228 protein-coding genes, 1 tRNA gene, 1 other RNA gene and 6 pseudogenes (2 of these 236 only partly in view) are annotated in these 227811 nt (G+C 71.1%); 164 read left to right on the plus strand and 72 right to left on the minus strand.

Annotation, left to right across the window (positions count from 1 at the left end; all coding sequences use genetic code 11):
- Positions 1 to 1105 carry the 5' portion of a 4-alpha-glucanotransferase gene (locus Asera_RS18330; protein ID WP_084132206.1) on the minus strand. It extends 914 nt beyond the left edge of the window, so only the first 1105 of its 2019 coding nucleotides appear in the window; it begins with the start codon at positions 1103 to 1105; its stop codon lies off the left edge, out of view.
- Positions 1106 to 1324: 219 nt separating this feature from the next.
- On the opposite strand from Asera_RS18330, the gene Asera_RS18335 reads away from it, so the two are divergent.
- Together Asera_RS18335 and Asera_RS18340 are read left to right on the plus strand one after the other, a co-directional pair.
- Positions 1325 to 3922, plus strand: a complete 2598-nt coding sequence (locus Asera_RS18335; protein WP_425305947.1) for an ATP-dependent Clp protease ATP-binding subunit — start codon at positions 1325 to 1327, stop codon at positions 3920 to 3922.
- 62 nt (positions 3923 to 3984) lie between these two features.
- Positions 3985 to 4401, plus strand: a complete 417-nt coding sequence (locus tag Asera_RS18340; protein WP_157035002.1) for a DUF2795 domain-containing protein — start codon at positions 3985 to 3987, stop codon at positions 4399 to 4401.
- Positions 4402 to 4411: 10 nt separating this feature from the next.
- Here the strand turns inward: Asera_RS18340 and Asera_RS18345 are convergent, their stop codons facing one another.
- The 4 genes from Asera_RS18345 to Asera_RS18360 all read right to left on the minus strand — a co-directional run bounded on the left by Asera_RS18345 (position 4412) and on the right by Asera_RS18360 (position 7136).
- On the minus strand, positions 4412 to 5506 hold the full coding sequence (locus tag Asera_RS18345; protein WP_030447924.1) for an acetate/propionate family kinase: 1095 nt from the start codon (positions 5504 to 5506) through the stop codon (positions 4412 to 4414).
- A gap of 100 nt (positions 5507 to 5606) precedes the next feature.
- The gene (locus Asera_RS18350) at positions 5607 to 6290 is read right to left on the minus strand and encodes a tRNA-specific adenosine deaminase (protein WP_212804634.1); all 684 of its coding nucleotides are present in this window, start codon (positions 6288 to 6290) and stop codon (positions 5607 to 5609) included.
- 1 nt (position 6291) lies between these two features.
- Complete coding sequence (locus Asera_RS18355) at positions 6292 to 6462, minus strand: hypothetical protein (RefSeq protein WP_169745879.1); 171 nt, start codon at positions 6460 to 6462, stop codon at positions 6292 to 6294.
- Positions 6463 to 6494: 32 nt separating this feature from the next.
- A complete protein-coding gene (locus tag Asera_RS18360) occupies positions 6495 to 7136 on the minus strand; it encodes a UdgX family uracil-DNA binding protein (protein WP_030447926.1) in 642 nt (213 codons plus the stop codon).
- Between the two features lie 171 nt (positions 7137 to 7307).
- On the opposite strand from Asera_RS18360, the gene Asera_RS18365 reads away from it, so the two are divergent.
- The gene (locus Asera_RS18365; RefSeq protein ID WP_030447927.1) at positions 7308 to 8924 is read left to right on the plus strand and encodes an L-lactate permease; all 1617 of its coding nucleotides are present in this window, start codon (positions 7308 to 7310) and stop codon (positions 8922 to 8924) included.
- A gap of 110 nt (positions 8925 to 9034) precedes the next feature.
- On the opposite strand, the gene Asera_RS18370 is transcribed toward Asera_RS18365, so the two are convergent.
- Positions 9035 to 9631: a TIGR03086 family metal-binding protein gene (locus Asera_RS18370; RefSeq protein ID WP_030447928.1), complete on the minus strand. Its 597-nt coding sequence runs from the start codon at positions 9629 to 9631 to the stop codon at positions 9035 to 9037.
- Positions 9632 to 9683: 52 nt separating this feature from the next.
- Between Asera_RS18370 and Asera_RS18375 the strand changes: the two genes are divergently transcribed.
- Positions 9684 to 10133, plus strand: coding sequence for a MarR family winged helix-turn-helix transcriptional regulator (locus Asera_RS18375; protein WP_030447929.1), 450 nt, complete (start codon positions 9684 to 9686; stop codon positions 10131 to 10133).
- Positions 10134 to 10183: 50 nt separating this feature from the next.
- Here Asera_RS18375 and Asera_RS18380 read toward each other — a convergent pair whose 3' ends face one another.
- Entirely contained in the window at positions 10184 to 10402 is a 219-nt protein-coding gene (locus Asera_RS18380) for a DUF2277 domain-containing protein (RefSeq protein WP_030447930.1), read from the minus strand.
- A gap of 102 nt (positions 10403 to 10504) precedes the next feature.
- Between Asera_RS18380 and Asera_RS18385 the strand changes: the two genes are divergently transcribed.
- The 7 genes from Asera_RS18385 to Asera_RS18415 all read left to right on the plus strand — a co-directional run bounded on the left by Asera_RS18385 (position 10505) and on the right by Asera_RS18415 (position 18350).
- Positions 10505 to 11014: a MaoC family dehydratase gene (locus Asera_RS18385; RefSeq protein ID WP_342344423.1), complete on the plus strand. Its 510-nt coding sequence runs from the start codon at positions 10505 to 10507 to the stop codon at positions 11012 to 11014.
- A gap of 73 nt (positions 11015 to 11087) precedes the next feature.
- Positions 11088 to 12137 carry a LacI family DNA-binding transcriptional regulator gene (locus Asera_RS18390; protein WP_030447932.1) on the plus strand — a complete coding sequence of 350 codons (1050 nt, stop codon included), beginning with the start codon at positions 11088 to 11090 and terminating at the stop codon, positions 12135 to 12137.
- 15 nt (positions 12138 to 12152) lie between these two features.
- Positions 12153 to 13325, plus strand: coding sequence for an extracellular solute-binding protein (locus Asera_RS18395; RefSeq protein ID WP_035297656.1), 1173 nt, complete (start codon positions 12153 to 12155; stop codon positions 13323 to 13325).
- Positions 13322 to 15007: an AMP-binding protein gene (locus Asera_RS18400; protein ID WP_051802635.1), complete on the plus strand. Its 1686-nt coding sequence runs from the start codon at positions 13322 to 13324 to the stop codon at positions 15005 to 15007. The genes Asera_RS18395 and Asera_RS18400 overlap by 4 nt, the downstream gene beginning before the upstream one ends.
- A 27-nt stretch (positions 15008 to 15034) precedes the next feature.
- Positions 15035 to 16387 (plus strand): MFS transporter, encoded by a 1353-nt coding sequence (locus tag Asera_RS18405; RefSeq protein ID WP_051802636.1) that lies wholly within the window; start codon positions 15035 to 15037, stop codon positions 16385 to 16387.
- Complete coding sequence (locus Asera_RS18410) at positions 16387 to 17580, plus strand: CaiB/BaiF CoA transferase family protein (protein WP_030447936.1); 1194 nt, start codon at positions 16387 to 16389, stop codon at positions 17578 to 17580. The genes Asera_RS18405 and Asera_RS18410 overlap by 1 nt, the downstream gene beginning before the upstream one ends.
- A complete protein-coding gene (locus tag Asera_RS18415; RefSeq protein ID WP_030447937.1) occupies positions 17577 to 18350 on the plus strand; it encodes an enoyl-CoA hydratase/isomerase family protein in 774 nt (257 codons plus the stop codon). The genes Asera_RS18410 and Asera_RS18415 overlap by 4 nt, the downstream gene beginning before the upstream one ends.
- A 29-nt stretch (positions 18351 to 18379) precedes the next feature.
- On the opposite strand, the gene Asera_RS18420 is transcribed toward Asera_RS18415, so the two are convergent.
- The 3 genes from Asera_RS18420 to Asera_RS18430 are packed head-to-tail and all read right to left on the minus strand — an operon-like array spanning position 18380 to position 20826.
- Positions 18380 to 18928 carry a DinB family protein gene (locus Asera_RS18420; protein ID WP_051802637.1) on the minus strand — a complete coding sequence of 183 codons (549 nt, stop codon included), beginning with the start codon at positions 18926 to 18928 and terminating at the stop codon, positions 18380 to 18382.
- Positions 18921 to 19580 carry a universal stress protein gene (locus Asera_RS18425; protein WP_212804636.1) on the minus strand — a complete coding sequence of 220 codons (660 nt, stop codon included), beginning with the start codon at positions 19578 to 19580 and terminating at the stop codon, positions 18921 to 18923. The genes Asera_RS18420 and Asera_RS18425 overlap by 8 nt, the downstream gene beginning before the upstream one ends.
- Positions 19581 to 19584: 4 nt before the next feature.
- A complete protein-coding gene (locus Asera_RS18430; RefSeq protein ID WP_030447940.1) occupies positions 19585 to 20826 on the minus strand; it encodes an SLC13 family permease in 1242 nt (413 codons plus the stop codon).
- Between the two features lie 178 nt (positions 20827 to 21004).
- On the opposite strand from Asera_RS18430, the gene Asera_RS18435 reads away from it, so the two are divergent.
- From Asera_RS18435 to Asera_RS18445, 3 genes are all read left to right on the plus strand, one after another.
- Complete coding sequence (locus Asera_RS18435; RefSeq protein WP_425305948.1) at positions 21005 to 21277, plus strand: DUF3311 domain-containing protein; 273 nt, start codon at positions 21005 to 21007, stop codon at positions 21275 to 21277.
- Positions 21274 to 22866, plus strand: a complete 1593-nt coding sequence (mctP, locus tag Asera_RS18440) for a monocarboxylate uptake permease MctP (protein ID WP_030447942.1) — start codon at positions 21274 to 21276, stop codon at positions 22864 to 22866. Before Asera_RS18435 ends, mctP begins: the two co-directional genes overlap by 4 nt.
- A 243-nt stretch (positions 22867 to 23109) precedes the next feature.
- Positions 23110 to 24021 carry a serine hydrolase gene (locus Asera_RS18445; RefSeq protein WP_030447943.1) on the plus strand — a complete coding sequence of 304 codons (912 nt, stop codon included), beginning with the start codon at positions 23110 to 23112 and terminating at the stop codon, positions 24019 to 24021.
- A gap of 52 nt (positions 24022 to 24073) precedes the next feature.
- On the opposite strand, the gene Asera_RS18450 is transcribed toward Asera_RS18445, so the two are convergent.
- On the minus strand, positions 24074 to 25300 hold the full coding sequence (locus Asera_RS18450) for an MFS transporter (protein WP_030447944.1): 1227 nt from the start codon (positions 25298 to 25300) through the stop codon (positions 24074 to 24076).
- Between Asera_RS18450 and Asera_RS18455 the strand changes: the two genes are divergently transcribed.
- From Asera_RS18455 to Asera_RS18470, 4 genes are all read left to right on the plus strand, one after another.
- Positions 25299 to 26342: an ArsR/SmtB family transcription factor gene (locus tag Asera_RS18455; RefSeq protein ID WP_244843934.1), complete on the plus strand. Its 1044-nt coding sequence runs from the start codon at positions 25299 to 25301 to the stop codon at positions 26340 to 26342. The genes Asera_RS18450 and Asera_RS18455 overlap by 2 nt on opposite strands.
- Positions 26343 to 26382: 40 nt before the next feature.
- An RNA gene (gene rnpB, locus Asera_RS18460) (RNase P RNA component class A) lies at positions 26383 to 26791 on the plus strand.
- 397 nt (positions 26792 to 27188) lie between these two features.
- Positions 27189 to 28133: an SRA domain-containing endonuclease gene (locus tag Asera_RS18465; protein ID WP_157035004.1), complete on the plus strand. Its 945-nt coding sequence runs from the start codon at positions 27189 to 27191 to the stop codon at positions 28131 to 28133.
- Positions 28134 to 28529: 396 nt separating this feature from the next.
- A complete protein-coding gene (locus Asera_RS18470; RefSeq protein ID WP_280529734.1) occupies positions 28530 to 30407 on the plus strand; it encodes an IS481 family transposase in 1878 nt (625 codons plus the stop codon).
- Positions 30408 to 30487: 80 nt separating this feature from the next.
- Here the strand turns inward: Asera_RS18470 and Asera_RS18475 are convergent, their stop codons facing one another.
- Positions 30488 to 31411 (minus strand): hypothetical protein, encoded by a 924-nt coding sequence (locus Asera_RS18475; RefSeq protein WP_157035005.1) that lies wholly within the window; start codon positions 31409 to 31411, stop codon positions 30488 to 30490.
- Between the two features lie 151 nt (positions 31412 to 31562).
- Between Asera_RS18475 and Asera_RS18480 the strand changes: the two genes are divergently transcribed.
- Entirely contained in the window at positions 31563 to 32069 is a 507-nt protein-coding gene (locus Asera_RS18480; RefSeq protein WP_157035006.1) for a Pycsar system effector family protein, read from the plus strand.
- Between the two features lie 10 nt (positions 32070 to 32079).
- On the opposite strand, the gene Asera_RS18485 is transcribed toward Asera_RS18480, so the two are convergent.
- Genes Asera_RS18485 through Asera_RS18495 form a run of 3 tightly spaced genes read right to left on the minus strand, consistent with a single transcriptional unit; the run spans position 32080 to position 34459 of the window.
- Positions 32080 to 32901 (minus strand): phosphotransferase, encoded by an 822-nt coding sequence (locus tag Asera_RS18485; RefSeq protein WP_084132220.1) that lies wholly within the window; start codon positions 32899 to 32901, stop codon positions 32080 to 32082.
- 2 nt (positions 32902 to 32903) lie between these two features.
- Positions 32904 to 33644 carry an HAD family hydrolase gene (locus Asera_RS18490; RefSeq protein WP_212804638.1) on the minus strand — a complete coding sequence of 247 codons (741 nt, stop codon included), beginning with the start codon at positions 33642 to 33644 and terminating at the stop codon, positions 32904 to 32906.
- Positions 33596 to 34459 (minus strand): winged helix-turn-helix domain-containing protein, encoded by an 864-nt coding sequence (locus Asera_RS18495; RefSeq protein WP_030447949.1) that lies wholly within the window; start codon positions 34457 to 34459, stop codon positions 33596 to 33598. The genes Asera_RS18490 and Asera_RS18495 overlap by 49 nt, the downstream gene beginning before the upstream one ends.
- Positions 34460 to 34686: 227 nt before the next feature.
- Here Asera_RS18495 and Asera_RS18500 point away from each other — a divergent pair, with 227 nt between their 5' ends.
- From Asera_RS18500 to Asera_RS34115, 21 genes and pseudogenes are all read left to right on the plus strand, one after another.
- Positions 34687 to 35052, plus strand: coding sequence for a hypothetical protein (locus Asera_RS18500; RefSeq protein WP_212804640.1), 366 nt, complete (start codon positions 34687 to 34689; stop codon positions 35050 to 35052).
- A 78-nt stretch (positions 35053 to 35130) separates the two neighbouring features.
- A complete protein-coding gene (locus Asera_RS18505) occupies positions 35131 to 35499 on the plus strand; it encodes a hypothetical protein (protein WP_212804642.1) in 369 nt (122 codons plus the stop codon).
- A complete protein-coding gene (locus Asera_RS18510) occupies positions 35496 to 35708 on the plus strand; it encodes a hypothetical protein (RefSeq protein ID WP_212804644.1) in 213 nt (70 codons plus the stop codon). Before Asera_RS18505 ends, Asera_RS18510 begins: the two co-directional genes overlap by 4 nt.
- Positions 35705 to 35893 carry a hypothetical protein gene (locus tag Asera_RS18515; protein WP_030447952.1) on the plus strand — a complete coding sequence of 63 codons (189 nt, stop codon included), beginning with the start codon at positions 35705 to 35707 and terminating at the stop codon, positions 35891 to 35893. The genes Asera_RS18510 and Asera_RS18515 overlap by 4 nt, the downstream gene beginning before the upstream one ends.
- Positions 35893 to 36084: a hypothetical protein gene (locus tag Asera_RS18520; RefSeq protein ID WP_030447953.1), complete on the plus strand. Its 192-nt coding sequence runs from the start codon at positions 35893 to 35895 to the stop codon at positions 36082 to 36084. Before Asera_RS18515 ends, Asera_RS18520 begins: the two co-directional genes overlap by 1 nt.
- Positions 36084 to 36302, plus strand: coding sequence for a hypothetical protein (locus tag Asera_RS18525; RefSeq protein WP_157035007.1), 219 nt, complete (start codon positions 36084 to 36086; stop codon positions 36300 to 36302). The genes Asera_RS18520 and Asera_RS18525 overlap by 1 nt, the downstream gene beginning before the upstream one ends.
- 324 nt (positions 36303 to 36626) lie before the next feature.
- On the plus strand, positions 36627 to 36881 hold the full coding sequence (locus tag Asera_RS18530) for a hypothetical protein (RefSeq protein WP_030447955.1): 255 nt from the start codon (positions 36627 to 36629) through the stop codon (positions 36879 to 36881).
- A 117-nt stretch (positions 36882 to 36998) separates the two neighbouring features.
- Positions 36999 to 38627: a P-loop NTPase family protein gene (locus Asera_RS18535; protein WP_157035008.1), complete on the plus strand. Its 1629-nt coding sequence runs from the start codon at positions 36999 to 37001 to the stop codon at positions 38625 to 38627.
- Positions 38627 to 38881 carry a hypothetical protein gene (locus tag Asera_RS18540; RefSeq protein ID WP_051802640.1) on the plus strand — a complete coding sequence of 85 codons (255 nt, stop codon included), beginning with the start codon at positions 38627 to 38629 and terminating at the stop codon, positions 38879 to 38881. Before Asera_RS18535 ends, Asera_RS18540 begins: the two co-directional genes overlap by 1 nt.
- Before the next feature lie 13 nt (positions 38882 to 38894).
- On the plus strand, positions 38895 to 39521 hold the full coding sequence (locus tag Asera_RS18545) for a hypothetical protein (protein ID WP_157035009.1): 627 nt from the start codon (positions 38895 to 38897) through the stop codon (positions 39519 to 39521).
- Between the two features lie 77 nt (positions 39522 to 39598).
- A pseudogene (locus Asera_RS33810) lies at positions 39599 to 39988 on the plus strand (replication initiator); the annotation flags it as partial.
- A 266-nt stretch (positions 39989 to 40254) separates the two neighbouring features.
- Positions 40255 to 41313, plus strand: coding sequence for a replication initiator (locus tag Asera_RS33155; RefSeq protein ID WP_244843935.1), 1059 nt, complete (start codon positions 40255 to 40257; stop codon positions 41311 to 41313).
- Positions 41201 to 41530, plus strand: a complete 330-nt coding sequence (locus tag Asera_RS33990; protein ID WP_157035010.1) for a helix-turn-helix domain-containing protein — start codon at positions 41201 to 41203, stop codon at positions 41528 to 41530. The genes Asera_RS33155 and Asera_RS33990 overlap by 113 nt, the downstream gene beginning before the upstream one ends.
- On the plus strand, positions 41503 to 41679 hold the full coding sequence (locus Asera_RS33165) for a hypothetical protein (RefSeq protein ID WP_244844258.1): 177 nt from the start codon (positions 41503 to 41505) through the stop codon (positions 41677 to 41679). Before Asera_RS33990 ends, Asera_RS33165 begins: the two co-directional genes overlap by 28 nt.
- A 155-nt stretch (positions 41680 to 41834) precedes the next feature.
- Positions 41835 to 42341, plus strand: a pseudogene (locus Asera_RS33625) (tyrosine-type recombinase/integrase); the annotation flags it as partial.
- Positions 42342 to 42529: 188 nt separating this feature from the next.
- Positions 42530 to 42766, plus strand: coding sequence for a tyrosine-type recombinase/integrase (locus Asera_RS33630; protein ID WP_280529735.1), 237 nt, complete (start codon positions 42530 to 42532; stop codon positions 42764 to 42766).
- 666 nt (positions 42767 to 43432) lie between these two features.
- Entirely contained in the window at positions 43433 to 43828 is a 396-nt protein-coding gene (locus Asera_RS34110) for an SRA domain-containing endonuclease (protein ID WP_483297582.1), read from the plus strand.
- A gap of 27 nt (positions 43829 to 43855) precedes the next feature.
- A complete protein-coding gene (locus Asera_RS18565; protein ID WP_212804648.1) occupies positions 43856 to 44107 on the plus strand; it encodes a hypothetical protein in 252 nt (83 codons plus the stop codon).
- 524 nt (positions 44108 to 44631) lie between these two features.
- Entirely contained in the window at positions 44632 to 44784 is a 153-nt protein-coding gene (locus tag Asera_RS18570; RefSeq protein WP_212804650.1) for a helix-turn-helix domain-containing protein, read from the plus strand.
- A gap of 451 nt (positions 44785 to 45235) precedes the next feature.
- Positions 45236 to 45867 (plus strand): annotated as a pseudogene (locus tag Asera_RS18575) (integrase core domain-containing protein); the annotation flags it as partial.
- Between the two features lie 1699 nt (positions 45868 to 47566).
- Entirely contained in the window at positions 47567 to 47821 is a 255-nt protein-coding gene (locus Asera_RS34115; RefSeq protein WP_483297580.1) for a Pycsar system effector family protein, read from the plus strand.
- Between the two features lie 329 nt (positions 47822 to 48150).
- Here Asera_RS34115 and Asera_RS33995 read toward each other — a convergent pair whose 3' ends face one another.
- From Asera_RS33995 to Asera_RS34005, 4 genes are all read right to left on the minus strand, one after another.
- Positions 48151 to 48564 carry a phosphotransferase gene (locus Asera_RS33995; RefSeq protein WP_212804654.1) on the minus strand — a complete coding sequence of 138 codons (414 nt, stop codon included), beginning with the start codon at positions 48562 to 48564 and terminating at the stop codon, positions 48151 to 48153.
- 430 nt (positions 48565 to 48994) lie between these two features.
- Positions 48995 to 49117, minus strand: a complete 123-nt coding sequence (locus tag Asera_RS34120) for an HAD hydrolase-like protein (protein ID WP_212804656.1) — start codon at positions 49115 to 49117, stop codon at positions 48995 to 48997.
- Entirely contained in the window at positions 49060 to 49854 is a 795-nt protein-coding gene (locus Asera_RS34000) for an HAD family hydrolase (protein WP_483297581.1), read from the minus strand. Before Asera_RS34000 ends, Asera_RS34120 begins: the two co-directional genes overlap by 58 nt.
- 144 nt (positions 49855 to 49998) lie before the next feature.
- Complete coding sequence (locus Asera_RS34005; protein ID WP_425305983.1) at positions 49999 to 50364, minus strand: winged helix-turn-helix domain-containing protein; 366 nt, start codon at positions 50362 to 50364, stop codon at positions 49999 to 50001.
- A gap of 347 nt (positions 50365 to 50711) precedes the next feature.
- Between Asera_RS34005 and Asera_RS18595 the strand changes: the two genes are divergently transcribed.
- From Asera_RS18595 to Asera_RS18670, 16 genes are all read left to right on the plus strand, one after another.
- Positions 50712 to 51014 carry a hypothetical protein gene (locus Asera_RS18595; RefSeq protein WP_212804658.1) on the plus strand — a complete coding sequence of 101 codons (303 nt, stop codon included), beginning with the start codon at positions 50712 to 50714 and terminating at the stop codon, positions 51012 to 51014.
- Between the two features lie 76 nt (positions 51015 to 51090).
- Positions 51091 to 51264 carry a hypothetical protein gene (locus tag Asera_RS18600; RefSeq protein ID WP_212804660.1) on the plus strand — a complete coding sequence of 58 codons (174 nt, stop codon included), beginning with the start codon at positions 51091 to 51093 and terminating at the stop codon, positions 51262 to 51264.
- Between the two features lie 581 nt (positions 51265 to 51845).
- Complete coding sequence (locus tag Asera_RS18605; protein ID WP_212804662.1) at positions 51846 to 52049, plus strand: hypothetical protein; 204 nt, start codon at positions 51846 to 51848, stop codon at positions 52047 to 52049.
- Positions 52036 to 52254 carry a hypothetical protein gene (locus tag Asera_RS18610; RefSeq protein ID WP_157035007.1) on the plus strand — a complete coding sequence of 73 codons (219 nt, stop codon included), beginning with the start codon at positions 52036 to 52038 and terminating at the stop codon, positions 52252 to 52254. Before Asera_RS18605 ends, Asera_RS18610 begins: the two co-directional genes overlap by 14 nt.
- A gap of 322 nt (positions 52255 to 52576) precedes the next feature.
- The gene (locus Asera_RS18615; protein ID WP_030447955.1) at positions 52577 to 52831 is read left to right on the plus strand and encodes a hypothetical protein; all 255 of its coding nucleotides are present in this window, start codon (positions 52577 to 52579) and stop codon (positions 52829 to 52831) included.
- A gap of 273 nt (positions 52832 to 53104) precedes the next feature.
- The gene (locus Asera_RS18620; protein WP_212804663.1) at positions 53105 to 53296 is read left to right on the plus strand and encodes a hypothetical protein; all 192 of its coding nucleotides are present in this window, start codon (positions 53105 to 53107) and stop codon (positions 53294 to 53296) included.
- Between the two features lie 186 nt (positions 53297 to 53482).
- Positions 53483 to 53710, plus strand: a complete 228-nt coding sequence (locus Asera_RS18625; protein ID WP_212804664.1) for a hypothetical protein — start codon at positions 53483 to 53485, stop codon at positions 53708 to 53710.
- A gap of 8 nt (positions 53711 to 53718) precedes the next feature.
- Positions 53719 to 53940, plus strand: coding sequence for a hypothetical protein (locus tag Asera_RS18630; RefSeq protein WP_212804665.1), 222 nt, complete (start codon positions 53719 to 53721; stop codon positions 53938 to 53940).
- Positions 53937 to 54230 carry a hypothetical protein gene (locus Asera_RS18635; RefSeq protein ID WP_212804666.1) on the plus strand — a complete coding sequence of 98 codons (294 nt, stop codon included), beginning with the start codon at positions 53937 to 53939 and terminating at the stop codon, positions 54228 to 54230. The genes Asera_RS18630 and Asera_RS18635 overlap by 4 nt, the downstream gene beginning before the upstream one ends.
- Positions 54231 to 54387: 157 nt before the next feature.
- Positions 54388 to 54567, plus strand: coding sequence for a hypothetical protein (locus Asera_RS18640; RefSeq protein ID WP_212804667.1), 180 nt, complete (start codon positions 54388 to 54390; stop codon positions 54565 to 54567).
- 264 nt (positions 54568 to 54831) lie between these two features.
- A complete protein-coding gene (locus Asera_RS18645; protein ID WP_212804668.1) occupies positions 54832 to 55356 on the plus strand; it encodes a DUF2637 domain-containing protein in 525 nt (174 codons plus the stop codon).
- 97 nt (positions 55357 to 55453) lie between these two features.
- Positions 55454 to 57250: a replication initiator gene (locus Asera_RS18650; protein ID WP_051802641.1), complete on the plus strand. Its 1797-nt coding sequence runs from the start codon at positions 55454 to 55456 to the stop codon at positions 57248 to 57250.
- Entirely contained in the window at positions 57138 to 57467 is a 330-nt protein-coding gene (locus Asera_RS34010) for a helix-turn-helix domain-containing protein (protein ID WP_157035010.1), read from the plus strand. The genes Asera_RS18650 and Asera_RS34010 overlap by 113 nt, the downstream gene beginning before the upstream one ends.
- An 11-nt stretch (positions 57468 to 57478) precedes the next feature.
- Positions 57479 to 58705, plus strand: a complete 1227-nt coding sequence (locus Asera_RS18660; protein ID WP_030447960.1) for a tyrosine-type recombinase/integrase — start codon at positions 57479 to 57481, stop codon at positions 58703 to 58705.
- A 490-nt stretch (positions 58706 to 59195) separates the two neighbouring features.
- Positions 59196 to 60140 carry an SRA domain-containing endonuclease gene (locus tag Asera_RS18665; RefSeq protein WP_157035004.1) on the plus strand — a complete coding sequence of 315 codons (945 nt, stop codon included), beginning with the start codon at positions 59196 to 59198 and terminating at the stop codon, positions 60138 to 60140.
- Positions 60141 to 60536: 396 nt separating this feature from the next.
- Positions 60537 to 62414, plus strand: a complete 1878-nt coding sequence (locus tag Asera_RS18670) for an IS481 family transposase (RefSeq protein ID WP_280529734.1) — start codon at positions 60537 to 60539, stop codon at positions 62412 to 62414.
- A gap of 80 nt (positions 62415 to 62494) precedes the next feature.
- On the opposite strand, the gene Asera_RS18675 is transcribed toward Asera_RS18670, so the two are convergent.
- Positions 62495 to 63418, minus strand: coding sequence for a hypothetical protein (locus Asera_RS18675; protein WP_157035005.1), 924 nt, complete (start codon positions 63416 to 63418; stop codon positions 62495 to 62497).
- Positions 63419 to 63569: 151 nt separating this feature from the next.
- On the opposite strand from Asera_RS18675, the gene Asera_RS18680 reads away from it, so the two are divergent.
- Positions 63570 to 64076 (plus strand): Pycsar system effector family protein, encoded by a 507-nt coding sequence (locus Asera_RS18680; protein WP_157035006.1) that lies wholly within the window; start codon positions 63570 to 63572, stop codon positions 64074 to 64076.
- Positions 64077 to 64086: 10 nt separating this feature from the next.
- Here the strand turns inward: Asera_RS18680 and Asera_RS18685 are convergent, their stop codons facing one another.
- The 3 genes from Asera_RS18685 to Asera_RS18695 are packed head-to-tail and all read right to left on the minus strand — an operon-like array spanning position 64087 to position 66466.
- Positions 64087 to 64908 carry a phosphotransferase gene (locus Asera_RS18685; protein WP_084132220.1) on the minus strand — a complete coding sequence of 274 codons (822 nt, stop codon included), beginning with the start codon at positions 64906 to 64908 and terminating at the stop codon, positions 64087 to 64089.
- Between the two features lie 2 nt (positions 64909 to 64910).
- Positions 64911 to 65651: an HAD family hydrolase gene (locus Asera_RS18690; RefSeq protein WP_212804638.1), complete on the minus strand. Its 741-nt coding sequence runs from the start codon at positions 65649 to 65651 to the stop codon at positions 64911 to 64913.
- Positions 65603 to 66466, minus strand: coding sequence for a winged helix-turn-helix domain-containing protein (locus Asera_RS18695; protein ID WP_030447949.1), 864 nt, complete (start codon positions 66464 to 66466; stop codon positions 65603 to 65605). The genes Asera_RS18690 and Asera_RS18695 overlap by 49 nt, the downstream gene beginning before the upstream one ends.
- Positions 66467 to 66693: 227 nt before the next feature.
- Here Asera_RS18695 and Asera_RS18700 point away from each other — a divergent pair, with 227 nt between their 5' ends.
- The 15 genes from Asera_RS18700 (at position 66694) to Asera_RS18770 (ending at position 78486) form a co-directional block, all read left to right on the plus strand.
- Positions 66694 to 67059, plus strand: a complete 366-nt coding sequence (locus Asera_RS18700; RefSeq protein WP_212804640.1) for a hypothetical protein — start codon at positions 66694 to 66696, stop codon at positions 67057 to 67059.
- A 78-nt stretch (positions 67060 to 67137) separates the two neighbouring features.
- Positions 67138 to 67506, plus strand: coding sequence for a hypothetical protein (locus tag Asera_RS18705; RefSeq protein WP_212804642.1), 369 nt, complete (start codon positions 67138 to 67140; stop codon positions 67504 to 67506).
- Positions 67503 to 67715, plus strand: a complete 213-nt coding sequence (locus Asera_RS18710) for a hypothetical protein (protein ID WP_212804644.1) — start codon at positions 67503 to 67505, stop codon at positions 67713 to 67715. The genes Asera_RS18705 and Asera_RS18710 overlap by 4 nt, the downstream gene beginning before the upstream one ends.
- The gene (locus Asera_RS18715) at positions 67712 to 67900 is read left to right on the plus strand and encodes a hypothetical protein (protein WP_030447952.1); all 189 of its coding nucleotides are present in this window, start codon (positions 67712 to 67714) and stop codon (positions 67898 to 67900) included. The genes Asera_RS18710 and Asera_RS18715 overlap by 4 nt, the downstream gene beginning before the upstream one ends.
- On the plus strand, positions 67900 to 68091 hold the full coding sequence (locus Asera_RS18720; RefSeq protein WP_030447953.1) for a hypothetical protein: 192 nt from the start codon (positions 67900 to 67902) through the stop codon (positions 68089 to 68091). Before Asera_RS18715 ends, Asera_RS18720 begins: the two co-directional genes overlap by 1 nt.
- Positions 68091 to 68309: a hypothetical protein gene (locus tag Asera_RS18725; protein ID WP_157035007.1), complete on the plus strand. Its 219-nt coding sequence runs from the start codon at positions 68091 to 68093 to the stop codon at positions 68307 to 68309. The genes Asera_RS18720 and Asera_RS18725 overlap by 1 nt, the downstream gene beginning before the upstream one ends.
- 324 nt (positions 68310 to 68633) lie before the next feature.
- Positions 68634 to 68888, plus strand: coding sequence for a hypothetical protein (locus Asera_RS18730; RefSeq protein ID WP_030447955.1), 255 nt, complete (start codon positions 68634 to 68636; stop codon positions 68886 to 68888).
- 117 nt (positions 68889 to 69005) lie between these two features.
- Positions 69006 to 70634, plus strand: coding sequence for a P-loop NTPase family protein (locus Asera_RS18735; RefSeq protein ID WP_157035008.1), 1629 nt, complete (start codon positions 69006 to 69008; stop codon positions 70632 to 70634).
- The gene (locus Asera_RS18740) at positions 70634 to 70888 is read left to right on the plus strand and encodes a hypothetical protein (RefSeq protein ID WP_051802640.1); all 255 of its coding nucleotides are present in this window, start codon (positions 70634 to 70636) and stop codon (positions 70886 to 70888) included. The genes Asera_RS18735 and Asera_RS18740 overlap by 1 nt, the downstream gene beginning before the upstream one ends.
- Before the next feature lie 13 nt (positions 70889 to 70901).
- The gene (locus Asera_RS18745; protein ID WP_157035009.1) at positions 70902 to 71528 is read left to right on the plus strand and encodes a hypothetical protein; all 627 of its coding nucleotides are present in this window, start codon (positions 70902 to 70904) and stop codon (positions 71526 to 71528) included.
- Entirely contained in the window at positions 71525 to 73321 is a 1797-nt protein-coding gene (locus Asera_RS18750; protein ID WP_051802641.1) for a replication initiator, read from the plus strand. The genes Asera_RS18745 and Asera_RS18750 overlap by 4 nt, the downstream gene beginning before the upstream one ends.
- A complete protein-coding gene (locus tag Asera_RS34015; RefSeq protein WP_157035010.1) occupies positions 73209 to 73538 on the plus strand; it encodes a helix-turn-helix domain-containing protein in 330 nt (109 codons plus the stop codon). The genes Asera_RS18750 and Asera_RS34015 overlap by 113 nt, the downstream gene beginning before the upstream one ends.
- An 11-nt stretch (positions 73539 to 73549) precedes the next feature.
- Positions 73550 to 74776 (plus strand): tyrosine-type recombinase/integrase, encoded by a 1227-nt coding sequence (locus Asera_RS18760; RefSeq protein WP_030447960.1) that lies wholly within the window; start codon positions 73550 to 73552, stop codon positions 74774 to 74776.
- Positions 74777 to 75267: 491 nt separating this feature from the next.
- On the plus strand, positions 75268 to 76212 hold the full coding sequence (locus Asera_RS18765; protein ID WP_157035004.1) for an SRA domain-containing endonuclease: 945 nt from the start codon (positions 75268 to 75270) through the stop codon (positions 76210 to 76212).
- A 396-nt stretch (positions 76213 to 76608) separates the two neighbouring features.
- Complete coding sequence (locus Asera_RS18770; protein ID WP_280529734.1) at positions 76609 to 78486, plus strand: IS481 family transposase; 1878 nt, start codon at positions 76609 to 76611, stop codon at positions 78484 to 78486.
- A gap of 80 nt (positions 78487 to 78566) precedes the next feature.
- Here Asera_RS18770 and Asera_RS18775 read toward each other — a convergent pair whose 3' ends face one another.
- Positions 78567 to 79490, minus strand: coding sequence for a hypothetical protein (locus Asera_RS18775; RefSeq protein WP_157035005.1), 924 nt, complete (start codon positions 79488 to 79490; stop codon positions 78567 to 78569).
- A 151-nt stretch (positions 79491 to 79641) separates the two neighbouring features.
- Between Asera_RS18775 and Asera_RS18780 the strand changes: the two genes are divergently transcribed.
- Positions 79642 to 80148: a Pycsar system effector family protein gene (locus Asera_RS18780; RefSeq protein WP_157035006.1), complete on the plus strand. Its 507-nt coding sequence runs from the start codon at positions 79642 to 79644 to the stop codon at positions 80146 to 80148.
- Between the two features lie 10 nt (positions 80149 to 80158).
- On the opposite strand, the gene Asera_RS18785 is transcribed toward Asera_RS18780, so the two are convergent.
- From Asera_RS18785 to Asera_RS18795, 3 genes are read right to left on the minus strand one after another with little or no spacing between them, the layout of a single operon-like run.
- Positions 80159 to 80980 (minus strand): phosphotransferase, encoded by an 822-nt coding sequence (locus Asera_RS18785; protein WP_084132220.1) that lies wholly within the window; start codon positions 80978 to 80980, stop codon positions 80159 to 80161.
- Between the two features lie 2 nt (positions 80981 to 80982).
- Positions 80983 to 81723: an HAD family hydrolase gene (locus tag Asera_RS18790; RefSeq protein ID WP_212804638.1), complete on the minus strand. Its 741-nt coding sequence runs from the start codon at positions 81721 to 81723 to the stop codon at positions 80983 to 80985.
- On the minus strand, positions 81675 to 82538 hold the full coding sequence (locus tag Asera_RS18795) for a winged helix-turn-helix domain-containing protein (protein WP_030447949.1): 864 nt from the start codon (positions 82536 to 82538) through the stop codon (positions 81675 to 81677). The genes Asera_RS18790 and Asera_RS18795 overlap by 49 nt, the downstream gene beginning before the upstream one ends.
- A gap of 227 nt (positions 82539 to 82765) precedes the next feature.
- Here Asera_RS18795 and Asera_RS18800 point away from each other — a divergent pair, with 227 nt between their 5' ends.
- The 18 genes and pseudogenes from Asera_RS18800 to Asera_RS18870 all read left to right on the plus strand — a co-directional run bounded on the left by Asera_RS18800 (position 82766) and on the right by Asera_RS18870 (position 94488).
- On the plus strand, positions 82766 to 83131 hold the full coding sequence (locus Asera_RS18800; RefSeq protein ID WP_212804640.1) for a hypothetical protein: 366 nt from the start codon (positions 82766 to 82768) through the stop codon (positions 83129 to 83131).
- A 78-nt stretch (positions 83132 to 83209) separates the two neighbouring features.
- Entirely contained in the window at positions 83210 to 83578 is a 369-nt protein-coding gene (locus Asera_RS18805; protein ID WP_212804642.1) for a hypothetical protein, read from the plus strand.
- Positions 83579 to 83627: 49 nt separating this feature from the next.
- Entirely contained in the window at positions 83628 to 83969 is a 342-nt protein-coding gene (locus tag Asera_RS18810; RefSeq protein WP_212804669.1) for a hypothetical protein, read from the plus strand.
- Entirely contained in the window at positions 83969 to 84160 is a 192-nt protein-coding gene (locus Asera_RS18815) for a hypothetical protein (RefSeq protein WP_030447953.1), read from the plus strand. Before Asera_RS18810 ends, Asera_RS18815 begins: the two co-directional genes overlap by 1 nt.
- A complete protein-coding gene (locus tag Asera_RS18820) occupies positions 84160 to 84378 on the plus strand; it encodes a hypothetical protein (protein WP_157035007.1) in 219 nt (72 codons plus the stop codon). The genes Asera_RS18815 and Asera_RS18820 overlap by 1 nt, the downstream gene beginning before the upstream one ends.
- 11 nt (positions 84379 to 84389) lie before the next feature.
- Positions 84390 to 84626: a hypothetical protein gene (locus tag Asera_RS18825; protein WP_212804671.1), complete on the plus strand. Its 237-nt coding sequence runs from the start codon at positions 84390 to 84392 to the stop codon at positions 84624 to 84626.
- A gap of 74 nt (positions 84627 to 84700) precedes the next feature.
- On the plus strand, positions 84701 to 84955 hold the full coding sequence (locus tag Asera_RS18830) for a hypothetical protein (protein ID WP_030447955.1): 255 nt from the start codon (positions 84701 to 84703) through the stop codon (positions 84953 to 84955).
- A gap of 415 nt (positions 84956 to 85370) precedes the next feature.
- Positions 85371 to 86696, plus strand: a complete 1326-nt coding sequence (locus Asera_RS18835) for a P-loop NTPase family protein (protein WP_212804673.1) — start codon at positions 85371 to 85373, stop codon at positions 86694 to 86696.
- A gap of 318 nt (positions 86697 to 87014) precedes the next feature.
- A complete protein-coding gene (locus tag Asera_RS18840) occupies positions 87015 to 87572 on the plus strand; it encodes a hypothetical protein (protein ID WP_212804675.1) in 558 nt (185 codons plus the stop codon).
- 206 nt (positions 87573 to 87778) lie between these two features.
- A complete protein-coding gene (locus Asera_RS34020) occupies positions 87779 to 88018 on the plus strand; it encodes a replication initiator (RefSeq protein ID WP_425305984.1) in 240 nt (79 codons plus the stop codon).
- Positions 88019 to 88352: 334 nt separating this feature from the next.
- Positions 88353 to 88703, plus strand: a pseudogene (locus Asera_RS34025) (replication initiator); the annotation flags it as partial.
- Positions 88704 to 88716: 13 nt separating this feature from the next.
- Positions 88717 to 89412 carry a replication initiator gene (locus tag Asera_RS33190; RefSeq protein ID WP_244844260.1) on the plus strand — a complete coding sequence of 232 codons (696 nt, stop codon included), beginning with the start codon at positions 88717 to 88719 and terminating at the stop codon, positions 89410 to 89412.
- Positions 89413 to 89434: 22 nt separating this feature from the next.
- Positions 89435 to 89563: an excisionase gene (locus Asera_RS33195; RefSeq protein ID WP_425305985.1), complete on the plus strand. Its 129-nt coding sequence runs from the start codon at positions 89435 to 89437 to the stop codon at positions 89561 to 89563.
- A gap of 287 nt (positions 89564 to 89850) precedes the next feature.
- Positions 89851 to 90123 carry a tyrosine-type recombinase/integrase gene (locus Asera_RS18850; protein WP_212804679.1) on the plus strand — a complete coding sequence of 91 codons (273 nt, stop codon included), beginning with the start codon at positions 89851 to 89853 and terminating at the stop codon, positions 90121 to 90123.
- 76 nt (positions 90124 to 90199) lie between these two features.
- Positions 90200 to 90781, plus strand: a complete 582-nt coding sequence (locus Asera_RS18855; RefSeq protein ID WP_244843936.1) for a site-specific integrase — start codon at positions 90200 to 90202, stop codon at positions 90779 to 90781.
- 489 nt (positions 90782 to 91270) lie between these two features.
- Positions 91271 to 91927, plus strand: a complete 657-nt coding sequence (locus Asera_RS18860) for an SRA domain-containing endonuclease (RefSeq protein WP_212804681.1) — start codon at positions 91271 to 91273, stop codon at positions 91925 to 91927.
- Entirely contained in the window at positions 91912 to 92214 is a 303-nt protein-coding gene (locus Asera_RS18865; RefSeq protein WP_212804683.1) for a hypothetical protein, read from the plus strand. The genes Asera_RS18860 and Asera_RS18865 overlap by 16 nt, the downstream gene beginning before the upstream one ends.
- A gap of 471 nt (positions 92215 to 92685) precedes the next feature.
- A complete protein-coding gene (locus tag Asera_RS18870; RefSeq protein WP_425305986.1) occupies positions 92686 to 94488 on the plus strand; it encodes an IS481 family transposase in 1803 nt (600 codons plus the stop codon).
- Positions 94489 to 94568: 80 nt separating this feature from the next.
- Here Asera_RS18870 and Asera_RS18875 read toward each other — a convergent pair whose 3' ends face one another.
- Positions 94569 to 95492 (minus strand): hypothetical protein, encoded by a 924-nt coding sequence (locus Asera_RS18875; RefSeq protein ID WP_157035005.1) that lies wholly within the window; start codon positions 95490 to 95492, stop codon positions 94569 to 94571.
- 151 nt (positions 95493 to 95643) lie between these two features.
- Between Asera_RS18875 and Asera_RS18880 the strand changes: the two genes are divergently transcribed.
- On the plus strand, positions 95644 to 96150 hold the full coding sequence (locus Asera_RS18880; protein ID WP_157035006.1) for a Pycsar system effector family protein: 507 nt from the start codon (positions 95644 to 95646) through the stop codon (positions 96148 to 96150).
- A 10-nt stretch (positions 96151 to 96160) separates the two neighbouring features.
- Here the strand turns inward: Asera_RS18880 and Asera_RS18885 are convergent, their stop codons facing one another.
- From Asera_RS18885 to Asera_RS18895, 3 genes are read right to left on the minus strand one after another with little or no spacing between them, the layout of a single operon-like run.
- Complete coding sequence (locus Asera_RS18885; RefSeq protein WP_084132220.1) at positions 96161 to 96982, minus strand: phosphotransferase; 822 nt, start codon at positions 96980 to 96982, stop codon at positions 96161 to 96163.
- Positions 96983 to 96984: 2 nt separating this feature from the next.
- Complete coding sequence (locus Asera_RS18890) at positions 96985 to 97725, minus strand: HAD family hydrolase (RefSeq protein WP_212804638.1); 741 nt, start codon at positions 97723 to 97725, stop codon at positions 96985 to 96987.
- The gene (locus tag Asera_RS18895; protein WP_030447949.1) at positions 97677 to 98540 is read right to left on the minus strand and encodes a winged helix-turn-helix domain-containing protein; all 864 of its coding nucleotides are present in this window, start codon (positions 98538 to 98540) and stop codon (positions 97677 to 97679) included. The genes Asera_RS18890 and Asera_RS18895 overlap by 49 nt, the downstream gene beginning before the upstream one ends.
- 227 nt (positions 98541 to 98767) lie before the next feature.
- Here Asera_RS18895 and Asera_RS18900 point away from each other — a divergent pair, with 227 nt between their 5' ends.
- From Asera_RS18900 to Asera_RS18965, 14 genes are all read left to right on the plus strand, one after another.
- Positions 98768 to 99133, plus strand: coding sequence for a hypothetical protein (locus tag Asera_RS18900; RefSeq protein ID WP_212804640.1), 366 nt, complete (start codon positions 98768 to 98770; stop codon positions 99131 to 99133).
- Positions 99134 to 99211: 78 nt separating this feature from the next.
- The gene (locus Asera_RS18905) at positions 99212 to 99580 is read left to right on the plus strand and encodes a hypothetical protein (RefSeq protein WP_212804642.1); all 369 of its coding nucleotides are present in this window, start codon (positions 99212 to 99214) and stop codon (positions 99578 to 99580) included.
- The gene (locus tag Asera_RS18910; RefSeq protein WP_212804644.1) at positions 99577 to 99789 is read left to right on the plus strand and encodes a hypothetical protein; all 213 of its coding nucleotides are present in this window, start codon (positions 99577 to 99579) and stop codon (positions 99787 to 99789) included. The genes Asera_RS18905 and Asera_RS18910 overlap by 4 nt, the downstream gene beginning before the upstream one ends.
- Entirely contained in the window at positions 99786 to 99974 is a 189-nt protein-coding gene (locus Asera_RS18915) for a hypothetical protein (RefSeq protein WP_030447952.1), read from the plus strand. Before Asera_RS18910 ends, Asera_RS18915 begins: the two co-directional genes overlap by 4 nt.
- Complete coding sequence (locus tag Asera_RS18920) at positions 99974 to 100165, plus strand: hypothetical protein (RefSeq protein WP_030447953.1); 192 nt, start codon at positions 99974 to 99976, stop codon at positions 100163 to 100165. Before Asera_RS18915 ends, Asera_RS18920 begins: the two co-directional genes overlap by 1 nt.
- Positions 100165 to 100383 carry a hypothetical protein gene (locus Asera_RS18925; RefSeq protein WP_157035007.1) on the plus strand — a complete coding sequence of 73 codons (219 nt, stop codon included), beginning with the start codon at positions 100165 to 100167 and terminating at the stop codon, positions 100381 to 100383. Before Asera_RS18920 ends, Asera_RS18925 begins: the two co-directional genes overlap by 1 nt.
- Before the next feature lie 324 nt (positions 100384 to 100707).
- Positions 100708 to 100962 carry a hypothetical protein gene (locus Asera_RS18930; protein ID WP_030447955.1) on the plus strand — a complete coding sequence of 85 codons (255 nt, stop codon included), beginning with the start codon at positions 100708 to 100710 and terminating at the stop codon, positions 100960 to 100962.
- A 117-nt stretch (positions 100963 to 101079) separates the two neighbouring features.
- Entirely contained in the window at positions 101080 to 102708 is a 1629-nt protein-coding gene (locus Asera_RS18935) for a P-loop NTPase family protein (protein ID WP_157035008.1), read from the plus strand.
- Positions 102708 to 102962 (plus strand): hypothetical protein, encoded by a 255-nt coding sequence (locus Asera_RS18940; protein WP_051802640.1) that lies wholly within the window; start codon positions 102708 to 102710, stop codon positions 102960 to 102962. The genes Asera_RS18935 and Asera_RS18940 overlap by 1 nt, the downstream gene beginning before the upstream one ends.
- Before the next feature lie 13 nt (positions 102963 to 102975).
- Positions 102976 to 103602: a hypothetical protein gene (locus Asera_RS18945; protein ID WP_157035009.1), complete on the plus strand. Its 627-nt coding sequence runs from the start codon at positions 102976 to 102978 to the stop codon at positions 103600 to 103602.
- Positions 103599 to 105395, plus strand: coding sequence for a replication initiator (locus tag Asera_RS18950; RefSeq protein ID WP_051802641.1), 1797 nt, complete (start codon positions 103599 to 103601; stop codon positions 105393 to 105395). The genes Asera_RS18945 and Asera_RS18950 overlap by 4 nt, the downstream gene beginning before the upstream one ends.
- Complete coding sequence (locus Asera_RS34030) at positions 105283 to 105612, plus strand: helix-turn-helix domain-containing protein (RefSeq protein ID WP_157035010.1); 330 nt, start codon at positions 105283 to 105285, stop codon at positions 105610 to 105612. Before Asera_RS18950 ends, Asera_RS34030 begins: the two co-directional genes overlap by 113 nt.
- Before the next feature lie 11 nt (positions 105613 to 105623).
- The gene (locus tag Asera_RS18960; protein WP_030447960.1) at positions 105624 to 106850 is read left to right on the plus strand and encodes a tyrosine-type recombinase/integrase; all 1227 of its coding nucleotides are present in this window, start codon (positions 105624 to 105626) and stop codon (positions 106848 to 106850) included.
- 186 nt (positions 106851 to 107036) lie between these two features.
- Positions 107037 to 107870, plus strand: coding sequence for an alpha/beta fold hydrolase (locus tag Asera_RS18965; protein ID WP_051802642.1), 834 nt, complete (start codon positions 107037 to 107039; stop codon positions 107868 to 107870).
- Between the two features lie 52 nt (positions 107871 to 107922).
- On the opposite strand, the gene Asera_RS18970 is transcribed toward Asera_RS18965, so the two are convergent.
- Positions 107923 to 108438 carry a GNAT family N-acetyltransferase gene (locus Asera_RS18970; protein ID WP_030447962.1) on the minus strand — a complete coding sequence of 172 codons (516 nt, stop codon included), beginning with the start codon at positions 108436 to 108438 and terminating at the stop codon, positions 107923 to 107925.
- A 152-nt stretch (positions 108439 to 108590) separates the two neighbouring features.
- On the opposite strand from Asera_RS18970, the gene Asera_RS18975 reads away from it, so the two are divergent.
- The 3 genes from Asera_RS18975 (at position 108591) to Asera_RS18985 (ending at position 110730) form a co-directional block, all read left to right on the plus strand.
- Positions 108591 to 109472 (plus strand): aminoglycoside phosphotransferase family protein, encoded by an 882-nt coding sequence (locus Asera_RS18975; protein ID WP_211255676.1) that lies wholly within the window; start codon positions 108591 to 108593, stop codon positions 109470 to 109472.
- A gap of 170 nt (positions 109473 to 109642) precedes the next feature.
- Positions 109643 to 109849 (plus strand): TM2 domain-containing protein, encoded by a 207-nt coding sequence (locus Asera_RS18980; protein ID WP_035297661.1) that lies wholly within the window; start codon positions 109643 to 109645, stop codon positions 109847 to 109849.
- Between the two features lie 53 nt (positions 109850 to 109902).
- The gene (locus Asera_RS18985) at positions 109903 to 110730 is read left to right on the plus strand and encodes a nucleotidyltransferase domain-containing protein (RefSeq protein ID WP_157035011.1); all 828 of its coding nucleotides are present in this window, start codon (positions 109903 to 109905) and stop codon (positions 110728 to 110730) included.
- A gap of 36 nt (positions 110731 to 110766) precedes the next feature.
- Here the strand turns inward: Asera_RS18985 and Asera_RS18990 are convergent, their stop codons facing one another.
- Complete coding sequence (locus tag Asera_RS18990; RefSeq protein ID WP_030447966.1) at positions 110767 to 111546, minus strand: SDR family NAD(P)-dependent oxidoreductase; 780 nt, start codon at positions 111544 to 111546, stop codon at positions 110767 to 110769.
- Positions 111547 to 111762: 216 nt separating this feature from the next.
- On the opposite strand from Asera_RS18990, the gene Asera_RS18995 reads away from it, so the two are divergent.
- On the plus strand, positions 111763 to 112476 hold the full coding sequence (locus tag Asera_RS18995; RefSeq protein WP_211255677.1) for a hypothetical protein: 714 nt from the start codon (positions 111763 to 111765) through the stop codon (positions 112474 to 112476).
- 61 nt (positions 112477 to 112537) lie between these two features.
- Here Asera_RS18995 and aceB read toward each other — a convergent pair whose 3' ends face one another.
- Positions 112538 to 114142 carry a malate synthase A gene (aceB, locus tag Asera_RS19000; protein WP_030447968.1) on the minus strand — a complete coding sequence of 535 codons (1605 nt, stop codon included), beginning with the start codon at positions 114140 to 114142 and terminating at the stop codon, positions 112538 to 112540.
- Between the two features lie 104 nt (positions 114143 to 114246).
- Between aceB and Asera_RS19005 the strand changes: the two genes are divergently transcribed.
- Positions 114247 to 115110 (plus strand): IclR family transcriptional regulator, encoded by an 864-nt coding sequence (locus Asera_RS19005; protein ID WP_051802643.1) that lies wholly within the window; start codon positions 114247 to 114249, stop codon positions 115108 to 115110.
- A 183-nt stretch (positions 115111 to 115293) separates the two neighbouring features.
- Here Asera_RS19005 and Asera_RS19010 read toward each other — a convergent pair whose 3' ends face one another.
- Positions 115294 to 116895, minus strand: coding sequence for a hypothetical protein (locus tag Asera_RS19010; RefSeq protein WP_212804685.1), 1602 nt, complete (start codon positions 116893 to 116895; stop codon positions 115294 to 115296).
- A gap of 4 nt (positions 116896 to 116899) precedes the next feature.
- Here Asera_RS19010 and Asera_RS34035 point away from each other — a divergent pair.
- The 3 genes and pseudogenes from Asera_RS34035 to Asera_RS19025 form a co-directional block, all read left to right on the plus strand.
- Positions 116900 to 118351, plus strand: a pseudogene (locus Asera_RS34035) (histone H1-like repetitive region-containing protein); the annotation flags it as partial.
- Between the two features lie 306 nt (positions 118352 to 118657).
- Entirely contained in the window at positions 118658 to 119350 is a 693-nt protein-coding gene (gene npdG, locus Asera_RS19020) for an NADPH-dependent F420 reductase (protein ID WP_030447972.1), read from the plus strand.
- Positions 119351 to 119355: 5 nt separating this feature from the next.
- Positions 119356 to 120120, plus strand: a complete 765-nt coding sequence (locus Asera_RS19025; RefSeq protein WP_030447973.1) for a helical backbone metal receptor — start codon at positions 119356 to 119358, stop codon at positions 120118 to 120120.
- A 3-nt stretch (positions 120121 to 120123) separates the two neighbouring features.
- Here the strand turns inward: Asera_RS19025 and Asera_RS19030 are convergent, their stop codons facing one another.
- The 4 genes from Asera_RS19030 to Asera_RS19045 all read right to left on the minus strand — a co-directional run bounded on the left by Asera_RS19030 (position 120124) and on the right by Asera_RS19045 (position 124185).
- Positions 120124 to 120432, minus strand: a complete 309-nt coding sequence (locus Asera_RS19030; RefSeq protein ID WP_030447974.1) for a hypothetical protein — start codon at positions 120430 to 120432, stop codon at positions 120124 to 120126.
- Between the two features lie 120 nt (positions 120433 to 120552).
- The gene (gene panB, locus Asera_RS19035) at positions 120553 to 121398 is read right to left on the minus strand and encodes a 3-methyl-2-oxobutanoate hydroxymethyltransferase (protein ID WP_030447975.1); all 846 of its coding nucleotides are present in this window, start codon (positions 121396 to 121398) and stop codon (positions 120553 to 120555) included.
- 163 nt (positions 121399 to 121561) lie between these two features.
- Positions 121562 to 123310 carry an NAD+ synthase gene (locus Asera_RS19040; RefSeq protein ID WP_030447976.1) on the minus strand — a complete coding sequence of 583 codons (1749 nt, stop codon included), beginning with the start codon at positions 123308 to 123310 and terminating at the stop codon, positions 121562 to 121564.
- Positions 123311 to 123396: 86 nt separating this feature from the next.
- Positions 123397 to 124185, minus strand: a complete 789-nt coding sequence (locus tag Asera_RS19045) for an NAD-dependent epimerase/dehydratase family protein (RefSeq protein WP_030447977.1) — start codon at positions 124183 to 124185, stop codon at positions 123397 to 123399.
- Between the two features lie 117 nt (positions 124186 to 124302).
- Between Asera_RS19045 and glnA the strand changes: the two genes are divergently transcribed.
- From glnA to ypfJ, 12 genes and pseudogenes are all read left to right on the plus strand, one after another.
- On the plus strand, positions 124303 to 125655 hold the full coding sequence (gene glnA / locus Asera_RS19050) for a type I glutamate--ammonia ligase (protein ID WP_030447978.1): 1353 nt from the start codon (positions 124303 to 124305) through the stop codon (positions 125653 to 125655).
- Positions 125656 to 125816: 161 nt separating this feature from the next.
- Entirely contained in the window at positions 125817 to 126509 is a 693-nt protein-coding gene (locus Asera_RS19055; RefSeq protein WP_051802645.1) for a hypothetical protein, read from the plus strand.
- A 383-nt stretch (positions 126510 to 126892) separates the two neighbouring features.
- The gene (locus tag Asera_RS19060) at positions 126893 to 128647 is read left to right on the plus strand and encodes a proline--tRNA ligase (RefSeq protein ID WP_212804812.1); all 1755 of its coding nucleotides are present in this window, start codon (positions 126893 to 126895) and stop codon (positions 128645 to 128647) included.
- A gap of 403 nt (positions 128648 to 129050) precedes the next feature.
- Positions 129051 to 129509, plus strand: a complete 459-nt coding sequence (locus Asera_RS19065; protein ID WP_169745880.1) for an ATP/GTP-binding protein — start codon at positions 129051 to 129053, stop codon at positions 129507 to 129509.
- 73 nt (positions 129510 to 129582) lie between these two features.
- A complete protein-coding gene (locus Asera_RS19070; protein ID WP_030447982.1) occupies positions 129583 to 129885 on the plus strand; it encodes a hypothetical protein in 303 nt (100 codons plus the stop codon).
- 106 nt (positions 129886 to 129991) lie between these two features.
- Entirely contained in the window at positions 129992 to 130834 is an 843-nt protein-coding gene (locus Asera_RS19075; RefSeq protein WP_051802648.1) for a helix-turn-helix transcriptional regulator, read from the plus strand.
- Positions 130835 to 130897: 63 nt separating this feature from the next.
- Positions 130898 to 131635, plus strand: a complete 738-nt coding sequence (locus Asera_RS19080; protein ID WP_030447984.1) for a type 1 glutamine amidotransferase — start codon at positions 130898 to 130900, stop codon at positions 131633 to 131635.
- A gap of 362 nt (positions 131636 to 131997) precedes the next feature.
- A pseudogene (locus tag Asera_RS19085) lies at positions 131998 to 134991 on the plus strand (bifunctional [glutamine synthetase] adenylyltransferase/[glutamine synthetase]-adenylyl-L-tyrosine phosphorylase); the annotation flags it as partial.
- Positions 134988 to 136892, plus strand: coding sequence for a hypothetical protein (locus tag Asera_RS19090; RefSeq protein WP_051802649.1), 1905 nt, complete (start codon positions 134988 to 134990; stop codon positions 136890 to 136892). The pseudogene Asera_RS19085 and the gene Asera_RS19090, both read left to right, overlap by 4 nt.
- A 108-nt stretch (positions 136893 to 137000) precedes the next feature.
- Positions 137001 to 138380, plus strand: coding sequence for an FAD-binding oxidoreductase (locus Asera_RS19095; RefSeq protein ID WP_030447987.1), 1380 nt, complete (start codon positions 137001 to 137003; stop codon positions 138378 to 138380).
- Complete coding sequence (locus tag Asera_RS19100; protein WP_030447988.1) at positions 138380 to 139489, plus strand: (Fe-S)-binding protein; 1110 nt, start codon at positions 138380 to 138382, stop codon at positions 139487 to 139489. Before Asera_RS19095 ends, Asera_RS19100 begins: the two co-directional genes overlap by 1 nt.
- A gap of 78 nt (positions 139490 to 139567) precedes the next feature.
- Entirely contained in the window at positions 139568 to 140425 is an 858-nt protein-coding gene (gene ypfJ, locus Asera_RS19105; RefSeq protein WP_051802650.1) for a KPN_02809 family neutral zinc metallopeptidase, read from the plus strand.
- A gap of 47 nt (positions 140426 to 140472) precedes the next feature.
- Here the strand turns inward: ypfJ and Asera_RS19110 are convergent, their stop codons facing one another.
- The gene (locus tag Asera_RS19110; protein ID WP_157035014.1) at positions 140473 to 140952 is read right to left on the minus strand and encodes a DUF7144 family membrane protein; all 480 of its coding nucleotides are present in this window, start codon (positions 140950 to 140952) and stop codon (positions 140473 to 140475) included.
- 387 nt (positions 140953 to 141339) lie between these two features.
- On the opposite strand from Asera_RS19110, the gene nhaC reads away from it, so the two are divergent.
- The 4 genes from nhaC to Asera_RS19130 all read left to right on the plus strand — a co-directional run bounded on the left by nhaC (position 141340) and on the right by Asera_RS19130 (position 146870).
- Positions 141340 to 142875 (plus strand): Na+/H+ antiporter NhaC, encoded by a 1536-nt coding sequence (gene nhaC / locus Asera_RS19115; RefSeq protein ID WP_051802651.1) that lies wholly within the window; start codon positions 141340 to 141342, stop codon positions 142873 to 142875.
- 29 nt (positions 142876 to 142904) lie between these two features.
- A complete protein-coding gene (locus tag Asera_RS19120) occupies positions 142905 to 144347 on the plus strand; it encodes a basic amino acid/polyamine antiporter (protein ID WP_030447992.1) in 1443 nt (480 codons plus the stop codon).
- Positions 144348 to 144413: 66 nt separating this feature from the next.
- Positions 144414 to 145655, plus strand: a complete 1242-nt coding sequence (locus Asera_RS19125; protein ID WP_030447993.1) for an arginine deiminase — start codon at positions 144414 to 144416, stop codon at positions 145653 to 145655.
- A 42-nt stretch (positions 145656 to 145697) separates the two neighbouring features.
- Entirely contained in the window at positions 145698 to 146870 is a 1173-nt protein-coding gene (locus tag Asera_RS19130; RefSeq protein WP_035297666.1) for a low temperature requirement protein A, read from the plus strand.
- A gap of 43 nt (positions 146871 to 146913) precedes the next feature.
- Here the strand turns inward: Asera_RS19130 and Asera_RS19135 are convergent, their stop codons facing one another.
- Positions 146914 to 147939: a hypothetical protein gene (locus Asera_RS19135; protein WP_157035015.1), complete on the minus strand. Its 1026-nt coding sequence runs from the start codon at positions 147937 to 147939 to the stop codon at positions 146914 to 146916.
- A 122-nt stretch (positions 147940 to 148061) separates the two neighbouring features.
- On the opposite strand from Asera_RS19135, the gene Asera_RS19140 reads away from it, so the two are divergent.
- Together Asera_RS19140 and Asera_RS19145 are read left to right on the plus strand one after the other, a co-directional pair.
- Complete coding sequence (locus tag Asera_RS19140; RefSeq protein ID WP_030447996.1) at positions 148062 to 149006, plus strand: ribose-phosphate diphosphokinase; 945 nt, start codon at positions 148062 to 148064, stop codon at positions 149004 to 149006.
- A 150-nt stretch (positions 149007 to 149156) separates the two neighbouring features.
- Positions 149157 to 150131 carry a chitinase gene (locus tag Asera_RS19145; protein ID WP_030447997.1) on the plus strand — a complete coding sequence of 325 codons (975 nt, stop codon included), beginning with the start codon at positions 149157 to 149159 and terminating at the stop codon, positions 150129 to 150131.
- Between the two features lie 69 nt (positions 150132 to 150200).
- On the opposite strand, the gene Asera_RS19150 is transcribed toward Asera_RS19145, so the two are convergent.
- The 9 genes from Asera_RS19150 to Asera_RS19190 form a co-directional block, all read right to left on the minus strand.
- The gene (locus tag Asera_RS19150) at positions 150201 to 150896 is read right to left on the minus strand and encodes a GntR family transcriptional regulator (RefSeq protein WP_030447998.1); all 696 of its coding nucleotides are present in this window, start codon (positions 150894 to 150896) and stop codon (positions 150201 to 150203) included.
- A complete protein-coding gene (locus tag Asera_RS19155) occupies positions 150893 to 151843 on the minus strand; it encodes an ornithine cyclodeaminase family protein (RefSeq protein ID WP_030447999.1) in 951 nt (316 codons plus the stop codon). Before Asera_RS19155 ends, Asera_RS19150 begins: the two co-directional genes overlap by 4 nt.
- 76 nt (positions 151844 to 151919) lie before the next feature.
- Positions 151920 to 152921, minus strand: coding sequence for a proline racemase family protein (locus Asera_RS19160; RefSeq protein ID WP_030448000.1), 1002 nt, complete (start codon positions 152919 to 152921; stop codon positions 151920 to 151922).
- 103 nt (positions 152922 to 153024) lie between these two features.
- A complete protein-coding gene (locus tag Asera_RS19165) occupies positions 153025 to 153732 on the minus strand; it encodes an ABC transporter ATP-binding protein (RefSeq protein ID WP_030448001.1) in 708 nt (235 codons plus the stop codon).
- Positions 153725 to 154633 (minus strand): ABC transporter ATP-binding protein, encoded by a 909-nt coding sequence (locus tag Asera_RS19170; protein WP_084132229.1) that lies wholly within the window; start codon positions 154631 to 154633, stop codon positions 153725 to 153727. Before Asera_RS19170 ends, Asera_RS19165 begins: the two co-directional genes overlap by 8 nt.
- A gap of 64 nt (positions 154634 to 154697) precedes the next feature.
- Positions 154698 to 155738 carry a branched-chain amino acid ABC transporter permease gene (locus Asera_RS19175; protein ID WP_084132231.1) on the minus strand — a complete coding sequence of 347 codons (1041 nt, stop codon included), beginning with the start codon at positions 155736 to 155738 and terminating at the stop codon, positions 154698 to 154700.
- Positions 155738 to 156631, minus strand: coding sequence for a branched-chain amino acid ABC transporter permease (locus Asera_RS19180; RefSeq protein ID WP_030448004.1), 894 nt, complete (start codon positions 156629 to 156631; stop codon positions 155738 to 155740). The genes Asera_RS19175 and Asera_RS19180 overlap by 1 nt, the downstream gene beginning before the upstream one ends.
- Before the next feature lie 60 nt (positions 156632 to 156691).
- Positions 156692 to 157852 (minus strand): branched-chain amino acid ABC transporter substrate-binding protein, encoded by a 1161-nt coding sequence (locus tag Asera_RS19185; protein ID WP_030448005.1) that lies wholly within the window; start codon positions 157850 to 157852, stop codon positions 156692 to 156694.
- Between the two features lie 505 nt (positions 157853 to 158357).
- A complete protein-coding gene (locus Asera_RS19190) occupies positions 158358 to 159299 on the minus strand; it encodes an MHYT domain-containing protein (RefSeq protein ID WP_084132271.1) in 942 nt (313 codons plus the stop codon).
- A 255-nt stretch (positions 159300 to 159554) separates the two neighbouring features.
- On the opposite strand from Asera_RS19190, the gene Asera_RS19195 reads away from it, so the two are divergent.
- Entirely contained in the window at positions 159555 to 161195 is a 1641-nt protein-coding gene (locus tag Asera_RS19195; RefSeq protein WP_030448007.1) for an enoyl-CoA hydratase-related protein, read from the plus strand.
- A gap of 96 nt (positions 161196 to 161291) precedes the next feature.
- On the opposite strand, the gene Asera_RS19200 is transcribed toward Asera_RS19195, so the two are convergent.
- The 3 genes from Asera_RS19200 to Asera_RS19210 form a co-directional block, all read right to left on the minus strand.
- Positions 161292 to 162389: a winged helix DNA-binding domain-containing protein gene (locus Asera_RS19200; RefSeq protein WP_244843939.1), complete on the minus strand. Its 1098-nt coding sequence runs from the start codon at positions 162387 to 162389 to the stop codon at positions 161292 to 161294.
- A gap of 59 nt (positions 162390 to 162448) precedes the next feature.
- Positions 162449 to 163576, minus strand: coding sequence for an LCP family protein (locus Asera_RS19205; protein WP_157035016.1), 1128 nt, complete (start codon positions 163574 to 163576; stop codon positions 162449 to 162451).
- A 180-nt stretch (positions 163577 to 163756) separates the two neighbouring features.
- Positions 163757 to 164254 carry a universal stress protein gene (locus tag Asera_RS19210; protein ID WP_169745881.1) on the minus strand — a complete coding sequence of 166 codons (498 nt, stop codon included), beginning with the start codon at positions 164252 to 164254 and terminating at the stop codon, positions 163757 to 163759.
- 334 nt (positions 164255 to 164588) lie between these two features.
- Here Asera_RS19210 and Asera_RS19215 point away from each other — a divergent pair, with 334 nt between their 5' ends.
- The 4 genes from Asera_RS19215 to Asera_RS19230 all read left to right on the plus strand — a co-directional run bounded on the left by Asera_RS19215 (position 164589) and on the right by Asera_RS19230 (position 168078).
- Positions 164589 to 165062, plus strand: a complete 474-nt coding sequence (locus tag Asera_RS19215; protein ID WP_051802655.1) for a MarR family winged helix-turn-helix transcriptional regulator — start codon at positions 164589 to 164591, stop codon at positions 165060 to 165062.
- A gap of 787 nt (positions 165063 to 165849) precedes the next feature.
- Complete coding sequence (locus tag Asera_RS19220; RefSeq protein WP_084132238.1) at positions 165850 to 166815, plus strand: DapH/DapD/GlmU-related protein; 966 nt, start codon at positions 165850 to 165852, stop codon at positions 166813 to 166815.
- 34 nt (positions 166816 to 166849) lie between these two features.
- Positions 166850 to 167185, plus strand: a complete 336-nt coding sequence (locus Asera_RS19225) for a hypothetical protein (RefSeq protein ID WP_157035017.1) — start codon at positions 166850 to 166852, stop codon at positions 167183 to 167185.
- 182 nt (positions 167186 to 167367) lie between these two features.
- Positions 167368 to 168078, plus strand: a complete 711-nt coding sequence (locus Asera_RS19230; RefSeq protein WP_030448013.1) for an HU family DNA-binding protein — start codon at positions 167368 to 167370, stop codon at positions 168076 to 168078.
- Between the two features lie 80 nt (positions 168079 to 168158).
- Here Asera_RS19230 and Asera_RS19235 read toward each other — a convergent pair whose 3' ends face one another.
- The 5 genes from Asera_RS19235 to ctaD form a co-directional block, all read right to left on the minus strand.
- Positions 168159 to 169133, minus strand: a complete 975-nt coding sequence (locus Asera_RS19235) for a pirin family protein (RefSeq protein ID WP_030448014.1) — start codon at positions 169131 to 169133, stop codon at positions 168159 to 168161.
- A gap of 158 nt (positions 169134 to 169291) precedes the next feature.
- A complete protein-coding gene (locus tag Asera_RS19240) occupies positions 169292 to 170140 on the minus strand; it encodes a MauE/DoxX family redox-associated membrane protein (RefSeq protein WP_051802656.1) in 849 nt (282 codons plus the stop codon).
- A gap of 69 nt (positions 170141 to 170209) precedes the next feature.
- A complete protein-coding gene (locus tag Asera_RS19245) occupies positions 170210 to 170818 on the minus strand; it encodes a cell wall protein (protein ID WP_030448016.1) in 609 nt (202 codons plus the stop codon).
- An 11-nt stretch (positions 170819 to 170829) separates the two neighbouring features.
- Positions 170830 to 171255, minus strand: a complete 426-nt coding sequence (locus Asera_RS19250; protein WP_030448017.1) for an RlpA-like double-psi beta-barrel domain-containing protein — start codon at positions 171253 to 171255, stop codon at positions 170830 to 170832.
- 611 nt (positions 171256 to 171866) lie between these two features.
- Positions 171867 to 173678 (minus strand): aa3-type cytochrome oxidase subunit I, encoded by a 1812-nt coding sequence (gene ctaD / locus Asera_RS19255; protein WP_051802657.1) that lies wholly within the window; start codon positions 173676 to 173678, stop codon positions 171867 to 171869.
- Between the two features lie 172 nt (positions 173679 to 173850).
- On the opposite strand from ctaD, the gene Asera_RS19260 reads away from it, so the two are divergent.
- On the plus strand, positions 173851 to 174795 hold the full coding sequence (locus tag Asera_RS19260; RefSeq protein ID WP_244843941.1) for a cation diffusion facilitator family transporter: 945 nt from the start codon (positions 173851 to 173853) through the stop codon (positions 174793 to 174795).
- An 824-nt stretch (positions 174796 to 175619) separates the two neighbouring features.
- On the opposite strand, the gene Asera_RS19265 is transcribed toward Asera_RS19260, so the two are convergent.
- The 4 genes from Asera_RS19265 to Asera_RS19280 form a co-directional block, all read right to left on the minus strand.
- The gene (locus tag Asera_RS19265; RefSeq protein WP_157035018.1) at positions 175620 to 176615 is read right to left on the minus strand and encodes a class I SAM-dependent methyltransferase; all 996 of its coding nucleotides are present in this window, start codon (positions 176613 to 176615) and stop codon (positions 175620 to 175622) included.
- A gap of 449 nt (positions 176616 to 177064) precedes the next feature.
- A tRNA-His gene (locus Asera_RS19270) sits at positions 177065 to 177140 on the minus strand.
- A gap of 58 nt (positions 177141 to 177198) precedes the next feature.
- Positions 177199 to 177822: an oligoribonuclease gene (gene orn / locus Asera_RS19275; protein WP_084132241.1), complete on the minus strand. Its 624-nt coding sequence runs from the start codon at positions 177820 to 177822 to the stop codon at positions 177199 to 177201.
- 85 nt (positions 177823 to 177907) lie between these two features.
- Positions 177908 to 178258, minus strand: a complete 351-nt coding sequence (locus tag Asera_RS19280; RefSeq protein ID WP_030448022.1) for a DUF488 domain-containing protein — start codon at positions 178256 to 178258, stop codon at positions 177908 to 177910.
- A gap of 247 nt (positions 178259 to 178505) precedes the next feature.
- Between Asera_RS19280 and Asera_RS19285 the strand changes: the two genes are divergently transcribed.
- From Asera_RS19285 to Asera_RS19295, 3 genes are all read left to right on the plus strand, one after another.
- Positions 178506 to 179801: an exo-beta-N-acetylmuramidase NamZ family protein gene (locus Asera_RS19285; protein WP_211255679.1), complete on the plus strand. Its 1296-nt coding sequence runs from the start codon at positions 178506 to 178508 to the stop codon at positions 179799 to 179801.
- A 122-nt stretch (positions 179802 to 179923) separates the two neighbouring features.
- The gene (locus Asera_RS19290; protein WP_030448024.1) at positions 179924 to 180829 is read left to right on the plus strand and encodes a MurR/RpiR family transcriptional regulator; all 906 of its coding nucleotides are present in this window, start codon (positions 179924 to 179926) and stop codon (positions 180827 to 180829) included.
- 229 nt (positions 180830 to 181058) lie between these two features.
- The gene (locus Asera_RS19295) at positions 181059 to 181805 is read left to right on the plus strand and encodes a DUF4232 domain-containing protein (protein WP_030448025.1); all 747 of its coding nucleotides are present in this window, start codon (positions 181059 to 181061) and stop codon (positions 181803 to 181805) included.
- 147 nt (positions 181806 to 181952) lie between these two features.
- Here Asera_RS19295 and Asera_RS19300 read toward each other — a convergent pair whose 3' ends face one another.
- Positions 181953 to 183704 (minus strand): AMP-binding protein, encoded by a 1752-nt coding sequence (locus tag Asera_RS19300; protein WP_030448026.1) that lies wholly within the window; start codon positions 183702 to 183704, stop codon positions 181953 to 181955.
- Between the two features lie 353 nt (positions 183705 to 184057).
- On the opposite strand from Asera_RS19300, the gene Asera_RS19305 reads away from it, so the two are divergent.
- The gene (locus Asera_RS19305) at positions 184058 to 184999 is read left to right on the plus strand and encodes a sigma-70 family RNA polymerase sigma factor (protein ID WP_030448027.1); all 942 of its coding nucleotides are present in this window, start codon (positions 184058 to 184060) and stop codon (positions 184997 to 184999) included.
- 99 nt (positions 185000 to 185098) lie between these two features.
- On the opposite strand, the gene Asera_RS19310 is transcribed toward Asera_RS19305, so the two are convergent.
- On the minus strand, positions 185099 to 185698 hold the full coding sequence (locus Asera_RS19310) for a MarR family winged helix-turn-helix transcriptional regulator (protein ID WP_084132243.1): 600 nt from the start codon (positions 185696 to 185698) through the stop codon (positions 185099 to 185101).
- A gap of 207 nt (positions 185699 to 185905) precedes the next feature.
- On the opposite strand from Asera_RS19310, the gene Asera_RS19315 reads away from it, so the two are divergent.
- The 4 genes from Asera_RS19315 to Asera_RS19330 all read left to right on the plus strand — a co-directional run bounded on the left by Asera_RS19315 (position 185906) and on the right by Asera_RS19330 (position 191936).
- Entirely contained in the window at positions 185906 to 189118 is a 3213-nt protein-coding gene (locus Asera_RS19315; RefSeq protein ID WP_035297671.1) for an efflux RND transporter permease subunit, read from the plus strand.
- A gap of 221 nt (positions 189119 to 189339) precedes the next feature.
- On the plus strand, positions 189340 to 190251 hold the full coding sequence (locus Asera_RS19320; protein WP_084132245.1) for an endonuclease/exonuclease/phosphatase family protein: 912 nt from the start codon (positions 189340 to 189342) through the stop codon (positions 190249 to 190251).
- A gap of 40 nt (positions 190252 to 190291) precedes the next feature.
- A complete protein-coding gene (locus tag Asera_RS19325) occupies positions 190292 to 191107 on the plus strand; it encodes a hypothetical protein (protein WP_030448031.1) in 816 nt (271 codons plus the stop codon).
- A gap of 85 nt (positions 191108 to 191192) precedes the next feature.
- Entirely contained in the window at positions 191193 to 191936 is a 744-nt protein-coding gene (locus Asera_RS19330) for a VOC family protein (RefSeq protein WP_030448032.1), read from the plus strand.
- A gap of 174 nt (positions 191937 to 192110) precedes the next feature.
- Here Asera_RS19330 and Asera_RS19335 read toward each other — a convergent pair whose 3' ends face one another.
- The 3 genes from Asera_RS19335 to Asera_RS19345 form a co-directional block, all read right to left on the minus strand.
- Positions 192111 to 193025 carry an alpha/beta fold hydrolase gene (locus Asera_RS19335; protein ID WP_051802660.1) on the minus strand — a complete coding sequence of 305 codons (915 nt, stop codon included), beginning with the start codon at positions 193023 to 193025 and terminating at the stop codon, positions 192111 to 192113.
- Positions 193025 to 196372 (minus strand): bifunctional lysylphosphatidylglycerol synthetase/lysine--tRNA ligase LysX, encoded by a 3348-nt coding sequence (lysX, locus tag Asera_RS19340; RefSeq protein ID WP_030448034.1) that lies wholly within the window; start codon positions 196370 to 196372, stop codon positions 193025 to 193027. Before lysX ends, Asera_RS19335 begins: the two co-directional genes overlap by 1 nt.
- 225 nt (positions 196373 to 196597) lie before the next feature.
- Complete coding sequence (locus Asera_RS19345; protein ID WP_157035019.1) at positions 196598 to 197044, minus strand: hypothetical protein; 447 nt, start codon at positions 197042 to 197044, stop codon at positions 196598 to 196600.
- A gap of 278 nt (positions 197045 to 197322) precedes the next feature.
- Between Asera_RS19345 and argS the strand changes: the two genes are divergently transcribed.
- The 4 genes from argS (at position 197323) to thrC (ending at position 202869) form a co-directional block, all read left to right on the plus strand.
- Positions 197323 to 198981, plus strand: a complete 1659-nt coding sequence (gene argS / locus Asera_RS19350) for an arginine--tRNA ligase (RefSeq protein ID WP_030448036.1) — start codon at positions 197323 to 197325, stop codon at positions 198979 to 198981.
- A gap of 2 nt (positions 198982 to 198983) precedes the next feature.
- Complete coding sequence (lysA, locus tag Asera_RS19355; protein ID WP_030448037.1) at positions 198984 to 200423, plus strand: diaminopimelate decarboxylase; 1440 nt, start codon at positions 198984 to 198986, stop codon at positions 200421 to 200423.
- 80 nt (positions 200424 to 200503) lie between these two features.
- Positions 200504 to 201811: a homoserine dehydrogenase gene (locus Asera_RS19360; protein WP_030448038.1), complete on the plus strand. Its 1308-nt coding sequence runs from the start codon at positions 200504 to 200506 to the stop codon at positions 201809 to 201811.
- 2 nt (positions 201812 to 201813) lie between these two features.
- Entirely contained in the window at positions 201814 to 202869 is a 1056-nt protein-coding gene (gene thrC / locus Asera_RS19365; RefSeq protein ID WP_030448039.1) for a threonine synthase, read from the plus strand.
- 103 nt (positions 202870 to 202972) lie between these two features.
- Here the strand turns inward: thrC and pdxR are convergent, their stop codons facing one another.
- Positions 202973 to 204394 (minus strand): MocR-like pyridoxine biosynthesis transcription factor PdxR, encoded by a 1422-nt coding sequence (gene pdxR / locus Asera_RS19370; RefSeq protein ID WP_211255680.1) that lies wholly within the window; start codon positions 204392 to 204394, stop codon positions 202973 to 202975.
- Between the two features lie 47 nt (positions 204395 to 204441).
- On the opposite strand from pdxR, the gene Asera_RS19375 reads away from it, so the two are divergent.
- Together Asera_RS19375 and Asera_RS19380 are read left to right on the plus strand one after the other, a co-directional pair.
- Positions 204442 to 205422, plus strand: a complete 981-nt coding sequence (locus Asera_RS19375) for a DMT family transporter (protein ID WP_051802661.1) — start codon at positions 204442 to 204444, stop codon at positions 205420 to 205422.
- Complete coding sequence (locus Asera_RS19380; RefSeq protein ID WP_030448042.1) at positions 205413 to 206156, plus strand: hypothetical protein; 744 nt, start codon at positions 205413 to 205415, stop codon at positions 206154 to 206156. Before Asera_RS19375 ends, Asera_RS19380 begins: the two co-directional genes overlap by 10 nt.
- A 20-nt stretch (positions 206157 to 206176) precedes the next feature.
- On the opposite strand, the gene Asera_RS19385 is transcribed toward Asera_RS19380, so the two are convergent.
- The 3 genes from Asera_RS19385 to Asera_RS19395 form a co-directional block, all read right to left on the minus strand.
- Positions 206177 to 206863: a response regulator transcription factor gene (locus tag Asera_RS19385; RefSeq protein ID WP_030448043.1), complete on the minus strand. Its 687-nt coding sequence runs from the start codon at positions 206861 to 206863 to the stop codon at positions 206177 to 206179.
- Positions 206860 to 207999, minus strand: coding sequence for a sensor histidine kinase (locus Asera_RS19390; protein WP_030448044.1), 1140 nt, complete (start codon positions 207997 to 207999; stop codon positions 206860 to 206862). The genes Asera_RS19385 and Asera_RS19390 overlap by 4 nt, the downstream gene beginning before the upstream one ends.
- A 280-nt stretch (positions 208000 to 208279) precedes the next feature.
- Complete coding sequence (locus Asera_RS19395) at positions 208280 to 211198, minus strand: M36 family metallopeptidase (protein WP_051802671.1); 2919 nt, start codon at positions 211196 to 211198, stop codon at positions 208280 to 208282.
- Between the two features lie 220 nt (positions 211199 to 211418).
- Here Asera_RS19395 and thrB point away from each other — a divergent pair, with 220 nt between their 5' ends.
- From thrB to prfA, 9 genes are all read left to right on the plus strand, one after another.
- Positions 211419 to 212420, plus strand: a complete 1002-nt coding sequence (gene thrB / locus Asera_RS19400) for a homoserine kinase (RefSeq protein ID WP_084132250.1) — start codon at positions 211419 to 211421, stop codon at positions 212418 to 212420.
- A gap of 592 nt (positions 212421 to 213012) precedes the next feature.
- Complete coding sequence (rho, locus tag Asera_RS19405; RefSeq protein ID WP_030448047.1) at positions 213013 to 214989, plus strand: transcription termination factor Rho; 1977 nt, start codon at positions 213013 to 213015, stop codon at positions 214987 to 214989.
- Between the two features lie 152 nt (positions 214990 to 215141).
- Positions 215142 to 216071, plus strand: coding sequence for an EamA family transporter (locus Asera_RS19410; RefSeq protein ID WP_051802662.1), 930 nt, complete (start codon positions 215142 to 215144; stop codon positions 216069 to 216071).
- 111 nt (positions 216072 to 216182) lie between these two features.
- Positions 216183 to 217223 carry a glucose 1-dehydrogenase gene (locus tag Asera_RS19415; protein ID WP_030448049.1) on the plus strand — a complete coding sequence of 347 codons (1041 nt, stop codon included), beginning with the start codon at positions 216183 to 216185 and terminating at the stop codon, positions 217221 to 217223.
- A 156-nt stretch (positions 217224 to 217379) separates the two neighbouring features.
- Complete coding sequence (locus Asera_RS19420; RefSeq protein WP_244843943.1) at positions 217380 to 220781, plus strand: phosphodiester glycosidase family protein; 3402 nt, start codon at positions 217380 to 217382, stop codon at positions 220779 to 220781.
- Positions 220782 to 220872: 91 nt separating this feature from the next.
- Positions 220873 to 221208 (plus strand): PadR family transcriptional regulator, encoded by a 336-nt coding sequence (locus tag Asera_RS19425; RefSeq protein ID WP_030448051.1) that lies wholly within the window; start codon positions 220873 to 220875, stop codon positions 221206 to 221208.
- On the plus strand, positions 221205 to 222266 hold the full coding sequence (locus Asera_RS19430; RefSeq protein ID WP_030448052.1) for a hypothetical protein: 1062 nt from the start codon (positions 221205 to 221207) through the stop codon (positions 222264 to 222266). Before Asera_RS19425 ends, Asera_RS19430 begins: the two co-directional genes overlap by 4 nt.
- Before the next feature lie 213 nt (positions 222267 to 222479).
- Positions 222480 to 222713, plus strand: coding sequence for a 50S ribosomal protein L31 (gene rpmE / locus Asera_RS19435; RefSeq protein ID WP_030448053.1), 234 nt, complete (start codon positions 222480 to 222482; stop codon positions 222711 to 222713).
- Positions 222714 to 222834: 121 nt separating this feature from the next.
- On the plus strand, positions 222835 to 223926 hold the full coding sequence (prfA, locus tag Asera_RS19440) for a peptide chain release factor 1 (RefSeq protein ID WP_030448054.1): 1092 nt from the start codon (positions 222835 to 222837) through the stop codon (positions 223924 to 223926).
- A gap of 171 nt (positions 223927 to 224097) precedes the next feature.
- On the opposite strand, the gene Asera_RS19445 is transcribed toward prfA, so the two are convergent.
- The gene (locus tag Asera_RS19445; protein ID WP_244843945.1) at positions 224098 to 225627 is read right to left on the minus strand and encodes a GGDEF domain-containing protein; all 1530 of its coding nucleotides are present in this window, start codon (positions 225625 to 225627) and stop codon (positions 224098 to 224100) included.
- Positions 225628 to 225717: 90 nt separating this feature from the next.
- On the opposite strand from Asera_RS19445, the gene prmC reads away from it, so the two are divergent.
- The 3 genes in view from prmC to Asera_RS19460 are tightly spaced (at most 51 nt apart) and all read left to right on the plus strand, a layout consistent with a single transcriptional unit that may run on beyond the window.
- The gene (prmC, locus tag Asera_RS33210) at positions 225718 to 226623 is read left to right on the plus strand and encodes a peptide chain release factor N(5)-glutamine methyltransferase (RefSeq protein ID WP_051802672.1); all 906 of its coding nucleotides are present in this window, start codon (positions 225718 to 225720) and stop codon (positions 226621 to 226623) included.
- Positions 226620 to 227273 carry an L-threonylcarbamoyladenylate synthase gene (locus tag Asera_RS19455; RefSeq protein ID WP_030448057.1) on the plus strand — a complete coding sequence of 218 codons (654 nt, stop codon included), beginning with the start codon at positions 226620 to 226622 and terminating at the stop codon, positions 227271 to 227273. Before prmC ends, Asera_RS19455 begins: the two co-directional genes overlap by 4 nt.
- Before the next feature lie 51 nt (positions 227274 to 227324).
- Positions 227325 to 227811, plus strand: the 5' portion of a protein-coding gene (locus Asera_RS19460) for an arsenate reductase/protein-tyrosine-phosphatase family protein (protein ID WP_280529738.1). 140 nt of this gene lie beyond the right edge of the window; 487 of the gene's 627 nt are visible here — the first part of the coding sequence; its start codon is at positions 227325 to 227327; the stop codon falls past the right edge of the window.

Raw genomic sequence — 227811 nt, forward strand, 5'->3', positions numbered from 1 at the left:
ACGCGTCCGGCGGGGCGCCGACCGAGACGCCGCCGGCCAGCACGTCCTGCAGCGCCCAGGCGTCCGCGCCGGCCGGGTCGACGCCGACCGGCAGGTCGTGCAGCACGCCGACCGCCATCGCCCCGGCGGTCGCGTCGACGGCGGCGAGCTGGTCGGCGCAGCGCCGCTGCACCCAGGCGTGGAAGCCGACCCGGTCGGCGAGCCCCGCGGCGGCGCGGCGTACCGCCGGGGAGTCGGGGCGGCGCAGCTCACTCGGCCAGCGCCGCCAGTCGGCGCCGTACCGCTCCGCCAGCGCGCACCAGGTCGCGTACTGCACCAGCGCCGGGTCGGGCGGCGCGGTCGGCAGCCGGTGGCGCCACAGCAGGCTCAGCGCGGCCTGCTTGGCCGCCCAGACCGCGTCGTGGTCGATCAGCGGCGTCGCCGCCGGTCGCAGCGCGTCCACCTGCCGCCGCGTCGGGCCGTCGGCGGCCGCGTACTCGGGCAGCTCGTCGATGCGCAAATACAGCGGGTTGGCGTAGCGGCGGCTGGCCGGCGAGTACGGCGACGGTTCGACCGGCGGCCCCAGCCGCGGCGCGCACAGCGGCCCGGCGACGAGCACGTCCGCGCACAGCTGGGCGCGGCTGGCGGCGACCAGCTCGCGCAGGTCGGCGTACTCGCCGATGGCCCAGGACCGGGCCGAGTGCAGCGCGTACGGCTGGACGGCCAGCCCCCAGCACGGTGGCACCGGAGCGAGCGCCCCCGGCGCCACCAGCACGGTCGACTCGCCGCCGGTGTAGCGCAGCGAGTACCAGCCGGGCGGCAGGCTGGCCGGCAGCGCGTCGCCGATCCGCCACCGGCTGCCGTCCGCCGCCGTCAACGTGCCCGGCGGTACCGGATAGGCGGTACCGGCCGGGACGGTCAGCGTGGCCGGCACCGGGGCGGCCTGCCGGTGCGCCAGCTCGGCCCGGGCGGCCCGGACCGCCCGCGGGTTGGCCGCGTCGAGGCCGAGCCCGGCGAGTACCGCGACGACGACCTCGGGGTCGACCGCAACCGGACGATCGAGATCGTCCCGGTACTCGGTGGCGACTCCGGCCGCGTCCGCCAGTTCGGCCAGTTCGGCATCCACTCCGACAAGTCTGGCAGCGCGGCGGCGGTCAGGCTGGCCGAATGCCCACGCCGTTCTCGGGTACCCCGCTAGCGTCGATCGTGGACGTCACGGGCCGGCGTACCGGCCGTGCCGGCGGGATGCCGCCTGCGGGGGCGGCCCGGTGGCCCTGGCGTGGCACACCGGTGTCCGGCCGGAGGTCCGGACGGGATCCCCGACGGCCCCGGCGAAGGGGGAGACGTGTCGAACAGTTACCTGGGACCGGGCGAGGTGCCCGATCCGCTGAGCCAGCTGCTGTCCCAGTTCCTCGGCGGCGGGCTGCGCCGGCCGGCGCGGCGGATCGACATCGGGCGGCTGATGAGCGCCGAGACCCGCGAGATGGTCGCCGCGGCCGGCCGGGAGGCGCAGCGGCACGGCGACGCCGAACTGGACACCGACCACCTGCTGTGGGCGGCGACCCAGCAGGACCGGACCCGGCAGCTGCTCGCGGCGGCCGGGGGCGACCCGGACGCGATCGCCCAGCGGATCGAGGCGCAGCCGTCCAGGCCGGGCGCGGGCGGCGGGCCGGAGTCGCTGACCCCGGCGACCAAGCGCGCGCTGCTGGACTCGCACCAGATCGCCCGCAGCATGGGCGCCACCTACATCGGCCCCGAGCACGTACTGCTGGCCCTGTCGGCGAACCCGGAGTCGCCGGCCGGCCGGGTGCTCGGCAGCCTGCGGATCGGGCCGGCCGAGCTGGCGTCCGGCGCCGGTCCGCGTCCCGGCATGGAGCGCGGCGGCGAGCCCGGCATGCGTGGCGGATCCGGCATGCGCGGTGGCGGGTCGTCCACCCCGACGCTGGACCAGTACGGCCGGGATCTGACCGAGGAGGCGCGCGACGGCCGAGTCGACCCGGTGGTCGGCCGGACCGAGGAGATCGAGCAGACCGTCGAGGTGCTCTCCCGCCGGACCAAGAACAACCCGGTACTGGTGGGCGAGGCCGGTGTCGGCAAGACCGCGATCGTGGAGGGGCTGGCGCAGCGCATCGTCGACGGTGACGTACCGAAGGTGCTTGCCGGTCGCCGGGTGATGCAGCTGGACCTGTCGTCGATGGTCGCTGGCACCCGCTACCGCGGTGACTTCGAGGAGCGGATGAAGCAGGCGATCGACGAGATCCGGTCGCACGCCGACGAGCTGATCGTGTTCATCGACGAGCTGCACACCATGGTCGGTGCCGGTGGTGGTGGCGGCGAGGGCGGCGGCAGCATGGACGCCTCCAACATGCTCAAGCCGGCGCTGGCCCGCGGTGAGCTGCACGTGGTCGGCGCGACCACGCTGGACGAGTACCGCCGGTACATCGAGAAGGACGCCGCGCTGGCCCGGCGGTTCCAGCCGGTGATGGTGCCGGAGCCGAGCGTGGACGACACGGTGGCGATCCTGCGCGGCCTGCGGGACCGGTACGAGGCGCACCACCAGGTGCGGTTCACCGACGAGGCGCTGGTGGCGGCCGCCGAGCTGTCCGACCGGTACCTGACCGATCGGTTCCTGCCGGACAAGGCCATCGACCTGATGGACCAGGCCGGCGCCCGGGTGCGGCTGCGCGCGCTGGCCCCGGACACCGACGTGCGGGAGCTGACCGAGCAGGTCGAGGCGCTGCGCCGGGACAAGGACCAGGCCGTCGCCGGCGAGGAGTACGAGCGGGCCACCGAGCTGCGCGATGCGATCGTGGCACTGGAGAAGCAGATCGACGAGGTACGCGGCAGCGCCGCCACCGGCGGCTCGGTACCCGAGGTGACCACCGCCGACATCGCCGAGGTGGTGTCCCGGTCAACCGGCATCCCGGTGGCGGAGCTGACCGAGGAGGAGCGCGACCGGCTGCTGAAGCTCGAGCAGCGGCTGCACGCCCGGGTGGTGGGCCAGCACGACGCGGTGGAGGCGGTCGCCGAGGCGGTCCGCCGCTCTCGCGCCGGTCTCGCCGACCCGAACCGGCCGATCGGCAGCTTCCTGTTCCTCGGCCCGACCGGCGTGGGCAAGACGGAACTGGCCCGGGCCCTCGCCGAGGCGCTGTTCGGTTCCGAGGACCGGATGGTACGGCTGGACATGAGCGAGTTCTCCGAGCGGCACACGGTGTCCCGGCTGGTCGGTGCCCCACCCGGGTACGTCGGGTACGAGGAGGCGGGGCAGCTGACCGAGGCGGTACGCCGGCACCCGTACTCGGTGCTGCTGCTCGACGAGATCGAGAAGGCGCACCCGGACGTGTTCAACATGCTGCTGCAGGTGCTCGACGACGGCCGGCTCACCGACGGCCAGGGCCGGACGGTCGACTTCAAGAACACCGTGCTGATCATGACCAGCAACCTCGGCTCGGACCTGATCTCCGGGCAGGGCGCCGCGCTGGGCTTCGGCTCCGGGCAGGCCGGCACCGGGCAGTCCGGCACCGGCGGCGCCGACGAGCCGATCGACGCCGGGCTGCGCGACCGGCTGATGCGCCGCCTGCGCGAGTCGTTCCGGCCCGAGTTCCTGAACCGGATCGACGAGATCATCGTCTTCCGCCGGCTCGGTACCGAGCAGCTGCGGCAGGTCACCGAGCTGATGTTGGACCAGACGGCCCGCCGGGTACACGGTCAGGGCGTGACGATGGACGTCACGCCGGCGGCGGTGGACTGGCTCGCCGAACACGGGTACGAACCGGCGTTCGGCGCCCGGCCGATGCGCCGCACGATCCAGCGCGAGGTGGAGAACCGGCTGTCGGCGATGTTGCTGGCCGGCGAGCTGTCGACCGGCCAGCACGCCACCGTCGACGCGGTCGACGGGCACCTGAGCATCCGGGTGGGCCAACCGGCGGCGGCCGGTTCCTGACCTCGCCCGTACCCCGCGATGGCCGAGTGGCCATCGCGGTCGGCGACCAGCGAGGAGTCGGCATGGAACTGGGCAACAGCAAGCACGCGCAGCACCGGGACAGCGAGCTGGCCCGCGAGACCCGCGAGTACGTCGAGGCCGGGCACAGCTCGCGGGCCGAGCCGTGGCGGGAGACCGCACCGACCGACGGCGGTGGGCCGCAGGACGAGGTACCGCCCGCCGCGGAGGGTGTCGGCGGCACCCCGCCCGGGATGGACGGTGACGACGTGGCCGGCCGCAGCGACCTGGCGCGGCTGCTGGACCCCGGCGAGTTCCCGGCGGACGCGCAGCGCCTCGCCGCCACCGCGGCCCGGCACCAGGCCGACGACGCCACCGTCGCGGCGCTGCGGGCGCTGCCGCCGGATCGCCGGTACCGCACCGTCTCGGAGGTGTGGACGGCGCTCGGGCACCGCACCGAGGACGACAGCCGCCGGTTCTGACCCCGGTCGGTCAGCGGTGGGCGAGCGTCGCCCGCGTCTCGGCGGCGATCTGCTGGATCTCCCCGGTCGGTACCACGAGCACCGGCACCTGCGCGCCGACCGGCGACACGATCGTCGCCTCCGCCGGCTCGTCCGGGCCGTGCAGCGTCCGGGGCAGGCCGAGTACCCGCAGGCCGGCCGTCACCTCGGCCCGGACCTCCGGCTGATCGGTGCCGATCTCGCCGGTGAACACGACCGCGTCGAGGCGGTCCAGGCTCGCGGCCATCGCGGCGACCCCGGCCCGGACCCGGTGGGTGAACACGGCGAGCGCGAGCTGCGCCGCACGGTCCCCACGGGTACGGGCGCGAACCAGGTCCCGGGTGTCACCCGAGCTGCCGGACAGCCCGAGCAGCCCGGACCGGTGCTGCAACGCGTCGTCCAGCTCGGCCGCGGACAGGCCGTGCTCGGTCTGCAACCACAGCAGCAGACCCGGATCGACCGAGCCGCTGCGCCGGCTCATCGCGAGGCCCTCCAGCGGGGTGAAGCCCATGGTGGTGTCGACGCTGTGCCCGTCCCGGACCGCGCAGGCCGAGCAGCCGCCGCCCAGGTGCGCCAGCACCACCTGCAGGTCGTCGGCCGGCCGGTACAGCAGCGCGGCGGTCCGCCGCAGCGCCCAGGCGTACGACAGGCCGTGGAAGCCGTACCGGCGCAGCCCGTACCGGGTGTCCCAGCCGTGCGGCAGCGGATACGTGCGCGCCGCCGCCGGCAGCTCGGCGTGGAACGCGGTGTCCAGGCACACGACGTGCGGCAGGTCCGGCAGCGCGGTACGGGCTGCGTCGAGCGCGGCGAGAGCCGGCGGCACGTGCAGCGGCGCGAGCCGGGCCGCCGCGGCCAACCCGGCCCGTACCGTGTCGTCCACCCGGACCGGCGCCGTCAGCTCCGGACCGCCGTGCACCAGCCGGTGACCGACCGCCGTCACCGCGGGCAGCCGCGGCACCAGCCCGGTCAGCTCGTCCGGCGCGGCCAGGTCGTGGGTCTGCCCGACGCGGCCGTCCCGGTCCACGACCGACACGTGCAGGCTGGCCGAACCGGCGTCGACCACGAGCACCGCGTCCGTGCCGGTCACGTCCGCTCCGCTTCCATGCCGGTCACGTCCGCTCCGCTTCCATGCCGGTCACGTCCGCTCCGCTTCCATGCCGGTCACGTCCGCTCCGCTTCCATGCCGGTCACGTCCGCTCCGCTTCCATGCCGGCCGGCTCTCCGCCGCCGGCCGGTGCGTCGGTGGTCTTCGCGCCGGCGGGGCGGGTGGGTGCCGGCTCGGTGAGCAGGTCGAACAGTCCGGCGGCCGCGGCGTCGGGCTGCCGCGCGTCCAGCTCGACGATCCGCCGGGCCAGGTCGAACGCCTCCGGCATGCTCCGGCGGTGCACCGCGACGGCGGGTGCGTCCGGCGCGGTACGCAGGTAGTACGCCAGGTGCAGCGCGCTGCCGAGCGCGCCGGCGCCGCCGCGCATCGGACCGTCCACCCGCAGCGGCAGCTCCGCCAGGTACGGCGTGTGCCGGTAGTGCCGGCTCGCCCCGGCGTACGGGTCGGCGCCGAGGAACCGCAGCCGCCCCACCGCGGTCATGCCGGCGGCGCCGACACACATCAGGCACGGCTCCAGGCTCACGTGCAGGGTGTGGTCCGGGCGCTGGCCGGCGGCCGGCAGCTGCGCCAGCGCGTTGATCTCCGCGTGCGCGACCGCGCAGCCGGCGAGCCGTCCGGCGACCGGTGCGGGCTCGAACATCCGGCCGCGTTCGGCCGCGACGACCGTACCGGTGGCATCGGTGACGACCGCGCCGACCGGCAGGGTGCCCGCGCACCAGCCCTGCCACGCCAGCCGCAGGCACCGCGTCGCGATCGGGTCGACCACCTCAGGGCACCGTCTTCTCGATCGCGGCCGGGCCCTCCTCGTCGAGTTCCTCGGCCGCCCGACGCACGTTCTCCGGCGTCGGGTCCTCGCCTTCGGCCTCGGCCAGATCCTCCGGGTCCCACGGCTGGTCGGCGCCGGTGCGTGCCACCGGTTCCGGTTGCTGCTCGCTCATCCTGCTCACCTCCGTCCCTTCGCCTACCCGGCTCACCGCCGGTCAATCGCGCCGACGACCACCCGCAGGTCGGACACCAGCGCGGCGAGCGCCTCGGCGCGCGCGTCGTCGGGTGCCCGCAGGATCGCCGACGGGTGGGTACTGATGACGGCCTGCGCCCCGTCGCCCGCCTGCGGGCACGGCAGCAGCCGGCCTCGATCGGCGGTCACCCGGTACCGGGTGCCGAGCACCGCCCGGACCGCGGTCGCGCCGAGCGCCACCACCACGGCCGGCCGTACCGCCGCGTACTCGGCGGTCAGCCACGGCGCGCAGGCGTTGATCTGGCCCACCGACGGCTTCTTGTGCAGCCGCGGCTTGCCCGGCGCGCGGGTGAACCGGAAGTGCTTCACCGCGTTCGTCAGGTAGCACCGGTCCCGGTCGAGCCCGGCGTCGGCGAGCGCGCGGTCCAGCAACCGCCCGGCCGGCCCGACGAACGGCTCGCCGGCCCGGTCCTCCTTGTCGCCGGGCTGCTCGCCGACGAGCATCACCCGGGCTGCCGCGGCGCCGTCGCCGAACACCGTCTGGGTGGCGTCCCGGTACAGCTCGCAGCCCCGGCAGCCGGCCGCCGCGGCGCGCAACGCCGCGAGATCGGCGCCGTCCGGGACGAACTCTGCGGCGCTCTCCGGCTCGGTCATACGGCCATCGTCGCGCCGATCGCCGGGCGTCGCGACCGGAACCGGCTGCGCCGGGCCAGACCGGAATCAAGCGGTCTGCGGGTCTTTCGCCCGCTGTGTGTCCGGGTGCACGATGGGCAAGATCCTCATTCGCGGCGACTGCGGGGGACGCCCGAGGGCAGGGAGAGGCCCATGGACGCTCTTGCGCAGTCCTTCCACCAACCGTTGACCCCGCTCGGCGGGGTCCTGGGATCCACCCTGGTCGCACTCGTGCCGGTCGCGGTGCTGCTGGTGCTGCTCGCGGTGGTACGCATGTCCGCCTGGCGCGCGGTACTGGTCGGCTCCGTGGTCACCGTGCTGCTCGCGATCTTCGCCTGGCACGCCCCGGTCGGCGACGTGTTCGCCGCGTACGGCCTCGGCGCCGCGAGCGGTGTCTGGGCGGTCGACTGGATCGTGTTCTGGGGCGTGATCATCTACAACATCATGCGGGTCACCGGCGCGTTCGGTGCGTTCAAGGACTGGCTGGTGCACCAGGCGACCGCCGACATCCGGGTGCAGACGATCCTGCTCGCCTGGGCGTTCGGCGCGCTGATGGAGGGGCTGGTCGGCTTCGGCTACCCGTGGGCGGTGGTGGCGCCGATCCTGATCGGCCTGGGCGTGGCCGACCTCGCCGCGATCCGGGTCGCCGCCATCGCGAACAACGCGCCGGTCTCGTTCGGCGCGCTCGGCGCCCCGATCGTCGGACTGGCCGCGGTCACCGGGCTGCCGCTGATGGACCTGTCCGCCTCCATCGGCAAGATCGTCGCGGTACTGGCGCTGCTGCCGCCGTGGATCCTGATCTACCTGGTGGCGGGCAAGCGCGGGTTGCGGGACGGCTGGCCCCTCGCCGTGGTCGGCTCGCTCGCCTACATCGCCGGCCAGTTCCCGGTGTCGCAGTGGGTCGGCCCGTACCTGCCGGACATCACCGGTTCGCTGGTCTGCTTCGCCGCGTTGCTGGTACTGCTGAGGTTCTGGCGGCCGAAGCGGACCCTCGGCTACGGCGGGGTCGAGCTGCCGGCGTCCACTATGGAGTCTCAGGGGCCCGGGATCCGCACCGCGGTGCGCGGGCTCCTCCCGTTCGGGATCCTGATCGTGGTCGTGGTGGCGTGGACCGGGCCGTGGTCGCCGCTGCCCAAGTGGGTGCCGTTCAAGCCGGCCATCGAGGCGATCGGTTCGCTGGACGGCAAGCCGCTGTCGGTGAACTGGTCGTTCGCCCCGGCGATCGCCGGGACCGCGATCCTCGTGGCGGCGCTGATCATCGCCGCGGTCCTGCGGCCGCGGCCGGCGCAGATCCGTACCGTGTTCGCCGACACGTTCCGGCAGATGTGGGGCGCGCTGCTGGTCGGGCCGCTGGTGTTCGGCCTGGCGTACGTGTTCAACTTCGCCGGCATGGCCAACTCGATGGCGAACGGGTTCGCCAAGCTCGGCGTCGCGTTCATCATCGTCGCGCCGCTGCTGGGCTGGATCGCGGTCGCCCTGTCCGGCTCGAACACCTCGTCCAACGCCGTGTTCGGCGCGTTCCAGCTGTCCGTGGCGCGCATCCTGGGCGCGCCGCCGCTGCTGTTCCCGTCGCTGAACTCGGTCGGCGCCGAGGTCGGCAAGCCGGTGGCGCCGCAGACCGCGAGCGTCGGGGTGTCCACCACCAAGTTCGTCCGCAACGAGGGCGAGGTCATCCGGTACAACCTGGGCTGGACGCTGGTGATCCTGGTCTGGCTGGTGCTGGTCGGCCTGCTCTACTACTTCGTCTTCCCGGACACCATGCGCCTGTGAACCGCGCCCTGTGAACCGCGCCCTGTGAACCGCGCCCGGTGAACCGTCGACCGTGGCGCCGCGCCCGTGCCGTACCGGTGGGTGCGGCGCCACGCCCGCCCACCGAGCGGTCAGGCCGGCCCGGGCCGGCGGCCGAGGAGCAGCAGGATCTCGTCGAACGTCGCCGTCCCGGCGGGTACCTGATGGGCCGGGGCGAATGCGGCGCCGGGCGCGAGCCGCTCGGACCCGTCCGGTACCGCGCGGGCGATGCGCAGCGCGGCCGCGAGCACCGCGTCGTCGAGCGGCGGGGTGTCGAGGCCGAGGGCGGTGGCGACGTCCCAGCCGTGCACGACGTAGTCGACCAGGTGGAAGCCGATCGCCTGCGTGGCAGGGAAGTCCGGCGCGCGGGTGATCTCCGGCAGGGTGAACCGCCGGCGGTCGAGACCGGGCGCCGCGAAGGCGGTGAGCACCTGGTCGGCGGCGGCCAGGTGGGCGGCGACGGGGTCAGCCGCGAGCACCGGTCGCCAGGCCGCGAGGTCGTCGCCGCGTCCGGCGGCGGCCGCCGCGAAGCCGCGGTGCTGCCCGGTCATGTGAGCCAGCAGCGCGGCGAGGTCCCAGTCGCCGCACGGGGTGGGCCGGATCAGGTCGGCCGGTGTCACCCGGCGGACGACCTCGGCACTGGCACGGACGGCGCGGCGGTCCAGCTCGACCAGCGAATCAATGTGCATGTGCTTACGATGTGCGCACACACATGATTTGTCAAGGCGATAGATTCCCGGTATGGCCGAGCCCGCGAACCGACCCGACCTGGCCGCGATGATCGTGCCGCTCGGCAGGTCCCTGATGGCGGCCGAACAGCCGATCCTCGCCGCGCACGACCTGACGATGTGGGGCTACGTGGTGCTCAGCCACCTGCGCGGCACCCCGACCCGGACCCAGGCGGCGCTCGCCGACGCGATCGGCGCCGACCGCACCCGGATCATCGGGGTACTGGACGAGTTGCAGCAGCGCGGGCTCATCCGGCGCGAACCCGACCCGACCGACCGCCGGGTGCGGCTGCTGTCGCTGACCGCGGCCGGTCGCCGGTTGCGCGACACCGCCAGCGCCGCGATCCAGCGCAACGAGGAGCGCCTGCTCGCCGCGCTACCGCCCGCCGACCGCCGGGCGCTGCTGCGATCGTTGCGCACACTCGCCGCCCTGCCCCGGGACCGGATCGTCGGCACCGCCTGACCAGGACGCCGGCGGCGCGGGACGGGCGAGGCCGATGCGCGGTGGGAGGGTCAGGAGGCGGCCTGACCGCGGATTTCGAGGTGGTCGAGCAGGTGCTGGGTGGCGTGCGCGATCTCGGCGACGGCCCGGTCGAACGCCTCCTGGTTGTGCGCCGCCGGGGCGCGGAAGCCGCTGATCTTCCGCACGTACTGCAGAGCGGCGGCGCGCACGTCGGCGTCGGTGACCTCGGTCGCGTACGGCGGGCGCAGGGTCTTGATGCTTCGGCACATGCCCCGACCGTAGCGCCGGGGTGCGACGAGCGGCGCCCGCCGCTCGTCGCGGGATACCCCCGTACGGAGTCTTGACCGGGTCGGCCGCCGTCCGGTAAAACGTTGAACCACTCAGGTAAAACGTTTGTTCACCCGACGGAGAAGGGCGCCGTGCAGACAGTCACGCGGTACTTCGAGGACCACGCGGTCGGGGATCGGCGGGTGAGCACCGGCCGGACGATCACCGAGTCGGACATCGTCCTGCACGCCGGGCAGACCGGCGACTGGTTCCCGCACCACGTCGACGCGCAGTGGTGCGCCGAGCAGGAGTTCGGCCAGCGGATCGCGCACGGCACCCTGATCCTGTCGGTCGCGGTCGGGATGACCGCCGGCGACATCAACCCGGCCTCGGTCAGCTACGGCTACGACCGGATCCGGTTCGTCGCGCCGGTGTTCATCGGCGACACGATCCACGTCGAGGCCCGGATCACCGAGTTGCGCGACCACCGCAGCCGCACCGACGTCGGCTTCGTCGACGAGCTGGTCACCGTCACCAACCAGCACGAGGCGGTGGTGCTCGTGCTCACGCACCTCTACCTGGTGCAGCGGCGGCCGGCCGGGGACCCCGCATGAGCGCGCGCCAGCGAGCGAAGCACGGGCATCGTGTGCGGTGCTCCGGCGGCGCTCCGGCGAAGGAGGAACGGCGATGAGCCGCCGACCCAGCCTGTCCGACGTGGCGAAGCGGGCCGAGGTGTCGGTGTCGCTGGTGTCGCGCATCCTGTCCGGCGACGCCACGGTACGGGCGCGTCCCGAGACGCAGCAGCGGGTGCACGAGGTCGCCGCCGAGCTGGGGTACCAGCCGCACGGCGCGGCCCGGGCGCTGCGGCTGTCCCGGGCCGGTGCGCTGGGGTTGGTCGTCCACGAGGTGTCCAACCCGATCCACGCCGAGATCATCCGCGGCGCGCAGGCCGCCGCGACCGCCGCCGGCCAGGTACTGCTGCTGTCGGACGCGCCGGAGCTCGCCGCCAACGCCGACGCCTTCGCCCAGCTGGTCGGTACCGGCCGGATCGACGGGTTGATGTGGCAGGGCAGCGGCGAGGACTACGACGACGAGCTGGTCGCCCGCGCCGCCCGGCAGCTGCCGACGGTACTGGTCAACAGCCGGCCGCGGGCCGGCGTACCGGCGCTGCGGCTGGACGACGAGGCCGCCGCGTGGCTGGCGGTCGAGCACCTGATCGAGCTGGGCCACCGCCACATCGCCTACGTCGGCGGCCGGCCCGGCGCCGACCTGACCGAGCGGCGGTACGCCGGCTACGTCGGCGCGCTCCGCGACCACGACCTGTCGGTCCGTCCGGAGTGGACGGTCGAGCGGGAGTGGGACGCACCGGCCGGGCACGCCGCGATGGCCCAGCTGCTCGCCGCCGATCCGCGGCCGACCGCGGTGTTCGTGGCGAACGTGGTGGTCGCGGTCGGCGCGCTCGCCGCCGCGCGGGAGGCCGGCGTCGCGGTACCCGAACAGCTGTCGGTGATCGCCGTGCACGACGCCTGGTTCGTCGCGCACGGCGCGCCGCCGCTGACCACCGTGCGGCTGCCGCTGGACCGGCTCGGCGCGGAGGCGGTCCAGCGGCTGCTGTCCGGCGAGGCCGGCCCCGCCCCCGCGGGCGATCCCGCCACCGAGCGGGGAATCGTGCTCGCCGACCCGCCGCCGAAGCTGCTGGTCCGTGGCTCCACCACCCGACCCGAAGGGATGCGCTGACCCGTGTTGCGCGGCATGACCTGGAACCACCGCCGCGGCCTGGCGCCGCTGCTCGCGGCGACCGAACGGTTCGGCGTACCGATCCGCTGGGAGGCGCGGTCGCTGCGCGAGTTCGAGGACGTACCGGTGGCCGACCTCGCCGCGAGGTACGACCTGATCGCCGTCGACCACCCGCACGTCGGTCAGGCCGCCGCCACCGGTGCGTTCCTGCCGCTGGACGGGGCGCTGCCGGCGGGCGTGCTCGACGCGCAGCGGGCCGGCAGCGTCGGGCCCAGCTTCGCCAGCTACACCTGGCAGGGCCGGCAGTGGGCGCTACCGATGGACGCCGCGGCGCAGGTCAGCGCGTACCGGCCGGATCTGCTGCCGGCACCGCCGAGGCGCTGGGACGAGGCGCTGGAGCTGCTGCGCGACGGGGCGGTGACCGGCCTGCTGCCGGCGAACCCGACCCACCTGTGGTCGAGCTTCCTGTCGCTGTGCCACCAGCACGCGTCACTCGCCGCCGGTCCGGCGGTCTCCGGTGGCTCCGGCCCGTCCGGCGGACCCGGCGTGGTCGATACGGCCGGGCCCGACTCGCGGCCGGACTGGTGGCCGGCCGACGGGATCGAGCCGGACGTCGCCGCCGGCGCGTTGACCCAGCTGCGCGCGGTACTCGCGGTCGCCGACCCGGCGTCGCTGGACAGCGATCCGATCCAGGTGCTGGACGAGATGGCGACCGGCGACCGGATCGGCTACGCGCCACTGATCTTCGGCTACGTCAACTACGCCCGGCCGACCGCCGGACGGCGGCTGGTCCGGTTCGCCGACGCGCCCAGCGCCAGCGGCGCCCCGGTCGGCACCATGCTCGGCGGCGTCGGGCTGGCCGTCTCGGCCCGCTGCGCCGACCCGGACGCCGCGCTGCGGTTCGCCGCCGCGGTGGTCGATCCGGCGTTCCAGGCCGGCGGGTACGCGAGCGCCGGCGGGCAGCCCGGCCACCGCGCGGCGTGGACCGACCCGGCCGTCAACGCCGCCAGTACCGACTTCTTCGTCGCCACGCTGTCCACACTGGACAGATCGTTCCTGCGCGGCCGGGACGCCGGTTATCCGGCCTTCCAGCGCGCCGCCGGCGAGGCGTTGCATGCCGGGATCCGGCGCGGCGACGGCGACCGCAAGATCCTCGCCGCGATCCGGCAACGGTGGCAGCGCCGATGAGCGAAACGACGCTGGCCGGGCTGACCCGGCGCGCGCACGAGCGGTACGCGGCGGCCCCGGCGCTGCTCACCCCCGCCGGCTGGTGGGGCTTCGCCGAGCTGGGCGCGGCGGCCCGGCGCACCGCGTACCGGTTGGCGCGGCTCGGGTTGCGGCCCGGCGACCGGGTGCTGCTCGCGCTCGCCAACTCCGCGGTGCTGATGGTCTGCGAGCACGCCCTGTTCGGCAGCGGTGTGGTCCGGGTGGCGGTGTCCGAGCGGCTGCACCCGCGCGAGATCGCCGGCATCGCGGCCGACTGCGCGGCGGCGCTGGTGATCTGCGAGGACGGCGCCGCGGCAGCGGTCCGCGCGCTGGTTGCGCCGGCACCGCCCGGGACCGGAACGCCGGCCGGGCACCGCGACGGTGAACCACCGGCGAAGGGCGGTCCCGGAGCGGCGGGCGGGGCTCGCGGCCCGGTGGTGCTCACGGCGGACGAGGCCGCCGAGCTGGCGGCGCCCGGCGTACCGGACCGGTGGCCGGACTGGCCGCTGCCCGGCGTCGACGACCTTGCCGCGTTGATGTACACGTCCGGCTCGACCGGGCAGCCGAAGGGCGCGATGGTCAGTCAGCGCGGCTGGGTGGCCATGCTGCGCGGGTTCTGGACCGCGCTGCCGCCGCTCGGGCCCGGTGACGTCGCGGTACACGCGGCGCCGATGAGCCACTTCGGCGGGTCGGTCGGCACCGCGGTCGCGTTGCGCGGCGGCGCGTCGGTGCCGGTACGCCGGTTCGACGCCGGGTCGGTGCTGGACACGGTGGCACGGCACCGGGCGACGGTACTGCCCAGCGTGCCGACGATACTCAAGGCGCTCACCGAGGCGGCCGCCGGGCGCACCGATCTCGGTTCGCTGCGCGCGATCCCGTACGGCGGGTCGGGCATCTCGGCGCCCGCCGCGGCGCGGGCGCACCAGGCGTTCGGCGCGGTGCTCTACCAGTGCTACGGCCTGAGCGAGGCGCTCGCCCCGGTCACCGTGCTGGACGCCCGCGACCACGCCGCCGGCGGCGACCGGCTGGCCTCGGCCGGTCGCCCGACACCCGAGGTCGAGCTCCGCATCGTCCCGGTCGAGCCGGATCCGCCGACCGGGCCTCCCGCCGGCGCCGAACCGGGTGCAAACCCCGGTCCGCCCGACGCTCCGGCAGCGTCCGGTGTGGACGGTGTGGTCGGCGAGGTGTGGCTGCGCGGTGCCTGCGTGCTGCCCGGCTACTGGGACCGGCCGGCGGCGACCGCCGCGGCACGCACCGCGGATGGCTGGTTTCGTACCGGCGACATCGGCCGCATCGACGCGGCCGGCTACCTGTACCTGGTCGACCGGATCTCGGACGTGATCGTGTCCGGCGGCTTCACCGTCTATCCGTCCGAAGTGGAGCGTGCCATCGCCGAACTGCCCGAGGTCGCCGACGTGGTCGTCTTCGGGATACCGCACGAGCGGTGGGGCGAGGCCGTCGCGGCGCTGGTGGTACCCGGCGCCGGCACCCGACTGTCCACGGCGGACGTCGTCCAGGCCTGCCGGGACCGGTTGGCGAGCTACAAGAAACCGTTGCAGGTCGAGATCGCCGCGGCGCTGCCCACCTCCAGTACCGGCAAGGTCGCCCGCCGCGCGCTGCGCGCCGCGGCCTGGGCCCGGCACGAGCGACACGTCGGCGAGTGACCCCCTCCGTCACCGAAAGGTGCTGTCATGACAGCAAGGACCCCGGTAGCCGCCGGCGAGAGCCGGTTCCGGTACCGCTGGGCGGTACTGAGCATGAACTTCCTGGTGCTCGGGCTCAACTACGCCGACCGGGCGGCGATCGGTGTGGCCGCACCGCTGATCATCGCCAAGTACGGCTTCAGCAAGGGCACCTGGGGCTGGATCGCCGCGGTGTTCTCGCTCGGCTACGCCCCGTTCTGCTTCGTCGGCGGCGCCACCTCGGACCGGTTCGGGCCGCGCAAGGTGATGGCACTCGCGGTCGGCTGGTGGTCGCTGTTCACCGCGCTGACCGCGGCCGGGTTCGGCTTCGTCAGCTTCATGATCATCCGGTTCCTGTTCGGCTTCGGTGAGGGGCCGCAGGCGTCGGTGACCGCGAAGACCATGTCGAACTGGTTCCCGCAGCGCAAGCTCGGCACCTCGCTGGGGCTGTCGCAGGCGTCCACGCCGCTTGGCGGGGCGGTCGGCACCCCGATCGTGGTGGCGCTGATCGAGGCGTTCGGCGGCAACTGGCGCGCTCCGTTCATCATCCTCGGCGCGATCGGGATCCTGTTCCTGATCGGCTGGTGGGTCGTCGTCCGGGACCGCCCGGAGGCGCACCCGTGGGTACGGCCGGTCGAGGTCGAGGAGATGCGGACCGACGCCGCGGCGCACGAGCAGGCCGCGGTCGGTGCCGACGAGCCGGAGCGCAGCCTGTTCGGGTACCTGCGGATGCCGATCGTGCTCGCCACCGCGCTGACCTACTTCGGCTACAGCTGGGTGCTGTTCACGTTCCTCACCTGGTTCCCCGACTTCCTGCACGAGGCGCACCACCTGGACCTGTCGCAGATCGCGCTGACCGGCTCGATCCCGTGGCTGTGCGGGTTCGTCGGGCTGGCGCTGGGCGGCGTGTTCACCGACGCGCTGGGCCGCCGGATCGGCCTGTTCAACTCCCGCAAGTGGACCACGGTCGTCGGGCTGCTGCTGGTCGCCTGCGCGTTCGGCCCGGTCGGCATCGTCCGCTCCGCCTACGGCGCGGTGGCGTTGATGGCCGTCACCGTGTTCATCCTGTACATCGTCGGGGCGCAGTTCTTCGCCATCATCGGCCCGGTGATCCCGTTCCGCCGGTTCGGCACGGTGTCCGGGTTCGTGCACTTCATCGCGAACATCGCCGGCATCATCGCGCCGATCGTGCTGGGCTACGTGGTGGACGCCACCGACTCCTGGGAGCTGTCGTTCGTGGTGTCCGCGATCGTCGTCGCGGTACCGGCCATCCTGCTCGCCGTACTCGGCCGGGACCGCCGCAGGGACGCGCCGAGCACCGAACCCGCCGCCGCGGCGGCGCCGTCGAGAGGGGACCGCTGATGCCCGGGGCACTGGACGGGATCCGCATCCTGGACTTCACCCAGATGATGCTCGGCCCGTACGCCACCCAGCTGCTCGCCGATCTCGGCGCCGACGTGATCAAGGTCGAGCGCCGGGAGGGCGAGTGGGAGCGCCGGCTGGAGATGATGGGCGAACTCGTCGGCGCCCCCGGCAACGGCGCGCCGGACTCGGCCGCGTTCCTTGCCATGAACCGGAACAAGCGGTCGGTGGCGGTCGACCTGAAGTCGCCGGCCGGCCGGGACGCGCTGCTGCGACTCGCCGCGACCTGCGACGTGGTGGTGGAGAACTTCCGGCCCGGCGTGCTGGCCCGGCTCGGCCTCGGCTACGACGAGATGCGCGCGGTGCGGCCGGACATCATCTACTGCTCCGGCTCCGGGTGGGGGCAGGACACGGTGTTCGCGAAACAGGGTCGGCCGGGCCAGGACCTGCTCATCCAGGCCATGTCCGGGCTCGCCGCGGCTGGCGGTCGTGCGGGCGACCCGCCGACCCCGGCCGGTACGTCCATCGTGGACGCGTCGACCGCGCTGACGCTGTCCAACGGCATCCTCGCCGCCCTCGTCGCGCGGGAGCGGCACGGCATCGGGCAGCGCGTCGAGGTCGACCTGTACTCGACCGCGATCGCGTTGCAGTGCCAGGAGATCTCCGCGATGGTCAACCAGCACGAGCGGTGGCACCGGTCGGCCGCCGGGGTCGGCCAGGCGTGGCTGTCCGCACCGTTCGGGGTGTACGCCACCGCCGACGGGCACGTTGCGATCGCGATGGCACCGGTAGCGGAGGTCGCCCAGCTGCTCGGCGTGACCGGCCTCGACGACGCCGACGCGTGGGCCGACCGCGACGCGATCAAGACGGCACTGGAGGCGGTCACCGCGCTGCGGCCGGCGGACGGGCTGGTCGACTCGCTGCTCGCGGCGGGCATCTGGTGCGCCCGGGTGCGTACCACCGCGGAGGCGGTCGACGAACTGCGCGACCAGGGCCACGACCTGGTCGTCACCGTCGACCACCCGAGCCACGGCCGGCTGGAGCTGATCGGCTGCCCGGTACGGCTGTCCGGCACGCCCTGGCAGCTGCGGCTGCCGCCGCCGATCGCCGGCCAGCACACCGACGAGGTGCTCGGCGAGGTACTCACCGGCGACGAGCTGGCGACGCTGCGGGCGCAGGGAGCGGTCGGATGAGTCACCTGGTGGTCGACCGCGCCGACGCGGTACTCACGATCCGGATCGACCGCGAGGAGGCGCTCGGCGCGCTGTCTCGGGCGATGGTCGCCGAACTCGGGGAGCGGCTGCGCGCGGTCCGGGCCGACGACACGGTGCGCGCGGTGGTCCTGACCGGCACCGGTCGCGGCTTCGTCGCCGGCGCCGACATCGGCGAGTACGACGGGGCCAGCACCGCCGAGTTCGACGCCTACCAGCGGCTGTCCCGCTCGGTGTTCGGCGAGCTCGCCGCGCTGCCACAGCCCACCGTGGCCGCGGTCAACGGGTACGCGTTCGGCGGCGGCTTCGAGCTCGCGCTGTGCTGCGACTTCATCGTCGCCTCCGAGCGGGCCCGGTTCGCGCTGCCGGAGGTGAAGCTCGGCCTGATCCCCGGCGGTGGCGGCACCCAGCGGCTGGCCCGCGCGCTGGGTACCCGGCTGGCCAAGGAGCTGGTGCTCACCGGCCGCACGCTGTATCCGGACGAGGCCGACCGGCGCGGCCTGCTCACCCGGCTGGTACCGCCGGACGAGCTGGCGGGCGCCGCCGCGGAGTTCGCCGCGCAGCTGGCCGCCGGAGCGCCACTCGCGGTACGGGAGGCCAAGCGGGTGATCGACGAGGGGGTCCGGCAGGAGCTGGACGCCGCGCTGAGCGCCGAACAGGCCGCGCTGGCCCGGCTGTTCGCCTCCGCCGACGGCCGGGAGGGCATCGCCGCCTTCCGGGCCAAGCGCGCGCCCACCTTCACCGGCCGCTGACCCGCCGCGGTGGCCCGCCGCGGTGACCGCTACTCGCCGGTGCGGCCGTCGGCGAGTTCCCGGGTGATGTCGAGGTGGCCGAGGTGCCGGGCATACTCCTGGATCAGGTGGCAGTAGATCCAGCCGAGCGTCGGCGCCTCCTCCTCGCCGGCGAACCGGCCGGTCGGCGCGCCGCGTTCGGCGATGTCGTGCCCGGCGACCGCGGCCCGGCACCGGTCGACCTCGTCCCGGTGCCCGGCGAGCAGGCTCGCCGCGGTCGCGCCGGCCGGCACCCGCCACGGCGCGTCCGTCTCGTCCGGGTCGGCATCTGCCCACACGTCGTCGAGCTGCTCGCCGGCGAAGCCCCAGCGCAGCCAGCGGCGCTCCACGTTGGTCAGGTGCCACAACAGCCCGAGCGGCGACCACCCGGACGGCACCCGGCTGACCACCAGCTGCTCCTCGCTCAACCCGGCCAGCTTGCGCCCCAACGCTTCCCGGTAACCGTCGAGGAACCCGACCAGCAGCTCGTTCGGATCGTCCACCGACGTGCCCGGTTCCCGCAACGCGTCCTGCCGCGGCGCCGCCTGTTGCTCACCCATCCCGGCACCGTACCGTGCCGAATCCGGCACCGCGCCCGGGCCGCGGGGGCGGGAGTCCCACCCCGACACCGCGCCGCCCGGCGACGGCGATCCGCCATGCGGCTCGGAGACCGATCGCCCCGTCACGACCCCGGCGGTACCGGCGGGGTCGGTGGCGGCGGCGCGGGCGGGTGGTGCGGGGAGGGGGCGGCAGCGTGGTGAGGTCGGGTGGTTCGTCCGGCCAGACCAGCAGGACCCGGCAGGGCGCGTGGTCCAGGACGAACCGGGTCGGCGGCGCGATGCTGGGCGGGCCGAGCCGGGTGTGGTCGCCGTCTCGGGCCAGCACCAGCAGGCCGGCGCGCTCGCAGGCGGCCACCACGTCGCGTTCCGGCTGCCCGGACCGGCGGGCCTGCCGGTCGGCAGCGCGGCCCAACCGCGTCGCCGCGGCGGCCAGCAGCAGGCCGGCGGCACGGTCCTGCTCGGCGCCGAGTCGCTCCAGCGGGTCCGGGCCGCCGCGGCCGAGCAGCGCCCCGTCGGCCCCGTCGGCCAGCTCGACCAGCCGGTCGTCGGCGGTGGCGAGCAGCACGACGTCGTCGTCGGCGGCCGCGACGGCGCCGGCCGCGTCGACCACGGACTCCCAGGTACCGGGCAGCAGCCAGGCCACGATGCGCATCGAATCACCCGATTCCGGTCAGCCGTAGCCCGCACCATAGCGCGACGGTGGCCACGACCAGGCCCGCCGGTACCGTCGAGGCGCCCAGGCGGAGGAACTCGCCCGCGGCCGGGCGGGCGTCGTGCGCGTGCAGGATCCGGCGCCACAGCAGGGTGGCGAGCGAACCGACGTAGGTCAGGTTCGGCCCGATGTTGACGCCCAGCAGCACCGCGAGCACCAGACCCGGTCGGGTCGCCACGACCGGTACCAGGATCAGCGTGGCCGGCAGGTTGTTGACCAGGTTGGCGAGGACCGCGGCGAGCAGCGCGACGGCGAGCAGCGCGAGCAGCCCGGTGGCGCCGGGTACCAGGGTGCCCACCAGGTCGGCGAGCCCGGCCCGGCGCACCGCGAGGACCACCACGCCGAGCCCGAACACGAACGCGAGGAAGCCGGGGTTCGCCGCCCGGAGCAGGTGCAGCAGGTCGGCCGGCCGGCGTACCCGGCGCGCGGCGAGGACCACCGCGCCGGCCGCGGCCACCCAGGCCGGCGCGATCCCGAACGGCTCCGCCACCGCGAACCCGACCAGCGTCGCGGCCAGGACGCTCAGCGCGTACACCGGCGGCGGCGTGCCGGCCGGCGGCGCCACCGCATGGGTCGGGGTGCCCAGATCGGCGGCGAAGAACCGGCGGAACACCAGGTACTCCACCGCGATGACGGCCAGCCACGGTACCGCCATCAGCCCGGTGAACGACACGAAGCTCAAGCCCGACGCGGCGAACGCGAGCAGGTTGGTCAGGTTCGAGACCGGCAGCAGCAGCGAGGCCGAGTTGGCCAGGTGGGTGCAGGCGTACACGTGCGGCCGGGCCCGCACCGACAGCAGCGCGGCGGTGCGGAACACCACCGGTGTCAGCAGCACCACGGTGGCGTCCAGGCTCAGCGCCGCCGTCACCACCGCGGCCACCGCGAACACCACGGCCAGCAGCCGGCGCGGCGAACCGCGGCTGGCCCGGGCGGCGAGCGTGCCAGCGAGGTCGAACACGCCGGCGTCGGCGGCGAGCTGGGCGAGCACCAGTACCGCGGCGAGGAAGCCGACGGTGGGGCCGAGCGCACCGAGCTCGTGCACCGCAAGCCGGACCGGCACCAGCCCGAGGGCGACGGCGAGCAGCGCCGCCGGTACCGCGGCCACCGCCTCCGGCAGCCGGCGCGGCCGCACGATCGCGAACGCGAGAACGGCGAGCAGCAACCCCACCGCCCCCACCGTCCGCATGCCGGCAGGTTACGCGACGTACCGGTCGACGTTCGGCGGAAGAGTCGGTGCTTCGGATGGGTTTCGCCAGGCCGGGCGCGGGCTTACGATGCGCCTGCCCGTCGCGTGACGGGCGTCATACCGCTCGGTGCGGCTGAACCCCAGCCACACCGTTCCGGGAGGAGGAGGCGGTCTCACAGTGACCGAACCTGAATCAGGCGGCGCGTCCGGCTCGGACGGCACCGCCAGGGAGACGACGTCCGGCGACGTGCCCCGCCGGTCCGATCGCAGCGCCTGGAACTGGCTGCTGCTGTTGCCCATCGTCATCCCACTGATCACACCGCTGTTCAACCGGGATCACCCGCGGCTGGGCGGGATCCCGATGTTCTACTGGCTCCAGATCGCGTTCATCATCCTCGGCGTCGGCGGCACCACGATCGTCTACCAGGTCGGAAAGCGGAGGAAGGGATGAGCGGCGGGCATGTGACCGAACTGGTCATCTTCATCGTGCTGTTCGCCGCCGTCGCGGTGATCGGCTTCTGGGCCGCGCGGTGGCGCAAGCCCGGCGACATGATGCACCTGAACGAGTGGGGTCTGGGCGGCCGCAGCTTCGGCACCTGGATCACCTGGTTCCTGGTCGGCGGCGACCTCTACACCGCGTACACGTTCGTCGCGGTGCCGGCGCTGGTGTTCGGTGCCGGCGCGATGGGCTTCTTCGCGGTGCCCTACACCGTGGTCGTCTACCCGTTGGTGTTCCTGGTACTCATCCGGCTCTGGTCGGTGTCGCACCGGCACGGCTTCGTCACCCCGGCCGACTTCGTCCGGGCCCGGTTCGGGTCGCCGACGCTCGCGTTGCTGGTGGCGATCACCGGCATCGTCGCGACGATGCCGTACATCGCGCTGCAGCTGGTCGGCATCCAGGCGGTGCTCAAGACGATGGGCTTCGGCTCGCACTGGCCGCTGGTCATCGCGTTCCTGGTGCTCGCGGCGTACACGTTCCAGTCCGGGCTGCGGGCGCCGGCGCTGATCGCGTTCGTCAAGGACCTGCTCATCTACGCGGTCATCATCGTCACCGTCATCTACATCCCCTACAAGCTCGGCGGGTTCGGCCACATCTTCGACGCGGCGAGCAAGCACTTCAGCTCGACGACGCCGCCGACCGGCTCGATCGTGCTGGGCGCCAACAACCAGCTCAACTACGCCACCCTGGCGTTCGGCTCGGCGCTCGCCCTGTTCCTGTACCCGCACAGCGTGACCGGGGTACTGGCGTCCAAGAGCCGCAACGTGATCAAGCGCAACATGTCCGCGCTGCCGGCGTACTCGTTCCTGCTCGGGCTGATCGCGCTGCTCGGTTTCATGGCGATCGCGGCCGGCACCACGCCGATCGGCAAGGACGGCAACACGATCGTGCCGCGGCTGTTCGACCAGATGTTCCCGAGCTGGTTCGCCGGCATCGCGTTCGCCGCCGTCGGCATCGGCGCGCTGGTACCGGCGGCGATCATGTCGATCGCGGCAGCCAACCTGTTCACCCGCAACATCTGGCGCGAGTACATCAAGAAGGACGCCTCACCGCGGCACGAGGCGTGGGTGAGCAAGATCGTGTCGCTGCTGGTGAAGTTCGGCGCGCTGCTGTTCATCGTGTTCCTGAACCCGCAGTTCTCCATCGATCTGCAGCTGATCGGCGGCGTGATCATCCTGCAGACGCTGCCGTCGGTGGCGCTGGGGCTGCTCACCCGGTGGTTCCACCGCTGGGCGCTGGTGGTCGGTTGGGCGGCCGGGATGGCGATCGGGATGTGGATGCTCTACACGATCCCGAACCCGAAGACCGGGCACCTGCATTTCGGTGGGTCGGCGTTCGCGTTGTCCAAGCTCGGCTTCGACACCGACTGGACGATCTACACCGGGTTCGTCGCGGTCATCGTCAACCTGCTCGTCGCGGCGATCGCCACGCTGATCCTCAAGGCGGCCAAGGCACCCGACGGGGCCGACGCCACCAAGCCGGACGACTACACGGCGGACGAGGGCGACCCGAAGGTCTCGGAGGTACCCGTGGCCGTGTGACCGTGGTGGTTCCGACGGGCCGGTGCCGGCCCGACCGCGGTGGTTTCCGTGGTGCCGGCGCCGGCCACACCGGGGCCGGCGGCCTGATCCCCGGGCCGTCGGGCACCCTCGTGCGGCGCACGCTCCGTGGCCGGAGCGGGCGCCGTCGTCTGCCGGCATCCCTTGGTACGACGCTCCCGGCGGGCCGAAAGGTTGCCATCCGGCCCGGCCAGCTTTTCGCCGTTCCCGCGCCGTGTAAGGGGTATGAGACGGACACTCCTGATCGTCGCCGCGATCGCCGTCGGGGTGCTGTTGACCGGCGTCGGGCTGTGGGTCGCCCCCGGCCACACCGCCGACTCCACCCCGGCTGCGGCCGCCGCACCCAGCAGACGCGCCTCGGTCGCCATGCCCACGCCGGCCGGCCCGCCCGTCCGGACCGTACCGGCACCGTCCACCCGCAGCGCCGCGGCGACTCCGGGGCCGGCCGTACTGCCCGACCGCGTCGTGCGGCACGCGCTCGGCGCCGTCGTGGGCGGCCGGGTCGGCCTCGCCGTGTACGACCTGCGGACCGACACGGTGCTCGCCCACAGCGGCGCACGGCAGGCGTTCCCCACCGAATCGGTGGTCAAGCTGCTCATCGCGCTCGACGCGCTGCGCCACGGTGACTCCGCCGGGGTGGTCGCCGAGATGTTGTCCCGCTCCGACGACCAGACCGCCACCCAACTGTGGGACCGCAACGGTGGCCCGCAGATCGTGACCCGGATGGCCCAACGGATCGGGCTCGCGCACACCAGCCCGCCCGACATCGGGTACATGTGGGGCGACACCCGCACCACCGCGGACGACCTGATCACGCTCTACCGGTACCTGCTGCATTCCGCGCCGCCCGCCGCGACCGACGTCGTCGTCACCGCGCTGGCCGACGCCACCCGCCTCGGTGCGGACGGCTTCTACCAGTACTTCGGAATTCCGGCCGCCGCCGAGGGCCGTTCCTGGGCCGTCAAGCAGGGCTGGGCGTGCTGCCGCCCGGGCCGCGCCCTGCACACCACCGGCATCGTCGACGGCCGCTACCTGATCGTGGTACTGACCACCCATCCGCCGCAGACCACCTGGGCCACCGCCGAAGGCCAACTCACCGCCCTCGTCACCCGCCTGCTCCACCACCTCCCCGCCTGACCACCTCGCGCCGGCGGAGCCGTGCCATCGGCTGCGTGCCGTCGCGGCCCGGTCAGCAGGTTGGGGCGCCGGCCAGCGTGCGGTCGGCCGGGGCGGTGGCGCTGCGGCGTACCCGATGCACGGTGGCCGCGGTGGCGCCGAGCCCCAACAGGGCGGCGATCACCACCACCCGGTGCGGCGCGACGTACTCGGCCGCGGCTCCGGCCGCCGCCATCCCGATCGCCTGGCCGAGCATCAGCCCGCCGGAGTTGACCGCCATCGCCTGCCCCGCCAGCGGCTCCGGTACCGCGGCGAGAAACCACTGGTCGAGCCCGACCAGGTAGGCCGAGCACAGCCCGGCAGCGAACAGCGCCAGCACCGCGACCAGCAGGCCGGGGTGCACCACGAACACCGTCAGCGGCAGCAGCGAACCGGTCGCGAGCGGCAGTACCAGCCGGGACCGCAGCCGTGCGGACAGCAGCCCCGCGCCGAGCTCGCCGCACACCGCGCCGGCCGGCACCGCGGTCATCAGCAGGCCGAGCCCGACCGACCCTCGCCCGATGCCGTGCGCGTACGGGGCGGCGAGCGCCTCCGGTGCCACCGCGAACACCGGCGGCACCCACCACAACGCCAGCAGGGCCCGGATCCGCGGCGCGCCGAACACCGCGCGCAGCCCGCGTACCGAGTCGCCCAGCATGCTGCCGCCGGTGCCACCGCGCGCCGGGCGCCAGCGGGTCCCGAGCCGCAGCAGCAGCGCGGACAGCACGAAGCCGGCGGCCTCGCCGGCCAGCGCGAACCGCGGCGACACCACGACGAGCAGCAGCCCGCCGACCGCGAACCCGACCAGCTGGGCGGACTGCGTGACCACCCGGATCAGCGAGCGCGCCAGCACCGCGGCCGGACCCGGCACGATCTCCGGGATGCTCGCCGCGCGAGCCGCGCCGAAGATCGGCGCCACCGTGGCGCTGGCGAACCGCAACCCGAGCAGGGCGACGACCGGCAGCCCCGGTACCGCCATGGTCGCGATCAGCGCCGCGGACACCAGGTTGCACCAGACCAGGACCGTCCGGGTGGGGTAGCGGTCGGCGATGGAGGCGAGGAGGGTGCCGCCCAGCGCGTACGGGACGAACCCGACGGCGAACGTCGCCGCGGTCAGGAACGGCGACCCGGTCGACCGGTACACCAGGACCGACAGCGCGACCTCGGCGACCATCGTGCCGAGCATCGAGATCACGTGCGCGACGAACATCGGGCGGTACTCGCGCACCGCGAACACCGCCCCGTACCGGGTGACTGCCATGCCCGGCAGCCTCGCGGCCGGTACCGTCACCGGCGAGAGATTCGGTGAGGAGCGAATGATGGCGGTGACGCTGCGGTTCGGGTCGGACGACGCGCTGCGCTGCCGGTTCGCCATCTCGCCGCTGTGGGAAACGCACGCTGCGCTGTACACGCTGCGCGACGCCACCGAGGCGCACCACCTGCCGTGGGTGCGCCGGGCCCGCGCCGCGCTCGCCGACGTCGACCTGTCCCCGCTGTACGCGGTGCTGCCGGTCCGCGGGTACACGCCGGACTTCGTCGCGCCACCGCCGGCCGGCCCGGCCGAGACGTTCGACGCCGAACTGGCCCGGGTGCGGGAGAGCGCACCGGACGTCGCCGCCCGCGAGCTCGCGCGCAGCCTCGACCGCCCCGGCGACCCGGAGGCCGCCCGGGCCGCGCCGGACCTGCTCGCCGACGTACCCGCCACCATCAGCCGCCTCGCCACCCTGCTCGACTCGGTCTGGCGGGCCGCGGTCGAACCCGACTGGCCCCGGCTTCGCGGGCTGCTGCAGGCCGACATCGCGTACCGGGCCGCCATGCTCGCCGACCACGGCCTCGCCCGGCTGCTCGACGACCTGCACCCGCGCCTGTCGTACGCCGACGGCGTGCTCACGTTCGCCGCGCACTGGGGCCACGACCGGCACCTCGACGGCGCCGGCCTGCTGCTGATGCCCAGCGCCTTCCTCGGCGACCGGATCGCCACCGGCTTCCCGCCACCCTGGCAACCGACCCTGGTGTACCCGGTACGCGGCGCGGCGACGCTGTGGCGCCCGGCCGACCGACCCGACGAGCCGCTCGCCCGGCTGCTCGGCCGCGGCCGCGGCCGGGTACTGGTCGCGCTGTCCGAACCGGCCACCACCACCGCGCTCGCGCACCGGCTGCGGCTCGCCCCGGCGACCGTCTCGGCGCATCTCGCCGTACTGCGGTCGGCCGGCCTGGTCACCGCTGACCGGCACCGGCACGAGGTGCGGTACCGGCAGACCTCGCTCGCCGACGCGCTCATCGCCTCGTGCGCCACCGGGTGATCATCGGTACCGGGCGCCGACGTACGATGGCCGCGGTGGACGAGCCGGCCAGACGGTCGCGTCGCCGGGAGCGATCCCGGCGCCGAGGAACGTCCGGGCTCCACAGGGCAGGGTGGTTGTCAACGGCAACCCGGGGTGACCCGCGGGACAGTGCCACAGAAAACAGACCGCCACGGCCGCTTCGGCGACCGCGGTAAGGGTGAAACGGTGGTGTAAGAGACCACCAGCGCCCCGGGTGACCGGGGCGGCTCGGTAAACCCCACCCGGAGCAAGGTCACAAGGGCCGTGGCGACACGGCCTGCGCAGGCGTTCGAGGGTAGCCCGCCCGAGCCTGCGGGTAGACCGCTCGAGCCCGTCGGCAACGGCGGGCCTAGATGGATGGCCGTCACCCGGGGCAGTGCCGCAAGGCGCCCCGGGCACAGAACCCGGCGTACCGGCCGACTCGTCCACCCCACCCCAGCTCCCGGCGCTGATCATGGCGTTGACCCGCGACAACGCTGGTCGACTCTGGTCATGAATGGTCGTCGTCGGTCGTCGTCAGAGCCCCCAGCGAACCCCCAGAGCCCCCCAGGAACCCCCGAGATCTTGTCCATCCCGTCTGCCGTCGGCCCACCCTCCGGGGTAGCGGGGCTGTCCTGTCTGGTGAAGGTGGAGCGCCCGACCGGACGTACGACCTTCGCCAGACAGGACAGGTCTGCTACGGCATCGCCTGGGCCGTCGGCGGGCGGGATGGACCGCCACCCACGACCCGTACTCGCTCGGGTCCCCGTCCATCCCGGAGCCTGAGCGCCCCCGCCGGAGGCGTGCTTGTCGGGTGATGTCGCAGCGGGTGGCTAGCGTGTCGGCGTGGACGAGTTGTTCGATCTTGATCCGGGTGCGGTGTTGACGCGAGGCGATCGGGCTGCCCGGTGGGGCGGTGGCACTCAGCGGGGGATTGAGCCATCGACGCGCACACCGAACGTGTTTCTGTACGCGGATCCGGCGGAGGCAGGCAAGTTCGGCTACGTCGATGGGTGGGCGCCGGGCGGCGACGTGTTCCTGTATACCGGCGAGGGCAGCGAGGGTGACCAGCAGCTCCAGCAGGGGAACCTGTCGCTGTTGGAGCATCGCAAGCAGGGTCGGGCGCTGCGGTTGTTCATTGCGGCCTCGGGCAAGCAGCGCGGCGGCAAGTTGCATCGCTACGTGGGCGAGTTCGAAGTGGACCATGACTCGCCGTGTGCTCAGGAAGATGCGCCGGATGCGTTGGGCGAGACCCGATCGGTTTGGGTGTTCCGGCTGCGTCCGGTGGGGGCGGTCGAGTATCGCGAGTCGGATGCCAGCCGTCGCGACGTCGTGGAGGCCGGTCCGCGTGCCGAGCTGGTGGCTGTGGAACGCGTGGTGGCGGTGGAGTCAGATCGCAAGGCAACTCCGGGTGGCAAGGCGCGCAGGCGTGAGGCTGAGCTCACCGAGCAGTACCGGGCGTGGTTGGAGGCTCAGGGCCACCAGGTCATGCAGTGGAAGCTGACGCTGCCTGGACAGGTCGCCGCGCTCCGTACGGACCTGTTTGACGCCACCGTTAGCGAGATCTACGAGGCGAAGGGCTCGATCGCGCGGGAGAGCATCCGCATGGCGATCGGACAGCTGCTCGACTACCGCCGCCACGTGCCGGTGCCGGGCGCCGCGCTGGCCGTGCTGCTACCTGCTCGTCCCTCGGATGACCTGGTGGATCTGGTGACCTCGGCGGGCATGAGCTGCGTGTACCGGCAGGACGCGGGGCGCTTCCATCGGGTCGGCCCGACCACGGCGAGCTGAGGCAGTGCCTTTCGGCAGGCAGCGCTTGCGGCCACGGCTCGTGCCCAGCTGACTCGGGGGCAAGATGGCCCCGGTCCTGGGCCATCGCGGCAGCGCTCGCCCGCAAGCACGGCGAAACGGTGACCACGCAGAGGCGAGCGTAAGGCCGTGCCCAACAGCTCGCCCTGGTCCTGGCGGTGCTCGTCGACGGCGGCGCCGGGCGCGGGCCGGCCTACCGCCCGCCGAGGCCGGAGGCCGTAGGCGGGCGGCCCTTCCCGGACCGTGCCCGGCGCCTGCGCCGCGCCAGCGGCGCCTTGATCCAGTAGAGACTAATTCGGCAATCCTTGTAACCGACTCCATGTCCTGTCTCGGGTGATGGTTGACAGTCGTGTATCGGCTGATGGTTGACATCGGGTCGTGTTCGGTGGTCCTGTTCGGCGGCGCTCCGCGGGCGTCATCGAGTCAGGGAGGCCGGGGTTGGCGCTGGTTGCGTTGTCGGTTGTTGAGCGGCGGTTGGACGCGGTGCGGGCGGTGTTGGCGGGCGCTGCGGTCACGGAGATCGCGGCCTCGGTGGGTGTGTCGCGGCAGACGGTGCATGTCTGGGTGGGCCGGTATCTGGCCGAGGGCGTGAGCGGGTTGGCGGATCGGTCTCATCGGCCGGTGTCGTGTCCGCATCGGGTCGGGCCCGATGTTGAGGTGGTAGTGGCGGAGATGCGTCGGGCGCATCCGCGGTGGGGTGCCAAGCGGATCCGGATGCAGCTGTTGCGTCGCCCGCTGGAGGATGTGGTGGTGCCGTCGACGGCCACGATCAACCGGATCCTGACGCGGCAGGGTTTGGTGCGGCCTCGGCCGCGGAAGCGTCCTCGTGACTCGTATGTGCGGTGGCAGCGGCCTGGGCCGATGCAGTTGTGGGGTGTCGACATCGTTGGTGGGATCTGGCTGATCAACCCGGCCACCGGTGCGCGTCGGGAGGCGAAGGTGGTCACCGGCGTCGATGATCATTCCCGGTTTTGTGTGATGGCGGCGGTGGTGGAACGGGCCACCAGCCGGGCGGTGTGTCTGGCGTTCGCGCAGGCCCTGGCCCGGTTCGGGGTGCCCGAAGAGGTGTTGAGCGACAACGGAAAGCAGTTCACCGACCGGTTCGGTAAGGGCGGGGAGGTGTTGTTCGACAAGATCTGCCGCAAGAACGGCATCACGCATCGGCTCACTCAGCCGGCCTCGCCCAACCAGAACGGGAAGGTGGAACGTTTCCACGGCACGTTCCGACCGGACTTTCTGGACCAGGCTGAGGCGTTCACCAGCGTGGCGCAGGCGCAGGCGGCGGTGGATGCGTGGGTGGCCGACTACAACACCGACCGGCCCCATCAGGCGTTGGACGACACGCTGCCGGTCACTCCCGCCGAGCGGTTCGTCCCGGTCGAGAACCAGCAGCGGACGCTGATTGACCTGTGGCTGCCGCCGGCGGTCGCCGCCTGTCCGGCACCGGCATCTGCGGCCTGCGGGCAGTCCACGGGCGCGGCTGTCACAGCGGCAGACGAGCCGGCAGCGGGCTGGACCGGTGGGCCGATCGCTTTCGACCGGGTGGTGCCGCCGTCAGGCAACCTGATGGTCGCCGGCAAACAGTTCTGGCTCGGACCGGCCCGCGCCGGGATCACGGTCAGTTTCTGGGCAGACACCGACGTGATCCACCTGAGCGCCGCGGGCGGCCGTATCAAGTCGCTGCGATCGCACCTGACGGTCAACGACCTGGCCCGCCTGGTCCGGGCGGGCGCGGTGCCCGCCGGGCCACCACCCTTGCCGGCACCCGACCACACCGACGCGATCGAGGTCGATCGCACCGTCAGCGCCGCCGGCACCGTCTCGCTGGGACAACACATCGTGCTGGCCGCCGAGATCCTCGCCGGGCGGCGGGTCGGGATCCGCATCGAACCCACCACGCTGATGATGTTCGATCTCGACACCCGCGAACTGCTGCGCACCCGACCCAACCCGCTGACCACCGCCGAGGTCGGCCGGCTACGCGCAGCGCGGAAAGCAGGACCACCACCACGCCCCTCGCTGGAACCGGTCCGGGTCCAACGACGGGCCTCCAACACCGGGGTGGTCATGGTCTGCGGGCAGAAGATCGCCCTGGGCCGCGCCCACCGCCACCAGACGCTCACCATCGCGGTGTCCGACACGACTCTGGCCATCGACCTCGACGACGGCGACACCAAGATCGTGCGGCGCACCACCACCCAACCGGTCCGTAACATCAAAGCCGACCGGCCGCGGGCGGTCCCCCAAATTTCCTAGACCCAGCGTCAACCATCACTTGACACAGATCCGTCAACCATCACCTGAGTCAAGACATTGTAACCGACTCCAGGGAGAGGTCACTGGCGCATGCCATTGATGCGAGCCCGATGTTCCTCGCGTTGGCGGGCTGCGTTAACGCGTAGCGCCTTGGCGTATTCGGCCTTAATTGCCTCTTGATGAAGCTTCGTTACGTCCGCACGCGTGCGCTTGCCCGCAAGGACTGCGTTGCAGAATTCGTTTCCATGAACCACGCACCAATACGATTTGAGAAGCTTACCTTCGCGCTCGCCATCGTCGTCGGGAATTTTCGCGATTGTCACGTCTTCCCAGATCGAGGTGCTAGGGGCGCCATCGCAGCCGCAGGTTGCGGCCAAGTAGTCGCTCTTATTCGCCCAGTCCCATATACTTCCTGCCACAATCATCTGATGCCGGTCGGCCTGCTGTGCCGCCTTTGCTGCGTAGTTGACGGCTTTCCCGGCCCAGACTGGCTCTTGATGTTTGGTGCGTGGCACACCGACTCGCTTGACCAATAGGGGACTCGCTGCAAGGCCGACCTTCAGACCGGTCTCAGGAAGGTCGGGCCATCGCTTCTCCAATCGCGGTACGAGATATCGATAACTGAATGTCTTGATGGTGATACCCGCGCAAATAGCTCGCGCGTATCTGTGGTCGCCCCAAAACAACCCGAAAGCGCCATCGCCTTGTATCGCAACGAAGTCGGCATCAAACTTGTCGAAGACCTGTGCAATGTTGCCTGTCGATGCTTGATAAATGCTCGCCGTGGACTGCGGGTATTTGTTTACTCCAAGCTGCGTGGAGTTGCGCATGTCTGCCACCACTGCCACTGCATCGGTGAGTCGATGCCAGGTTCTGGCCTCGATGGGAAGCTTCTCGACATCGAGCGAGTGTCCACTGTCTATAACATCAGGGTTTGTCCCGAGTTCAACCGAAACACTCTTGTCGATATCGGCCAGGAAATCATCCAGGTCAACCGCAGTCATGGCCCCTCCGCTCACCGGATTCTCGGATCTTAGGAGGAAACCATGCTCTGCTGCGTCGATCGTCTGTATGACGGGCACTCAGGCGTTTCGTGGGTAATCTTGACCGAAAGACTGATCCCGGTGGCGCAATCGGCGCAGATCATCGGATATTGTGAAGGCTGACGATGCTTGGCGACCACTCGGGCAGGTCAACGAATGGATTCGATTCGCAGACACGAAGGCTGCGGCAACTCTTGCCGGGAGCAGCGTGTTGGGGGGAATTCTTGTCCGATCGATCCCGCGGGCTTCGGACTTTCATCACGATGCAATTCACGCCATTCATGCCATTGTTCTTTCTCTTGCGATCGTATGCATTGGTGCGAGCGCCGTTATTAGCTTACGTACGCTGGCTCCAAGGTTGCGATCTCTCGGCGAACCCGACTCAATGATCTATTTTGATCATATTGCGCGCCGTTACGGCTCGGACAAGGAGCTTTACATCCGCCGCTTCGTGAGGCTGTCAGCCAAGGATAACTTGGTTGCTGAACAAGTGGTCGAACAGATCTGGGCGAACAGCTGTGTCGCTCGACGTAAATTTCAACATGTCGCATTGGCAATCTATTTGCTCGGCGCGGGGATGATTCTTTCGGGTTTGGCCGTTCTGGTGCAAAGGCTTTGAATTGCGCTGGCTAGACGCGAGCAATTGCGGCAATGGATGCCCACGCCAGCACCCGTCGTGCATCAATGTTGAGAGTAGTGCTAATCGCCTTTGCAGTGAGTTTCACGGGGCGGTGTGGTGCTGCCTTAAGTGCGATGATCGCAGCATCATAGGAAACTTCGCCACTGATACCCCGGGGGTCAATGAGGTAGAGGCGCTCGTGTTTGCCGGCGAGGACGTTCCAGGGTGAAGCATCAGCGTGGCACAGTCCAGGCACGTGGTTGAGGGCCAGTGTGTCTAGATCCGCCAGGGCGGCGCGGCGTTCTTTTGTGGAAGCAACCTGACACCCGGGCGCGAGGTCTCGGAGGCGATCGTCGGTGAGTCGGTCGCGGAGCCAGTCGACGAGGTTCGGTAAGTCCGACGTGGGCGCTGGCTGACCTATGAGAGGGCCGAGCATCGCAGCGACTTGCTCGGGCTCTGGAAGAACGTTCTGGTCGCCGAGTGGTGTTCCGGGCTCGATCATGTCCATGACTGTCCATGTGCCGTGATCGGTGGTGCTGACCTCGTGGACCTGAGGCGATACCCCGATCTGCGCAAGTGCAACGCTAATGGCGCCTTGATGGCGGCCGTTCGGGTCGGGGCTGGATCGTAGGACGATCTGGCCATCCGGGGTGTTCGCTTTGACGACGAGGCCGAATCGGGCCGGGAGTACGGCGATCGGTTCTGCGTTGTACCGGACGCACAGCTCGTGCAGCTCCCCAGCTACCGACATCGACCAGGGCTCGGCGAGTTCTGGCCAGCGGGCGCTGATGCCCGCAAGGACATGGGTGCTTACAGCGATGGGCTCGAACACGGTCAGGCTCCGCGGCTAGGATCGTGGATCCTGTGGATCGCGTCGGCGAGGTCATGCATGTCGGCAATCGTGACCGTCGCACCGGCGTTGTTGAGACATTCGGCTTTGCCAGGCTTATTCACGTAGCCGATGCTGGCTGCTCCCGCGGCCTGCGCTGCCTCGATGTCGGTGGCTGAGTCGCCGATCAGTACGCAGTCCGCGGCCGGGACGTGGTGACGTCGTGCTGCCTCGTGCACGGGCCACGGGTTGGGCTTCATGAGTTCAGGTGCGGCGTGGGGCCGGCCGATGACCTCGGCGATGTAGTCGGTGAGGTGGTGTTTGTCGAGGTAGGCGCAGACGGCGGCGGCTGAGTTGTTGCTGACAATGACGACGGGGCGGCCGGTGCGTTGGGCGGCATCGAGCATGTCTCGACATCCGGGGGTCGGCTCGGCGGTGCGGGCGGCTTCGGTCTCGGCGGCACTGACGAGGGCTTCGATGGTGTCGGCCTGGTCGCGGTGCTGGCGGATGAGTTCGGCGCCGAGTTCGGGTGGTCCGTACTGGTCGGCGTCGTCGGGTAGCGGGACGCCGGCGGCGGCGAGTTGGGCGGCGAGTCGATCGGCGACGGTGCGGGCGGATGCGCCGGCGAACAGGTGGGCGGTCGGCCCGTCGAAGTCGAGCAAGATCAGGCTGGCAGAGGCGAGGACCTGTGCGGGGGTCATAGCGGGTAGTCCTGGGCGATGGTGTCCCAGCGGGTGTCGAACCACTGTTGTGCCTGCTCGATGAACTCGCGGGAGATCGAGGTGTCTCCGTCGGTGTCGGCGAAGTGGAACAGGGTCGAGTCCTTGCCGAGCACGTCGCGGATGACGGTCGGGGTGCCGTCGATGCTGACTCGGTTGTCGATCACCGAGTACAGGCCGAAGAACGCTTCGGCGTGGTTGATGACGTAGAGCTTGAACGAGGGTGGCATGTCGTGGGTGCGGACCTCGACGCGGGCGCTGGGCACCAGCCCCATCGCGGCAAGTTCGCGCACGGGCTCGGCGATGCTCTCGACCGACCGGCGGATGATCCGGTCGGCGCGGGCTCGTACGGCGGGGTCGTCCTGGCCGGTCTCGGCGTTGGACGGCAGCGTCGTGGGTCGGCTGACGTCGGTCAGTAGCAGTCGGATCGCGATGGACTGCGGGGTGAGGCGTCCGGCGCGGACCTTGTCCAGCGGTTCGGTGATCGCACCGGCCAGCGTCTCGCCGGAGAATCCGGCGAAGTCGATCGACACGTGCGCCCGGTCGAACGCGGCTTCGATGTGGGGCCGGAGTCCGACTGCCCGCTCGGTTCGCTGCCGTACGAACACGCCGCTGCCCTGCCGGCTGACCGTGAGGTGCTCGGCGTGCAGCTGCGCCAGGGCGCGCTTGACGGTCTCACGGGCGACGTTGTACCGGGCCGCGAGGTCGTTCTGTGAGGGGAGCTTGTTGCCGGGCGGGAACCGGCCGGTCAGGATCGCTGCTCGTAGCGCGTTCGCGATCTGCTGTGCCGGCGACCGGGGGTCGTCCGGGTCCAGATCGGACAGCGCATCCGTCTGCGTCATTGCCACAGGGTACGGGCTGACTAGCCAGGATGGCTAAATCTGCCCGACATGGTTGACATGGCTAGCCAAGCGAGTCATGCTGATCTCGGCGCACGACTAGCCAAGCTAGTCACAAAGTAGCCCGGTCGAGAGCGGCCAATGGGGCATCGAGTAGAGGAGTGGTTGTTGTGCTGGGACGTGGTACGCGGTTCGGGACTCCGTTTGAGGTCGCCTTCCCGAAGGGCCTGATGCAGTCCGGCCCGGTGGTGCCGGACTACGAGTACAACCCGAACAAGAACGCGCCGAAGGTGCAGAAGCGCGACGAGGCGACGGGCCTTCTTCAGTGGAAGGCGAACGTGACGGACCCGTCGGAGACCAACGCCAAGCGGGCGTCGTTCGCGCTGCTGTTCGTCGCGGCGGTGCAGCCGGTGCCGGAGACGCCCGAGCTGGTGCCGGGTACCGACATGCGGCTCATCGAGCTGGAGGGCCTGACGGCGGAGCCGCGGGTGATGGGTCAGGGCGAGTTCAAGTACCTGGGCTACATCTTCCGCGCGGAGGGCTACCGCCCGGCTGTGGCTGGCGGCAAGGCGGCTCGTTCGGACAAGGCGGCCTGATTCGTGACGTGGGCCGGGCTGCGGCATGTTCCCGGCCCGGCCTGCGTCGACCACGGGTGGATGCGGAGGGAGCGGGCGGTGACCAGAAAGCATGAGGCGGCTGCGTTGGCGGCGCCGGGGATCGACGCGATCCGGGATGCGTACCTGACGGGTGGGTCGGATGCGCAGCGGGTGGCAGCGTTGATCGAGATTGCCGGTGCTGCGGCGGCACTGGCGCGGACGGTGGCCCGGTTCCGGCACGTGGATCGGGTAGAGCTGTTCGAGCTGGTATCGCGGCGCTCGGACGTGCTGCCGGTGCTGGGCCGCGGGCAGTGGTTGCCCACGATGACCTACCACGTGCCGGCCCCGGGCAAGCGGCGGATTCGCGGCCGTAGCAACACATCCACGGTGCCGGTGCCGGCGGTGATTCAGCCGGAGCTGTTCGCGGACGTGGACGGTGCGGCGTGAACGGCGAGGACTCGTTTCGCGGGCGGCATGTGGCGTTGGTGTCGGCCGGGGTGTTCGACATCCCGTGCGCGTTCCGGCGGATCTCCACGGCGATCGCGGATCAGGACTACCCGCTGGCTCTACGGGCGATCGAGGACGCGCGGTCGGTGCTGGATGAAACGGCCCGACTGGCGCGGCTGTCGATCCCGGAAGGGGGCCGTGTCGCATGATCCGCGAGATTGCGCAGGCCGGGTTACTCGTGGCGCTGATCGCAGTGGTAGTGGCTGTCGTCGTCGGGGTCGCGCACGCGGTGAAGGCGTCGTTTGACGCACACGAGCGCGCCGAGATCAGGGCCTTCCGTCGTCGGTTGGCTGCTCGGGACCGGGATGCGTCGGGCTCCGGCGGTGGTCGGTGATGGCTCTGGATTGGGATGACCTGGCGGCGGTGGTGGAGCTGGCGGACGCGGAGTTGCGGGCGTTGCGGGGTGCGGTGGCGGCTCGGGACGTGGACGCGATGTCCGTTGCGGGTGAGCGGCTGCGTGTGGTGTCGGTGACGGCGAGGCAGTTCGTGCGGGTGCTGGCGGCGCGGGAGCGGGGTGGCTGGTGATGGCGCGGCGTGACTCGGCTGCGGCGGCCGATGAGCTGGTGGCCGGTTGGGCGGATGCGTGCGGGGACGTGCAGGTGGCGTTGGCGCGCCTGTCGCGTTCGCTGGGTGGTCTGGGCGATGACCGGTTGTCGCGGTGGGTGGCGGAGGCGCAGCGGCCGATGGACGAGATGTCGGCGTGGCTGGCGCAGGTGCGGCGGCATCTGAACGCGAACCGGTGAAGGGCGGCGGCGATGCAGTTGTCTCGGCCGCTCCGGCAGGCGGTGGCGGCGTCGCAACGGGCTCGGTGGCAGGTACGGGAAACGGTGATGGCCTCGGTGCCGGTACGGGCGTGGATGCGGGCGACCTACCGGACCGGCAAGACCGTGGCGTCGATGCGCTACGGGCTGCCGCAGCGGGGCGTGGTGGCGGTACGGCGGTCGAGTGGCCGGACGGGGTTCGCTCGTCGTCCGGCGGGCCGCTCGGGGGTGAGTCGGCCGGCGATGAGTCGGCCAGCTCATCCGGCAGGTCAACGGAATGTCCGGCAACAGGTGAGGAGAGCAGCAATGGCAGACGAGGCGTTGGCGCAGGTCCGGACGGCGTTGCAGGGCAAGGTGGGCAACGGTGAGGGCTTGGCGCTGGTTCGCTCGTGGGCGGCGTCGGTGCGGTCGGCGGCGGACGAGGTGGCGTCGGTGCAGCGGAAGTTGTCGGTGGCTGAGGATGAGTTCTTGGACCGTCCGGCGCAGCAGTCGTTTAGCTGGTTGACCCGGTTGTCGGAGAACCTGGATCACTTGGCGCGCAAGCTGTCCGCCGGCCAGTAGGCGTCGCGGCAAGTCAGGGAAGGTAGGGCGAGGGCCGCCCGTCACGCACACAGCATGCGGGCGGCCTTCTTCATGCCCAAACGCGGTCACGGACGGTTATCGGAGGGGTTGGGGGTCATGGCTAAGCGGATGGTGGCCACGCAGGTCTACCGGGAGTCGATGGGCCAGCGGTTGTGGGACGCGATGCCGCTGGTGGTGCAGATCCCGGTAGCGGTGGGCGTCGGGGCGTACCGGGTGATCAAGCTCGCGGTCCAGCACCCCCGCACGACCGGTGTGGTGGCCACGCTGGGCACGGCCGGGCTGGTGGGTGGCCGGTGGGCGCTGGCCGGTGTGGTCCTGGCCCCGGTCGTGGCCGGCGTGGTGTGGCGCATCGCCTGGCCCGTCTCGTTCAAGCAGCGGGTCACGCCCCGCATCCTGCGGTGGCAGCGTCGCTGGATCCGGTACGGGCGTCGCTGGGATCGGTGGATGACCCGGTGCAAGCTGACCGTGCGGGATCACGACGGGGAGGTCATCCCCGGCATCCGCAAGGTGGAGGTGCTGCCGGCGGCCGATCGGCTGCTGGTGGACGTGCCGGTCGGGATGACGGTCGACGCCCTCCGGGCCAAGACGGGGGAGTTGGCGAACGCAGCGCGGGCGTTGGCGTGCAGGGTGTGGGAAGTGCCGGGTAGCCCGGGTGAGGCGTGGGTGGAGTTCCAGCACACGGACATCCTGATCTCCACGGTGCCAGCGCTGCCGATCCCGCAAGCCGACGAATCCGGGATGGTGCCGGTGGACCTGGCGGCCGTCCCGGTCGGCATGCGCGAGGACGGGACCGGCTGGACGATCCCGCTGCTGGCCCGGCATGTGCTGGTGGCGGGCCGGTCCCGGTCGGGTAAGGGCTCGCTGATCTGGTCGGTGCTGCGCTACCTGGCGCCGGCGATCCGGGCCGGGCTGGTGAAGGTGACCGGGATCGACCCGAAGGGCGGCATGGAGCTGTCCATCGGGCGCCCGTTGTTCACCCGGTATGAGGCGGACCGGGCCGAAGCCATGGTCGCGCTGCTGGAAGCGGAAGCCGATCATATGGACTGCGTGGCGTTGGAGCTGGCGGGCAATGTCCGCAAGTTCACCCCGTCGATGACCCACCCGCTGCATCTGGTGATCGTGGACGAGTTGGCGACGCTGACCGCGTACGCGCCGATGGATGTGCGGCGCCGGGCTGAGTACGCGTTGGGGCGGCTGCTGACCAAGGGCGCGGCGGTCGGCTGGGTGGTGCTCGGGTGCGTGCAGGAGCCGTCGAAGGACATCATCCCGATGCGCGGGCTGTTCACCTACCGCATCGCCCTCGGGCTCGACACCCCGTCGCAGGTGGACATGGTGTTGGGCGACGGGATGCGTGACCTCGGTGCGCTGGCCGATCAGATCCCGTTGACGGCGCCGGGCATGGGCTACGCGCTGTCGGAGTTCGAGAAGAACCCGTTCCGGGTGCGTGCCGCCTACGTCGATGACGACCAGATCCGCGACATGGCCGCCGAGTACGCACCGATCACCACCGACGCCAACGACGTCGAAGACATCCCGGCTGCCCCCATGGCTGGCAACCGCAACGAGGGCCAGGCGGACGAGGCCAAGCGGCCGGAGCCGGTGGAAGTGGTCGACCTGGAGGAGTGCCCGCCGGCCGATGTGACGCCGGTGGTGCCGGACTCGCTGCTGGCCAAGCTGCGCAACCTGCCGGCAGCGGACGGCTCGGACGGGACGGAGGCGGCGTGATGAGTGCGGTACCGGCAGACAACGACGGGGCGCGGCTGTTCCGGATCCGGGTCCCCGGGTCGGACAAGTCGACGGCGGTGACGGTGCGGATGACCGACGAGTCGGCGTGGATCGCGATCGGGGCTCGGCATCGTCGGCTTCCGCTGACCGTGCCGGAGGCGTGGGCGTTGTTCAAGGCCCTGGCCGATGCGCTGGATACGGCTGGGGATCCGCCGGCGTTCCTGTCTCGTCCCGTCCACCGCGACACCAAGTAGGGGGTGACCTGTGGTGGCTGAGGCAAGCAAGTCGCAGCGGGTAGAGGATGTCGCTCGGCTCGGGATCATGGGCGCGATCGGCGTCATGGCCGGTGCCGCGTCGTTCACGCACATGCACGACTGGACGATGCAGGCGCTCCCGCACGGGACGGCCGACTGGTTCGGCTGGGCGAACGCGGTCGCCTCCGAGCTGATGCCCACGTGTGCGCTGTTGGAGATCCGCCGCAAGCGCCGGGCCGGCGGCTCGATCACCTACCCGGTCGCGCTGCTGGTCGCCTCCGGCCTGCTCTCACTGGGCGCCCAGGTCTCGCAAGCCGGAGACTCCCTCACCTCGAAGGGTCTGGCGGCGCTGCCGGCGGTGGCGTTCATGCTGCTGGTCAAGCTCGTGTTCTCCGGCCTCCCGAAGACCACGAATGACACGGAAGCTGTTGTCCCACAACGGGAGCGAGTCACCGACCCGGCCCCTGCGGAGGTCGAGCCTGCCGCTCCGGTACCTCCCTCGGTGCCTGCCGCTCCGGTGCCTGGCGTTCCTGCGGTGACTCGTCCGGTGTCGTCCACGGTCCCGGCTGCTCCGGTGGTCCCGTCGGGTCCGGTCGTGCCGGGCCGCGCTAACGGCCGTCCGGTGGTGATCGGCCGATGACCACCACCGTGGACACGATGATGCTGCCCGGTCTCGGGCAGGACGACCAACCGCGTCCGGGGTCGCGGGCAGCTCGGATGCTGCAGCCGATCGCGAAGGATGTAGCGGTTGAGCTGGCGAAGAAGTTCGGGGTGTGCGTCAAACCGGTGTGGCTTCGCCGTACCAACACCGCGACCGGGGAAACCGAGCTGGTGCCGGTGCCCTGCGGGGCTACGTCGGCGGCGAAGTGTGAGCCGTGCGCGGAAGCCAACCGCAGGCTGCGCATGCAGCAGATCCGGGAAGGCTGGCACCTTACCGAAGAGCCGGTCACCACCCCGGATGCCCCGACCGATGAACAGCGGGATTTGGTGGAGTACCGGGCTGTCCTGGAGTTCGCCCGCACGTCGGTGGTGATGGCGGCCGAGTGGGACCAGGTGCGCGAGCTGGACGCGGAGATTGACCGGGTGGATGAGCAGATCACCGCGGCCGGTGTGCGCGGCTCGGTCCTGCCCGGCGGCCGGAAGGACGGGACCGATCCGGACGAGTCGGCCCCGTCGCGGAAGCGGTCCACGAAACGGCGGCAGGACGCGCCGGACCTTCCTCGCCTGCCCGTCGCCAACCGGACCATCCCGCACCCACACATCGGCACCGACGGCCGGGAGCACCGGGACTCGGTGTTCCTGACCTTGACGCTCGGCAGCTACGGGCCGATCCACTCCGCCTACCGGCGTCGCGGCGCGGTGGAGGTGTGCGAGTGCGGGGAGCTGCACAGCCCCACGACCCCAGGGTCGGGACCCCGGTGGACCCGGACAGCTACGACTACCGGGCCGCGGCGCTGGACGCGATCCACTTCGCGAAGGTGCTCGACCGGTTCTGGCAGAACCTCCGCCGCGCGGTCGGGTGGAACGTCCAGTACGCCGGGTCGGTCGAGATGCAAAAGCGGCTGGCCCCACACGGGCACTTCGCCGTCCGGGGAGCACTCCCGCGGGCACTGGTGCGGCAGGTGGCGGCGGCGACCTACCACCAGGTGTGGTGGCCCGCCCACGACAAGATCGTGTACGACCCGGACGGGGCAGTGCCGGTGTGGGACCCGGACGCCAAGACCTACCGGGACCCGGAAACCTCGGCGGCGCTGCCGACCTGGGATGAGGCGCTGGACGCCTTGGATGAGGACCCGGACGCGGAACCTGCGCACGTGGTGCGGCTCGGCAGCGTGCACCTTGCCGGGGTGCGGGGCGGCTCGGAGAGCGCCGAGAAGACCATCCGCTACATCACCAAGTACATCGCGAAGGACATCACCGACGCGGTGGCTCCGGGGTCGCGGGCGCAGGAAGACCACCTCGCCCGCCTGGCGGCCGAGCTGCAAACCCTGCCGTGCTCTCCGACCTGTGCGAACTGGCTGCTGTACGGGGTGCAGCCCAAGAACGCGAAGGCTACGGCGCGGCCGGGACGGTGCAAGGGCAAGGTGCATCAGCGGCGCACCCTCGGGTTCACCGGGCGGCGGGTGCTGGTCTCCCGGCAGTGGTCGAACAAGACCCTGTCCGATCACCGGGCCGACCGCAAAGCCTGGGTCAAAGCTCTCCTCGCGCTTTCGGCAACCGGGGAAACCACGATCGGCGAGCACGACCAGGCGGCCGGCGACCCTCCGCCGTTCGAGTACGAGTTGGCGTCCCGGGACGACCCGGACGTGCCTCCGCCGCATGTGCATTTCCTGCGCAAGATCGCCGAACGGCAAGCCTGGCGGGCACAACTCGACGCGGCGAAACAACAGGCACAGCAGCAGCTTTTGGCAACGCAAACCGTTGCGGCATAAGGATCTGGGGAGGATCGCTGTGTCCACGAAGGACGCGGTTCGGCTCGAACCTGCTTGGACGATTGACGACGTGGCGGCGTACCTCCGGGTGCCGGTCGAGACGCTGCGGACCTGGCGCAAGAAGCGCACTGGCCCGCCGGCTCGTCGCTGCGGCAAACACCTTCGCTACGACCCGGTAGCCGTTCGGGCGTGGCTCAGTTCGAGCGACGTGGCGTAGGGCGGCGGGACGTGGCGCACATCGAGGATCGTTGGTACCGACCGACGCAAGACGAGTTCGGCAAGGTGGTCGTCAACGGCCGCGGCAAGCCGGTGATGGAGCGGACGGAGAGGTACGGCAAGGGGATCGGTACCGCGTTCGCTACCTGACCCCCGCGGGGGAGCGGCGGAGCAAGTCCTTCGCGGACAAGCAGAAGGGCGATGCTGAGGCGTTCCTCATCACCGTTGAGTCCGAGAAGCGGCGAGGGACCTACGTCGATCCCACCGCCGGCAAGGTCTTGTTCCGCGACTACGCGGAGCAGTGGATGCGCGGACAGACGTTCGATGAGTCGACCCGCGAATCGGTCGAGTACCGCGTTCGCAAGCACCTCTATCCGATGCTTGGGGATCGTCCGCTGAGCAAGATCAACCCTGGATTGATCCGGGATTGGGACCGCTCGCTGTACGACGTGTTGTCGGCGTCCACGCGCTCGGTCGTGTTTGCTCACCTACGCGCCATCCTCGGCGCGGCTGTCGATGACGAGAAGATCGTCAAGAACCCATGCACAGCGCGCTCTGTGCGGCAACCGCGGCCCACTGAACGGCGCGTCGTTCCTTGGACTCGCGAACAGGTGGCCGCGATCCGCCGGGCGGTCCCTGAGCGGTACCGACTGGTGGTGGACCTCGGCGCCGGTTGCGGCCTGCGTCAGGGCGAGATCTTCGGCTTGTCTCCCGATGATGTGGACCTGGACGCCGGAGTGATCCATGTGCGGAGGCAGGTCAAGCGGGTCCGCTCGCGGTTGGTCTTCGGCCTGCCCAAGAACGATCGCGACCGGCACGTGCCGCTTCCTAGCATGATCGCGCGCCGAATCGAGGACCACATCGACGGTGGTCGGTTCGGCCCGACCTCGATCACGCTGCCGTGGGAGAACCCGCTGACCGGGAAGCCGACCACGGTGGACCTGCTGTTGACGACGACCCGGAACGGTGCGCTCAACCGGTCGACGTTCGACAGCAAGATGTGGCATCCCGCCTTGGCCTGGCGGGCATCGAACGGTCGCGCGCGACCGGTGTCCACGCGCTGCGGCACTTCTACGCCTCGGCGCTGCTGGACGCGGGGGAGAACATCAAGAGCCTGTCGAGCTACCTCGGGCACCACGATCCCGGCTTCACGCTGCGGGTGTACACGCACCTGATGCCGTCGAGCGAGGACAGGGCGCGTCGCGCGATCGACAGTGTGCTGGGCGGAGACGAGTAACCCCCACGCGACCCCGGGGCCGTGTTGCTCGGGTGTTTTGCCTGGTCAGAGGCAATCTCGTGACAGTCCCCGGCGTACCGGCCGACTCGTCCACCCCACCCCAGCTCCGGCGCTGATCATGGCGTTGACCGCGACAACGCTGGTCGACTCTGGTCATGAATGGTCGTCGTCGGTCGTCGTCAGAGCCCCCAGCGAACCCCCAGAGCCCCCAGGAACCCCCGAGATCTTGTCCATCCCGTCTGCCGTCGGCCACCTCCGGGTAGCGGGGCTGTCCTGTCTGGTGAAGGTGGAGCGCCCGACCGGACGTACGACCTTCGCCAGACAGGACAGGTCTGCTACGGCATCGCCTGGGCGTCGGCGGGCGGGATGGACCGCCACCCACGACCCGTACTCGCTCGGGTCCCCGTCCATCCCGGAGCCTGAGCGCCCCGCCGGAGGCGTGCTTGTCGGGTGATGTCGCAGCGGGTGGCTAGCGTGTCGGCGTGGACGAGTTGTTCGATCTTGATCCGGGTGCGGTGTTGACGCGAGGCGATCGGGCTGCCCGGTGGGGCGGTGGCACTCAGCGGGGATTGAGCCATCGACGCGCACACCGAACGTGTTTCTGTACGCGGATCCGGCGGAGGCAGGCAAGTTCGGCTACGTCGATGGGTGGCGCCGGGCGGCGACGTGTTCCTGTATACCGGCGAGGGCAGCGAGGGTGACCAGCAGCTCCAGCAGGGGAACCTGTCGCTGTTGGAGCATCGCAAGCAGGTCGGCGCTGCGGTTGTTCATTGCGGCCTCGGGCAAGCAGCGCGGCGGCAAGTTGCATCGCTACGTGGGCGAGTTCGAAGTGGACATGACTCGCCGTGTGCTCAGGAAGATGCGCCGGATGCGTTGGGCGAGACCCGATCGGTTTGGGTGTTCCGGCTGCGTCCGGTGGGGCGGGTCGAGTATCGCGAGTCGGATGCCAGCCGTCGCGACGTCGTGGAGCCGGTCCGCGTGCCGAGCTGGTGGCTGTGGAACGCGTGTGGCGGTGGAGTCAGATCGCAAGGCAACTCCGGGTGGCAAGGCGCGCAGGCGTGAGGCTGAGCTCACCGAGCAGTACCGGGCGTGGTTGGAGCTCAGGGCCACCAGGTCATGCAGTGGAAGCTGACGCTGCCTGGACAGGTCGCCGCGCTCCGTACGGACCTGTTTGACGCCACCGTTAGCGAGATCTACGAGGCGAAGGGCTCGATCGCGCGGGAGAGCATCCGCATGGCGATCGGACAGCTGCTCGACTACCGCCGCCACGTGCCGGTGCCGGCGCCGCGCTGGCCGTGCTGCTACCTGCTCGTCCCTCGGATGACCTGGTGGATCTGGTGACCTCGGCGGCATGAGCTGCGTGTACCGGCAGGACGCGGGGCGCTTCCATCGGGTCGGCCCGACCACGGCGAGCTGAGCAGTGCCTTTCGGCAGGCAGCGCTTGCGCCACGGCTCGTGCCCAGCTGACTCGGGGGCAAGATGGCCCCGTCCTGGGCCATCGCGGCAGCGCTCGCCCGCAAGCACGGCGAAACGGTGACCACGCAGAGGCGAGCGTAAGGCCGTGCCAACAGCTCGCCCTGGTCCTGGCGGTGCTCGTCGACGGCGGCGCCGGGCGCGGGCCGGCCTACCGCCCGCCGAGCCGGAGGCCGTAGGCGGCGGCCCTTCCCGGACCGTGCCCGGCGCCTGCGCCGCGCCAGCGGCGCCTTGATCCAGTAGAGACTATTCGGCAATCCTTGTAACCGACTCCATGTCCTGTCTCGGTGATGGTTGACAGTCGTGTATCGGCTGATGGTTGACATCGGGTCGTGTTCGGTGGTCCTGTTCGGCGGCGCTCCGCGGGCGTCATCGAGTCAGGGAGGCCGGGGTTGGCGCTGGTTGCGTTGTCGGTTGTTGAGCGGCGGTTGGACGCGGTGCGGGCGGTGTTGGCGGGCGCTGCGGTCACGGAGATCGCGGCCTCGGTGGGTGTGTCGCGGCAGACGGTGCATGTCTGGGTGGCCGGTATCTGGCCGAGGGCGTGAGCGGTGGCGGATCGGTCTCATCGGCCGGTGTCGTGTCCGCATCGGGTCGGGCCCGATTTGAGGTGGTAGTGGCGGAGATGCGTCGGCGCATCCGCGGTGGGGTGCCAAGCGGATCCGGATGCAGCTGTTGCGTCGCCCGCTGGAGGATGTGGTGGTGCCGTCGACGCCACGATCAACCGGATCCTGACGCGGCAGGTTTGGTGCGGCCTCGGCCGCGGAAGCGTCCTCGTGACTCGTATTGCGGTGGCAGCGGCCTGGGCCGATGCAGTTGTGGGTGTCGACATCGTTGGTGGGATCTGGCTGATCAACCCGGCCACCGGTGCGCGTCGGGAGGCGAAGGTGGTCACCGGCGTCGATGATCATTCCCGGTTTTGTGTGATGGCGGCGGTGGTGGAACGGCCACCAGCCGGGCGGTGTGTCTGGCGTTCGCGCAGGCCCTGGCCCGGTCGGGGTGCCCGAAGAGGTGTTGAGCGACAACGGAAAGCAGTTCACCGACCGGTTCGGTAAGGGCGGGAGGTGTTGTTCGACAAGATCTGCCGCAAGAACGGCATCACGCATCGGCTCACTCAGCCGGCCTCGCCCAACCAGAACGGGAAGGTGGAACGTTTCCACGGCACGTTCCGACCGGACTTTCTGGACCAGGCTGAGGCGTTCACCCAGCGTGGCGCAGGCGCAGGCGGCGTGGATGCGTGCGTGGCCGACTACAACACCGACCGCCCCATCAGGCGTTGGACGACACGCTGCCGGTCACTCCGCCGAGCGGTTCGTCCGGTCGAGAACCAGCAGCGGACGCTGATTGACCTGTGGCTGCCGCCGGCGGTCGCCGCCTGTCCGGCACCCGGCATCTGCGGCCTGCGGCAGTCCACGGGCGCGGCTGTCACAGGCGCAACGAGCCGGCAGCGGCTGGACCGTGGGCCGATCGCTTTCGACCGGGTGGTGCCGCCGTCAGGCAACCTGATGGTCGCCGGCAAACAGTTCTGGCTCGGACCGGCCCGCGCGGGATCACGGTCAGTTTCTGGGCAGACACGACGTGATCCACCTGAGCGCCGGGGCGGCCGTATCAAGTCGCTGCGATCGACCTGACGGTCAACGACCTGGCCCGCCTGGTCCGGGCGGGCGCGGTGCCCGCGGCACCACCCTTGCGGCACCGCCACAACCGACGCGATCGAGGTCGATCGCACGTCAGCGCCGCCGGCACCGTCTCGCTGGGACAACACATCGTGCTGGCCGCCGAGATCCTCGCCGGGCGGCGGGTCGGGATCCGCATCGAACCCACCACGCTGATGATGTTCGATCTCGACACCCGCGAACTGCTGCGCAACCGACCCAACCGCTGACCACCGCCGAGGTCGGCCGGCTACGCGCAGCGCGGAAAGCAGGACCACCACCACGCCCCTCGCTGGAACCGGTCCGGGTCCAACGACGGGCCTCCAACACCGGGGTGGTCATGGTCTGCGGGCAGCAGATCGCCCTGGGCCGCGCCACCGCCACAGACGCTCACCATCGCGGTGTCCGACACGACTCTGGCCATCGACCTCGACGACGGCGACACCAAGATCGTGCGGCGCACCACCACCCAACGGTCCGTAACATCAAAGCCGACCGGCCGCGGGCGGTCCCCCAAATTTCCTAGACCCAGCGTCAACCATCACTTGACACAGATCCGTCCAACCATCACCTGAGTCAAGACATTGTAACCGACTCCAGGGAGAGGTCACTGGCGCATGCCATTGATGCGAGCCCGATGTTCCTCGCGTTGGCGGGCTGCGTTAACGCGTAGCGCCTTGGCGTATTCGGCCTTAATTGCCTCTTGATGAAGCTTCGTTACGGTCGCACGCGTGCGCTTGCCCGCAAGGACTGCGTTGCAGAATTCGTTTCCATGACACGCAGCACCAATAGATTTGAGAGCTTACCTTCGCGCTCGCCATCGTCGTCGGAATTTTCGCGATTGTCACGTCTTCCAGATCGAGGTGCTAGGGGCGCCATCGCAGCCGCAGGTTGCGGCAAGTAGTCGCTCTTATTCGCCCAGTCCATATACTTCCTGCACAATCATCTGATGCGGTCGGCCTGCTGTGCCGCTTTGCTGCGTAGTTGACGGCTTTCCCGGCCCAGACTGCTTGATGTTTGGTGCGTGGCACACCGACTCGCTTGACCAATAGGGGACTCGCTGCAAGGCCGACTTCAGACGGTCTCAGGAAGGTCGGGCCATCGCTTCTCCAATCGCGGTAGAGATATCGATAACTGAATGTCTTGATGGTGATACCCGCGCAAATAGCTCGCGCGTATCTGTGGTCGCCCCAAAAACAACCGAAAGCGCCATCGCCTTGTATCGCAACGAAGTCGGCATCAAACTTGTCGAAGACCTGTGCAATGTTGCCTGTCGATGCTTGATAAATGCTCGCCGTGGACTGCGGGTATTTGTTTACTCCAAGCTGCGTGGAGTTGCGCATGTCTGCACACTGCCACTGCATCGGTGAGTCGATGCAGGTTCTGGCCTCGATGGAAGCTTCTCGACATCGAGCGAGTGTCCACTGTCTATAAATCAGGGTTTTGTCCGAGTTCAACCGAAACACTCTTGTCGATATCGGCAGGAAATCATCCAGGTCAACCGCAGTCATGGCCTCCGCTCACCGGATTCTCGGATCTTAGGAGGAAACCATGCTCTGCTGCGTCGATCGTCTGTATGACGGGCACTCAGGCGTTTCGTGGGTAATCTTGACCGAAAGACTGATCGGTGGCGCAATCGGCGCAGATCATCGGATATTGTGAAGGCTGACGATGCTTGGCGACACGTCGGGCAGGTCAACGATGGATTCGATTCGCAGACACGAAGGCTGCGGCAACTCTTGCGGGAGCAGCGTGTTGGGGGGAATTCTTGTCCGATCGATCCGCGGGCTTCGGACTTTCATCACGATGCAATTCACGCCATTCATGCATTGTTCTTTCTCTTGCGATCGTATGCATTGGTGCGAGCGCCGTTATTAGCTTACGTACGCTGGCTCCAAGGTTGCGATCTCTCGGCGAACCGACTCAATGATCTATTTTGATCATATTGCGCGCCGTTACGGCTCGGACAAGGAGCTTTACATCCGCCGCTTCGGTGAGGCTGTCAGCCAAGGATAACTTGGTTGCTGAACAAGTGGTCGAAAGATCTGGGCGAACAGCTGTGTCGCTCGACGTAAATTTCAACATGTCGCATTGGCAATCTATTTTGCTCGGCGCGGGGATGATTCTTTCGGGTTTGGCGTTCTGGTGCAAGGCTTTGAATTGCGCTGGCTAGACGCGAGCAATTGCGGCAATGGATGCCCACGCAGCACCCGTCGTGCATAATGTTGAGAGTAGTGCTAATCGCCTTTGCAGTGAGTTTCACGGGCGGTGTGGTGCTGCCTTAAGTGCGATGATCGCAGCATCATAGGAAACTTCGCCACTGATACCCCGGGGGTCAATGAGGTAGAGGCGCTCGTGTTTGCCGGCGAGGACGTTCCAGGGTGAAGCATCAGCGTGGCACAGTCCAGGCACGTGGTTGAGGGCCAGTGTGTCTAGATCCGCCAGGGCGGCGCGGCGTTCTTTTGTGGAAGCAACCTGACACCGGGCGCGAGGTCTCGGAGGCGATCGTCGGTGAGTCGGTCGCGGAGCCAGTCGACGAGGTTTCGGTAAGTCCGACGTGGGCGCTGGCTGACCTATGAGAGGGCGAGCATCGCAGCGACTTGCTCGGGCTCTGGAAGAACGTTCTGGTCGCCGAGTGGTGTTCCGGGCTCGATCATGTCCATGACTGTCCATGTGCCGTGATCGGTGGTGCTGACCTCGTGGACCTGAGGCGATACCCCGATCTGCGCAAGTGCAACGCTAATGGCGCCTTGATGGCGGCCGTTCGGGTCGGGCTGGATCGTAGGACGATCTGGCCATCCGGGGTGTTCGCTTTGACGACGAGGCCGAATCGGGCCGGGAGTACGGCGATCGGTTCTGCGTTGTACCGGACGCACAGCTCGTGCAGCTCCCCAGCTACCGACATCGACCAGGGCTCGGCGAGTTCTGGCAGCGGGCGCTGATGCCCGCAAGGACATGGGTGCTTACAGCGATGGGCTCGAACACGGTCAGGCTCCGCGGCTAGGATCGTGGATCCTGTGGATCGCGTCGGCGAGGTCATGCATGTCGGCAATCGTGACCGTCGCACCGGCGTTGTTGAGACATTCGGCTTTGCCAGGCTTATTCACGTAGCCGATGCTGGCTGCTCCGCGGCCTGCGCTGCCTCGATGTCGGTGGCTGAGTCGCCGATCAGTACGCAGTCCGCGGCCGGGACGTGGTGACGTCGTGCTGCCTCGTGCACGGGCACGGGTTGGGCTTCATGAGTTCAGGTGCGGCGTGGGGCCGGCCGATGACCTCGGCGATGTAGTCGGTGAGGTGGTGTTTGTCGAGGTAGGCGCAGACGGCGGCGGCTGAGTTGTTGCTGACAATGACGACGGGGCGGCCGGTGCGTTGGGCGGCATCGAGCATGTCTCGACATCCGGGGGTCGGCTCGGCGGTGCGGGCGGCTTCGGTCTCGGCGGCACTGACGAGGGCTTCGATGGTGTCGGCCTGGTCGCGGTGCTGGCGGATGAGTTCGGCGCCGAGTTCGGGTGGTCCGTACTGGTCGGCGTCGTCGGGTAGCGGACGCCGGCGGCGGCGAGTTGGGCGGCGAGTCGATCGGCGACGGTGCGGGCGGATGCGCCGGCGAACAGGTGGGCGGTCGGCCCGTCGAAGTCGAGCAAGATCAGGCTGGCAGAGGCGAGGACCTGTGCGGGGGTCATAGCGGGTAGTCCTGGGCGATGGTGTCCAGCGGGTGTCGAACCACTGTTGTGCCTGCTCGATGAACTCGCGGGAGATCGAGGTGTCTCCGTCGGTGTCGGCGAAGTGGAACAGGGTCGAGTCCTTGCCGAGCACGTCGCGGATGACGGTCGGGGTGCCGTCGATGCTGACTCGGTTGTCGATCACCGAGTACAGGCCGAAGAACGCTTCGGCGTGGTTGATGACGTAGAGCTTGAACGAGGGTGGCATGTCGTGGGTGCGGACCTCGACGCGGGCGCTGGGCACCAGCCCATCGCGGCAAGTTCGCGCACGGGCTCGGCGATGCTCTCGACGACCGGCGGATGATCCGGTCGGCGCGGGCTCGTACGGCGGGGTCGTCCTGGCCGGTCTCGGCGTTGGACGGCAGCGTCGTGGGTCGGCTGACGTCGGTCAGTAGCAGTCGGATCGCGATGGACTGCGGGGTGAGGCGTCCGGCGCGGACCTTGTCCAGCGGTTCGGTGATCGCACCGGCCAGCGTCTCGCCGGAGAATCCGGCGAAGTCGATCGACACGTGCGCCCGGTCGAACGCGGCTTCGATGTGGGGCCGGAGTCCGACTGCCGCTCGGTTCGCTGCCGTACGAACACGCCGCTGCCCTGCCGGCTGACCGTGAGGTGCTCGGCGTGCAGCTGCGCCAGGGCGCGCTTGACGGTCTCACGGGCGACGTTGTACCGGGCCGCGAGGTCGTTCTGTGAGGGGAGCTTGTTGCCGGGCGGGAACCGGCCGGTCAGGATCGCTGCTCGTAGCGCGTTCGCGATCTGCTGTGCCGGCGACGGGGGTCGTCCGGGTCCAGATCGGACAGCGCATCCGTCTGCGTCATTGCCACAGGGTACGGGCTGACTAGCCAGGATGGCTAAATCTGCCCGACATGGTTGACATGGCGAGCCAAGCGAGTCATGCTGATCTCGGCGCACGACTAGCCAAGCTAGTCACAAAGTAGCCCGGTCGAGAGCGGCCAATGGGGCATCGAGTAGAGGAGTGGTTGTTGTGCTGGGACGTGGTACGCGGTTCGGGACTCCGTTTGAGGTCGCCTTCCCGAAGGGCCTGATGCAGTCCGGCCCGGTGGTGCGGACTACGAGTACAACCGAACAAGAACGCGCCGAAGGTGCAGAAGCGCGACGAGGCGACGGGCCTTCTTCAGTGGAAGGCGAACGTGACGGACCCGTCGGAGACCAACGCCAAGCGGGCGTCGTTCGCGCTGCTGTTCGTCGCGGCGGTGCAGCCGGTGCCGGAGACGCCGAGCTGGTGCGGGTACCGACATGCGGCTCATCGAGCTGGAGGGCCTGACGGCGGAGCCGGGGTGATGGGTCAGGGCGAGTTCAAGTACCTGGGCTACATCTTCCGCGCGGAGGGCTACCGCCCGGCTGTGGCTGGCGGCAAGGCGGCTCGTTCGGACAAGGCGGCCTGATTCGTGACGTGGGCCGGGCTGCGGCATGTTCCCGGCCGGCTGCGTCGACCACGGGTGGATGCGGAGGGAGCGGGCGGTGACCAGAAAGCATGAGGCGGCTGCGTTGGCGGCGCCGGGGATCGACGCGATCCGGGATGCGTACCTGACGGGTGGGTCGGATGCGCAGCGGGTGGCAGCGTTGATCGAGATTGCCGGTGCTGCGGCGGCACTGGCGCGGACGGTGGCCGGTTCCGGCACGTGGATCGGGTAGAGCTGTTCGAGCTGGTATCGCGGCGCTCGGACGTGCTGCCGGTGCTGGGCCGCGGGCAGTGGTTGCCCACGATGACCTACCACGTGCCGGCCCGGGCAAGCGGCGGATTCGCGGCCGTAGCAACACATCCACGGTGCCGGTGCCGGCGGTGATTCAGCCGGAGCTGTTCGCGGACGTGGACGGTGCGGCGTGAACGGCGAGGACTCGTTTCGCGGCGGCATGTGGCGTTGGTGTCGGCCGGGGTGTTCGACATCCGTGCGCGTTCCGGCGGATCTCCACGGCGATCGCGGATCAGGACTACCCGCTGGCTCTACGGGCGATCGAGGACGCGCGGTCGGTGCTGGATGAAACGGCCGACTGGCGCGGCTGTCGATCCGGAAGGGGGCCGTGTCGCATGATCGCGAGATTGCGCAGGCCGGGTTACTCGTGGCGCTGATCGCAGTGGTAGTGGCTGTCGTCGTCGGGGTCGCGCACGCGGTGAAGGCGTCGTTTGACGCACACGAGCGCGCCGAGATCAGGGCCTTCCGTCGTCGGTTGGCTGCTCGGGACCGGGATGCGTCGGGCTCCGGCGGTGGTCGGTGATGGCTCTGGATTGGGATGACCTGGCGGCGGTGGTGGAGCTGGCGGACGCGGAGTTGCGGGCGTTGCGGGGTGCGGTGGCGGCTCGGGACGTGGACGCGATGTCCGTTGCGGGTGAGCGGCTGCGTGTGGTGTCGGTGACGGCGAGGCAGTTCGTGCGGGTGCTGGCGGCGCGGGAGCGGGTGGCTGGTGATGGCGCGGCGTGACTCGGCTGCGGCGGCCGATGAGCTGGTGGCCGGTTGGGCGGATGCGTGCGGGGACGTGCAGGTGGCGTTGGCGCGCCTGTCGCGTTCGCTGGGTGGTCTGGGCGATGACCGGTTGTCGCGGTGGGTGGCGGAGGCGCAGCGGCCGATGGACGAGATGTCGGCGTGGCTGGCGCAGGTGCGGCGGCATCTGAACGCGAACCGGTGAAGGGCGGCGGCGATGCAGTTGTCTCGGCCGCTCCGGCAGGCGGTGGCGGCGTCGCAACGGGCTCGGTGGCAGGTACGGGAAACGGTGATGGCCTCGGTGCCGGTACGGGCGTGGATGCGGGCGACCTACCGGACCGGCAAGACGTGGCGTCGATGCGCTACGGGCTGCCGCAGCGGGCGTGGTGGCGGTACGGCGGTCGAGTGGCCGGACGGGGTTCGCTCGTCGTCCGGCGGGCCGCTCGGGGGTGAGTCGGCCGGCGATGAGTCGGCCAGCTCATCCGGCAGGTCAACGGAATGTCCGGCAACAGGTGAGGAGAGCAGCAATGGCAGACGAGGCGTTGGCGCAGGTCCGGACGGCGTTGCAGGGCAAGGTGGGCAACGGTGAGGGCTTGGCGCTGGTTCGCTCGTGGGCGGCGTCGGTGCGGTCGGCGGCGGACGAGGTGGCGTCGGTGCAGCGGAAGTTGTCGGTGGCTGAGGATGAGTTCTTGGACCGTCCGGCGCAGCAGTCGTTTAGCTGGTTGACCCGGTTGTCGGAGAACCTGGATCACTTGGCGCGCAAGCTGTCCGCCGGCCAGTAGGCGTCGCGGCAAGTCAGGGAAGGTAGGGCGAGGGCCGCCCGTCACGCACACAGCATGCGGGCGGCCTTCTTCATGCCCAAACGCGGTCACGGACGGTTATCGGAGGGTTGGGGGTCATGGCTAAGCGGATGGTGGCCACGCAGGTCTACCGGGAGTCGATGGGCCAGCGGTTGTGGGACGCGATGCCGCTGGTGGTGCAGATCCGGTAGCGGTGGGCGTCGGGGCGTACCGGGTGATCAAGCTCGCGGTCCAGCACCCCCGCACGACGGTGTGGTGGCCACGCTGGGCACGGCCGGGCTGGTGGGTGGCCGGTGGGCGCTGGCCGGTGTGGTCCTGGCCCCGGTCGTGGCCGGCGTGGTGTGGCGCATCGCCTGGCCCGTCTCGTTCAAGCAGCGGGTCACGCCCGCATCCTGCGGTGGCAGCGTCGCTGGATCCGGTACGGGCGTCGCTGGGATCGGTGGATGACCCGGTGCAAGCTGACCGTGCGGGATCACGACGGGGAGGTCATCCCGGCATCCGCAAGGTGGAGGTGCTGCCGGCGGCCGATCGGCTGCTGGTGGACGTGCCGGTCGGGATGACGGTCGACGCCTCCGGGCCAAGACGGGGGAGTTGGCGAACGCAGCGCGGGCGTTGGCGTGCAGGGTGTGGGAAGTGCCGGGTAGCCCGGGTGAGGCGTGGGTGGAGTTCCAGCACACGGACATCCTGATCTCCACGGTGCCAGCGCTGCCGATCCCGCAAGCCGACGAATCCGGGATGGTGCCGGTGGACCTGGCGGCCGTCCCGGTCGGCATGCGCGAGGACGGGACCGGCTGGACGATCCCGCTGCTGGCCGGCATGTGCTGGTGGCGGGCCGGTCCCGGTCGGGTAAGGGCTCGCTGATCTGGTCGGTGCTGCGCTACCTGGCGCCGGCGATCCGGGCCGGGCTGGTGAAGGTGACCGGGATCGACCCGAAGGGCGGCATGGAGCTGTCCATCGGGCGCCCGTTGTTCACCCGGTATGAGGCGGACCGGGCCGAAGCCATGGTCGCGCTGCTGGAAGCGGAAGCCGATCATATGGACTGCGTGGCGTTGGAGCTGGCGGGCAATGTCCGCAAGTTCACCCGTCGATGACCCACCCGCTGCATCTGGTGATCGTGGACGAGTTGGCGACGCTGACCGCGTACGCGCCGATGGATGTGCGGCGCCGGGCTGAGTACGCGTTGGGGCGGCTGCTGACCAAGGGCGCGGCGGTCGGCTGGGTGGTGCTCGGGTGCGTGCAGGAGCCGTCGAAGGACATCATCCCGATGCGCGGGCTGTTCACCTACCGCATCGCCCTCGGGCTCGACACCCGTCGCAGGTGGACATGGTGTTGGGCGACGGGATGCGTGACCTCGGTGCGCTGGCCGATCAGATCCCGTTGACGGCGCCGGGCATGGGCTACGCGCTGTCGGAGTTCGAGAAGAACCCGTTCCGGGTGCGTGCCGCCTACGTCGATGACGACCAGATCCGCGACATGGCCGCCGAGTACGCACCGATCACCACCGACGCCAACGACGTCGAAGACATCCCGGCTGCCCCATGGCTGGCAACCGCAACGAGGGCCAGGCGGACGAGGCCAAGCGGCCGGAGCCGGTGGAAGTGGTCGACCTGGAGGAGTGCCCGCCGGCCGATGTGACGCCGGTGGTGCCGGACTCGCTGCTGGCCAAGCTGCGCAACCTGCCGGCAGCGGACGGCTCGGACGGGACGGAGGCGGCGTGATGAGTGCGGTACCGGCAGACAACGACGGGGCGCGGCTGTTCCGGATCCGGGTCCCGGGTCGGACAAGTCGACGGCGGTGACGGTGCGGATGACCGACGAGTCGGCGTGGATCGCGATCGGGGCTCGGCATCGTCGGCTTCCGCTGACCGTGCCGGAGGCGTGGGCGTTGTTCAAGGCCTGGCCGATGCGCTGGATACGGCTGGGGATCCGCCGGCGTTCCTGTCTCGTCCGTCCACCGCGACACCAAGTAGGGGGTGACCTGTGGTGGCTGAGGCAAGCAAGTCGCAGCGGGTAGAGGATGTCGCTCGGCTCGGGATCATGGGCGCGATCGGCGTCATGGCCGGTGCCGCGTCGTTCACGCACATGCACGACTGGACGATGCAGGCGCTCCCGCACGGGACGGCCGACTGGTTCGGCTGGGCGAACGCGGTCGCCTCCGAGCTGATGCCCACGTGTGCGCTGTTGGAGATCCGCCGCAAGCGCCGGGCCGGCGGCTCGATCACCTACCCGGTCGCGCTGCTGGTCGCCTCCGGCCTGCTCTCACTGGGCGCCCAGGTCTCGCAAGCCGGAGACTCCCTCACCTCGAAGGGTCTGGCGGCGCTGCCGGCGGTGGCGTTCATGCTGCTGGTCAAGCTCGTGTTCTCCGGCCTCCGAAGACCACGAATGACACGGAAGCTGTTGTCCCACAACGGGAGCGAGTCACCGACCCGGCCCCTGCGGAGGTCGAGCCTGCCGCTCCGGTACCTCCCTCGGTGCCTGCCGCTCCGGTGCCTGGCGTTCCTGCGGTGACTCGTCCGGTGTCGTCCACGGTCCCGGCTGCTCCGGTGGTCCCGTCGGGTCCGGTCGTGCCGGGCCGCGCTAACGGCCGTCCGGTGGTGATCGGCCGATGACCACCACCGTGGACACGATGATGCTGCCCGGTCTCGGGCAGGACGACCAACCGCGTCCGGGGTCGCGGGCAGCTCGGATGCTGCAGCCGATCGCGAAGGATGTAGCGGTTGAGCTGGCGAAGAAGTTCGGGGTGTGCGTCAAACCGGTGTGGCTTCGCCGTACCAACACCGCGACCGGGGAAACCGAGCTGGTGCCGGTGCCCTGCGGGGCTACGTCGGCGGCGAAGTGTGAGCCGTGCGCGGAAGCCAACCGCAGGCTGCGCATGCAGCAGATCCGGGAAGGCTGGCACCTTACCGAAGAGCCGGTCACCACCCCGGATGCCCCGACCGATGAACAGCGGGATTTGGTGGAGTACCGGGCTGTCCTGGAGTTCGCCCGCACGTCGGTGGTGATGGCGGCCGAGTGGGACCAGGTGCGCGAGCTGGACGCGGAGATTGACCGGGTGGATGAGCAGATCACCGCGGCCGGTGTGCGCGGCTCGGTCCTGCCCGGCGGCCGGAAGGACGGGACCGATCCGGACGAGTCGGCCCCGTCGCGGAAGCGGTCCACGAAACGGCGGCAGGACGCGCCGGACCTTCCTCGCCTGCCCGTCGCCAACCGGACCATCCCGCACCCACACATCGGCACCGACGGCCGGGAGCACCGGGACTCGGTGTTCCTGACCTTGACGCTCGGCAGCTACGGGCCGATCCACTCCGCCTACCGGCGTCGCGGCGCGGTGGAGGTGTGCGAGTGCGGGGAGCTGCACAGCCCCCACGACCCCAGGGTCGGGACCCCGGTGGACCCGGACAGCTACGACTACCGGGCCGCGGCGCTGGACGCGATCCACTTCGCGAAGGTGCTCGACCGGTTCTGGCAGAACCTCCGCCGCGCGGTCGGGTGGAACGTCCAGTACGCCGGGTCGGTCGAGATGCAAAAGCGGCTGGCCCCACACGGGCACTTCGCCGTCCGGGGAGCACTCCCGCGGGCACTGGTGCGGCAGGTGGCGGCGGCGACCTACCACCAGGTGTGGTGGCCCGCCCACGACAAGATCGTGTACGACCCGGACGGGGCAGTGCCGGTGTGGGACCCGGACGCCAAGACCTACCGGGACCCGGAAACCTCGGCGGCGCTGCCGACCTGGGATGAGGCGCTGGACGCCTTGGATGAGGACCCGGACGCGGAACCTGCGCACGTGGTGCGGCTCGGCAGCGTGCACCTTGCCGGGGTGCGGGGCGGCTCGGAGAGCGCCGAGAAGACCATCCGCTACATCACCAAGTACATCGCGAAGGACATCACCGACGCGGTGGCTCCGGGGTCGCGGGCGCAGGAAGACCACCTCGCCCGCCTGGCGGCCGAGCTGCAAACCCTGCCGTGCTCTCCGACCTGTGCGAACTGGCTGCTGTACGGGGTGCAGCCCAAGAACGCGAAGGCTACGGCGCGGCCGGGACGGTGCAAGGGCAAGGTGCATCAGCGGCGCACCCTCGGGTTCACCGGGCGGCGGGTGCTGGTCTCCCGGCAGTGGTCGAACAAGACCCTGTCCGATCACCGGGCCGACCGCAAAGCCTGGGTCAAAGCTCTCCTCGCGCTTTCGGCAACCGGGGAAACCACGATCGGCGAGCACGACCAGGCGGCCGGCGACCCTCCGCCGTTCGAGTACGAGTTGGCGTCCCGGGACGACCCGGACGTGCCTCCGCCGCATGTGCATTTCCTGCGCAAGATCGCCGAACGGCAAGCCTGGCGGGCACAACTCGACGCGGCGAAACAACAGGCACAGCAGCAGCTTTTGGCAACGCAAACCGTTGCGGCATAAGGATCTGGGGAGGATCGCTGTGTCCACGAAGGACGCGGTTCGGCTCGAACCTGCTTGGACGATTGACGACGTGGCGGCGTACCTCCGGGTGCCGGTCGAGACGCTGCGGACCTGGCGCAAGAAGCGCACTGGCCCGCCGGCTCGTCGCTGCGGCAAACACCTTCGCTACGACCCGGTAGCCGTTCGGGCGTGGCTCAGTTCGAGCGACGTGGCGTAGGGCGGCGGGACGTGGCGCACATCGAGGATCGTTGGTACCGACCGACGCAAGACGAGTTCGGCAAGGTGGTCGTCAACGGCCGCGGCAAGCCGGTGATGGAGCGGACGGAGAGGTACGGCAAGGGGGATCGGTACCGCGTTCGCTACCTGACCCCCGCGGGGGAGCGGCGGAGCAAGTCCTTCGCGGACAAGCAGAAGGGCGATGCTGAGGCGTTCCTCATCACCGTTGAGTCCGAGAAGCGGCGAGGGACCTACGTCGATCCCACCGCCGGCAAGGTCTTGTTCCGCGACTACGCGGAGCAGTGGATGCGCGGACAGACGTTCGATGAGTCGACCCGCGAATCGGTCGAGTACCGCGTTCGCAAGCACCTCTATCCGATGCTTGGGGATCGTCCGCTGAGCAAGATCAACCCTGGATTGATCCGGGATTGGGACCGCTCGCTGTACGACGTGTTGTCGGCGTCCACGCGCTCGGTCGTGTTTGCTCACCTACGCGCCATCCTCGGCGCGGCTGTCGATGACGAGAAGATCGTCAAGAACCCATGCACAGCGCGCTCTGTGCGGCAACCGCGGCCCACTGAACGGCGCGTCGTTCCTTGGACTCGCGAACAGGTGGCCGCGATCCGCCGGGCGGTCCCTGAGCGGTACCGACTGGTGGTGGACCTCGGCGCCGGTTGCGGCCTGCGTCAGGGCGAGATCTTCGGCTTGTCTCCCGATGATGTGGACCTGGACGCCGGAGTGATCCATGTGCGGAGGCAGGTCAAGCGGGTCCGCTCGCGGTTGGTCTTCGGCCTGCCCAAGAACGATCGCGACCGGCACGTGCCGCTTCCTAGCATGATCGCGCGCCGAATCGAGGACCACATCGACGGTGGTCGGTTCGGCCCGACCTCGATCACGCTGCCGTGGGAGAACCCGCTGACCGGGAAGCCGACCACGGTGGACCTGCTGTTGACGACGACCCGGAACGGTGCGCTCAACCGGTCGACGTTCGACAGCAAGATGTGGCATCCCGCCTTGGCCCTGGCGGGCATCGAACGGTCGCGCGCGACCGGTGTCCACGCGCTGCGGCACTTCTACGCCTCGGCGCTGCTGGACGCGGGGGAGAACATCAAGAGCCTGTCGAGCTACCTCGGGCACCACGATCCCGGCTTCACGCTGCGGGTGTACACGCACCTGATGCCGTCGAGCGAGGACAGGGCGCGTCGCGCGATCGACAGTGTGCTGGGCGGAGACGAGTAACCCCCACGCGACCCCCGGGGCCGTGTTGCTCGGGTGTTTTGCCTGGTCAGAGGCAATCTCGTGACAGTCCCCGGCGTACCGGCCGACTCGTCCACCCCACCCCAGCTCCCGGCGCTGATCATGGCGTTGACCCGCGACAACGCTGGTCGACTCTGGTCATGAATGGTCGTCGTCGGTCGTCGTCAGAGCCCCCAGCGAACCCCCAGAGCCCCCAGGAACCCCCGAGATCTTGTCCATCCCGTCTGCCGTCGGCCCACCCTCCGGGGTAGCGGGGCTGTCCTGTCTGGTGAAGGTGGAGCGCCCGACCGGACGTACGACCTTCGCCAGACAGGACAGGTCTGCTACGGCATCGCCTGGGCCGTCGGCGGGCGGGATGGACCGCCACCCACGACCCGTACTCGCTCGGGTCCCCGTCCATCCCGGAGCCTGAGCGCCCCCGCCGGAGGCGTGCTTGTCGGGTGATGTCGCAGCGGGTGGCTAGCGTGTCGGCGTGGACGAGTTGTTCGATCTTGATCCGGGTGCGGTGTTGACGCGAGGCGATCGGGCTGCCCGGTGGGGCGGTGGCACTCAGCGGGGGATTGAGCCATCGACGCGCACACCGAACGTGTTTCTGTACGCGGATCCGGCGGAGGCAGGCAAGTTCGGCTACGTCGATGGGTGGGCGCCGGGCGGCGACGTGTTCCTGTATACCGGCGAGGGCAGCGAGGGTGACCAGCAGCTCCAGCAGGGGAACCTGTCGCTGTTGGAGCATCGCAAGCAGGGTCGGGCGCTGCGGTTGTTCATTGCGGCCTCGGGCAAGCAGCGCGGCGGCAAGTTGCATCGCTACGTGGGCGAGTTCGAAGTGGACCATGACTCGCCGTGTGCTCAGGAAGATGCGCCGGATGCGTTGGGCGAGACCCGATCGGTTTGGGTGTTCCGGCTGCGTCCGGTGGGGGCGGTCGAGTATCGCGAGTCGGATGCCAGCCGTCGCGACGTCGTGGAGGCCGGTCCGCGTGCCGAGCTGGTGGCTGTGGAACGCGTGGTGGCGGTGGAGTCAGATCGCAAGGCAACTCCGGGTGGCAAGGCGCGCAGGCGTGAGGCTGAGCTCACCGAGCAGTACCGGGCGTGGTTGGAGGCTCAGGGCCACCAGGTCATGCAGTGGAAGCTGACGCTGCCTGGACAGGTCGCCGCGCTCCGTACGGACCTGTTTGACGCCACCGTTAGCGAGATCTACGAGGCGAAGGGCTCGATCGCGCGGGAGAGCATCCGCATGGCGATCGGACAGCTGCTCGACTACCGCCGCCACGTGCCGGTGCCGGGCGCCGCGCTGGCCGTGCTGCTACCTGCTCGTCCCTCGGATGACCTGGTGGATCTGGTGACCTCGGCGGGCATGAGCTGCGTGTACCGGCAGGACGCGGGGCGCTTCCATCGGGTCGGCCCGACCACGGCGAGCTGAGGCAGTGCCTTTCGGCAGGCAGCGCTTGCGGCCACGGCTCGTGCCCAGCTGACTCGGGGGCAAGATGGCCCCGGTCCTGGGCCATCGCGGCAGCGCTCGCCCGCAAGCACGGCGAAACGGTGACCACGCAGAGGCGAGCGTAAGGCCGTGCCCAACAGCTCGCCCTGGTCCTGGCGGTGCTCGTCGACGGCGGCGCCGGGCGCGGGCCGGCCTACCGCCCGCCGAGGCCGGAGGCCGTAGGCGGGCGGCCCTTCCCGGACCGTGCCCGGCGCCTGCGCCGCGCCAGCGGCGCCTTGATCCAGTAGAGACTAATTCGGCAATCCTTGTAACCGACTCCATGTCCTGTCTCGGGTGATGGTTGACAGTCGTGTATCGGCTGATGGTTGACATCGGGTCGTGTTCGGTGGTCCTGTTCGGCGGCGCTCCGCGGGCGTCATCGAGTCAGGGAGGCCGGGGTTGGCGCTGGTTGCGTTGTCGGTTGTTGAGCGGCGGTTGGACGCGGTGCGGGCGGTGTTGGCGGGCGCTGCGGTCACGGAGATCGCGGCCTCGGTGGGTGTGTCGCGGCAGACGGTGCATGTCTGGGTGGGCCGGTATCTGGCCGAGGGCGTGAGCGGGTTGGCGGATCGGTCTCATCGGCCGGTGTCGTGTCCGCATCGGGTCGGGCCCGATGTTGAGGTGGTAGTGGCGGAGATGCGTCGGGCGCATCCGCGGTGGGGTGCCAAGCGGATCCGGATGCAGCTGTTGCGTCGCCCGCTGGAGGATGTGGTGGTGCCGTCGACGGCCACGATCAACCGGATCCTGACGCGGCAGGGTTTGGTGCGGCCTCGGCCGCGGAAGCGTCCTCGTGACTCGTATGTGCGGTGGCAGCGGCCTGGGCCGATGCAGTTGTGGGGTGTCGACATCGTTGGTGGGATCTGGCTGATCAACCCGGCCACCGGTGCGCGTCGGGAGGCGAAGGTGGTCACCGGCGTCGATGATCATTCCCGGTTTTGTGTGATGGCGGCGGTGGTGGAACGGGCCACCAGCCGGGCGGTGTGTCTGGCGTTCGCGCAGGCCCTGGCCCGGTTCGGGGTGCCCGAAGAGGTGTTGAGCGACAACGGAAAGCAGTTCACCGACCGGTTCGGTAAGGGCGGGGAGGTGTTGTTCGACAAGATCTGCCGCAAGAACGGCATCACGCATCGGCTCACTCAGCCGGCCTCGCCCAACCAGAACGGGAAGGTGGAACGTTTCCACGGCACGTTCCGACCGGACTTTCTGGACCAGGCTGAGGCGTTCACCAGCGTGGCGCAGGCGCAGGCGGCGGTGGATGCGTGGGTGGCCGACTACAACACCGACCGGCCCCATCAGGCGTTGGACGACACGCTGCCGGTCACTCCCGCCGAGCGGTTCGTCCCGGTCGAGAACCAGCAGCGGACGCTGATTGACCTGTGGCTGCCGCCGGCGGTCGCCGCCTGTCCGGCACCGGCATCTGCGGCCTGCGGGCAGTCCACGGGCGCGGCTGTCACAGCGGCAGACGAGCCGGCAGCGGGCTGGACCGGTGGGCCGATCGCTTTCGACCGGGTGGTGCCGCCGTCAGGCAACCTGATGGTCGCCGGCAAACAGTTCTGGCTCGGACCGGCCCGCGCCGGGATCACGGTCAGTTTCTGGGCAGACACCGACGTGATCCACCTGAGCGCCGCGGGCGGCCGTATCAAGTCGCTGCGATCGCACCTGACGGTCAACGACCTGGCCCGCCTGGTCCGGGCGGGCGCGGTGCCCGCCGGGCCACCACCCTTGCCGGCACCCGACCACACCGACGCGATCGAGGTCGATCGCACCGTCAGCGCCGCCGGCACCGTCTCGCTGGGACAACACATCGTGCTGGCCGCCGAGATCCTCGCCGGGCGGCGGGTCGGGATCCGCATCGAACCCACCACGCTGATGATGTTCGATCTCGACACCCGCGAACTGCTGCGCACCCGACCCAACCCGCTGACCACCGCCGAGGTCGGCCGGCTACGCGCAGCGCGGAAAGCAGGACCACCACCACGCCCCTCGCTGGAACCGGTCCGGGTCCAACGACGGGCCTCCAACACCGGGGTGGTCATGGTCTGCGGGCAGAAGATCGCCCTGGGCCGCGCCCACCGCCACCAGACGCTCACCATCGCGGTGTCCGACACGACTCTGGCCATCGACCTCGACGACGGCGACACCAAGATCGTGCGGCGCACCACCACCCAACCGGTCCGTAACATCAAAGCCGACCGGCCGCGGGCGGTCCCCCAAATTTCCTAGACCCAGCGTCAACCATCACTTGACACAGATCCGTCAACCATCACCTGAGTCAAGACATTGTAACCGACTCCAGGGAGAGGTCACTGGCGCATGCCATTGATGCGAGCCCGATGTTCCTCGCGTTGGCGGGCTGCGTTAACGCGTAGCGCCTTGGCGTATTCGGCCTTAATTGCCTCTTGATGAAGCTTCGTTACGTCCGCACGCGTGCGCTTGCCCGCAAGGACTGCGTTGCAGAATTCGTTTCCATGAACCACGCACCAATACGATTTGAGAAGCTTACCTTCGCGCTCGCCATCGTCGTCGGGAATTTTCGCGATTGTCACGTCTTCCCAGATCGAGGTGCTAGGGGCGCCATCGCAGCCGCAGGTTGCGGCCAAGTAGTCGCTCTTATTCGCCCAGTCCCATATACTTCCTGCCACAATCATCTGATGCCGGTCGGCCTGCTGTGCCGCCTTTGCTGCGTAGTTGACGGCTTTCCCGGCCCAGACTGGCTCTTGATGTTTGGTGCGTGGCACACCGACTCGCTTGACCAATAGGGGACTCGCTGCAAGGCCGACCTTCAGACCGGTCTCAGGAAGGTCGGGCCATCGCTTCTCCAATCGCGGTACGAGATATCGATAACTGAATGTCTTGATGGTGATACCCGCGCAAATAGCTCGCGCGTATCTGTGGTCGCCCCAAAACAACCCGAAAGCGCCATCGCCTTGTATCGCAACGAAGTCGGCATCAAACTTGTCGAAGACCTGTGCAATGTTGCCTGTCGATGCTTGATAAATGCTCGCCGTGGACTGCGGGTATTTGTTTACTCCAAGCTGCGTGGAGTTGCGCATGTCTGCCACCACTGCCACTGCATCGGTGAGTCGATGCCAGGTTCTGGCCTCGATGGGAAGCTTCTCGACATCGAGCGAGTGTCCACTGTCTATAACATCAGGGTTTGTCCCGAGTTCAACCGAAACACTCTTGTCGATATCGGCCAGGAAATCATCCAGGTCAACCGCAGTCATGGCCCCTCCGCTCACCGGATTCTCGGATCTTAGGAGGAAACCATGCTCTGCTGCGTCGATCGTCTGTATGACGGGCACTCAGGCGTTTCGTGGGTAATCTTGACCGAAAGACTGATCCCGGTGGCGCAATCGGCGCAGATCATCGGATATTGTGAAGGCTGACGATGCTTGGCGACCACTCGGGCAGGTCAACGAATGGATTCGATTCGCAGACACGAAGGCTGCGGCAACTCTTGCCGGGAGCAGCGTGTTGGGGGGAATTCTTGTCCGATCGATCCCGCGGGCTTCGGACTTTCATCACGATGCAATTCACGCCATTCATGCCATTGTTCTTTCTCTTGCGATCGTATGCATTGGTGCGAGCGCCGTTATTAGCTTACGTACGCTGGCTCCAAGGTTGCGATCTCTCGGCGAACCCGACTCAATGATCTATTTTGATCATATTGCGCGCCGTTACGGCTCGGACAAGGAGCTTTACATCCGCCGCTTCGTGAGGCTGTCAGCCAAGGATAACTTGGTTGCTGAACAAGTGGTCGAACAGATCTGGGCGAACAGCTGTGTCGCTCGACGTAAATTTCAACATGTCGCATTGGCAATCTATTTGCTCGGCGCGGGGATGATTCTTTCGGGTTTGGCCGTTCTGGTGCAAAGGCTTTGAATTGCGCTGGCTAGACGCGAGCAATTGCGGCAATGGATGCCCACGCCAGCACCCGTCGTGCATCAATGTTGAGAGTAGTGCTAATCGCCTTTGCAGTGAGTTTCACGGGGCGGTGTGGTGCTGCCTTAAGTGCGATGATCGCAGCATCATAGGAAACTTCGCCACTGATACCCCGGGGGTCAATGAGGTAGAGGCGCTCGTGTTTGCCGGCGAGGACGTTCCAGGGTGAAGCATCAGCGTGGCACAGTCCAGGCACGTGGTTGAGGGCCAGTGTGTCTAGATCCGCCAGGGCGGCGCGGCGTTCTTTTGTGGAAGCAACCTGACACCCGGGCGCGAGGTCTCGGAGGCGATCGTCGGTGAGTCGGTCGCGGAGCCAGTCGACGAGGTTCGGTAAGTCCGACGTGGGCGCTGGCTGACCTATGAGAGGGCCGAGCATCGCAGCGACTTGCTCGGGCTCTGGAAGAACGTTCTGGTCGCCGAGTGGTGTTCCGGGCTCGATCATGTCCATGACTGTCCATGTGCCGTGATCGGTGGTGCTGACCTCGTGGACCTGAGGCGATACCCCGATCTGCGCAAGTGCAACGCTAATGGCGCCTTGATGGCGGCCGTTCGGGTCGGGGCTGGATCGTAGGACGATCTGGCCATCCGGGGTGTTCGCTTTGACGACGAGGCCGAATCGGGCCGGGAGTACGGCGATCGGTTCTGCGTTGTACCGGACGCACAGCTCGTGCAGCTCCCCAGCTACCGACATCGACCAGGGCTCGGCGAGTTCTGGCCAGCGGGCGCTGATGCCCGCAAGGACATGGGTGCTTACAGCGATGGGCTCGAACACGGTCAGGCTCCGCGGCTAGGATCGTGGATCCTGTGGATCGCGTCGGCGAGGTCATGCATGTCGGCAATCGTGACCGTCGCACCGGCGTTGTTGAGACATTCGGCTTTGCCAGGCTTATTCACGTAGCCGATGCTGGCTGCTCCCGCGGCCTGCGCTGCCTCGATGTCGGTGGCTGAGTCGCCGATCAGTACGCAGTCCGCGGCCGGGACGTGGTGACGTCGTGCTGCCTCGTGCACGGGCCACGGGTTGGGCTTCATGAGTTCAGGTGCGGCGTGGGGCCGGCCGATGACCTCGGCGATGTAGTCGGTGAGGTGGTGTTTGTCGAGGTAGGCGCAGACGGCGGCGGCTGAGTTGTTGCTGACAATGACGACGGGGCGGCCGGTGCGTTGGGCGGCATCGAGCATGTCTCGACATCCGGGGGTCGGCTCGGCGGTGCGGGCGGCTTCGGTCTCGGCGGCACTGACGAGGGCTTCGATGGTGTCGGCCTGGTCGCGGTGCTGGCGGATGAGTTCGGCGCCGAGTTCGGGTGGTCCGTACTGGTCGGCGTCGTCGGGTAGCGGGACGCCGGCGGCGGCGAGTTGGGCGGCGAGTCGATCGGCGACGGTGCGGGCGGATGCGCCGGCGAACAGGTGGGCGGTCGGCCCGTCGAAGTCGAGCAAGATCAGGCTGGCAGAGGCGAGGACCTGTGCGGGGGTCATAGCGGGTAGTCCTGGGCGATGGTGTCCCAGCGGGTGTCGAACCACTGTTGTGCCTGCTCGATGAACTCGCGGGAGATCGAGGTGTCTCCGTCGGTGTCGGCGAAGTGGAACAGGGTCGAGTCCTTGCCGAGCACGTCGCGGATGACGGTCGGGGTGCCGTCGATGCTGACTCGGTTGTCGATCACCGAGTACAGGCCGAAGAACGCTTCGGCGTGGTTGATGACGTAGAGCTTGAACGAGGGTGGCATGTCGTGGGTGCGGACCTCGACGCGGGCGCTGGGCACCAGCCCCATCGCGGCAAGTTCGCGCACGGGCTCGGCGATGCTCTCGACCGACCGGCGGATGATCCGGTCGGCGCGGGCTCGTACGGCGGGGTCGTCCTGGCCGGTCTCGGCGTTGGACGGCAGCGTCGTGGGTCGGCTGACGTCGGTCAGTAGCAGTCGGATCGCGATGGACTGCGGGGTGAGGCGTCCGGCGCGGACCTTGTCCAGCGGTTCGGTGATCGCACCGGCCAGCGTCTCGCCGGAGAATCCGGCGAAGTCGATCGACACGTGCGCCCGGTCGAACGCGGCTTCGATGTGGGGCCGGAGTCCGACTGCCCGCTCGGTTCGCTGCCGTACGAACACGCCGCTGCCCTGCCGGCTGACCGTGAGGTGCTCGGCGTGCAGCTGCGCCAGGGCGCGCTTGACGGTCTCACGGGCGACGTTGTACCGGGCCGCGAGGTCGTTCTGTGAGGGGAGCTTGTTGCCGGGCGGGAACCGGCCGGTCAGGATCGCTGCTCGTAGCGCGTTCGCGATCTGCTGTGCCGGCGACCGGGGGTCGTCCGGGTCCAGATCGGACAGCGCATCCGTCTGCGTCATTGCCACAGGGTACGGGCTGACTAGCCAGGATGGCTAAATCTGCCCGACATGGTTGACATGGCGAGCCAAGCGAGTCATGCTGATCTCGGCGCACGACTAGCCAAGCTAGTCACAAAGTAGCCCGGTCGAGAGCGGCCAATGGGGCATCGAGTAGAGGAGTGGTTGTTGTGCTGGGACGTGGTACGCGGTTCGGGACTCCGTTTGAGGTCGCCTTCCCGAAGGGCCTGATGCAGTCCGGCCCGGTGGTGCCGGACTACGAGTACAACCCGAACAAGAACGCGCCGAAGGTGCAGAAGCGCGACGAGGCGACGGGCCTTCTTCAGTGGAAGGCGAACGTGACGGACCCGTCGGAGACCAACGCCAAGCGGGCGTCGTTCGCGCTGCTGTTCGTCGCGGCGGTGCAGCCGGTGCCGGAGACGCCCGAGCTGGTGCCGGGTACCGACATGCGGCTCATCGAGCTGGAGGGCCTGACGGCGGAGCCGCGGGTGATGGGTCAGGGCGAGTTCAAGTACCTGGGCTACATCTTCCGCGCGGAGGGCTACCGCCCGGCTGTGGCTGGCGGCAAGGCGGCTCGTTCGGACAAGGCGGCCTGATTCGTGACGTGGGCCGGGCTGCGGCATGTTCCCGGCCCGGCCTGCGTCGACCACGGGTGGATGCGGAGGGAGCGGGCGGTGACCAGAAAGCATGAGGCGGCTGCGTTGGCGGCGCCGGGGATCGACGCGATCCGGGATGCGTACCTGACGGGTGGGTCGGATGCGCAGCGGGTGGCAGCGTTGATCGAGATTGCCGGTGCTGCGGCGGCACTGGCGCGGACGGTGGCCCGGTTCCGGCACGTGGATCGGGTAGAGCTGTTCGAGCTGGTATCGCGGCGCTCGGACGTGCTGCCGGTGCTGGGCCGCGGGCAGTGGTTGCCCACGATGACCTACCACGTGCCGGCCCCGGGCAAGCGGCGGATTCGCGGCCGTAGCAACACATCCACGGTGCCGGTGCCGGCGGTGATTCAGCCGGAGCTGTTCGCGGACGTGGACGGTGCGGCGTGAACGGCGAGGACTCGTTTCGCGGGCGGCATGTGGCGTTGGTGTCGGCCGGGGTGTTCGACATCCCGTGCGCGTTCCGGCGGATCTCCACGGCGATCGCGGATCAGGACTACCCGCTGGCTCTACGGGCGATCGAGGACGCGCGGTCGGTGCTGGATGAAACGGCCCGACTGGCGCGGCTGTCGATCCCGGAAGGGGGCCGTGTCGCATGATCCGCGAGATTGCGCAGGCCGGGTTACTCGTGGCGCTGATCGCAGTGGTAGTGGCTGTCGTCGTCGGGGTCGCGCACGCGGTGAAGGCGTCGTTTGACGCACACGAGCGCGCCGAGATCAGGGCCTTCCGTCGTCGGTTGGCTGCTCGGGACCGGGATGCGTCGGGCTCCGGCGGTGGTCGGTGATGGCTCTGGATTGGGATGACCTGGCGGCGGTGGTGGAGCTGGCGGACGCGGAGTTGCGGGCGTTGCGGGGTGCGGTGGCGGCTCGGGACGTGGACGCGATGTCCGTTGCGGGTGAGCGGCTGCGTGTGGTGTCGGTGACGGCGAGGCAGTTCGTGCGGGTGCTGGCGGCGCGGGAGCGGGGTGGCTGGTGATGGCGCGGCGTGACTCGGCTGCGGCGGCCGATGAGCTGGTGGCCGGTTGGGCGGATGCGTGCGGGGACGTGCAGGTGGCGTTGGCGCGCCTGTCGCGTTCGCTGGGTGGTCTGGGCGATGACCGGTTGTCGCGGTGGGTGGCGGAGGCGCAGCGGCCGATGGACGAGATGTCGGCGTGGCTGGCGCAGGTGCGGCGGCATCTGAACGCGAACCGGTGAAGGGCGGCGGCGATGCAGTTGTCTCGGCCGCTCCGGCAGGCGGTGGCGGCGTCGCAACGGGCTCGGTGGCAGGTACGGGAAACGGTGATGGCCTCGGTGCCGGTACGGGCGTGGATGCGGGCGACCTACCGGACCGGCAAGACCGTGGCGTCGATGCGCTACGGGCTGCCGCAGCGGGGCGTGGTGGCGGTACGGCGGTCGAGTGGCCGGACGGGGTTCGCTCGTCGTCCGGCGGGCCGCTCGGGGGTGAGTCGGCCGGCGATGAGTCGGCCAGCTCATCCGGCAGGTCAACGGAATGTCCGGCAACAGGTGAGGAGAGCAGCAATGGCAGACGAGGCGTTGGCGCAGGTCCGGACGGCGTTGCAGGGCAAGGTGGGCAACGGTGAGGGCTTGGCGCTGGTTCGCTCGTGGGCGGCGTCGGTGCGGTCGGCGGCGGACGAGGTGGCGTCGGTGCAGCGGAAGTTGTCGGTGGCTGAGGATGAGTTCTTGGACCGTCCGGCGCAGCAGTCGTTTAGCTGGTTGACCCGGTTGTCGGAGAACCTGGATCACTTGGCGCGCAAGCTGTCCGCCGGCCAGTAGGCGTCGCGGCAAGTCAGGGAAGGTAGGGCGAGGGCCGCCCGTCACGCACACAGCATGCGGGCGGCCTTCTTCATGCCCAAACGCGGTCACGGACGGTTATCGGAGGGGTTGGGGGTCATGGCTAAGCGGATGGTGGCCACGCAGGTCTACCGGGAGTCGATGGGCCAGCGGTTGTGGGACGCGATGCCGCTGGTGGTGCAGATCCCGGTAGCGGTGGGCGTCGGGGCGTACCGGGTGATCAAGCTCGCGGTCCAGCACCCCCGCACGACCGGTGTGGTGGCCACGCTGGGCACGGCCGGGCTGGTGGGTGGCCGGTGGGCGCTGGCCGGTGTGGTCCTGGCCCCGGTCGTGGCCGGCGTGGTGTGGCGCATCGCCTGGCCCGTCTCGTTCAAGCAGCGGGTCACGCCCCGCATCCTGCGGTGGCAGCGTCGCTGGATCCGGTACGGGCGTCGCTGGGATCGGTGGATGACCCGGTGCAAGCTGACCGTGCGGGATCACGACGGGGAGGTCATCCCCGGCATCCGCAAGGTGGAGGTGCTGCCGGCGGCCGATCGGCTGCTGGTGGACGTGCCGGTCGGGATGACGGTCGACGCCCTCCGGGCCAAGACGGGGGAGTTGGCGAACGCAGCGCGGGCGTTGGCGTGCAGGGTGTGGGAAGTGCCGGGTAGCCCGGGTGAGGCGTGGGTGGAGTTCCAGCACACGGACATCCTGATCTCCACGGTGCCAGCGCTGCCGATCCCGCAAGCCGACGAATCCGGGATGGTGCCGGTGGACCTGGCGGCCGTCCCGGTCGGCATGCGCGAGGACGGGACCGGCTGGACGATCCCGCTGCTGGCCCGGCATGTGCTGGTGGCGGGCCGGTCCCGGTCGGGTAAGGGCTCGCTGATCTGGTCGGTGCTGCGCTACCTGGCGCCGGCGATCCGGGCCGGGCTGGTGAAGGTGACCGGGATCGACCCGAAGGGCGGCATGGAGCTGTCCATCGGGCGCCCGTTGTTCACCCGGTATGAGGCGGACCGGGCCGAAGCCATGGTCGCGCTGCTGGAAGCGGAAGCCGATCATATGGACTGCGTGGCGTTGGAGCTGGCGGGCAATGTCCGCAAGTTCACCCCGTCGATGACCCACCCGCTGCATCTGGTGATCGTGGACGAGTTGGCGACGCTGACCGCGTACGCGCCGATGGATGTGCGGCGCCGGGCTGAGTACGCGTTGGGGCGGCTGCTGACCAAGGGCGCGGCGGTCGGCTGGGTGGTGCTCGGGTGCGTGCAGGAGCCGTCGAAGGACATCATCCCGATGCGCGGGCTGTTCACCTACCGCATCGCCCTCGGGCTCGACACCCCGTCGCAGGTGGACATGGTGTTGGGCGACGGGATGCGTGACCTCGGTGCGCTGGCCGATCAGATCCCGTTGACGGCGCCGGGCATGGGCTACGCGCTGTCGGAGTTCGAGAAGAACCCGTTCCGGGTGCGTGCCGCCTACGTCGATGACGACCAGATCCGCGACATGGCCGCCGAGTACGCACCGATCACCACCGACGCCAACGACGTCGAAGACATCCCGGCTGCCCCCATGGCTGGCAACCGCAACGAGGGCCAGGCGGACGAGGCCAAGCGGCCGGAGCCGGTGGAAGTGGTCGACCTGGAGGAGTGCCCGCCGGCCGATGTGACGCCGGTGGTGCCGGACTCGCTGCTGGCCAAGCTGCGCAACCTGCCGGCAGCGGACGGCTCGGACGGGACGGAGGCGGCGTGATGAGTGCGGTACCGGCAGACAACGACGGGGCGCGGCTGTTCCGGATCCGGGTCCCCGGGTCGGACAAGTCGACGGCGGTGACGGTGCGGATGACCGACGAGTCGGCGTGGATCGCGATCGGGGCTCGGCATCGTCGGCTTCCGCTGACCGTGCCGGAGGCGTGGGCGTTGTTCAAGGCCCTGGCCGATGCGCTGGATACGGCTGGGGATCCGCCGGCGTTCCTGTCTCGTCCCGTCCACCGCGACACCAAGTAGGGGGTGACCTGTGGTGGCTGAGGCAAGCAAGTCGCAGCGGGTAGAGGATGTCGCTCGGCTCGGGATCATGGGCGCGATCGGCGTCATGGCCGGTGCCGCGTCGTTCACGCACATGCACGACTGGACGATGCAGGCGCTCCCGCACGGGACGGCCGACTGGTTCGGCTGGGCGAACGCGGTCGCCTCCGAGCTGATGCCCACGTGTGCGCTGTTGGAGATCCGCCGCAAGCGCCGGGCCGGCGGCTCGATCACCTACCCGGTCGCGCTGCTGGTCGCCTCCGGCCTGCTCTCACTGGGCGCCCAGGTCTCGCAAGCCGGAGACTCCCTCACCTCGAAGGGTCTGGCGGCGCTGCCGGCGGTGGCGTTCATGCTGCTGGTCAAGCTCGTGTTCTCCGGCCTCCCGAAGACCACGAATGACACGGAAGCTGTTGTCCCACAACGGGAGCGAGTCACCGACCCGGCCCCTGCGGAGGTCGAGCCTGCCGCTCCGGTACCTCCCTCGGTGCCTGCCGCTCCGGTGCCTGGCGTTCCTGCGGTGACTCGTCCGGTGTCGTCCACGGTCCCGGCTGCTCCGGTGGTCCCGTCGGGTCCGGTCGTGCCGGGCCGCGCTAACGGCCGTCCGGTGGTGATCGGCCGATGACCACCACCGTGGACACGATGATGCTGCCCGGTCTCGGGCAGGACGACCAACCGCGTCCGGGGTCGCGGGCAGCTCGGATGCTGCAGCCGATCGCGAAGGATGTAGCGGTTGAGCTGGCGAAGAAGTTCGGGGTGTGCGTCAAACCGGTGTGGCTTCGCCGTACCAACACCGCGACCGGGGAAACCGAGCTGGTGCCGGTGCCCTGCGGGGCTACGTCGGCGGCGAAGTGTGAGCCGTGCGCGGAAGCCAACCGCAGGCTGCGCATGCAGCAGATCCGGGAAGGCTGGCACCTTACCGAAGAGCCGGTCACCACCCCGGATGCCCCGACCGATGAACAGCGGGATTTGGTGGAGTACCGGGCTGTCCTGGAGTTCGCCCGCACGTCGGTGGTGATGGCGGCCGAGTGGGACCAGGTGCGCGAGCTGGACGCGGAGATTGACCGGGTGGATGAGCAGATCACCGCGGCCGGTGTGCGCGGCTCGGTCCTGCCCGGCGGCCGGAAGGACGGGACCGATCCGGACGAGTCGGCCCCGTCGCGGAAGCGGTCCACGAAACGGCGGCAGGACGCGCCGGACCTTCCTCGCCTGCCCGTCGCCAACCGGACCATCCCGCACCCACACATCGGCACCGACGGCCGGGAGCACCGGGACTCGGTGTTCCTGACCTTGACGCTCGGCAGCTACGGGCCGATCCACTCCGCCTACCGGCGTCGCGGCGCGGTGGAGGTGTGCGAGTGCGGGGAGCTGCACAGCCCCCACGACCCCAGGGTCGGGACCCCGGTGGACCCGGACAGCTACGACTACCGGGCCGCGGCGCTGGACGCGATCCACTTCGCGAAGGTGCTCGACCGGTTCTGGCAGAACCTCCGCCGCGCGGTCGGGTGGAACGTCCAGTACGCCGGGTCGGTCGAGATGCAAAAGCGGCTGGCCCCACACGGGCACTTCGCCGTCCGGGGAGCACTCCCGCGGGCACTGGTGCGGCAGGTGGCGGCGGCGACCTACCACCAGGTGTGGTGGCCCGCCCACGACAAGATCGTGTACGACCCGGACGGGGCAGTGCCGGTGTGGGACCCGGACGCCAAGACCTACCGGGACCCGGAAACCTCGGCGGCGCTGCCGACCTGGGATGAGGCGCTGGACGCCTTGGATGAGGACCCGGACGCGGAACCTGCGCACGTGGTGCGGCTCGGCAGCGTGCACCTTGCCGGGGTGCGGGGCGGCTCGGAGAGCGCCGAGAAGACCATCCGCTACATCACCAAGTACATCGCGAAGGACATCACCGACGCGGTGGCTCCGGGGTCGCGGGCGCAGGAAGACCACCTCGCCCGCCTGGCGGCCGAGCTGCAAACCCTGCCGTGCTCTCCGACCTGTGCGAACTGGCTGCTGTACGGGGTGCAGCCCAAGAACGCGAAGGCTACGGCGCGGCCGGGACGGTGCAAGGGCAAGGTGCATCAGCGGCGCACCCTCGGGTTCACCGGGCGGCGGGTGCTGGTCTCCCGGCAGTGGTCGAACAAGACCCTGTCCGATCACCGGGCCGACCGCAAAGCCTGGGTCAAAGCTCTCCTCGCGCTTTCGGCAACCGGGGAAACCACGATCGGCGAGCACGACCAGGCGGCCGGCGACCCTCCGCCGTTCGAGTACGAGTTGGCGTCCCGGGACGACCCGGACGTGCCTCCGCCGCATGTGCATTTCCTGCGCAAGATCGCCGAACGGCAAGCCTGGCGGGCACAACTCGACGCGGCGAAACAACAGGCACAGCAGCAGCTTTTGGCAACGCAAACCGTTGCGGCATAAGGATCTGGGGAGGATCGCTGTGTCCACGAAGGACGCGGTTCGGCTCGAACCTGCTTGGACGATTGACGACGTGGCGGCGTACCTCCGGGTGCCGGTCGAGACGCTGCGGACCTGGCGCAAGAAGCGCACTGGCCCGCCGGCTCGTCGCTGCGGCAAACACCTTCGCTACGACCCGGTAGCCGTTCGGGCGTGGCTCAGTTCGAGCGACGTGGCGTAGGGCGGCGGGACGTGGCGCACATCGAGGATCGTTGGTACCGACCGACGCAAGACGAGTTCGGCAAGGTGGTCGTCAACGGCCGCGGCAAGCCGGTGATGGAGCGGACGGAGAGGTACGGCAAGGGGGATCGGTACCGCGTTCGCTACCTGACCCCCGCGGGGGAGCGGCGGAGCAAGTCCTTCGCGGACAAGCAGAAGGGCGATGCTGAGGCGTTCCTCATCACCGTTGAGTCCGAGAAGCGGCGAGGGACCTACGTCGATCCCACCGCCGGCAAGGTCTTGTTCCGCGACTACGCGGAGCAGTGGATGCGCGGACAGACGTTCGATGAGTCGACCCGCGAATCGGTCGAGTACCGCGTTCGCAAGCACCTCTATCCGATGCTTGGGGATCGTCCGCTGAGCAAGATCAACCCTGGATTGATCCGGGATTGGGACCGCTCGCTGTACGACGTGTTGTCGGCGTCCACGCGCTCGGTCGTGTTTGCTCACCTACGCGCCATCCTCGGCGCGGCTGTCGATGACGAGAAGATCGTCAAGAACCCATGCACAGCGCGCTCTGTGCGGCAACCGCGGCCCACTGAACGGCGCGTCGTTCCTTGGACTCGCGAACAGGTGGCCGCGATCCGCCGGGCGGTCCCTGAGCGGTACCGACTGGTGGTGGACCTCGGCGCCGGTTGCGGCCTGCGTCAGGGCGAGATCTTCGGCTTGTCTCCCGATGATGTGGACCTGGACGCCGGAGTGATCCATGTGCGGAGGCAGGTCAAGCGGGTCCGCTCGCGGTTGGTCTTCGGCCTGCCCAAGAACGATCGCGACCGGCACGTGCCGCTTCCTAGCATGATCGCGCGCCGAATCGAGGACCACATCGACGGTGGTCGGTTCGGCCCGACCTCGATCACGCTGCCGTGGGAGAACCCGCTGACCGGGAAGCCGACCACGGTGGACCTGCTGTTGACGACGACCCGGAACGGTGCGCTCAACCGGTCGACGTTCGACAGCAAGATGTGGCATCCCGCCTTGGCCCTGGCGGGCATCGAACGGTCGCGCGCGACCGGTGTCCACGCGCTGCGGCACTTCTACGCCTCGGCGCTGCTGGACGCGGGGGAGAACATCAAGAGCCTGTCGAGCTACCTCGGGCACCACGATCCCGGCTTCACGCTGCGGGTGTACACGCACCTGATGCCGTCGAGCGAGGACAGGGCGCGTCGCGCGATCGACAGTGTGCTGGGCGGAGACGAGTAACCCCCACGCGACCCCCGGGGCCGTGTTGCTCGGGTGTTTTGCCTGGTCAGAGGCAATCTCGTGACAGTCCCCGGCGTACCGGCCGACTCGTCCACCCCACCCCAGCTCCCGGCGCTGATCATGGCGTTGACCCGCGACAACGCTGGTCGACTCTGGTCATGAATGGTCGTCGTCGGTCGTCGTCAGAGCCCCCAGCGAACCCCCAGAGCCCCCCAGGAACCCCCGAGATCTTGTCCATCCCGTCTGCCGTCGGCCCACCCTCCGGGGTAGCGGGGCTGTCCTGTCTGGTGAAGGTGGAGCGCCCGACCGGACGTACGACCTTCGCCAGACAGGACAGGTCTGCTACGGCATCGCCTGGGCCGTCGGCGGGCGGGATGGACCGCCACCCACGACCCGTACTCGCTCGGGTCCCCGTCCATCCCGGAGCCTGAGCGCCCCCGCCGGAGGCGTGCTTGTCGGGTGATGTCGCAGCGGGTGGCTAGCGTGTCGGCGTGGACGAGTTGTTCGATCTTGATCCGGGTGCGGTGTTGACGCGAGGCGATCGGGCTGCCCGGTGGGGCGGTGGCACTCAGCGGGGGATTGAGCCATCGACGCGCACACCGAACGTGTTTCTGTACGCGGATCCGGCGGAGGCAGGCAAGTTCGGCTACGTCGATGGGTGGGCGCCGGGCGGCGACGTGTTCCTGTATACCGGCGAGGGCAGCGAGGGTGACCAGCAGCTCCAGCAGGGGAACCTGTCGCTGTTGGAGCATCGCAAGCAGGGTCGGGCGCTGCGGTTGTTCATTGCGGCCTCGGGCAAGCAGCGCGGCGGCAAGTTGCATCGCTACGTGGGCGAGTTCGAAGTGGACCATGACTCGCCGTGTGCTCAGGAAGATGCGCCGGATGCGTTGGGCGAGACCCGATCGGTTTGGGTGTTCCGGCTGCGTCCGGTGGGGGCGGTCGAGTATCGCGAGTCGGATGCCAGCCGTCGCGACGTCGTGGAGGCCGGTCCGCGTGCCGAGCTGGTGGCTGTGGAACGCGTGGTGGCGGTGGAGTCAGATCGCAAGGCAACTCCGGGTGGCAAGGCGCGCAGGCGTGAGGCTGAGCTCACCGAGCAGTACCGGGCGTGGTTGGAGGCTCAGGGCCACCAGGTCATGCAGTGGAAGCTGACGCTGCCTGGACAGGTCGCCGCGCTCCGTACGGACCTGTTTGACGCCACCGTTAGCGAGATCTACGAGGCGAAGGGCTCGATCGCGCGGGAGAGCATCCGCATGGCGATCGGACAGCTGCTCGACTACCGCCGCCACGTGCCGGTGCCGGGCGCCGCGCTGGCCGTGCTGCTACCTGCTCGTCCCTCGGATGACCTGGTGGATCTGGTGACCTCGGCGGGCATGAGCTGCGTGTACCGGCAGGACGCGGGGCGCTTCCATCGGGTCGGCCCGACCACGGCGAGCTGAGGCAGTGCCTTTCGGCAGGCAGCGCTTGCGGCCACGGCTCGTGCCCAGCTGACTCGGGGGCAAGATGGCCCCGGTCCTGGGCCATCGCGGCAGCGCTCGCCCGCAAGCACGGCGAAACGGTGACCACGCAGAGGCGAGCGTAAGGCCGTGCCCAACAGCTCGCCCTGGTCCTGGCGGTGCTCGTCGACGGCGGCGCCGGGCGCGGGCCGGCCTACCGCCCGCCGAGGCCGGAGGCCGTAGGCGGGCGGCCCTTCCCGGACCGTGCCCGGCGCCTGCGCCGCGCCAGCGGCGCCTTGATCCAGTAGAGACTAATTCGGCAATCCTTGTAACCGACTCCATGTCCTGTCTCGGGTGATGGTTGACAGTCGTGTATCGGCTGATGGTTGACATCGGGTCGTGTTCGGTGGTCCTGTTCGGCGGCGCTCCGCGGGCGTCATCGAGTCAGGGAGGCCGGGGTTGGCGCTGGTTGCGTTGTCGGTTGTTGAGCGGCGGTTGGACGCGGTGCGGGCGGTGTTGGCGGGCGCTGCGGTCACGGAGATCGCGGCCTCGGTGGGTGTGTCGCGGCAGACGGTGCATGTCTGGGTGGGCCGGTATCTGGCCGAGGGCGTGAGCGGGTTGGCGGATCGGTCTCATCGGCCGGTGTCGTGTCCGCATCGGGTCGGGCCCGATGTTGAGGTGGTAGTGGCGGAGATGCGTCGGGCGCATCCGCGGTGGGGTGCCAAGCGGATCCGGATGCAGCTGTTGCGTCGCCCGCTGGAGGATGTGGTGGTGCCGTCGACGGCCACGATCAACCGGATCCTGACGCGGCAGGGTTTGGTGCGGCCTCGGCCGCGGAAGCGTCCTCGTGACTCGTATGTGCGGTGGCAGCGGCCTGGGCCGATGCAGTTGTGGGGTGTCGACATCGTTGGTGGGATCTGGCTGATCAACCCGGCCACCGGTGCGCGTCGGGAGGCGAAGGTGGTCACCGGCGTCGATGATCATTCCCGGTTTTGTGTGATGGCGGCGGTGGTGGAACGGGCCACCAGCCGGGCGGTGTGTCTGGCGTTCGCGCAGGCCCTGGCCCGGTTCGGGGTGCCCGAAGAGGTGTTGAGCGACAACGGAAAGCAGTTCACCGACCGGTTCGGTAAGGGCGGGGAGGTGTTGTTCGACAAGATCTGCCGCAAGAACGGCATCACGCATCGGCTCACTCAGCCGGCCTCGCCCAACCAGAACGGGAAGGTGGAACGTTTCCACGGCACGTTCCGACCGGACTTTCTGGACCAGGCTGAGGCGTTCACCAGCGTGGCGCAGGCGCAGGCGGCGGTGGATGCGTGGGTGGCCGACTACAACACCGACCGGCCCCATCAGGCGTTGGACGACACGCTGCCGGTCACTCCCGCCGAGCGGTTCGTCCCGGTCGAGAACCAGCAGCGGACGCTGATTGACCTGTGGCTGCCGCCGGCGGTCGCCGCCTGTCCGGCACCGGCATCTGCGGCCTGCGGGCAGTCCACGGGCGCGGCTGTCACAGCGGCAGACGAGCCGGCAGCGGGCTGGACCGGTGGGCCGATCGCTTTCGACCGGGTGGTGCCGCCGTCAGGCAACCTGATGGTCGCCGGCAAACAGTTCTGGCTCGGACCGGCCCGCGCCGGGATCACGGTCAGTTTCTGGGCAGACACCGACGTGATCCACCTGAGCGCCGCGGGCGGCCGTATCAAGTCGCTGCGATCGCACCTGACGGTCAACGACCTGGCCCGCCTGGTCCGGGCGGGCGCGGTGCCCGCCGGGCCACCACCCTTGCCGGCACCCGACCACACCGACGCGATCGAGGTCGATCGCACCGTCAGCGCCGCCGGCACCGTCTCGCTGGGACAACACATCGTGCTGGCCGCCGAGATCCTCGCCGGGCGGCGGGTCGGGATCCGCATCGAACCCACCACGCTGATGATGTTCGATCTCGACACCCGCGAACTGCTGCGCACCCGACCCAACCCGCTGACCACCGCCGAGGTCGGCCGGCTACGCGCAGCGCGGAAAGCAGGACCACCACCACGCCCCTCGCTGGAACCGGTCCGGGTCCAACGACGGGCCTCCAACACCGGGGTGGTCATGGTCTGCGGGCAGAAGATCGCCCTGGGCCGCGCCCACCGCCACCAGACGCTCACCATCGCGGTGTCCGACACGACTCTGGCCATCGACCTCGACGACGGCGACACCAAGATCGTGCGGCGCACCACCACCCAACCGGTCCGTAACATCAAAGCCGACCGGCCGCGGGCGGTCCCCCAAATTTCCTAGACCCAGCGTCAACCATCACTTGACACAGATCCGTCAACCATCACCTGAGTCAAGACATTGTAACCGACTCCAGGGAGAGGTCACTGGCGCATGCCATTGATGCGAGCCCGATGTTCCTCGCGTTGGCGGGCTGCGTTAACGCGTAGCGCCTTGGCGTATTCGGCCTTAATTGCCTCTTGATGAAGCTTCGTTACGTCCGCACGCGTGCGCTTGCCCGCAAGGACTGCGTTGCAGAATTCGTTTCCATGAACCACGCACCAATACGATTTGAGAAGCTTACCTTCGCGCTCGCCATCGTCGTCGGGAATTTTCGCGATTGTCACGTCTTCCCAGATCGAGGTGCTAGGGGCGCCATCGCAGCCGCAGGTTGCGGCCAAGTAGTCGCTCTTATTCGCCCAGTCCCATATACTTCCTGCCACAATCATCTGATGCCGGTCGGCCTGCTGTGCCGCCTTTGCTGCGTAGTTGACGGCTTTCCCGGCCCAGACTGGCTCTTGATGTTTGGTGCGTGGCACACCGACTCGCTTGACCAATAGGGGACTCGCTGCAAGGCCGACCTTCAGACCGGTCTCAGGAAGGTCGGGCCATCGCTTCTCCAATCGCGGTACGAGATATCGATAACTGAATGTCTTGATGGTGATACCCGCGCAAATAGCTCGCGCGTATCTGTGGTCGCCCCAAAACAACCCGAAAGCGCCATCGCCTTGTATCGCAACGAAGTCGGCATCAAACTTGTCGAAGACCTGTGCAATGTTGCCTGTCGATGCTTGATAAATGCTCGCCGTGGACTGCGGGTATTTGTTTACTCCAAGCTGCGTGGAGTTGCGCATGTCTGCCACCACTGCCACTGCATCGGTGAGTCGATGCCAGGTTCTGGCCTCGATGGGAAGCTTCTCGACATCGAGCGAGTGTCCACTGTCTATAACATCAGGGTTTGTCCCGAGTTCAACCGAAACACTCTTGTCGATATCGGCCAGGAAATCATCCAGGTCAACCGCAGTCATGGCCCCTCCGCTCACCGGATTCTCGGATCTTAGGAGGAAACCATGCTCTGCTGCGTCGATCGTCTGTATGACGGGCACTCAGGCGTTTCGTGGGTAATCTTGACCGAAAGACTGATCCCGGTGGCGCAATCGGCGCAGATCATCGGATATTGTGAAGGCTGACGATGCTTGGCGACCACTCGGGCAGGTCAACGAATGGATTCGATTCGCAGACACGAAGGCTGCGGCAACTCTTGCCGGGAGCAGCGTGTTGGGGGGAATTCTTGTCCGATCGATCCCGCGGGCTTCGGACTTTCATCACGATGCAATTCACGCCATTCATGCCATTGTTCTTTCTCTTGCGATCGTATGCATTGGTGCGAGCGCCGTTATTAGCTTACGTACGCTGGCTCCAAGGTTGCGATCTCTCGGCGAACCCGACTCAATGATCTATTTTGATCATATTGCGCGCCGTTACGGCTCGGACAAGGAGCTTTACATCCGCCGCTTCGTGAGGCTGTCAGCCAAGGATAACTTGGTTGCTGAACAAGTGGTCGAACAGATCTGGGCGAACAGCTGTGTCGCTCGACGTAAATTTCAACATGTCGCATTGGCAATCTATTTGCTCGGCGCGGGGATGATTCTTTCGGGTTTGGCCGTTCTGGTGCAAAGGCTTTGAATTGCGCTGGCTAGACGCGAGCAATTGCGGCAATGGATGCCCACGCCAGCACCCGTCGTGCATCAATGTTGAGAGTAGTGCTAATCGCCTTTGCAGTGAGTTTCACGGGGCGGTGTGGTGCTGCCTTAAGTGCGATGATCGCAGCATCATAGGAAACTTCGCCACTGATACCCCGGGGGTCAATGAGGTAGAGGCGCTCGTGTTTGCCGGCGAGGACGTTCCAGGGTGAAGCATCAGCGTGGCACAGTCCAGGCACGTGGTTGAGGGCCAGTGTGTCTAGATCCGCCAGGGCGGCGCGGCGTTCTTTTGTGGAAGCAACCTGACACCCGGGCGCGAGGTCTCGGAGGCGATCGTCGGTGAGTCGGTCGCGGAGCCAGTCGACGAGGTTCGGTAAGTCCGACGTGGGCGCTGGCTGACCTATGAGAGGGCCGAGCATCGCAGCGACTTGCTCGGGCTCTGGAAGAACGTTCTGGTCGCCGAGTGGTGTTCCGGGCTCGATCATGTCCATGACTGTCCATGTGCCGTGATCGGTGGTGCTGACCTCGTGGACCTGAGGCGATACCCCGATCTGCGCAAGTGCAACGCTAATGGCGCCTTGATGGCGGCCGTTCGGGTCGGGGCTGGATCGTAGGACGATCTGGCCATCCGGGGTGTTCGCTTTGACGACGAGGCCGAATCGGGCCGGGAGTACGGCGATCGGTTCTGCGTTGTACCGGACGCACAGCTCGTGCAGCTCCCCAGCTACCGACATCGACCAGGGCTCGGCGAGTTCTGGCCAGCGGGCGCTGATGCCCGCAAGGACATGGGTGCTTACAGCGATGGGCTCGAACACGGTCAGGCTCCGCGGCTAGGATCGTGGATCCTGTGGATCGCGTCGGCGAGGTCATGCATGTCGGCAATCGTGACCGTCGCACCGGCGTTGTTGAGACATTCGGCTTTGCCAGGCTTATTCACGTAGCCGATGCTGGCTGCTCCCGCGGCCTGCGCTGCCTCGATGTCGGTGGCTGAGTCGCCGATCAGTACGCAGTCCGCGGCCGGGACGTGGTGACGTCGTGCTGCCTCGTGCACGGGCCACGGGTTGGGCTTCATGAGTTCAGGTGCGGCGTGGGGCCGGCCGATGACCTCGGCGATGTAGTCGGTGAGGTGGTGTTTGTCGAGGTAGGCGCAGACGGCGGCGGCTGAGTTGTTGCTGACAATGACGACGGGGCGGCCGGTGCGTTGGGCGGCATCGAGCATGTCTCGACATCCGGGGGTCGGCTCGGCGGTGCGGGCGGCTTCGGTCTCGGCGGCACTGACGAGGGCTTCGATGGTGTCGGCCTGGTCGCGGTGCTGGCGGATGAGTTCGGCGCCGAGTTCGGGTGGTCCGTACTGGTCGGCGTCGTCGGGTAGCGGGACGCCGGCGGCGGCGAGTTGGGCGGCGAGTCGATCGGCGACGGTGCGGGCGGATGCGCCGGCGAACAGGTGGGCGGTCGGCCCGTCGAAGTCGAGCAAGATCAGGCTGGCAGAGGCGAGGACCTGTGCGGGGGTCATAGCGGGTAGTCCTGGGCGATGGTGTCCCAGCGGGTGTCGAACCACTGTTGTGCCTGCTCGATGAACTCGCGGGAGATCGAGGTGTCTCCGTCGGTGTCGGCGAAGTGGAACAGGGTCGAGTCCTTGCCGAGCACGTCGCGGATGACGGTCGGGGTGCCGTCGATGCTGACTCGGTTGTCGATCACCGAGTACAGGCCGAAGAACGCTTCGGCGTGGTTGATGACGTAGAGCTTGAACGAGGGTGGCATGTCGTGGGTGCGGACCTCGACGCGGGCGCTGGGCACCAGCCCCATCGCGGCAAGTTCGCGCACGGGCTCGGCGATGCTCTCGACCGACCGGCGGATGATCCGGTCGGCGCGGGCTCGTACGGCGGGGTCGTCCTGGCCGGTCTCGGCGTTGGACGGCAGCGTCGTGGGTCGGCTGACGTCGGTCAGTAGCAGTCGGATCGCGATGGACTGCGGGGTGAGGCGTCCGGCGCGGACCTTGTCCAGCGGTTCGGTGATCGCACCGGCCAGCGTCTCGCCGGAGAATCCGGCGAAGTCGATCGACACGTGCGCCCGGTCGAACGCGGCTTCGATGTGGGGCCGGAGTCCGACTGCCCGCTCGGTTCGCTGCCGTACGAACACGCCGCTGCCCTGCCGGCTGACCGTGAGGTGCTCGGCGTGCAGCTGCGCCAGGGCGCGCTTGACGGTCTCACGGGCGACGTTGTACCGGGCCGCGAGGTCGTTCTGTGAGGGGAGCTTGTTGCCGGGCGGGAACCGGCCGGTCAGGATCGCTGCTCGTAGCGCGTTCGCGATCTGCTGTGCCGGCGACCGGGGGTCGTCCGGGTCCAGATCGGACAGCGCATCCGTCTGCGTCATTGCCACAGGGTACGGGCTGACTAGCCAGGATGGCTAAATCTGCCCGACATGGTTGACATGGCGAGCCAAGCGAGTCATGCTGATCTCGGCGCACGACTAGCCAAGCTAGTCACAAAGTAGCCCGGTCGAGAGCGGCCAATGGGGCATCGAGTAGAGGAGTGGTTGTTGTGCTGGGACGTGGTACGCGGTTCGGGACTCCGTTTGAGGTCGCCTTCCCGAAGGGCCTGATGCAGTCCGGCCCGGTGGTGCCGGACTACGAGTACAACCCGAACAAGAACGCGCCGAAGGTGCAGAAGCGCGACGAGGCGACGGGCCTTCTTCAGTGGAAGGCGAACGTGACGGACCCGTCGGAGACCAACGCCAAGCGGGCGTCGTTCGCGCTGCTGTTCGTCGCGGCGGTGCAGCCGGTGCCGGAGACGCCCGAGCTGGTGCCGGGTACCGACATGCGGCTCATCGAGCTGGAGGGCCTGACGGCGGAGCCGCGGGTGATGGGTCAGGGCGAGTTCAAGTACCTGGGCTACATCTTCCGCGCGGAGGGCTACCGCCCGGCTGTGGCTGGCGGCAAGGCGGCTCGTTCGGACAAGGCGGCCTGATTCGTGACGTGGGCCGGGCTGCGGCATGTTCCCGGCCCGGCCTGCGTCGACCACGGGTGGATGCGGAGGGAGCGGGCGGTGACCAGAAAGCATGAGGCGGCTGCGTTGGCGGCGCCGGGGATCGACGCGATCCGGGATGCGTACCTGACGGGTGGGTCGGATGCGCAGCGGGTGGCAGCGTTGATCGAGATTGCCGGTGCTGCGGCGGCACTGGCGCGGACGGTGGCCCGGTTCCGGCACGTGGATCGGGTAGAGCTGTTCGAGCTGGTATCGCGGCGCTCGGACGTGCTGCCGGTGCTGGGCCGCGGGCAGTGGTTGCCCACGATGACCTACCACGTGCCGGCCCCGGGCAAGCGGCGGATTCGCGGCCGTAGCAACACATCCACGGTGCCGGTGCCGGCGGTGATTCAGCCGGAGCTGTTCGCGGACGTGGACGGTGCGGCGTGAACGGCGAGGACTCGTTTCGCGGGCGGCATGTGGCGTTGGTGTCGGCCGGGTGTTCGACATCCCGTGCGCGTTCCGGCGGATCTCCACGGCGATCGCGGATCAGGACTACCCGCTGGCTCTACGGGCGATCGAGGACGCGCGGTCGGTGCTGGATGAAACGGCCCGACTGGCGCGGCTGTCGATCCCGGAAGGGGCCGTGTCGCATGATCCGCGAGATTGCGCAGGCCGGGTTACTCGTGGCGCTGATCGCAGTGGTAGTGGCTGTCGTCGTCGGGTCGCGCACGCGGTGAAGGCGTCGTTTGACGCACACGAGCGCGCCGAGATCAGGGCCTTCCGTCGTCGGTTGGCTGCTCGGGACCGGGATGCGTCGGGCTCCGGCGGTGGTCGGTGATGGCTCTGGATTGGGATGACCTGGCGGCGGTGGTGGAGCTGGCGGACGCGGAGTTGCGGGCGTTGCGGGGTGCGGTGGCGGCTCGGGACGTGGACGCGATGTCCGTTGCGGGTGAGCGGCTGCGTGTGGTGTCGGTGACGGCGAGGCAGTTCGTGCGGGTGCTGGCGGCGCGGGAGCGGGGTGGCTGGTGATGGCGCGGCGTGACTCGGCTGCGGCGGCCGATGAGCTGGTGGCCGGTTGGGCGGATGCGTGCGGGGACGTGCAGGTGGCGTTGGCGCGCCTGTCGCGTTCGCTGGGTGGTCTGGGCGATGACCGGTTGTCGCGGTGGGTGGCGGAGGCGCAGCGGCCGATGGACGAGATGTCGGCGTGGCTGGCGCAGGTGCGGCGGCATCTGAACGCGAACCGGTGAAGGCGGCGGCGATGCAGTTGTCTCGGCCGCTCCGGCAGGCGGTGGCGGCGTCGCAACGGGCTCGGTGGCAGGTACGGGAAACGGTGATGGCCTCGGTGCCGGTACGGGCGTGGATGCGGGCGACCTACCGGACCGGCAAGACCGTGGCGTCGATGCGCTACGGCTGCCGCAGCGGGGCGTGGTGGCGGTACGGCGGTCGAGTGGCCGGACGGGGTTCGCTCGTCGTCCGGCGGGCCGCTCGGGGGTGAGTCGGCCGGCGATGAGTCGGCCAGCTCATCCGGCAGGTCAACGGAATGTCCGGCAACAGGTGAGGAGAGCAGCAATGGCAGACGAGGCGTTGGCGCAGGTCCGGACGGCGTTGCAGGGCAAGGTGGGCAACGGTGAGGGCTTGGCGCTGGTTCGCTCGTGGGCGGCGTCGGTGCGGTCGGCGGCGGACGAGGTGGCGTCGGTGCAGCGGAAGTTGTCGGTGGCTGAGGATGAGTTCTTGGACCGTCCGGCGCAGCAGTCGTTTAGCTGGTTGACCCGGTTGTCGGAGAACCTGGATCACTTGGCGCGCAAGCTGTCCGCCGGCCAGTAGGCGTCGCGGCAAGTCAGGGAAGGTAGGGCGAGGGCCGCCCGTCACGCACACAGCATGCGGGCGGCCTTCTTCATGCCCAAACGCGGTCACGGACGGTTATCGGAGGGTTGGGGGTCATGGCTAAGCGGATGGTGGCCACGCAGGTCTACCGGAGTCGATGGGCCAGCGGTTGTGGGACGCGATGCCGCTGGTGGTGCAGATCCCGGTAGCGGTGGGCGTCGGGGCGTACCGGGTGATCAAGCTCGCGGTCCAGCACCCCGCACGACCGGTGTGGTGGCCACGCTGGGCACGGCCGGGCTGGTGGGTGGCCGGTGGGCGCTGGCCGGTGTGGTCCTGGCCCCGGTCGTGGCCGGCGTGGTGTGGCGCATCGCCTGGCCCGTCTCGTTCAAGCAGCGGGTCACGCCCGCATCCTGCGGTGGCAGCGTCGCTGGATCCGGTACGGGCGTCGCTGGATCGGTGGATGACCCGGTGCAAGCTGACCGTGCGGGATCACGACGGGGAGGTCATCCCCGGCATCCGCAAGGTGGAGGTGCTGCCGGCGGCCGATCGGCTGCTGGTGGACGTGCCGGTCGGGATGACGGTCGACGCCCTCCGGGCCAAGACGGGGGAGTTGGCGAACGCAGCGCGGGCGTTGGCGTGCAGGGTGTGGGAAGTGCCGGGTAGCCCGGGTGAGGCGTGGGTGGAGTTCCAGCACACGGACATCCTGATCTCCACGGTGCCAGCGCTGCCGATCCCGCAAGCCGACGAATCCGGGATGGTGCCGGTGGACCTGGCGGCCGTCCCGGTCGGCATGCGCGAGGACGGGACCGGCTGGACGATCCCGCTGCTGGCCCGGCATGTGCTGGTGGCGGGCCGGTCCCGGTCGGGTAAGGGCTCGCTGATCTGGTCGGTGCTGCGCTACCTGGCGCCGGCGATCCGGGCCGGGCTGGTGAAGGTGACCGGGATCGACCCGAAGGGCGGCATGGAGCTGTCCATCGGGCGCCCGTTGTTCACCCGGTATGAGGCGGACCGGGCCGAAGCCATGGTCGCGCTGCTGGAAGCGGAAGCCGATCATATGGACTGCGTGGCGTTGGAGCTGGCGGGCAATGTCCGCAAGTTCACCCCGTCGATGACCCACCCGCTGCATCTGGTGATCGTGGACGAGTTGGCGACGCTGACCGCGTACGCGCCGATGGATGTGCGGCGCCGGGCTGAGTACGCGTTGGGGCGGCTGCTGACCAAGGGCGCGGCGGTCGGCTGGGTGGTGCTCGGGTGCGTGCAGGAGCCGTCGAAGGACATCATCCCGATGCGCGGGCTGTTCACCTACCGCATCGCCCTCGGGCTCGACACCCCGTCGCAGGTGGACATGGTGTTGGGCGACGGGATGCGTGACCTCGGTGCGCTGGCCGATCAGATCCCGTTGACGGCGCCGGGCATGGGCTACGCGCTGTCGGAGTTCGAGAAGAACCCGTTCCGGGTGCGTGCCGCCTACGTCGATGACGACCAGATCCGCGACATGGCCGCCGAGTACGCACCGATCACCACCGACGCCAACGACGTCGAAGACATCCCGGCTGCCCCCATGGCTGGCAACCGCAACGAGGGCCAGGCGGACGAGGCCAAGCGGCCGGAGCCGGTGGAAGTGGTCGACCTGGAGGAGTGCCCGCCGGCCGATGTGACGCCGGTGGTGCCGGACTCGCTGCTGGCCAAGCTGCGCAACCTGCCGGCAGCGGACGGCTCGGACGGGACGGAGGCGGCGTGATGAGTGCGGTACCGCAGACAACGACGGGGCGCGGCTGTTCCGGATCCGGGTCCCCGGGTCGGACAAGTCGACGGCGGTGACGGTGCGGATGACCGACGAGTCGGCGTGGATCGCGATCGGGGCTCGGCATCGTCGGCTTCCGCTGACCGTGCCGGAGGCGTGGGCGTTGTTCAAGGCCCTGGCCGATGCGCTGGATACGGCTGGGATCCGCCGGCGTTCCTGTCTCGTCCCGTCCACCGCGACACCAAGTAGGGGGTGACCTGTGGTGGCTGAGGCAAGCAAGTCGCAGCGGGTAGAGGATGTCGCTCGGCTCGGATCATGGGCGCGATCGGCGTCATGGCCGGTGCCGCGTCGTTCACGCACATGCACGACTGGACGATGCAGGCGCTCCCGCACGGGACGGCCGACTGGTTCGGCTGGGCGAACGCGGTCGCCTCCGAGCTGATGCCCACGTGTGCGCTGTTGGAGATCCGCCGCAAGCGCCGGGCCGGCGGCTCGATCACCTACCCGGTCGCGCTGCTGGTCGCCTCCGGCCTGCTCTCACTGGGCGCCCAGGTCTCGCAAGCCGGAGACTCCCTCACCTCGAAGGGTCTGGCGGCGCTGCCGCGGTGGCGTTCATGCTGCTGTCAAGCTCGTGTTCTCCGCCTCCCGAAGACCACGAATGACACGGAAGCTGTTGTCCCACAACGGGAGCGAGTCACCGACCCGGCCCCTGCGGAGGTCGAGCCTGCCGCTCCGGTACCTCCCTCGGTGCCTGCCGCTCCGGTGCCTGGCGTTCCTGCGGTGACTCGTCCGGTGTCGTCCACGGTCCCGGCTGCTCCGGTGGTCCCGTCGGGTCCGGTCGTGCCGGCCGCGCTAACGGCCGTCCGGTGGTGATCGGCCGATGACCACCACCGTGGACACGATGATGCTGCCCGGTCTCGGCAGGACGACCAACCGCGTCCGGGGTCGCGGGCAGCTCGGATGCTGCAGCCGATCGCGAAGGATGTAGCGGTTGAGCTGGCGAAGAAGTTCGGGGTGTGCGTCAAACCGGTGTGCTTCGCCGTACCAACACCGCGACCGGGGAAACCGAGCTGGTGCCGGTGCCCTGCGGGGCTACGTCGGCGGCGAAGTGTGAGCCGTGCGCGGAAGCCAACCGCAGGCTGCGCATGCAGCAGATCCGGGAAGGCTGGCACCTTACCGAAGAGCCGGTCACCACCCCGGATGCCCCGACCGATGAACAGCGGATTTGGTGGAGTACCGGGCTGTCCTGGAGTTCGCCCGCACGTCGGTGTGATGGCGGCCGAGTGGGACCAGGTGCGCGAGCTGGACGCGGAGATTGACCGGGTGGATGAGCAGATCACCGCGGCCGGTGTGCGCGGCTCGGTCTGCCCGCGGCCGGAAGGACGGGACCGATCCGGACGAGTCGGCCCCGTCGCGGAACGGTCCACGAAACGGCGGCAGGACGCGCCGGACCTTCCTCGCCTGCCCGTCGCCAACCGGACCATCCCGCACCCACACATCGGCACCGACGCCGGGAGCACCGGGACTCGGTGTTCCTGACCTTGACGCTCGGCAGCTACGGGCCGATCCACTCCGCCTACCGGCGTCGCGGCGCGGTGGAGGTGTGCGAGTGGGGGAGCTGCACAGCCCCCACGACCCCAGGGTCGGACCCCGGTGGACCCGGACAGCTACGACTACCGGGCCGCGGCGCTGGACGCGATCCACTTCGCGAAGGTGCTCGACCGGTTCTGGCAGAACCTCCGCCGCGCGGTCGGGTGGAACGTCCAGTACGCCGGTCGGTCGAGATGCAAAAGCGGCTGGCCCCACACGGGCACTTCGCCGTCCGGGGAGCACTCCCGCGGGCACTGGTGCGGCAGGTGGCGGCGGCGACCTACCACCAGGTGTGGTGGCCCGCCACGACAAGATCGTGTACGACCCGGACGGGGCAGTGCCGTGTGGGACCCGGACGCCAAGACCTACCGGGACCCGGAAACCTCGGCGGCGCTGCCGACCTGGGATGAGGCGCTGGACGCCTTGGATGAGGACCCGGACGCGGAACCTGCGCACGTGGTGCGGCTCGGCAGCGTGCACCTTGCCGGGTGCGGGCGGCTCGGAGAGCGCCGAGAAGACCATCCGCTACATCACCAAGTACATCGCGAAGGACATCACCGACGCGGTGGCTCCGGGGTCGCGGGCGCAGGAAGACCACCTCGCCCGCCTGGCGGCCGAGCTGCAAACCCTGCCGTGCTCTCCGACCTGTGCGAACTGGCTGCTGTACGGGTGCAGCCCAAGAACGCGAAGGCTACGGCGCGGCCGGGACGGTGCAAGGCAAGGTGCATCAGCGGCGCACCCTCGGGTTCACCGGGCGGCGGTGCTGGTCTCCCGGCAGTGGTCGAACAAGACCCTGTCCGATCACCGGGCCGACCGCAAAGCCTGGGTCAAAGCTCTCCTCGCGCTTTCGGCAACCGGGGAAACCACGATCGGCGAGCACGACCAGGCGGCCGGCGACCCTCCGCCGTTCGAGTACGAGTTGGCGTCCCGGGACGACCCGGACGTGCCTCCGCCGCATGTGCATTTCCTGCGCAAGATCGCCGAACGGCAAGCCTGGCGGCACACTCGACGCGCGCGAAACAACAGGCACAGCAGCAGCTTTTGGCAACGCAAACCGTTGCGGCATCTGGGGAGGATCGCTGTGTCCACAGGACGCGGTTCGGCTCGAACCTGCTTGGATTGACGACGTGGCGGCGTACCTCCGGGTGCCGGTCGAGACGCTGCGGACCTGGCGCAAGAAGCGCACTGGCCCGCCGGCTCGTCGCTGCGGCAAACACCTTCGCTACGACCCGGTAGCCGTTCGGGCGTGGCTCAGTTCGAGCGACGTGGCGTAGGGCGGCGGGACGTGGCGCACATCGAGGATCGTTGGTACCGACCGACGCAAGACGAGTTCGGCAAGGTGGTCGTCAACGGCCGCGGCAAGCCGGTGATGGAGGACGGAGAGGTACGGCCAAGGGATCGGTCGCCCTACCTGCGGGGGAGCGGCGGAGCAAGTCCTTCGCGGACAAGCAGAAGGGCGATGCTGAGGCGTTCCTCATCACCGTTGAGTCCGAGAAGCGGCGAGGGACCTACGTCGATCCCACCGCCGGCAAGGTTGTTCCGCGACTACGCGGAGCAGTGGATGCGCGGACAGACGTTCGATGAGTCGACCCGCGAATCGGTCGAGTACCGCGTTCGCAAGCACCTCTATCCGATGCTTGGGGATCGTCCGCTGAGCAAGATCAACCCTGGATTGATCCGGGATTGGGACCGCTCGCTGTACGACGTGTTGTCGGCGTCCACGCGCTCGGTCGTGTTTGCTCACCTACGCGCCATCCTCGGCGCGGCTGTCGATGACGAGAAGATCGTCAAGAACCCATGCACAGCGCGCTCTGTGCGGCAACCGCGGCACTGAACGGCGCGTCGTTCCTTGGACTCGCGAACAGGTGGCCGCGATCCGCCGGGCGGTCCCTGAGCGGTACCGACTGGTGGTGGACCTCGGCGCCGGTTGCGGCCTGCGTCAGGGCGAGATCTTCGGCTTGTCTCCCGATGATGTGGACCTGGACGCCGGAGTGATCCATGTGCGGAGGCAGGTCAAGCGGGTCCGCTCGCGGTTGGTCTTCGGCCTGCCCAAGAACGATCGCGACCGGCACGTGCCGCTTCCTAGCATGATCGCGCGCCGAATCGAGGACCACATCGACGGTGGTCGGTTCGGCCCGACCTCGATCACGCTGCCGTGGGAGAACCCGCTGACCGGGAAGCCGACCACGGTGGACCTGCTGTTGACGACGACCCGGAACGGTGCGCTCAACCGGTCGACGTTCGACAGCAAGATGTGGCATCCCGCCTTGGCCCTGGCGGGCATCGAACGGTCGCGCGCGACCGGTGTCCACGCGCTGCGGCACTTCTACGCCTCGGCGCTGCTGGACGCGGGGGAGAACATCAAGAGCCTGTCGAGCTACCTCGGGCACCACGATCCCGGCTTCACGCTGCGGGTGTACACGCACCTGATGCCGTCGAGCGAGGACAGGGCGCGTCGCGCGATCGACAGTGTGCTGGGCGGAGACGAGTAACCCCCACGCGACCCCCGGGGCCGTGTTGCTCGGGTGTTTTGCCTGGTCAGAGGCAATCTCGTGACAGTCCCCGGCGTACCGGCCGACTCGTCCACCCCACCCCAGCTCCCGGCGCTGATCATGGCGTTGACCCGCGACAACGCTGGTCGACTCTGGTCATGAATGGTCGTCGTCGGTCGTCGTCAGAGCCCCCAGCGAACCCCCAGAGCCCCCAGGAACCCCGAGATCTTGTCCATCCCGTCTGCCGTCGGCCCACCCTCCGGGGTAGCGGGGCTGTCCTGTCTGGTGAAGGTGGAGCGCCCGACCGGACGTACGACCTTCGCCAGACAGGACAGGTCTGCTACGGCATCGCCTGGGCCGTCGGCGGGCGGGATGGACCGCCACCCACGACCCGTACTCGCTCGGGTCCCCGTCCATCCCGGAGCCTGAGCGCCCCCGCCGGAGGCGTGCTTGTCGGGTGATGTCGCAGCGGGTGGCTAGCGTGTCGGCGTGGACGAGTTGTTCGATCTTGATCCGGGTGCGGTGTTGACGCGAGGCGATCGGGCTGCCCGGTGGGGCGGTGGCACTCAGCGGGGGATTGAGCCATCGACGCGCACACCGAACGTGTTTCTGTACGCGGATCCGGCGGAGGCAGGCAAGTTCGGCTACGTCGATGGGTGGGCGCCGGGCGGCGACGTGTTCCTGTATACCGGCGAGGGCAGCGAGGGTGACCAGCAGCTCCAGCAGGGGAACCTGTCGCTGTTGGAGCATCGCAAGCAGGGTCGGGCGCTGCGGTTGTTCATTGCGGCCTCGGGCAAGCAGCGCGGCGGCAAGTTGCATCGCTACGTGGGCGAGTTCGAAGTGGACCATGACTCGCCGTGTGCTCAGGAAGATGCGCCGGATGCGTTGGGCGAGACCCGATCGGTTTGGGTGTTCCGGCTGCGTCCGGTGGGGCGGTCGAGTATCGCGAGTCGGATGCCAGCCGTCGCGACGTCGTGGAGGCCGGTCCGCGTGCCGAGCTGGTGGCTGTGGAACGCGTGGTGGCGGTGGAGTCAGATCGCAAGGCAACTCCGGGTGGCAAGGCGCGCAGGCGTGAGGCTGAGCTCACCGAGCAGTACCGGGCGTGGTTGGAGGCTCAGGGCCACCAGGTCATGCAGTGGAAGCTGACGCTGCCTGGACAGGTCGCCGCGCTCCGTACGGACCTGTTTGACGCCACCGTTAGCGAGATCTACGAGGCGAAGGGCTCGATCGCGCGGGAGAGCATCCGCATGGCGATCGGACAGCTGCTCGACTACCGCCGCCACGTGCCGGTGCCGGGCGCCGCGCTGGCCGTGCTGCTACCTGCTCGTCCCTCGGATGACCTGGTGGATCTGGTGACCTCGGCGGGCATGAGCTGCGTGTACCGGCAGGACGCGGGGCGCTTCCATCGGGTCGGCCCGACCACGGCGAGCTGAGGCAGTGCCTTTCGGCAGGCAGCGCTTGCGGCCACGGCTCGTGCCCAGCTGACTCGGGGGCAAGATGGCCCCGGTCCTGGGCCATCGCGGCAGCGCTCGCCCGCAAGCACGGCGAAACGGTGACCACGCAGAGGCGAGCGTAAGGCCGTGCCCAACAGCTCGCCCTGGTCCTGGCGGTGCTCGTCGACGGCGGCGCCGGGCGCGGGCCGGCCTACCGCCCGCCGAGGCCGGAGGCCGTAGGCGGGCGGCCCTTCCCGGACCGTGCCCGGCGCCTGCGCCGCGCCAGCGGCGCCTTGATCCAGTAGAGACTAATTCGGCAATCCTTGTAACCGACTCCATGTCCTGTCTCGGGTGATGGTTGACAGTCGTGTATCGGCTGATGGTTGACATCGGGTCGTGTTCGGTGGTCCTGTTCGGCGGCGCTCCGCGGGCGTCATCGAGTCAGGGAGGCCGGGGTTGGCGCTGGTTGCGTTGTCGGTTGTTGAGCGGCGGTTGGACGCGGTGCGGGCGGTGTTGGCGGGCGCTGCGGTCACGGAGATCGCGGCCTCGGTGGGTGTGTCGCGGCAGACGGTGCATGTCTGGGTGGGCCGGTATCTGGCCGAGGGCGTGAGCGGGTTGGCGGATCGGTCTCATCGGCCGGTGTCGTGTCCGCATCGGGTCGGGCCCGATGTTGAGGTGGTAGTGGCGGAGATGCGTCGGGCGCATCCGCGGTGGGGTGCCAAGCGGATCCGGATGCAGCTGTTGCGTCGCCCGCTGGAGGATGTGGTGGTGCCGTCGACGGCCACGATCAACCGGATCCTGACGCGGCAGGGTTTGGTGCGGCCTCGGCCGCGGAAGCGTCCTCGTGACTCGTATGTGCGGTGGCAGCGGCCTGGGCCGATGCAGTTGTGGGGTGTCGACATCGTTGGTGGGATCTGGCTGATCAACCCGGCCACCGGTGCGCGTCGGGAGGCGAAGGTGGTCACCGGCGTCGATGATCATTCCCGGTTTTGTGTGATGGCGGCGGTGGTGGAACGGGCCACCAGCCGGGCGGTGTGTCTGGCGTTCGCGCAGGCCCTGGCCCGGTTCGGGGTGCCCGAAGAGGTGTTGAGCGACAACGGAAAGCAGTTCACCGACCGGTTCGGTAAGGGCGGGGAGGTGTTGTTCGACAAGATCTGCCGCAAGAACGGCATCACGCATCGGCTCACTCAGCCGGCCTCGCCCAACCAGAACGGGAAGGTGGAACGTTTCCACGGCACGTTCCGACCGGACTTTCTGGACCAGGCTGAGGCGTTCACCAGCGTGGCGCAGGCGCAGGCGGCGGTGGATGCGTGGGTGGCCGACTACAACACCGACCGGCCCCATCAGGCGTTGGACGACACGCTGCCGGTCACTCCCGCCGAGCGGTTCGTCCCGGTCGAGAACCAGCAGCGGACGCTGATTGACCTGTGGCTGCCGCCGGCGGTCGCCGCCTGTCCGGCACCGGCATCTGCGGCCTGCGGGCAGTCCACGGGCGCGGCTGTCACAGCGGCAGACGAGCCGGCAGCGGGCTGGACCGGTGGGCCGATCGCTTTCGACCGGGTGGTGCCGCCGTCAGGCAACCTGATGGTCGCCGGCAAACAGTTCTGGCTCGGACCGGCCCGCGCCGGGATCACGGTCAGTTTCTGGGCAGACACCGACGTGATCCACCTGAGCGCCGCGGGCGGCCGTATCAAGTCGCTGCGATCGCACCTGACGGTCAACGACCTGGCCCGCCTGGTCCGGGCGGGCGCGGTGCCCGCCGGGCCACCACCCTTGCCGGCACCCGACCACACCGACGCGATCGAGGTCGATCGCACCGTCAGCGCCGCCGGCACCGTCTCGCTGGGACAACACATCGTGCTGGCCGCCGAGATCCTCGCCGGGCGGCGGGTCGGGATCCGCATCGAACCCACCACGCTGATGATGTTCGATCTCGACACCCGCGAACTGCTGCGCACCCGACCCAACCCGCTGACCACCGCCGAGGTCGGCCGGCTACGCGCAGCGCGGAAAGCAGGACCACCACCACGCCCCTCGCTGGAACCGGTCCGGGTCCAACGACGGGCCTCCAACACCGGGGTGGTCATGGTCTGCGGGCAGAAGATCGCCCTGGGCCGCGCCCACCGCCACCAGACGCTCACCATCGCGGTGTCCGACACGACTCTGGCCATCGACCTCGACGACGGCGACACCAAGATCGTGCGGCGCACCACCACCCAACCGGTCCGTAACATCAAAGCCGACCGGCCGCGGGCGGTCCCCCAAATTTCCTAGACCCAGCGTCAACCATCACTTGACACAGATCCGTCAACCATCACCTGAGTCAAGACATTGTAACCGACTCCAGGGAGAGGTCACTGGCGCATGCCATTGATGCGAGCCCGATGTTCCTCGCGTTGGCGGGCTGCGTTAACGCGTAGCGCCTTGGCGTATTCGGCCTTAATTGCCTCTTGATGAAGCTTCGTTACGTCCGCACGCGTGCGCTTGCCCGCAAGGACTGCGTTGCAGAATTCGTTTCCATGAACCACGCACCAATACGATTTGAGAAGCTTACCTTCGCGCTCGCCATCGTCGTCGGGAATTTTCGCGATTGTCACGTCTTCCCAGATCGAGGTGCTAGGGGCGCCATCGCAGCCGCAGGTTGCGGCCAAGTAGTCGCTCTTATTCGCCCAGTCCCATATACTTCCTGCCACAATCATCTGATGCCGGTCGGCCTGCTGTGCCGCCTTTGCTGCGTAGTTGACGGCTTTCCCGGCCCAGACTGGCTCTTGATGTTTGGTGCGTGGCACACCGACTCGCTTGACCAATAGGGGACTCGCTGCAAGGCCGACCTTCAGACCGGTCTCAGGAAGGTCGGGCCATCGCTTCTCCAATCGCGGTACGAGATATCGATAACTGAATGTCTTGATGGTGATACCCGCGCAAATAGCTCGCGCGTATCTGTGGTCGCCCCAAAACAACCCGAAAGCGCCATCGCCTTGTATCGCAACGAAGTCGGCATCAAACTTGTCGAAGACCTGTGCAATGTTGCCTGTCGATGCTTGATAAATGCTCGCCGTGGACTGCGGGTATTTGTTTACTCCAAGCTGCGTGGAGTTGCGCATGTCTGCCACCACTGCCACTGCATCGGTGAGTCGATGCCAGGTTCTGGCCTCGATGGGAAGCTTCTCGACATCGAGCGAGTGTCCACTGTCTATAACATCAGGGTTTGTCCCGAGTTCAACCGAAACACTCTTGTCGATATCGGCCAGGAAATCATCCAGGTCAACCGCAGTCATGGCCCCTCCGCTCACCGGATTCTCGGATCTTAGGAGGAAACCATGCTCTGCTGCGTCGATCGTCTGTATGACGGGCACTCAGGCGTTTCGTGGGTAATCTTGACCGAAAGACTGATCCCGGTGGCGCAATCGGCGCAGATCATCGGATATTGTGAAGGCTGACGATGCTTGGCGACCACTCGGGCAGGTCAACGAATGGATTCGATTCGCAGACACGAAGGCTGCGGCAACTCTTGCCGGGAGCAGCGTGTTGGGGGGAATTCTTGTCCGATCGATCCCGCGGGCTTCGGACTTTCATCACGATGCAATTCACGCCATTCATGCCATTGTTCTTTCTCTTGCGATCGTATGCATTGGTGCGAGCGCCGTTATTAGCTTACGTACGCTGGCTCCAAGGTTGCGATCTCTCGGCGAACCCGACTCAATGATCTATTTTGATCATATTGCGCGCCGTTACGGCTCGGACAAGGAGCTTTACATCCGCCGCTTCGTGAGGCTGTCAGCCAAGGATAACTTGGTTGCTGAACAAGTGGTCGAACAGATCTGGGCGAACAGCTGTGTCGCTCGACGTAAATTTCAACATGTCGCATTGGCAATCTATTTGCTCGGCGCGGGGATGATTCTTTCGGGTTTGGCCGTTCTGGTGCAAAGGCTTTGAATTGCGCTGGCTAGACGCGAGCAATTGCGGCAATGGATGCCCACGCCAGCACCCGTCGTGCATCAATGTTGAGAGTAGTGCTAATCGCCTTTGCAGTGAGTTTCACGGGGCGGTGTGGTGCTGCCTTAAGTGCGATGATCGCAGCATCATAGGAAACTTCGCCACTGATACCCCGGGGGTCAATGAGGTAGAGGCGCTCGTGTTTGCCGGCGAGGACGTTCCAGGGTGAAGCATCAGCGTGGCACAGTCCAGGCACGTGGTTGAGGGCCAGTGTGTCTAGATCCGCCAGGGCGGCGCGGCGTTCTTTTGTGGAAGCAACCTGACACCCGGGCGCGAGGTCTCGGAGGCGATCGTCGGTGAGTCGGTCGCGGAGCCAGTCGACGAGGTTCGGTAAGTCCGACGTGGGCGCTGGCTGACCTATGAGAGGGCCGAGCATCGCAGCGACTTGCTCGGGCTCTGGAAGAACGTTCTGGTCGCCGAGTGGTGTTCCGGGCTCGATCATGTCCATGACTGTCCATGTGCCGTGATCGGTGGTGCTGACCTCGTGGACCTGAGGCGATACCCCGATCTGCGCAAGTGCAACGCTAATGGCGCCTTGATGGCGGCCGTTCGGGTCGGGGCTGGATCGTAGGACGATCTGGCCATCCGGGGTGTTCGCTTTGACGACGAGGCCGAATCGGGCCGGGAGTACGGCGATCGGTTCTGCGTTGTACCGGACGCACAGCTCGTGCAGCTCCCCAGCTACCGACATCGACCAGGGCTCGGCGAGTTCTGGCCAGCGGGCGCTGATGCCCGCAAGGACATGGGTGCTTACAGCGATGGGCTCGAACACGGTCAGGCTCCGCGGCTAGGATCGTGGATCCTGTGGATCGCGTCGGCGAGGTCATGCATGTCGGCAATCGTGACCGTCGCACCGGCGTTGTTGAGACATTCGGCTTTGCCAGGCTTATTCACGTAGCCGATGCTGGCTGCTCCCGCGGCCTGCGCTGCCTCGATGTCGGTGGCTGAGTCGCCGATCAGTACGCAGTCCGCGGCCGGGACGTGGTGACGTCGTGCTGCCTCGTGCACGGGCCACGGGTTGGGCTTCATGAGTTCAGGTGCGGCGTGGGGCCGGCCGATGACCTCGGCGATGTAGTCGGTGAGGTGGTGTTTGTCGAGGTAGGCGCAGACGGCGGCGGCTGAGTTGTTGCTGACAATGACGACGGGGCGGCCGGTGCGTTGGGCGGCATCGAGCATGTCTCGACATCCGGGGGTCGGCTCGGCGGTGCGGGCGGCTTCGGTCTCGGCGGCACTGACGAGGGCTTCGATGGTGTCGGCCTGGTCGCGGTGCTGGCGGATGAGTTCGGCGCCGAGTTCGGGTGGTCCGTACTGGTCGGCGTCGTCGGGTAGCGGGACGCCGGCGGCGGCGAGTTGGGCGGCGAGTCGATCGGCGACGGTGCGGGCGGATGCGCCGGCGAACAGGTGGGCGGTCGGCCCGTCGAAGTCGAGCAAGATCAGGCTGGCAGAGGCGAGGACCTGTGCGGGGGTCATAGCGGGTAGTCCTGGGCGATGGTGTCCCAGCGGGTGTCGAACCACTGTTGTGCCTGCTCGATGAACTCGCGGGAGATCGAGGTGTCTCCGTCGGTGTCGGCGAAGTGGAACAGGGTCGAGTCCTTGCCGAGCACGTCGCGGATGACGGTCGGGGTGCCGTCGATGCTGACTCGGTTGTCGATCACCGAGTACAGGCCGAAGAACGCTTCGGCGTGGTTGATGACGTAGAGCTTGAACGAGGGTGGCATGTCGTGGGTGCGGACCTCGACGCGGGCGCTGGGCACCAGCCCCATCGCGGCAAGTTCGCGCACGGGCTCGGCGATGCTCTCGACCGACCGGCGGATGATCCGGTCGGCGCGGGCTCGTACGGCGGGGTCGTCCTGGCCGGTCTCGGCGTTGGACGGCAGCGTCGTGGGTCGGCTGACGTCGGTCAGTAGCAGTCGGATCGCGATGGACTGCGGGGTGAGGCGTCCGGCGCGGACCTTGTCCAGCGGTTCGGTGATCGCACCGGCCAGCGTCTCGCCGGAGAATCCGGCGAAGTCGATCGACACGTGCGCCCGGTCGAACGCGGCTTCGATGTGGGGCCGGAGTCCGACTGCCCGCTCGGTTCGCTGCCGTACGAACACGCCGCTGCCCTGCCGGCTGACCGTGAGGTGCTCGGCGTGCAGCTGCGCCAGGGCGCGCTTGACGGTCTCACGGGCGACGTTGTACCGGGCCGCGAGGTCGTTCTGTGAGGGGAGCTTGTTGCCGGGCGGGAACCGGCCGGTCAGGATCGCTGCTCGTAGCGCGTTCGCGATCTGCTGTGCCGGCGACCGGGGGTCGTCCGGGTCCAGATCGGACAGCGCATCCGTCTGCGTCATTGCCACAGGGTACGGGCTGACTAGCCAGGATGGCTAAATCTGCCCGACATGGTTGACATGGCTAGCCAAGCGAGTCATGCTGATCTCGGCGCACGACTAGCCAAGCTAGTCACAAAGTAGCCCGGTCGAGAGCGGCCAATGGGGCATCGAGTAGAGGAGTGGTTGTTGTGCTGGGACGTGGTACGCGGTTCGGGACTCCGTTTGAGGTCGCCTTCCCGAAGGGCCTGATGCAGTCCGGCCCGGTGGTGCCGGACTACGAGTACAACCCGAACAAGAACGCGCCGAAGGTGCAGAAGCGCGACGAGGCGACGGGCCTTCTTCAGTGGAAGGCGAACGTGACGGACCCGTCGGAGACCAACGCCAAGCGGGCGTCGTTCGCGCTGCTGTTCGTCGCGGCGGTGCAGCCGGTGCCGGAGACGCCCGAGCTGGTGCCGGGTACCGACATGCGGCTCATCGAGCTGGAGGGCCTGACGGCGGAGCCGCGGGTGATGGGTCAGGGCGAGTTCAAGTACCTGGGCTACATCTTCCGCGCGGAGGGCTACCGCCCGGCTGTGGCTGGCGGCAAGGCGGCTCGTTCGGACAAGGCGGCCTGATTCGTGACGTGGGCCGGGCTGCGGCATGTTCCCGGCCCGGCCTGCGTCGACCACGGGTGGATGCGGAGGGAGCGGGCGGTGACCAGAAAGCATGAGGCGGCTGCGTTGGCGGCGCCGGGGATCGACGCGATCCGGGATGCGTACCTGACGGGTGGGTCGGATGCGCAGCGGGTGGCAGCGTTGATCGAGATTGCCGGTGCTGCGGCGGCACTGGCGCGGACGGTGGCCCGGTTCCGGCACGTGGATCGGGTAGAGCTGTTCGAGCTGGTATCGCGGCGCTCGGACGTGCTGCCGGTGCTGGGCCGCGGGCAGTGGTTGCCCACGATGACCTACCACGTGCCGGCCCCGGGCAAGCGGCGGATTCGCGGCCGTAGCAACACATCCACGGTGCCGGTGCCGGCGGTGATTCAGCCGGAGCTGTTCGCGGACGTGGACGGTGCGGCGTGAACGGCGAGGACTCGTTTCGCGGGCGGCATGTGGCGTTGGTGTCGGCCGGGGTGTTCGACATCCCGTGCGCGTTCCGGCGGATCTCCACGGCGATCGCGGATCAGGACTACCCGCTGGCTCTACGGGCGATCGAGGACGCGCGGTCGGTGCTGGATGAAACGGCCCGACTGGCGCGGCTGTCGATCCCGGAAGGGGGCCGTGTCGCATGATCCGCGAGATTGCGCAGGCCGGGTTACTCGTGGCGCTGATCGCAGTGGTAGTGGCTGTCGTCGTCGGGGTCGCGCACGCGGTGAAGGCGTCGTTTGACGCACACGAGCGCGCCGAGATCAGGGCCTTCCGTCGTCGGTTGGCTGCTCGGGACCGGGATGCGTCGGGCTCCGGCGGTGGTCGGTGATGGCTCTGGATTGGGATGACCTGGCGGCGGTGGTGGAGCTGGCGGACGCGGAGTTGCGGGCGTTGCGGGGTGCGGTGGCGGCTCGGGACGTGGACGCGATGTCCGTTGCGGGTGAGCGGCTGCGTGTGGTGTCGGTGACGGCGAGGCAGTTCGTGCGGGTGCTGGCGGCGCGGGAGCGGGGTGGCTGGTGATGGCGCGGCGTGACTCGGCTGCGGCGGCCGATGAGCTGGTGGCCGGTTGGGCGGATGCGTGCGGGGACGTGCAGGTGGCGTTGGCGCGCCTGTCGCGTTCGCTGGGTGGTCTGGGCGATGACCGGTTGTCGCGGTGGGTGGCGGAGGCGCAGCGGCCGATGGACGAGATGTCGGCGTGGCTGGCGCAGGTGCGGCGGCATCTGAACGCGAACCGGTGAAGGGCGGCGGCGATGCAGTTGTCTCGGCCGCTCCGGCAGGCGGTGGCGGCGTCGCAACGGGCTCGGTGGCAGGTACGGGAAACGGTGATGGCCTCGGTGCCGGTACGGGCGTGGATGCGGGCGACCTACCGGACCGGCAAGACCGTGGCGTCGATGCGCTACGGGCTGCCGCAGCGGGGCGTGGTGGCGGTACGGCGGTCGAGTGGCCGGACGGGGTTCGCTCGTCGTCCGGCGGGCCGCTCGGGGGTGAGTCGGCCGGCGATGAGTCGGCCAGCTCATCCGGCAGGTCAACGGAATGTCCGGCAACAGGTGAGGAGAGCAGCAATGGCAGACGAGGCGTTGGCGCAGGTCCGGACGGCGTTGCAGGGCAAGGTGGGCAACGGTGAGGGCTTGGCGCTGGTTCGCTCGTGGGCGGCGTCGGTGCGGTCGGCGGCGGACGAGGTGGCGTCGGTGCAGCGGAAGTTGTCGGTGGCTGAGGATGAGTTCTTGGACCGTCCGGCGCAGCAGTCGTTTAGCTGGTTGACCCGGTTGTCGGAGAACCTGGATCACTTGGCGCGCAAGCTGTCCGCCGGCCAGTAGGCGTCGCGGCAAGTCAGGGAAGGTAGGGCGAGGGCCGCCCGTCACGCACACAGCATGCGGGCGGCCTTCTTCATGCCCAAACGCGGTCACGGACGGTTATCGGAGGGGTTGGGGGTCATGGCTAAGCGGATGGTGGCCACGCAGGTCTACCGGGAGTCGATGGGCCAGCGGTTGTGGGACGCGATGCCGCTGGTGGTGCAGATCCCGGTAGCGGTGGGCGTCGGGGCGTACCGGGTGATCAAGCTCGCGGTCCAGCACCCCCGCACGACCGGTGTGGTGGCCACGCTGGGCACGGCCGGGCTGGTGGGTGGCCGGTGGGCGCTGGCCGGTGTGGTCCTGGCCCCGGTCGTGGCCGGCGTGGTGTGGCGCATCGCCTGGCCCGTCTCGTTCAAGCAGCGGGTCACGCCCCGCATCCTGCGGTGGCAGCGTCGCTGGATCCGGTACGGGCGTCGCTGGGATCGGTGGATGACCCGGTGCAAGCTGACCGTGCGGGATCACGACGGGGAGGTCATCCCCGGCATCCGCAAGGTGGAGGTGCTGCCGGCGGCCGATCGGCTGCTGGTGGACGTGCCGGTCGGGATGACGGTCGACGCCCTCCGGGCCAAGACGGGGGAGTTGGCGAACGCAGCGCGGGCGTTGGCGTGCAGGGTGTGGGAAGTGCCGGGTAGCCCGGGTGAGGCGTGGGTGGAGTTCCAGCACACGGACATCCTGATCTCCACGGTGCCAGCGCTGCCGATCCCGCAAGCCGACGAATCCGGGATGGTGCCGGTGGACCTGGCGGCCGTCCCGGTCGGCATGCGCGAGGACGGGACCGGCTGGACGATCCCGCTGCTGGCCCGGCATGTGCTGGTGGCGGGCCGGTCCCGGTCGGGTAAGGGCTCGCTGATCTGGTCGGTGCTGCGCTACCTGGCGCCGGCGATCCGGGCCGGGCTGGTGAAGGTGACCGGGATCGACCCGAAGGGCGGCATGGAGCTGTCCATCGGGCGCCCGTTGTTCACCCGGTATGAGGCGGACCGGGCCGAAGCCATGGTCGCGCTGCTGGAAGCGGAAGCCGATCATATGGACTGCGTGGCGTTGGAGCTGGCGGGCAATGTCCGCAAGTTCACCCCGTCGATGACCCACCCGCTGCATCTGGTGATCGTGGACGAGTTGGCGACGCTGACCGCGTACGCGCCGATGGATGTGCGGCGCCGGGCTGAGTACGCGTTGGGGCGGCTGCTGACCAAGGGCGCGGCGGTCGGCTGGGTGGTGCTCGGGTGCGTGCAGGAGCCGTCGAAGGACATCATCCCGATGCGCGGGCTGTTCACCTACCGCATCGCCCTCGGGCTCGACACCCCGTCGCAGGTGGACATGGTGTTGGGCGACGGGATGCGTGACCTCGGTGCGCTGGCCGATCAGATCCCGTTGACGGCGCCGGGCATGGGCTACGCGCTGTCGGAGTTCGAGAAGAACCCGTTCCGGGTGCGTGCCGCCTACGTCGATGACGACCAGATCCGCGACATGGCCGCCGAGTACGCACCGATCACCACCGACGCCAACGACGTCGAAGACATCCCGGCTGCCCCCATGGCTGGCAACCGCAACGAGGGCCAGGCGGACGAGGCCAAGCGGCCGGAGCCGGTGGAAGTGGTCGACCTGGAGGAGTGCCCGCCGGCCGATGTGACGCCGGTGGTGCCGGACTCGCTGCTGGCCAAGCTGCGCAACCTGCCGGCAGCGGACGGCTCGGACGGGACGGAGGCGGCGTGATGAGTGCGGTACCGGCAGACAACGACGGGGCGCGGCTGTTCCGGATCCGGGTCCCCGGGTCGGACAAGTCGACGGCGGTGACGGTGCGGATGACCGACGAGTCGGCGTGGATCGCGATCGGGGCTCGGCATCGTCGGCTTCCGCTGACCGTGCCGGAGGCGTGGGCGTTGTTCAAGGCCCTGGCCGATGCGCTGGATACGGCTGGGGATCCGCCGGCGTTCCTGTCTCGTCCCGTCCACCGCGACACCAAGTAGGGGGTGACCTGTGGTGGCTGAGGCAAGCAAGTCGCAGCGGGTAGAGGATGTCGCTCGGCTCGGGATCATGGGCGCGATCGGCGTCATGGCCGGTGCCGCGTCGTTCACGCACATGCACGACTGGACGATGCAGGCGCTCCCGCACGGGACGGCCGACTGGTTCGGCTGGGCGAACGCGGTCGCCTCCGAGCTGATGCCCACGTGTGCGCTGTTGGAGATCCGCCGCAAGCGCCGGGCCGGCGGCTCGATCACCTACCCGGTCGCGCTGCTGGTCGCCTCCGGCCTGCTCTCACTGGGCGCCCAGGTCTCGCAAGCCGGAGACTCCCTCACCTCGAAGGGTCTGGCGGCGCTGCCGGCGGTGGCGTTCATGCTGCTGGTCAAGCTCGTGTTCTCCGGCCTCCCGAAGACCACGAATGACACGGAAGCTGTTGTCCCACAACGGGAGCGAGTCACCGACCCGGCCCCTGCGGAGGTCGAGCCTGCCGCTCCGGTACCTCCCTCGGTGCCTGCCGCTCCGGTGCCTGGCGTTCCTGCGGTGACTCGTCCGGTGTCGTCCACGGTCCCGGCTGCTCCGGTGGTCCCGTCGGGTCCGGTCGTGCCGGGCCGCGCTAACGGCCGTCCGGTGGTGATCGGCCGATGACCACCACCGTGGACACGATGATGCTGCCCGGTCTCGGGCAGGACGACCAACCGCGTCCGGGGTCGCGGGCAGCTCGGATGCTGCAGCCGATCGCGAAGGATGTAGCGGTTGAGCTGGCGAAGAAGTTCGGGGTGTGCGTCAAACCGGTGTGGCTTCGCCGTACCAACACCGCGACCGGGGAAACCGAGCTGGTGCCGGTGCCCTGCGGGGCTACGTCGGCGGCGAAGTGTGAGCCGTGCGCGGAAGCCAACCGCAGGCTGCGCATGCAGCAGATCCGGGAAGGCTGGCACCTTACCGAAGAGCCGGTCACCACCCCGGATGCCCCGACCGATGAACAGCGGGATTTGGTGGAGTACCGGGCTGTCCTGGAGTTCGCCCGCACGTCGGTGGTGATGGCGGCCGAGTGGGACCAGGTGCGCGAGCTGGACGCGGAGATTGACCGGGTGGATGAGCAGATCACCGCGGCCGGTGTGCGCGGCTCGGTCCTGCCCGGCGGCCGGAAGGACGGGACCGATCCGGACGAGTCGGCCCCGTCGCGGAAGCGGTCCACGAAACGGCGGCAGGACGCGCCGGACCTTCCTCGCCTGCCCGTCGCCAACCGGACCATCCCGCACCCACACATCGGCACCGACGGCCGGGAGCACCGGGACTCGGTGTTCCTGACCTTGACGCTCGGCAGCTACGGGCCGATCCACTCCGCCTACCGGCGTCGCGGCGCGGTGGAGGTGTGCGAGTGCGGGGAGCTGCACAGCCCCCACGACCCCAGGGTCGGGACCCCGGTGGACCCGGACAGCTACGACTACCGGGCCGCGGCGCTGGACGCGATCCACTTCGCGAAGGTGCTCGACCGGTTCTGGCAGAACCTCCGCCGCGCGGTCGGGTGGAACGTCCAGTACGCCGGGTCGGTCGAGATGCAAAAGCGGCTGGCCCCACACGGGCACTTCGCCGTCCGGGGAGCACTCCCGCGGGCACTGGTGCGGCAGGTGGCGGCGGCGACCTACCACCAGGTGTGGTGGCCCGCCCACGACAAGATCGTGTACGACCCGGACGGGGCAGTGCCGGTGTGGGACCCGGACGCCAAGACCTACCGGGACCCGGAAACCTCGGCGGCGCTGCCGACCTGGGATGAGGCGCTGGACGCCTTGGATGAGGACCCGGACGCGGAACCTGCGCACGTGGTGCGGCTCGGCAGCGTGCACCTTGCCGGGGTGCGGGGCGGCTCGGAGAGCGCCGAGAAGACCATCCGCTACATCACCAAGTACATCGCGAAGGACATCACCGACGCGGTGGCTCCGGGGTCGCGGGCGCAGGAAGACCACCTCGCCCGCCTGGCGGCCGAGCTGCAAACCCTGCCGTGCTCTCCGACCTGTGCGAACTGGCTGCTGTACGGGGTGCAGCCCAAGAACGCGAAGGCTACGGCGCGGCCGGGACGGTGCAAGGGCAAGGTGCATCAGCGGCGCACCCTCGGGTTCACCGGGCGGCGGGTGCTGGTCTCCCGGCAGTGGTCGAACAAGACCCTGTCCGATCACCGGGCCGACCGCAAAGCCTGGGTCAAAGCTCTCCTCGCGCTTTCGGCAACCGGGGAAACCACGATCGGCGAGCACGACCAGGCGGCCGGCGACCCTCCGCCGTTCGAGTACGAGTTGGCGTCCCGGGACGACCCGGACGTGCCTCCGCCGCATGTGCATTTCCTGCGCAAGATCGCCGAACGGCAAGCCTGGCGGGCACAACTCGACGCGGCGAAACAACAGGCACAGCAGCAGCTTTTGGCAACGCAAACCGTTGCGGCATAAGGATCTGGGGAGGATCGCTGTGTCCACGAAGGACGCGGTTCGGCTCGAACCTGCTTGGACGATTGACGACGTGGCGGCGTACCTCCGGGTGCCGGTCGAGACGCTGCGGACCTGGCGCAAGAAGCGCACTGGCCCGCCGGCTCGTCGCTGCGGCAAACACCTTCGCTACGACCCGGTAGCCGTTCGGGCGTGGCTCAGTTCGAGCGACGTGGCGTAGGGCGGCGGGACGTGGCGCACATCGAGGATCGTTGGTACCGACCGACGCAAGACGAGTTCGGCAAGGTGGTCGTCAACGGCCGCGGCAAGCCGGTGATGGAGCGGACGGAGAGGTACGGCAAGGGGGATCGGTACCGCGTTCGCTACCTGACCCCCGCGGGGGAGCGGCGGAGCAAGTCCTTCGCGGACAAGCAGAAGGGCGATGCTGAGGCGTTCCTCATCACCGTTGAGTCCGAGAAGCGGCGAGGGACCTACGTCGATCCCACCGCCGGCAAGGTCTTGTTCCGCGACTACGCGGAGCAGTGGATGCGCGGACAGACGTTCGATGAGTCGACCCGCGAATCGGTCGAGTACCGCGTTCGCAAGCACCTCTATCCGATGCTTGGGGATCGTCCGCTGAGCAAGATCAACCCTGGATTGATCCGGGATTGGGACCGCTCGCTGTACGACGTGTTGTCGGCGTCCACGCGCTCGGTCGTGTTTGCTCACCTACGCGCCATCCTCGGCGCGGCTGTCGATGACGAGAAGATCGTCAAGAACCCATGCACAGCGCGCTCTGTGCGGCAACCGCGGCCCACTGAACGGCGCGTCGTTCCTTGGACTCGCGAACAGGTGGCCGCGATCCGCCGGGCGGTCCCTGAGCGGTACCGACTGGTGGTGGACCTCGGCGCCGGTTGCGGCCTGCGTCAGGGCGAGATCTTCGGCTTGTCTCCCGATGATGTGGACCTGGACGCCGGAGTGATCCATGTGCGGAGGCAGGTCAAGCGGGTCCGCTCGCGGTTGGTCTTCGGCCTGCCCAAGAACGATCGCGACCGGCACGTGCCGCTTCCTAGCATGATCGCGCGCCGAATCGAGGACCACATCGACGGTGGTCGGTTCGGCCCGACCTCGATCACGCTGCCGTGGGAGAACCCGCTGACCGGGAAGCCGACCACGGTGGACCTGCTGTTGACGACGACCCGGAACGGTGCGCTCAACCGGTCGACGTTCGACAGCAAGATGTGGCATCCCGCCTTGGCCCTGGCGGGCATCGAACGGTCGCGCGCGACCGGTGTCCACGCGCTGCGGCACTTCTACGCCTCGGCGCTGCTGGACGCGGGGGAGAACATCAAGAGCCTGTCGAGCTACCTCGGGCACCACGATCCCGGCTTCACGCTGCGGGTGTACACGCACCTGATGCCGTCGAGCGAGGACAGGGCGCGTCGCGCGATCGACAGTGTGCTGGGCGGAGACGAGTAACCCCCACGCGACCCCCGGGGCCGTGTTGCTCGGGTGTTTTGCCTGGTCAGAGGCAATCTCGTGACAGTCCCCGGCGTACCGGCCGACTCGTCCGCCCCACCCCGGCCCGGCCGTGTGCTCGGTGCGTGGCGCTGCGGCCGAGGCCCAGCTTTTTCTGGTGGGGGCGGGGGACGGTTGAATGGGGGGATGACGACGCTGAGCGAATGGGTGCCGCCGGCCACCCACGGGCTGGATCTGCCGGACGGTCGGCGGCTGACCTACTGCCTCTACGGGCCGGACGACGGCGTACCGGTGGTGTCGTCGAATCCGACGCCGCACATCCGGTGGGAGCGCCCGGACGTGATCGAGGCGTACCACCGGGTCGGGGTCCGGGTCCTGTCGTACGACCGGCCCGGGTACGGCGGATCGTCTCGGCAGCCCGGTCGTACCGTCGCCGATGCCGCATCCGACGTGGCGGCGCTGGCCGACGCGCAGGGCTGGGACCGGTTCGCGGTCACCGGCTTCTCCGGCGGCGGGGCACCCGCGCTGGCCTGCGGGGTGTTGTTACGAGGCCGGGTGACGCGGTGCGCGGTGGTGGCGGGAACCGCTCCCTACGACGCGCCGGGGCTGGACTTCTTCGCCGGCATGTCGCCGGACAATGCCGACGGCTTCCGGCTGGCCACCCGTGGCGCGGGGGATTTCCGGGCGCGTACCGACCGGGTGGCGGCAGAGGTACTCGCGGAGCTGGCCGCCGCCGCGCCGGACGGCGGTCGGCTCGCCCGGATGCGGGCGATGCTGCTGGACGGGCGCGACGGCTGGACCGACGACATGGTGTCGCTGGTGCGCCCGTGGGGTTTCGCCGTGCGCGACATCGCCGTACCGGTCGGTGTCTGGTACAGCCCCGACGACCGCAACAGCCCGCCCGGCCACGGCGAGTGGCTGCTCGCCGCCGTCGAACGGGCCGAGGGGCACCGCTACGCGGGCGGTCACGAGCCGGGACCCGACACCGCCGACCAGGTGCTGCGCTGGCTCATGGCCTGAGCCACGACGGCCGCGCGGGCGGGCGGGACGACCTCGGTGCTGCGGTCGGTGTTCAGGGGCGGTCGATCGCGTACATGGTCTGCCGGGCGTCCCAGGCGAAGTAGCGCTCGACGAGGTGCATGCCGAGCGACTCCAGCAGCCGGCGGGACCGGTCGTTCGCTTCCTGGGTGAGGGCGACGATGCGCGGCGCCTCCACCGCCGGGTACTGCTCGAAGCCCCAGTCCAGGATCGCGGCGACGGCCTCGCGCGCGTAGCCGTGGCCCCAGTGCGCGCGGGCGAACACGTACCCGACCTCGGGTACGCCGCCGGCGCTCTCCCGGTCGCACGGGCGGAGGCTGACGAACCCGATCGGTGCCGTGTCGGTGCAGGCGATGAACACGTTGGGCGTGCCGAACGCCTTGACGATCGACCGGCGCCGTTCCTCGACCGGCCGGACCCCGCCGAGGTACTGCCAGGTCTGCGGATCACCACCCAGCTCGACCAGGAACTGCTCGTCGGACGCGGTGAAGGCGCGCAGCACGAGCCGGTCGGTGGTCAGCGGCTTCGGCAGCCAGGCGGCATCGGTCATCCGGAGATCCTCCCACCGCCGTACCCGGCCATGGCTGGCCCGCCGCCGGTGATCCTCGACTCGGACGGCTCGGCGTGTCTCGGGTTCGCGCGAGGGGTCGGCGAGCGGCCGGCGGGTTGGGGCGGGTCGCCTTCGTGGCGTACGGTGCGGCGGTGAGTGCGCAGCGGATGCCGGCCGCGGAGGTGCCGGTCTCGGTCGAGTTGGTGCGGCGGTTGGTGGCCGAGCAGCGGCCGGACCTCGCGGGTCTGGCCGTGTCGGTACTGGCGAACGGGTGGGACAACCTGGTCTGCCGGCTGGGCGAGCGGCTGCTGGTGCGGTTGCCGCGCCGGGCGATGGCGGCCGAACTGGTCGAGCACGAGCAGCGCTGGCTGCCGGAACTGGCGCCGCGACTGCCGCTGCCGGTCCCGGCGCCGATGTTCGTGGGCCGACCGGCGCTCGGCTACCCGTGGTCCTGGAGCATCGTGCCGTACCTGCCGGGCCACGTTGCCGCGGAGAAGCCGCCGGTGAGCCCGGCCGCCGCGGCGGTGGCGCTGGGCGGGTTCCTCGCCGCGCTGCACACGCCGGCACCGCCGGACGCGCCGCCGCACACCTCGCGCGGCATCCCGCTGCCCCGGCGGGCGGAGGGCGTCGCCGAGCAACTGGCGCGGCTCGACGACCGGTCCCGGCGGGTGGCGGCGGCGGGGCTGTGGCAGGCGGTACTGGACGTGCCCGGCTGGCCGGGTCCGCCGCAGTGGCTGCACGGCGATCTGCATCCGGCGAACATCCTGGTGCACCGCGGTGAGCTCAGCGCAGTGGTCGACTTCGGCGACCTGACCGCCGGCGATCCGGCCGGCGACCTGTCGGTGGCCTGGATGCTGTTCGACGCCGAGCACCGGGCGAGGTTCCGCGCCGCGTACGGGGCGGCCGACGACCACACGTGGCAGCGGGCGCGGGGCTGGGCGCTGGTACTGGCGCTGGTATTCGTGACGTTCTCGGCGGACAACCCGACGATGGCCGGGATCGGCGAGCGCACCCTCGACGCCGTGCTGTCCTGAGCCGCCGACCGCGGACTGCCCAGCGGGCCCGCACGCAGGCGCCGGGGAGCACGTCGCAGGTGCCGCGAGGTCACCCGGGAGGTGGGTGGCCGGGGTTGGCCGCATGTCCGGTCTGTGCCGTGCCGTACGATCACTGGCAGTGGTGTGAGCCCGGGGCGGGGGAGGCTTCGATGCGGGACAGGTCGCTCGGACTGGCGTACGTGTTGTGGTTCTTCCTCGGGCTGCTGGGGATCCACCAGTTCTATCTGGGCAAGATCGGCCGCGGCGTTCTTTACCTGCTCACCGGCGGTGTGCTGGGCATCGGTTGGCTCATCGACCTGTTCACGCTGCCGGCACAGACCCGGCGGGTGAACGCGGAGCGCCGGGTCGGCCTGTGAGGTGACGCCGGGGCGGCCGAGGTGACGCTCGGCGACGGAGCATCATGGCCGACATGACCACCCGACCGCCTGCCCTGGCCGGTCTGCCGGACCGGTACCTGCCGCTGTACGACGCGGCGATCGCGGTGTTCGCCGCCGACGAGCGGGTGCGCGCGGTGTGGCTACACGGCGCGTGCGGTCGCGGCGCCGCCGACGCCGGGTCGGATCTGGACCTGTCCGTGGCCGTGCGGGACGAGGACTTCGACGCGTTCGCCGCACAGTGGCGCGACTGGCTCGCCGCGATCACCCCGACGCTCGTGGCGCGCCCGATCGCGCCCGGCAGTTTCTACTGCCTGACCACCGACTGCGCCCGGCTCGACGTGATCTCCACCCGGGTGTCGGCGGTCCCGGACACCGGGCACACGCTGCGCCGGCGCGTCGCCGTACTGGACCGGGACGGGTTGGACGCGCTGGTGCCCGCGCCCGCGGATCCGGGCCCGGACCCCGAGCGGATCGCCTGGATCATCGAGGAGGTGCTGCGCCAGCAGGCGAACTGGCCGACCGTGTACGTGCGGCGCGACTGGCTGCTCGGCCAGGTCGGCGTGCAGCAGGTCCAGCTCTATCTGTACGAGCTGTGCGCGGAGGCGAACCAGCCGATGCCGGGCATGGGGCCGAAGCAGTGGAGCGCGAAGCTGACCGCCGCGCAGCGCGACCTGCTGGCGGCGCTGCCCCAGCCGACCGCCGACCCGGACTCGGTCGAGCGGGCCCGGGAGGCGGCGATGACGGTGTTCCTGCGCGAGGCCCGCGCGATCGCCACCGCGACCGGCGTCGCCTGGCCGACCGAACTGGAGGACGGGGTACGCGCCTTCCTCGCCGCCGAGGGGTTCGTGCTCAGCCGCTGATCGACGTGCGCCGCAACCCGTCCCTGGTGGACGACGTCAGCGCTTGCGCAGCCGCAGGCTGGTCCAGCTGGCGTCGGCGGTCCAGCCGCCGTCGACCGGCAGCGCGACCCCGTTGACGAACCCCGACCGCTCCGGGTCGGCGAGGAACGCCACCGCGGTCGCGATGTCGCCGGGCACGGCGAACCGGCCCATCGGTACCCGCTGCTCGATGTCGTCGTCGGTGTAGCCGCCGGAGGCCTGGTCGGCGGCGTCCATCTCGGTCTTCACCCAACCCGGGCAGACCGCGTTGACCCGCACGCCCCGGCCGCCCCACTCCGCGGCGAGGGTACGGGTCAGCCCCACCAGCCCGTGCTTGGACGTGTTGTACGCCGCGCGGTCGGACACGGCGTGCAGCCCGGCGATGGAGGCGATGTTGACGATCGCGCCGGAACCGGCGGCGAGCATCGGCCGGCCGAACGCCTGGCAGGTCAGGAACGGGCCGGTCAGGTTCACCGCGAGCACCCGGCGCCACTGCTCGACGCTGGTCGTCTCGGCCGGCTCCAGCAGCGAGATGCCGGCGTTGTTGACCAGCACGTCGACCCGCCCGTACCGGTCGGCGACTCCGTCGGCGAGCCGCGCCACCGACGCCTCGTCGGCGACGTCTCCGGTCACCGCGATCGCCTCGACGCCGTGCCGGAGCACCGCGGTGAGGGTGTCGGTCGGCTCGCGCAGGTCGGTCAGCGCCAGCGCGTAGCCCTCGCTGGCCAGTTGCTCGGCGATCTGCCGGCCGATCCCTTGCGCCGCACCGGTCACGACCGCCACCCGAGGTCCGCTCATGCCGCCGACCCTACCGCCGCCGCGAGCCGGGCCGCCCGGAACGGGTAACGATCGGGACGAACCCCACGCGCATCCCGGTCCGGAGCTTGACCGGTGACGGTGCGGCTGGCGAGGATGATCGCGCCGCGCCTGCGCGGCATCGTTCCGGGTTCCGGACCTTACCCCGCTTCAGGCGTCACCTGGGGAACGCCTGCCGACTCCACAGCGAGAGGGCTGATGACTCGCAAAATTCGCTGGGTACCGCGCGCGGTACTCGCAGTGTCGGCGGCGGCGCTCGCCGCCGGCGCACCGGCGGCGGCGTTCGCCACCGCACCGGGTGACAACGGCACGGTGAAGATCCATGCCGCCGGCACCCCCGTCGACGACCACCGCAACCAGCCGCACGTGTGCGTGTTCTACCTCGACGCGTTCGGGTTCGACACCGCGCAGTCGGTCAGCTGGCACATCGACCAGCAGCCGCCGACCGGGCGGGCCGAGAACGTCGAGACCGGCACCATCACGCTCGCCGACGGTACCGGCCACACCGACGACCTCCGGTTGCCGGACGGTCACTACAAGCTGTACTGGAACTTCGCCGGTGAGCACGGCAAGGCGAAGCACAAGGTGTTCTGGGTCGACTGCGCCTCGGCGTCCCCATCGCCGAGCACCCCGGGCGGCGGCACCTCGCCGAGCACCGGTAGCTCGCCCAGCACGGCGCCGAGCAGCACCGGCCCGGCGCCGAGCGGTACGCCCAGCTCCGGCGGGCCCAGCGCGAGCCCGTCCGAGGGCGGCGCCGGGGCCGGTACGCCGTCGGCGTCGCCGAGCGAGGCCGGCAGCTCGCTGCCGGTGACCGGCGCCCCGCTCGGCATCCTCGCCGGCGTGGCGGCGGCGCTGATCGCGGCCGGCATCGTGCTGCGTACCCGGGTCACCCGGCTGTTCCGCCGGCACTGATCACCCGCAACTGGGGCCCGCCCCGCCGTACCTGCTGGGTCGGTGGGGCGGGCCCTCCGCGTCAGGGCATCCGCTCGTACGCGGGCAGGGTGAGAAAGTCGACGAACTCGTCGGCGAGCGCCACCTCGACGAACAGCTCGCGGGCGGCGTCGAAGGCGGCCTCGTCGTACGCCTCGCCGTAGCCAGCGCGGATCGCGTCGAGCTGCTCGGCCAGGATCTGCTCGACCAGCGCGCGGGTGACCTTCTCGCCGCCGGCCAGCGTCACGTCGTTGTGCAGCCACTGCCACACCTGGGAGCGGGAGATCTCCGCGGTCGCGGCGTCCTCCATCAGGTTGTCGATGCCCACCGCGCCGGAACCGCGCAGCCAGGCGGCGAGGTAGCGCAGGCCGACGCCGACCGCGTTGCGCAGCCCGTCGAGCGTCTTGTCGCCCGGCGTCGCCGCGACGTTCAGCAGCTGCTCGGGCGTCACCGACACCTCGTCGCGGGTGCGGCCGAGCTGGTTGGGTGCCTCGCCCAGCACGCCGTCGAACACCTCCCGGCAGACCGGTACCAGGTCGGGGTGGGCCACCCAGGAACCGTCGAACCCGTCGCCGGCCTCCCGGGTCTTGTCGTCCCGGACCTTCGCCAACGCGGTCTCGTTGACCTGCGGGTCGCGCCGGCTCGGGATGAACGCGGCCATCCCACCGATCGCGTGCGCGCCCCGCTTGTGGCAGGTACGCACCAAGAGCTCGGTGTAGGCGCGCATGAACGGCGCGGTCATCGTCACCGCGTTGCGGTCCGGCAGCAGGAACGCAGCCCCCCGGCTGCGGAACTTCTTGATGATGCTGAACAGGTAGTCCCAACGGCCGGCGTTCAGGCCCGCCGAGTGCGCGCGCAGCTCGTACAGGATCTCCTCCATGCAGAACGCGGCCGGGATGGTCTCGATCAGCACGGTGGCCCGGATCGTACCGGTGGGCATCCCGAGCGTCGACTCGGCGTGCGCGAACACGTCGTTCCACAGCCGCGCCTCGAGGTGGCTCTCCATCTTCGGCAGGTAGTAGTACGGGCCGAGGCCACGGTCGAGCTGCAGCCGGCCGCAGTTGACCAGGTAGAGCGCGAAGTCGAACAGGCTGCCGGAGACCCGCTCGCCGTCCACCGTGACGTGCTTCTCCGGCAGGTGCCAGCCGCGCGGCCGCACCACGATCGTCGGCTGGCGCTCGCCCAGCTCGTACCGCTTGCCGTTGGGCCCGGTGAAGCTCAGCGTGCCGGTCAGCGCGTCGCGCAGGTTGAGCTGGCCGCCGACCATGTTCTCCCACAGCGGCGTGTTCGCGTCCTCGAAGTCGGCCAGCCACACCTGCGCGCCCGAGTTGAGCGCGTTGATCGTCATCTTGGCGTCGGTCGGTCCGGTGATCTCGACCCGCCGGTCGACCAGCCCCGGCGCGGGCGGCGCCACCCGCCAGTCGCCGCCGCGCACCTGCGCCGCCTCGGCCGGGAACTCCAGCGTGCCGCCGGCGTGCAGCCGCCGCTGCTGCTCGGTGCGGGCCGCGAGCAGCTCGCGCCGGCGCTGGTCGAAGCGCCGGTGCAGCTCGGCCACCAGCGCCAGCGCCGCGGGACTGAGCACCTGCTCGTACCGGTCGAGGACGGGGCCGGTGACCGCCACCCCGTCGGGCGTCGTCAGCGTCGTCATGGCGACCTCGCATTTCGTGATGTGGAATTGGATTCCTTGATATGGAATACTCCTGGTCAACGTACCGAACCGGCGGTGGCCGGGCAACCGGAAGGACCACGCCGATGACCTCGTACGACACCCAGGATCCGGCCTTCGACGCCGTACCGCCGGCAGATGCGGCCCGCGGTGGCGAACCGTCGGCGGACAGCCGCGGCGGCGAGCCGTCGAGGACGGCGCGCGGCGGCGCGGGTCGCGCCGGCGCCCAGTCCGTCGACCGCACCCTGCAACTGCTCGACACGATCGGCGCCGCCGACGGCCCCTGCACGCTGTCCGAACTCGCCGCCGCCACCGGACTCGCCGCCCCCACCGCGCACCGGCTCATCGCCAGCCTGGTCCGCTACGGGTACGTCCGGCAGGAACCCTCCCGCCGGTACACGCTGGGCCCGCGCCTGGTGGTCCTCGGCGAACGCGCCACCCGGCTGCTCGGTGGCTGGGCGCAACCGTGGCTGACCGAACTGCGCGACCTCACCGGCGAGACCACCAACCTCGCCATGCTCGACGGCGACGAGATGGTCTACCTGACCCAGGCGGCCGGCCGGCACCAGATGCGCATGTTCACCGAACCGGGCCGGCGGGTCCTGCCGCACGCCACCGCCGTCGGCAAGGCGCTGCTCGCTCGGCTGCCCGAGGCATCGGTGCGTGCACTGCTCGCCCGTACCGGCATGCCCGCCTACACGCCCGCCACGCTCACCGACCCCGACCGGCTGCTCGCCCAGCTGCACCTGGTGCGCCGGCGCGGATACGCCGTCGACGACGAGGAACAGGAGGCCGGCGTGCGCTGCTTTGCGGTGGCGCTGCCGACCGCACCGAACCAGATGGCGATATCGGTGTCCGGTCCGCTCGGCCGCATCAGCGACGCCGCGATCACCCGCTTCACCCCGCAACTGCGTCGACTCGCCGCCGAACTCGGCACCGCATTGGGTTGAGCCGTCGCGGCGTCCGCGGATTTTGCACCAGACGCCGGCCACATCGACGCCGGCGAATGCCCTTTCGCGGCAAGGAATCGTACCGGGCGGCGATCCGGCATCGCATCGCGAATGTCGCGAACAGGTGGCGCGCTGCGAAAACAAGGTGCACAGTGGACGCATGAACGAGCGTCAGCGAGCGAATCACCAGGCATCGTGCGACGTGATGCCTCCTGAGCATCGCGCGACGTGGTGCCTCGTGAGTGTGCCGACGCGGGAGCGCTCATGAGCGAAGACGAGCCGCGCTTCTACTGGTGCCTGCGGCACCAGCGCGTCGAGGACGACGCGACGAAGTGCCCGGCGCGTTTCCTGCTCGGGCCGTTCGAGACCCGGCAGGCGGCTGCCGATGCGCTGCAACAGGTGCACGAGCGTAACGAGGAATGGGACGCCGAAGACGCCCGCTGGCGCGGCGAGGCGAACTGATCGGCCGCGCGTCGGCGCATCGTGACAGCACGCATCCCAACGACGTCCCGATGCCCTGCCGCCCGGCGAACATAACGACAACTCAACACGGTCACCAAGCCGAATAGGCAACTCGTCACGGACCTTCGCCCCGGCAATTACGCCGATGCGGTGCGGAGGTTCACCAGGGGGAGACGGGAACATGGCGACAACGACACGAAGCACCGCCCGCAGCGGTGCCCGAAAGTCCACCGGTACCCGGTCCGCGACCACGAGCCGCAAGACGGCCTCCGCTCGTACCGGTACCGCTCGCACGACCGCGACCAAGCGCGCGGCCACCACTCGTACCGCGCCGGCGCGCAAGACCTCCGCGACGCGGACCACGACGAAGCGCGCCACGCCGGCGAAGCGGTCCACCGCAGCAACGCGGGCCACCGCAACCAAGCGCGCGACAGCCGCCAAGCGGCCCGCCGCGACCAAGCGCGCGACGGCCGCCAAGACGTCCACCGCGACCAGGCGGGCCACCGCAACGAAGCGGGCGACGCCGGCCACGCGCGCCGCGGCGGCGAAACGCAGCACGGCGAAGCGAGCCGCGCCGGCCAAGCGCGGCACGACGAAGCGGGCGCCGGCCACGCGGAGCACGACGAGCCGCGCCACGACGGCCCGCAAGACCGCCGCGAAGCGCACCACCGCCAAGCGGGCCACGCCGGCCAAGCGCGCCACCACCGCCCGCAAGACGACCGCGCGCACCTCCGCGGCCCGCAAGTCGACGACCCGGCCGGCTACGGCGCGCAAGACCGCCACCCGGTCGGGCACCGCGCGCACGGCGACGCCACGCAAGACGACCGCGCGCAAGACCACGGCCAAGCGGGCCACCGCAACGAAGCGCGCCACGCCGGCCAAGCGCGCCACGCCGGCCAAGCGTGCGACGGCTGCGAAGCGCGCCACGCCGGCCAAGCGTGCGACGGCTGCGAAGCGCGCCACGCCGGCCAAGCGTGCGACGGCTGCGAAGCGCACGACCGCGACGACCCGAAGCACGGCGCGCTCGACGGCCAGGCGCACCACCGCCGCGAAGCGCACGACCGCGCGCAAGACCACGGCGAAACGTGCACCGGCGACGAAGACCGCGTCGCGGAGCACGACGTCGCGTACGGCCACCCGAAAGGTCGCGGCGACTCGGAAAGCGCCGGCGACTCGGAAGACAGCGGCAGCTCGGAAGAGCACACCGGCGCGCCGGACGACCGCACGGAAGACCGCCACCGCGCGGAAGGCCGCCACGGGGCGGACGAGCAGCACGCGAACGGCGGCCGCCAAGCGCGCACCGGCCCGCAAGTCGACGGCCAAGCGGGCGCCCGCGACGAAGACGGCCGCCCGCAGGACGACCGCTCGTCAGACGGCGGCCCGCAGGACGGTGACGAAGCGGGCCGGCAGCCGGAGCGTCGCGACGCGTGCTCCGGCCCGGAAGTCGACGGCGAAGCGAGCCGGTGCCCGGAGTGTCGCCAAGCGTGCTCCGGCGCGCAAGTCGGCGGTGAAGCGTGCGCCGGCGACCAGGGCGGCAGCCCGCAAGACCGCAGCCCGCAAGACCACAGCCCGAAAGACCGCAGCCCGCAAGACCGCAGCTCGGACGACCACGGCGCGCTCGTCGGCGGCTCGCAAGTCCACGGCCCGCAAGTCCACGGCGCGCAAGGCGGTGACGAAGCGTGCCGCGGGTGGCGCCGCGAAGCGAGCCCCGGCGCGGAAGCCGGCGGTCAAGCGTGCGCCGGCGACGAAGGCGGCCGCCCGCAAAACCATTGCTCGGGCGACTACGGCGCGCTCGTCGGCGGCTCGCAAGTCCACGGCCCGCAAGTCCACGGCGCGCAAGGCGGTGACGAATCGTGCCGCGGGTGGCGCCGCGAAGCGGGCTCCGGCGCGGAAGTCGGCGGCGAAGCGGGCCGGTGGCCGGAGTGTCGCCAAGCGTGCTCCGGCGCGCAAGTCGGCTGTCAAGCGTGCTCCGGCGAGCAGGGCGGCGGCCCGCAAGACCACTGCTCGGGCGAAGGCGGCCGGCACGTCGGCGGCACGCGGGACCACGGCCCGCAAGGCGGTGACTAAGCGTGCCGCGGGCGGCGCCGCGAAGCGGGCTCCGGCGCGGAAGTCGCCGGCAGAGCGTGCTGTGCGGGAGTCGGCGGCAAAGCGGGCTCCTGGGCGGAAATCGGCGGCGAAGCGGGCCGGCGGCCGGGGTGTCGCCACGCGTGCTCCGGCGCGGAAGTCGGCGGGTCGGGCCACCGCGGCGCCAAGCTCGGCGGCCCGGCGCCCGTCGGCGGTGAGCCGTACGGCTTCCCCCGCGACCCGGGCGCGCGCCTCGCGGCGGGGGGTGGCGAAGCGGGCTCCGGCCCGTACCGTCGCCGCGCGCACCGCGCGGCCAGCGGCCAAGCGGTCGACGGTGCGTGCCGCGAGCACGCGGGCGACGGCGGCGGGTCCGCGGGCAACGGGTGCCCGTACGGCGAACACCCGCGCGACGGGGGCTCGGCCCGCGGCGGTGCGCGCGGGTCGGCCGCGGACGGCGCGCCCGGCAAGCGGTACGCGTGGTTCGGCTGGTGGCCGAACGGTGCGGCGCGCCGGTGGTACCGGTGCCGCCTCGTCCCGGCAGCCCGGGGCCCGGCGATCATCGGCGGCGCGCTCGGTGACCCGGCCGAGTGCCGGTAGCGGGCGACCGGCGACCAGGGTGCCGGCTCGACCGAGCCGCCGCAGCAGCGGTGCGGCGGGGGCCCGTGGCGCGGGCGCGGCCCGGCGGCCCCGTGCGGTGGCCGCCCGGCGCGGCTGACCGAGGCCGCGCCGGGCGGTAGGTCTCGACGCATTGCAGTAGCCGAAGTGGGGCCCGAGCGAACCGCCCGGGCCCCACTTCGCCGCCCGCTGACACGTAGGTGCCAGCTCGAACCGCCGGGGCCCCACTCCGCAGCCCGCCGAAACGTAGGTGCCAGCTCACCGGCTCGTCGGTACCGGCACGGGCGTCCGGCTCGCGAGTGGGTCCGGGACCGTGCCACGCCACGATGGCGTTCCGTCGGAGCGTGCGGAAGGCCACGTCGGGAGCCGGGCGGGTGCCGTACCGGTGGTGCGGTTGAATGGTGGCATGGCGTTTGATGCAGGTGTGCTGCCCGATGTGTCCGGACTGACGGTGGGTGTCCTCGGCGGCACCGGGCCGCAGGGGAGGGGCCTGGCCTACCGGTTGGCGCGGGCCGGCCAGCGCATCGTGGTGGGGTCGCGCAACGCCGAGCGCGGTATCACCGCGGCGGCCGAGCTGGCGGAACTGCCGGGTGCGGCCGCGGGCGAGGTGTCCGGCGGCGACAACGCGGCGGCGGCGAGCTGTGACATCGTGATCGCCGCGTTGCCGTACGAGGGGCATGCCGAGACGTTGACCGCGCTGCGCGGCGAGCTGGCCGGCCGGATCCTGGTCGACTGCGTGAACCCGCTCGGGTTCGACCAGCGCGGCCCGCATGCGGTGGCGGTACCGGAGGGCAGCGCCGCCGAGCAGGCCGCGACGTTGCTGCCGGACACCCGGGTCACCGCGGCGTTCCATCACGTCAGCGCGGTGCTGCTGACCGACCCGGCGGTCTCCTCGGTGGACACCGACGTGCTGGTGCTGGGCGACGACCGGCCGGCCGCGGAGACGGTGCAGGCGCTGGCGAGCCGGATCACCGGGGTGCGCGGCGTGTTCGCCGGTCGGCTGCGCAACGCCGGGCAGGTCGAGGCGCTGACGGCGAACCTGATCGCGATCAACCGGCGGTACAAGGCGCACGCCGGCATCCGCATCACCGACGTCTGAAGCCGATGCCGTCCCGGGTGGTGTCGCTGGTCCCGTCGTTGACCGAATCGGTCGCGCTGACGGCGCCGGAGCTGTTGGTCGGCGCCACCGACTGGTGCACCGAGCCGGCCTGGCTGGACGTGCCGCGGGTGGGCGGCAGCAAGTACCCCCGGGTCGACGACGTGGTCGCGCTGGCACCGGATCTGGTGCTGGCCAACGAGGAGGAGAACCGGCTGGCCGACGTCGAGGCGCTGCGCGCCGCCGGCATCGAGGTCTGGATCTGCTTCCCGCGCACCGTCGAGAGTGCATTGTCCACACTGGACGAGTTGGTGACGGTACTGGGCGTGCCACGGCCGGCCTGGCTGGACGCGGCGGAGCGCGCCTGGGCCGCGCTGCCACCCGCCACCGCCGCCGGGCGCCATTCAGCGGCATGCTCCGGCGGCGCCGTGCCCCGGCGCGCACTGGTACCGGTGTGGCGGCGGCCGTGGATCTGGCTGGGCACCGACACATTCGCCGCCGACGTGTTGCGCTGCCTCGGTGTCACGGTGCCGCAGCTCGGTGCGGACCCGGCGCAGCGGTACCCGCGGCTCGACGTGCCGGCGGCGATCGAGCAGGCCGAGCCGGATCTGGTGGTACTGCCGGACGAGCCGTACCGGTTCACCGCCACGGACGGCCCCGAGGCGTTCGACGGTCTGCCGACGGCGCTGGTCTCCGGCCGCCACCTCACCTGGTACGGCCCGTCTCTCGCCGAGGCGCCCCGGCACCTGTCGGCCGCCCTGCCGCCCGCCTGACGCTCAGGTCAGGGCGGTGACGAACCGTCGCAGGTCGCCGACCAGTACGCCGGTGGCCTCGTGCGCGGCGTAGTGGCCGCGGGCGTCGTGCGGGCCGCCGGCCGGGATCTCAGGGTCGTGGGAGTTCCAGCAGACGATGTTGGCGTGGTCGCGCTCGGCGAACCGGCGGATCGACTGGCAGTCACCGGCGAACCTCGCCAGCCCGGGCGGCACGGTCGTCGGGCCGCCCGGCGGCGCCGTCGCGGAGTGCGCCTCCTCGTGGGAGAACCGGATCGCCGAGCCCGCGGTACCGGTGAGCCAGTGGATCGCCACGTTGGCGATGACGAGGTCGGCTGCTGGCTGTGCAGCAGGTTGAACGACACCCGAAGGCGCCGTACGCAGGTGGGCCCGGCCGCGGTTGCGATCGGGCCCACCCTCAGCGCGCTCGGTGGGTCAGAAGGTGTGCTCCTCGGCCGGGAACGTCCCGGCGGTGACGTCGGCGGCGTAGGCCCTCGCCGCGTCGGCCAGCACGTCGTGCAGGTTCGCGTACTGCTTGACGAAGCGCGGCGTGCGCCCGGCCCGCAGGCCGGCCATGTCCTGCCACACCATCACCTGCGCGTCGCACTCGGGTCCGGCGCCGATGCCGATGGTCGGGATCGCCAGTTCGTGCGTGATCCGCTTGGCCACCTGGCCGGGCACCATCTCCAGTACCACCGCGAAGGCGCCCGCCTCGCACACCGCGCGGGCGTCGGCGACCACCGCGTCGGCCGCCTCGCCGCGCCCCTGCACCCGGTACCCGCCGAGCAGGTGTTCGGACTGCGGGGTGAAGCCGATGTGCCCCATCACCGGGATGCCGGCATGGGTCAGCGCCTCGATCTGCGGCTTCATCCGGACGCCGCCCTCCAGCTTGACCGCCTGCGCGCCGCCCTCCTTCATCAGCCGTACCGCCGAGGCGAGCGCCTGCTGCGGCGACGCCTCGTAGCTGCCGAACGGCAGGTCGGCCACCACCAGCGTCCGGGTCGTCGACCGGGTCACCGCCGCCACCAGTGGCAACAGTTCGTCCAGGCTGACCCGTACGGTGGTGTCGTAGCCGTACACGTTGTTCGCCGCGGAGTCGCCGACGAGCAGCACCGGGATGCCCACCTCGTCGAAGATCCGCGCCGCGTACTGGTCGTACGCGGTGAGCATCGGCCACCGCTCGCCGCGCTCCTTGGCCTCGCGCAGGTGCGCGACGCGTACCCGCTTGATGCCGGGCCCGCCGTACAGGCTCGGTGTCCCGTCGGCGCTCTTGTCCGTCATGACGTGCGTTCTCCCTCCTCAAGGCCCGTTCGGGTCCCTGGGTACGGAAGCCGCCATCGACGGTGTGCCCGCCGACGCTGGCGTGCTCCCGCAGGGATCTTCACATCCGAGTGTCGCATCGCGGCAGACCCCGGTTGACAAATTCACACCGGAGTCCGCCGGCTCACGCCTCCCGGTAGCGGTTGGTGATGGGCAGCCGGCGGTCCCGGCCGAACGCCTTCGGGCTGATCTTGGGGCCGGGTGCGGACTGGCGCCGCTTGTACTCGGCCCGGTCGACCATGCCGATGACCCGGTCGACCACCGCCGCGTCGTGCCCGCCGGCGATCAGGTCGGCGCGGCTCGCGTCCCCGTCGACGTAGCGGGCGAGGATCGCGTCCAGCTCGTCGTACTCGGGCAGCGAGTCGGTGTCGAGCTGGCCGGGACGCAGCTCCGCCGACGGCGGCTTGCTGATCGAGTTCGCCGGGATCGGTTCGGTGCGCCCGCGCCGCTTCGCGTCCGCGTTGCGCCACCGGGCGAGCTGCCACACCAGCGTCTTCGGCACGTCCTTGAGCGGGTTGAACCCGCCGACCGAGTCGCCGTACAGGGTGGAGTAGCCGACCGCGAGCTCGCTCTTGTTCCCGGTGGTCAGCACCAGGTGACCCTCCTGGTTGGACAGCGCCATCAGGATCACCCCGCGCACCCGGGCCTGCAGGTTCTCCACCGCCATCCCGGACAGCTCCAGGTTCGCCAGGAACGTGTCGACCATCGGCGCGATCGGCTGCACCCGGTAGTGCAGCCCGGTGCGCTCGGCCAGGTCCGCGGCGTCGGACTTCGAGTGCTCCGAGGAGTACTCGCTGGGCATCGACACGCCGTGCACGTTCTCGGCGCCGATCGCGTCGCACGCGATCGCGGCGACCACGGTCGAGTCGATACCGCCCGACAGCGCGATCACCACCGAGGAGAACCGCTGCTTGAGCACGTAGTCGCGCAGTCCGGTGACCAGCGCCGCCCACACCTCCTCCTCGTCGGCGATGCGGTCGGCGATCCCGTACCTGGCGCGCGGTGCCGGCGGCGTCGGCAGCTGCTCGGACAGCACCGTGTGCTCGATCGCCATCCCGGCGCCCTCGGCCGGCGGGGTACCGGTCGCCGCAGGCAGGTCCAGGTCGAGCACCATCAGCTCCTCGGCGAACTGGGCCGCCCGCGCGAGCGGCACCCCGTCGGCGCCGACCACGATCGAGTCGCCGTCGAACACCAGCTCGTCCTGGGCGCCGACCATGTTCACGTACGCCAGCGTCGCGCCGGCCTCCGCCGCGCGCCGGGCGCACAGCTGCGCGCGCACGTCGTCCTTGTTCAGCTCGTACGGGGAGCCGTTGACGTTGACGACCAGCCCCGCGCCGGCGATCCGGGCCGCGGCGAACGGGCCACCGGCCTGCCACAGGTCCTCGCAGATCGTCAGCGCCACGTCGACGCCGCCGATGCGGACGACCTGGAGGGTGTTGCCGGGCACGAAGTACCGGTCCTCGTCGAACACGCCGTAGTTGGGCAGGTGGTGCTTGAAGTAGCGGGTGACGACCCGGCCGCCGGACAGCAGCGCCAGCGCGTTGCGCGGGCCGCGCGCCGGATCGGCCTCGGCGCTCATCCGGGACGGGCCGTCCGCGTCCAGGTAGCCGACCAGCACCGCGAGCCCGCCCAGGCCGTCGGTGTCGAGGTCGGCCGCGAGCGCCTCCAGCGCGGCCCGGCTGGAGCGCACGAAGGACTCCCGGAACACCAGGTCCTCCACCGGGTACCCGGTGAGCATCATCTCGGGGAACGCAACGAGTTGGGCCCCCGCGTCCGCGGCCCGCCGGGTGGTGTCCCGAACGATCCGCGCGTTCCCGGTCAGGTCGCCCACGGTCGGATCCACCTGGGCAAGAGCAAGACGCAACGTCGGCATGCCCCCATCCTCGCGCACCCGAACCGAACCGCCGATCGTCCCCCGGCCCGGCACGCCGTGGAGTCGGTCACGCCCCGCCGGCGGGCTCAGAGCGTGCGGGTGGGCGACCAGGACAGGGCGGCCATGGTGGGGGACAGGTCGATCAGGTTCCCGGCGGTATCGCCGGTCAGCGGCAGGGTACGGATGCCGTCCGGGGTGTCCAGCGCGCCCAGCAGCGCGGCGGCCAGGTCCGAGCCGGCCAGCGCCGGCAGCGGCCGTCCGTCGGCGAACCGCAGCGGCGGGTGCGGGTCCGCCGCGGTGGCCCGGTCGCGTCGCAGCGCGGTCTGGGTGTTGGTGTAGTCGGTCTGCGCCAGCCCGACCTCCCAGGCCGGCCACACGTCGTCCGGCGTCGGCCAGGCCAGCCGCAGGATCGTCAGGTCGGTACCGGTGGCTGTCGCGGCGGCCCGGACCGCCTGCTCGCCGAGCCGCTTCGTCAGCCCGTACGGGTCGGTCGCGTCCGGTTCGTCGTCGGCGTGCAGCTGCCGGCTGCCCAGCGCGGCGAACACCGACAGGCTGGACACGAACACCACGTGCCGCACGTCCGCCTTCGCCGCCGCGAGCACCGTCAGGTACGCCGACTTGACGTGCACGTCGAACGCGGTGCGCGGGTCGACCCGGTCGTCCGGCGTGGTCGGCGCCATCGCCATGTGGATCACCGCGTCCATCCCGGCGCAGGCGCGCGCCAGGTCGGTCGGGTCGGTGGCGTCGCCCTGCCGGTACTCGCAGTCGGCGGCCGGCGGGTGCAGGTCGAGCACCCGGACCTGGTGACGCTCCGTCAGGCCGGGCAGGACCATGCGGCCGACATACCCCGCGCCGCCGATGACCAGCAGCCGCATGCGCTCCTCCAGGAGATGCTCGAACCCACCGGTGACCGCCGGTACCGACAGATTGTCACACCGCCGAATTCGCGTGCCGAGTGCCCACCGAGCGGTACGGCGAGGCACACTTCCCACATGGATCGTCAGCAGGAGTTCGTGTTGCGCACCCTGGAGGAGCGCGACATCCGGTTCCTCCGCCTGTGGTTCACCGACGTGCTCGGCACGCTCAAGAGCGTGTCGGTGGCGCCGGCCGAGCTGGAGGCCGCGTTCGAGGAGGGCATCGGGTTCGACGGTTCGGCGATCGAGGGGTTCGCTCGGGTGCACGAGTCGGACATGGTCGCCGTGCCCGATCCGGGGACGTTCCAGGTGTTTCCGTTCGAGGGTGGGGCCTCGGGCGAGTCGGCGCGGATGTTCTGCGACATCGCCATGCCGGACGGATCGCCCGCCTGGGCCGATCCCCGGCACGTGCTGCGCCGCACGCTGGCGAAGGCCGCCGAGCGCGGCTTCACCTTCTACACCCACCCGGAGATCGAGTTCTTCCTGCTGGAGGACCTGCCGGCGGACGGCAGCGAGCCGCGGCCGGTCGACAGCGGCGGCTACTTCGACAACACCACCCACCCGGTCGCCCGGGACTTCCGCCGGCAGACCGTGCTCGCGCTGGAGCGCATCGGCATCTCGGTGGAGTTCAGCCACCACGAGGTGGCGCCCGGCCAGCAGGAGATCGACCTGCGGTACGCGGACGCGCTGACCACCGCCGACAACGTGATGACGTTCCGGCACGTGGTCAAGGAGGTGGCGCTGTCGCAGGGGGTGCGCGCCACGTTCATGCCCAAGCCGTTCACCCACCAGCCGGGCAGCGGCATGCACACCCACCTGTCGCTGTTCGAGGGTGAGCGCAACGCGTTCCACGACCCGACCGACCCGATGAAGCTGTCGCCGGTGGCGCGCTCGTTCATCGCCGGGCTGCTGCGGCACGCCCGGGAGTACACGGCGATCACCAACCAGTGGGTCAACTCGTACAAGCGGCTGTTCCCCGAACCGATGGCGGACAACATCAACGAGGTCCCGGCGTTCGTCTCCTGGGGGCACCTGAACCGGTCGGCGCTGGTGCGGGTTCCCGCGTACGGCAAGCCGAACTCCGCGCGGGTGGAGATCCGCTCGATGGACACCGCCTGCAACCCGTACCTGGCGTACGCGGTGCTGCTCGCCGCCGGCATGAAGGGCATCGAGGAGAAGTACGACCTGCCGCCCGGTGCCGAGGACGACGTGTGGGCGCTGTCCGACGCCGAGCGCCGCGCGCTGGGCTTCGAGCCGCTGCCGCAGGACCTGGCCGAGGCGCTGGACGTGATGGCCGGCAGCGACTTCGTCGCCGAGACGCTCGGCGAGAGCGTCTTCGACTTCTTCCTGAAGAACAAGCGCGCCGAGTGGGAGGCCTACGCCCGCCGGGTCACCCCGTACGAGCGCCGCCGCTACCTCAACATCTTCTGAGCCCGGCGCCGTGGCGCGGATGATCACGGAGAGTGACGGAGGGTGACGGACCGGTGGTGGTCGGTCGGCCGTCGCGCGCCGTCGAACCGGCGGTGAACACCGAACGGTAAACGTCGGCGGGTGGGGTGCCGGGACGTGCATGCGTTCGCTACGGTTTCGGCATGTATCCCGACGGTTCAGCCGGCGATCCGGCGAACGCGCAGCCGCAGTACAACCCGACCGCGCCGACGCCGGCACCTGCCCCGCCGGCGCTGCCCGGCCACCCCCAGTCCGGCCAGCCTGCCTACCCGCAGTCCGCCCCGCCTGCCTACCCGCAGTCGGCGCCCCCGGCGTACCCGCAGACGCCCGCCTACCCGCGGTCCTCGCCGCCGGCGGTCGTGCCGCAGTCCGGGCCGCCCGGATACCAGCCGGCGGTGGCGCCGCAGCCGACCAGCGACCTGGTCCCGGTCACCGACCCGGCCGCGTCCTACGGCAGCGACGGCACCGCGCCGTACGGGTCGGAGCAGACCCTGGTGCAGATCGGCCAGATCACCGTCACCGCGACGACCGTGCACACGCCGAACGGGTCGTTCCCGCTGCGCGGCTCGCAGTGGGTGGTCAACGACCACGTGTACACCACCCAGAAGATCGCCACCTGGGCCATCGTCTGCGCGATCGTGGGGTTCTTCTGCCTCACCGTGTTCAGCCTGCTGTTCCTGCTGTTCAAGGAGACCAAGCACAGCGGCTTCATGGAGGTCGCGGTGTCCGGCGCGAACGGCTCCGGGTTCGTCACCCAGGTCCCGATCAGCAGCCAGGCCGGCTCCGCGCAGGTGCACCAGCAGGTCAACTACGCCCGCTCGCTCGCGATGCGCTGATCGCGGCGGGTGGTTATCGCGTTGCGGAAGGGTCCGCGCGGCAGGGTACGCTGCGCGGACACGTGATGGGGGAGTCGGCATGAGGCGGACGGCCGGGTCGGTGGCGCTGCGGCGCCCGCTGCCGGCTGCGCCGCGACCGACCAGCCTGCGACCGACCAGCCTGCGATCGACGGGCCCGCGGCGGGCCGACCGGCGACCTCGCCGGCCGGTCGGCGTGGCCTGACAGGCGTCCCGCCCCGGCTCCCGGCCCGGCCGTACGGCCCGGCGCCAGCCCTGGCACGAGCCCGTTGCGGCCGTGACCGACCGGCGACTCGTTCGTCCACCGCGGATCCGACTGACGGATCCGCGCCCGGTCACGTTGCCAGGGAGTACCCACGATGAAGATGTCCGGACTGTTCGGCGCGACTCTGCACACCGCGCCGGGCAGCAGCGAGTCGGCGGGGCATCGGCAGATGCTGCGCGCCGGGATGGTGCGACAACTGGCGCAGGGGATCTTCTCCTACCTGCCGCTCGGCTGGCGCAGCGTCCGCAAGATCGAACGGATCCTGCGCGAGGAGATGGCCGCGGTCGGCGGCCAGGAACTGTCCATGCCGGTCGCCCAGCCGGCCGAGCTGTGGCAGGCCTCCGGCCGGTACGACACGGTCGGCGCGGAGCTGGCCCGGTTCGCCGATCGGCGTGGCCGCGGCATGGTGCTCGCGATGACGCACGAGGAGGCGGTGACCGAGCTGGCCCGTACCGAGGTCGGCTCGTACCGGGATCTGCCGCGGATGGTCTTCCAGCTGCAGACGAAGTTCCGGGACGACGCGCGGCCGCGGGCCGGGCTGATCCGGGTCCGCGAGTTCGTGATGAAGGACGCGTACAGCCTGGACCGCGACGCCGCGGGGCTGGCCCGGCAGTACGCCAACCAGTACCGCGCCTACTTTCGGGTGTTCGGCCGGTGCGGGGTGCCGGCGCTCGCGGTGGCCTCCGAGGTCGGGATGATGGGCGGCGAGCTGGCGCACGAGTTCATGTACCCGACGCCGATCGGCGAGGACACCCTGCTGCTCTGCGACGCCTGCGGCTACCGGGCCAACCGGCAGGTCGCGACGTTCGCCAAGCCGACCCCGCCGGCCGAGGCGCCGCGGCCGATGCGGCGCGTCGCCACGCCGAACGCGGCGACCGTCGCCGAGCTCGCCGCGGCGGCCGGGGTGGGCCCGGACCGGATCGCCAAGGCGGTGTTCGTCCAGGCCGACCTCGGCGCGACCGAGGAGCCGGTGATCGGGGTGGTCCGCGGCGACATGGACCTCAACGAGGCCAAGCTCGCCGCCGCGCTGGGCGCCGCCGACCTGCGGCCGATGACCACCGACGAGATCACCGCGATCGGCGCGGTCGCCGGCTACGGCTCGCCGGTCGGCCTCACCGGCGTCCGGGTGGTGGTCGACGAGCTCGTGGCGGCGACGCCGAACCTGCTCGCCGGCGCCAACCTCGACGGGTACCACCTGCGCGACGTCAACGTGGGCCGCGACTTCACCCCGGAGACGGTGCGCGACATCGTCGCGGCGCGTGCCGGTGACGGCTGCCCGCGGTGCGGTGCCGCGCTGCGTACCACCCGCGGCGTCGAGGTCGGGCAGATCTTCAAGCTCGGCGACCGGTACTCTGCGGCGCTCGGCGCCACGTTCACCGACGCCGACGGGGTGCGCCGGCCGGTGCAGATGGGCTGTTACGGCATCGGGGTGGGGCGGCTGCTCGGTTGCGCCGCGGAGGCGCACCACGACGAGCGCGGACTGACGCTGCCGATCACGATCGCGCCGTACCAGGTGCACCTGTGCCAGCTCGGTGACGTGGCCGCGGCGGCCGCGCAGACCCTGTACGAGCGGCTGGGCGCGGCGGGGGTCGAGGTGCTGTACGACGACCGCGGGCAGCGGGCCGGCAGCCAGTTCGCCGACGCGGACCTGATCGGCGCGCCGCTGCGGGCCACGATCGGCGCGCGGTCGCTGGAACGCGGCGAGGTCGAGCTGCGCGACCGGGCGACCGGCGGGTCCTGGCCGGTACCGCTGGCCACCGCGGCCGGTGCGATCGGTGCCGCGGTCGCGGACCGGTTGGCGCAGGCCAACGCGGTAGGGCCGGTCGACCTGCCGCCGGAGCTGGCCACCGGGTGACCGGCCGGTAACCGACCGGCCGGGCGGTGCGGCGGTCGGATCGGCCGCTGCGCCGTTAGGGCGTGTCTTCATGGCTCCGCCCGTGCGAGCCGGAGTCCGTTTGTTCGCTCGCAAGGCGGAGGTGCGGGTGCATACCGGTGTTGTATGCGCCCGTGCCGACAACGCGGCGAGCGGGCGAACGGGCCCGGCGCAGCCGGGTGGCTGGCTATGAAGACACGCCCTAAGCCGGAGAGTCCGCGGTCGGGTCACCGATCGCGGTTTCGGGCGTTGTATCCGGCAGGCACGTATACCGAGCGTGTCGACACGCTGACCAAGCCGGGGGGCTGTGCGAGTGAGTACCGCTGTCATGCAAGCACCGGGTCGCGTACGGCAGGCCTCGCCGTGCGCGCTGAAGGTGGTCGTGTTGGGCGGCGGTCGCGCGGCGGGGCTGGCCCGCGTCGAGGACCGCTTCGTCGACCTCGTGTCCGATGTGGACAGTGCCGGTTCGATGCTGCGGTACGGGCAGTGCGGGTTCTCCGACCGCCTCGCCGTGCACCTGTACGGGATGCCGCCGCAGCAGCGGTACTGGTTCATGTGGGACGCGCTGTCCGCGGGCGCGGTCGCCGCGCTGGTGCTGGCCGACGCGAGCCGGCTCGGCGACTGCTACCCGGCGCTGGACTACGTCGCCGCTCGCCGCCTGCCGCACCTGGTCGCGGTGACCGGCGCCCACCGGTACCAGCTGGCCGAGGTGCGGCAGGCGCTCGCCGTCGGCGCCGAGGTGCCGGTGCTGCTGACCGAGTCCGACCGGCCCCGACCCGCCCGCGAGGTACTGCACGCGCTGGTGCGGTACGCGATCGCGCGGCGCAACTCCACCGCCGCCTGACGCCCACGTTTCCGGCCGTGGCTGGTGGGTACGGGGGTGGGACGTCCGTACCTACCCGAGTGAGGAGTCCGCAGTGCTCGCGCTGACCGAGAACGCGGTGACAGTCATCCGTACGCTCACCGAACAGTCCCAGGCGCCGGATTCCTCCGGCCTGCGGATCGCCACCGAACCGACGGGGCCGGCGGACGCCGACCAGACGCTGCGGCTGCTGATGTCCGAGGCACCGCAGGAGGGCGACCAGGTGCTCGACGCCGGCGGCGCCCGGCTGTTCCTGGACGGCTCGGCCGCCGACTTCCTCGACGACAAGGCGCTGGACGCCTCGGTGGACAGCGACGGGAACGTCAACTTCGAGGTTGCCCTGCAACCGGAGCAGTGACCGCCGCGGGGGCGCGAAGCGGTACGCACCGGGCGGTATTCGCCGGTACCGGACGAGCCGGTTTCGGGCGGCCGAAAATGTCATACCCAGGCCGTAACGTCGGGGTATGAACCGGACCGAACGTTTGCACGCCCTCGTCGACGCACTCCGCGCGGTGGCCCCCGAGCCGCGCTCCACACGATGGCTCGCCGAGCGTTTCTCGGTGAGCGTGCGCACCATCGAGCGCGACACCGCCGCGCTCGCCGAATCGGGCGTCCCGCTGTTTGCGGTGCCCGGCCCGCAGGGCGGGTTCGCCATCGACGACACCGGCGATCGCGAGCTGCCGCCGGTGGCGCTCACCCCGGACGAGGCGATCGCCGTCGCGGTCGGCCTCGCCCAGCTGACCGGATCGGCGTTCCACGGCTCCGCCGATGCGGTGCTGGTCAAGCTGACCGCCCGCTATCCGGGGCTGATCGGCGCCGCGGCCGAGGCGGTCACCACCGGAGACGGTCTCGACCTGCCGCCCGGCGGCGACCAGTTCCCGGCGATACCGGTGGTGCTGCAGCGGGCGCTCGCCACCGAGCGGGTGCTGGAACTCGACTACACCGACGCCAACGGCCGGCCCAGCCGGCGCGTCGTCGAACCGATCGGCGTGCTCACCGCACCCGGCGACGACGGCCCGCACTGGCTGCTGCTCGCCTGGTGCCGGCTGCGGCACGGGGTGCGCGGCTTCCGGATCGACCGGATCCGCCGGGCCCGGCTCGGCACCGAGCGGGTGCCGGCCCGGCGAGCGCTGGCCGAACTGCACGTCCCCGGCCTGATCCCCACCGAGCCGGACATTCCGGCCCAACGCCGCGCGCCTGCCAGCCGGGCGGCGACCGTCTCGGCCCACCACGGCTCGCCGGCCGACCCGGCGCCGGCTGGCGCGACGACCGTCGGCGGGGAGAGCGGTGCGGAGGTCGCGGGGTGAGGTGACAGTCTGTCGGCCGGCGCGAGCGGCGCCGGCCGACAGCCTGCGGATAGCCTTTCAGTCGTGAGTGATGCACGAACGCTTGTGGTGGAGAACGACCCGACCGACGATGTGCGGCTGCTCGGCGACTGGCTCACCGAGGCCGGGCTGACCCTCGAGGTGGTGCGACCGCACGCCGGCGAACCGCTGCCGGACGATCTGTCCGGCTACGCCGGCCTGGTCGTGCTCGGCGGCGGCCTGCCCGACACCTCGTGGTACGAGCGGGAGCAGTCGCTGCTGCGCGTCGCCGGCCGGCAGCGGATCCCGACACTCGCGGTGTGCCTGGGCGCGCAACTGCTCGCGCTCGCGTTCGGCGGCTACGTCGAGCGGGCGGCGGCCGGCCCGGAGATCGGACCGAAGCTCGTCGCCAAGCGCGACGCGGCCGGCCTCGACCCGCTGTTCGCCGACGTGCCGCTGATGCCCGACGTGATCGCCTTCCACCACGACGAGGTCACCGAGCTGCCCGAGGGCGCCACCCTGCTCGCCGCGTCCCCGTCGTACCCGCACCAGGCCTTCCGGTACGGCGACCGGATGTGGGGGCTGCAGTTCCACATCGAGTGTGACCGGGACATGCTCGCCGGCTGGATCGCCGACTCGGCCGACGTGGCCGCGGCCGGGCTCGACCGGGAGGCGCTGCTGGCCCAGTGCGTGCAGGTGCTGCCGGACGTGGCGGCGACCTGGCGGCCGTTCGCGCACCGGTTCGCCGATCTGGTCGCCGGGCGCAGCTCGGCGCGCACCTCGTTGCCGCTGCTGGAGGGTTGACCCCGGTGCCGCGGCGGGACTCCGAGCAGGTGAGCGCCGGGGACCGGTCGCCCGCAGACCGGCCGGCTCCAGATCCGGTGGCTCCGGACGGGCCGGCCCCGAACCGGCCAGCCGTGGACCCGGCTGCCGAGGACCGGGCGGCTTCGGATCGACTGGCTGAGGACCGGGCGGCGTCGCAGCGGAAGGCTCCGGGTCCGGTGGCTCGGGAACGGCCGGGTGCGGACGGGCCGGCTTCGGATCGGTCGCCCGGGGAACGGCCGGGTGCGGACGGATCGGCTTCGGATCGGTCGCCCGGGGAACGGCCGGGTGCGGACGGATCGGCTTCGGATCGGTCGACGGGGGACCGGCCGGCTTCCGATCGGCGAGGGCTGGCACGGCTGAGCCGGCTCGGTTTCGCCGAGGCCGACCGGGCTTTCCTGCTGCTGGGGCCGGCCGACGGCGGCCTCGGCTGGTGGCGGGCCGAGCCGGGCGGCCCGGTCGACGAGCGGGCCGAGGAGCTGGTGCGGGCCGTTGCTGCCAGCGCCGACCCCGACCTGGCGCTGCACCAGCTGCACCGGCTGGTGGCGGTCGTACCGGAGCTGCCGGCGGCGTTGCGGGCCGACCATGGGCTCGCCCGGCGGCTGTTCGCGGTGCTCGGCGCGTCCGCGGCGCTCGGTGACCACCTGGTCGGCAGTCCGGACGACTGGGTGGTGCTGGCGAGTTCCGCCGACCCGGACGACCGGCGTGGCGTCAGCGCGCTGCGCGGCGCGCTCGCCCCGGCGGGGCCGGCCGGCGGTGCCGCGGCGGTCGAGCAGCTGCGGCGCTCGTACCGGCGGGTGCTGCTGCGGGTGGCGGCGGCCGACCTGACCGGGGTGCGTGCGGTCGACGACGTGATGGCCGAGCTGACCGACCTGGCCGACGCGACCCTGGCTGCGGCGCTGGAGATCGCCCGGGCCGAGCGCGACGACGCGGACGAGGCACGGCTGGCGATCGTCGCGATGGGCAAGACCGGTGGCCGGGAACTCAACTACCTCAGCGACGTGGACGTGCTGTTCGTCGCCGAGCCGCAGATCGTGGACGGTCCGGCGCCGACCGGGCCGACCGACTCGGCGTCGGCGCTGCGGGTGGCGACCGCGCTCGCGGTGCGGGTGATCGACGTGTGCCGGCAGGTCGCCTGGCAGCTGGACGCCGGGCTGCGGCCGGAGGGCCGGGACGGCCCGCTGGTGCGCACGGTGGCGAGCTACGACGCGTACTACCGGCGGTGGGCGAAGGGCTGGGAGTTCCAGGCGCTGCTCAAGGCGCGGTACGCGGCGGGCGACGCGCAGCTGGCCGACGAGTGGCTGGCCCGGGTGCACCCGTTGCTGTGGCAGACCGCCGGCGGCACCGAACGCCCGTCCATGGTCGCCGAGGTGCGCGCGATGCGCCGCCGGGTCGAGGACCAGCTGTCCACTGTGGACGCCGAGCGGGAGATCAAGCTGGGCCGGGGCGGGTTGCGCGACATCGAGTTCGCCGTGCAGCTGCTGCAGTTGGTGCACGGCCGCTCCGACCCGGAGCTGCGCGGCACCAACACGCTGCGGGCGCTCGCCGCGCTGACCGCCGGCGGGTACGTCGGTCGGGCCGACGGCGAGGAGCTGGCCGCCGGCTACCGGTTCCTGCGGACCATCGAGCACCGGCTGCAGCTGCAGCACCTGCGCCGCACCCACCGCATCCCGGACGCCGAGCCCGGGCTGCGCTGGCTGGCCCAGTCGCTCGGCTACCGCGGCGAGCCGAAGCGCACCGCGGTCCAGGGGTTCCTCGCCGACTGGACCAAGCTCGCCCACCACGTACGGCGGCTGCACGAGAAGCTGCTGTACCGGCCGCTGCTGGAGGCGGTCGCCCGGGTGCCGACCGACTCGCTGCGGCTGACCTCGGGCGCGGCCGAGTCCCGGCTGGCCGCCCTGGGCTTCGACGATCCGGCCGGCGCGCTGCGCCACATCGGCGCGCTGACCGGCGGGGTGTCGCGCTCGGCGGCGATCCAGCGCACCCTGCTACCGGCGCTGCTGCCCGAGTTCGCCGACGCGCCGGAGCCCGACCACGGCCTGCTCGCGTACCGGCAGGTCTCGGAGAAGCTCGGCCGCACCCCGTGGTACCTGCGGCTGCTGCGCGATTCGGGGCCGGTGGCGATCCGGCTGGCGCGGCTGCTCGGCACCAGCCGGTACGTCACCGACCTGCTCACCCGCGACCCGGAGGCGCTGCGGCTGCTCGCCGCAGACGCCGAACTGGTGCCGCGCGATCCGGGGGTGCTGGCCGAGGCGATGGCGGCGGCGGTGGCCCGGTACGACCGGCCGGCCGACGCGGTCGCCGCGCTGCGCGCGCTGCGCCGCCGGGAGCTGTTCCGGATCGCCTGCGCCGACCTGCTCGGCCGGCTCGACGTGGTCGCCGTGGGTGCGGCGCTCACCGAGGTCACCGACGCGGTACTGGCCGCCGCGCTCGCGGTCGCCCGGCGTGCTGCCGGCGTACCCGAGGCGCTGTCGTTCGCGGTGATCGGGATGGGCCGGTACGGCGGGGCCGAGCTCGGCTTCGGCTCCGATGCCGACGTGCTGTTCGTGTACGACGACGCGCCCGGCGCGGCCGAACAGGCGCACCAGGTAGCCGAGACGCTGCGCGGGCTGCTGGCCGCGCCGGCACCCGACCCGCCGCTGGTGATCGACGCCGACCTGCGGCCGGAGGGGCGGCAGGGACCGCTGGTGCGCAGCCTGGAGGCGTACCGCAGCTACTACCGCCGCTGGTCGCGGGTGTGGGAGGCGCAGGCACTGCTGCGGGCCAGGTTCGTGGCCGGCGACGCCGGCCTGGGCGCCCGGTTCACCGCCCTGATCGATCCGGTTCGCTACCCGGCCCGCGGCCTGAGCCGCGAGCAGGTGGTGGAGATCCTGCGGATCAAGGCGCGGGTGGACGCCGAGCGGCTGCCCCGGGGGGCCGATCCGGCCACCCACACCAAGCTCGGCCGGGGTGGCCTCGCCGACGTGGAGTGGACGGTGCAGCTGCTGCAGTTGCGGCACGCCGCGCACACCCCGGCCATGCGGGTCACCGGTACGCTCGAGGCGATGTCGGCCGCGGTCGACGCCGGCCTGCTCGGCGCCGCCGAGGCGGACGCGCTGGACCAGGCGTGGCGGCTGGCCGGCTCGGTGCGCAACGCGATGATGTTGGTGCGCGGGCGTGGCTCCGACCAGCTGCCCCGGCACGGGGTCGAGCTGGCCGGCGTGGTGCGCGCGCTCGGGTTCGCCACCGACGATCCGGGCGAGTTCGTCGACGAGTACCTGCGCACCGCGCGGCACGCCCGGCAGGTGGTCGAGGCGCGGATGACGGTGGATGGTACGGGAGGCGCAGCGGGGGGATGACCGACGAGCCGGACCGGGATGCCGACGTGCTGGCGTCCACCCAGCCGATCGAGGCGGTGGCCGACGGCCCGGACGCGGCCGGCCGGACGCCGTCCCGTACGGCCGCATCCCGGACCGCGTCGGATCGGCGCCGGAGCCGGAGCGAGGTGCCGCACCCGAGCGCCGGCAACCCGCCCCGGGGCGGCGAGGATCGACCCGGGGTGTACGTGGAGACGACCTCGCCGGCCCTGATCCCGCGGATCGGCCGCCAGCGGGACTGGGTCGACCTGGTGGACACCTGGTTCCCGGAGCGCTACCGGGTGCCGATGATCGCCACCACCGCGACCTCGCTGGCGCTGACCGTGGCCTTCCTGTTCCTGCCGCTGGCCGGTACCGATCTCGCCGCGCAGGTGGCGCGCGGCCACTTCTTCTCCGCGCACGGCTGGTACACCATCGATTTCCGCTGGTACGGGGGGATCTACCCGTTCGGGTACAGCGTGCTCGCCGGGCCGCTCAACGCGGCGATCGGATCGCGCGGCGTCGGTGCCGTCTCCTGCGTGCTGGCGTCGGCGGCGTTCGCGTTCCTGCTGGCCCGGTTCGCCGTGCGCCGGCCCACCCTCGGCGGCGTACTGGCCGCGATGGTCGGGGTGTTCAACCTGGTCAGCGGGCGGACCACGTTCGCGCTGGGCATCGCGATCGGGATGGCGGCGCTGGTCGGGGTGTCGCTGCCGGGCCGGGTACCGCGGTGGCTGCGGCTGGCGCTGGGCGGGGTGCTCGCCGCGCTGTCGGTGGCCGGCAGCCCGCTCGCCGGCCTGTTCGTCGGGCTGGCCGGCGGCGCCCTGCTGCTCGCTGGGCTGCGGCACCCGCCCCCGGCGGCGGGCCGGCCCGGGCCGATCGCCCAGGTCACCCGGTATCTGACCGGCAGGTGGCGCGAGGGGCTGGTGCTGTGCGTGGGCGCGCTGGTCGGCCTGGTGCCGAGCATGCTGTTCCCGGACGGCGGGGTGCAGCCGTTCAACGGCGACTCGATGAAGGTCTTCCTGGCCGGCGGGGTGGTCACGTTCTTCCTGATCCCGGCGCGCTACCGGGCGCTGCGCATCGGCGCGGTACTGATGGTGGCGATGGTGCTGTTCGCGTACCTGGTACCGAGCCCGATCGGGTCGAACATCACCCGGCTGCCGATGCTGTACGCGACGCCGCTGATCGTCGCGGTCGGCACCGTCGACCGCCGGCTGCTCGCTGGTGCGGTGGTGGCGCTGACCTGGTGGCAGCCGCCGCTGGTGACCGGTGATCTGGGCAGCGCGGGCAACCGGGCCGCGCAGTCGGCGTTCTACCAGCCGCTGATCGCCGAGTTGGACCGGCGCAAGCCGGTCGGCCGGATCGAGGTCGTCCCGCTGTACGACCACTGGGAGTCGACGTACGTGGCGGAGGCGGTGCCGCTGGCCCGGGGCTGGGAGCGACAGGTCGACGTGCACCGCAACCCGCTGTTCTACCGCGACACCGTGGCCCCGGGCGACTACCTGGACTGGCTGTACCGCAATGCGGTCGGCTACGTGGCCGTGCCGCAGGGCACCAAGCTGGACAAGTACGGTCGGCAGGAGGCGGACCTGATCGCCGCCGGGCTGCCGTTCCTCCAGCGGGTCTGGTCGAACTCCGACTGGCGGCTCTACCGGGTACGTAACGCCCAGCAACTGGTGTCCGGGGTGGGCGTGCTGGTCGACTCGAATCCGACCGGGTTGGTGTTCGACACGACGGACGCGGGCCGGGTGCTGGTCCGGGTGCGGTGGAGCCGCTGGTTGACGCTGTCCGGCCCGGATGCCTGTTTCGGCCGGGCTCGCGAGGGTTGGGTGGAGGTCACGGTGAACAGGCCTGGCCGCTACCGGATCTCCAGCGGCTTCGCACCGCGGCAGGCCCACCGCTGTTGAAGGTTAGTGCCGTCGTAGGGTCAGGGAGGGTAATTTAGCTACGCCAGTGGCGCCGGCCGGGAAGCGGCGCCGGCCGGGAAGCGGCGCTGGCCGGGAACAGGAGGCCGAGTGGACAGCACCGAGCTGGCCGGGCGGCTCGCCGAGATCGTCGGCGAGCGGCACGTCCGTACCGCCGAGGGCGACCTGGAGGCGTACGCGCGAGACGCCACCCCGCTGTTCCGGCACCGCCCCGACGTGGTGGTCTTCCCCGGCGACGCCGCCGAGGTCGCCGCGGTGCTCAAGCTGGCCACCGAGCTGTCGGTACCAGTGGTTCCGCGCGGCGCCGGATCCAACCTGGCCGCCGCCACCGTGCCGTTGGCCGGCGGCATCGTGCTGGTACTCACCCGGCTGACCGAGATCCTGGAAATCTCCGCGCCGGAGCTGCTGGCCCGGGTCCAGCCCGGGGTGTCGACCAGGGCGCTGGCCGAGGCGGCCGCCGGGCGCGGCCTGCTGTACGTGCCCGATCCGGGCTCCCAGGTGGTGTCGACCATCGGCGGCAACGTCGCCACCTGTGCCGGCGGGCTGCGCGGCCTCAAGTACGGGGTGACCCGCAACTACGTGCTGGGCCTGGAGGTGGTGCTGCCCACCGGCGAGATCATCCGCACCGGCGGCCGGCTGTGGAAGGACGTCGCCGGCTACGACCTGACCCGGCTGCTCACCGGCTCGGAGGGCACCCTCGGGGTGATCACCGAGGTCACCGTCGCCCTGGTGCCCAAGCCCGCGGCCGCCCGCACCGGCGTCGCGTACTTCGCCGACCTGGCCGCGGCCGGTCGTGCCGTCGCTGCCGTGATCGAGGCCGGCATCACGCCCGCGACCTGCGAGTTCCTCGACCGCACCTGCGTGGCGGCGGTCGAGGACTACGCCCACCTGGGGCTCGACACGCAGGCTGGTGCGCTGCTGCTGTTCGGCGACGACGGCGATCCGGAGATGGTGCAGGCGAGCCTGACCCGCATCGGCCAGGTGTGCACCGAGCACGGCGCCACCGGGGTGACGCTCGCCGAGAGCGTCGCGGCCAGCGAGGAGCTGCTCGCCGCCCGGCGCTGTTCGCTGCCCGCGCTGTCCCGGCTCGGTTCGCTCACCATCCTGGAGGACGCCACGGTGCCGCGGCCGAAGCTCGCCGAGATGGCCGACCGGATCGCCGCCATCGCCGCGCGACACGAGCTCACCATCGGTACCTTCGGTCACGCCGGAGACGGCAACCTGCACCCCACGTGCGTGCTGGACGTGCACGACCTCGACGCGATCGAGCGCTCGCACGCCGCGTTCGGCGAGATCTTCGCCGCCGCGCTCGAGCTGGGCGGCACCATCACCGGCGAGCACGGCGTCGGCGCGGCGAAGCTGCCGTACCTGGAGCGCCGGCTCGGCGCCGACCAGCTGGCGCTGCTGCGCCGGATCAAGGCCGCGTTCGATCCTGCGGGCATCCTCAACCCCGGAAAGCTCGGTTCCTGATGGCCGGCGACAAGATCTTCGACGACGACCTGCTGAGCCGGTGCATGTCGTGCGGGTTCTGCCTGCCGAGCTGCCCGACGTACCAGCTGACCGGGGAGGAGGCGTCGTCCCCGCGCGGCCGCATCACGTTGATGCGCGCGGTACAGGAGGATCGGCTCGACGTGACCGACCCGACCGTGCTGGCGCAGTCGCAGTTCTGCCTGGGTTGCCGCGCCTGCGAGCCGGTCTGCCCGGCCGGTGTCCAGTATGGACAGTTGCTGGAGCAGTGGCGGGACACCGAGTGGCAGGGCCGGCGCCGGCCGCTGCTGGCCCGCGCGCTGATGGCGATGATGTCCTGGCTCGGCATGGCCGGCATCACCCTGCTCGGCCTGGTACGGGGCGCCGCCGTCACCCGCCGCGGCAGCGCCGCCGCACCACACCTGATGCTCGGCTGCGTCGAACGGGTGCTCTATCCCCGGGTGTCCCGGTCGGCCCGCCGGCTGGTACCGGCGTTGCGCGCGCCGGCCGTGCAGGGGTGCTGCGGCGCGCTGCACGCGCACAACGGCGAATCGGCGCAGGGCCGCCGGATGGCGCAGCGGCTCGGCAAGCAGCTGCCCGGCACGATCGTCACCACCTCCGGCGGCTGCTCCGCGCACCTGACCCACGAGCTCGGCGCGGACCGGGTGGTCGAGTTCTCCGCCTGGATCGCCGCCGGCAACGGCCCCGATCCCGCCTCGCTGCGCCCGATCATGCTGGACGAGCGGGGGAAGCCCTTGCCGCGCCACGCATCCGGTGGCCGGCCGGCGCGGATCGGCCTGCAGGACTCCTGCCACCTGCGCAACGCGGTGGGCGTCTGGCGGCAGCCGCGCGAGCTGATCGCGCACCTCGGTGAGTACGTCGAGGTGCCCAACGCGGCGGGCTGCTGCGGTGCGGCCGGCTCGTACTCGGTGTTGCGGCCGGGCGATTCGCGCGCCGTCCTGGCGCCCAAGCTCGACGCGCTCGCCGAGCTCGACCTGGACTACCTCGCCGTCGTCAACCCGGGCTGCTACCGGCAGCTCGCCGGCGCCCTGAAGGGCAGCCGCACCAAGGTCGTGCACCTCGCCGAGCTGCTCGCCACCGCCGCCGACTGACCCGCCGACCGGTCGCTGACGCTGAGTGACATGGCGCATTGCCGCTCGCGCCGGCGGCCCGCGTGGCAGCCTGAGACGATGGCAGGACTGCAGGCCCGCCGTGCGCTGGGCGCTCTGGCCGCCGTGGCGGCGCTGGTACTGGCGGCGGCCGGATGCGGTGGCTACGGCGGCGGGGGCTACGGCGGCTCGTCGGCGAGTCCGTCGGCGCACCGGTCCACCCCGGCGGGACTGGCGAGCCGGCCGCCGCACCTGGAATCCGCGCCGCAACCGAGCGCCTCGCCGAAGTTCCCGGCGCCGACCAGCGAGGCCGGCCGCCGGCAGCTGCTGACCGCGGTGTTCGACGACGCGCAGGACATGTGGGCGAAGATCTTCGCGAACAGCGGAATGCACTACCAGAAGGCGAAACTGACCATCTTCAGCGGCGGCGTCCAGACCGGCTGCGGCGAGGCGGGAAGCGAACTCGGTCCCTTCTACTGCCCGGCCGACCACGGCGTGTACCTGGACACCTCGTTCTTCACCGCGCTGCAACAGAAGTTCGGCGTGCAGGGCGGCCTGCCCCCCGCGTACGTGGTGGGGCACGAGATGGGCCACCACGTGCAGAACCTGGTCGGCACGTTGGCGAGCGTGCGGGCCGCGCAGCAGGCGGCGCCGGAGCAGAAGAACCAGCTGTCGATCCGGCAGGAGCTGCAGGCCGACTGCTACGCCGGGGTGTGGATCCACAGCAGCTACACCCGCGATCTGGTCAGCGAATCCGACCTGAACGACGCACTGCATGCCGCGACGGTGATCGCGGACGACTTCCAGCAGCATCGCCAGACCGGCACGGTACGGCCCGACGAGTGGACCCACGGTTCGGCGGCGCAGCGCCGGCAGTGGCTCGCCACCGGCTTCACCGAGGGCGACCCGGACCGGTGCGACACGTTCTCGGCCGGGTGACCACGCGGCCGCGGTGACCACAGTGGACGCAGCGGCGGTGGCGCCGCTCAGCGCGGGTAGGGCAGGTTACCGGTGTCGCGCGGCATGCTCGGTCGCAGCTCGCCGCGTGCCAGCACCTCCTGCGGGGCCGAGCCGCCGTGCGCGAACAGCACGTACAACGCGACGATGTTCACGCCGATGATCATGATGGCCCAGAACGGGTAGGCCGGCATCACGACCATCTGGGTGAAGATGTCCAGCACGATCATCACCGCCGCGAGCCAACGCACCGAGGAGATCCGGAACAGCAGCAGCACACCGCAACCGGCCTGCACCACCGCGATCGCGAGCAGCGCCCAACCCCAGGCGTTCAGCGGTCCGAACACCAGGCTCGCGGAGGGTACGAACACGCGCGAGTGGGCGATCGCGGCGATACCGTCCAGCCCGTTCATCACCGCCAGGACGATGAGCAACATCCCGGCGAGTGCGACGCTCGGTCGCACGTGCCGACGAACCCGATACCCCTCGCTCGGTGCCGCGGCGCTCATCACCACACCTCCGGTCCGCCGGCGGATCGCGGTGTCGTCCGCGATTCGTGCCCAGTATCGGTCCGCGCCGCGGCCACCACCGTCGAAACCGGCGAAACCGCGCCAGATCCGTGCCGGCGGGCATCGACGCCGGGCGGGCGCGGGGCGCGGTAGCCGGGGAGGGCTCCGGCGATTCGGAACTCCATCGTCCGGACGCTGCGACCGGTAGCAGGTACGGCAGTCTTCCGGTTCCGGCCCGATCACGGGACGGCCCGGGCAAACTGGGTTCGGGTCGCCGTACACGGACCGTGCGGCGACCGCCTCGAACGTGCGCGGGCCGAGGGCCACGCCGGGGAGCTCCTCGGCGGCCCGGGACGCTGCCGCGCTGTGGCCCCTTCGGGAGGCGGCGTGGCGTCCACACCGGACACACCGGGACGGCCCGGCCGACCGGTCCGACCACCATCGCTGCTGGACGCGCTCCTGCCGCTGGGCGCGCTGGTGATCCTGATCGGTGGCGCGCTGGTGCTGTTCGGCCTGGACGCGCTGGACGGGCCGATCCAGGTGGCGCTGGTGCTGTGCTGCATGGTCGCGGCGCTGATCGCACTCAAGAACGGCAACTCGTTGCCGGCGATCCAGCGCGCCGAACAGTCCGCGCTGTCCTCCATCAGCAGCGCGATCTTCATCCTGCTCGCGGTCGGCGCGTTGATCGGCACCTGGAACATGTCCGGCACCATCCCGACCCTGGTGTACTACGGCCTGCAGGTGCTCTCGCCCGGCTGGTACTACGCGGCGACGGCCCTGATCTGCGGCGTGATCGCGATGTCGATCGGTAGCTCGTGGACGACCGCGGGCACCATCGGGGTGGGTCTGGTCGGGGTGGCGATCATGCTCGGCGTCTCGCCGGCGATCACCGCCGGTGCGGTCATCTCCGGTGCCTACCTCGGCGACAAGCTGTCCCCGCTGTCGGAGACCACGGTGCTCACCGCGCAGCTGGTCAAGGTCGACACCTACCGGCACATCCGGCAGCAGGCGTGGACCTCGGTGCCGGCGTTCGGGATCGCGGTGGTGGTGTTCGTCGTGCTGGGGCTGGCCCGGGGGCCCCAGCCCGGTGCTGCCCAGACCGCCTCGGTCGACCTGCACGAGCTGGGCGAGATCTTCCACATCACGCCGCTGAACCTGCTACCCCTGGTACTGCTCGGATTCCTGTCCATCAAGAGGGTGCCGGCGTCGATCGCGCTGCTGAGCTCGGCGCTGTTCGCCGGCGTGCTGGGCGCGATCCTGCAGTACCGGATCGTCGCCGGGTTCGTCGGTGATCCGTCCGGTGGCCTGGTCGTCGTGTCGCTCAAGGGCATCTGGTCGGCCATGGCCACCGGGTTCGAGAAGAACTCCGGCGTGTCCGATGTGGACCAGTTGCTGTCGCGGGGCGGGATGGACAGCATGCTGCCGACGCTGTGGCTGATCATCGGTGCGGTCACGTTCGGTACGTTGCTGGAGGAGTTCGGCCTGATCTCCCGGCTGATCGATCCGATCCTGCACGCCGCGCGCGGCACCGGTCGGCTCTACCTCACCGTCGCCGGGTCCGGGATCGGACTCAACATCGTCGCGGGCGACCAGTACATCGCGCTCGTACTGCCGGCGCGGCTGTTCCGGTCCGAGTTCGCCCGCCGCGGCCTGGCGCCCACCAACCTGTCCCGGCTCGCGGCCGACTGCGGCACGGTCACCTCGCCGCTCGTGCCGTGGAACTCCTGCGGTGCGTTCATGGGCGCCGTGCTCGGCGTCGCCGTACCCCGGTACCTGCCCTTCGCCGTGTTCTGCCTCGCCAGCCCGCTGCTCACCGTCCTGTACGGCTTCACCGGGTTCCGGATCAACCGCATCGAGGCGACCGCGGAGCCGGTCGATCCCGTTGCCGGGCAACCGCCCGAGCCCGCGGCACCAGATTCCTGACAGGCACCATCGACCGGAAGGAGGCGCCGATGGCCGCGGACACTGCGCAGGCGCCGCAGAAGACCGCGAAGGTCTCGTTCGGCACGCTGTCGATGATGGTGGTCGGCTCGATGGTCGGTGCCGGGGTGTTCTCGCTGCCGGCCCGGTTCGGTGAGGCGACCGGCATCTGGGGCGCGCTGATCGCCTGGGGGATCGCGGGCGCCGGCATGCTGATGCTGGCCTTCGTCTTCCAGAGCCTCGCCGTGCGCAAGCCGAAGCTGGACGCCGGTGTGTACGCCTACGCCAAGGCGGGATTCGGCCAGTACATCGGGTTCTTCTCGGCGTTCGGCTACTGGGCCAGCGCCTGCGTGGGCAACGTCTTGTACTGGGTGCTGATCATGTCGACGATCGGCGCCGTCGCCGCGCCGCTCGGCCACGGCGACACGCTTCTCGCGGTGCTGCTGTCCTCCGTCGGGCTGTGGCTGTTCTTCTTCCTGATCCGGCGCGGGGTCAAGGAGGCGACCGCGATCAACCGGATCGTCACCGTCGCCAAGCTGGTGCCGATCCTGGTCTTCATCGTCCTCGCGGTGGTGTTTCTCAAGCCGGCCGTGTTCGTCGACAACCTGGCCGGTGCCCCGCACCTCGGCTCGCTGTACCACCAGGTGACCGGCACGATGCTGGTGACGGTGTTCGTCTTCCTCGGCGTGGAGGGCGCGAGCGTCTACTCCCGGCACGCCCGGCGCCGGGAGGACGTGGGCCGGGCGACGGTACTGGGATTCCTCGGCGTGCTCGCCGTCTTCGCCTCGGTCACGATCGTCTCGTACGGCATCCTTCCGCTCGATCAGATCGCGCACCTGCGTCAGCCGTCGATGGCGGGCGTGCTGGAGGAGGCCGTCGGCACCTGGGGCAAGGTGTTCGTCAGCGTCGGCCTGATCATCTCGGTGCTCGGCGCCTACCTGGCGTGGACGCTGATGGCCGCCGAGGTGCTGTTCGTCGCGGCCAAGGACGACGACATGCCCCGGTTCCTCGGCCGCGCCAACGCCGCCGACGTACCGACCGCGTCGCTGCTGATGACGACGATCCTGTCCCAGATCGTCCTGGTGGTCACGTTGTTCTCGGAGAACGCGTTCGACTTCGTGCTGGACCTGACGAGCGCGCTGACCCTGATCCCGTTCCTGCTCGTGGCCGGCTACGCGGTGCGCATCGCCGTGACCGGGGACGGCTACGACGCCGCCCGCACCGGTCTGCGCCGGGACCTGATCATCGGCAGCCTCGCCACCATCTACACCGCGTTCCTGCTGTATGCCGCGGGAGTCAAGTTCATCCTGGTCTCCCTGATCATCTACGCACCGGCATCGGTGCTGTTCGCGATGGCGCGGCGGGAGCAGGGCCGCCGGGTGTTCAGCCCCGCGGAGCTCGTGGTGCTCGCCGTCTCGGTGGCGGGCGCGGTCGTCGGGGTCGTGGCGCTGGCGCTGGGCTGGATATCGATCTGAGGTGTGCGCCGGATGCCGCGGCGCGGAGCCGCACCCGGCCGTCGTCGTTCGAGGAAAGGAACTGCCATGACATCATCGCCCGCCGGCTACGGCGTCCACTCCGAGGTCGGCCGGCTGCGCAAGGTACTGGTGTGTGCCCCTGGCCTGGCGCACCACCGGCTGACCCCCACCAACGCCGACGAGCTGCTGTTCGACGACGTGATGTGGGTGGACAACGCGCGTCGCGACCACGCCGACTTCGTCGCCCAGCTGACCGCGCGCGGCGTGGAGGTGGTGGAACTGCACGAGCTGCTGGCCACCACGATGGCGCTGGACGAGGCGCGGAAGTGGCTGCTGGACCGCAAGATCGTGGCCAACGAGGTGGGCACCGGGCTGATCGACGACACTCGCGCCTTCCTGGAGTCGCTGCCGCCGGACCGGCTCGCCGAGTACCTGATCGGCGGGCTTGCCACGAGCGACCTGCCGGCCGACTACCGGTCCGGCTACCTGGACCTGGCCCGGGAGCAGACCGGCGCCCGGGAGTACCTGATGCCGCCGCTGCCCAACACGCTCTACACCCGCGACACGACCTGCTGGCTGTACGGCGGGGTCACGCTCAACCCGTTGTACTGGCCGGCCCGGCACGACGAGACCCTGCTGATGAAGGCGATCTACGGCTTCCATCCCGACTTCGTCGGCTCCCGGGTCTGGTGGGGCGACCCGGAGCGGTACTGGGGCAACGCGACCTTCGAGGGCGGCGACGTGATGCCGATCGGCAACGGGGTGGTGCTCGTCGGGATGAGCGAGCGGACCTCGCGGCAGGCGATCACCCAGGTGGCGAGGGCGCTGTTCGACGCCGGTGCGGCGCAGCGGGTGGTGGTGGCGGGGATGCCGAAGCTGCGCGCCGCGATGCACCTGGACACCGTGTTCACGTTCGCCGACCGGGACCTCGTCACGCTCTACCCGACGATCGTCGACGGCATCCACACGTTCTCGTTGCGGCCGTCGGACGCCCCGGTCGGGGTGGAGGTGACGACCGAGAAGCGCTCGTTCGTCGACGTGGTGGCCGAGTCGCTCGGGCTGCCCGCGCTGCGAGTGGTGGAGACCGGCGGCGACGTGTACGCCTCCGAGCGCCAGCAGTGGGACTCCGGCAACAACGCCGTCGCGGTGGAACCCGGCGTGGTGTTCACCTACGACCGGAACACCACGACCAACTCACTGCTGCGCGCCGCCGGCGTCGAGGTGATCCCGATCGTCGGCGCCGAGCTGGGCCGCGGCCGCGGCGGCGGCCACTGCATGACCTGCCCGCTGATCCGCGACCCGGCCTGACCCGACCCGATCCGGCCGGCCGGTGTGGCAGCATCGGCTGGCGTGAGCGACGTCGGTCTGTACCTGCGGCGGATGGTGGGCCGCGACCCGGGCGAGGAGCACCGTGTCTCCACGCCGCTGGAGCTGCTGTTCGACCTGTGTTTCGTGGTCGCGGTGGCGGCCGCCTCGGCCCAGCTGCACCACGGCATCGCGGACGGACACCGGGTCGCGATCCTCCAGTACGCGATGGTGTTCTTCGCGATCTGGTGGGCCTGGATGAACTTCACCTGGTTCGCGTCCGCCTACGACACCGACGACGTGCCGTACCGGCTGCTGACGCTGTTGCAGATCGCCGGCGGGCTGGTGCTCGCCGCCGGCGTGCCGAGCGTGTTCCACGACTACGACTTCGCCGTCGTCACGGTCGGGTACGTGGTGATGCGGGTGGCGATGGTGGGGCAGTGGCTGCGGGCGGCCCGGCAGGACCCGGCCAGCCGCGGCGCCACGGTGCGGTACGCGGTGGGGGTCGGCGTGGTGCAGCTCGGCTGGGTGCTGCGGCTGCTGCTGCCGGGCACCGCCGGGCTGGTCGGGTTCCTGGTGCTGTTCGTCGCCGAGCTCGCGGTGCCCGCGGTCGCCGAGGCGCACGGCCGCGAGACGCCGTGGCATCCCGGTCACATCAACGAGCGGTACGGGCTGTTCACCCTCATCGTGCTCGGCGAGTGCGTGGCGGCGGCGGCCGTCGGCGTGCAGTCGGCGATCACCGACCGCGGCCTGTCCGCCGGCCTGCTGGTCACCGCGGGCGGTGGGCTGGTGTTGCTGTTCTCGATGTGGTGGCTGTACTTCAAGCACGAGGCCACCGCCGGCCTCAAGATCAGGCAGAGCCAGAACCTGCTCTGGGGGTACTCGCACTACGTGGTGTTCGCGTCGGTCGCCGCGGTGGGTACCGGGCTGACCCTGGCCGCCGACGGCGAGACGCCGGCGACGGTGGTGGCGTTCGCCATCGCGATACCGACCTGCTGCTACCTCGCCACCAGCGCCTACCTGCACGGGCTACTGCTGCCCGGCTCGGTACCGGTGGTGACGCTGGCGGCGACGATCGTGCTGATCCTCGCCACCGCGGCGGTCGCGGGGGCGCTCGGCCTGCCGGCCAGCGTCGCGGTGATCGCCGCCCTGGTCGCGATCCTGCTGGTGGTGTCGATCCGGGCCGGCCGCCGGGCCGGGTCCGCGCACCCCGCCTGACTCCGCGGCACGCCGCTCGGTCCGGGTCGGCCGATCGCGGCGCTCAGTTCAGGTCGACCGATGCGATCGCGCCGCGCACCAGGTCGGTCGCGACCGAGTCGGCCGAATCTCCCGACACCCGCACCGCGATCAGTACGTTGGCGCGCCGTGCCACCGCCATGGTGGACCCGGCACCGGAGTGCAGACACGCCGCATCTCCGATGCCGGTCAGCGGGCTTGCATTGCGGCACAGGGTGTGGAGGCCGTTGCGTGCCGAGCGGGTCGGCGATGCGAGCAGGGTGCCGTCGCCGCGGGTCACGATCGCCCGCACCCGATCGATCCCGCCCTCACGATCGTCCTTGGTCGCCTCCCAGACGCAGTTGGACGAGTCCGACTCGGTCGAGGCGTCGGTGCGGGTACGCAGCCGCTTCGGGAACTGGTGGTCCAGCCCGGCGGAGTCGAGCAGCCGGCACGCGTCCGGCGTCGCGGTCACGGTGGGTTCCCCGGGCCAGCCCTCAGCGTGCGTGGCAATCCAACCCACCGCGGGACCGCCGAGGATCAGCAGGACCAGTAGCGCCGGCAGGGCCGCCACCGGCCGCAGCCGGGGCCGCGCCGCGTTCGGCGGCGCGTACCCCTGGAGTTCGGCCAGCTCGCGCCGGAACCGCCGGCTCGGCCACCATGGGGCGCACAGCGGTGCGCGCAGGTGGACCGGCGGGCTGGACCATCGATCCACCCGGACCGACCAGCCCGAGTATCGCCAGCGGGGGGCGATGCGGCTGATGTCCTGCCGGGCCACCGTGACCGGGTTGGCGAGACCGCCGTCGGTCGCGATCGAGTGCGGGCCCAGCGTGGTACGGGTCTGGCCCTGTACCAGGCTGGCGAGCGCCGCCAGCACGAGGCTCGCCACCAGCACCAGCGCGCACAGCCATGCCAGCAGCCGAACCTCCACCAGACCGCTGAGCTGGGACAGGAAGCTGATCCCCACCGAGACCAGCAGGGCGAACAGGAACAGCGGCGGGACGACCGAGGAAACGGTCCGGAGCATCCACCGGCCGCGGCCGGTCCGGTACGTGACCGTTGTTGGCTGCATGCGCGCATCATCCCCGACGCGCGCAAGCCGAGCGGGTCACTGTGCGGCGACCTCGGCCGGGCGGCCACCGTCGCGCCGGGTACGGTGTCGATGCCGTCCGCCGAGTCCAGGAGTGTCAGGCCGTGCACGACATCGCGGTGTTCACCGGTACGGCCCATCCGGCGCTCGCCGCCGAGATCTGCGAGCACCTGGCGGTGCCGCTGCAGCCGGCCCGGGTGAACCGGTTCGCGAACGACTGCCTCGAGGTCCAGCTGCAGGCGAACTGCCGGGAGCGTGACGTCTACCTGGTCCAGCCGCTGGTCGCGCCGGTACAGGAGCACCTGGTCGAGCTGCTGCTGATGGCCGACGCGGCCCGGGGTGCCTCGGCCGCCCGGATCACCGTGGTGATGCCGCACTTCGCGTACGCGCGGTCGGACAAGAAGGACGCGCCGCGCATCTCCATCGGCGGTCGGCTGGTGGCCGACCTGCTCGTCACCGCCGGCGCCAACCGGGTGCTGACGATGGCGTTGCACTCGCCGCAGGTGCACGGCTTCTTCGCGGTACCGGTCGACCATCTGCACGCGCTGCGCGAGCTCGCCGAGCACTTCCGCGGCTACGATTTGTCCCGCGCCACCGTCGTGTCGCCCGATCTGGGGTACGCGAAGTCCGCGTCGGCGTTCGCCCGGCTGCTGGACGTGCCGGTCGCCGCCGGCGCGAAGCAGCGGTTCTCCGACGACCGGGTGGAGATCACCTCGGTGATCGGCGAGGTCGCCGACCGGGACGTGATCGTGCTCGACGACGAGATCGCCAAGGGCAGCACGATCCTGGAGCTGCTGGCCCGGCTGCGCGAGCAGGGCGCCCGCAGCATCCGGGTCGCCTGCACGCACGGACTGTTCGCCGCGGGCGCGCTGGACCGGCTCGCCGCACAGCCCGACGTCACCGAGATCGTCTGCACCAACACGGTTCCGGTACCGCACGAGTCGGTGACCGACAAGCTGACGGTGCTGTCCGTGGCACCGGTACTGGCCGAGGCGGTGCGCCGCATCCACAACGGCGAGTCGGTCAGCGCCCTGTTCGACGCCCCCTGACCCCGGTTCCCGCCCGAGCGCGGTACGGCCACGCCCGGTCCTGCCTGAATTGCCCTGATGGTGTTGACGTGTCGACCTCGATCCGGTAAACAACCTTTACATTAAATGCGGGTTTCGTCCCGCATACCGGGTATCGAGGAGGGAGACACCATGGGGGACGGACGCTGGAAACGATCGCTGCTCGGCGTGGCGGCGACGGTCGGCATGGTCGGCGCCACGGTGCTCGGAGCCTCGACGCCGAGCCGGGCCGCGGTGGGCGGCGCCGCGCCGTACGTGGACATGTCCAACTCCCAGGTCGGCCTGCTCGACCAGGCGGCCGGGGCGGGGCTGACCCACTACACCGCGGCGTTCGTGATCGGGTCCGGCTGCAACCAGATCTGGGGCGACACGCTGCCGGTCGGCAACGACCCCCACGTCGACGGGGAGATCGACAAGGCCCGGTCGGAGGGCGCCGAACCGATCATCTCGTCCGGCGGCGCGGCCGGCCTGCCGCTCGCCTGGACCTGCACCGACCAGAGCACGATCGTCGCCGGCTACCAGGCGCTGCTGGACATCTACCAGGTGACCTCGCTCGACTTCGACATCGAGGGCGCCGCGATCGCCGACACCGCGTCGATCCAGCGCCACTTCGCCGCGGTCGAGACGCTCCAGGCGAACAATCCGGGGCTCACCGTCTCGGTCACCCTGCCGGTACTGCCGAGCGGGCTCACCGGTGACGGGGTGAACCTGGTGCGGGCGGCGCACGACGCGGGCGTCAAGATCGACATCGTCAACCTGATGACGATGGACTACTACCAGGGCGACCAGGACATGGGCCAGGCCGCCGAGCAGGCGACCGACGCGACGCTCGGCCAGCTGCGGGGCATCGACGGCAGTTACTCGTACGCGAACCTCGGCATCACCCCGATGATCGGGGTCAACGACGACGGTTCGGTGTTCACCCTGGACGACGCCCGCTCGGTGGCGAGCTGGGCGGCGGACAAGGGGGTCGGCCGGCTGTCGTTCTGGTCGATCAGCCGGGACCAGTCCTGCGGCTCGGTCGCCGGCGAGGTGCACCCGGACGCATCGTCGACCTGCAGCGGGGTGGACCAGAACCCGCTCGACTTCACCAGGGCGTTGAGCTGAGCCCGCGCCGGATCGCGGCCCGCCCATCGCGCGGCCCGCGATCCGGTCGCCCCGGCGAGGATCCGGTGGTCACGCCGGGGACTCCTCGTCCGGGCGGGCCCAGATTCCGCGCACGTCGTGGATGTGGCCGACCATCAACCGTTCGGCCAGCGGACCGTCCCCGCTGACGATCGCGTCGAGCAACTCGATGTGGTTGCGCGACGATGCGGCCAGCTCGTCGCGTTCGGCCAGCACCGGCACCCCGTACAATCGCGACCTGTTGCGCAGGTCGCGGACCACCTCGACCAGGTGCGCGTTGCCGGCCAGCGCGAGCAACGCCAGGTGGAACCGGCGGTCCGCCTCGATGTAGGCGAGCACGTCGCCGCTGGTCGCCGCCGCCACCACCTGCTCGGCCAGCGGACGCAGCCGCTCGATGGTCTGCGGATCGACGGTCTCGGCGACCTTGCGCACCGCGGGCGCCTCGATCAGGGCGCGGATCTCGCTGTACTCGTCGAGCTGCGCGTCGGACAGCTCGGTGACCCGGAATCCCTTGTTGCGTACCGGTTCCACCATGCCCTCGCGGACCAGGTCCAGCATCGCCTCGCGGACCGGGGTGGCGGAGACACCGAACCGTTCGGCCAGCACCGGCGCCGAGTGCAGTTCACCCGGCCGCAGCTCGCCGGTGATCACGGCGGCGCGCAGCGCGTCGGCGATCCGCTCCCGTACGCTGCGCGGCGGTTCGAACGAGGGCAGCGCCCCCAGCCCGTCGTGGCCCGATCGACTCACCGCTCGACCACCCTCCCCGGTTCGGCCGCGGCCAGGCGCGCCTGCGCCGCCGCGGCGACAGCGATGTCCTGCCAGGCCATCCCGACGCTCTTGAACAGCCGCGGCACGTCGCGGCGGACGGTCGCGGTGCGCAGCTCGGCCAGGTTGACCAGCGTCCGCCGCTCGTCGACGCCGGCCAGCAGCAGGTCGCCCGCCTCGCGCAGCGCCGCCGACCGGGCCTCCACGTACAGCAGCGCGCGGCGCACCGTCGCGGTGTCGACCTCCCGCACGGCCGGTTCGTGCGAGCCCATCGCGACCACGGTCGCGTGCTCGGCGAGCAGCGCGCCGTCGAACAGCGGCGTGCGGGAGCTGGTGCAGCAGACGACCAGATCGGCGGCGCCGACCGCCGCGGCGTCCGCGACCTCGGCCGGCATCCCGGCCTCGACGCACCGGTCGACGAACCCGGCGGTACGGGCCGGGTCGCGCCCCGCCACCCGCAGCCGGCGGATCGTCCGTACCGCCCGAACCGCCTCGACGTGCCCGGCCGCCTGCGGCCCCGTGCCGTACAGCAGCACGTCCAGCGGCCGGTCCTCGGTGAGCGCGGCGATCGCGACCGCCGACACCGCCGGGGTACGCAGCGCGGTCAGCGCCGGCCCGTCGAACGTGGCGAGCGGCTGCAACGTGGCGCCGTCCAGCAGCAGGTAGGTCCCGGTGATCCGGGGCAGGCCGCGGGCCGGGTTGGCCGGGGCCACCCCGGCGATCTTGACCCCCGCGTACCGGGCGGACGACGCGGGCATCAGCAGCAGCTGCCCGGCCGGCACGTCGACGGCCGTACGTGCCGGGTCCGCCTCCGGATCCAGGCCGGCGGCGAGTGCGGCGTCGATGGCCGCGATCGCGGCGTCCATCGGCAGCACGGTGCGCAACGCCTCGGCGGTCAGGTGCCGGGGGACCGGCGCCGTCTCGCTCATCGCAGTTCCTCCTCGGTCGGCGGCCGGACGATCCACCGGGACGCACGGTGCCGCTGATGCGCTCGCCGGCGTTGCCTCATCGCAGGACGAAGCCGGGCAGCGGGTCGCGGGGGTCGAGCGTGAACACGTGCTCGCCGGTCCGGTACGCGCAGCCGTCGATCTCGGTGTGCACCGCGGGCCGCCCGCCGGCCTCGGTGGTGCCGACCACCCGGCCGAGGAACGTGCTGCCGACGATCGAGTCGTGCGTCAGCACCGCCCCGCCGGCCAGCTCGTCGGCGAGCAGCGCCAGCCGGGCCGAGGTACCCGAACCGCACGGGGAGCGGTCCACCTGGCCGTCGGCGAACACCGTCACGTTGCGCTGCCGTGGCCCGGACGCCGTCGCCGGCAGCTCGTCGTACAGGATCGTGCCGTACACGCCGGACAGCCGGTCGTCGCCGGGGTGCCGGGCCGCGGCGGTACCGGCGAGCGCGAGCTGCACCGCGCGGCCGGCCGCGACCAGCTCGTGGTGCCGGTCCGGCGTCACCGTCAGGCCGAACGCCGCGGCCGGCACGCTGGCGTAGATCGCCCCGCCGTACGACACGTCGACGGTCACCGTGCCCAGATCGGTGTCCAGCTCCAGCCCGCGGGCCAGCACGTAGGACGGCACGTTGCGAAACGTCACCGACTCGACCGCGCCGGCACGGCAGCGCACCCGGGCGGTGACCCGCCCGGACGGTACGTCGATGCGTACGTCGGTGACCCCGTCCGGGTCGGCGGCGACCCGGCCGGACTCCACCGCCCAGGCGCCGAGCGCGATCGTGCCGTGCCCGCAGGCGGTCGAGAACCCGTCCCGGTGCCAGAACAGCACGCCGAGATCGGCGCCGGCGTCGTCCGGCGGTACCAGGAAGCAGCCGTACATGTCGGCGTGGCCGCGCGGCTCGTGGCACAGCAGCTGCCGCACCCGGTCGACCGGCTCGCTCGCGGCCGCCGTCACCCGACGCTGCGCCACCGTCGTACCGGCGATCTCGGTCAGCCCGCCGGTGACGATGCGAAACGGCTCGCCGGCCGTGTGGTAGTCGACCGTCGTGTATCGCGGCATCCTTCTGGGTCCTCCTGCTTCGTTCCGGGACGCCGGCGGGCTCAGGCGGTCGGTCCAGAATGGACGGTCGGCCCGGAGCGCGACGCCATGCTGGACCGGCCGCTCACACGCCGCCGAGGTACGCCTCGACCACCCGGCTGTCGTCGGCCAGTTGCCCGGCCGGTGCGTCGAGCACGCACCGGCCGTTCTCGACCACGTAGCCGCGGGTGGCGATCTTCAGCGCGGCCTTCGCATTCTGCTCGACCAGCAGTACCGAGGTGCCGTCGGCGTTGATCTCCGCGATCAGCTCCATCACCGCGGTCACCACCAGCGGGGCGAGCCCCATCGAGGGCTCGTCGAGCATCAGCAGCCGCGGCCCGGCCACGATCGCCCGGCCGACCGCGAGCATCTGCTGCTCGCCGCCGGACAGCGTGCCGCCCTGCTGGTCGCGCCGCTCGCGCAGCCGGGGCAGCAGCCCGTACACCCGGTCGATGCGGCGCCTGGTCTCCGCCGGATCGCGGACCAGGTAGCCGCCCATCTGCAGGTTCTCCTGCACGGTGAGGGTGGAGAAGATCCGCCGGCCCTCCGGTACGTGCACCAGCCCCAGCCCGACGATCTCCGGCGGGCTGGCCCGGGTGATGTCGTGGCCGTCGAAGACGATCCGGCCGCCGGTCGGGCGCACCAGCCCGGACACCGCGGACAGGGTACTGGTCTTGCCGGCACCGTTGTTGCCGAGCAGCGCGACGACCTCGCCGTCGGCCACCGTCAGCGACATGCCGTGCAGTGCCTGCACCCCGCCGTACGACACGTCGATCCCGTCGATCTCAAGCATCGGCGGTCCTCTCCTCCGTAAGCCCGGACGGCCCGCCGTCGCCGGTCTGCCCGGACGGCCCGCCGTCGCCGGTCGCCCCGGACCGCTCCTCGTCGCCGGTCTGCCCCGCCGGTTCGTCGCCGGTCGCCCCGGACGGTTCGTCGTCGCTGCCGAGGTACGCCTCGATCACCGCCGGGTCGCGCCGCACGGCCTCGGGGGAGCCGTCCGCGATCTCCTTGCCGAAGTTGAGCACGACCACCCGCTGGGACACCTCCATGACCAGGCCCATGTCGTGCTCGATCAGCACGATCGCGATGCCGAGGTCCCGGATGCGCCGGATCAGCTCCAGCAGTTCGAGCTTCTCGCCGTGGTTGAGGCCGGCGGCCGGCTCGTCGAGCAGCAGCAACTTCGGGTGCCGGGCCAGCGCCCGGGCGATCTCCACCCGCCGCTGCTCCCCGTACGGCAGGGCGCGCGCCGGCCCGGTCCGGTCGGCGCGCAGCCCGACGAAGTCCAGCCACCGGTGCGCCTCGTCGGTGGCGACCTGCTCGGTGCGGCGATACCGCGGGGTGTGCAGCAACGCATCGAACACGTGCTGGCGCAACCACAGGTGGGTGCCGGCGCGCACGTTGTCCAGCACGGGCAGGTCACCGAACAGCCGGACGTTCTGGAACGTGCGGGACACGCCGCGGGCGGCGACGGCCGACGGCCGCAGCCGGGTCACGTCGGTGCCGTCGATGGTGATGGCCCCGCTGGTGGCCCGGTAGAACCCGGTGATGCAGTTGAACGCGGACGTCTTGCCGGCGCCGTTCGGCCCGATCACCGACACGATCTCGGCCTCGTGCACCTGGAAGCTGAGCCCGTCGACCGCCTTCACCCCGCCGAACGCGAGGTGCAGGTCCGCCACCTCCAGCAGCGCGCTCATCGGCCTTCCTCCTTCGCCGCAGCCCGGCGGGGGCGTCGGGCCGCGCAGCATCGAGGACTCGCGCTCATCGGATCCGCACCTCGCCGTCGAACGTGGCCGACCGGCGGGCGGTGCGGGCCGTTTCCCGGGTACGGGCGGGCCACAGTCCCTGCGGCCGCAGCACCATCACGATGATCAGCAGCGCGCCGAAGGCGAAGTACCGGTAGTCCGACAGCCCGCGCAACGCCTCCGGCAGCATGGTGACGAACAGCGCGCCGATCACCACGCCGGGGGTGGAGCCCATCCCGCCCAGTACCACGGCCATCAGCACCAGGGCCGACTGCAGGAACGTGAAGCTCGCGGGCGAGATCGCGGACAGCTGCGCGCCGAACAGCACGCCGGCCAGCCCGCCCCAGACGGCGCCGGCGATGTAGGCGGCCATCTTGACCCGGTAGGTGTGCACGCCCATCGCCTCGGCGGCGTCCTCGTCCTCCCGGATGAACCGCCACGCGCGCCCCAGCCGGGAACGGATCAGCCGGTTGGCGCCCAGTACCGCGCAGGCGACGATGGCGAGCACCACGTAGTAGAAGACGACCGAGTTGCTCAGGTCGACGCCGCCGACCGACAGGCTCGGGATGCCGTAGATGCCTTCCGGGCCGCCGGTGATGGACAGGTTGTTCGCGGTGACCCGGATGATCTCGCCGAACCCCAGCGTCACGATGGCCAGGTAGTCGCTGCGCAGCCGCAGGGTGGGGCCGCCGACCACGATGCCGGCCAGTACGGTCACCACGATCACGGCCGGGATCGTCGCGAGCAGCGGCCAGTGCAGCCGGGTGGCGAGGATGCCGCTGGTGTAGGCGCCGACCGCGAAGAACGCCGCATACCCGAGGTCGAGCAGGCCGCACTGGCCGACCACGATGTTGAGCCCGACCGCGAGCATCACGAAGATCAGCGCACTGGTCATCACGTTCATCGCGTACGGGGTGGCGATCAGGATCGGCGCGATCGCGCCGATCAACAGCCCGATCGGGCCGATCCAGCGGCTGCGCAGGACGGTCTTCGCGGCGTTGCCGAGACCGCCCCCGGTGGGCGGGTTCGGCGGCTTCGCCGTCTTGGTCGTGGTCATCACACACGCTCCGTGACGCGCTCGCCGAGCAGGCCGGTCGGCCGCACGGTCAGGAACAGGATCAGGAAGGCGAACGCGAACACGTCGCGCCACTGCCCGCCGAGGAAGTGCGTACCGAACGACTCGAGCAGGCCGAGCACGACACCGCCGAGCATGGCGCCCTTGAAGCTGCCGATCCCGCCGATCACCGCGGCGGTGAACGCCTTGAGCCCGATGATGAAGCCCATCAGGAAGTTGATGCTGCCGTAGTACGAGCCGGCCATCACGCCGGCCGCGCCGGCCAGCGCCGAGCCGATGAAGAACGCCTGCGCGATCACCCGGTTGACGTCCACGCCCATCAGCCGGGCGGCCACCGGATCCAGCGCGATGGCGCGCATCGCCCGGCCCTGCCGGGAGCGCATCACCATCGCGTTGAGCGTGACCATCAGCGCGATCGCGACACCGATGAGGACCAGCTGCGCGACGCCGATCCGGGCGCCGAGCACGTGCACCGAGGAGCCGCCCAACCGCACCGGGTACACCTGCGGGTTCGGGCCGGCGATGATGCGCATCCCGTACTCCAGCGCGAACGATGCGCCGACCGCGGTGATCAGCAGCGACAACCGGGGCGCGCTGCGCAGTGGCCGGTACGCGATGCGTTCGATCGCCACGCCGGCGAGGCCCGTACCGACCATCGACAGCAGCAGCACCACGAGCAGCGCGACGAGCGACAGCGTGGCGGTGAATCCGCTGAACGAGGTGAGCAGCGCGAAACCGATGAACGCGCCGAGCATGTAGAGGTCACCGTGGGCGAAGTTGAGCAGCTTCATGATCCCGTAGACCATGCTGTAGCCCAGCGCGACCAGCGCGTAGAACGAGCCGACGAACAGACCGTTCCAGATGATCTGTGTCATGAGTTCCGTCCCGATCGGGCCGGAAGGCGGGCCCGCGGTTCGGGCCCGCCTTCGTGCTGGCTAGTTCTTGAGGTCGTCGGCGAGGGTGAACTTGGCGCCCTTCACCTCCAGGATCACGAATCCGCCCTCGGTGAGGGTGTGATCGGCGGTGAACTTGAGCTTGCCGGAGAACAGCGGGAACCCGTCGATCTTCATCAGGGCGGCCTCGATCTTCTTGCCGTCCGTGCTCTTCGCGTCCTTCATCGCCTTGGCCGCCACCCGCACCGCGTCGTACGACTGCGGCGAGTACGGTCCGGGTTCGGCGCCGAACTTCTTCTTGTACGAGGCGATCCAGTCACCGGCACCCGGCATCGTGTCGGGCGTCTCGGTCATCGTGGCGTACACGCCCTGGGCGGTGGACTGCCCGGCCACGCTGATCAGCTTGCCGTCGACGCTGCCGTCGGCGACCATGACCTTCCCCTTGTAGCCGGCCTGGCGCAGCTGCCGGATGATCAGCCCGCCCTCCTGGTAGTAGCCGGTCCAGTAGACGAAGTCGGGGCGGGCCGACACGATGTCGTGCACGTTGGAGCTGTAGTCGCTCTCCCCGGCGTTCACCGACTCGTGCAGCACCGTCTTCATGCTGCCGCCCGCCTTGGCGATGTCGGCCTTGGTGCGCTTGGTGATGTCGGTGGAGTAGCTGGTGCTGTCGTCGACCAGCGCGACCCGCTTGGCCTGCTGCTTGGTCAGCCAGGTGACCGCGGACTGCGCCTGCTGCACGCCGGTACCGTTGATCAGGAACACGTTCGGCAGGTGCTGCGAGACCAGGTCGGCCGAGTTCGCGGCCGGGATGATCATCGGGATGTTCGCCTTGTTGAACACCGACAGTGTCGGCAGCGTGGCGGACGAGCAGTAGCCGCCGATCGACATCGTCACGCCGGCCGCGACCAGCTTGTTCGCCGCGGTACTCGCGGTCTTGGGATCGCAGGCGCCGTCCTGCACGTTGAGCTTGAGTTTGCGGCCGAGCACCCCGCCCTTGGCGTTGATCTCGTCGACCGCGAGCTGGGCGCCGTTCTTCATGTACGGGCCGATCGCCGAGCTGCTGCCGGACATGGGGATGGCCATCCCGAGCGTGATCGGGCCGTCCGAACCGCTCTTGTCGCTACCACCGAACACGCCCTGACAGCCGCTCAGGGCAAGCGTCGACACCGCGACGAGCGCGACGGCGAGCTTCGTCTTCCGCATGCGATGAACCCCTCTGGTAGGTGCGACGGAGTGGCTCCGCCGGCTGGTGTCGTGCAGGTTCCCCGGGCCGCGGGCGTGGCCGGTCCGGTCGGGTGCCGTGCGCCGGCGCCGTGCGCCGCGGGGCGTGCCGACAGGCCCGGTCGCCCACGGGCCCGGTCGCCGACGGGCCCGGTCGCCGAGGCCTGGTCGCCGACCGAACTCGGGTACGAAGTTCAAGGGCGGCAACGGATGTGGCCGTCGGCCGGGCTCAGGTCGGGATGCTCGACGACGATGCGACGGCCCGTGTGGTCACGCGTCTCGGTCGTGCCGGGCTGCGCATCAGCACCCCCCTTTGCCTCGGTAGCATGTGACATTGCACTGCGTCGGAGCAAGAGGCAAGTTTGCGCGATCCGACCAATGCCAATTCGTTACCCGGCCCCGGTTTCGCTCACTCAGCGCAGTTCGGCCCGCATCGACGGTGCCGGTTGGCCGCCGTCGATGCGGGCCGCTGTGGTTGCCCGTGGGTTCAGTCGTTGCCCGGCCGGGTGGTCGCCCGACGGCCCAGCCGGTGCGGGTTCGGCGTGGGGGACGGCGACGGGCGCGACGGGATCCGCGGTTGGCCGGCCACCGCCGCACCGGCCGACGGCGCCACGATCGACTCCGACTGCGGCCGGGGACCCAGGGCGTCCACGCGCTCCTGCCGCTCCTGCGCGGTGCGCCGCATCCGGGCGGCGAACTCGGCGTCCTCGACCAGCTCCGCCGGCGAGGCGGAAAACGCCACGAAGATCAGCAGCACCACGGTCACCACGCTGACCACCAGCAGCACCGGCGGGAGCAGGCCGGTGAACGACGTGCCGCCGATGCCACCGGCGGGGTCGGGAGTCAGCCGCATCGCCGCCATCCCGGTGTAGTGCATGCCGCACACGGCCACCCCCATCACCGCCGCGGCGGCGAGCGTGGCGGCCCGACCCCGGATGACCAGCGTGAACCACAGCGCCACCGTCGCCGCGACGACCGCGATCAGGACCGACAGCGTGAACAGGATCGGCTCGAAGCTCATCGTCGCCGGCATCACCATCGCCGCCATGCCCAGGTAGTGCATGCCCGCCACGCCGACCCCCGTGAGTACGCCGCCGAGCGCGATCCGGTGCAGCTTGCGGGCGTCGTTGCCGACCACGGCGAGCCCGGCGCCGACCGCCACGATCGCCACCAGCGCGCTGATCACGGTCAGCGGCATGTTGTAGCGGATCGTCGCGTCGTTGACCGTGAAGCCGAGCATCGCGATGAAGTGCATGACCCAGATGCCGGTACCGCCGAGCGAGACGGCGGCGATCAGCAGCCAGCCGCGGCGTCCGCCGCCGGTCAGCACCCGGGCCCGGGCCGCGCACATCAGGCCGAGCAGGCAGCCGACGTAGGATGCTGCGTACGCCAGGATCGGCGTTAACAGTCCGTAGCTGAAGTGATGCATCGACACGGCTGGTGCCGCCTTTCGCTGGACGGCCGCGTCGCCGCGGACCCGGCCCGGTGAAGGTCACCGTGACACGGAGAGTTTCGAATCTTCAGCGCGCGGCGTTACGCGGATTTGTCGGGACTTTAGACGATCCACGGCGACGGCACCATTGTGGGCTTTCGGTAGATCCGGCAACTTCGTACAGTCACCGGCAACGTGGTGTTAATAACTAGATTTGCGTGGTGGCACCGGATCTCGCTAGCGTCTCACCTCGTGCGCCTGCTACTGCTCGTGTCGGCCTTCAACGGCCTGACCCAACGGATCTGGGACGAACTCAGGGACCGCGGACATGACGTCGCCGTCGAGTTCGCCCTCGACGAGCGCACGATCTGTGACGGTGTCTACCAGGCCCAACCGGACCTGATCCTCTGCCCGTACCTGAAGGAACGGGTGCCGACAGAGGTGTGGACGAAGTGGCGGACGGTGATCATCCACCCCGGCCCGATCGGCGATCGCGGCCCGTCCTCGCTGGACTGGGCGATCACCGAGGGGGCGCCGGCGTGGGGCGTCACCGCGCTGCAAGCGGTCGAGGAGATGGACGCCGGCCCGATCTGGGCGCACCGCGAGTTCCCGCTGCCGGCCGAACCGGTGCGCAAGTCGACCCTGTACACCGGGCCGGTCGCCGACGCCGCCGTCGCCTGCGCGCTGGAGGTCGTCGAGCACGCCGCCGACCCCGACTTCCGGCCGGTACCGCTGGAGTCGGCGCCGCGACCGATCCCGGACACCCGGGAGCGCCCGCTGATGAAGCAGGCCGAGCGCGCCTTCGACTGGGGCGACAACGCCACCGACATCGTCCGCCGGATCCGCGCCGCGGACGGCTTCCCCGGCGTGCGTACCGAACTGGCCGGCCAGCCGGTCAGCGCGTTCGACGCGCACCTGGGCGAGGGCACCGGTACGCCCGGCGAGATCATCGGCCGCCAGGACGGCTACCTGCTCGTCGCCGCCGGCGAGGGTGCGGTGTGGCTGGGCCACCTGCGCCGGCGCGGCGGGGTGAAGCTGCCCGCCGCCACGGTGCTGGCCGACGCGCTCGACCGGGTGCCGCAGCGCACCGACGGGCCGGCGGAGATCAGCTACCGGCGGCACGGTTCGGTCGGCGAGCTGACGTTCCGGTTCTACAACGGGGCGGCCGGCGTCGACCAGTGCCGCCGGCTGCGCCGGGAGCTGCACCGGGCCGCCCGGCAGGACACCACCGTGCTGGTGCTGCGCGGCGGCGACGACGTGTTCTGCAATGGCATCCACCTCAACGAGATCTCCGCGGCGGCCGATCCGGCCGCGCAGGCCTGGGAGAACATCAAGGCGATCAACCTGGTCTGCCGGGAACTGATCGAGGCGGCCGAGGACCAGGTCACGATCGCCGCGTTCAGCGGCAACGCCGGCGCCGGCGGCGTGATGCTCGGGCTGGGCGCGGACGTGGTGGCCGCGCGGGCCGGCGTCGTGCTCAACCCGTACTACGACATGGGGCTGTACGGCTCGGAGCTGCACAGCTATGCGCTGCCTCGGCGGATCGGCGTCGAGCGCGCCGACCAGCTGCTCAACGACTGCCTGCCGATCGGCTCCGGTACCGCCGCGCGGCTCGGGCTGGTCGACCTGACCGGCCCCGGCAACCCGGCCGAGTTCGGCGCCTGGCTGTCGGACCTGGCCCAGCAGTACGCCGAACCCGGCACCTGGCGCGACATCCGCGCCGCGCGCAAGCCGGTACCGCGGCCGCTGGACTACCACGAGACGCTGGAGCTCGCGGAGATGGCGCAGGACATCTTCGACGACCGGTCCGGATTCCACGCCGCCCGCGAGTCGTTCGTCCGCAAGGTGGCCCCGTCGGCCACCCCGCCGCGACTGGCCACCCACCGCCGCTGACCGGGCCGGCCGCTGGTCCCGCGACGGCCGGGCGCCTTGGCCGGCTCACCCGGGTGCCGGCCCGCGCTGCCGCCCGGCCATGCGCCGGCCCGGCGGCTACGGTACCGGGGCGATGCGCACCTCGCGGGTGTCGGCGTCGGGGGACAGGAAGGCGAGCAACCGCCGGGCCTCGGCGGTGACCGCTGCCGTGTCACGTACCGACAGCGCCCGGAACGGTGTCACGGTCAGCCGGGCGCCGTCCCGGCCGGTCTCGTCGGCCCAGCTGCCGCGCACCGTACCGGCCACCAGCAGGACGCCGGGGAGCAGCCCGTTGGGCCTCTGCAGGTGGTGCCGGTACTCGGCGGGAACGACCCGGCTGCGGTCGGCGTGCGACAGCAGCAGGTTGTCCAGCGGCGGCAGGAGCCGCACCGGCGCCGGGGTGTCCGGGTCCGGGCGCGGCGCGTCGGGGAGGTCGAACAGCTCGGCGCCATCGGCGGTACGGAAGGTGACCAGCTGCGGCCGCAGCCGGTCCAGCACCGCGCGCAGCCCGGTCAGCCCGGACCAGGTCTGCACGTCGGCCGCGGTGGCCGGGCCGAACGCGGCGAGGTAGCGCAGCACCAGCGGATCCGGCGCGGTGTCGGTACCCAGTGGCGCGCCCACCCAGTGTTCGGCGGTGGTGTGCGCGGCCGGGCCGCTGCGGCCCCACAATCCGCGCGGGGTGACCTGTACCAGCGCGAGCCGGCAGCGCGCCACGTGCCCCAGCGCCGTGGCGTCGTACCCCGGCCAGCGGTCCGCGAGCTCGCGACCGAGGTCGTGGTAGGTGCGGGGCCGTTGCTCGACCAGCTCCCGCGCGGTCTCGGCCACCTTGTTCAGATCCAGCCCGTCGAGCCGGGCCCGCAGCGTGCGCAGGAACCGGTCGAGGACCGGTGCGAGCCGTGGCCGCAGGTCGAGGCAGTCGGCGGCGGTCAGGGTGTGGATCGTGCCCCGCATGGCCGGGATCCGCAGGACGGTCCGGTCGGCCATCGGCCCGGCGAGCTGGTCGGGGGTGAAGCCGGCGATCCGGGACCACAGCCCCGGGTAGGGGGCGGACGGCAGCTGCGCCTGCAACCCGACGAGGTGCCGCACCGTCTCGGGTACCGCCCGGTCGGTGCGGTGCAGCAGGTGCTGGCGGGCGAGCAGGGCACGGTTGAGCGCCCGCGGCGTCAGTACGGTCACCACGCCAGTGTGCCAGTCACTGCGGTCGACTCCTGACCGCAAACAGCGCCCTACCTGGGTCAGGAACCGTCCGGAACCTTGGAGGCCAGCTCGGGATGGGCCGCCAGCAGATCGGAGATGGTGTCGTCGCGCATCGCCCGGAACAGCTGCGGCCCGAGCGGCTTCTGCAACCCCTCACCCTGGTACTGGTCGCCCTGGCCGATCGAGTAGTGCGGGATCTGCAGCGTGACGATCTTGTCGGCGGTGATACCGCGCAGCGCCAGCGCCACGTCGACCAGCTGGTACCCGCCGAGGTCGAGGGTGATGGACTTGCCGGCCGCGCCGATCAGGTCGTTCACCTTGCTCGGGTTGCCCACCACGCCCTTGCTGGTGGCCTGCTTGAGGATCTGCTTGATGAACTGCTGCTGCAGCTTCTGCCGGCCGTAGTCGCCGTCGGGCAGGTCGTCGCGCTGACGGACCAGCTTGAGCGCCTTGTCCGCGTCGTAGTGGTGGCAGCCCTCCGGGAAGGTCAGCGGTGGTCCGTTGGTGAAGCCCGGCTGGTGGCTGGTGAACCCCTTGTCCAGGCACATCGTGACGCCGCCGAGCGCCTTGGTGATGTCCTTGAAGCCGTCCCAGTTGACCAGACCGGCCATGTCCCACTCGGCCCCGGTCAGGTTCGACACGGTACGGCTGAGCAGGCTCATGCCGCCGGCGGTGTCGTTGACGTCCTTCATCCCGTCCGGGAACGAGGCGTTCAGCCGGTCCTGGCCGCCCAGGAAGCCGGTGTGCTTGTCGGCCGGGATCTGTACCCGCAGGTCGCGCGGCAGCGACAGCAGGTACGCGTAGTCCATCGAGGCCGGGATGTGCAGCCACATGATCGAGTCGGTCCGCGGCTTCTGCCCGTCGGTCTTCCACGAGTCGCGCAGGTCCGAGCCGGCCAGCAGGATGTCCAGCGGCCCCTTCACGTCCGAGCCGGCCTTGTGCTTGCGGGCACCGTCACCGATCAGGTTGTTGCTCGGCAGGGCGTGGTTCACGCGCGTGAGCACGATCGAGCCGGCGGCGAGGCTGCCGCCGCTCAGCACGACCAGGATCACGCCCAGGACCAGCGACAACCGCGCCCACCAGGGCGCGTGCCGGCGCTTGGTCCGCCGGGGCGGCGCGACGGACGGATCCGGCGCCGGTGCGTCGGACGGATGATGTCGGCCCACCGGTACCTCCCTCTGCGCTCCCGCGCGGTTCGGTGGGCCGGCGCGCTCCCGCGGATCGAGCCGGCCCACCACCCAAAACGGTACGTCTCGCGCCGAGGGGTGAGGCCTCGACGCGGGCTGGAGGGCAAGATACCCGCCCCAGCTGGGAACCTGCCGAGTGGGCGGGGATCGGTCGGGGATTCACCCGCCCGAGTAGCTGACCACCCGAACGGGGCAGCGAGCCCGGCGCGACAGCGCCCGGGCCGGGCAGTGATGCAGGCCGCGCCGCCACCACGGCCGCGATCGCGCGGCGAGGTAGATCGACCGCACCGGTAGCTCGGCCGCCACCGCCCGCAACTGCTCGGCCGGCTGGCCCTCGCGTACCAGGAACGTCCAGGGCAGCCCGGCGGCGTCGAGCATCTGCACGCAGTCCAGCCAGGCGGACAGTTCGGCGTCGTCCCGGCAGTTCAGCCAGCACGCGCCGGCCAGGCCGGCGAACCCGGAACCCAACGCCTCCAGCGGCGTCAGCCCTCGGCGGACGTGCACGGCCAGCACGTGCAGGCCGGTCGCGGCCGCCTCCGCCTGCGCGGCAAGCAGCGCCGCCTGGCCGGCGCTGCTGCCGTCGACACCGACCATGATCCGTGTCGGGGTTCCCGTCGGGGCCGCCGTGTCGTGCCGGCCCTCGCTGCCCACCGTCATGTCGACCACCCGCTTCGCCGAGTGCCTGGGGTCCGGACCGGAGGACTGCCGATGCCGTCCGGTGCGGGCCTGGTGGAGGTTGTCACTGAACGGCCGGTCGGCGCCTGCCGGACTCGCGACGAGGCTGCCGGCGCTGGCGGCACGAGTGCCGACGGCACCGGTGTGCACTCCCATCCGCGCCCTGGCAGGCCCCGCGCTGAGCCTCGACAGCCATCCGACGCCCTTCCTGTCTGGACCTCTTACGCCGCGTCTGCGTGCCATGTGCATAGGAGGCTATGCATCTGCGCCGGCGCCCGCAACCGGTGGCGCACGGCAATGCGGGATCATCGAGACCGTGCCTACGAAACGGGGTAGTGCGGCACCGGCCGAGCCGGGTGTCGACGAGTTCGCGGCGGCGCTGATCGCGCTGATCCAGGCGGCCCGGCGCACCCGCGGCCGGGTGCAGAGCCAGCTGTCCGACCTGTCCGCGGCGCAGCTGGTCGCGCTGGACGCGGTCGCGCAGGCCGGGGTGAAGGGGGTCGGGGCGGTCGCGGGAGTCATCGGGGTGGCCCAGCCGACCGCCACCCGCACGGTACGAACGCTGGTGAGCCGCGGGCTGGTGGTCCGCGCCGCCGACCCGAGCGACGCGCGCGGTTCGGTGCTGCGGCTCACCGAGCGTGGCGAGCGGACGCTGCAGCACGCCGGCGGGCTGTTCCGCGACCTGCTCGGGCAGGCCTGGAGCGACATGTCCGGCACCGAACAGGACAGCTGCATTCCGCTGCTACGCCGGCTGACCGACCTGCTGGACCGGCTCAGCGCCACGCCCTGACAGCGCTCGACCGTCCCTTGTGGACGCCGCTGCGTGGTGGTGCGCAGCGTGACCGGCCTTCCGGCCGCGGGCCGCTGCCCGACTCGACCGGGTACGGGATGTTCGATCCGCGTCACGCCAAGGCTTTCGGTGGATTACCGTCGTGGTAGGCCGGCTCGCCGACGGCGTCGAGCACCGCCCGTACCGGCCGCAGGGGTCCGATCCGACAGCGCCGACCGAGTCGGAACCGGTCTCGTGGGAGCCGGGGGTGATGCCAAGTGAGCGAGCAGTGGGCATCTGCACGTTGCCTCGTCGGAGTTCCGACGAAGGAGGAACTCCCCATGAGCGAGCGTCAGCGAGTGAATCGTGGGCGTTCTGCGTCGTGCTTCGTCGGAGTCCCGACGAAGGAGGGACTCCCCATGAGCGAGCGTCAGCGAGTGAATCGTGGGCGTTCTGCGTCGTGCCTCGTCGGAGTTCCGACGAAGGAGGGACTCCCCATGAGCGAGCGTCAGCGAGTGAATCGTGGGCGTTCTGCGTCGTGCCTCGTCGGAGTTCCGACGAAGGAGGGACTCCCCATGAGCGAGCGTCAGCGAGTGAATCGTGGGCGTTCTGCGTCGTGCCTCGTCGGAGTTCCGACGAAGGAGGGACTCCCCATGAGCGAGCGTCAGCGAGTGAATCGTGGGCGTTCTGCGTCGTGCCTCGTCGGAGTTCCGACGAAGGAGGGACTCCCCATGAGCGAGCGTCAGCGAGTGAATCGTGGGCGTTCTGCGTCGTGCCTCGTCGGAGTTCCGACGAAGGAGGAACTCCGATGAGTCTGAGTTCGGCGGATTCCCGTGTCGAGGTGGCCGAGTCGGCGGTGATCGTCGGCGAGCTGTGGCTCGGGGTAGGAGTACGGTTCGCGGCCGGCAGCGTGGTGCGCTCGCACGACGCGGCGGTACGGCTGGGCCATCACGCCCGGATCGGCGCGCACGCGACGGTGTGGGGCGACGGCAGCCATCCGACCTCCGTCGGCCAGGGCACCGTCCTCGGTGCCGGTGTCACCGTGCTCGGCGCCCGGATCGGCGACCTCTGCCAGCTCGGTGCCGGTTGCGTCCTGCTGCCGGGTGCCTGGCTGGGCGACGGGTGCGTGCTGGCCGACGGCACGCTGGTGCCGGCCGGCACGGTGGTTCCCGCCGGTACCGTGATGTCCGGGCGCACGCCGCACGCGGTGCGGTCGGCCTCCGATGCCGACGGAGCCCCCCGGTGGTTCCCGCTCACCGATCTTCCGCTGCATCGCCGGGTCGGCCGGCCGGTCCGGGTGCCCGTCGCGGTACCGCCGATCGACGGGCACGACGCGGTCCGGTCCGACGCGGACGCCACCCAGGTCGTCGGCGACGTCGAGCTCGGTACCGGTTGCGTGCTCGGCATCGCCGCCCGGCTGGTCGCCGGTGAGGGTGGGCAGATCCGGCTCGGCTCCGGCGTGCAGGCGTTGGAGCACGCGCTCCTGCGTGCGGACGGCGACGAGGATCTGGTGATCCAGGACGGTGCGGTGGTCGGCCCCGGTGTCCGGATCACCGGTGCCCGGATCGGCGCGCGCAGCGTGCTGGAGCCCGGTGTGGTGGTGGAGGCGGGTGCTCATCTGGGCCCCGGCACGCTGGTCCGCGCCGGAACGCGGGTGCCGGCCGGCGCCACCTACGGGCCGCTGGCCATTGTGGACGGTCGGCCCGGCCGCCGGATCGGCACGCTGCACTCCGGCCCGTCCCGCCCGCCCTGGCTGTTGCCCGCGACCAGCTGAGTGCCGGCCGCCGGAGCCTCACCCGGCTGTCGGGGTGCCGGACGCGGTCGGTGTGCTGTTGCCGACCGGATTCTCGCGGCGCGGCACGCCGCGATCGGGTGGTCCGCTCTGCCTACCGGTGCACCCCGAGACGCCGGGGGTTTCACTGCGCGACAGCCGATCGACGGGTGGCCTCGCCGCGTATCCGGGGGCCCGCCGCGCGGCGATCGCCGATCATCAACTGCGGCAGTGGATCCGGACGACAGCGGTCAATCGTCCGCCGCGGATCGCCGGTGCGCCCGGGATTGCGGGCTCGAATCGGTCGGCGCGCCGTCCCGATCGGAGAAATTTTCTCGGCCGCACCCGCAGCCACCTGCGCGAACATCGGTGAACCGGCAATTGGTTGGCGCCCAACAGATTCGCTCGAATCATTGTCTGGATAGGACGGTCCGGCCGAATGCAAAAGCGCTGCTGCGTAGCAGGAATGTCGCTAGTCCTGTTTGGTCAGTGGCGCTTTGGCGTGCATACTGTGAACGCGAGGCAGTCAGATGCCCATAGCTGACGGGAGTTGTCGTGAACAAGGCAGAGCTGATCGAGGCGCTGACCGCGCGCATCGGCGACCGGAAACAGGCCGCCACGGCGCTTGATGCGGTGCTCGACGAGATCCAGCGCACGGTGTCCAAGGGTGGAAAGATTTCGCTGGCCGGTTTCGGTGTCTTCGAGAAGCGGGCCAGGGCGGCGCGCACCGCCCGCAATCCGCGCACCGGAGAGACGGTGAAGGTGCGCAAGACCTCGGTCCCGGCGTTTCGCCCGGGCCAGGCCTTCAAGGACGTGGTGACGGGCAAGAAGAAGGTCTCCGCGGTGACGAAGACGACCGCGAAGAAGGCGGCCGCGACCAAGACCGCGGCGAAGAAGTCGGCTGCGAAGAAGACGACCGCCGCCAAGAAGACGACCGCCGCCAAGAAGACGACCGCGGCCAAGAAGACGTCCCCGGCCAGGAAGGCGACCCCGGCCAAGAAGACCACGGCAAAGAAGACCACCGGCGCCAAGAAGGCAACGGCGCGGAAGACCACCGCGGCGAAGAAGACGACCGGTGCGAAGAAGACGACCGGTGCGAAGAAGACCACCGCGAAGGCGGCAGCGAAGAAGACCACGGCGCGCAAGACCGCGGCAAAGAAGACGACCGCCAAGCGCGCGGTGGCCAAGAAGGGTGCCGCCACCCGCAAGACCGCGGCCCGCAAGACGACCGGTGCGACGACCCGCCGGTCGCCGCGCAAGCGCTGACCGGCGAGCGACCCAGCGGCAACGACGCGATCGGGGCCATCGAGTAGCTGCTCGATGGCCCCGATCGTCGTGCGGTCTGGTCAGAGCACGTCGTGGCCCGGGTGAGGTTCGGCCGGAATCGTGCCGAGCTTTCCGGCCTGGAAGTCCTCGAACGCCTCGACCAGTTCGCGCCGGGTGTTCATCACGAACGGCCCGTACGCCGCGATCGGCTCCCGGATCGGCTGACCGCCCAGTACCAACACCTCCAGCGCCGGACTGCGCGACTCCTGCGCCTCGGCGGCGGCGACGGTGATCGCGTCGCCCGGTCCGTACACGGCGAGCTGGCCGGACTGCACCGGGCGCCGCTCGGCGCCGACGCTCCCGCGACCGGCGAGCACGTACACCAGGGCGTTGAAGTCCTGGCGCCACGGCAGCCGCAGCTGGGCGCCGGCCGCGACGGTGGCGTGTACCAACGAGATCGGCGTGTGCGTGATGCCCGGGCCGGGGTGGCCGGCGACGTCGCCGGCGATGACCCGGACCAGCGCGCCGCCGTCGGGCGAGGACAGCAGCGCGACCTCACCGCCGCGGATGTCCTGGTAGCGCGGGTCGGTCATCTTCAGCCGCTTCGGCAGGTTGACCCACAGCTGGATGCCGTGGAACAGCCCGCCGGACACGACCAGCTCCTCCGGCGGCTTCTCGATGTGCAGGATGCCGCCGCCCGCGGTCATCCACTGGGTGTCGCCGTCGGTGATCAGGCCGCCGCCGCCGTTGGAGTCCCGGTGCTGGAAGGTGCCGTCGATCATGTAGGTGACGGTCTCGAAGCCGCGGTGCGGGTGCCACGGCGTGCCCTTGGGCTCGCCCGGCGCGTACTCGACCTCGCCCATCTGGTCCATGTGGATGAACGGGTCGAGGTCGCGCAGGTCGACCCCGGCGAACGCCCGATGGACGGGGAAGCCCTCGCCCTCGAAGCCGGACGGTGCGGTGGTCACCGACCGCACCGGTCGCGGCACCGCGGTCGGTGCGGTCTCCGGCACCCGGGGCAGCACCAGCGGGTTGGCCACGGTGACGGCTGGCATGGCGTACTCCTTGCGGTTGCTGCGCCGGTGGGTCCCGGCGCCTGTCGCCCACAACCTTAGTTGCTTTCGCAATATTCCGCTAGACAAGTAGATCCGGAGGACACGAAAGAGGCCGGCGTGGCGAGGCGTCCGCCCCACCACACCGGCCCATCGCACCGTCAGGCCGTGGCCACCAGCGGATCATCGACCAGCGCGAGCCGTACCGCGTCGGGGTCGTACCGCAGCCGGGGCACGGCGAACACCGCGGTCTGGCCGCCGTCGGCGTGGTAGCACACGATCCGCCACGCACCGGAGTCCCAGTGCTCCAGCACGTCGCTGCGCAGCCGGGTGCCGATGCCGCGATAGGCGTCGCTCGCCTCCAGCTGGCGCAGCGTCGACGCCAGCGGCAGGTCGTACGCCAGGCCGGCGAGCGGGTGCGGCCGCATCCGGGCGTACAGCCGGCGCAGCGGCAGCAGCCACTCGTGGTCGGCCTCCGGCGACAGCAACACCATCGCCGCGCCACCGGCCAGCAGCGCCGCGACCACCGGGTACGGGTGGCTCGCGACCGCGGTCGGCCACGCCACGGGGGCCACCAGCGCGACCAGTGCCACCGCCAGCAGCAGCCCGGCCCGGACGAAGCTGCGCCAGGTCACCGGCGCCGACCGGGCACTGACGCACCCGCACGACGAGCCGGGCGCGGCCACCCGTGAGTAGGCGAGGTAGCCGAGGAACCCGGCCGCCGCCACCGCCGTGGCGCCGGCCACGACCCGCGCCGGCACGGTCAGCGCCGGCCACCAGGTGGCCAGGCCGCCGGCGAGCAGCAGCGCGGCGATCGTGACCTCCGCGACGCCGACGCCGCCGTACACGGTGGGGGCCCGGTCCTTGCCGACCAGGGTGCCGAGCGCGGAAGCGGCGGACCGCGCGCGGGCGGTGCGGCTGGTCAGCTTGACCCGGCCGGACACCGCGAACACCCCGGCCAGCAGCACCGGCGCCGCGCCCGCGACGGCGGCCACCGCCGGGGTACTCACGCCGCCTCCGCGGGAGTGAACGCGCCGGCGGTGCTCATGGCGCATCCCCGGTCGAGCGGTCGGCGGGGGTCATGCCGCCACCGTGCCCGCGTAGATGGTCGCGAGGTCCACCTCGTTGGTGTCCGGCCGCCAGGCCCCGATGATGTGCACGTGCCGGCCGATCCGCAGCTTGGACAGGTCGCCGGTGGTCGGCGCGTCCCGGTACACCGCGGCGGTACGGCCCGGCACGACGTGCCCGATCACCTTGTTGCCGTCGTGGTTGAGGTGCAGCCACGAGTGGCCGATGGCGGTGATCTCCACCGACATGCTGACGATGTTGACCCACAACGAGTCCGCGCCGAGCGCGCCGCCCGGCAGCGGTACGCCCCGGGCGTAGAGCCCGTCGCCGACGGCGACCTGGTCGAACGTGGTCGGGTGCAGCTTCCAGATGCTGGTACCGCTGGTGACCTGGATGCGGTGCAGCACGTTGTCCGAGCCGGTGACGAGCAGAACGTGGTCCTTGATGCCGGTGACCCGGCCCTCGGCGAAGTTCGGGTCGACCTCGCCCGGCGTGAACTGTGCCGGTGCGGCGTGCGCCGTCTCCGGGGCGAGCGAGCCGAGCGCGGTGGCACCGGCGATGCCGGCACTGCCCAGTACGGCGGAGGTGAGCAGCCGGCGGCGGTCCATGGCGGTGGTCATCAGATGCCTCCTCAGCTGTCGATCCGGCACGGCAACAGGCCGCTGGACAGGCTGGCGATCGCGCTGAACGCCGACGGCGTCAGGTCGATCAACCGATCGGTACCGCAGGTCGAGCCGCAGCAGTGCCGCTCGCCGCAGAACAGGTGGGTGTTCGGTCCGCAGTCGGCGACGCTGGCCGACACGCAGCCGCCGGTGCACTGGTTGGTGATGTAGAAGACGTGGCCGCAGCCGCGCAGGGCGAGGTTGTGCCCGCAGTTGTACGGCTGGGTGATCGAGTAGCACGCGTCCGAGGCGTGCGGCCAGGCGCACTGGTGCGAGCCGGAGTTGCAGGTGCCGCAGGCGCCGCCGCCGGCCGAGGAACACGGTCCCCAGGACGCGCCGCAACAGAACCAGGACATCTCCCCGTACGCCGGTGCGCTGCTGTTGGAACAGCCCATGACGGACTCCCTTCGTACGACGGGCGATCCGCGCCTGGCGGCCGTACCGGGGCGCCGTCGAGCGGCGCGGGCGGGTGCGCTCGGACGCGGAACCGCGAGGATGCCGGCCGCCCGTGGGGGAGCGCGCGACCGGGGGGTGCACCGTCGAACCGACGACGGTGCGACACGAGCCGGCGCCGGCGCCGGGCTCGCCGATCTGCGAGGTCAGCCGACCTCGGGTGCTGGGGGTGGGTGCTGCCGCATCTGACCTCCGCTGTGGTCATCGGTGGAGCGACAGGAGAGGGGCTAACGAACAAATCCTGTCAACGGAGATGTCATCCGTCAATACGGTACTAGATGGAAATTTTCTACAAAGAAACTTCAGAAGGTGCGCAATCGAGCACGATGTGGTGATGACAAACCGCTCGAGACCGGACAGAACGGTCTGGTAGCGACGGCCGACGAGCCGGCGCCCCAGCACCTCTTCCGGACCGGCCTAACTGTCCACATCAGACAGTCCGGTATGGACGGTCCGAACAGGACGGTGGCGGGGACCCGGCGCCGTCGGTCCGGTGGGGACACGAACGTGGCGGGTACCCGGCCGGGTACCCGCCACGTTCGAGCCGTCGTCGCTAGCGGTCGGCGCGATGCGCGCCGCCGGACCGGCCGGAGCCGTCGTCCTCGTCGCCGGCCGACGTGCCGCGCTCGCCGGCCAGGGCCCGCTCGGCCGCCAGCGCGTCGTCGATGGTCGGCGTGGTGGTCGGCGGCTCGTCCACCAGCTCCGGGTACTTCAGGTCGAAGGCCGGGCGCTCGCTGCGGATGCGTACCATCCGGTCGAAGTTGCGCAGCGGCGGCGGGCAACTCGTCGCCCACTCCAACGCGTTCCCGTACCCCCAGGGATCGTCGACCTCGACGATCGGTCCGGACTTCCATGACCTGTACACGTTCCAGGCGAAGGGAAGCATCGAGATGCCGAGGATGAACGCGCCGATGGTGGAGACCATGTTGAGCGTGGTGAAGCCGTCCGTGGCCTGGTAGTCGGCGTAGCGGCGGGGCATGCCCTCGGCGCCGAGCCAGTGCTGCACCAGGAAGGTGGTGTGGAAGCCGATGAAGGTCAGCCAGAAGTGCAGCTTGCCGAGTCTGTCGTCCATCATCCGGCCGGTCATCTTCGGGAACCAGAAGTAGACCCCGGCATAGACGGCGAACACGATCGTGCCGAACAGCACGTAGTGGAAGTGGGCCACCACGAAGTACGTGTCGTGGACGTGGAAGTCGATCGGCGGCGAGGCGAGCAGCACGCCGGACAACCCACCGAGCAGGAACGTGACCAGGAAGCCCAACGCGAACATCATCGGCGTCTGGAACGTGAGTTGGCCGCGCCACATGGTGCCGATCCAGTTGAAGAACTTCAGCCCGGTCGGCACGGCGATCAGGAAGCTGAGGAACGAGAAGAACGGCAGCAGTACCTGTCCGGTGGCGAACATGTGGTGCGCCCACACCGTCATCGACAGGGCGGCGATGGCGGTGGTGGCGCCGACCATGCCCTTGTAGCCGAACAGCGGCTTGCGGCTGAACACCGGGATGACCTCGGTGACGATTCCGAAGAACGGGATCGCGACGATGTAGACCTCGGGGTGGCCGAAGAACCAGAACAGGTGCTGCCAGAGCATCGCGCCGCCGGTGTCGGAGTCGTACACGTGCGCACCGATCACGCGGTCGGCCAGGGCGGCGGACAGGGCCGCGGCGAGGATCGGGAAGACCAGCAGCACCATCAGGCTGGTGATCAGGATGTTCCAGGTGAAGATCGGCATCCGGAACATCGTCATGCCCGGCGCCCGGAGCGTCAGGATGGTGGTGACCATGTTGACCGCGCCGAGAATCGTGCCCAGACCGGAAATGATCAGCCCGACGTACCAGATGTTGGCTCCGGCGCCGGGAGAGTTGGTGACGTCGGCGAGCGGCTGGTACGCGGTCCAGCCGAAGTCGGCCGCACCACCCGGCATGAGGAACCCGCTGAGCACCAGGATCCCGCCGAACAGGAACAACCAGTACGCGAAGGCGTTCAGGCGCGGGAACGCCACGTCCGGCGCACCGATCTGCAGCGGCACGACGTAGTTGGCGAACGCGAACACGATCGGCGTGGCGAACAGCAGCAGCATGATCGTGCCGTGCATGGTGAACAGCTGGTTGTACTGCTCCGGCGACAGGAACTGCATGCCCGGCCGGGCCAGCTCGGCGCGCATCAGCAGCGCCAGGAACCCACCGACGGCGAAGAAGGCGAAGGCGGTGACCATGTACATGATCCCGATCTGCTTCGCGTCCGTGGTCCGCAGCGTGCGCGCCAACCACGAACCGTGCGGGGGGATGTGTACCGGCCAGGGCCGGGTCACGATCGGCCGCGGACTGATGTCGCCACTCGGCGGCTTCGGAGTGGTGAGGGTCATTGCCCGGTCCTCCGCGCATCGACATCGATACTGAGCGCGTCACTACGGTGACGCCCTGACTCGTGACCGTAGTACCTCAATCCCGCGCTGCGGGAGCCTTTGCCGGATCTCGCGATATGTGGTCGCGCGACCATGACTTGCATACATAGCAATGTGTTTATATATTGGCCGGGTGGCTGGGGAACACCAACACACGCACGCGGTCTCCGTGAACGCCGACCGCCGGCTGCTGACCGCCGCGCTGTGCCTGATCGTCGCGTACATGGCGGGCGAGGTCGTGGTCGGTGTGTTCGCGTCGTCGCTGGCCCTGCTGTCCGACGCCGCGCACATGCTCACCGACGCCGCCTCGATCGTGCTCGCCCTGATCGCGATGCGGCTCGCGGCGCGGCCGCCGCGCGGCAGCTTCACCTACGGCCTGCGCCGGGTCGAGATCCTCTCCGCCCAGGCCAACGGGCTGACCCTGCTTCTGCTCGCGGTCTGGCTCGGCTACGAGGCGGTCCGCCGGCTGATCGAGCCACCGCCGGTCGCCGGTGGGCTGGTGCTCGGTACGGCGCTGGTCGGCATCGTGGTCAACCTGGTCGCCACCTGGCTGATCGGCCGCGCCAACCGGACCAGCCTGAACATCCGCGGCGCGTACCAGCACATCCTGACCGACCTGTTCGCGTTCGTCGCCACCGCGGTGGCCGGCGCGGTCATGCTGTTCACCGGCTTCGACCGGGCGGACGGCATCGCCACGCTCGTCGTCGTGGCGCTGATGGCGAAGGCCGGCATCGGGCTGTTGCGCGACTCCGCCCGGATCTTCCTGGAGGCGGCCCCGGCCGGAACCGACACCGGCGCGCTGGGGGAGCGGCTCGCCGGCTGCGACGGCGTGGCCGAGGTGCACGACCTGCACCTGTGGACGATCACCTCGGGCGAGCCGGCGCTGTCCGCGCACGTGCTGGTGCGTCCCGGGTACGACTGTCACCGGGTGCGACGCGAGATGGAACGGCTGCTGCGGGAGGAGTACCAGGTCGACCACAGCACCCTGCAGGTGGACCACCAGCCGGCCGCCGCGGCGCCCGCGGCCGAGCCGTACTGCGAGCGCAGCCACGGCCCGGTGCACCGTCCGGCACGCTGACGGCCGGTGCGGTGAGCGAGAGAGGCTCGCCTCCCGATGCACCCCCCAGAACAACGGGAGGCGAGCCACGTCCGGTCGTCCCCCGGATCGGCGGATCACTCACGCCGGGCGGCCCCGCCGAGATCGGCAGCGAGCCGTCGCGAGCCCGGGTTCGGACCCTGCGGGCCGGCCGAACGCACACCCCCCAGAGGCGTTCGTTTCCGTACCCGCTGCACACAGCGTATCCGCAGAAAGCGCTCTGTAGCCTCGCCCCTTCGGCCCCGATCGGGTAGGACCAAAGACCCTGCGCTACCACGCGGAGCGGTGGGAAGCGCGTGTCGCCGGCGAGACCCGGCATCGGTCCGATAACGGTGTCAGAAGTCGGCTCGATTCTCTACAGAGAGTTATTGTGAGTTGCCCTCGCGTTCATGTGGGATACCGCACCCGCAGATCAGAGGCCAGATGGCGGTCGATCGTGGTTACTCGGCGTACCGTTACTGTCGGTAGCCGATGCTGGTGCACGACCCCCTGGTGCACGAGCGCGGCGCGGCTGGTGCGCAACCCCCTGGCGCATCAGCCTGGTACGAGCGGTCGGTGTGCAACCCCCTGGTGCACCGGCCTGGTACGAGCGGTTGGTGCACGACCCCCTGGTGCACCGGCGCGGCACGAAGGTCGGTGCGCAACCCCTGGTGCACCGGCCTGGTACGAGCGGTTGGTGCACGCCCCGGTGCGCCAACGCCGCACGAGGTTGGTTCGCAACCCCCTGGCGCATCAGCCGGTTACGTGGCGGCTGGCCCGGCGCAGTCCCGCGCCGGGCCATCCGCCGTTTCCGTACCCCGGCTCGCTCAGGCGATCGCCTCGGCCGGCACCGGCGCCGGTACGCCGGCCGCGAAGTCCCAGAACCCGTCGTGGTGCCGGTAGCAGACGCCACAGCGCCGGCAGAACGCGGCGAAGTCGGTCCAGTCCAGCCCGCCGCGGCAGGACGGGCACGCCATCCGCGCGGCGAGCCCGCGGGTGTGCGGCTGGGTCTGCTCCGGTACCGGCCGCAGCCGGGGCCGGGCCGGGTGCCGCCGGCGGGCCAGGACGAACTGGCTCGGCCCCCACCAGCCGCGGCCGACCCGCTGGGCGAGTGCCTCGATGCCGGCCGCCGGCGTCTGCAGCGCCTCGGTGAGCCGTGGGGGCAGCCGCCGGTCCCAGCGGCGCAGGTTGTTCACGCTAGCCACCTCGGTGGTGTCCCAGCCCAGCGCGTCCAGCGAACCGCGCACCGCGCCCAAGTGGTACAGCCGGAACGCGCCCGCGGTGGTACCGGTGATCTGCGGTGTCGGGTCGCTCAGCGGCACCGCCGAGCCGTACCGCAGGGCGCGCAGCCGGGCCAGCAGGTGGTGCTTGATCGGTATGTCCAGCAGCCAGCGGGCCCGGATGGTGCGGCTCATCTCCGCCAGGTACCGGTCGAGTTCGGTCAGGTGGTGCAGCACCCGGACCACCATGGCGGCGTCGAACGCGTCGTCGATGAACGGCAGGGCGCGCAGGTCGGCGCGGACCAGGTGCAGCCGGCCGCGGTCCACCGCGGCGTAGTGTCGCGCCTCGGCCGCGCGTAGGTTGTTCGCCGAGTAGTCGACCAGTACCGCGTGCTCGGCGATGTCGGCGTAGTGCGCGAGGTTGCGGCCGAACCCGCCGCCGAGGTCGGCGAACCACTCGACGTGCCCGAAACGTGGTAGCAGGCGACCCAGCGCGTGCTGTTCGGCGTGCGACTCGTAGTCGCGGCCACGCCAGTAGCTGCGGTAGTCGTACCCGTTGCTGTCGTAGTCGGCCGGTTCGCGGCCGTCCGCACGGTGTGTCATGACCAATCCAGGCTCGGCGTTGGTCGATCGGTACCGCTGTTCGTCGCGCCACCGATCGACGTCGGTCAATTGCGACTCGCGGTCGCGACACTACCGACCGCCACCGGAAGGGTCTGCCGGCCGCCGCTGTGTCACCTGCACGGCGGACCCGGGGTGCCGCGGATCGCCAGCGGTGCCCCCGTCCACGGCCGGACGGGACTCCCGTCGCGGGACCGCGAGACACCCGCCCGGCGGTCGTGTTCGACCCGTTCGCCGGAACCGGAACGTCACCGGGCGGCCGTCGTGCTTCGTCCCCGCTTCGCCCGAACGCGTGCCGCCCGGCGGTATCGGCTGCCTGGCGATCGGTGCCGCCGCGGTGCTCGGTGTGGGGCGGGAGGGTGGGACGGGGGTGTGGGACAGGGAAGGGAGACGACGAAGGCCCCGGTCCCGCAGGACCGAGGCCGCTCGTGTGGGGTGACTGATGGGACTTGAACCCACGACACCCGGGACCACAACCCGGTGCTCTACCAGCTGAGCTACAGCCACCATCGCACGCCGGGCTCGGCGTGCCGGTTCATAGTAGCGGGTGCCGCGGTGGGCCCGACTACGGGGTTTCGGGGGCGGTTTCCGGGCCGGTGGACAGCGATGCGGCGATCTGCTTCGCGGTGTCCACGTCCGGCCCGGGCGGCGGCACGAAGATCGCCTTCCGGTAGTACGCGAGCTCCCGGATGCTCTCCTCGATGTCGGCGAGCGCCCGGTGTGCCAGCCCCTTCTGCGGTTGGCCGAAGTAGGCCCGCGGGTACCACCGGCGGCACAGCTCCTTGATCGACGAGACGTCGACCATCCGGTAGTGCAGGAAGTCGTCCAGTCGCGGCATGTCCCGGGCGAGGAAGCCCCGGTCGGTCGCGATGGAGTTGCCGCACAGCGGCGCGGTGCGCCGGTCCGGGACGAACGTCCGAACGTAGTCGAGGACCGCGTCCTCGGCCTCGGCCATCGACACGCTGGACGCGCGTACCTCGTCGGTCAGCCCGGACTTGGCATGCATGTCCCGGACGACCTCGGTCATCGAGTCCAGCAGGGCGTCGTCGGCCTTGATCACGATGTCCACACCGTCGCCGAGCACGTTGAGCTCGGAGTCGGTGACGAGCACCGCGACCTCGATCAGCGCGTCGCGGCGCAGATCGAGGCCGGTCATTTCACAGTCGATCCAGACGAGGTGTCCTGTCACATCGCACACCCTATGCCGTCCGCGAGCGGCCGGCCGGCCCGGATCGGGCGCGTGTCGGCCGCTCGCGGACCGCGGATGGTCCCGGTCAGACCCGCTCGGCGATGACCTGCTGGAGCACGGCGGCCTGGCTGTGCTCCGGGTCCTTGGTGGCGGTGAGCAGGGTCAACGTGCCTTTTCGGGCGATGCCGGAGAGCCGCTCCAGCGCCGCCGTCCGCTCGGCGTCGGTCAGCTCGCCGCGGTAGCGACGGCTGAACTCCTCGAATCGTTCGGGTATGTGGGCGTACCACATCCGCAGCGCATCGGACGGAGCCACCACCTTCTCCCATTCGAAGTCGGCGTCCGCCTTCGCGACGCCACGCGGCCAGAGCCGGTCGACCAACACGCGGGTGCCGTCGGTGCTGGCCGATTCGTCGTACACGCGCTTGACCTCGATCATGTCTACAGATCTTTGCGTGCCAACCGGCCCGATGGGCCGAAATCGGCGGGATCGCCACCGAGGCGCGACCTGGCGCCTGTGGCATCGTCTCGGGTACCGGGGGCGGGCCTGCGCCGGGGACCTGGGGATCCGGGCGGTACGACGCGCAGGTTCGTGAAAGCGATTTTCTTGACCTGTACCCATGGTGATTGTAATTTCCGAAACGGCGTCGGCATCGGGCCGGCCGGGCGGAATGTGGGTGAGGTCGATGAGACGACGAGCGTTGCTGTCGGCGGCGGCCGGGACGGTGGCGGTCGGCGCCACCACGATCGGCGCCGGTGCCGCACCCGCGGCCGCGCATCCGGGCGGCCGCAAGCAGGTGCGGACCGGCCTGCAGAACCTGATCGACGACGGCTGGCAGGCGCTCGCCGGCGCGAAGGTCGGCATGGTGTCCAACCCGACCGGCGTCGACTCCGCGTACCGGCACGCGGTCGACCTGATGGTCGAGGGCGGCACCGTGGACATCGTCGGGGTGTTCGGCCCCGAGCACGGGTTCCGCGGCTCGGCCCAGGCCGGCAGCTCGGAGGGCACCAGCACCGATCCGCGCACCGGCCTGACCGTCTACGACGCGTACGGCGCGACCCAGGACGACTGGGCGTCGATGTTCGGCAAGGCCGGCATCGACACCGTCGTCTACGACATCCAGGACGTCGGTGCGCGGTTCTACACCTACATCTGGACGCTGTACGACTCGATGGTGGCGGCCGCGAAGCTGGGCCTGCGCTACGTGGTGCTGGACCGGCCGAATCCCTGTGGCGGCAAGGCGTACGGCCCGATGATGACCGCCGGCTACGAGTCCGGCGTGGGCAAGAAGGAGATCGTCCAGCAGCACGGGATGACCACCGGCGAGCTGGCCCGTTTCTACAACGGCGAGTTCCTGCCAAGCGCCGCCGGCCGGTCGGTGGACCTGTCCGTGGTGCAGGTCAGCAACTGGCGCACCGACCAGCTCGGCACCGACCTGACCTACCTGCCGTGGGTGCTGCCCAGCCCGAACATGCCGACCCAGACCTCCGCCCTGGTCTACCCCGGTACCTGCATGTTCGAGGGCACCAACGCCGCCGAGGGACGCGGCACCACCCGGCCGTTCGAGCTGATCGGCGCGCCGTACCTGGACTACCACTGGAGCGACCGGCTCAACGCCGCCGACCTGCCCGGGGTGCGGTTCCGCGAGGCCTACTTCACGCCGACGTTCAACAAGTACGCCAACACGCTGTGCAACGGCTTGGAGGTGGAGATCGTCGACCCGGCGCGGTACGACCCGATCGCCACCGCGGTGCACATGCTGGTGGAGGCGAAGAAGTACGACGGGTTCGCCTGGCGCTACGACGACTACGACCCGGTGCGGCCGTACTGGATCGACAAGCTGACCGGCTCGCCCCGGCTGCGCACGATGATCGACGACGGCGCCGGCGCGTCCGATGTGATACATGCATGGTCGGGTGAATTGTCCGCGTTCCGCGCCCAGCGTCGTCGCTACCTGCTGTACTCCGGTCCGGGACGATGAGTTTTACTGAGCGCCGGCCGAGGCGTACCAGCATCGGTGTCGGAGCCCGCGCAACCGTCGACTGCGACACTGGTCCCAGCACCGGCTGACCGAACCGCCGGAGAGATCGAGGTGCCTCGCCAGTGTCCAAGACTGCCAACGATGCCGCGCCCGGCGGCCTGATCGTGCACGTCAGCGGGCTGCTGCCGGCGCTGTCACCGGCCGAACAGCGAGTCGCCCGCCTCGTCATCGCAGATCCGGCCGCCGCCGCGCGGCAGACCATCACCGAGCTGGCGTCGGCCGCCGGTACCTCCGAGGCCACGGTGATCCGGTTCTGCCGTTCGGTCGGCATGAGCGGGTACCCGCAGCTGCGGATCCGGCTGGCGGCCGAGGCGGCGCGCCGGGTCGAGCCGCCGGACGCCCGCGTGGTCGGCGGCGACATCCCGCCCGGCGCGGACATGGCGCAGATCATCGCGACGATCTCGTTCAACGACGCGCGGGCGGTGGAGGAGACCGCCGAGCAGCTCGACGTCGCCGCCTGCGAGCAGGCGGTGGCGGTGCTGTCCGCGGCCGGCCGGGTCGACGTGTTCGGCGTCGGTGCGAGCGGTTCGGTGGCGGCCGACTTCCAGCAGAAGCTGCACCGCATCGGCCGGACCGCGTTCTACTGGCCGGACACCCACACCGCGCTGACCAGCGCGGCGCTGCTGGGCAAGGGCGACGTCGCGCTCGGCATCTCGCACACCGGTACCACCACCGACTGCGTCGACGTGCTCGACCAGGCCCGGCGGCAGGGCGCCACCACGATCGCGCTGACCAACTACCCGCGCTCGCCGATCGCCGAGGTGGCCGACGTGGTGCTGACCACCGCGGCGCGGGAGACCACGTACCGTTCCGGTGCGATGGCGAGCCGGCTGGCCCAGCTGACCGTGGTCGACTGCCTGTTCGTCGGCGTCGCGGCGAAGAACCGGACCCGCACCAAGCGCAACCTGGAGGCCACCGCCGAGGCGGTCGCGTCCCGCCGGGCGACCGCCAACCGCCGCCGCGGCTGACCGCTGCCGCGGCTGACCGCCGCCGCGCTGACTGCCGCGGCGGGCCGCTGTCGCGAGTCGCCGTGGCTGGGTGCCCGCGTGACCGGTGCCGCGGAGACCGCCGTGGGTCGGTCAGACGGCGCGTCGGTCGATCGGGTGCCGCATTTCGGGCCGGGCTGCGGAAAACCACCACAGAACCTACGATCGACGGGCACTTCATTTCGGTTCGGGCACGGCCGGGGAGGCACCGATGGGTACTCGTCACTGGTGGTCGGACAGGCGGGCGTTCGCCCTCGGCGCCGTGGCGGCCGCCGCCGTGCTGCTGGCCGGCTGCGGCTCGTCGCACGACGACGCGGCCGGTTCGGGCCCGAGCGGTACCGGCGGGCACTCGGCGCACGGCAGCGGCAGCCCCGCCCCGAGCGGCAGCCTGCAGATCTCGGCCGACCCCGGCTCGTCTGGGAAGTCGGGCTCCGGCGGTACCTCGTCCGGCGGGAAGAGCACCGGCGGCAAGGGCTCCGGCTCCGGATCGACCGCCGCCTCCGGGGGCGGCGCGGTGCCCGCATCGAAGCGCTGCCGGCCCGGCCAGCTCAAGGCGACGGTACGGCCGCTCGGTGCCGCCGCCGGCACCCACCACGCGTCGATCATCCTGACCAACACCGGCGGCAGCTGCCAGTCGTCCGGCTACGTCGGGCTGCAACTGGTGTCCGCCTCCAACGGCAAGATCGCCACCTCGGTCCTGCACGACACCGCGCAGCGGCCCCGCACCGTGACGCTCAAGGCGCACGCCACCATGTACGCGCCGGCCAGCTGGGGCGCGGTGGCAAGCAGCGGCGAGTCGCAGACCGGAAACTGCGAGCCCGCGCCGCACGGGCTGCAGGTGGCGCTACCCGGCGCCTCCGGTACGGCGCACGCGGCCTGGTCGTACGGGCCGGTCTGCGGCCACGGCGCGATCACCGTCGGCCCGCTGGCGTCGGGTTCCGGCCCCGCCGGCGGCTGACGCCACCCCGCCGGGAACGTCGGGGTCGGCCTGGTCCGGGCCCCGCCAGCGCCGCCGGATCCGGGGCCCCGCCAGCGCCGCCGGATCCGGGCATCGCCAGCGCCGCCGGAGCCCGGGGATGACACCGGGCACCGGCGGCGTGGGATCTCACGGGGTGTCGGTGAGGTCCTCTTCCCAGTACTCGTGGGTCGAGCGCACCGCGGCGTCGGTGCCGCTGCCGTGCACCTGCTCCTCGCGCTTGCGCAGGTCGACCCGGCGGATCTTGCCGGAGATGGTCTTCGGCAGCTCGGCGAACTCCAGCCGTCGCACCCGCTTGTACGGCGCCAGGTGCTCCCGGGCGTAGCGCAGGATGTCGCGGGCGGTCGCCGCATCGGGTGCCACGCCGGCGGCGAGCACCACGTACGCCTTGGGTACCGCGAGGCGCACCGGGTCCGGGCCCGGCACCACCGCGGCCTCGGCCACCGCCGGGTGCTCCAGCAGTACGCTCTCCAGCTCGAACGGGGAGATCCGGTAGTCCGCCGCCTTGAACACGTCGTCGGCGCGGCCCACGTAGGTCAGGTAGCCGTCGGTGTCCCGGCTCGCCACGTCGCCGGTGTGGTACCGCCGGCCGCGCATCGCGTCCGCGTTGCGCTCCGCGTCGTCGCGGTACCCGGTCATCAGCGGCACCGGTCGGCGGTCCAGGTCGATGCAGATCTCGCCCTCGACCCCGGGCTCGGTCACCACCGTGTCGGTGGCCGGGTCGACCAGGGTGATCTGGTACCCGGGCAGCGGCCGCCCCATCGAGCCGAGCTTGAGCGGCGCGCCGGGCGGGTTCCCGATCTGGCAGGTGGTCTCGGTCTGGCCGTACCCGTCCCGGATGGTCAGCCCCCAGGCACGCCGGACCTGTTCGATGACCTCGGGGTTGAGCGGCTCGCCGGCGCTGGCCACCTCGCGCAGGCTCAGCCGCGCTGCCGACAGGTCGGCCTGGATGAGCATCCGCCACACGGTCGGTGGCGCGCAGAACGTGGTCACCGCCGCGTCGCGCAGCACGCCCAGCAACGCCGCCGGGTCGAACCGTTGGTAGTTGTAGACCAGCACGGTGGCGCCGGCGTTCCACGGCGCGAACAGGTTGCTCCAGGCGTGCTTGGCCCAGCCCGGCGAGGAGATGTTGAGGTGCACGTCGCCCGGCCGCAGCCCGAGCCAGTACATCGTCGACAGGTGCCCGACCGGGTAGCTCTGGTGGGTGTGCTCGACCAGCTTGGGCTGCGCGGTGGTGCCGGAGGTGAAGTAGAGCAGCAGCGGGTCGGTCGCCGCGGTGTCCGGCTCCGGCGGCAGGCCGCCGAACCCGTACGCGTCGGCGTAGCGCAGCCAGCCCTCGACCGGTTCGCCGACCGCGATCCGGGTGTACGACCCGGGCACGTCGGCGAACTTCGCCGCGTCGGCGGAGCGGGCCACCACGTGCCGGGCCTCGCCCCGGTGTACCCGGTCGCGCAGGTCGGCGGGCCCGAGCAGGGTGGTGGCGGGGATGACCACGGCGCCCAGCCGCAGCAGCGCGAGCAGCGTCTCCCACAGCTCGATCTGGTTGCCGAGCATCACGATGACGCGCTCGTTGCGGGCCACCCCCTCGGCGGCGAGCCACGCCGCGAGCTGGGTGGACCGCTCGGTCAGGTCGGCGAAGGTCAGTTCGGTGTCGCTGCCGTCCTCCTCGATGACCCGCAGCGCGATCTGGTCCGGCCGTTGCGCGGTGAGTACCGCGTCGAACCAGTCCCGGGCCCAGTTGAAGCTGGTCAACTCCGGCCAGGAGAACTCGCGGTAGGCCCGGTCGTAGTCCTCTTCGGCCGCCAGCAGGAAGTCTCGGGCCGCGCGGAATAACGCCGTGCCGTCACCGGTTGGAGTGGTGGTCGTCTCACTGTGTGCCATGCGCGCCCCTCTCGGACGTCTCACCAGTGTTGCGGGTGGGCTCGATGATCAGGTGGGCTCGATGATCAGGGAAGCCGGCGAGCGGCCGGCGAGCCTGGCAACAGTGTGGTGCGCCGGACGCCGTGGTGGGGGTGTCGGAGAGGTTTTCAGCTTTCTCCCAGTCTCTACCAGGGTTGGCCGCAGGCGAGGACGGTTACATGAAGGGACCGGGGGACTACCGGATCGGCCGCGGGGGCAGCCGGTTGCGGTGATTGGCCATACACCCTAGCTCGGAATCACTCCGGTCGGTAGGACGTTGTACGCAGTGGCAGGGCGCACAGCGGGCAGCTCAGCACAACGGGAGGACGGCGAACGTGGCGAACGACACGGGTATCCGCACCGACAAAGTCGCCGAGGAGCGCGACCTGGTCGGTGTGTACCTGCACGAAATTTCCAGGACGCCGTTGTTGGACGCGGCCGGCGAGGTCGACATCGCGAAGGCGGTCGAGGCCGGGCTCTACGCCGACAAGCTGCTCGAAGCCGGACAGACGGTGCACGGCGCCTCGAAGGCGGAGCTGACTCGGCTGGTGGTCGAGGGGCAGCGGGCCAAGGAGCAGTTCGTCAAGGCGAACCTGCGGCTCGTCGTCTCCATCGCCCGGCGGTACGTGCGCAGCGGCATGCCGATGCTCGACCTCATCCAGGAGGGCAACACCGGTCTGGTCCGCGCGGTCGAGAAGTTCGACTACGAGCGCGGCTTCAAGTTCTCCACCTACGCGACCTGGTGGATCCGGCAGGCGATCAGCCGGGCCATCGCGCAGCAGGAGCGCACCGTGCGACTGCCGGTGCACCTGGTCGAGGACGTCAACCGGATGCGCAACATGACCCGCCAGCTCACCCGTGAGCTGGGCCAGGAGCCCGAGGCCGAGCAGCTGGCGAAGGGGCTGGGCGTCAGCGTCGAGCGGATCAACGAACTCAAGCGCTGGTCGCAGGACACGGTGTCGCTGGACACCCCGGTCGGCGACGACGGCGACACCAACCTCGGCGACCTGGTCGCCGACACCGACTCGCCCAGCCCGGAGGATCTGGTGCTGGCCGGGATGGAGCGCGACCGGGTGGACGGGCTGCTCGGCCACCTGGACGACCGGTCCGCCGGCATCGTCCGCGCCCGGTACGGGCTGGACGACGGGCGGGAGCACTCGCTCACCGAGGTGGCGCAGCGGTTCTCGCTGTCCCGGGAGCGGATCCGGCAGCTGGAGATCCAGGCGCTGCACCGGCTGCGCGAGCTGGCCGGTTCCGGCGGCCTGGACGCCGCCTGACCGCATCCACCAGCACGAACGACGGCCGACCCCGAGGGGGTCGGCCGTCGTTTCGTCTTCGGCCCCGAACGCCGTACCGTCCGGTGCCGGCGCGGTTCGTCAGCCGCCGGCGGCGCTGCCGGCCGATTGGCTGCCGGTCGAGTCATTGCCGGCGGTGCCGGTCGAGTCGCTGCCGGCCGAGTCGTGCGCGGCGGTGCCGGCCGAGTCTTTGCCGGGTCGTGCCTCGCCGGCCGGTCCGCGATCGGTGGCCTCGTCCTCGGCGGCCTCGCAGAGCAGCCGGACCGCCGCGGCGACGGTACGCAGGCCGTCGGTGTCCAGCCGTTCCAGCAACCGCCGGGTGGCGAACTCGCCGGCCTCGTTGAGCCGGTCCAGCAGCCGCCGGCCGGTAGCGGTCAGCTCGACCCGGCGCACCCGGCGGTCGTTCGGGTCCTCGCGCCGGCTGACCAGGTGCTGAGCGGCGAGCCGGTCGACGATGCCGGTGACGGTGGCGAGCCGGACGCCGAGCACGTCGGTGAGCGCCTGACCGGAGCTTGCCCCGCGCGCCAGCGCGATCAGGACCTTGAGCTGCTGCATCGTCAGGTTGAGGTCGAGCAGGGGGCTCGGCCGCAGCCGGGTCGCCGCCTGCTGGAGCCGCTGCCCGTCCGCCAGGATCCTGCCGATCAGCTCGTCGCCGGTGACCACGTCCGTCTCCCCAGTCATTTCGTATCCGGCGAGCCACTGTCCGTGCACGGTCGGGGGCCGGTGCCGGCCGGATACTTCGGGTCAGCCAAACTGTTTTTCTGAACCGTACTAGTGATCGCGGCTGTGCGCCGGACTGGCGGGTCCGAGCGGCGCCGCGATCACCCCGGTCAGACCATATGAGGGCATCGCCGCCCGAAGGCCCCGGACAACGAGGGGAAAGCCAGTATGTGGCTGCTGTCCCGGCTCAGTCTTGCCAACCGTAGTCTCGTCGCCCTGATCACCGTCGTGATCATCGGCTTCGGGGCGTTCTCCATTCCATCGCTGCGCCAGCAACTGCTGCCGTCGCTGGAGTTCCCGATCGCCGCGGTCCTGATCACCGATCAGGGCGCCTCGCCCCAGGTGGTCGAGGAGCAGGTCACCACGCCGATCGAGGACGCCATCCAGGCGGTACCGAATCTGGAGAGCGTCACCTCGACCTCGCAGTCCGGGTCGGCCACCGTGCTCGCCCAGTTCGAGTACGGCACCGACCTGGACGACGCGACCAACAAGATCGAGCAGGCGGTCAACCGGATCGACGCGCAGCTGCCGGACAACGCGCAGACCAGCGTGTTCGCCGGTAGCACCGACTCGCTGCCGGTGGTCACGCTGGCCGCGTCCGGATCGCTGTCCCAGCAGCAGCTCGGGCAGCGGCTCACCGACACCGTCGCGCCGAAGCTGCGCAAGATCGACGGGGTCAAGGACGCCGACATCACCGGGGTACGCGACCAGCAGGTCACGATCACCCCGGACGCGGCGAAGCTGGCCAAGGCGGGCGTGCCGCCGACGGCGGTCGTCACCGCCCTGCAGGGCGCCGGTGCGCGGGCGTCGGCCGGTACCCTCACCGAGGGCGACAAGAGCCTGTCGGTGCAGGTCGGCGGCAAGTTCGACTCGGTCCAGCAGATCAAGAACCTGTACCTGTCGCCGGCCGCGGCGGCCGGTGCCGGCCCGCAGGGTGCCGGCCAGCCCGGCAACCCGGGTCAGCAGGGCACCGGCTCGTCCGGTGCGACCGGGCAGCAGGGCGGGCCGCAGAAGGCCGCGAAGCCGGTACGGCTGGGCGACGTGGCGAGCGTCAAGGTCACCGAATCGGCGGCCACCTCGCTGACCCGGACCAATGGCAAGCCGAGCCTCGGCGTGTCGATCACCATGAAGCCGGACGGCAACGCGGTCGCGATCTCGAAGAAGGTCCGCGACGAGCTGTCCGACCTGAAGTCCGACCTCGGCCCCGGCGGCGAGCTGACCATCGTCTCCGACCAGGCGCCGTACGTGCAGAAGTCGATCAAGGACCTGTTCACCGAGGGCATGCTGGGTCTGGTCTTCGCCGTCGTGGTGATCCTGATCTTCCTGCTGTCGGTACGGGCGACGCTGGTCACCGTGGTCAGCATCCCGGTGTCGGTGATGATCGCGCTGCTGGTGATGTGGCTGAAGGGCGACACCCTCAACCTGCTGACGCTGGGCGGGCTGACGATCGCGATCGGCCGGGTGGTGGACGACTCCATCGTCGTGCTGGAGAACGTCAAACGACATCTCGGCTACGGCGAGTCCAAGCGGGACGCGGTGCTGTCCGGGGTGCGCGAGGTGGCCGGCGCGGTCACCTCGTCGACGCTGACCACGGTCGCGGTGTTCCTGCCGATCGGGCTGGTCGGCGGCATGGTCGGCGAGCTGTTCGCACCGTTCGCGATCACCGTGGTGGTGGCGCTGCTGGCCTCGCTGCTGGTGGCGCTGACCATCACCCCGGTGCTCGCGTACTGGTTCCTCAAGGCGCCGAAGCGGGTCTCGCCGGCGGAGGCCGAGCTGGCCCGGCAGAAGGCGCTGGAGAAGGAGCGGCGCAGTCCGCTGCAGCGGGCGTACGTGCCGGTCATCCGGTTCGCCACCCGCCACCGGTTCGTCACGGTGTTGATCGCGGTCGTGGTGTTCGTCGGCACGCTGGCGCTGGCACCCGGGCTCAAGACCAACCTGCTCGACTCGTCCGGCCAGGACACGCTGAGCCTGTCGGAGAAGATGCCGGTCGGTACCAGCCTCTCGGCGACCAGCGACGCGGCGGAGAAGATCGAGGGCGTGCTGCGCCGGCACGGCGACATCAAGTCGTACCAGGCGACCGTCGGCTCGACCGGCTTCGGTACCGGCAGCTCCAACCAGGCGAGCTTCCAGGTCACCGTGACCGAGGGCACCGACACCGACGCGCTGTCCGACTCGCTGCGGCACGACATCGACGAGCTGTCCGGCGTCGGCGAGGTGACCTTCGGCGACGTCACCGGTTTCGGCGCGAGCAACGTGCAGGTGGTGGTGACCGCCCCGGACGACGCGACACTGCGCACGGCGGCGAGCCAGGTCGAGGGCGCGTTCAAGCGCACCGGGCAGCTGCGCGACGTGGAGAGCGACCTGTCGCCGACCAACCCGCAGGTGCAGGTCACCGTCGACCACCGCCGGGCCGCGCAGTACGGGCTGACCGACACCACGATCACCCAGCTCGTGCAGCAGGCCTTCCAGGGCGCGCCGGCCGCGAAGATCGAGCTGGACGGGGCCGACCGCAACGTGATCGTCCGTACCGGGGCGGCGCCGGCCACGATGGACAAGCTCAAGGCGCTGCCAGTACCGACGGCGACCGGCACGGTGCCGCTGTCGGCGGTGGCGACGGTCAAGCGGGTCAACGGTCCGGTCACCATCTCGCACACCGACCGGAATCGCAGCGCGACCGTCTCCGCGACGGCGACCAGCAGCAACACCGGCCAGGTCACCAGCGACCTGACCAAGAAGCTGGACGCGTTGAAGCTGCCCACCGGTGCCGACTGGAGCATGGGCGGCGTGGGGTCGGACCAGTCCGACGCGTTCAGGGCGCTCGGGATCGCGCTGCTCGCCGCGATCGCGATCGTGTTCATCATCATGGTGGCGACGTTCCGGTCGCTGCTGCAGCCGCTGATCCTGCTGGTGTCGGTGCCGTTCGCGGCGACCGGCGCGATCGTGGCGCTGCTGGCCAGCAACACCGCGCTGGGTGTCGCGTCGCTGATCGGTCTGCTGATGCTGATCGGCATCGTGGTCACCAACGCGATCGTGCTGATGGACCTGATCAACCAGTACCGGCGGCAGGGGATGACCGTGGCCGAGGCGGTGGTCGAGGGCGGCCGGCGCCGGCTGCGGCCGATCCTGATGACCGCCGCGGCGACGATCTGCGCGCTGATCCCGATGTCGCTCGGGTTGACCGGCAAGGGCGGGTTCATCTCGCAGCCGCTGGCGATCGTGGTGATCGGCGGCCTGGTGTCCTCGACGCTGCTGACGTTGCTGCTGGTGCCGGCGCTCTACACGATGGTGGAGGGCCGGCGGGAGAAGCGCCGGCTGCGCCGGGAGGCGGCCGAGGCGACGCCGGACGCGCGGTGCGAGCCGGCCGCCGCCGGGGCGCAGTGACGGACGCCCGGCGAGCGGTGGGCCAGGGTGGCCCTCCGCTCGCCCGGGATGACCGCCCGGTAGCGGACGAACGGTATGGCGGTTGCCATATCCGGCATCGCGCCGCGCGCGGTCGCGGTAGCCTGACAGGCCGTGGCGGCGGCCCTACCCGGCACCCATCGGGTGCGGACACCTCGTGTCGCGAGGACACCGGGTCCGCGCCCGCAGCGGAGGTGTGACGGATGACAGGCCCGAGGTCCGATCTGCGGCTGATGGTGTGGAACCTGTGCCGCGGTGGCACCGGTAGCCCGGCCGGCGACGTGCTCGACCAGATGACCGACCTGATCGGCGACGTCGCGCCCGACGTGCTGTGCTGCGTGGAGACGGAGGGCGCCACCGACCGGATCGTCGCCGGGCTGCACGCCGCCGGGCACGCCGACTACCGCGGACACCGGCTCGCCGTCGACGGGACCGACGACAACCTCGCCATCGTCACCCGGCTGCCGGTGCTCGAGCTGTTGCCGGCGCCGGCCGGGCGCACCGTGGACAGCTACAACTTCGGCGGGCTCCGGCTGCGGTTGCCCGGCGGCGGCGAGGTCGCGGTGTTCGACACGTGGCTGCGGTTCGACGTGGCGATCGCCGACGCGCTGGAGGCCACCGTCGCCGAACTGGTCGACGGCGCCGAACGCACCCGCAACGACGAGCAGCTGGCCCTGCTGGAACTGCCGCAGCTCGCCAACATCGAGGAGATCCTCACCGAGCACCTGCCCACTGCACTGGCCGACTCCGACGTGCCGGTGCTGCTCGCCGGCGGCTTCAACACCGAGTCGCACCTCGACCTCGCCGCCGGCGACCCTGCGTACCGCCGGCACGTACGACCGCAGTGGCAGGTCACCGCTCGGCTGGCGAAGGCCGGCTTCGCCGACGCGTACCGGCTCGCGCACCCGGACGCGGCGGCCGAGCCCGGCGGTACCTTCGACCGGGCGGACGGCGGGCAGCGGCTGCCGCACCGGATCGACTACGTGTTCGTCGACGAGCGGCGGGTCCGGGTGCGGGCGGCGAGGACCGTCTGGCAGCGGCTCGACCGGCACGGCCCGGGCAGCTTCTACTCCGACCACGCCGCGCTCGTGGTCGACGCGAGCATCGTCGCGTAGCCGGCACCGCGCGTTCGCGCCCGCCCCGTAGCCTGAGCCGGTGATCATCAGCCTGCCGGCGGCCCTCGGCGCCGCGGTGTTGTTCGGCGTCGCGTCCGCGCTGCAGGCCTACGCGGCACGCACCGAACCGCCCGGCTCCGGTCTGCGCGGCCTGCTCCGAGTGGTCCTGCGGCTGCCGTACCTGCTCGGGCTGGGCTGCGACCTGGCCGGGTTCGCCGCCGAGATCGTCGCGCTGCGCGGGCTGCCGCTGTTCGCGGTGCAGGCGGCCGTCGCCGGCTCGCTCGCGGTGACCGCGGTCGTGGCCGTGCCGCTGCTGTCGGCCCGGCTGTCGTCCAACGAGTGGATCGCCGTCGCCGGGGTGTGCGTGGGCCTCGCCTCGATCGGGGTCTCGGCCGGCGCCGAGGGGACGCCGACGGTCGGCGGCGCGTTCCGGTGGGGGCTGGTCGTGGCGACCGGGCTGCTGATCGTCGCGGCGCTGGCGGCGAGCCGGTTGCCGAGCCGGGCCCGGTGCACCGCGCTCGGCCTGGCCGGCGGTCTCGGCTTCGGCATCGTCGCCATCGCGGCCCGCATCCTGCCCGACCTCGCGCCGGCGCACCTGGTCCGCGACCCGGCCGCGTACCTGGTGATCGTCGCCGGGGTGACCGCGTTCGCGTCGTTCACCACCGCGCTGCAGACCGGCGCGGTCGCTGCGGCAACCGCCGCGCTGGTGCTCGGCGAATCGGTCGTGCCGTCCGCGGTCGGGGTGCTGCTGCTCGGCGACACCACCCGGGCCGGGTACTGGCCGGTCGCGGCCGGCGGGTTCGCGCTCGCCGTCGTCTCGGCGGTACTGCTGGCCCGCTTCGGCGAGCCGGCCTGACCGTGACCGACCCGGGGTCGCGTTGGCGGCTGCGAACCGGGCATCGGGCGCTGGCCGGTCGGCGGCGCGGTCGTAGGCTGGTCGGATGTTGCGCTGGCTGACCGCATTCGTGGATGTACCGGCCCCCTTTGCCGACCGCGACGTCGCGTTCTGGCAGGCGGTCACCGGTTCGACGCTCTCGGCCCGCCGGGGCGACCGGGCCCAGTTCGTCACGCTGCTACCGCCCACCGGCGACGCGTACCTGCGTGCGCAGACGGTGTTCGCCGGCGATGGCGGCAGCCACCTGGACCTGCACGCGGACGAGCCCGAGGCGCTGGCGGCACACGCCCGGTCGCTCGGCGCGACGGTGCGGTACCAGGAGCCCGGGCTCGTCGTGCTCGAGTCGCCGGCCGGGCTGGCGTTCTGCGTCGTCGCGGCGCGCGGCGAGGCGGTACGCCCCGCGCCGGTCACCCGCGACGACGGCAGCCGCAGCGTGGTCGACCAGCTTTGCCTGGACCTGCCGGCCGGCGGCTACGAGCGGGAGTGCGACTTCTGGTCGGCACTGACCGGCTGGCAGCTGCGGCCCGGATCCCGGCCCGAGTTCCACTACCTGGTCCGGCCGGCCGGGATGCCGCTGCGGTTGCTGCTGCAGCGGTTGGGCGATGCCCGGCCGGCCGCCGCGCATCTCGACCTGGCGTGCGACGACCTCGAGGCGGAGGCGGCCTGGCACGCCGCCCGGGGCGCCCGGCGCAGCCACCGCACCGCCGACTGGATCACCCTGCGCGACCCGGCTGGTCTGCCGTACTGCGTGACCCGGCGCAACCCCGACACCGGCACCACGCCGGGCTGACCGACCGACGACCGGTACCCGGGGCAGTGCCGCGGACGGGTCGTACGGCCCCGAGGTCCGGTGACCGGGCGGTTCAGGGTGTGGCGGAGCTCGGATGGCCCTGGGGTCCGGTGACCGGGCGGTTCAGGGGGTGTGGCCGGGCTCGGATGGCGCTGCGGTCCGGTGACCGGCGGTTCAGGGGTGTGCCGGGGCGAGGGAGCGGACGGCGGTGGCGACGGCGTCCGGGCGGTCGAGCATGGCAAGGTGCGCCGCGTCCGGCAGTGCCTGGTGTCCGGCGGACAGTTCGGCGGCGAGCGCGGCGGTGGCCGCCGACCACGCGGCGGCCCGGTCGGTGCCCAGACCGTACGTCGCGGCGAGCACCCGCACCGGTACCGGCGGGAACGGCGCGGCGCGCATCGCCCGCAGCGCCACCGCCTGACCCCGGTACGCGGCGAGCTCGGCGACGATGCTCGCCAGCGTCTCGCCCGACGAGTGCACGGCATCGAGCGCGTCGGGCACCGGGTCGGGCCGGGGCGGCCAGCCCGGCCGGTCCGGGCCGGTGAGCCGGCGCGCGGTGCCGAGCCGGTACGCCAGCCGCACCGCGGGCGGGCCGATCAACCGGGCGACCGGGACCGCCGCGAGCAGCGCGGACAGCGGCGCGTCGGCCTGCCGGGCCAGCGTCTCGAGCCCGCGCAGCGGCTGCTCGCTCGCTACCGCGTCGGGTTCGTAGCTGGGGTCGACGAGCACCAGGCCGGCGAGGCGGTCCGGTGCGGTCCGCGCGTACGCCTCCGCGTGCAGCGCGGCGGCCGAGTGCGCCACCACGGTGACCGGCGCGGCGGGGGAGAAGCGGTCCGCGGCGGCGGCGATCCGGGCCGCCTCCACGTCCAGTGTGGACGGTCGGGCCGAGCGCGGGGAGAGGCCGAGGCCGGGGCGGTCGAGCCGGACCAGGCGGTACCCGCGCAGCAGCGGCACCACGGCGTCCCAGTCGAACCAGCTCTGCCCGAGGCCGCAGCAGAACAGCACCACCGGCCCGGTACCGCCGTCGACCACGTGCACCAGCTCGCCGTCGAGGGTGCGAAGCTCCGACCGCGAATGCCACCCACCCGGCATCAGGACCGCCCGCCGGGGCGCACCATCGGGAACGCCAGGGTGTCCCGGATGGACAGTCCGGTCAGCAGCATCACCAGCCGGTCCACGCCGAGGCCGAGGCCGCCGGTGGGCGGCATGCCGTACTCCAGGGCGGTGAGGAAGTCCTCGTCGAGTTCCATCGCCTCCGGGTCGCCGCCGGAAGCCCGCAGCGACTGCTCGGTCAGCCGGCGCCGCTGCTCGACCGGGTCGGTCAGCTCGGTGTAGCCGGTGCCGATCTCGGCACCGAACGCGACCAGGTCGAAGCGTTCGGCGAGCCGGTCGTCGCGCCGGTGCTGCCGGGTCAGCGGCGACACGTCCGCCGGGAAGTCGAGGTAGAACGTCGGCTCGACGGTGGTGCGCTCGACCAGCCGGTCGTACAGGTCGAGCAGCAGCTCACCGTGGCTCTCGCCGTCCTCGTACGGCACGTGCAGTCGGTCGGCGTGGGCGGCCAGCTCGGCGACCGGCGTGTCCACCGTGACCGGCGCACCGACCGCCGCCGACACCGCCTCGTGCACCGTGCACCGCCGCCACCGGCCGCCGATGTCCACTTCGGACACCGATCCGTCCGCGGCGGTACGCCGCAGCACCGGGGCGCCGAACGCCGCGGTCGCCGCGGACTGGATCAGCGTCTGCGCGAGCTCGGCGACGTCGTGGTAGTCGGTGTACGGCTGGTAGGCCTCCAGCATGGTGAACTCGGGGTTGTGGGTGGCGTCCACGCCCTCGTTGCGGAAGTCGCGCCCCAGCTCGAACACCGCGCCCATGCCGCCGACGCACAGCCGCTTGAGGAACAGCTCGGGCGCGATCCGCAGGTACAGGTCGAGGTCGTAGGCGTTGGAGCGGGTGCGGAACGGCCGGGCGTTCGCGCCGCCGTGCACCCGCTGCAGGATCGGCGTCTCCACCTCGAGGAACCCGCGCCCGGTCAGCGTGGCGCGCAGCGAGCCGATCGCCGCCGCGCGCACCGCGAGCAGCCGCCGCGCGGCCGGCCGCAGGGCGAGGTCCAGGTGCCGCGCCCGGACCCGCGCCTCCGGGTCGGTGAGGCCACGATGCTTGTTGGGCAACGGATGCAGGCACTTGGCGGTGATGGTGAACGAGCGCACCAGTACCGACGGCTCGCCCCGCCGGCTGGTGACCAGCTCACCGTCGAGGGCGAGCTGGTCGCCCAGATCGACCTCGGTGGACCAGCGGCGCATCGCGGCGGCGCCGGTGTCCGTGGCGGTGAGCATCGCCTGCAGGTCGCCGGTGGCGTCGCGCAGCAGGACGAACCGGACCCCGCCGTGGTCGCGGTCGAGCAGCACCCGGCCGGCCACCCGTACCGTCTCGCCGGTGCGGTGGTCGGCGGGCAGGCCGGCGGCGCGCCGTGCCAGCTCGCCGCAGGCGTCGGTGACCGGCGCGACCACCGGGTACGGGTCGGTGCCGGCCGCGCGCATCTTCTCCATCGTGGCCAGCCGTACAGCGACCTGCTCCGGCACCGGCGGCCGGGTCGGGGCGATCGGCTCGTCCGGCTCGTCCGGCGGGCCGACCGTGGGACCGGTGGCCGGCGGCTGCGGTGGGGGCGCGCTGATCGCCCGGTCCCGGCCCCGGTTGAGCAGCGCCGACAGCCGGGGCACGGTGACGAACCCCTCGGCCATCGCCGAGGCGAGACCGACTCTTGCCACGTCCCGGGTGTCGCCGAAGCACAGGTAGCGCGGCAGCCAGACCGGCCGGTACTTGACGTTCGACCGGTAGAGCGACTCGATCTGCCACCACCGGGAGAAGAACAGCAGCAGCTTGCGCCACAGCCGCAGGATCGGCCCGGCGCCGATCCGGGCACCCTCCTCGAAGGCGGCGCGAAACACCGCGAAGTTCAGCGAGATCCGCGACACCGACAGCCCCGCGGCCGCGGCGACCACCGCGGCGACCATGAACTCCATCAGCCCGTTGTCGGCGTCCGGGTCGCGGCGCATCAGATCCAGCGACAGCCCGTGCCGGCCCCACGGTACGAAGGAGAGCAGGGCGGCCGGGGTGCCGTCCGGTGCCATCGCCTCGACCAGCACGCAGCGGGCGTCGGCCGGGTCGCCGAGCCGGCCGAGCGCCATCGAGAAGCCCCGCTCGGACTCGGTGTCGCGCCACGCCTCGGCCCGCGCGACGATCTGGGCCATCTCCTCGGCCGGCACGTCGGCGTGCCGCCGGATCCGGGTGGTGTAGCCGGCCCGCTGCACCCGGCGGACCGCCTGCCGCACGCCGCGCATCTCCCGGCCGTCCAGGGTGAAGTCGGCGACGTGCAGCACCGCCTCGTCGCCCAGCTGCAACGCCCGCAGCCCGGCCCGCGCGTACGCCGTCGCCCCCTGCTCGCTCGCCCCCATCACCGCCGGCGTCCAGGCGTACCGGCGGGCGAAGGCGTGCCACGCCGCGATCGCCGGCGCCCACGCCTCCGGGTCGCCGATCGGGTCGCCGGAGGCGAGGATGACCCCGCCGACCACCCGGTAGGTGATCGCCGCCTTGCCCGACTCGGAGAAGATCGCCGACTTGTCCCGCCGGGTGGCGAAGTAGCCCAGCGAGTCGCGCTCGCCGTACCGGTCGAGCAGGGCCCGGATGCGCGCCTCGTCGTCCGGCGGAAGTACCGCGGCGGTGCGTTGCGAGGCGAGCAGCACCAGCAGCGCGGCGAACAGCGTCGCCGCCACGCACAGCCCGGTGACCATCGCGATCCAGTGCGGCGCGCCGGCCGGTCCGTGCAGCGGGTCGCTGGAGTCCAGCAGCCGGTGTCCCACCCAGGAGGCGCGCTTGCGGCGCCCGGCGAGCGTGCCCGGGTCGAGGGTGACGAGCAGGTAGCCGATGCCGGCGGTGGCGACCAGCCCCAGCACCAGGGTGGCGGTCGCCTTGCGGAAGCTGCCGCGCTGCACCCGCGCGTAGAACTCGTGCCGGGCCCGCACCAGTACGATCACCTCGATCGCCACGAACACGGTGCCCACCGCGGCGAACACGATGTCCGCGCTGTACACGTCGGGCAGGTCGTGGCCGGCGGCCAGGGTGGTGAGCACGTACCCGTCGGCGATCAGGTCGATGACCAGGGCGAGCCCGAGCAGCACCCCGAGCAGGACGCCGGCGACGCGTTTCCGCCTGGCCACCGCGCCGGCAAGGATGATCAGGAACGCCACCCAGGCGAGGTTGACCGACGCCGGCAGACCGAGCGTCTCGATCAACGCGGTCGGCCAGTACAGGTAGTCGCGCAGCGGCGGGACCGCGGCCCGGATCAGCCCGTACAGCGCGAGCAGGCCCAGGTAGGTGGCGAACACGGTGGGTACCCGTGGTCGCAGCCGGTCCCACCTGGTGCCGGTCGCCTCGTTCGTCACCTTTGCTCCAGCCCTACGCGCAGCGGATCGGGCCGGTACGGCCCGGCGGCGGCGTCCGCCGTGCCTGCGGTCAGGGATGGACGGTGGCGCCGTCGGCGTCCCCGCATCGTCGGGGCGCGATCGTCTCTCAGCGTAATCGGGTGCAGGCAAACGCGCGGTAAGTGTGGAAGTACGCCACGCCAGCGAGTTTGGGCGATCGGGCTTCGCGCACGAGGTTCTGCCGGGTCAACCGTCCGTGTCGGCGTCCCCGGCGTCGGCGTCGCGCTGCGCCGCCTTGCGGGCCTGCCGGGCGGCCCGGCGGCGGGCCCAGCGGCTGGTCTTCCCGGTGGCCTCCACCGCGTCGGCCCCGTCCGCCTCGGCCCCGTCCGCCTCGTCCTGGTCCGCCTTGGCCTCGACTGCCTCGTCCTGACCCGCCTCGGCCGCCTCGGACGCGGCCCCGTCCTCGCGCTCGGCCGCGTTCTCGTCCTCGGCCGTGTCCGTCTCGGGCTCGGCCGGGTCCCCGTCCTTGGTGTCGGCCCGGTCCTCGTCCTGGGTGTCGGGTTCGGCCCCGGCGTCGGGCTGCGCGTCCGGCTCGGTGCCGTCGTCCGGCCGCTTCTTCTTTTTCAGCCGCAGCGTGAACGGCTCGCCGGTCGAAATGACCTGGCCGCTCTTGCCGCTCGGATTGATCATCATCGACATTGCCCGCGCTCGCCTTCCGGATTCGCCCCGGAGCGTCGCACCGACGCATCGCGGGGCCGCCGCGTCGCGGCCGTCGCCTGGACGACACTCGAAGGTCCCAGCCAATGGCCGCACCTCTGCGCACAAAAGCTACCCGACATGGTTGATACCACGCGGTCCGGTGCGCGGCCAGGACGGTCGCCCGCATCGTGGTCGAATGTCGTGTACCACGTGGTGGTCGGTGCGGCGGGCCAGGGCCGGGTGCTGCCGTCGCCGCTGGATAGCATGGTCGGGTGACTCCCGCCGAGCTTGCCGAGACAGTTCTTGCCGCCGCGCGCGGCGCGTTCGCTGCGCACGGGTTGGACGCCGCCGTCCTGCCCACGACGACCAGCGTGGAGCGACCCCGCAATCGCGACCACGGTGACTACGCGTCCAACCTGGCGCTGCAGGTCGCGAAGAAGGTCGGGGCGAACCCGCGGGAGCTGGCCGGCTGGATCGCCGAGCAGCTCGGTGCGGCAACCGGTGTCGCGTCGGTCGACATCGCCGGCCCCGGCTTCCTGAACATCCGGCTGTCCGCGGCCGCCGCCGGCGAGCTGGCCCGGGTGGTGGTCGACGCCGGCGAGCGGTACGGGCACTCCGACACGCTGACCGGTCAGCGGCTCAACCTGGAGTTCGTGTCGGCCAACCCGACCGGACCGGTGCACATCGGTGCGGTGCGGTGGGCCGCGGTGGGCGACGCGCTGGCCCGGCTGCTGCGGGCCACCGGTGCGCAGGTCGGCACCGAGTACTACTTCAACGACGCCGGTTCGCAGATCAACCGGTTCGCCCGCTCGCTGTACGCGGCGGCCACCGGCGCCGAGATCCCGCCGGACGGCTACCACGGCGAGTACATCGCGGAGATCGCCGCCGACGTGGTGACCCGCAACCCGGGCGTGCTGGACAAGCCGGCCGACGACGCGCTGGAGATCTTCCGGGTCGACGGCGTGACGCTGATGTTCGACGAGATCAAGACGTCGCTGGTCGAGTTCGGCGTGCACTTCGACCGGTACTTCAACGAGAAGGACCTGCACGACGCGGGCGAGCTGACCGCGGCGGTGCAGCGGCTGCGCGAGCAGGGCGCGATCTACGAGCGCGACGGCGCGACCTGGCTGCGTACCAGCGAGCACGGCGACGACAAGGACCGGCCGCTGATCAAGTCCGACGGCGAGTGGACCTACTTCGCCGCCGACTGCGCGTACTACCTGGACAAGCGGCAGCGCGGCTTCGACAAGGTCGTGATCATGCTGGGCGCCGACCATCACGGCTACATCGGCCGGATGCGGGCGATGGCGGCCTGCTTCGGCGACGACCCGGACCAGACGCTGGAGATCCTGATCGGCCAGATGGTGAACCTGGTCTCGGACGGAGCGCCGGTCCGGATGAGCAAGCGCGCCGGTACCGTCGTGCTGCTGTCCGACCTGGTCTCCGCGGTCGGCGTGGATGCGGCCCGGTTCTCGCTCGCCTGGTACTCCGTCGACTCGCAGATCGATCTCGACCTGGACGCCTGGGCCAAGCGCAGCCAGGACAACCCGGTCTTCTACGTGCAGTACGCGCACGCCCGGATCGCCTCGCTCGGCCGCAACGCCGCCGAGCTGGGCATCGGCCGCGGCGCCGACTTCGACGCCGCGTTGCTGTCCACCCCGCGGGAGGGCGACCTGCTCAAGGCGCTCGGCGAGTTCCCGGCGGTGGTGGCCGGCGCGGCCGAGCTGCGCGAGCCGCACCGGGTGGCCCGCTACCTGCACGCGCTCGCCGGGACGTACCACCGGTTCTACGACGCCTGTCGGATCCTGCCGCAGGGTGACGAGAAGCCGACCGACCTGACCGTGGCCCGGCTGTGGCTGGTCGAGGCCACCCGGATCGTGCTGGCCAACGGCCTGCACCTGCTCGGCGTCTCGGCGCCGGAGCGGATGTAGTCGTGCGCGCCCACGAGGCCGGTGCCCTGCATGCCGACATCGGTCAGCACGGCCCGGAATGGCTTCGCGAGCCGGCCGACGTCAACGACCTGCTGCCGCAGTTGTGGCCGCGCACAGTGACCCGCGGTTCCGACGGCGTGCTGCGCATCGCCGGCATTCCGGTCACCGAGCTCGCCGCCGAGTTCGGTACCCCGGTGTTCCTGCTGGACGAGGCCGACCTGCGCGCGCGGGCGGCGGCGTACCGGGACGCGTTCGCGGCCGCGTTCGACGGCCTGGCCGGCGCCGACGTGTACTACGCCGGCAAGTCGTTCCTGTCCAAGGCGGTCGCGCGCTGGATCGCCGAGGAGGGCTTGCGGCTGGACGTGTGCACCGGCGGGGAGCTCGCCGTCGCGCTGGCCGCCGGGATCGACCCGGCCCTGATCGGATTCCACGGCAACAACAAGTCACTGTCCGAACTGGACCGTGCGATCTCGGCCGGGGTCGGCCGGATCGTGCTCGACTCGTTCGACGAGATCGACCGGCTCGCCGGGCTCGCCGCCGAACGCGGGGTCCGGGCGCCGGTGATGATCCGGGTGACGGTCGGGGTCGAGGCGCACACCCACGAGTACATCGCGACGGCGCACGAGGACCAGAAGTTCGGCTTCTCGCTCAACCGCGGCAACACCGGTGCGCCGGGCGGCGCCGCGGCGGAGGCGGTGCGCCGGGTGCTCGCCGCACCGTCGCTGCGCCTGCTGGGGCTGCACTCGCACATCGGGTCGCAGATCTACGACGCGGCCGGGTTCGAGGTGTCCACCCGCCGGGTGCTGGAGCTGGCCGCGCAGATCCGCGCCGAGCACGGCATCGAGCTGCCCGAGCTGGATCTCGGCGGCGGCTTCGGCATCGCGTACACCACGCAGGACGAGGTGTTCGAGCCGATCGAGATCGCCACCGCGCTGGCGAAGATCGTCGAGCACGAGTGCGCCGCGTACGGGTTGGCCGTGCCGCGCGTGTCGGTCGAGCCGGGCCGGTCGATCAGCGGCCCGGCCGCCTGCACGCTGTACGAGGTGGGCACGGTCAAGCAGGTCGAGCTGGACGGCGGCGCCACCCGCAAGTACGTCTCGGTCGACGGCGGGATGAGCGACAACATCCGCACCGCGCTGTACGACGCGTCGTACTCGTGCACGCTCGCCTCCCGCGCGTCGGCCGCGCCGCCGGCGCTGGCCCGGGTGGTCGGCAAGCACTGCGAGTCCGGCGACATCGTGGTGCGCGACGAGTTCCTGCCGGCGGACGTGAGCCCCGGCGACCTGATCGTGGTGCCCGGCACCGGGGCGTACGGGCGGGCGATGGCGAGCAACTACAACCACGTGCCGCGGCCGGGCGTGGTCGCCGTCGCCGACGGTACGGCCCGGGTGATCGTGCGCGCCGAGACCGAGGACGACCTGCTGCGGCTGGATGTGGGATGACGACGAACCCGGGCAACACGGCGGAGCCGGTCAAACCCATCGACATTCGCGCGGACCCCGACGCCGGCGCATCGGAACCGGTGCGGATCGCGCTGCTGGGCTGCGGCACGGTGGGCGCCGAGGTGGTCCGGCTGCTGGACGAGCAGGCCGACGATCTCGCCGCCCGGATCGGCGCACCGCTGGAGCTGGCCGGCATCGCCGTGCGCCGGCCGGACCGCGACCGCGGCCCGCTGCCGGTGCCGCGGGAGCTGTTCACCGCCGACGCGGCCGGGTTGATCAAGCGCGACGACGTGGACATCGTGGTCGAGGTCGTCGGTGGGCTGGAACCCGCCCGCGGCTGGCTGGTGCAGGCGCTGCAGTCCGGCAAGAGCGTGGTCACCGCGAACAAGGCGCTGCTGGCCGAGGACACCGCGACGCTCGCCGCCGCGGCCGCCGACGGCAACGCCGACCTGTACTACGAGGCCGCGGTGGCCGGGGCGATCCCGCTGCTGCGACCGCTGCGCGAGTCGCTGCACGGTGACCGGATCACCCGGATCACCGGGATCGTCAACGGCACCACCAACTACATCCTGTCCAAGATGGACAGTACCGGCGCCGGGTTCGCCGAGGCGCTGGACGAGGCGACCGAGCTCGGCTACGCCGAGGCCGACCCGACCGCCGACGTGGAGGGGTTCGACGCCGCGGCGAAGGCGGCGATCCTCGCCTCGCTCGGCTTCCACACCCGGGTCACCGCCGCCGACGTGTACCGGGTGGGCATCACCGAGGTGACCGCGGCCGACGTGGCCAGCGCCCAGGAGATGGGCTGCGTGGTCAAGCTGCTGTGCATCGCCGAGCTGCGCCGGGACGCCGACGGCTCGGAGTCGGTCTCGGCCCGGGTGCACCCGGCGATGATCCCGCGCAGCCACCCGCTCGCCAGCGTCGGCGACGCGTACAACGCGGTGTTCGTCGAGGCGCAGGCGGCCGGCCGGCTGATGTTCTACGGCGCGGGTGCCGGGGGCGCACCGACCGCCTCGGCGGTGCTCGGCGACGTGGTCGCGGTGGCCCGCAACCGGCGGTTGGGCCGGTCCGCGGTCGCCGACTCGGCGTACGCGAACCTGCGGGTGCGGCCGATGGGCGAGGTGGCCACCCGCTACCACATCTCGCTGGACGTGGCCGACCGGGCCGGCGTGCTGGCCCAGGTGGCGGCGCTGTTCGCCGAGCACGGGGTGAGCATCCAGACCGTGCGGCAGGAGGGCCGCGGCGGCGCGGCCGGTACCGGCGGCGACGCGCTGCTGGTGATCGTCACGCACCGGGCGCCGGACGCAGCGTTGCGCTCCACTGTGGACGCCCTGGCGGAGCTGGACATCGTGCGGCAGGTCGCCAGCGTGATGCGGGTAGAGGGAGAGTAGACGTGCGCACCTGGCGTGGCGTGATCAACGAGTTCGCCGACCGGCTCCCGGTCACCGACACCACCCCGGTCGTCACGCTGTACGAGGGCGGCACGCCGCTGGTGCCGGCCGAGTCGCTGTCGGCCCGCACCGGCTGCACGGTGTACCTCAAGGTCGAGGGGATGAACCCGACCGGGTCGTTCAAGGACCGCGGGATGACGGTGGCGATGTCCAAGGCCATCGAGGACGGCGCGAAGGCGGTCATCTGCGCCTCCACCGGCAACACGTCGGCCAGCGCGGCGGCGTACGCGGCCCGGGCCGGGGTGCTGTGCGCGGTGCTGATCCCGCAGGGCAAGGTCGCGCTCGGCAAGCTGGCCCAGGGGCTGGTGCACGGGGCGAGGCTGCTGCAGGTCGACGGCAACTTCGACGACTGCCTGGCGCTCGCCTCGAAGCTGTCGATCGACTACCCGGTCGCGCTGATGAACTCGGTCAACCCCTACCGGATCGAGGGACAGAAGACGGCCGCGTTCGAGGTGGTCGAGGCGCTCGGCGACGCGCCGGACATCCACTGCCTGCCGGTCGGCAACGCCGGCAACATCACCGCGTACTGGAAGGGCTACGTCGAGGACCACCGCGCCGGCAACGCGACGCGCACGCCGCGGATGTTCGGTTTCCAGGCGTCCGAGTCGGCGCCGATCGTGCGCGGCGAGGTGGTCCGGCAGCCGCAGACCATCGCCACCGCGATCCGGATCGGCAACCCGGCCAGCTGGACCAAGGCGGTCGACGCGCGGGACGCCTCGAACGGGCGCATCGATGCGGTCACCGACCGGGAGATCCTCGCCGCGTACAAGCTGCTCGCCCGCACGGAGGGCGTGTTCGTGGAGCTGGCCAGCGCGGCCAGCGTGGCCGGGCTGCTGCAGTCGGTGCGGGCCGGCCTGATCGAGCGCGGCAGCACGGTGGTCTGCACGGTGACCGGGCACGGGCTCAAGGACCCGGACTGGGCGGTGTCGACCGCTCCGGCGCCGACCACCATCCCGGTCGACGCGCACGCCGCCGCCGCCTCCCTCGGCCTCACCTGATCCGCCGCCGCGGCGGCCCGCGCGGATCCGGCCGGCGCGCGCCGGCCCGGCCAGCTGTACCGGCCGGGGTCCGGCGGCGCCGGTCGGTGCGCGCGGGCGGAGGTCAGTCGCGCCAGGCGGCGGCGAGGGCGGCGATGCCCGCAGTGATCGTGTCCGGGGTCAGGTGTGCGTAGCCGAACACGAACCCGGGCGCGGCGGCCGAACCGTAGTGCCGCAGGCCACGCAGCCGCACGCCGCCGCGCCGGGCCGCGTCGGCCAACGCCACCTCGTCACCGCCGGGCAGGGTGAGCACGGCGTGCAGGCCGGCGGCGACGCCGGTGATCCGCGCGGCCGGCAGGTACCGCCCGACCGCGGCGACCAGGCTGTCCCGCCGGGCGCGGTAGATCCGTTGGCAGCGGCGCAGGTGCGCGTCGTAGCGCCCGGAGGTGAGGAACGCGGCGAGGGTCCGCTGCTCCAGTACCGGGCCGCAGAGGTCGTCGGCGCGCTTGCGCTCGACGATGGCCGGTACCAGCCGCTGCGGCACGACCAGCCAGCCGAGCCGCAGCCCGGAGGCGAGCGACTTGGACACCGATCCGGTGTACGCCACCCGATCCGGCGCGAGCCCCTGCAGCGCGCCGACCGGCGCCCGGTCGTACCGGAAGTCGCCGTCGTAGTCGTCCTCGATCACCAGACCGTCCACCGTGGACGCCCAGGCGACGAGGCGGGACCGGACCTCGGGCGGGTACGCGATGCCGGTCGGGAACTGGTGGGCCGGGGTGACGAGCGCGGCCCGCGTCGCGACCGCGGACAGGTCCGGCCCGGCGTCGCCGACCGGCACCGCCAGCGGCCGCAGCCCGTTGGTACCGACCAGCATCGCGTGCTCCGGCGCGCCCGGGTCCTCGACCGCGATCGTGCCGTGCCCGGCAGCCCCCAGTACCCGGGTCAGCAGGCTGACTGCCTGGGCGACGCCGCCGCAGACGATGATCCGGTCCGGGTCGGCGACCACTCCGCGCCGGCGGGCCAGCACCTCGGCGAGCGCGGCCCGCAGCTCGGGCACCCCGCGGGAGTCGCCGTAGCTCAGGGCCGAGTCCGGGGCGCCGGCCAGCACCTGCCGGTACAGGCTGCCCCAACCGGCGCGCGGGAACAGTCGCGGATCGGCCTGCCCGGGCCGGAAGTCGAACCGGACCGCCGGCCGCGCCGCGCCGTCGGCTCGCCCGGCCGCCGCAGCGGTACCGGAGGCGGCACCCGGTCGCGGTTCCGGCCCGGGTGGGGCGAGGCCGCCGGCGGCGTAGGTGCCGGCACCGGGCCGGCCGGCCAGGTAGCCCTCCGCGCGCAGCTGGTCGTACACGCCGGTGACCAGGCCGCGGGAGACCCCCAGATCGGCGGCGAGGGCACGGGAGGCGGGCAGCCGGGTGCCGGCGGCGATGACGCCGGTGCGGACCGCGTCGCGCAGCGCGGACTCCAGCAGCCGCCGGCGCTGCCGGCGCGGTGCCCGGAGCGCGGGCAGCAGCAGTTCCCACGCCGGACTGGTCCACGAATCCTCCATCGAATTGGACCTTAATCGCGGACCGCTTGGCTGGCTAGCGTGCCGTCATGCTCGCGCGAACCAGCACCCGCCGCTCCGCCGGTACGCCGGCTCCGCACCTGCTCGCCGCCGGCGCGATGGCCCTGATCGGTACCTCGGTGGTCGCCTCCAGCCTGCTTCCGCACTACCCGTATGCCGGTGGGCAGGCGCTGCGGTACGGCGGGGCCGCGGTGATCCTCCTGCCGCTCGCCGCCCGGCGCGGTCCGCGGGTCGCCGTCACCGCGGGCGACCTGGTGCGCCTCGCGCTGCTTGCGGCCACCGGCATGGTCGGGTTCAACCTGGCGATCCTGGCTGCCCTGCGCACCGCCGAGCCCGCGGTACCGGGCGTGTTCATCGCCGCCAGCCCGATCGTGTTCGCGCTGGTCGCGGCGGTGCGCGGCGGGCGGTCGGGTGGCCGGCGGCGGCCGCTCGTCGCCGCCGCGCTGGTCGTGGCCGGGGCGGCGGTGGTGCAGGGCTTCGGCCACAGCGACCTCGCCGGGCTCGGCTGGTCACTGCTGGCGCTGGTGGGCGAGGTGGCGTTCTCGGCCCAGGCGGCGCCGCTGCTGCCCCGGCTCGGCGCGGTCCGGGTCGCTGGGTACGGCTGCGCGCTGGCCGCCGTCGAGGCGCTGGCGGCGGGCCTGGTGATGGACGGGGGCGGCGTGGTGCGGCTGCCCACCGGGGTCGAGGCGGCCGGGCTGGCCTGGCTCACGCTGCCGGTCACCGTGCTCGCGTTCCTCGCCTGGTACACCGCGCTCGGTCGGCTCGGCGCCGCCCGCGCCACGCTGTACTCCGGGGTCACCCCGCTGGTCGCCGCGGCGCTGGCGCCGCTGCTGGGTACCGGCCGGCTCGGCGCGGGGCAACTGGCCGGTGCGGCCCTGGTGGCGAGCGGCCTGCTCGTGGGGCTGGCCGGGCCCGGCGTGCTCGACCGGTTCCGGGTGCGCCGACCGGTTATGCTGCCGGCCGCACGGTGTGACGCGGCGTCGGTGGGGGAGAGGGCGAGATGGCGATGAACGGGGCTCCGCCACCGGACGGCTGGTCACCGCACGGCCGGTCCGGCGCACCGGGGTACGGCCAGCCGCCGGCCGGCCCGGGCGCCTCGCCGTACGGATCGGGGCCCTTCGGCGCTCCGCCGGGCCCGGTCGGCCCGAACGTGCCGTTGATCGCCGACCAGCCGGGCGCCGACTACCCGCCGCCGGTCGGGCCGAACGTGCCGCTGATCGCCGACGAGCCGGGCGCCGGCTACCCGCCGGGGCCGCCGGTCGGCCACCCCGGTGGCCCGGCCGGTTGGCCGGCACCGACGCCACCCCGCCGCGCACCGCGCAGGTCCCACAAGGGGCTGATCATCGGCCTGGTCGGCGGGTTCTGCGTGCTGGTGCTGATCGGCTGCGCGATCGCGGGTTTCAACGTCTGGCAGCACCATCAGCAGGAGCAGGCGACGCTCGCGATCTACCAGCGGATCGGCCGTCCAGACGGGTTCGACCCGCAGGGCGAGCCGCAGAAGCCGCACCACACCGCGCTGACCGCGACCTGGACCGGCCGGTCGGAGCAGGGCGACGACCTGGTCGGTGCGGCCACCGACTGGCTGGGCAAGCACAGCAAGAACCCGCCGAGCCAGCAGGACGTGCAGGACGCGTTCGCGCACGGCCGCACCTTCTACCTGGACGACCAGGCGCCGGCCAACGTCGAGCTGAAACTGTCCAGCGCCAGCCCCGACTACCGGATCGACGTCTCGATCATCTCCTGACTCCGGCGGGCACCGCGCGCTCAGGCGATCCGGTAGCCGACGCCGGGCAGGGTGGTGAGCACCGGTGGGTCGCCGAGCTTGCGGCGCAACCGGCCGATGGTCACTGTCACGGTGTTGGTGAACGGGTCGGCGTGCTCGTCCCACACCCGGTCGAGCAGGTCCTCGGCGCTCAGGTAGCCGGGGCTCGCGCGCAGCAGCGCGGCCAGTACGGCGAACTCCTTGACCGACAGCTCGACCCGCCGCCCGGCGCGCGACACGGTGCGGCGCACCGGATCCAGCTCGATCCCGGCGGCCCGCAGGGTGCGCGGCCGGGCCTGCGGCCGCCGCCGGGCGAGCGCGTGGATGCGCAGGATCAGCTCGGGGAAGTGGAACGGCTTGGTGAGGTAGTCGTCGGCGCCGGCCGACAGCCCGTCCACCCGGTCGTCCGGCGAGCCGGCGGCGGTGAGCATCAGTACCATCGCGCGCTCGCCCGGCTCGTCGGCGATCGTCCGGGCCGGCCGGCCGTCGGTGATCATCCGGCACAGCGCGTCGCCGTGGATGCCGGGCAGGTCGCGGTCGAGGACCACCACCTCGTACCGGTTGCGGTCCAGCCGGGCGGCGCCCTCGATCCCGTCGTACGCCACGTCGACCGCCATCCCGGCGTCGCGCAGCCCCTCGGCGATCACCTCGGCGAGTGCCCGCGCGTCCTCCACCACGAGCACCCTCACGTCGCGCTCCGCGGCAGTCGTACGGTCGCGGTCAGGCCGCCGGTCGCCGGGGCGTCGAGGTCGAGCCGGCCGTGGTGCGCGGCGGCGATCGCCGCGACGATCGACAGGCCGAGGCCGGAGCCGGTGTCCGAGCCGGTCCGGTCGGCGGCGAGTCGCCGGAACGGCCGGGTCAGCTCGCCCAGCTGCGCCGCATCGAGCACCGGGCCGCCGGTGGCGACCGTCAGCCGCGCCTCGCCGTCGGTGGCCGCGGTGGTGATCCGGATCCAGCCGTCCGGCGCGTTGTGCACGACCGCGTTGTCGACCAGGTTTGCCACCAGCCGGGCGAGCAGCGTGCGGTCTCCCGCGCCGACCGCGTCGTCGGTGCCGTCGAGCGTCACCGTCAGCCGGCGTACCGCGATCTGGTCGGCGCGGTCGGCCAGCGTGTCCGCGACCAGCGCGGCGAGCGGGACCGCGGTGCGCTCGCGCAGCGCGCCGTGCTCGGCGCGGGCCAGCGCCAGCAGGCCGGACAGCAGCCCGTCGACCCGGTCCAGTTCGGTCCGGATCCGGCCGGCGAGCGCCACGGTCTGCGGCGCCGGATCGGGCTTGGCGACGGCGACGTCCAGCGAGGCGCGCATGGTGGTCAGCGGGGTACGCAGCTCGTGCGACGCGTCGGCGACGAACCGGCGCTGGGCGGCGAACGACGCCTCCAGCCGGGCGAGCAGCCCGTCGATCGTGTCGGCCAGCTCCTTCACCTCGTCGTCCGGCCCCGGTACGGCCAGCCGCCGGTCCAGGTTCGCCGCGGAGATGGCCTGCGTGGCCGCGGTGATCTCGCGGAGCGGGCGCAGCACCCGCCGCGCCATGCCGGTACCCAGCGGTACCGACAGCACCGCCAGCACCGCGAACGCGATCAGGCAGCCGAGCAGCAGCTGCCGGGTCTGGCTGGTGTGCGCCTCGGCCAGCTGGGCCTGCAGCTGGCGCACCTGCTCGGTGGCCGCTGTGCTGTCGGTGCCCGGCACCCGCTGCGAGACCGCCCGGTGGGTCTGCGTCCCGAACCCGTACGCGAGCGCCAGCAGCAGCGCGCCGGAGCCCAGGAACAGCCCGGTGTACAGGGCGGTGAACCGGACCCGGACGGTGCGGCGGAGCGCGCGACGTGCCATCGCCTCAGCATGCCGCGCCCGACCTAACACCACGGTGACAACCGGACGCGCGGGGACGGTACGTCGATCCCGCCCGGGCCGCCCGGCCGGAACAGAATTGGTCCAGCTACCTAGGCTGCCTGGCGCGGTGCGCCCGGCACCACGGTGACCAGGCATCCGTCGGCTGGGCCGGACGGTCGCGCCGGCTCCCGCTCCCGCGGCGGGCAGCCGCCGGTCGGGCCACACGCAACGGGGCGCGACCCCGGTCGGGTCGCGCCCCGTTACGCGGCGAAGCGGCGGGTCAGCTCGGCGCGCCGTGCACCAGCACCTCGGTGCTGTCGACGTAGAAGCAACCGGAGACCGGCTGCTTCGCGCAACTGATGCCGTAGTCGGTCACCTGCGAGCCGAGGATCGTGTAGCGCAGGTACTTCACCCCGGTCGCGCCCGCGGTCAGCGACACCGTCGTGTACTTCCGGAACGCGTCCGGGCCGAAGTGGCCCTGGGCCGCCACCGTCCAGGTCTTGCCGTCGGTCGACGTCTCCACCTGGTAGTCGCCGGCCGACGCCGACTGGTCGTCCCCGCAGGTCGCGGACGGGTCGATGCGTAGCTCGGAGATGTCCACCGCGGTGGGCAGCGCCACCGTGACGTGCCGCGGGTCGATCCCGACACCGTCGGTGCCGCCGACCACGTCGGAACCCCAACCGTGCCCCTGCGTCGCGTCGTACAGCCCGTCCGGGCCGCAGTCGGGGGTGAAGTCGGGGCCGTTGAAGTCGGCGATGCTGGCGCCGCCGGACACCGCCGCCCAGTCGCGGGTGAGCGACCAGTCGGCGGTGGTGCCGTTGGACGACACCGAGATCGACCGTTCGGCCGACTGCTCGTACCCGGGTCCGCTGGCGAACACCTTCGGGTACGTACCGGCCGGGATCCCGCCGATCGAGTAGTGCCCGTCCGCGTCGGTCACGCCGGCGAAGTCGCCGAGGTAGCCGGAGGCGTGCCCGCCGAACGCGACCGTCGCCCCGGTCACCGCGCCGCCGTGCGCGTCGGTGACGGTGCCGGAGACGGTACCGGTCGGGGTGCCCTTGGCCGGTGGCATCGAGTAGTCCTCCACCGGCTGCGTGTCGTCGCCCGACAGGGAGCCGGCGAAGTAGCCCATCCCGCGGTGTGCGAACACCTGCCAGATCGCCTTGTGCGCCTTGCCGTGGTTGACCACGGTGTCGGCCATCAGGATGGCGTTGCGCTCGTCCAGGAACGACGGGTTGTTCGCGGACAGCTCCATCGCCCGGGTCACCAGCGACTCGGCGAGCCGGCTGCCCAGCTTCGACCGCAGGTCCCACAGCGTCTCGGCCCAGATCTCGCCGTCGGCGTGCACTTCCACGCCGCGCGAGGAGATCTTGCCGAAGTCGCCGTACGTGTAGCCGCCCGGCCCGGCGGCCTTCGTGCCCGGGCACACCGTCGCCGGGGCGCCGACCGCGCAGTCCAGCGGCTGGGTCCGGATCGTCTGCCCGTGCCCGACGTAGATGCCGATGTTCAGGTCGCCCGAGCGGCCCGGGTGGTCGACGAAGTAGTGGTCGTCGACGAGGAAGTCGTAGGCGTAGAAGTCGCTCCACGCCTCGCCCATCGAACCGGCCTGCACGTTGCCCAGCGTGGACAGCCCGTTCGCATCCACCACCAGCCGGTTGGACAGCCCGTGGGTGTACTCGTGGTACACCACGTCCGCCTCGTCGCCGCCGTTGGACGGGATGAACCCGTCGGTCTGGTCGGCCGGGTCGTTCCACAGGTACATCTGCATCCGCGGCGACTGGCCGTCGGGCGGGGTGGCCATGTTCGCGTTGTCGACGTGGTTGGGGTCCGGCAGCCCGTCGGCGGTGTTGGCGCCGTCGTCCGGTTCGGCCTGGACCGCGTCGCCGTCGCGGGCATCGAAGTTGCCGGCCGCGCGGGTGAACCCGATCGGCCGCGCCGCCAGGTGGTCGTGGTACTTGCCGAGGAAGTAGAACACCTGCGCGGCGTTCTGCTTCCGGTTGGCCTGCCACGAGTTCGGCGTGTTCGGATCCCACGAGCACGCGTACGCCGCCGAGCAGCCCTTGCCGGGGTTCTGCGCGTCGAAGTTGGTGAAGCCGAAGGCGAACGAGCCGTTCGCGTTGGCCGGCACCTCCTCGCCGGCGTCCGGCTGGTCGTTGTCGTTGAGATCGGAGTAGACGTGCGCGTTGGTGCCGTTCAGCGTGCTGGCGCCGGGCGACAGCCAGCCGGGCGCGGTCAGGCTGCGGTTGCGCGCCGTCCCGCCGCGCGGCGCGCCCGGGTAGTTGTCCCAGACGGTGGCGCGGGCCGACTCGTTGTCGACCAGGTCCTGGCGGTACAGCACCCGGCCGGTGCGGGCGTCGAGCACGTGCAGGTACATCTGGCCCTTGGCCGGCGTGGTGACGGTCTGCCAGGCGAGCCGCGGGCCGTGCACCGTCTCGAACACCACCTGGCGGGCGGTGTCCCCGCCGCTGAAGGTGGTCTCGCCGCCGGCGATCTTGGCCGGCCGCTTCGTCGCGGTGCGGCCGGTGTTGCGCACCGCGGCGCGGCGGGCCGCGGCGGCCGACAGGCTCGCCGTACCGACCGTGGCCGGCAGCGAGGCGACCGGCGAGCCGAGCACGTTGATCAACCGGCCGGTGCGCGACACGTTGGCCTGCAGCCCGTTGCCGAATACCGGCACCCCGGCCACGTTCTGGGTGTACGAGAGGTGGTGGGTGCCGGTGATGTCCACGTAGTCGCGGCGCAGGGTCAGGTTGGCCACCGCCGCGTCCGACAGGCCGAACACGTCGCGGTGGGCGCGCACGTAGCCCAGCGCGACGTCGGTGGCCTTCGCCCACGAGGTACCGGTCAGGTACCCGTCGGTGTTCGCCACCTCCCGGGCGGTACCGGTGAGCGGGTCGATGTCGACGATCCCCTCGGTACCGAGCTGGTGGCGCAGCGCGGTCACCCCGGCGGCCGGCTTCGCCGCGGTACGGGCGTCACGCGCGGTCAGGGTGCGGCGCGCGCCGGGGTCGTCGGTCCGGGCGTCGTAGTTGGCCAGCGGCAGCGCGTCGGCCGAGGCGGCCGCGCCGCCCGGCGCGGCGTGGCCGGCGGGTGCCGACTGCGCGGGCGCCGCGGCGGCGAGCAGCAGCGCACCGCTGAGGCCGGCGAGGACGGGCAGCAGCCGGCGCCGCCGGCCAGCGGCTGATCGGGATGGTGTTGACATCTGCACCCCTTGTTCTGAGGTCGATGGAACGGCAGACACGGGGGATAAGTCGGTCCGCCCGAGGCAGAGTGCACCAGACGAGGCGCCGGTCACAAGGCAGGTCGGGGAAATGTCATCGGAAGTCCGGTTGACCGCCCGGACCCGCCGTCCGGTTGGTACGGCCGTGGGACACGCCTGGCCCGTCGGCACCGCTGCGAGTGCGCGATGGTGAGATGACGTCATGTCCGATGCGCATCAGCCCGGCCAGCAGGTGCCTGACCAGCAGTTGCCTGATCAGCGGCCGCCCGGCGAGCACGGGCCGGCGCCGGAGCCGGTGGCCGGTGACGGCTGGGTCCGGGTCCGGGTGCCGGCCACCAGCGCCAACCTCGGTCCCGGCTTCGATGCGCTCGGCCTGTCGCTCGCCCGCTACGACGAGGTCGCGGCGCGTATCAGCGACGACGGCGTCCGGGTCACCGCCACCGGCGAGGGTGCCGGCGCGGTGCCGACCGACGGCAGCCACCTGGTCGCGGCGACCGCGCTGGCCACGTTCGACCGGCTCGGCGGCCGGCCGCCGGGGCTGGAGCTGCGCTGTACCAACCGGATCCCGCACGCGCGCGGGCTCGGCTCCTCGTCCGCCGCGATCGTCGCCGGCGTCCTCCTCGCCGCCGCCCTGACCGGTACCGACCTGCCGACCGCGACAGCGCTGCGCTGGGCGGCGGCCGCCGAGGGCCATCCGGACAACGTTGCCCCCTGCCTGTACGGCGGGGCCACCATCGCCTGGACCGACCCCGTCGACGGCGCCCGCGCGGTACGGCTGGAGCCGGTCGCCGGCCTGCAGCCGGTGGCCCTGGTGCCGGCGGTGCAGGGCCGCACGGCGCAGGCCCGGGCGCTGCTGCCGGCGCAGGTACCGCACGCCGACGCGGCCGCCACCGCCGGCCGGGCGGCGCTGCTGGTCCATGCGCTGACCGTGGCGCCGGAGCTGCTGCTGGCGGCGACCGAGGACCGGCTGCACCAGCGCTACCGCGAGCCGGCGATGCCGGCCAGCCTGGCCCTGGTCGACTCCTTGCGTACGGCGGGCGTGCCGGCCGTGCTCTCCGGCGCCGGGCCGACCGTCCTCGCTCTCCTGAGCGGCGACGTTACTGCAGGTCAACGGCGTGTTGGCGAGGTACTGGCGGAGGCCGGTGCGGGATTTGTGACACTGCCGCTGGCGGTGGATGCGGCAGGCGCTAGAGTTTGCAGCTGAGTGGTCCCGTGGTCGGGGGGCCGGCGTTTCGAGCCGCGCGTCGCGTCCACGTGACCGTCGGCGGTGTCCGCTGCGGTGGCGTCGTCGCGGCCAGCCAGGCGCGGCGCGCGACACACGGGAACACATCCCACCCGGATGTTGTTGCCCCAGGTAGGCACCGACGACTACGCTCAACGGTGGTACAGCCGCCCGTCGCGATCTCCCCGGGCAAGTGCTCCCCAAGGACACGTTCTTTGTCGGCAGTGCATCTGTGCAGATCAATGCATCTGAACAGTCGACCGTCGCGAGGCCGATCCCACCGGGCGGGCTTCCCGAGAGACAGACTCCCGATGGTCCGGTTCCTCCCCAAAGCCAGCGGCCCTCGGTGGGTAGCACGTACCCGCAGGGCCGGTCGCGGGCCGGGGCTGCGAGCTGGGAGGTGTCGCACCCGCGGTTCATCATGGCGGCAGGTCCGGTCCCGCAGCACAGCGGAGCCGGTTCGGCAGCCAGGGCAGTACCAACCTTCGACGCGAGCGACGAAGGTGCACCCGAGGCTCGGTGTGAGACGACAGCACCACCGCCGAGGCCCGGTCAGAACGAGGGAAGGAATCCATTGAGCGACACCACCGACCTGAAGTCGGGTTCCGCCGAGGCGAGTGCGGACGCCGGTCAGCCTTCGACCGGCACCGGCACCACTCGGCGTCGGCGCTCCGGCACCGGCCTGTCGGCCATGCTCCTGTCGGAACTGCAGACCCTGGCTTCGTCGCTCGGCATATCGGGTACTGGCCGGATGCGCAAGGGCGAGCTGATCGCCGCCATCCAGGAGAAGCAGGGCGGTGGCGCGGCCGCCGCCGAGAGCCGGGTGCCGCGCCAGGCGGAGCGGACGACCGGCGCGACCCAGCCGGAGGTGGCCATGGCCGACCAGCAGGCACTGCCAGGTACCACTGCCTCGGCGTCCACCGGCACCGGTGGCCGCACCCGGCAGCGGACCACCCGGTCCGCCGGTGCGACCGAGTCCCGCGGTGAGCGAGACACCAAGGCGCGCGGCGAGTCGAGCGAGTCCGCCCAGCCCGAGCGCGCGGCGGCGGAGCGCGCCGACCAGTCCCGCGGCGAGCAGTCCGGCCGTGGCGAGCAGTCCGGTCGCGGCGAGGGCGGCCGGGGCGACGGCAACCGCGCCGAGCAGGGCGGTCGCGACGGCAACCGCGGCGAGCAGTCCGGCCGCGACGGCGGCAACCGGAGCGACCGGAGCAACGACCGGCCGCGCGGTGACCGACACCAGAACGACCGGGGCGGCAACGACCGCGGCGGCAGCGACCGGGGCGGCAACGACCGGGGCGGCCGGCACGACGACGACGGTGACGGCAGCGGCCGGCGCCGGGGCCGCCGGTTCCGGGACCGCCGGCGCGGCGGCAGCGGCCGCGAGCGCACCGGCGAGAACGAGCCGCAGCTGTCCGAGGACGACGTGCTGCTGCCGGTCGCCGGCATCGTCGACGTGCTGGACAACTACGCGTTCATCCGCACCAGCGGCTACCTGGCCGGCGCGAACGACGTCTACGTCTCCAACTCGCAGATCCGGAAGTACGGTCTGCGCCGCGGCGACGCGGTCACCGGCGCGGTGCGCCAGCCCCGGGAGGGCGAGCAGCGCCGCGACAAGTACAACCCGCTCGTTCGGCTGGACACGATCAACGGGATGGACCCCGAGGAGTCGAAGCGGCGCCCGGAGTTCTACAAGCTCACCCCGCTGTACCCGCAGGAGCGGTTGCGACTGGAGACCGAGCCGAACATCTTCACCACCCGCATCATCGACCTGATCACCCCGATCGGTAAGGGCCAGCGGGCGCTCATCATGAGCCCGCCGAAGGCCGGCAAGACGATGGTGCTGCAGGCGATCGCGAACGGCATCACCACCAACAACCCGGAAGCGCTGCTGATGGTGGTGCTGGTGGACGAGCGGCCGGAAGAGGTCACCGACATGCAGCGGTCGGTGAAGGGCGAGGTCATCGCGGCCACGTTCGACCGCCCGCCGTCGGACCACACCACGGTCGCCGAGCTGTCCATCGAGCGGGCGAAGCGGATGGTGGAGCTGGGCCACGACGTGGTCGTGCTGCTCGACTCGATCACCCGCCTCGGCCGGTCGTACAACCTGGCCGCGCCGGCGTCCGGGCGCATCATGTCCGGCGGTCTGGACTCGACCGCGCTGTACCCACCGAAGCGGTTCCTGGGCGCGGCCCGCAACATCGAGAACGGCGGCTCGCTGACCATCATCGCCACCGCGCTGGTCGAGACCGGCTCGGTGATGGACACGGTCATCTTCGAGGAGTTCAAGGGCACCGGTAACTCGGAGCTCAAGCTCGATCGCAAGATCGCCGACAAGCGGATCTTCCCCGCGGTCGACGTGAACGCCTCGAGCACCCGGCGCGAGGAGATCCTGCTGGCGCCGGACGAGCTGGCGATCGTGCACAAGCTGCGCCGGGTGCTGCACGCGCTCGACCCGCAGCAGGCGATCGACCTGCTGCTCGACCAGATGAAGAAGACGAAGACCAACGTCGAGTTCCTGATGCAGATCCAGAAGTCGACGCCGGGGGAGTAGCCCCGGACCGGCCCCACCGCGGCCCGCCACCGGTACCGGTGGCGGGCCGCGGTGCGTTCCGCCGTCCCAGCATGTGGTCGGCGCGGGTGTGGTCCGCCACGTCGCCGCCTCCCGGGCCGCCAGGCGGGGCGCGATCCGGCAGGCTGGAGGCCATGAGTCTGCTCGTCAGCACCGGGTCGCCGGGCCCGGGCGGGGCTGCGCTGCCGGCCCGCCTGGCGCGCTCGGCCGTCGGCGCGGTGCCGCCGACGATGCTCATCCTGCTCGGCATCGTGTCCATCCAGGTGGGCGCGGCCCTGGCGAAGAACCTGTTCGGGGTGTTCCCGCCGAGCGCGGTGGTCGCGGTCCGGCTGCTCGCGGCGGCCGTGGTGCTGGTCTGCGTGGCCCGGCCCAGCCTGCGCGGCCACAGCCGCGCCGATCTGGCCATGGTGGCCGTGTTCGGGTTGACCATCGCGGTGATGAACTCCGCCATCTACCAGTCGATGGCGCGCATCCCGATGGGCGTGGCGGTCACCGTGGAGTTTCTCGGCCCGCTGGTGGTGGCGGTGGTCGGCTCGCGCCGGGTGCGCGACCTCGCCTGGGTGGCGCTCGCCGGCGGCGGCGTCGTGCTGCTCGCGGAGGGCGGCGGTGGCGTCGACGCGCTCGGCATCGGATTCGCGCTGCTGGCCGCGGCGGCCTGGGCCGGCTACATCGGCCTGTCGGCGCAGACCGGACGACGATTCCCCGGTACCGGCGGGCTCGCGGTGGCGATGTCGGTGGGTGCGGTGGCCGCCGCGCCGCTGGGGGTGGCGCAGGGCGGTGCGGCGTTCCTGGATCCGAAGCTGCTCGCGTTCGGCGCCGGGGTCGGCCTGCTGTCCTCGGCCCTGCCGTACGCGCTGGAGCTGGAGGCGCTGCGGCGGATGCCGCCGCGGGTGTTCAGCATCCTGATGAGCCTGGAGCCGGCGGTGGCCGCGCTGGTCGGGCTGATCGCGCTGGGCGAGCTGCTGCGGGTACGGCAGTGGGTGGCGATCGGCTGCGTGATCGTGGCGAGCATCGGCGCCACCCGCGGCGGCGGGCGCCGCGGCGCGGCCGTCGGCGAGGACTGAACGCCTGCGCACGCAGACCGTCCGGTGTGGACGAGCGACCTGCGATGCTGTTCGGTCCGCCGTACCGTGGAACGGTCCGTACACAGCAGTGCGTCGGGAAGCAGGTAGAGCGTGCTAGCGATGACCGTGGTGCCGGGACAGCCGGACAGCGCCGCCGCAACCGAGCGCGAGCAACCCGCGCCCGCCGAGGGCGACGTGCTCGTGCAGGGCCTGGCGGTGGGGATCTGCGGTACCGACCACGAGGTGGTCGCCGGCGCGCACGGGGCACCGCCGGCCGGCCGCTCGGATCTGGTGATCGGGCACGAGTCGCTGGGCCGGGTGGTGTCGGCGCCGGACGATTCCGGGCTGCACGCCGGTGATCTGGTGGTGGGCATCGTGCGCCGGCCCGACGACTGCGACTGCTGCCGGGCCGGGCTGTGGGACTACTGCCGGACCGGCAACTACGTCGAGCGCGGCATCAAGGGCGCCGACGGCTACGGCGCGCAGCAGTGGCGGGTGCCGGCGAAGTTCGCGGTACGGGTGGCCGACAGTCTCGCGAGCACCGGGGTGCTGCTCGAGCCGACCACCGTGGTCGCGAAGGCCTGGGAGCAGATCGACCTGGTCCGGGCCCGGGTTCCCGCCCTGCCGAACCCGGTCGCGCTGATCACCGGCGCCGGGCCGATCGGGCTGCTGGCGGCGCTGCTCGCGGTGCAGCGCGGCTACGACACGCACGTGTACGACCGGGTCTCGGACGGGCCGAAACCGCAGCTGGTGGCCGATCTGGGCGCCACGTACCACTCGGGGGAGCTGGCCGACCTCAAGCTCGCGCCGGACGCGGTCGTCGAGGCGACCGGTGTCGGGGCGCTGGTGTTCGCGATCAGCGAGATGACCGCGCCGAACGCGGTGATCTGCCTGACCGGCATCTCGTCGGGTACCCGGGACATCCAGGTCGGCGCGGACGAGCTGAACGCGCGGATGGTGATGGGCAACGACGCGATCGTCGGCTCGGTGAACGCGAACCGGACGCACTACGAGCAGGCGGCGACGGCGCTGGAGAACGCGGACGTGCGCTGGCTGGAGCGGCTGATCACCCGGCGGGTGCCGATCGCCTCCTGGCCGGACGCGCTCACCCGGCAGCCCGGCGACGTCAAGGTGGTCGTCGAGCTGTCCTGACCGGCGGTACGCCCCGGATGGCCGACTCCGGCGGGCCCGGCCCGGTTGGAGTTTTCCTCCGCGTCATGGTGTGGTCTTGTAGAAAGTCATCCGGGTGCGATTGACTGGGCACTTCGTCGGCGGACGAGGTGCCGACAGTCACCTGGAGGAGTCATCGTGTCCGTCCCCGGGACACCCGTGGCCAGGCCATCGCGGCGGCGGCGCGGGATCGCCGCGCTCGCGGTGGCGTCGACCGTCGCGCTCGGTCTCACCGCGCCCGGCCTGACCCAGCCGGCCCGTTCGGCACCGCCGGTCCGCACCGTCGCGGCCGTCGACACGGTGCCGAACTCGGTCGAGATCAACCGCACCACCCGGCCGGTCGCGCCGGGCGTCACGCTCGCCTCGTTCGACCGGTACGAGTCGGAGGGGTGGCTGCGGGCGCAGTCGCTGTCGGTGGACCTGTCCGGCGGCAACGGCGTCGACTACCTGTCGGCCGACCCGGTCGCGAGCGACCAGACGATCCGCGAGCAGGTGAAGGTGCAGCCGCGCGCGGTCGCCGCGATCAACGGCGACTTCTTCGACATCAACGACACCGGTGCGCCGGAGGGCGTCGGCATCTCCGGCGGCACGCTGGTCAAGTCGCCCAACGACGACTGGCACAACGCCGTCGGCATCGACGCGAGCGGCGCCGGCCGCATCCTCCAGGTGTACTTCGACGGCACCCTGACGCTGCCGTCCGGCACGGTGCAGCTGGCGCAGTACAACGGAACCCGGATCGGCAAGGACGGGATCGGGGAGTACACCAGCGCCTGGGGTGCGATGTCGCGCACCCGGCCGGTGCAGGCCTCCGCCGACACCGCGGAGGTGACCGTCCACGATGGACACGTCGCGACCGCGGCCACCGCGCCCGGCGCGGGCGAGATCGCGAAGGGCGACTACGTGCTGGTCGGCCGGGAGGCCGGGGCGGACTCGTTGCGGGCGCTCAAGGTCGGTGACCCGGTCTCGGTCTCGTACTCGCCGCGCACCAGCGACGGCTCGACGCTGCGCACGGCGATCGGCGGCAACCAGATCCTGATCAAGGATGGTGCGGTGCAGTCGCCGCCGGACGACCAGTACGCGGCGCGCGGCGCGGTCGGGTTCAACCGGGACGGCTCGAAGATGTACCTGCTGACCGTGGACGGCAAGCAGACCAACAGCGCCGGCATCTACGTCGCCGAGCTGGCGAAGATGATGCAGGAGCTGGGCGCCTACAACGCGATCAACATCGACGGCGGCGGCTCCTCGACGCTGTTCGCCCGCAAGGTCGGCAGCTCTGAGCTCGCCCTGGAGAACAGCCCGTCGGACGGCTCCGAGCGCCCGGTCGCCAACGGTCTCGCGATCACCGCGCCAGCCGGATCCGGGAAGCTGACCGGGTTCTGGGTCAGCACGAAGGCGGATCCGGAGAACGCGCCGACCGTCGACCCGCAGCCCGGCGGCCACCCCGACCGGGTGTTCCCCGGCCTGACCCGCCGGCTGTCCGCCGCCGGCTACGACGAGACGTACGGTCCGGCCGCCGGGACGCCCGCCTGGCTCGCCGCACCCGGTACGGTCGGCAGCGTCGACCGCGCCGGCGTGTTCCACGCCCGCCACTCCGGCACCGTCACGGTGACCGCCCATCGCGGCGCCGCCCGCGGAAAGGTGAAGCTGCACGTGCTGGGATCGCTGACCCGGATCGGCGCGGACACCGGCCGGGTCGGGCTCGCCGACGGCTCGGCGACCGGTGACTTCGGCGTCGTCGGGTACGACGCGTCCGGCTACACCGCGCCGATCGAGCCGGCCGACGCCACCCTCGACTACGACCACTCGCTGCTGTCCATCGGTACCGACGCGGACGGCAACTTCACCGTCAAGGCGAAGAAGGACTCCGGGGCCGCCCTGGTGACCGTCCACGTCGGACGGTTCACCACCCAGGTGCCGGTGACGGTTGGGCTGACCGACGAGCCGGTCGCGAACTTCGACGACGCGGCGCAGTGGAGCTTCAGCGCCGCCCGCGCCACCGGTTCGCTGTCGGCTGCCGCGGACGGGCACACCGGCACCGCGCTGTCGATGTCGTACGACTTCACCCAGTCGACCGGCACCCGCGCCGCCTACGCGAAGCCGCCGGCGCCGATCACCGTGCCGGGCCAGCCGCAGGCGTTCGGGATGTGGCTGTACGGCAACGGGCACGGCGAGTGGCCGACGCTGGACTTCATCGACGCGCAGGGCACCCACCAGCTGCTGCGCGGTGACTACATGACCTGGACCGGCTGGAAGTACATCGAGATCGGGGTACCCGCCGGAGTGGCGTATCCGTTGACGCTGAGCCGGTTCTACGTCGCCGAGACCCGCGCGGACACCCAGTACCAGGGGTCGCTGATGCTCGACGACCTGGTGGCGAAGGTACCGCCGGCGGTGGACACCTCGGCCCCGCCGACTGTGCGCGACCCCGTGGTGATCCAGGACGGTACGCTCGCCGGCCGGCACTGGCGGTTCGCGGTGATGTCCGACGCGCAGTTCGTCGCCCGCGACCCGGATTCGGCGATCGTCGCCTCGGCCCGCCGCACGCTGCGCGAGATCAAGGCGGCCAAGCCGGACTTCCTGATCATCGACGGTGACCTGGTCGACGAGGGTTCGCCGGCGGATCTGGCGTTCGCCCACCAGGTGCTCACCGAGGAGCTCGGCGACGCCGTGCCCTGGTACTACGTACCGGGCAACCACGAGGTGATGGGCGGCAAGATCGCCGACTTCACCGCCGAGTTCGGCCCGGCGCAGCAGGTGTTCGACCACACGGGCACCCGGTTCATCACCCTGGACACCTCCAGCCTGGGCATCCGTACCGGTGGGTTCGACCAGATCGAGCTGCTGCGCCAGCAGTTGGATGCGGCGGCCACCGACCGCTCCGTGTCGTCGGTGGTGCTGGTCGAGCACGTACCCCCGCGGGACCCGCTGCCGCAGCAGGGCAGCCAGCTGTCCGACCGCAAGGAGGCGGCGCTGGTCGAGTCCTGGCTGGCCGACTTCGGCCGCCGTACCGGCAAGGGCGTCGGCTTCGTCGGCGGCCACGTCGGCGTGTTCCACGCCTCCCACGTCGACGGCGTGCCCTACCTGATCAACGGCAACTCGGGCAAGAACCCGGCGGCGCCGGCGGACCAGGGCGGGTTCATCGGCTGGACCGAGTTCGGGGTGAACCCGGTCTCCGCGCACGAGCAGGCGCAGCGGCGGGCCGACCCGTACGGCGCCGGGCCGTCCGACTGGCTCGCCGCCCGGATCCGGCCGCAGACCGACACCGTCACGCTCACCGCGCCGGACCACCTCGCGGTGGGCAAGACCGGGACCGCCTCGGCGTCGCTGACCCAGCAGGACAACACCGTGCCGGTGGCGTACCCGGTCAGCGCCGACTGGTCCGCCTCCCGCGGTGTCCGGTTCGGTGACCGGCGCGGCGGGAGCGACGTCGTCGCGTACGACCCGGTGTCCGGCACGCTGACCGGGCTGCGCCGCGGTACGGCCACGCTCACCGTGGATGTCAACGGCGTCCGCGACACGGTGACCATCACCGTCGCCTGACCGCAACACGCCGGAGGGCCGGAGCCACCACTCCGGCCCTCCGGCGCGTCCGGCACCCGATATATATCGCCTACCGGTATATAGTGCCAGCATGAGCGAGCCGCCGCTGCGCGAACCGACGTTCCTGATCCTGACCGCGCTGGCCGACGAGCCCCGGCACGGCTACGCGGTGATCGAGGAGGTCGACCACATCTCCGCCGGCTCGGTCCGGCTGCGCGCCGGCACCCTGTACGCGGCGCTCGACCGGCTGCGCGCCGACGGCCTGATCGAGGTCGACCGCGAGGAGGTCGTGCAGACCCGGTTGCGCCGGTACTACCGGATCACCGCCGAGGGCGCCCGCCGCCTCGCCGCGGACGCGGCCCGGATGCGCCGGCACGCCACCGCCGCCGCCCGCCGCCTCGGCCGGTTCGCGGGTGGCACCGCATGACCCCGCTGGAGCGGCGCTACCGCCGGCTGCTCGCCCTCTACCCGCCCGCCCACCGCCGCGAGTACGAGGACGAGATGGTCACCGTCCTGCTCGCCGACACCGCACCGGGCCGCGACCGCCCATCGGTCGCCACCATTGCCGACCTCCTGCTCGGCGCCGCCACCGTCCGGCTACGCACCGCCCGCCGCTGGCTCGCCGGCGACGCCTGGCGCCGCGCCGCGCCGCTCGCCGCGAAGCTGGTCTGCCTGCTGCTCGCGGCTCGTGCGGTGCCGGTGCTCGGGCTGGCTGCAACGGCGGTGGGCGGCCCGCTTGGCTGGCGGTCCACGCTGCTGACGTCCGCTGCCGGCTCCCTGGCCTGGCTCGCGGTCGTAGCGCTGTCGCTCGGCGGCCGGCGAGCGCCGGCCACCGCCGTGGCGGGCGCGCTGACTGTCGCCGGTGCAGCGGGCATGCTGCTCGATGAGGGGATCGCCGAACGGCTGTCGATCTCCGGCTGGTACCTCGTCGTGTTCGGCGCCACCGCCACTGTCGCCGTGGCGATCCGGCCTTCCCCCGTGCCGCCGCACCGCCTCCTCGGCGTCGCCCTCGGGGTCGCCGTGGCTGTCACCCCCGGACTCGTGCAGCTCGCCCGCCGGCCGCTGCCGTTCGAGTGGTTCTGGATCGCGCCGATCGGGATCGATCCGCTGAGCCTGACGGCGCTCGGGGCGGCCGCGCTGGGGCTGGTGACCTGGCTGGTCGCGGCGCGGCGGCTCGGGTTCGCGGTCGCGGCCCGGATCGCCGTGCTGCTCGTACCGGGGGCCGCGGTCCGCGTCCTGCTCGGCCCTGCCGGCCAGGGACACCTGCTGGTCGACGCGGTGCGGCCGGCGTGGGCTGCCGTCGCGGCCGGGGTGGCCGCGCTGGTGTCGTTCGGTCTCGCGCTGATCGTCCTGACCGTGGTGGAACGGGTGGTTCGGCTCGTCCTGCTCGGTCGGATGGTCGAAGCGGAGCGGGCATCCGGCGGTGCCGCGGAGCCGCTACCTGACGGTCGGCCGGCGGGCTCGGGCCGCGACTGGCGGTCGTGACGCCTCGGCGTCACCGGGCGGCGGTCCGGCATCGTGGCGCCGTCCAGGAAGTGTCCGGTACGGGCGGGCATAAGTGGCGGGGTGGGGGCGTTACCCAGGCGGTGTGGTTGTGGGAGCACGTGCCACACTGGTACGACGGCCCGTTTGAGGTTCCGGTTCACGCCGTGGCGACAGGCGCCTGGCGACCCGGCGACCTACCTGGAGAGGACCCCCATGAAGAGTGGCATTCACCCGCAGTACCAGGCAACCGAGGTGACCTGTTCCTGCGGCAACTCGTTCACCACGCGCAGCACCGCGTCGGGCGGCTCGATTCACGTCGAGACGTGCAACGCCTGCCACCCGTTCTACACCGGCAAGCAGCGCATTCTGGACACCGGCGGCCGGGTCGCCAAGTTCCAGCAGAAGTACGCCAAGGCCCGCGCCGCGCAGGCCAAGGCCGGCAAGTAGCGACCACGACGGCGCTCGCCGCCCGATCCGTGACGGATCGGGCGGTGGGCGCCGTTTCGTCTGTCCACGGGGTCGGTCGACCCGGCCCCGGTCCGCGTGACGGTGAAGGGGAGCGATGGCGATGGACACGCCCGGTGGTGACCGGCTCGGTGAGCTGCGCGACGAGTACCAGCAGCTGGAGCAGCGGCTGGCCGATCCCGCGTTGCACGCCGACGCCAACGAGGCGCGCCGGGTGGGCCGCCGCTACGCCGAGCTGGGCCCGATCGTGCGCACCGCCGGCGAGCTGGACACCGCCCGTGCCGACCTGTCCGCGGCCACCGAGCTCGCCACCGAGGACGCGTCGTTCGCGCCCGAGGTCGACGCGCTGACCACGGTGATCCCCAAGCTGGAGGAGCGGCTGGCCGAGCTGCTCGCGCCGCGCGACCCCAACGACGGCAAGGACGTCATCCTGGAGATCAAGGCGGGGGAGGGCGGCGACGAGTCGGCGCTGTTCGCCGGCGACCTGCTCCGGATGTACCTGCGGTATGCGGAGCGGCACGGCTGGGTCGCCGAGGTCATCGACGCCGAGGAGACCGACCTGGGCGGTTACAAGGACCTGTCGGTCGCGATCAAGACCAAGGGCATCCCCGAGGGCGGCATCGGTGTCTGGGCGCGGCTGAAGTTCGAGGGCGGCGTGCACCGGGTCCAGCGGGTACCGGTGACCGAGTCGCAGGGCCGCATCCACACCTCGGCGGCCGGCGTGCTGGTACTGCCCGAGGCCGAGGACGTCGACGTCACGATCGACCCGAACGACCTGCGCATCGACGTGTACCGCTCGTCCGGGCCGGGTGGCCAGTCGGTCAACACCACCGACTCCGCGGTGCGCATCACGCACCTGCCGACCGGCATCGTGGTGTCCTGCCAGAACGAGAAGTCGCAGCTGCAGAACAAGGAGCAGGCGCTGCGCATCCTGCGGGCCCGGCTGCTCGCCGCCGCGCAGGAGGAGGCCGACGCCGCCGCATCCGACGCCCGGCGCTCGCAGGTGCGTACCGTAGACCGGTCGGAGCGGATCCGCACCTACAACTTCCCGCAGAGCCGGATCACCGACCACCGCATCGGCTTCACCGCCTACAACCTCGACCAGGTACTCGACGGCGACCTGGACGCAGTCCTCGACGCCCTCGCCGAAGCCGACCGCGCCGCCCGCCTGACAGGAACCGAACTCCGACGTTAGGGGCGCCCCCGCCCGCCCCGGCCGCGAACGTTGATCAAGGGATCCGAACGTTGATCAAGGGATCCGGTCATCGGGTCCTGCCGCGATGTGCCCGATTCCCTTGATCGACGTCGGCATCCCTTGATCAACGATCGACGTCGGCATCCCTTGATCAACTTGAGGGGGCCGGGGTCACGAGGCGCGGGCGGCGTGCTTGGCGGCGTACATGGCGCGGTCGGCCAGTTCGAAGCCGTTCTGGACGCCGGAGCGCAGGTCGAGCTCGGCCCAGCCGATGCTGACGGTGATCGGGGTGCCGGGCACCAGGGCGTCCCAGTCCTCGGTGCCGAACGTGCCGATCACCCGGTTGCCCACCTCGTACGCCTCGGGCAGCTGCGCGCCGGGCAACACCACCACGAACTCGTCCCCGCCGTAGCGGGCGACGAAGTCGCCGCGGCGCATCACCCGGGCGAGCAGCCCGGCGGCACGTTGCAGTACCGCGTCGCCGGTGAGGTGGCCGTGCACGGTGTTGACCGCCTTGAACGAGTCGAGGTCGAGCACCCCGATCACGCCGCGCTCGCTGCGGTCGGCCATCGCGGCGACGTGCTGCTCCAGGTGCCGCCGGTTCGGCAGGCCGGTGAGCGGGTCGGTGAGCGCCTCGTCGGCGTAGCGGGCGACGGTGGCCCGCAGATCGTCGTGGTCCAGCCGGGCTTCGACCCCGTCGATGAACAGGTCGCGCAGCCGGTCGATGGCCTGCGCGGTGAGCCGGAACGCCTCCCGGTCGGCCTGGTGCGCGGCGGCGTGGTCGCCGGCCGCCGCGTACGCGAGGGCGCGCAGTCGCGGCGGCTCCGAGGCGCCGAGGGTGCGGGCGTCCACGCTGATCCGCTCCAGCCGGGTCACCGCCTGTTCCGGCCGGCCGTCGGCGATGTCCAGGCAGACCGCGCCGAGCGCGCGCAGGTCACCCACCAGCGGGTCGTGGCTGCGCGGCTCGCCGAGCCACGGGTACGCCGGCATCGGCGCGGGTTCGCCGAACGCGGTGAGCCGCGCGAGCGCGTAACCGACGTAGGGCCGGTCCATCTCGGGCAGCTGGGCCTGCGCCTGCTGCGGCGCGCCGGGTAGCTGGCCGAGCACGTCGCGCAGGATCCGGATGCAGCCCTCCGCGTCGCCGCGGTGGTCCAGCGACACCGCGAGCCGCACCCGTACCTCCGGGATCACGTACTCGGCGCCGGGCAGCCCGGCGGCCGCCGCCATCCGCCGGCCCCGGTCGACCGCGCCGAGGGCGTGCCCGTGGAACCCGATCAGCGAGTACGTGGTGGCGAGGTCGATCCAGGCGTCCGCCGCCTCCGGTACCGGTCGGCTCACCAGGCCCAGCGAGCGGGAGCTGCGCACCAGATGGGTCACGCAGCGATCCAGCGAACCGCCCAGGTAGGCCACGTACGCGGCGTGCGCGTGCAGCTCGCCCAGGTGGCTCGGTTCGGGGTAGTCGCGGATCAGCTCGAACGCCCGGTCCAGCGCCGCCGGGCACTCGTTGTACCGGCCGAGGTTGATCAGGCAGCCGATCTTGGCGAGGATCGCGTACGCCAACGTCCGGGTGTCACGCGACTCGCCGAGCACGCGGTCGACGAGGCGTTCCGCCTCGTCGGATCGGCCGGCTCGGATGAGCCGGCGCACCTCGTCTCGATAGTCGTCGGCCCGCGCCGCCAAGCCGGCACTCGGCCATGCCACGCTGCGACCTCCCCCGGCTGTCCATCCGACCTGCCGCACGGCCCGGCGCGGTCCGGCGTGGATGATGGATGCGTGCAACGAGAAGACCGGATCGGTAGCGCTCCGGATACGCCAGACCGTACGCCAGCAAGGGTCGTTCTGGCCAGCGCTGCCCGACTTCTCGCGGCCGCCGGCGTGGCCAGTCCGCGGGTGGACGCCGAGCTGCTCGCGGCGCACGTGCTGGGGGTGTCGCGGGGCCGGCTGGTGCTGCTGGACGGGGTGGACCGGACCGATCGGGACAAGATCGACGCGCTGGTGGCGCGCCGCGCCGCCGGCACCCCGCTGCAACACCTGACCGGGGTCGCCGCGTTCCGGCACCTGGAGCTTGCGGTCGGCCCCGGCGTGTTCGTCCCGCGACCCGAGACCGAGCTGCTGGTCGACGCCGGTCGCGCGCTGCTGAGCCGGCCCGACCCGCTCGTGGTCGACCTGTGCGCCGGGTCCGGCGCGCTCGGCCTGGCCGTCGCGAACGAACTGCCCACCGCCCGGGTGGTACTGGTCGAGCACGATCCGGCCGCGCTGCGCTACCTGCGCCGGAACGCGGAGTCCCGGCAGGCGGCCGGCGACCCGGCGGTACGGCTGGTCGACGCGGACGTCACCGCCGACCCGCTGCTGCCCGACCTGACCGGCACCGTCGACCTGGTGCTGACCAACCCGCCGTACGTGCCGACCGGCACTCCGCTGCCGCCCGACGTGGCCGGCGCCGACCCGGACCGTGCGCTGTACGGCGGGGCCGACGGCCTCGCGGTGATCCGCCCGCTGGTCCGGGCCGCGGCCCGGCTGCTGCGGCCCGGCGGCGCGCTGGTCATCGAGCACGACGACACGCACGGCACGGCGGTGCCGCGGCTGCTGGTCGCCGCCGGGTACGCCGAGGTCGCCGACCACCGCGACCTCGCCGGCCGGGACCGGTACTCCACCGCTCGGCGCCCGCCGGCGGGGTGGAAGACTGCACCCTCGTGACGTTGTACGACTGCCGTACCGAGGCGGGCCGCGCCGCCGGCCTGACCGCCGCGGCCGCCACCATCCGCGCCGGCGGGCTGGTGGTGCTGCCCACCGACACGGTGTACGGGATCTCCGCCGATGCGTTCGACCCGGCCGCGGTGCGCGCGCTGCTCGCCGCGAAGGGGCGCGGCCGGACCATGCCGCCGCCGGTCCTGGTCGGCGAGCCGGAGCAGCTGGCGAGGCTGGCGCCCGCCGCGCACCCGGTCGCGCACGCGCTCGCGGACCGGTACTGGCCGGGCGGGTTGACCGTCGTGGTGCCGCACGCGCCCGAGCTGACCTGGGACATCGGCGACACCGGCGGTACCGTCGGGGTGCGGATGCCGGCCGACGAGATCGCCCTGGAGCTGCTGCGCCGCACCGGCCCGCTCGCCACCTCCAGCGCCAACCGCACCGGCGTCGCCCCCGCGGCGACCGCTGCCGACGCCCGCGACCAGCTGGGCGACGCGGTGGCCACCTACCTGGAGGCGGGCGCGAGTACCGGCGGGGTCGCCTCCACGGTGCTCGATCTCGCCTCGTCGCCGCCGCGGCTGGTCCGGGCCGGCGCCGTCCCGGCCGCCGAACTGCGTGAACTGCTGCCCGATCTGACCGACTCGGTGTCCGCCTCGTAGCGGCCCGGTGCGGGGCAGGATGGAGTGCCGGTGTGAGGACAGGAGGATGACGTGGCCGATCCCGAGGTGAGGCAGCCGCCGTTCTCGGTGCTGCACGTGTGTATGGGCAACATCTGCCGCTCGCCGATGGCGGAGCGGCTGCTGACCGCCCGGCTGGCCGACCTGCTCGGCCCGACCGACCCGGCCCCGCCGGACCTGCTCTACAGTCACAGCGCCGGCACCGGTGGCTGGCACGCCGGCGAGCAGATGAACCCGCCGGCGGCCCGGCAGGTCGCCGCGCGCGGTGGCGACCCGTCCGGGTTCACCGCGCGGCAGCTGCACGGCGAGCACATCGACGCGTCCGAACTGATCCTGACCGCCACCGGCGAGCAGGCGAGCTACGTGGCGGCGTTGCGGCCGGACGCCGCCGACCGCACGTTCACCGTCTGCGAGTTCGGCCGGCTGCTGCACGACGTGGACACCCACCAGCTGCCGCCGGCGGCGCCGACCCCGGCGCAGACCATGACCCGGGGAGTGGCGCTCGTCGCCGCCGCGAACA

Source organism: Actinocatenispora sera (assembly GCF_018324685.1).
GTDB lineage: Bacteria > Actinomycetota > Actinomycetes > Mycobacteriales > Micromonosporaceae > Actinocatenispora > Actinocatenispora sera.

Coding starts and splice junctions, on each gene's coding strand:
- Asera_RS18340 (WP_157035002.1), top strand. CDS start 3,985: ATGGAACTGGGCAACAGCAAGCACGCGCAGCACCGGGACAGCGAGCTG.
- Asera_RS18355 (WP_169745879.1), bottom strand. CDS start 6,462: ATGAGCGAGCAGCAACCGGAACCGGTGGCACGCACCGGCGCCGACCAG.
- Asera_RS18360 (WP_030447926.1), bottom strand. CDS start 7,136: ATGACCGAGCCGGAGAGCGCCGCAGAGTTCGTCCCGGACGGCGCCGAT.
- Asera_RS18365 (WP_030447927.1), top strand. CDS start 7,308: ATGGACGCTCTTGCGCAGTCCTTCCACCAACCGTTGACCCCGCTCGGC.
- Asera_RS18370 (WP_030447928.1), bottom strand. CDS start 9,631: ATGCACATTGATTCGCTGGTCGAGCTGGACCGCCGCGCCGTCCGTGCC.
- Asera_RS18375 (WP_030447929.1), top strand. CDS start 9,684: ATGGCCGAGCCCGCGAACCGACCCGACCTGGCCGCGATGATCGTGCCG.
- Asera_RS18380 (WP_030447930.1), bottom strand. CDS start 10,402: ATGTGCCGAAGCATCAAGACCCTGCGCCCGCCGTACGCGACCGAGGTC.
- Asera_RS18390 (WP_030447932.1), top strand. CDS start 11,088: ATGAGCCGCCGACCCAGCCTGTCCGACGTGGCGAAGCGGGCCGAGGTG.
- Asera_RS18395 (WP_035297656.1), top strand. CDS start 12,153: ATGACCTGGAACCACCGCCGCGGCCTGGCGCCGCTGCTCGCGGCGACC.
- Asera_RS18400 (WP_051802635.1), top strand. CDS start 13,322: ATGAGCGAAACGACGCTGGCCGGGCTGACCCGGCGCGCGCACGAGCGG.
- Asera_RS18405 (WP_051802636.1), top strand. CDS start 15,035: ATGACAGCAAGGACCCCGGTAGCCGCCGGCGAGAGCCGGTTCCGGTAC.
- Asera_RS18410 (WP_030447936.1), top strand. CDS start 16,387: ATGCCCGGGGCACTGGACGGGATCCGCATCCTGGACTTCACCCAGATG.
- Asera_RS18415 (WP_030447937.1), top strand. CDS start 17,577: ATGAGTCACCTGGTGGTCGACCGCGCCGACGCGGTACTCACGATCCGG.
- Asera_RS18420 (WP_051802637.1), bottom strand. CDS start 18,928: ATGGGTGAGCAACAGGCGGCGCCGCGGCAGGACGCGTTGCGGGAACCG.
- Asera_RS18425 (WP_212804636.1), bottom strand. CDS start 19,580: ATGCGCATCGTGGCCTGGCTGCTGCCCGGTACCTGGGAGTCCGTGGTC.
- Asera_RS18430 (WP_030447940.1), bottom strand. CDS start 20,826: ATGCGGACGGTGGGGGCGGTGGGGTTGCTGCTCGCCGTTCTCGCGTTC.
- mctP (WP_030447942.1), top strand. CDS start 21,274: ATGAGCGGCGGGCATGTGACCGAACTGGTCATCTTCATCGTGCTGTTC.
- Asera_RS18445 (WP_030447943.1), top strand. CDS start 23,110: ATGAGACGGACACTCCTGATCGTCGCCGCGATCGCCGTCGGGGTGCTG.
- Asera_RS18455 (WP_244843934.1), top strand. CDS start 25,299: ATGCCCGGCAGCCTCGCGGCCGGTACCGTCACCGGCGAGAGATTCGGT.
- Asera_RS18450 (WP_030447944.1), bottom strand. CDS start 25,300: ATGGCAGTCACCCGGTACGGGGCGGTGTTCGCGGTGCGCGAGTACCGC.
- Asera_RS18475 (WP_157035005.1), bottom strand. CDS start 31,411: ATGACTGCGGTTGACCTGGATGATTTCCTGGCCGATATCGACAAGAGT.
- Asera_RS18495 (WP_030447949.1), bottom strand. CDS start 34,459: ATGACGCAGACGGATGCGCTGTCCGATCTGGACCCGGACGACCCCCGG.
- Asera_RS18500 (WP_212804640.1), top strand. CDS start 34,687: ATGCAGTCCGGCCCGGTGGTGCCGGACTACGAGTACAACCCGAACAAG.
- Asera_RS18515 (WP_030447952.1), top strand. CDS start 35,705: ATGATCCGCGAGATTGCGCAGGCCGGGTTACTCGTGGCGCTGATCGCA.
- Asera_RS18520 (WP_030447953.1), top strand. CDS start 35,893: ATGGCTCTGGATTGGGATGACCTGGCGGCGGTGGTGGAGCTGGCGGAC.
- Asera_RS18525 (WP_157035007.1), top strand. CDS start 36,084: ATGGCGCGGCGTGACTCGGCTGCGGCGGCCGATGAGCTGGTGGCCGGT.
- Asera_RS18530 (WP_030447955.1), top strand. CDS start 36,627: ATGGCAGACGAGGCGTTGGCGCAGGTCCGGACGGCGTTGCAGGGCAAG.
- Asera_RS18535 (WP_157035008.1), top strand. CDS start 36,999: ATGGCTAAGCGGATGGTGGCCACGCAGGTCTACCGGGAGTCGATGGGC.
- Asera_RS18540 (WP_051802640.1), top strand. CDS start 38,627: ATGAGTGCGGTACCGGCAGACAACGACGGGGCGCGGCTGTTCCGGATC.
- Asera_RS33990 (WP_157035010.1), top strand. CDS start 41,201: ATGTGCATTTCCTGCGCAAGATCGCCGAACGGCAAGCCTGGCGGGCAC.
- Asera_RS33995 (WP_212804654.1), bottom strand. CDS start 48,564: ATGGACAGTCATGGACATGATCGAGCCCGGAACACCACTCGGCGACCA.
- Asera_RS18605 (WP_212804662.1), top strand. CDS start 51,846: ATGGCTCTGGATTGGGATGACCTGGCGGCGGTGGTGGAGCTGGCGGAC.
- Asera_RS18610 (WP_157035007.1), top strand. CDS start 52,036: ATGGCGCGGCGTGACTCGGCTGCGGCGGCCGATGAGCTGGTGGCCGGT.
- Asera_RS18615 (WP_030447955.1), top strand. CDS start 52,577: ATGGCAGACGAGGCGTTGGCGCAGGTCCGGACGGCGTTGCAGGGCAAG.
- Asera_RS18635 (WP_212804666.1), top strand. CDS start 53,937: ATGACCCACCCGCTGCATCTGGTGATCGTGGACGAGTTGGCGACGCTG.
- Asera_RS18640 (WP_212804667.1), top strand. CDS start 54,388: ATGGCTGGCAACCGCAACGAGGGCCAGGCGGACGAGGCCAAGCGGCCG.
- Asera_RS18650 (WP_051802641.1), top strand. CDS start 55,454: ATGACCACCACCGTGGACACGATGATGCTGCCCGGTCTCGGGCAGGAC.
- Asera_RS34010 (WP_157035010.1), top strand. CDS start 57,138: ATGTGCATTTCCTGCGCAAGATCGCCGAACGGCAAGCCTGGCGGGCAC.
- Asera_RS18675 (WP_157035005.1), bottom strand. CDS start 63,418: ATGACTGCGGTTGACCTGGATGATTTCCTGGCCGATATCGACAAGAGT.
- Asera_RS18695 (WP_030447949.1), bottom strand. CDS start 66,466: ATGACGCAGACGGATGCGCTGTCCGATCTGGACCCGGACGACCCCCGG.
- Asera_RS18700 (WP_212804640.1), top strand. CDS start 66,694: ATGCAGTCCGGCCCGGTGGTGCCGGACTACGAGTACAACCCGAACAAG.
- Asera_RS18715 (WP_030447952.1), top strand. CDS start 67,712: ATGATCCGCGAGATTGCGCAGGCCGGGTTACTCGTGGCGCTGATCGCA.
- Asera_RS18720 (WP_030447953.1), top strand. CDS start 67,900: ATGGCTCTGGATTGGGATGACCTGGCGGCGGTGGTGGAGCTGGCGGAC.
- Asera_RS18725 (WP_157035007.1), top strand. CDS start 68,091: ATGGCGCGGCGTGACTCGGCTGCGGCGGCCGATGAGCTGGTGGCCGGT.
- Asera_RS18730 (WP_030447955.1), top strand. CDS start 68,634: ATGGCAGACGAGGCGTTGGCGCAGGTCCGGACGGCGTTGCAGGGCAAG.
- Asera_RS18735 (WP_157035008.1), top strand. CDS start 69,006: ATGGCTAAGCGGATGGTGGCCACGCAGGTCTACCGGGAGTCGATGGGC.
- Asera_RS18740 (WP_051802640.1), top strand. CDS start 70,634: ATGAGTGCGGTACCGGCAGACAACGACGGGGCGCGGCTGTTCCGGATC.
- Asera_RS18750 (WP_051802641.1), top strand. CDS start 71,525: ATGACCACCACCGTGGACACGATGATGCTGCCCGGTCTCGGGCAGGAC.
- Asera_RS34015 (WP_157035010.1), top strand. CDS start 73,209: ATGTGCATTTCCTGCGCAAGATCGCCGAACGGCAAGCCTGGCGGGCAC.
- Asera_RS18775 (WP_157035005.1), bottom strand. CDS start 79,490: ATGACTGCGGTTGACCTGGATGATTTCCTGGCCGATATCGACAAGAGT.
- Asera_RS18795 (WP_030447949.1), bottom strand. CDS start 82,538: ATGACGCAGACGGATGCGCTGTCCGATCTGGACCCGGACGACCCCCGG.
- Asera_RS18800 (WP_212804640.1), top strand. CDS start 82,766: ATGCAGTCCGGCCCGGTGGTGCCGGACTACGAGTACAACCCGAACAAG.
- Asera_RS18815 (WP_030447953.1), top strand. CDS start 83,969: ATGGCTCTGGATTGGGATGACCTGGCGGCGGTGGTGGAGCTGGCGGAC.
- Asera_RS18820 (WP_157035007.1), top strand. CDS start 84,160: ATGGCGCGGCGTGACTCGGCTGCGGCGGCCGATGAGCTGGTGGCCGGT.
- Asera_RS18825 (WP_212804671.1), top strand. CDS start 84,390: ATGCAGTTGTCTCGGCCGCTCCGGCAGGCGGTGGCGGCGTCGCAACGG.
- Asera_RS18830 (WP_030447955.1), top strand. CDS start 84,701: ATGGCAGACGAGGCGTTGGCGCAGGTCCGGACGGCGTTGCAGGGCAAG.
- Asera_RS18840 (WP_212804675.1), top strand. CDS start 87,015: ATGGGCGCGATCGGCGTCATGGCCGGTGCCGCGTCGTTCACGCACATG.
- Asera_RS33190 (WP_244844260.1), top strand. CDS start 88,717: ATGAGGACCCGGACGCGGAACCTGCGCACGTGGTGCGGCTCGGCAGCG.
- Asera_RS18850 (WP_212804679.1), top strand. CDS start 89,851: ATGCGCGGACAGACGTTCGATGAGTCGACCCGCGAATCGGTCGAGTAC.
- Asera_RS18865 (WP_212804683.1), top strand. CDS start 91,912: ATGCAGTGGAAGCTGACGCTGCCTGGACAGGTCGCCGCGCTCCGTACG.
- Asera_RS18875 (WP_157035005.1), bottom strand. CDS start 95,492: ATGACTGCGGTTGACCTGGATGATTTCCTGGCCGATATCGACAAGAGT.
- Asera_RS18895 (WP_030447949.1), bottom strand. CDS start 98,540: ATGACGCAGACGGATGCGCTGTCCGATCTGGACCCGGACGACCCCCGG.
- Asera_RS18900 (WP_212804640.1), top strand. CDS start 98,768: ATGCAGTCCGGCCCGGTGGTGCCGGACTACGAGTACAACCCGAACAAG.
- Asera_RS18915 (WP_030447952.1), top strand. CDS start 99,786: ATGATCCGCGAGATTGCGCAGGCCGGGTTACTCGTGGCGCTGATCGCA.
- Asera_RS18920 (WP_030447953.1), top strand. CDS start 99,974: ATGGCTCTGGATTGGGATGACCTGGCGGCGGTGGTGGAGCTGGCGGAC.
- Asera_RS18925 (WP_157035007.1), top strand. CDS start 100,165: ATGGCGCGGCGTGACTCGGCTGCGGCGGCCGATGAGCTGGTGGCCGGT.
- Asera_RS18930 (WP_030447955.1), top strand. CDS start 100,708: ATGGCAGACGAGGCGTTGGCGCAGGTCCGGACGGCGTTGCAGGGCAAG.
- Asera_RS18935 (WP_157035008.1), top strand. CDS start 101,080: ATGGCTAAGCGGATGGTGGCCACGCAGGTCTACCGGGAGTCGATGGGC.
- Asera_RS18940 (WP_051802640.1), top strand. CDS start 102,708: ATGAGTGCGGTACCGGCAGACAACGACGGGGCGCGGCTGTTCCGGATC.
- Asera_RS18950 (WP_051802641.1), top strand. CDS start 103,599: ATGACCACCACCGTGGACACGATGATGCTGCCCGGTCTCGGGCAGGAC.
- Asera_RS34030 (WP_157035010.1), top strand. CDS start 105,283: ATGTGCATTTCCTGCGCAAGATCGCCGAACGGCAAGCCTGGCGGGCAC.
- Asera_RS18965 (WP_051802642.1), top strand. CDS start 107,037: ATGACGACGCTGAGCGAATGGGTGCCGCCGGCCACCCACGGGCTGGAT.
- Asera_RS18970 (WP_030447962.1), bottom strand. CDS start 108,438: ATGACCGATGCCGCCTGGCTGCCGAAGCCGCTGACCACCGACCGGCTC.
- Asera_RS18980 (WP_035297661.1), top strand. CDS start 109,643: ATGCGGGACAGGTCGCTCGGACTGGCGTACGTGTTGTGGTTCTTCCTC.
- Asera_RS18985 (WP_157035011.1), top strand. CDS start 109,903: ATGACCACCCGACCGCCTGCCCTGGCCGGTCTGCCGGACCGGTACCTG.
- Asera_RS18990 (WP_030447966.1), bottom strand. CDS start 111,546: ATGAGCGGACCTCGGGTGGCGGTCGTGACCGGTGCGGCGCAAGGGATC.
- Asera_RS18995 (WP_211255677.1), top strand. CDS start 111,763: ATGACTCGCAAAATTCGCTGGGTACCGCGCGCGGTACTCGCAGTGTCG.
- aceB (WP_030447968.1), bottom strand. CDS start 114,142: ATGACGACGCTGACGACGCCCGACGGGGTGGCGGTCACCGGCCCCGTC.
- Asera_RS19005 (WP_051802643.1), top strand. CDS start 114,247: ATGACCTCGTACGACACCCAGGATCCGGCCTTCGACGCCGTACCGCCG.
- npdG (WP_030447972.1), top strand. CDS start 118,658: ATGGCGTTTGATGCAGGTGTGCTGCCCGATGTGTCCGGACTGACGGTG.
- Asera_RS19025 (WP_030447973.1), top strand. CDS start 119,356: ATGCCGTCCCGGGTGGTGTCGCTGGTCCCGTCGTTGACCGAATCGGTC.
- panB (WP_030447975.1), bottom strand. CDS start 121,398: ATGACGGACAAGAGCGCCGACGGGACACCGAGCCTGTACGGCGGGCCC.
- Asera_RS19040 (WP_030447976.1), bottom strand. CDS start 123,310: ATGCCGACGTTGCGTCTTGCTCTTGCCCAGGTGGATCCGACCGTGGGC.
- Asera_RS19045 (WP_030447977.1), bottom strand. CDS start 124,185: ATGCGGCTGCTGGTCATCGGCGGCGCGGGGTATGTCGGCCGCATGGTC.
- glnA (WP_030447978.1), top strand. CDS start 124,303: ATGGATCGTCAGCAGGAGTTCGTGTTGCGCACCCTGGAGGAGCGCGAC.
- Asera_RS19055 (WP_051802645.1), top strand. CDS start 125,817: ATGTATCCCGACGGTTCAGCCGGCGATCCGGCGAACGCGCAGCCGCAG.
- Asera_RS19060 (WP_212804812.1), top strand. CDS start 126,893: ATGTCCGGACTGTTCGGCGCGACTCTGCACACCGCGCCGGGCAGCAGC.
- Asera_RS19075 (WP_051802648.1), top strand. CDS start 129,992: ATGAACCGGACCGAACGTTTGCACGCCCTCGTCGACGCACTCCGCGCG.
- Asera_RS19090 (WP_051802649.1), top strand. CDS start 134,988: ATGACCGACGAGCCGGACCGGGATGCCGACGTGCTGGCGTCCACCCAG.
- Asera_RS19100 (WP_030447988.1), top strand. CDS start 138,380: ATGGCCGGCGACAAGATCTTCGACGACGACCTGCTGAGCCGGTGCATG.
- ypfJ (WP_051802650.1), top strand. CDS start 139,568: ATGGCAGGACTGCAGGCCCGCCGTGCGCTGGGCGCTCTGGCCGCCGTG.
- Asera_RS19110 (WP_157035014.1), bottom strand. CDS start 140,952: ATGAGCGCCGCGGCACCGAGCGAGGGGTATCGGGTTCGTCGGCACGTG.
- Asera_RS19120 (WP_030447992.1), top strand. CDS start 142,905: ATGGCCGCGGACACTGCGCAGGCGCCGCAGAAGACCGCGAAGGTCTCG.
- Asera_RS19125 (WP_030447993.1), top strand. CDS start 144,414: ATGACATCATCGCCCGCCGGCTACGGCGTCCACTCCGAGGTCGGCCGG.
- Asera_RS19135 (WP_157035015.1), bottom strand. CDS start 147,939: ATGCAGCCAACAACGGTCACGTACCGGACCGGCCGCGGCCGGTGGATG.
- Asera_RS19145 (WP_030447997.1), top strand. CDS start 149,157: ATGGGGGACGGACGCTGGAAACGATCGCTGCTCGGCGTGGCGGCGACG.
- Asera_RS19155 (WP_030447999.1), bottom strand. CDS start 151,843: ATGAGCGAGACGGCGCCGGTCCCCCGGCACCTGACCGCCGAGGCGTTG.
- Asera_RS19160 (WP_030448000.1), bottom strand. CDS start 152,921: ATGCCGCGATACACGACGGTCGACTACCACACGGCCGGCGAGCCGTTT.
- Asera_RS19165 (WP_030448001.1), bottom strand. CDS start 153,732: ATGCTTGAGATCGACGGGATCGACGTGTCGTACGGCGGGGTGCAGGCA.
- Asera_RS19170 (WP_084132229.1), bottom strand. CDS start 154,633: ATGAGCGCGCTGCTGGAGGTGGCGGACCTGCACCTCGCGTTCGGCGGG.
- Asera_RS19175 (WP_084132231.1), bottom strand. CDS start 155,738: ATGACCACGACCAAGACGGCGAAGCCGCCGAACCCGCCCACCGGGGGC.
- Asera_RS19180 (WP_030448004.1), bottom strand. CDS start 156,631: ATGACACAGATCATCTGGAACGGTCTGTTCGTCGGCTCGTTCTACGCG.
- Asera_RS19185 (WP_030448005.1), bottom strand. CDS start 157,852: ATGCGGAAGACGAAGCTCGCCGTCGCGCTCGTCGCGGTGTCGACGCTT.
- Asera_RS19190 (WP_084132271.1), bottom strand. CDS start 159,299: ATGCATCACTTCAGCTACGGACTGTTAACGCCGATCCTGGCGTACGCA.
- Asera_RS19210 (WP_169745881.1), bottom strand. CDS start 164,254: ATGACGGTGGGCAGCGAGGGCCGGCACGACACGGCGGCCCCGACGGGA.
- Asera_RS19220 (WP_084132238.1), top strand. CDS start 165,850: ATGAGTCTGAGTTCGGCGGATTCCCGTGTCGAGGTGGCCGAGTCGGCG.
- Asera_RS19235 (WP_030448014.1), bottom strand. CDS start 169,133: ATGCCAGCCGTCACCGTGGCCAACCCGCTGGTGCTGCCCCGGGTGCCG.
- Asera_RS19245 (WP_030448016.1), bottom strand. CDS start 170,818: ATGACCACCGCCATGGACCGCCGCCGGCTGCTCACCTCCGCCGTACTG.
- Asera_RS19250 (WP_030448017.1), bottom strand. CDS start 171,255: ATGGGCTGTTCCAACAGCAGCGCACCGGCGTACGGGGAGATGTCCTGG.
- ctaD (WP_051802657.1), bottom strand. CDS start 173,678: ATGACCCTCACCACTCCGAAGCCGCCGAGTGGCGACATCAGTCCGCGG.
- Asera_RS19265 (WP_157035018.1), bottom strand. CDS start 176,615: ATGACACACCGTGCGGACGGCCGCGAACCGGCCGACTACGACAGCAAC.
- Asera_RS19280 (WP_030448022.1), bottom strand. CDS start 178,258: ATGATCGAGGTCAAGCGCGTGTACGACGAATCGGCCAGCACCGACGGC.
- Asera_RS19285 (WP_211255679.1), top strand. CDS start 178,506: ATGAGACGACGAGCGTTGCTGTCGGCGGCGGCCGGGACGGTGGCGGTC.
- Asera_RS19295 (WP_030448025.1), top strand. CDS start 181,059: ATGGGTACTCGTCACTGGTGGTCGGACAGGCGGGCGTTCGCCCTCGGC.
- Asera_RS19300 (WP_030448026.1), bottom strand. CDS start 183,704: ATGGCACACAGTGAGACGACCACCACTCCAACCGGTGACGGCACGGCG.
- Asera_RS19310 (WP_084132243.1), bottom strand. CDS start 185,698: ATGACTGGGGAGACGGACGTGGTCACCGGCGACGAGCTGATCGGCAGG.
- Asera_RS19315 (WP_035297671.1), top strand. CDS start 185,906: ATGTGGCTGCTGTCCCGGCTCAGTCTTGCCAACCGTAGTCTCGTCGCC.
- Asera_RS19320 (WP_084132245.1), top strand. CDS start 189,340: ATGACAGGCCCGAGGTCCGATCTGCGGCTGATGGTGTGGAACCTGTGC.
- Asera_RS19330 (WP_030448032.1), top strand. CDS start 191,193: ATGTTGCGCTGGCTGACCGCATTCGTGGATGTACCGGCCCCCTTTGCC.
- Asera_RS19335 (WP_051802660.1), bottom strand. CDS start 193,025: ATGCCGGGTGGGTGGCATTCGCGGTCGGAGCTTCGCACCCTCGACGGC.
- Asera_RS19345 (WP_157035019.1), bottom strand. CDS start 197,044: ATGATGATCAATCCGAGCGGCAAGAGCGGCCAGGTCATTTCGACCGGC.
- pdxR (WP_211255680.1), bottom strand. CDS start 204,394: ATGGAGGATTCGTGGACCAGTCCGGCGTGGGAACTGCTGCTGCCCGCG.
- Asera_RS19375 (WP_051802661.1), top strand. CDS start 204,442: ATGCTCGCGCGAACCAGCACCCGCCGCTCCGCCGGTACGCCGGCTCCG.
- Asera_RS19380 (WP_030448042.1), top strand. CDS start 205,413: ATGGCGATGAACGGGGCTCCGCCACCGGACGGCTGGTCACCGCACGGC.
- Asera_RS19390 (WP_030448044.1), bottom strand. CDS start 207,999: ATGGCACGTCGCGCGCTCCGCCGCACCGTCCGGGTCCGGTTCACCGCC.
- Asera_RS19395 (WP_051802671.1), bottom strand. CDS start 211,198: ATGTCAACACCATCCCGATCAGCCGCTGGCCGGCGGCGCCGGCTGCTG.
- thrB (WP_084132250.1), top strand. CDS start 211,419: ATGTCCGATGCGCATCAGCCCGGCCAGCAGGTGCCTGACCAGCAGTTG.
- Asera_RS19410 (WP_051802662.1), top strand. CDS start 215,142: ATGAGTCTGCTCGTCAGCACCGGGTCGCCGGGCCCGGGCGGGGCTGCG.
- Asera_RS19425 (WP_030448051.1), top strand. CDS start 220,873: ATGAGCGAGCCGCCGCTGCGCGAACCGACGTTCCTGATCCTGACCGCG.
- Asera_RS19430 (WP_030448052.1), top strand. CDS start 221,205: ATGACCCCGCTGGAGCGGCGCTACCGCCGGCTGCTCGCCCTCTACCCG.
- rpmE (WP_030448053.1), top strand. CDS start 222,480: ATGAAGAGTGGCATTCACCCGCAGTACCAGGCAACCGAGGTGACCTGT.
- prfA (WP_030448054.1), top strand. CDS start 222,835: ATGGACACGCCCGGTGGTGACCGGCTCGGTGAGCTGCGCGACGAGTAC.